The organism is Pseudomonas sp. NUPR-002 (assembly GCF_056322725.1).
Map to the genome: position 1 here is coordinate 5,557,501 of NZ_CM150476.1, position 229,694 is coordinate 5,787,194.

Annotated in this window: 201 protein-coding genes, 2 tRNA genes and 1 riboswitch (2 of these 204 only partly in view); of the genes, 100 read left to right on the forward strand and 103 right to left on the reverse strand. The window is 61.1% G+C overall.

Going from position 1 to position 229,694, the window contains the following annotated elements; all coding sequences use genetic code 11:
- Positions 1–400 carry the start of a CoA-acylating methylmalonate-semialdehyde dehydrogenase gene (locus ACVWSC_RS25625; RefSeq protein WP_442109965.1) on the reverse strand. Its footprint begins 1,094 nt before the window's first position, so 400 of the gene's 1,494 nt are visible here — the first part of the coding sequence; its start codon is at positions 398–400; its stop codon lies beyond the left edge, outside the window.
- A gap of 72 nt (positions 401–472) precedes the next feature.
- Complete coding sequence (gene aptA / locus ACVWSC_RS25630) at positions 473–1,819, reverse strand: omega-aminotransferase AptA (protein WP_442109967.1); 1,347 nt, start codon at positions 1,817–1,819, stop codon at positions 473–475.
- A 118-nt stretch (positions 1,820–1,937) separates the two neighbouring features.
- Between aptA and ACVWSC_RS25635 the strand changes: the two genes are divergently transcribed.
- From ACVWSC_RS25635 to ACVWSC_RS25650, 4 genes are all read left to right on the forward strand, one after another.
- Positions 1,938–2,855: a LysR family transcriptional regulator gene (locus ACVWSC_RS25635; protein ID WP_133216596.1), complete on the forward strand. Its 918-nt coding sequence runs from the start codon at positions 1,938–1,940 to the stop codon at positions 2,853–2,855.
- Positions 2,856–2,917: 62 nt separating this feature from the next.
- Entirely contained in the window at positions 2,918–3,580 is a 663-nt protein-coding gene (locus ACVWSC_RS25640) for a TetR/AcrR family transcriptional regulator (protein ID WP_442109969.1), read from the forward strand.
- Positions 3,581–3,590: 10 nt separating this feature from the next.
- On the forward strand, positions 3,591–4,175 hold the full coding sequence (locus ACVWSC_RS25645) for an IMPACT family protein (RefSeq protein ID WP_442109971.1): 585 nt from the start codon (positions 3,591–3,593) through the stop codon (positions 4,173–4,175).
- 336 nt (positions 4,176–4,511) lie between these two features.
- Positions 4,512–5,192: an SDR family oxidoreductase gene (locus ACVWSC_RS25650; RefSeq protein WP_442109973.1), complete on the forward strand. Its 681-nt coding sequence runs from the start codon at positions 4,512–4,514 to the stop codon at positions 5,190–5,192.
- Positions 5,193–5,236: 44 nt separating this feature from the next.
- Here the strand turns inward: ACVWSC_RS25650 and ACVWSC_RS25655 are convergent, their stop codons facing one another.
- Positions 5,237–6,901 (reverse strand): phosphoethanolamine transferase, encoded by a 1,665-nt coding sequence (locus tag ACVWSC_RS25655; protein ID WP_442109975.1) that lies wholly within the window; start codon positions 6,899–6,901, stop codon positions 5,237–5,239.
- Positions 6,902–7,086: 185 nt separating this feature from the next.
- On the opposite strand from ACVWSC_RS25655, the gene ACVWSC_RS25660 reads away from it, so the two are divergent.
- Complete coding sequence (locus ACVWSC_RS25660) at positions 7,087–8,040, forward strand: adenosine deaminase (protein WP_442109977.1); 954 nt, start codon at positions 7,087–7,089, stop codon at positions 8,038–8,040.
- A gap of 59 nt (positions 8,041–8,099) precedes the next feature.
- On the opposite strand, the gene ACVWSC_RS25665 is transcribed toward ACVWSC_RS25660, so the two are convergent.
- Entirely contained in the window at positions 8,100–8,816 is a 717-nt protein-coding gene (locus tag ACVWSC_RS25665; protein WP_442109979.1) for an ArsR/SmtB family transcription factor, read from the reverse strand.
- Between the two features lie 483 nt (positions 8,817–9,299).
- The gene (locus ACVWSC_RS25670) at positions 9,300–10,217 is read right to left on the reverse strand and encodes a LysR family transcriptional regulator (RefSeq protein WP_442109981.1); all 918 of its coding nucleotides are present in this window, start codon (positions 10,215–10,217) and stop codon (positions 9,300–9,302) included.
- Between the two features lie 117 nt (positions 10,218–10,334).
- On the opposite strand from ACVWSC_RS25670, the gene ACVWSC_RS25675 reads away from it, so the two are divergent.
- Together ACVWSC_RS25675 and ACVWSC_RS25680 are read left to right on the forward strand one after the other, a co-directional pair.
- The gene (locus ACVWSC_RS25675) at positions 10,335–11,348 is read left to right on the forward strand and encodes a zinc-binding alcohol dehydrogenase family protein (protein WP_442109983.1); all 1,014 of its coding nucleotides are present in this window, start codon (positions 10,335–10,337) and stop codon (positions 11,346–11,348) included.
- A gap of 125 nt (positions 11,349–11,473) precedes the next feature.
- Positions 11,474–11,638, forward strand: a complete 165-nt coding sequence (locus ACVWSC_RS25680; protein ID WP_442109985.1) for a hypothetical protein — start codon at positions 11,474–11,476, stop codon at positions 11,636–11,638.
- On the opposite strand, the gene ACVWSC_RS25685 is transcribed toward ACVWSC_RS25680, so the two are convergent.
- Both ACVWSC_RS25685 and ACVWSC_RS25690 read right to left on the reverse strand, forming a co-directional pair.
- Positions 11,622–12,803: a multidrug effflux MFS transporter gene (locus ACVWSC_RS25685; protein WP_442109986.1), complete on the reverse strand. Its 1,182-nt coding sequence runs from the start codon at positions 12,801–12,803 to the stop codon at positions 11,622–11,624. The two genes, ACVWSC_RS25680 and ACVWSC_RS25685, sit on opposite strands and share 17 nt — an antisense overlap.
- Before the next feature lie 116 nt (positions 12,804–12,919).
- Complete coding sequence (locus tag ACVWSC_RS25690; RefSeq protein WP_442109988.1) at positions 12,920–13,117, reverse strand: heavy-metal-associated domain-containing protein; 198 nt, start codon at positions 13,115–13,117, stop codon at positions 12,920–12,922.
- Between the two features lie 147 nt (positions 13,118–13,264).
- Between ACVWSC_RS25690 and ACVWSC_RS25695 the strand changes: the two genes are divergently transcribed.
- The 3 genes from ACVWSC_RS25695 to cueR are packed head-to-tail and all read left to right on the forward strand — an operon-like array spanning position 13,265 to position 16,508.
- On the forward strand, positions 13,265–13,651 hold the full coding sequence (locus ACVWSC_RS25695) for a hypothetical protein (protein ID WP_442109990.1): 387 nt from the start codon (positions 13,265–13,267) through the stop codon (positions 13,649–13,651).
- A gap of 53 nt (positions 13,652–13,704) precedes the next feature.
- A complete protein-coding gene (locus ACVWSC_RS25700; protein WP_442109992.1) occupies positions 13,705–16,107 on the forward strand; it encodes a heavy metal translocating P-type ATPase in 2,403 nt (800 codons plus the stop codon).
- Entirely contained in the window at positions 16,104–16,508 is a 405-nt protein-coding gene (cueR, locus tag ACVWSC_RS25705) for a Cu(I)-responsive transcriptional regulator (RefSeq protein WP_442109994.1), read from the forward strand. Before ACVWSC_RS25700 ends, cueR begins: the two co-directional genes overlap by 4 nt.
- 4 nt (positions 16,509–16,512) lie before the next feature.
- On the opposite strand, the gene ACVWSC_RS25710 is transcribed toward cueR, so the two are convergent.
- Both ACVWSC_RS25710 and ACVWSC_RS25715 read right to left on the reverse strand, forming a co-directional pair.
- Positions 16,513–17,406, reverse strand: coding sequence for a PA4780 family RIO1-like protein kinase (locus ACVWSC_RS25710; protein ID WP_442109996.1), 894 nt, complete (start codon positions 17,404–17,406; stop codon positions 16,513–16,515).
- Positions 17,407–17,587: 181 nt separating this feature from the next.
- A complete protein-coding gene (locus ACVWSC_RS25715) occupies positions 17,588–18,376 on the reverse strand; it encodes an AraC family transcriptional regulator (RefSeq protein WP_442109998.1) in 789 nt (262 codons plus the stop codon).
- A gap of 87 nt (positions 18,377–18,463) precedes the next feature.
- Here ACVWSC_RS25715 and ACVWSC_RS25720 point away from each other — a divergent pair, with 87 nt between their 5' ends.
- A complete protein-coding gene (locus ACVWSC_RS25720; RefSeq protein ID WP_442110000.1) occupies positions 18,464–19,483 on the forward strand; it encodes a bile acid:sodium symporter family protein in 1,020 nt (339 codons plus the stop codon).
- Here the strand turns inward: ACVWSC_RS25720 and ACVWSC_RS25725 are convergent.
- On the reverse strand, positions 19,470–20,747 hold the full coding sequence (locus tag ACVWSC_RS25725; RefSeq protein WP_442110002.1) for an acetyl-CoA C-acetyltransferase: 1,278 nt from the start codon (positions 20,745–20,747) through the stop codon (positions 19,470–19,472). The genes ACVWSC_RS25720 and ACVWSC_RS25725 overlap by 14 nt on opposite strands.
- A gap of 130 nt (positions 20,748–20,877) precedes the next feature.
- On the opposite strand from ACVWSC_RS25725, the gene ACVWSC_RS25730 reads away from it, so the two are divergent.
- The 7 genes from ACVWSC_RS25730 (at position 20,878) to ACVWSC_RS25760 (ending at position 27,536) form a co-directional block, all read left to right on the forward strand.
- Positions 20,878–22,230 carry a 3-oxoacyl-ACP reductase gene (locus ACVWSC_RS25730; protein ID WP_442110004.1) on the forward strand — a complete coding sequence of 451 codons (1,353 nt, stop codon included), beginning with the start codon at positions 20,878–20,880 and terminating at the stop codon, positions 22,228–22,230.
- Between the two features lie 2 nt (positions 22,231–22,232).
- The gene (locus ACVWSC_RS25735) at positions 22,233–23,087 is read left to right on the forward strand and encodes a MaoC family dehydratase (protein WP_442110006.1); all 855 of its coding nucleotides are present in this window, start codon (positions 22,233–22,235) and stop codon (positions 23,085–23,087) included.
- A gap of 61 nt (positions 23,088–23,148) precedes the next feature.
- Complete coding sequence (locus ACVWSC_RS25740) at positions 23,149–23,454, forward strand: MazG-like family protein (protein ID WP_442110007.1); 306 nt, start codon at positions 23,149–23,151, stop codon at positions 23,452–23,454.
- On the forward strand, positions 23,451–24,200 hold the full coding sequence (locus ACVWSC_RS25745) for a methyltransferase domain-containing protein (protein WP_442110009.1): 750 nt from the start codon (positions 23,451–23,453) through the stop codon (positions 24,198–24,200). Before ACVWSC_RS25740 ends, ACVWSC_RS25745 begins: the two co-directional genes overlap by 4 nt.
- 19 nt (positions 24,201–24,219) lie before the next feature.
- Positions 24,220–24,861, forward strand: coding sequence for a DUF4136 domain-containing protein (locus ACVWSC_RS25750; protein WP_442110011.1), 642 nt, complete (start codon positions 24,220–24,222; stop codon positions 24,859–24,861).
- 19 nt (positions 24,862–24,880) lie between these two features.
- Entirely contained in the window at positions 24,881–25,441 is a 561-nt protein-coding gene (locus ACVWSC_RS25755) for a DUF4136 domain-containing protein (RefSeq protein ID WP_442110013.1), read from the forward strand.
- Between the two features lie 136 nt (positions 25,442–25,577).
- Complete coding sequence (locus tag ACVWSC_RS25760; protein ID WP_442110014.1) at positions 25,578–27,536, forward strand: pilus assembly protein TadG-related protein; 1,959 nt, start codon at positions 25,578–25,580, stop codon at positions 27,534–27,536.
- On the opposite strand, the gene ACVWSC_RS25765 is transcribed toward ACVWSC_RS25760, so the two are convergent.
- Both ACVWSC_RS25765 and ACVWSC_RS25770 read right to left on the reverse strand, forming a co-directional pair.
- On the reverse strand, positions 27,521–30,217 hold the full coding sequence (locus ACVWSC_RS25765) for an ATP-binding protein (RefSeq protein ID WP_442110016.1): 2,697 nt from the start codon (positions 30,215–30,217) through the stop codon (positions 27,521–27,523). The genes ACVWSC_RS25760 and ACVWSC_RS25765 overlap by 16 nt on opposite strands.
- Positions 30,214–30,657, reverse strand: coding sequence for a TadE/TadG family type IV pilus assembly protein (locus tag ACVWSC_RS25770; RefSeq protein WP_442110018.1), 444 nt, complete (start codon positions 30,655–30,657; stop codon positions 30,214–30,216). Before ACVWSC_RS25770 ends, ACVWSC_RS25765 begins: the two co-directional genes overlap by 4 nt.
- A 74-nt stretch (positions 30,658–30,731) precedes the next feature.
- Here ACVWSC_RS25770 and ACVWSC_RS25775 point away from each other — a divergent pair, with 74 nt between their 5' ends.
- Both ACVWSC_RS25775 and ACVWSC_RS25780 read left to right on the forward strand, forming a co-directional pair.
- The gene (locus tag ACVWSC_RS25775) at positions 30,732–31,202 is read left to right on the forward strand and encodes a prepilin peptidase (RefSeq protein WP_442110020.1); all 471 of its coding nucleotides are present in this window, start codon (positions 30,732–30,734) and stop codon (positions 31,200–31,202) included.
- Between the two features lie 132 nt (positions 31,203–31,334).
- Positions 31,335–32,117 carry a response regulator transcription factor gene (locus ACVWSC_RS25780; RefSeq protein ID WP_442110022.1) on the forward strand — a complete coding sequence of 261 codons (783 nt, stop codon included), beginning with the start codon at positions 31,335–31,337 and terminating at the stop codon, positions 32,115–32,117.
- A 20-nt stretch (positions 32,118–32,137) separates the two neighbouring features.
- On the opposite strand, the gene ACVWSC_RS25785 is transcribed toward ACVWSC_RS25780, so the two are convergent.
- Genes ACVWSC_RS25785 through cpaB form a run of 8 tightly spaced genes read right to left on the reverse strand, consistent with a single transcriptional unit; the run spans position 32,138 to position 39,577 of the window.
- The gene (locus ACVWSC_RS25785; RefSeq protein ID WP_442110024.1) at positions 32,138–32,401 is read right to left on the reverse strand and encodes a DUF3613 domain-containing protein; all 264 of its coding nucleotides are present in this window, start codon (positions 32,399–32,401) and stop codon (positions 32,138–32,140) included.
- Between the two features lie 7 nt (positions 32,402–32,408).
- A complete protein-coding gene (locus tag ACVWSC_RS25790) occupies positions 32,409–33,137 on the reverse strand; it encodes a tetratricopeptide repeat protein (RefSeq protein WP_442110026.1) in 729 nt (242 codons plus the stop codon).
- A 14-nt stretch (positions 33,138–33,151) separates the two neighbouring features.
- On the reverse strand, positions 33,152–34,039 hold the full coding sequence (locus tag ACVWSC_RS25795; protein WP_442110027.1) for a type II secretion system F family protein: 888 nt from the start codon (positions 34,037–34,039) through the stop codon (positions 33,152–33,154).
- Between the two features lies 1 nt (position 34,040).
- The gene (locus ACVWSC_RS25800; protein ID WP_442110029.1) at positions 34,041–34,922 is read right to left on the reverse strand and encodes a type II secretion system F family protein; all 882 of its coding nucleotides are present in this window, start codon (positions 34,920–34,922) and stop codon (positions 34,041–34,043) included.
- Positions 34,919–36,190 (reverse strand): TadA family conjugal transfer-associated ATPase, encoded by a 1,272-nt coding sequence (locus ACVWSC_RS25805; protein ID WP_442110031.1) that lies wholly within the window; start codon positions 36,188–36,190, stop codon positions 34,919–34,921. Before ACVWSC_RS25805 ends, ACVWSC_RS25800 begins: the two co-directional genes overlap by 4 nt.
- Positions 36,187–37,377 (reverse strand): CpaE/TadZ family protein, encoded by a 1,191-nt coding sequence (locus tag ACVWSC_RS25810; RefSeq protein ID WP_442110033.1) that lies wholly within the window; start codon positions 37,375–37,377, stop codon positions 36,187–36,189. Before ACVWSC_RS25810 ends, ACVWSC_RS25805 begins: the two co-directional genes overlap by 4 nt.
- Positions 37,374–38,624 (reverse strand): type II and III secretion system protein family protein, encoded by a 1,251-nt coding sequence (locus ACVWSC_RS25815; protein WP_442110035.1) that lies wholly within the window; start codon positions 38,622–38,624, stop codon positions 37,374–37,376. The genes ACVWSC_RS25810 and ACVWSC_RS25815 overlap by 4 nt, the downstream gene beginning before the upstream one ends.
- A gap of 20 nt (positions 38,625–38,644) precedes the next feature.
- A complete protein-coding gene (gene cpaB, locus ACVWSC_RS25820; RefSeq protein ID WP_442110037.1) occupies positions 38,645–39,577 on the reverse strand; it encodes a Flp pilus assembly protein CpaB in 933 nt (310 codons plus the stop codon).
- Positions 39,578–39,897: 320 nt separating this feature from the next.
- Here cpaB and ACVWSC_RS25825 point away from each other — a divergent pair, with 320 nt between their 5' ends.
- Both ACVWSC_RS25825 and ACVWSC_RS25830 read left to right on the forward strand, forming a co-directional pair.
- The gene (locus ACVWSC_RS25825; RefSeq protein WP_442110039.1) at positions 39,898–40,104 is read left to right on the forward strand and encodes a Flp family type IVb pilin; all 207 of its coding nucleotides are present in this window, start codon (positions 39,898–39,900) and stop codon (positions 40,102–40,104) included.
- Positions 40,105–40,158: 54 nt separating this feature from the next.
- Positions 40,159–40,566 carry a response regulator gene (locus ACVWSC_RS25830; protein WP_442110040.1) on the forward strand — a complete coding sequence of 136 codons (408 nt, stop codon included), beginning with the start codon at positions 40,159–40,161 and terminating at the stop codon, positions 40,564–40,566.
- A 69-nt stretch (positions 40,567–40,635) separates the two neighbouring features.
- Here ACVWSC_RS25830 and ACVWSC_RS25835 read toward each other — a convergent pair whose 3' ends face one another.
- Together ACVWSC_RS25835 and pbpC are read right to left on the reverse strand one after the other, a co-directional pair.
- Complete coding sequence (locus tag ACVWSC_RS25835) at positions 40,636–42,300, reverse strand: ShlB/FhaC/HecB family hemolysin secretion/activation protein (protein WP_442110042.1); 1,665 nt, start codon at positions 42,298–42,300, stop codon at positions 40,636–40,638.
- A 74-nt stretch (positions 42,301–42,374) separates the two neighbouring features.
- Positions 42,375–44,729 carry a peptidoglycan glycosyltransferase PbpC gene (gene pbpC, locus ACVWSC_RS25840; protein ID WP_442110044.1) on the reverse strand — a complete coding sequence of 785 codons (2,355 nt, stop codon included), beginning with the start codon at positions 44,727–44,729 and terminating at the stop codon, positions 42,375–42,377.
- Between the two features lie 104 nt (positions 44,730–44,833).
- Between pbpC and ACVWSC_RS25845 the strand changes: the two genes are divergently transcribed.
- Positions 44,834–45,127: a hypothetical protein gene (locus ACVWSC_RS25845; RefSeq protein ID WP_133216558.1), complete on the forward strand. Its 294-nt coding sequence runs from the start codon at positions 44,834–44,836 to the stop codon at positions 45,125–45,127.
- An 83-nt stretch (positions 45,128–45,210) separates the two neighbouring features.
- Here ACVWSC_RS25845 and ACVWSC_RS25850 read toward each other — a convergent pair whose 3' ends face one another.
- Entirely contained in the window at positions 45,211–50,121 is a 4,911-nt protein-coding gene (locus ACVWSC_RS25850; protein ID WP_442110047.1) for an alpha-2-macroglobulin family protein, read from the reverse strand.
- A gap of 101 nt (positions 50,122–50,222) precedes the next feature.
- On the opposite strand from ACVWSC_RS25850, the gene ACVWSC_RS25855 reads away from it, so the two are divergent.
- Complete coding sequence (locus ACVWSC_RS25855) at positions 50,223–51,566, forward strand: MATE family efflux transporter (protein WP_442110049.1); 1,344 nt, start codon at positions 50,223–50,225, stop codon at positions 51,564–51,566.
- A 72-nt stretch (positions 51,567–51,638) separates the two neighbouring features.
- On the opposite strand, the gene speA is transcribed toward ACVWSC_RS25855, so the two are convergent.
- The 4 genes from speA to ACVWSC_RS25875 all read right to left on the reverse strand — a co-directional run bounded on the left by speA (position 51,639) and on the right by ACVWSC_RS25875 (position 55,886).
- A complete protein-coding gene (speA, locus tag ACVWSC_RS25860; RefSeq protein ID WP_442110051.1) occupies positions 51,639–53,552 on the reverse strand; it encodes an arginine decarboxylase in 1,914 nt (637 codons plus the stop codon).
- A 153-nt stretch (positions 53,553–53,705) separates the two neighbouring features.
- Positions 53,706–54,077, reverse strand: coding sequence for a translation initiation factor Sui1 (locus tag ACVWSC_RS25865; protein ID WP_010221702.1), 372 nt, complete (start codon positions 54,075–54,077; stop codon positions 53,706–53,708).
- A gap of 195 nt (positions 54,078–54,272) precedes the next feature.
- Positions 54,273–54,809 (reverse strand): NUDIX hydrolase, encoded by a 537-nt coding sequence (locus ACVWSC_RS25870; RefSeq protein WP_442110053.1) that lies wholly within the window; start codon positions 54,807–54,809, stop codon positions 54,273–54,275.
- A gap of 3 nt (positions 54,810–54,812) precedes the next feature.
- Entirely contained in the window at positions 54,813–55,886 is a 1,074-nt protein-coding gene (locus tag ACVWSC_RS25875; protein WP_442110054.1) for a DUF2333 family protein, read from the reverse strand.
- A 281-nt stretch (positions 55,887–56,167) separates the two neighbouring features.
- Here ACVWSC_RS25875 and ACVWSC_RS25880 point away from each other — a divergent pair, with 281 nt between their 5' ends.
- The 14 genes from ACVWSC_RS25880 to ACVWSC_RS25945 all read left to right on the forward strand — a co-directional run bounded on the left by ACVWSC_RS25880 (position 56,168) and on the right by ACVWSC_RS25945 (position 75,050).
- Positions 56,168–57,781, forward strand: a complete 1,614-nt coding sequence (locus tag ACVWSC_RS25880) for a diguanylate cyclase (RefSeq protein ID WP_442110055.1) — start codon at positions 56,168–56,170, stop codon at positions 57,779–57,781.
- Between the two features lie 1,292 nt (positions 57,782–59,073).
- Complete coding sequence (locus ACVWSC_RS25885) at positions 59,074–59,853, forward strand: methyl-accepting chemotaxis protein (protein ID WP_442114370.1); 780 nt, start codon at positions 59,074–59,076, stop codon at positions 59,851–59,853.
- A 134-nt stretch (positions 59,854–59,987) separates the two neighbouring features.
- Entirely contained in the window at positions 59,988–61,778 is a 1,791-nt protein-coding gene (locus ACVWSC_RS25890; protein WP_442114371.1) for a protein-disulfide reductase DsbD, read from the forward strand.
- Between the two features lie 173 nt (positions 61,779–61,951).
- A complete protein-coding gene (gene aroQ, locus ACVWSC_RS25895; protein WP_028945755.1) occupies positions 61,952–62,404 on the forward strand; it encodes a type II 3-dehydroquinate dehydratase in 453 nt (150 codons plus the stop codon).
- Positions 62,405–62,501: 97 nt separating this feature from the next.
- Positions 62,502–62,960 carry an acetyl-CoA carboxylase biotin carboxyl carrier protein gene (gene accB / locus ACVWSC_RS25900; protein ID WP_442110058.1) on the forward strand — a complete coding sequence of 153 codons (459 nt, stop codon included), beginning with the start codon at positions 62,502–62,504 and terminating at the stop codon, positions 62,958–62,960.
- Positions 62,961–62,977: 17 nt separating this feature from the next.
- Positions 62,978–64,333 (forward strand): acetyl-CoA carboxylase biotin carboxylase subunit, encoded by a 1,356-nt coding sequence (gene accC / locus ACVWSC_RS25905; RefSeq protein ID WP_442110060.1) that lies wholly within the window; start codon positions 62,978–62,980, stop codon positions 64,331–64,333.
- A gap of 252 nt (positions 64,334–64,585) precedes the next feature.
- Positions 64,586–65,464 carry a 50S ribosomal protein L11 methyltransferase gene (gene prmA / locus ACVWSC_RS25910; RefSeq protein ID WP_442110062.1) on the forward strand — a complete coding sequence of 293 codons (879 nt, stop codon included), beginning with the start codon at positions 64,586–64,588 and terminating at the stop codon, positions 65,462–65,464.
- A 40-nt stretch (positions 65,465–65,504) separates the two neighbouring features.
- On the forward strand, positions 65,505–66,791 hold the full coding sequence (locus tag ACVWSC_RS25915) for a DUF3426 domain-containing protein (protein ID WP_442110064.1): 1,287 nt from the start codon (positions 65,505–65,507) through the stop codon (positions 66,789–66,791).
- Positions 66,792–67,028: 237 nt separating this feature from the next.
- Entirely contained in the window at positions 67,029–68,042 is a 1,014-nt protein-coding gene (gene dusB, locus ACVWSC_RS25920; protein WP_442110066.1) for a tRNA dihydrouridine synthase DusB, read from the forward strand.
- Positions 68,039–68,359, forward strand: coding sequence for a DNA-binding transcriptional regulator Fis (gene fis, locus ACVWSC_RS25925; RefSeq protein ID WP_003186237.1), 321 nt, complete (start codon positions 68,039–68,041; stop codon positions 68,357–68,359). Before dusB ends, fis begins: the two co-directional genes overlap by 4 nt.
- A gap of 82 nt (positions 68,360–68,441) precedes the next feature.
- Positions 68,442–70,049: a bifunctional phosphoribosylaminoimidazolecarboxamide formyltransferase/IMP cyclohydrolase gene (gene purH, locus ACVWSC_RS25930; RefSeq protein WP_442110068.1), complete on the forward strand. Its 1,608-nt coding sequence runs from the start codon at positions 68,442–68,444 to the stop codon at positions 70,047–70,049.
- Positions 70,050–70,193: 144 nt separating this feature from the next.
- Positions 70,194–71,489: a phosphoribosylamine--glycine ligase gene (gene purD / locus ACVWSC_RS25935; RefSeq protein WP_442110070.1), complete on the forward strand. Its 1,296-nt coding sequence runs from the start codon at positions 70,194–70,196 to the stop codon at positions 71,487–71,489.
- A gap of 135 nt (positions 71,490–71,624) precedes the next feature.
- A complete protein-coding gene (locus ACVWSC_RS25940) occupies positions 71,625–74,396 on the forward strand; it encodes a hybrid sensor histidine kinase/response regulator (RefSeq protein WP_442110071.1) in 2,772 nt (923 codons plus the stop codon).
- Between the two features lie 57 nt (positions 74,397–74,453).
- On the forward strand, positions 74,454–75,050 hold the full coding sequence (locus ACVWSC_RS25945; RefSeq protein ID WP_442110073.1) for a MarC family protein: 597 nt from the start codon (positions 74,454–74,456) through the stop codon (positions 75,048–75,050).
- Here the strand turns inward: ACVWSC_RS25945 and ACVWSC_RS25950 are convergent.
- From ACVWSC_RS25950 to cobG, 6 genes are all read right to left on the reverse strand, one after another.
- Positions 75,035–75,745 (reverse strand): hypothetical protein, encoded by a 711-nt coding sequence (locus tag ACVWSC_RS25950; protein WP_442110075.1) that lies wholly within the window; start codon positions 75,743–75,745, stop codon positions 75,035–75,037. The genes ACVWSC_RS25945 and ACVWSC_RS25950 overlap by 16 nt on opposite strands.
- Positions 75,746–75,816: 71 nt before the next feature.
- A complete protein-coding gene (locus ACVWSC_RS25955) occupies positions 75,817–76,530 on the reverse strand; it encodes a hypothetical protein (protein ID WP_442110077.1) in 714 nt (237 codons plus the stop codon).
- Between the two features lie 106 nt (positions 76,531–76,636).
- Positions 76,637–78,337: a precorrin-3B C(17)-methyltransferase gene (gene cobJ / locus ACVWSC_RS25960; protein ID WP_442110079.1), complete on the reverse strand. Its 1,701-nt coding sequence runs from the start codon at positions 78,335–78,337 to the stop codon at positions 76,637–76,639.
- A complete protein-coding gene (locus tag ACVWSC_RS25965; RefSeq protein WP_442114372.1) occupies positions 78,337–79,068 on the reverse strand; it encodes a precorrin-2 C(20)-methyltransferase in 732 nt (243 codons plus the stop codon). Before ACVWSC_RS25965 ends, cobJ begins: the two co-directional genes overlap by 1 nt.
- Positions 79,068–79,694 (reverse strand): precorrin-8X methylmutase, encoded by a 627-nt coding sequence (locus tag ACVWSC_RS25970; protein ID WP_133211149.1) that lies wholly within the window; start codon positions 79,692–79,694, stop codon positions 79,068–79,070. The genes ACVWSC_RS25965 and ACVWSC_RS25970 overlap by 1 nt, the downstream gene beginning before the upstream one ends.
- Positions 79,687–81,027 (reverse strand): precorrin-3B synthase, encoded by a 1,341-nt coding sequence (gene cobG, locus ACVWSC_RS25975; protein WP_442110081.1) that lies wholly within the window; start codon positions 81,025–81,027, stop codon positions 79,687–79,689. Before cobG ends, ACVWSC_RS25970 begins: the two co-directional genes overlap by 8 nt.
- A 117-nt stretch (positions 81,028–81,144) precedes the next feature.
- On the opposite strand from cobG, the gene cbiE reads away from it, so the two are divergent.
- The 16 genes from cbiE to cycA all read left to right on the forward strand — a co-directional run bounded on the left by cbiE (position 81,145) and on the right by cycA (position 95,878).
- Positions 81,145–82,356: a precorrin-6y C5,15-methyltransferase (decarboxylating) subunit CbiE gene (gene cbiE, locus ACVWSC_RS25980; protein ID WP_442110083.1), complete on the forward strand. Its 1,212-nt coding sequence runs from the start codon at positions 81,145–81,147 to the stop codon at positions 82,354–82,356.
- On the forward strand, positions 82,349–83,458 hold the full coding sequence (locus tag ACVWSC_RS25985) for a cobalt-precorrin-5B (C(1))-methyltransferase (RefSeq protein WP_442110085.1): 1,110 nt from the start codon (positions 82,349–82,351) through the stop codon (positions 83,456–83,458). The genes cbiE and ACVWSC_RS25985 overlap by 8 nt, the downstream gene beginning before the upstream one ends.
- Entirely contained in the window at positions 83,455–84,186 is a 732-nt protein-coding gene (locus ACVWSC_RS25990; protein WP_442110087.1) for a cobalt-precorrin-6A reductase, read from the forward strand. The genes ACVWSC_RS25985 and ACVWSC_RS25990 overlap by 4 nt, the downstream gene beginning before the upstream one ends.
- 58 nt (positions 84,187–84,244) lie before the next feature.
- Complete coding sequence (gene vapB / locus ACVWSC_RS25995; protein ID WP_442110089.1) at positions 84,245–84,475, forward strand: type II toxin-antitoxin system VapB family antitoxin; 231 nt, start codon at positions 84,245–84,247, stop codon at positions 84,473–84,475.
- Positions 84,475–84,885: a type II toxin-antitoxin system tRNA(fMet)-specific endonuclease VapC gene (vapC, locus tag ACVWSC_RS26000; RefSeq protein ID WP_442110091.1), complete on the forward strand. Its 411-nt coding sequence runs from the start codon at positions 84,475–84,477 to the stop codon at positions 84,883–84,885. Before vapB ends, vapC begins: the two co-directional genes overlap by 1 nt.
- A gap of 125 nt (positions 84,886–85,010) precedes the next feature.
- On the forward strand, positions 85,011–85,448 hold the full coding sequence (locus tag ACVWSC_RS26005; RefSeq protein WP_442110093.1) for an NfeD family protein: 438 nt from the start codon (positions 85,011–85,013) through the stop codon (positions 85,446–85,448).
- 23 nt (positions 85,449–85,471) lie between these two features.
- Entirely contained in the window at positions 85,472–86,329 is an 858-nt protein-coding gene (locus ACVWSC_RS26010) for an SPFH domain-containing protein (protein ID WP_442110095.1), read from the forward strand.
- 216 nt (positions 86,330–86,545) lie between these two features.
- Positions 86,546–86,932, forward strand: coding sequence for a DUF2946 domain-containing protein (locus ACVWSC_RS26015; protein ID WP_442110097.1), 387 nt, complete (start codon positions 86,546–86,548; stop codon positions 86,930–86,932).
- Between the two features lie 47 nt (positions 86,933–86,979).
- Positions 86,980–87,450, forward strand: a complete 471-nt coding sequence (locus ACVWSC_RS26020) for a copper chaperone PCu(A)C (RefSeq protein ID WP_442110099.1) — start codon at positions 86,980–86,982, stop codon at positions 87,448–87,450.
- 23 nt (positions 87,451–87,473) lie between these two features.
- Positions 87,474–87,902, forward strand: coding sequence for a DUF2946 domain-containing protein (locus ACVWSC_RS26025; RefSeq protein WP_442110101.1), 429 nt, complete (start codon positions 87,474–87,476; stop codon positions 87,900–87,902).
- 80 nt (positions 87,903–87,982) lie between these two features.
- On the forward strand, positions 87,983–90,046 hold the full coding sequence (locus ACVWSC_RS26030) for a TonB-dependent copper receptor (protein ID WP_442110103.1): 2,064 nt from the start codon (positions 87,983–87,985) through the stop codon (positions 90,044–90,046).
- A gap of 58 nt (positions 90,047–90,104) precedes the next feature.
- Positions 90,105–91,466 (forward strand): PepSY-associated TM helix domain-containing protein, encoded by a 1,362-nt coding sequence (locus ACVWSC_RS26035; protein WP_442110105.1) that lies wholly within the window; start codon positions 90,105–90,107, stop codon positions 91,464–91,466.
- Positions 91,467–91,632: 166 nt separating this feature from the next.
- Positions 91,633–92,421, forward strand: a complete 789-nt coding sequence (locus ACVWSC_RS26040) for an ABC transporter ATP-binding protein (RefSeq protein WP_442110107.1) — start codon at positions 91,633–91,635, stop codon at positions 92,419–92,421.
- A complete protein-coding gene (locus tag ACVWSC_RS26045; protein WP_442110109.1) occupies positions 92,418–93,362 on the forward strand; it encodes an ABC transporter substrate-binding protein in 945 nt (314 codons plus the stop codon). The genes ACVWSC_RS26040 and ACVWSC_RS26045 overlap by 4 nt, the downstream gene beginning before the upstream one ends.
- Positions 93,359–94,369 (forward strand): FecCD family ABC transporter permease, encoded by a 1,011-nt coding sequence (locus tag ACVWSC_RS26050; RefSeq protein ID WP_442110111.1) that lies wholly within the window; start codon positions 93,359–93,361, stop codon positions 94,367–94,369. The genes ACVWSC_RS26045 and ACVWSC_RS26050 overlap by 4 nt, the downstream gene beginning before the upstream one ends.
- A gap of 111 nt (positions 94,370–94,480) precedes the next feature.
- The gene (gene cycA, locus ACVWSC_RS26055; protein ID WP_442110113.1) at positions 94,481–95,878 is read left to right on the forward strand and encodes a D-serine/D-alanine/glycine transporter; all 1,398 of its coding nucleotides are present in this window, start codon (positions 94,481–94,483) and stop codon (positions 95,876–95,878) included.
- 66 nt (positions 95,879–95,944) lie between these two features.
- Here cycA and ACVWSC_RS26060 read toward each other — a convergent pair whose 3' ends face one another.
- The gene (locus ACVWSC_RS26060; RefSeq protein ID WP_442110115.1) at positions 95,945–96,235 is read right to left on the reverse strand and encodes a hypothetical protein; all 291 of its coding nucleotides are present in this window, start codon (positions 96,233–96,235) and stop codon (positions 95,945–95,947) included.
- Positions 96,236–96,673: 438 nt separating this feature from the next.
- Between ACVWSC_RS26060 and ACVWSC_RS26065 the strand changes: the two genes are divergently transcribed.
- The 10 genes from ACVWSC_RS26065 to ACVWSC_RS26110 all read left to right on the forward strand — a co-directional run bounded on the left by ACVWSC_RS26065 (position 96,674) and on the right by ACVWSC_RS26110 (position 104,179).
- The gene (locus tag ACVWSC_RS26065; protein ID WP_442110117.1) at positions 96,674–97,042 is read left to right on the forward strand and encodes a Tc toxin subunit A; all 369 of its coding nucleotides are present in this window, start codon (positions 96,674–96,676) and stop codon (positions 97,040–97,042) included.
- The gene (locus tag ACVWSC_RS26070) at positions 96,982–97,119 is read left to right on the forward strand and encodes a hypothetical protein (protein ID WP_442114373.1); all 138 of its coding nucleotides are present in this window, start codon (positions 96,982–96,984) and stop codon (positions 97,117–97,119) included. Before ACVWSC_RS26065 ends, ACVWSC_RS26070 begins: the two co-directional genes overlap by 61 nt.
- On the forward strand, positions 97,119–97,316 hold the full coding sequence (locus ACVWSC_RS26075; protein WP_442110119.1) for a Tc toxin subunit A-related protein: 198 nt from the start codon (positions 97,119–97,121) through the stop codon (positions 97,314–97,316). The genes ACVWSC_RS26070 and ACVWSC_RS26075 overlap by 1 nt, the downstream gene beginning before the upstream one ends.
- 233 nt (positions 97,317–97,549) lie before the next feature.
- A complete protein-coding gene (gene urtA, locus ACVWSC_RS26080) occupies positions 97,550–98,815 on the forward strand; it encodes an urea ABC transporter substrate-binding protein (protein WP_442110121.1) in 1,266 nt (421 codons plus the stop codon).
- Between the two features lie 84 nt (positions 98,816–98,899).
- Positions 98,900–100,387, forward strand: coding sequence for an urea ABC transporter permease subunit UrtB (urtB, locus tag ACVWSC_RS26085; RefSeq protein ID WP_442110123.1), 1,488 nt, complete (start codon positions 98,900–98,902; stop codon positions 100,385–100,387).
- Positions 100,387–101,466, forward strand: a complete 1,080-nt coding sequence (gene urtC / locus ACVWSC_RS26090) for an urea ABC transporter permease subunit UrtC (protein ID WP_442110125.1) — start codon at positions 100,387–100,389, stop codon at positions 101,464–101,466. The genes urtB and urtC overlap by 1 nt, the downstream gene beginning before the upstream one ends.
- Before the next feature lie 35 nt (positions 101,467–101,501).
- Positions 101,502–102,323 carry an urea ABC transporter ATP-binding protein UrtD gene (urtD, locus tag ACVWSC_RS26095; RefSeq protein ID WP_442114374.1) on the forward strand — a complete coding sequence of 274 codons (822 nt, stop codon included), beginning with the start codon at positions 101,502–101,504 and terminating at the stop codon, positions 102,321–102,323.
- Positions 102,324–102,386: 63 nt separating this feature from the next.
- Positions 102,387–103,085 (forward strand): urea ABC transporter ATP-binding subunit UrtE, encoded by a 699-nt coding sequence (gene urtE, locus ACVWSC_RS26100; protein ID WP_442114375.1) that lies wholly within the window; start codon positions 102,387–102,389, stop codon positions 103,083–103,085.
- Between the two features lie 36 nt (positions 103,086–103,121).
- Positions 103,122–103,652, forward strand: coding sequence for a GNAT family N-acetyltransferase (locus ACVWSC_RS26105; RefSeq protein ID WP_442110127.1), 531 nt, complete (start codon positions 103,122–103,124; stop codon positions 103,650–103,652).
- Between the two features lie 5 nt (positions 103,653–103,657).
- Positions 103,658–104,179: a GNAT family N-acetyltransferase gene (locus tag ACVWSC_RS26110; protein ID WP_442110129.1), complete on the forward strand. Its 522-nt coding sequence runs from the start codon at positions 103,658–103,660 to the stop codon at positions 104,177–104,179.
- A gap of 120 nt (positions 104,180–104,299) precedes the next feature.
- Here ACVWSC_RS26110 and ACVWSC_RS26115 read toward each other — a convergent pair whose 3' ends face one another.
- Both ACVWSC_RS26115 and cbpA read right to left on the reverse strand, forming a co-directional pair.
- Complete coding sequence (locus tag ACVWSC_RS26115) at positions 104,300–104,605, reverse strand: chaperone modulator CbpM (protein WP_442114376.1); 306 nt, start codon at positions 104,603–104,605, stop codon at positions 104,300–104,302.
- A gap of 2 nt (positions 104,606–104,607) precedes the next feature.
- Positions 104,608–105,558: a curved DNA-binding protein gene (gene cbpA / locus ACVWSC_RS26120; RefSeq protein WP_442110131.1), complete on the reverse strand. Its 951-nt coding sequence runs from the start codon at positions 105,556–105,558 to the stop codon at positions 104,608–104,610.
- Between the two features lie 160 nt (positions 105,559–105,718).
- Between cbpA and ACVWSC_RS26125 the strand changes: the two genes are divergently transcribed.
- Complete coding sequence (locus ACVWSC_RS26125) at positions 105,719–106,984, forward strand: Hsp70 family protein (protein ID WP_442110133.1); 1,266 nt, start codon at positions 105,719–105,721, stop codon at positions 106,982–106,984.
- A 123-nt stretch (positions 106,985–107,107) separates the two neighbouring features.
- On the opposite strand, the gene ACVWSC_RS26130 is transcribed toward ACVWSC_RS26125, so the two are convergent.
- Both ACVWSC_RS26130 and ACVWSC_RS26135 read right to left on the reverse strand, forming a co-directional pair.
- Positions 107,108–108,115: an AI-2E family transporter gene (locus tag ACVWSC_RS26130; RefSeq protein ID WP_442110135.1), complete on the reverse strand. Its 1,008-nt coding sequence runs from the start codon at positions 108,113–108,115 to the stop codon at positions 107,108–107,110.
- Between the two features lie 45 nt (positions 108,116–108,160).
- Positions 108,161–108,961, reverse strand: coding sequence for an AraC family transcriptional regulator (locus ACVWSC_RS26135; RefSeq protein WP_442110137.1), 801 nt, complete (start codon positions 108,959–108,961; stop codon positions 108,161–108,163).
- Between the two features lie 97 nt (positions 108,962–109,058).
- Between ACVWSC_RS26135 and ACVWSC_RS26140 the strand changes: the two genes are divergently transcribed.
- Positions 109,059–109,955, forward strand: coding sequence for a DMT family transporter (locus ACVWSC_RS26140; RefSeq protein WP_476461715.1), 897 nt, complete (start codon positions 109,059–109,061; stop codon positions 109,953–109,955).
- Here ACVWSC_RS26140 and ACVWSC_RS26145 read toward each other — a convergent pair.
- Complete coding sequence (locus ACVWSC_RS26145; RefSeq protein ID WP_442110141.1) at positions 109,936–110,826, reverse strand: lipase family alpha/beta hydrolase; 891 nt, start codon at positions 110,824–110,826, stop codon at positions 109,936–109,938. The genes ACVWSC_RS26140 and ACVWSC_RS26145 overlap by 20 nt on opposite strands.
- Before the next feature lie 193 nt (positions 110,827–111,019).
- Here ACVWSC_RS26145 and ACVWSC_RS26150 point away from each other — a divergent pair, with 193 nt between their 5' ends.
- Entirely contained in the window at positions 111,020–111,550 is a 531-nt protein-coding gene (locus ACVWSC_RS26150; RefSeq protein WP_442110143.1) for a ferritin-like domain-containing protein, read from the forward strand.
- Positions 111,551–111,590: 40 nt separating this feature from the next.
- Here ACVWSC_RS26150 and ACVWSC_RS26155 read toward each other — a convergent pair whose 3' ends face one another.
- Entirely contained in the window at positions 111,591–113,624 is a 2,034-nt protein-coding gene (locus ACVWSC_RS26155; protein WP_442110145.1) for an AsmA family protein, read from the reverse strand.
- A 325-nt stretch (positions 113,625–113,949) separates the two neighbouring features.
- Between ACVWSC_RS26155 and ACVWSC_RS26160 the strand changes: the two genes are divergently transcribed.
- The 3 genes from ACVWSC_RS26160 to ACVWSC_RS26170 all read left to right on the forward strand — a co-directional run bounded on the left by ACVWSC_RS26160 (position 113,950) and on the right by ACVWSC_RS26170 (position 116,311).
- A complete protein-coding gene (locus ACVWSC_RS26160) occupies positions 113,950–114,360 on the forward strand; it encodes a hypothetical protein (protein ID WP_442110147.1) in 411 nt (136 codons plus the stop codon).
- Between the two features lie 133 nt (positions 114,361–114,493).
- Entirely contained in the window at positions 114,494–115,126 is a 633-nt protein-coding gene (locus ACVWSC_RS26165; RefSeq protein WP_442110149.1) for a TetR family transcriptional regulator, read from the forward strand.
- 72 nt (positions 115,127–115,198) lie between these two features.
- Entirely contained in the window at positions 115,199–116,311 is a 1,113-nt protein-coding gene (locus tag ACVWSC_RS26170) for an AGE family epimerase/isomerase (protein WP_442110151.1), read from the forward strand.
- 101 nt (positions 116,312–116,412) lie between these two features.
- Here ACVWSC_RS26170 and ACVWSC_RS26175 read toward each other — a convergent pair whose 3' ends face one another.
- From ACVWSC_RS26175 to ACVWSC_RS26200, 6 genes are all read right to left on the reverse strand, one after another.
- The gene (locus tag ACVWSC_RS26175) at positions 116,413–117,180 is read right to left on the reverse strand and encodes an SDR family oxidoreductase (RefSeq protein ID WP_442110153.1); all 768 of its coding nucleotides are present in this window, start codon (positions 117,178–117,180) and stop codon (positions 116,413–116,415) included.
- A gap of 708 nt (positions 117,181–117,888) precedes the next feature.
- Positions 117,889–118,605 carry an ABC transporter ATP-binding protein gene (locus ACVWSC_RS26180; protein WP_442110155.1) on the reverse strand — a complete coding sequence of 239 codons (717 nt, stop codon included), beginning with the start codon at positions 118,603–118,605 and terminating at the stop codon, positions 117,889–117,891.
- Positions 118,602–119,477 (reverse strand): ABC transporter ATP-binding protein, encoded by an 876-nt coding sequence (locus ACVWSC_RS26185; protein WP_442110157.1) that lies wholly within the window; start codon positions 119,475–119,477, stop codon positions 118,602–118,604. Before ACVWSC_RS26185 ends, ACVWSC_RS26180 begins: the two co-directional genes overlap by 4 nt.
- Complete coding sequence (gene livM / locus ACVWSC_RS26190) at positions 119,474–120,757, reverse strand: high-affinity branched-chain amino acid ABC transporter permease LivM (RefSeq protein WP_442110158.1); 1,284 nt, start codon at positions 120,755–120,757, stop codon at positions 119,474–119,476. The genes ACVWSC_RS26185 and livM overlap by 4 nt, the downstream gene beginning before the upstream one ends.
- Before the next feature lie 2 nt (positions 120,758–120,759).
- On the reverse strand, positions 120,760–121,674 hold the full coding sequence (locus tag ACVWSC_RS26195) for an ABC transporter permease subunit (RefSeq protein ID WP_028945700.1): 915 nt from the start codon (positions 121,672–121,674) through the stop codon (positions 120,760–120,762).
- A gap of 161 nt (positions 121,675–121,835) precedes the next feature.
- Positions 121,836–122,972 carry a branched-chain amino acid ABC transporter substrate-binding protein gene (locus tag ACVWSC_RS26200; protein WP_442110161.1) on the reverse strand — a complete coding sequence of 379 codons (1,137 nt, stop codon included), beginning with the start codon at positions 122,970–122,972 and terminating at the stop codon, positions 121,836–121,838.
- A gap of 470 nt (positions 122,973–123,442) precedes the next feature.
- On the opposite strand from ACVWSC_RS26200, the gene pncB reads away from it, so the two are divergent.
- A complete protein-coding gene (pncB, locus tag ACVWSC_RS26205) occupies positions 123,443–124,645 on the forward strand; it encodes a nicotinate phosphoribosyltransferase (protein WP_442110162.1) in 1,203 nt (400 codons plus the stop codon).
- Between the two features lie 3 nt (positions 124,646–124,648).
- The gene (nadE, locus tag ACVWSC_RS26210) at positions 124,649–125,476 is read left to right on the forward strand and encodes an ammonia-dependent NAD(+) synthetase (protein WP_442110164.1); all 828 of its coding nucleotides are present in this window, start codon (positions 124,649–124,651) and stop codon (positions 125,474–125,476) included.
- A gap of 73 nt (positions 125,477–125,549) precedes the next feature.
- Here the strand turns inward: nadE and azu are convergent, their stop codons facing one another.
- Entirely contained in the window at positions 125,550–125,996 is a 447-nt protein-coding gene (gene azu / locus ACVWSC_RS26215) for an azurin (protein WP_442110166.1), read from the reverse strand.
- A 349-nt stretch (positions 125,997–126,345) separates the two neighbouring features.
- Here azu and ACVWSC_RS26220 point away from each other — a divergent pair, with 349 nt between their 5' ends.
- Complete coding sequence (locus tag ACVWSC_RS26220; protein WP_442110167.1) at positions 126,346–126,933, forward strand: LOG family protein; 588 nt, start codon at positions 126,346–126,348, stop codon at positions 126,931–126,933.
- On the opposite strand, the gene ACVWSC_RS26225 is transcribed toward ACVWSC_RS26220, so the two are convergent.
- The 11 genes from ACVWSC_RS26225 to rnr form a co-directional block, all read right to left on the reverse strand.
- A complete protein-coding gene (locus tag ACVWSC_RS26225) occupies positions 126,930–127,835 on the reverse strand; it encodes a transglutaminase family protein (protein WP_442110169.1) in 906 nt (301 codons plus the stop codon). The two genes, ACVWSC_RS26220 and ACVWSC_RS26225, sit on opposite strands and share 4 nt — an antisense overlap.
- Complete coding sequence (locus ACVWSC_RS26230; RefSeq protein WP_442110171.1) at positions 127,835–130,321, reverse strand: circularly permuted type 2 ATP-grasp protein; 2,487 nt, start codon at positions 130,319–130,321, stop codon at positions 127,835–127,837. The genes ACVWSC_RS26225 and ACVWSC_RS26230 overlap by 1 nt, the downstream gene beginning before the upstream one ends.
- A gap of 39 nt (positions 130,322–130,360) precedes the next feature.
- The gene (locus ACVWSC_RS26235) at positions 130,361–133,645 is read right to left on the reverse strand and encodes a transglutaminase family protein (protein WP_442110173.1); all 3,285 of its coding nucleotides are present in this window, start codon (positions 133,643–133,645) and stop codon (positions 130,361–130,363) included.
- A gap of 256 nt (positions 133,646–133,901) precedes the next feature.
- On the reverse strand, positions 133,902–136,205 hold the full coding sequence (locus ACVWSC_RS26240; protein WP_442110175.1) for a YgiQ family radical SAM protein: 2,304 nt from the start codon (positions 136,203–136,205) through the stop codon (positions 133,902–133,904).
- 100 nt (positions 136,206–136,305) lie between these two features.
- A complete protein-coding gene (gene dnaB, locus ACVWSC_RS26245) occupies positions 136,306–137,703 on the reverse strand; it encodes a replicative DNA helicase (RefSeq protein ID WP_442110176.1) in 1,398 nt (465 codons plus the stop codon).
- Positions 137,704–137,813: 110 nt separating this feature from the next.
- Positions 137,814–138,260: a 50S ribosomal protein L9 gene (gene rplI / locus ACVWSC_RS26250; protein WP_133211574.1), complete on the reverse strand. Its 447-nt coding sequence runs from the start codon at positions 138,258–138,260 to the stop codon at positions 137,814–137,816.
- Between the two features lie 21 nt (positions 138,261–138,281).
- Positions 138,282–139,181, reverse strand: coding sequence for a hypothetical protein (locus ACVWSC_RS26255; RefSeq protein WP_442110179.1), 900 nt, complete (start codon positions 139,179–139,181; stop codon positions 138,282–138,284).
- Positions 139,182–139,217: 36 nt separating this feature from the next.
- The gene (rpsR, locus tag ACVWSC_RS26260; protein WP_009403887.1) at positions 139,218–139,448 is read right to left on the reverse strand and encodes a 30S ribosomal protein S18; all 231 of its coding nucleotides are present in this window, start codon (positions 139,446–139,448) and stop codon (positions 139,218–139,220) included.
- A gap of 28 nt (positions 139,449–139,476) precedes the next feature.
- The gene (gene rpsF / locus ACVWSC_RS26265) at positions 139,477–139,902 is read right to left on the reverse strand and encodes a 30S ribosomal protein S6 (RefSeq protein ID WP_010221605.1); all 426 of its coding nucleotides are present in this window, start codon (positions 139,900–139,902) and stop codon (positions 139,477–139,479) included.
- Positions 139,903–140,142: 240 nt separating this feature from the next.
- Entirely contained in the window at positions 140,143–140,895 is a 753-nt protein-coding gene (gene rlmB, locus ACVWSC_RS26270; protein WP_442110182.1) for a 23S rRNA (guanosine(2251)-2'-O)-methyltransferase RlmB, read from the reverse strand.
- On the reverse strand, positions 140,892–143,483 hold the full coding sequence (rnr, locus tag ACVWSC_RS26275; RefSeq protein WP_442110184.1) for a ribonuclease R: 2,592 nt from the start codon (positions 143,481–143,483) through the stop codon (positions 140,892–140,894). The genes rlmB and rnr overlap by 4 nt, the downstream gene beginning before the upstream one ends.
- 267 nt (positions 143,484–143,750) lie before the next feature.
- Here rnr and ACVWSC_RS26280 point away from each other — a divergent pair.
- The 4 genes from ACVWSC_RS26280 (at position 143,751) to ACVWSC_RS26295 (ending at position 146,846) form a co-directional block, all read left to right on the forward strand.
- Positions 143,751–143,837 (forward strand) — tRNA-Leu (locus tag ACVWSC_RS26280).
- An 87-nt stretch (positions 143,838–143,924) separates the two neighbouring features.
- Positions 143,925–144,011, forward strand: a tRNA-Leu gene (locus tag ACVWSC_RS26285).
- A 256-nt stretch (positions 144,012–144,267) separates the two neighbouring features.
- Positions 144,268–145,278 carry an extracellular solute-binding protein gene (locus ACVWSC_RS26290; RefSeq protein WP_442110186.1) on the forward strand — a complete coding sequence of 337 codons (1,011 nt, stop codon included), beginning with the start codon at positions 144,268–144,270 and terminating at the stop codon, positions 145,276–145,278.
- On the forward strand, positions 145,278–146,846 hold the full coding sequence (locus tag ACVWSC_RS26295) for an ABC transporter permease (RefSeq protein WP_442110188.1): 1,569 nt from the start codon (positions 145,278–145,280) through the stop codon (positions 146,844–146,846). Before ACVWSC_RS26290 ends, ACVWSC_RS26295 begins: the two co-directional genes overlap by 1 nt.
- Positions 146,847–146,917: 71 nt before the next feature.
- On the opposite strand, the gene ACVWSC_RS26300 is transcribed toward ACVWSC_RS26295, so the two are convergent.
- The 12 genes from ACVWSC_RS26300 to ACVWSC_RS26355 form a co-directional block, all read right to left on the reverse strand.
- Positions 146,918–148,852: a methyl-accepting chemotaxis protein gene (locus ACVWSC_RS26300; RefSeq protein ID WP_442110190.1), complete on the reverse strand. Its 1,935-nt coding sequence runs from the start codon at positions 148,850–148,852 to the stop codon at positions 146,918–146,920.
- Between the two features lie 138 nt (positions 148,853–148,990).
- Complete coding sequence (locus ACVWSC_RS26305) at positions 148,991–150,280, reverse strand: adenylosuccinate synthase (protein WP_442110192.1); 1,290 nt, start codon at positions 150,278–150,280, stop codon at positions 148,991–148,993.
- 54 nt (positions 150,281–150,334) lie between these two features.
- A complete protein-coding gene (locus ACVWSC_RS26310; protein ID WP_442110194.1) occupies positions 150,335–151,522 on the reverse strand; it encodes an ATP phosphoribosyltransferase regulatory subunit in 1,188 nt (395 codons plus the stop codon).
- 278 nt (positions 151,523–151,800) lie between these two features.
- Entirely contained in the window at positions 151,801–152,667 is an 867-nt protein-coding gene (gene hflC / locus ACVWSC_RS26315) for a protease modulator HflC (RefSeq protein WP_442110196.1), read from the reverse strand.
- A complete protein-coding gene (gene hflK / locus ACVWSC_RS26320) occupies positions 152,667–153,830 on the reverse strand; it encodes an FtsH protease activity modulator HflK (RefSeq protein WP_442110198.1) in 1,164 nt (387 codons plus the stop codon). The genes hflC and hflK overlap by 1 nt, the downstream gene beginning before the upstream one ends.
- A gap of 96 nt (positions 153,831–153,926) precedes the next feature.
- The gene (hflX, locus tag ACVWSC_RS26325; RefSeq protein WP_442110200.1) at positions 153,927–155,228 is read right to left on the reverse strand and encodes a ribosome rescue GTPase HflX; all 1,302 of its coding nucleotides are present in this window, start codon (positions 155,226–155,228) and stop codon (positions 153,927–153,929) included.
- Between the two features lie 12 nt (positions 155,229–155,240).
- Positions 155,241–155,501 carry an RNA chaperone Hfq gene (gene hfq, locus ACVWSC_RS26330; RefSeq protein ID WP_028945676.1) on the reverse strand — a complete coding sequence of 87 codons (261 nt, stop codon included), beginning with the start codon at positions 155,499–155,501 and terminating at the stop codon, positions 155,241–155,243.
- Between the two features lie 94 nt (positions 155,502–155,595).
- The gene (miaA, locus tag ACVWSC_RS26335; protein ID WP_442110202.1) at positions 155,596–156,567 is read right to left on the reverse strand and encodes a tRNA (adenosine(37)-N6)-dimethylallyltransferase MiaA; all 972 of its coding nucleotides are present in this window, start codon (positions 156,565–156,567) and stop codon (positions 155,596–155,598) included.
- Position 156,568: 1 nt separating this feature from the next.
- Positions 156,569–158,485 (reverse strand): DNA mismatch repair endonuclease MutL, encoded by a 1,917-nt coding sequence (gene mutL, locus ACVWSC_RS26340; RefSeq protein ID WP_442110204.1) that lies wholly within the window; start codon positions 158,483–158,485, stop codon positions 156,569–156,571.
- Positions 158,482–159,906: an N-acetylmuramoyl-L-alanine amidase gene (locus ACVWSC_RS26345; protein WP_442110206.1), complete on the reverse strand. Its 1,425-nt coding sequence runs from the start codon at positions 159,904–159,906 to the stop codon at positions 158,482–158,484. The genes mutL and ACVWSC_RS26345 overlap by 4 nt, the downstream gene beginning before the upstream one ends.
- Positions 159,907–159,909: 3 nt before the next feature.
- On the reverse strand, positions 159,910–160,380 hold the full coding sequence (gene tsaE / locus ACVWSC_RS26350; RefSeq protein ID WP_442110208.1) for a tRNA (adenosine(37)-N6)-threonylcarbamoyltransferase complex ATPase subunit type 1 TsaE: 471 nt from the start codon (positions 160,378–160,380) through the stop codon (positions 159,910–159,912).
- Positions 160,368–161,228 (reverse strand): NAD(P)H-hydrate dehydratase, encoded by an 861-nt coding sequence (locus ACVWSC_RS26355; RefSeq protein WP_442110210.1) that lies wholly within the window; start codon positions 161,226–161,228, stop codon positions 160,368–160,370. The genes tsaE and ACVWSC_RS26355 overlap by 13 nt, the downstream gene beginning before the upstream one ends.
- Positions 161,229–161,291: 63 nt before the next feature.
- Here ACVWSC_RS26355 and queG point away from each other — a divergent pair, with 63 nt between their 5' ends.
- Positions 161,292–162,407, forward strand: coding sequence for a tRNA epoxyqueuosine(34) reductase QueG (gene queG, locus ACVWSC_RS26360; RefSeq protein ID WP_442110212.1), 1,116 nt, complete (start codon positions 161,292–161,294; stop codon positions 162,405–162,407).
- 3 nt (positions 162,408–162,410) lie between these two features.
- Here queG and ACVWSC_RS26365 read toward each other — a convergent pair whose 3' ends face one another.
- Together ACVWSC_RS26365 and orn are read right to left on the reverse strand one after the other, a co-directional pair.
- Positions 162,411–163,022: a trimeric intracellular cation channel family protein gene (locus tag ACVWSC_RS26365; protein WP_442110214.1), complete on the reverse strand. Its 612-nt coding sequence runs from the start codon at positions 163,020–163,022 to the stop codon at positions 162,411–162,413.
- A gap of 100 nt (positions 163,023–163,122) precedes the next feature.
- A complete protein-coding gene (gene orn, locus ACVWSC_RS26370; protein ID WP_038615221.1) occupies positions 163,123–163,665 on the reverse strand; it encodes an oligoribonuclease in 543 nt (180 codons plus the stop codon).
- Between the two features lie 91 nt (positions 163,666–163,756).
- Between orn and rsgA the strand changes: the two genes are divergently transcribed.
- Together rsgA and ACVWSC_RS26380 are read left to right on the forward strand one after the other, a co-directional pair.
- Positions 163,757–164,788: a small ribosomal subunit biogenesis GTPase RsgA gene (rsgA, locus tag ACVWSC_RS26375; RefSeq protein ID WP_442110216.1), complete on the forward strand. Its 1,032-nt coding sequence runs from the start codon at positions 163,757–163,759 to the stop codon at positions 164,786–164,788.
- Between the two features lie 260 nt (positions 164,789–165,048).
- The gene (locus ACVWSC_RS26380) at positions 165,049–165,531 is read left to right on the forward strand and encodes a molecular chaperone Tir (protein ID WP_442110218.1); all 483 of its coding nucleotides are present in this window, start codon (positions 165,049–165,051) and stop codon (positions 165,529–165,531) included.
- A gap of 66 nt (positions 165,532–165,597) precedes the next feature.
- On the opposite strand, the gene motB is transcribed toward ACVWSC_RS26380, so the two are convergent.
- A complete protein-coding gene (motB, locus tag ACVWSC_RS26385; RefSeq protein WP_442110220.1) occupies positions 165,598–166,614 on the reverse strand; it encodes a flagellar motor protein MotB in 1,017 nt (338 codons plus the stop codon).
- Positions 166,615–166,617: 3 nt separating this feature from the next.
- A complete protein-coding gene (gene motA / locus ACVWSC_RS26390; RefSeq protein ID WP_442110222.1) occupies positions 166,618–167,469 on the reverse strand; it encodes a flagellar motor stator protein MotA in 852 nt (283 codons plus the stop codon).
- 129 nt (positions 167,470–167,598) lie between these two features.
- Here motA and ACVWSC_RS26395 point away from each other — a divergent pair, with 129 nt between their 5' ends.
- From ACVWSC_RS26395 to asd, 3 genes are read left to right on the forward strand one after another with little or no spacing between them, the layout of a single operon-like run.
- Positions 167,599–169,134, forward strand: coding sequence for an HDOD domain-containing protein (locus tag ACVWSC_RS26395; RefSeq protein WP_442110224.1), 1,536 nt, complete (start codon positions 167,599–167,601; stop codon positions 169,132–169,134).
- A gap of 46 nt (positions 169,135–169,180) precedes the next feature.
- On the forward strand, positions 169,181–169,990 hold the full coding sequence (locus ACVWSC_RS26400) for a rhodanese-like domain-containing protein (protein WP_442110226.1): 810 nt from the start codon (positions 169,181–169,183) through the stop codon (positions 169,988–169,990).
- 9 nt (positions 169,991–169,999) lie between these two features.
- Positions 170,000–170,863, forward strand: coding sequence for an archaetidylserine decarboxylase (asd, locus tag ACVWSC_RS26405; RefSeq protein ID WP_133211524.1), 864 nt, complete (start codon positions 170,000–170,002; stop codon positions 170,861–170,863).
- Between the two features lie 47 nt (positions 170,864–170,910).
- On the opposite strand, the gene serB is transcribed toward asd, so the two are convergent.
- A complete protein-coding gene (gene serB / locus ACVWSC_RS26410) occupies positions 170,911–172,125 on the reverse strand; it encodes a phosphoserine phosphatase SerB (RefSeq protein ID WP_442110228.1) in 1,215 nt (404 codons plus the stop codon).
- Between the two features lie 135 nt (positions 172,126–172,260).
- Here serB and ACVWSC_RS26415 point away from each other — a divergent pair, with 135 nt between their 5' ends.
- A complete protein-coding gene (locus ACVWSC_RS26415) occupies positions 172,261–173,751 on the forward strand; it encodes a histidine kinase (protein WP_442110230.1) in 1,491 nt (496 codons plus the stop codon).
- Between the two features lie 136 nt (positions 173,752–173,887).
- On the opposite strand, the gene ACVWSC_RS26420 is transcribed toward ACVWSC_RS26415, so the two are convergent.
- From ACVWSC_RS26420 to ACVWSC_RS26460, 9 genes are all read right to left on the reverse strand, one after another.
- Positions 173,888–174,592: a PqiC family protein gene (locus tag ACVWSC_RS26420; RefSeq protein WP_442110232.1), complete on the reverse strand. Its 705-nt coding sequence runs from the start codon at positions 174,590–174,592 to the stop codon at positions 173,888–173,890.
- 176 nt (positions 174,593–174,768) lie between these two features.
- Positions 174,769–177,027: a DNA topoisomerase IV subunit A gene (gene parC, locus ACVWSC_RS26425; protein WP_442110234.1), complete on the reverse strand. Its 2,259-nt coding sequence runs from the start codon at positions 177,025–177,027 to the stop codon at positions 174,769–174,771.
- 10 nt (positions 177,028–177,037) lie between these two features.
- A complete protein-coding gene (locus ACVWSC_RS26430) occupies positions 177,038–177,556 on the reverse strand; it encodes a retropepsin-like aspartic protease family protein (RefSeq protein ID WP_442110236.1) in 519 nt (172 codons plus the stop codon).
- Positions 177,553–178,539, reverse strand: a complete 987-nt coding sequence (locus ACVWSC_RS26435) for an esterase-like activity of phytase family protein (protein ID WP_442110238.1) — start codon at positions 178,537–178,539, stop codon at positions 177,553–177,555. The genes ACVWSC_RS26430 and ACVWSC_RS26435 overlap by 4 nt, the downstream gene beginning before the upstream one ends.
- Entirely contained in the window at positions 178,536–180,440 is a 1,905-nt protein-coding gene (gene parE / locus ACVWSC_RS26440; protein WP_442110240.1) for a DNA topoisomerase IV subunit B, read from the reverse strand. Before parE ends, ACVWSC_RS26435 begins: the two co-directional genes overlap by 4 nt.
- A 36-nt stretch (positions 180,441–180,476) precedes the next feature.
- Positions 180,477–181,085: a YqiA/YcfP family alpha/beta fold hydrolase gene (locus ACVWSC_RS26445; RefSeq protein ID WP_442110242.1), complete on the reverse strand. Its 609-nt coding sequence runs from the start codon at positions 181,083–181,085 to the stop codon at positions 180,477–180,479.
- Positions 181,086–181,188: 103 nt separating this feature from the next.
- Positions 181,189–182,004, reverse strand: a complete 816-nt coding sequence (gene cpdA, locus ACVWSC_RS26450) for a 3',5'-cyclic-AMP phosphodiesterase (RefSeq protein WP_442110244.1) — start codon at positions 182,002–182,004, stop codon at positions 181,189–181,191.
- Positions 182,005–182,088: 84 nt separating this feature from the next.
- On the reverse strand, positions 182,089–182,541 hold the full coding sequence (locus tag ACVWSC_RS26455) for a DUF1249 domain-containing protein (RefSeq protein WP_038997472.1): 453 nt from the start codon (positions 182,539–182,541) through the stop codon (positions 182,089–182,091).
- On the reverse strand, positions 182,532–183,149 hold the full coding sequence (locus tag ACVWSC_RS26460; RefSeq protein WP_442110246.1) for an NUDIX domain-containing protein: 618 nt from the start codon (positions 183,147–183,149) through the stop codon (positions 182,532–182,534). The genes ACVWSC_RS26455 and ACVWSC_RS26460 overlap by 10 nt, the downstream gene beginning before the upstream one ends.
- Positions 183,150–183,332: 183 nt before the next feature.
- Here ACVWSC_RS26460 and ACVWSC_RS26465 point away from each other — a divergent pair, with 183 nt between their 5' ends.
- Complete coding sequence (locus ACVWSC_RS26465) at positions 183,333–184,079, forward strand: RsiV family protein (RefSeq protein ID WP_442110248.1); 747 nt, start codon at positions 183,333–183,335, stop codon at positions 184,077–184,079.
- Here ACVWSC_RS26465 and cytX read toward each other — a convergent pair.
- Together cytX and thiC are read right to left on the reverse strand one after the other, a co-directional pair.
- Positions 184,048–185,340, reverse strand: coding sequence for a putative hydroxymethylpyrimidine transporter CytX (cytX, locus tag ACVWSC_RS26470; RefSeq protein WP_442110250.1), 1,293 nt, complete (start codon positions 185,338–185,340; stop codon positions 184,048–184,050). The genes ACVWSC_RS26465 and cytX overlap by 32 nt on opposite strands.
- Positions 185,341–185,445: 105 nt before the next feature.
- Positions 185,446–187,335, reverse strand: a complete 1,890-nt coding sequence (thiC, locus tag ACVWSC_RS26475) for a phosphomethylpyrimidine synthase ThiC (RefSeq protein ID WP_442110252.1) — start codon at positions 187,333–187,335, stop codon at positions 185,446–185,448.
- A 157-nt stretch (positions 187,336–187,492) separates the two neighbouring features.
- A riboswitch (TPP riboswitch) is annotated at positions 187,493–187,597 on the reverse strand.
- 142 nt (positions 187,598–187,739) lie between these two features.
- Here thiC and ACVWSC_RS26480 point away from each other — a divergent pair.
- Both ACVWSC_RS26480 and ACVWSC_RS26485 read left to right on the forward strand, forming a co-directional pair.
- Positions 187,740–189,179 carry a TolC family outer membrane protein gene (locus ACVWSC_RS26480; protein WP_442110254.1) on the forward strand — a complete coding sequence of 480 codons (1,440 nt, stop codon included), beginning with the start codon at positions 187,740–187,742 and terminating at the stop codon, positions 189,177–189,179.
- 156 nt (positions 189,180–189,335) lie between these two features.
- Positions 189,336–190,583: a hypothetical protein gene (locus ACVWSC_RS26485; protein ID WP_442110256.1), complete on the forward strand. Its 1,248-nt coding sequence runs from the start codon at positions 189,336–189,338 to the stop codon at positions 190,581–190,583.
- Positions 190,584–190,595: 12 nt separating this feature from the next.
- Here the strand turns inward: ACVWSC_RS26485 and waaA are convergent, their stop codons facing one another.
- Both waaA and ACVWSC_RS26495 read right to left on the reverse strand, forming a co-directional pair.
- Positions 190,596–191,864 (reverse strand): lipid IV(A) 3-deoxy-D-manno-octulosonic acid transferase, encoded by a 1,269-nt coding sequence (gene waaA / locus ACVWSC_RS26490; RefSeq protein WP_442110258.1) that lies wholly within the window; start codon positions 191,862–191,864, stop codon positions 190,596–190,598.
- Between the two features lie 14 nt (positions 191,865–191,878).
- Positions 191,879–192,769: a LysR family transcriptional regulator gene (locus tag ACVWSC_RS26495; protein ID WP_442110260.1), complete on the reverse strand. Its 891-nt coding sequence runs from the start codon at positions 192,767–192,769 to the stop codon at positions 191,879–191,881.
- A gap of 87 nt (positions 192,770–192,856) precedes the next feature.
- Between ACVWSC_RS26495 and ACVWSC_RS26500 the strand changes: the two genes are divergently transcribed.
- From ACVWSC_RS26500 to ACVWSC_RS26515, 4 genes are read left to right on the forward strand one after another with little or no spacing between them, the layout of a single operon-like run.
- Complete coding sequence (locus ACVWSC_RS26500) at positions 192,857–193,189, forward strand: DMT family transporter (RefSeq protein WP_442110262.1); 333 nt, start codon at positions 192,857–192,859, stop codon at positions 193,187–193,189.
- A gap of 53 nt (positions 193,190–193,242) precedes the next feature.
- Positions 193,243–194,418 (forward strand): NAD(P)/FAD-dependent oxidoreductase, encoded by a 1,176-nt coding sequence (locus tag ACVWSC_RS26505; protein WP_442110264.1) that lies wholly within the window; start codon positions 193,243–193,245, stop codon positions 194,416–194,418.
- Positions 194,415–195,224: an aldo/keto reductase gene (locus ACVWSC_RS26510; RefSeq protein ID WP_442110266.1), complete on the forward strand. Its 810-nt coding sequence runs from the start codon at positions 194,415–194,417 to the stop codon at positions 195,222–195,224. Before ACVWSC_RS26505 ends, ACVWSC_RS26510 begins: the two co-directional genes overlap by 4 nt.
- A gap of 47 nt (positions 195,225–195,271) precedes the next feature.
- Positions 195,272–196,234 (forward strand): metal ABC transporter ATPase, encoded by a 963-nt coding sequence (locus tag ACVWSC_RS26515; protein WP_442110268.1) that lies wholly within the window; start codon positions 195,272–195,274, stop codon positions 196,232–196,234.
- 57 nt (positions 196,235–196,291) lie between these two features.
- Here ACVWSC_RS26515 and hldE read toward each other — a convergent pair whose 3' ends face one another.
- From hldE to ACVWSC_RS26530, 3 genes are all read right to left on the reverse strand, one after another.
- Complete coding sequence (gene hldE / locus ACVWSC_RS26520) at positions 196,292–197,713, reverse strand: bifunctional D-glycero-beta-D-manno-heptose-7-phosphate kinase/D-glycero-beta-D-manno-heptose 1-phosphate adenylyltransferase HldE (RefSeq protein ID WP_442110270.1); 1,422 nt, start codon at positions 197,711–197,713, stop codon at positions 196,292–196,294.
- A gap of 145 nt (positions 197,714–197,858) precedes the next feature.
- The gene (gene msbA, locus ACVWSC_RS26525; protein ID WP_442110272.1) at positions 197,859–199,673 is read right to left on the reverse strand and encodes a lipid A export permease/ATP-binding protein MsbA; all 1,815 of its coding nucleotides are present in this window, start codon (positions 199,671–199,673) and stop codon (positions 197,859–197,861) included.
- Positions 199,674–199,688: 15 nt separating this feature from the next.
- Entirely contained in the window at positions 199,689–200,864 is a 1,176-nt protein-coding gene (locus ACVWSC_RS26530) for an O-antigen ligase family protein (protein ID WP_442114377.1), read from the reverse strand.
- 100 nt (positions 200,865–200,964) lie between these two features.
- Between ACVWSC_RS26530 and ACVWSC_RS26535 the strand changes: the two genes are divergently transcribed.
- Entirely contained in the window at positions 200,965–201,567 is a 603-nt protein-coding gene (locus tag ACVWSC_RS26535; RefSeq protein WP_442110274.1) for a BUD32 family EKC/KEOPS complex subunit, read from the forward strand.
- Between the two features lie 4 nt (positions 201,568–201,571).
- Here the strand turns inward: ACVWSC_RS26535 and ACVWSC_RS26540 are convergent, their stop codons facing one another.
- The 9 genes from ACVWSC_RS26540 to putP all read right to left on the reverse strand — a co-directional run bounded on the left by ACVWSC_RS26540 (position 201,572) and on the right by putP (position 212,449).
- Positions 201,572–202,666 (reverse strand): glycosyltransferase, encoded by a 1,095-nt coding sequence (locus tag ACVWSC_RS26540; protein WP_442110276.1) that lies wholly within the window; start codon positions 202,664–202,666, stop codon positions 201,572–201,574.
- A gap of 48 nt (positions 202,667–202,714) precedes the next feature.
- A complete protein-coding gene (locus ACVWSC_RS26545) occupies positions 202,715–203,488 on the reverse strand; it encodes a glycosyltransferase family 2 protein (protein WP_442110278.1) in 774 nt (257 codons plus the stop codon).
- 66 nt (positions 203,489–203,554) lie between these two features.
- A complete protein-coding gene (locus ACVWSC_RS26550) occupies positions 203,555–204,511 on the reverse strand; it encodes a glycosyltransferase family protein (RefSeq protein ID WP_442110280.1) in 957 nt (318 codons plus the stop codon).
- A gap of 48 nt (positions 204,512–204,559) precedes the next feature.
- The gene (locus ACVWSC_RS26555; RefSeq protein ID WP_442110282.1) at positions 204,560–205,960 is read right to left on the reverse strand and encodes a PIG-L deacetylase family protein; all 1,401 of its coding nucleotides are present in this window, start codon (positions 205,958–205,960) and stop codon (positions 204,560–204,562) included.
- Positions 205,957–206,853 (reverse strand): antimicrobial resistance protein Mig-14, encoded by an 897-nt coding sequence (locus ACVWSC_RS26560; protein WP_442110284.1) that lies wholly within the window; start codon positions 206,851–206,853, stop codon positions 205,957–205,959. Before ACVWSC_RS26560 ends, ACVWSC_RS26555 begins: the two co-directional genes overlap by 4 nt.
- Entirely contained in the window at positions 206,853–207,983 is a 1,131-nt protein-coding gene (locus tag ACVWSC_RS26565; protein WP_442110286.1) for a glycosyltransferase, read from the reverse strand. The genes ACVWSC_RS26560 and ACVWSC_RS26565 overlap by 1 nt, the downstream gene beginning before the upstream one ends.
- Positions 207,967–209,724, reverse strand: a complete 1,758-nt coding sequence (locus ACVWSC_RS26570) for a carbamoyltransferase family protein (RefSeq protein ID WP_442110288.1) — start codon at positions 209,722–209,724, stop codon at positions 207,967–207,969. The genes ACVWSC_RS26565 and ACVWSC_RS26570 overlap by 17 nt, the downstream gene beginning before the upstream one ends.
- Before the next feature lie 162 nt (positions 209,725–209,886).
- The gene (locus ACVWSC_RS26575) at positions 209,887–210,723 is read right to left on the reverse strand and encodes a 23S rRNA (adenine(2030)-N(6))-methyltransferase RlmJ (protein WP_442110290.1); all 837 of its coding nucleotides are present in this window, start codon (positions 210,721–210,723) and stop codon (positions 209,887–209,889) included.
- 241 nt (positions 210,724–210,964) lie between these two features.
- On the reverse strand, positions 210,965–212,449 hold the full coding sequence (putP, locus tag ACVWSC_RS26580; RefSeq protein ID WP_442110292.1) for a sodium/proline symporter PutP: 1,485 nt from the start codon (positions 212,447–212,449) through the stop codon (positions 210,965–210,967).
- A gap of 353 nt (positions 212,450–212,802) precedes the next feature.
- On the opposite strand from putP, the gene putA reads away from it, so the two are divergent.
- Positions 212,803–216,756, forward strand: coding sequence for a trifunctional transcriptional regulator/proline dehydrogenase/L-glutamate gamma-semialdehyde dehydrogenase (putA, locus tag ACVWSC_RS26585; protein WP_442110294.1), 3,954 nt, complete (start codon positions 212,803–212,805; stop codon positions 216,754–216,756).
- A gap of 90 nt (positions 216,757–216,846) precedes the next feature.
- On the opposite strand, the gene ACVWSC_RS26590 is transcribed toward putA, so the two are convergent.
- Both ACVWSC_RS26590 and ACVWSC_RS26595 read right to left on the reverse strand, forming a co-directional pair.
- Positions 216,847–217,491, reverse strand: a complete 645-nt coding sequence (locus ACVWSC_RS26590; protein ID WP_442110296.1) for a hypothetical protein — start codon at positions 217,489–217,491, stop codon at positions 216,847–216,849.
- Positions 217,492–217,725: 234 nt separating this feature from the next.
- Positions 217,726–217,968, reverse strand: coding sequence for a hypothetical protein (locus ACVWSC_RS26595; RefSeq protein ID WP_442114378.1), 243 nt, complete (start codon positions 217,966–217,968; stop codon positions 217,726–217,728).
- Positions 217,969–218,394: 426 nt separating this feature from the next.
- On the opposite strand from ACVWSC_RS26595, the gene ACVWSC_RS26600 reads away from it, so the two are divergent.
- The 7 genes from ACVWSC_RS26600 to yccS all read left to right on the forward strand — a co-directional run bounded on the left by ACVWSC_RS26600 (position 218,395) and on the right by yccS (position 229,531).
- A complete protein-coding gene (locus ACVWSC_RS26600; RefSeq protein WP_442110298.1) occupies positions 218,395–220,197 on the forward strand; it encodes an acyl-CoA dehydrogenase in 1,803 nt (600 codons plus the stop codon).
- A 32-nt stretch (positions 220,198–220,229) separates the two neighbouring features.
- Positions 220,230–221,672 (forward strand): TldD/PmbA family protein, encoded by a 1,443-nt coding sequence (locus tag ACVWSC_RS26605; RefSeq protein ID WP_442110300.1) that lies wholly within the window; start codon positions 220,230–220,232, stop codon positions 221,670–221,672.
- On the forward strand, positions 221,672–223,003 hold the full coding sequence (locus tag ACVWSC_RS26610; RefSeq protein WP_442110302.1) for a TldD/PmbA family protein: 1,332 nt from the start codon (positions 221,672–221,674) through the stop codon (positions 223,001–223,003). The genes ACVWSC_RS26605 and ACVWSC_RS26610 overlap by 1 nt, the downstream gene beginning before the upstream one ends.
- Before the next feature lie 77 nt (positions 223,004–223,080).
- Positions 223,081–224,508, forward strand: a complete 1,428-nt coding sequence (gene mdtD / locus ACVWSC_RS26615; protein WP_442110303.1) for a multidrug transporter subunit MdtD — start codon at positions 223,081–223,083, stop codon at positions 224,506–224,508.
- 105 nt (positions 224,509–224,613) lie between these two features.
- Positions 224,614–225,951, forward strand: a complete 1,338-nt coding sequence (gene dbpA, locus ACVWSC_RS26620; RefSeq protein ID WP_442114379.1) for an ATP-dependent RNA helicase DbpA — start codon at positions 224,614–224,616, stop codon at positions 225,949–225,951.
- A gap of 99 nt (positions 225,952–226,050) precedes the next feature.
- Positions 226,051–227,232 (forward strand): BaiN/RdsA family NAD(P)/FAD-dependent oxidoreductase, encoded by a 1,182-nt coding sequence (locus tag ACVWSC_RS26625; protein WP_442114380.1) that lies wholly within the window; start codon positions 226,051–226,053, stop codon positions 227,230–227,232.
- Between the two features lie 118 nt (positions 227,233–227,350).
- Positions 227,351–229,531, forward strand: a complete 2,181-nt coding sequence (gene yccS / locus ACVWSC_RS26630; RefSeq protein WP_442110305.1) for a YccS family putative transporter — start codon at positions 227,351–227,353, stop codon at positions 229,529–229,531.
- Here yccS and ACVWSC_RS26635 read toward each other — a convergent pair whose 3' ends face one another.
- On the reverse strand, positions 229,532–229,694 hold the 3' portion of the coding sequence (locus tag ACVWSC_RS26635) for a substrate-binding periplasmic protein (RefSeq protein WP_442110307.1). The gene runs 575 nt beyond the window's last position; the window shows 163 of its 738 coding nt (coding positions 576–738); the start codon falls outside the window, past its right edge; it ends in the stop codon at positions 229,532–229,534.

The following is a 229,694-nucleotide window of genomic DNA, read 5'->3' on the forward strand; positions in this document are numbered from 1 at the left end:
ACCAGGCATCGATGTTCGGACCCACGTTGCGGCTATATTCGCCTTTGAGCACTTCGGGGGCCGCGCAGGCAAATTCGACGTTCTCGATGCCGCGCTTGAGTTCACCGGCAGCGTCTTCCAGGGTTTTGCCGTGCTCTTCGCTGATCAGCTGAGAAATACGGGCCTCGTTCTGCTCCAGCAATTGCTTGAAGCGGAACATCACCTGAGCGCGTTTGGCCGGCGGGGTGTTACGCCAGGCCGGGAAAGCGGCCTTGGCTGAGTCGATGGCCTGTTGCACGGTTTGCTTGCTGGCCAGGGCTACCTTGTGGATCGCCTGGCCGGTAGACGGGTTGAAGACATCAGCGGTGCGCTCGTTAGCAGCGACCAACTCGCCATTGATCAAATGTTGAACAGTGCTCATGCAAAACTCCAGAAAGGGGCTTTATCTGAGCGCGAGCGTACTCGCGCCCTCTTCTTATATAAGGTGTATCGATCAGGCGACCGAGTTGATCGCTTCGCCAACCGCGTCGAACAGGCGGTCCAGTTCCTGCGGCTGGCTGTTGAAGGTTGGGCCGAACTGCAGGGTGTCACCACCAAAGCGCACGTAGAAGCCGGCTTGCCACAGCTTCATGGCAATCTCGTAAGGACGCACGATGGCGTCGCCGTCACGTGCAGCGATCTGGATCGCGCCCGCCAGGCCGTAGTTACGGATGTCGATGATGTTCTTCGCACCCTTGATGCCGTGCAGCACTTTTTCGAAGTGCGGTGCCAGTTCGGCGGCGGCCTGCACCAGGTTTTCCTTCTCCAGCAACTCCAGCGCCGCGATACCAGCAGCACATGCGACCGGGTGCGCCGAGTAGGTATAGCCGTGTGGGAATTCCACGGCGTATTCCGGCGTTGGTTGGTTCATGAAGGTTTGGTAGATCTCGCTGCTGGCAATCACCGCACCCATCGGAATCGCACCGTTGGTGACTTGCTTGGCGATGCACATCAGATCCGGGGTCACACCGAACGCCTCAGCACCGGTCATTGTGCCCATACGGCCGAAGCCGGTGATCACTTCGTCGAAGATCAGCAGGATGTTGTGCTGGTCACAGATTTCACGCAGGCGTTTCAGGTAGCCCTTCGGCGGCGGCAGTACACCGGCGGAGCCGGCCAGCGGCTCAACGATCAAGGCGGCGATGTTCGAGGCGTCATGCAGCTCGATGAGCTTGAGCATTTCATCGGCCAGGGCAATACCGCCCTCTTCCGGCATGCCCTTGGTGAAAGCGTTGCTGGCCAGCAGGGTGTGCGGGATGTGGTCGACGTCCAGCAGTTGGCCGAACAGTTTGCGGTTACCGTTCACGCCACCCAGGCTGGTACCGGCGATGTTCACACCGTGGTAACCACGGGCACGGCCGATCAGTTTGGTCTTGGTGGCCTGGCCTTTCAGGCGCCAGTAGGCACGCACCATCTTCACCGCCGTGTCAGCGCACTCGGAACCGGAGTTGGTGTAGAACACGTGATTGAGGTTGCCTGGCGTCAGCTCGGTGATTTTCTCGGCCAGCTGGAACGACAGCGGGTGGCCGAACTGGAAGGCTGGCGAGTAATCGAGCACGCCCAATTGACGCGATACGGCTTCCTGGATTTGCTTGCGGGTGTGACCGGCACCGCAGGTCCACAGGCCCGACAGCGAATCATAGACCTTGCGGCCCTTGTCGTCGGTCAGGTAGCTACCTTCAGCAGCAACGATCAACCGTGGATCGCGCTGAAAATTGCGGTTAGCGGTATAGGGCATCCAGTGGGCATCCAGCTTGAGCTGGCTGGCCAAACCGACAGGAGCGTTTTCAGGCAGATTCATCGGGCAAGTCCTCGCAAGGCAATTGAGCAGCGATAAGTGTTGTTGCGACTAAGTTGTCATGACGATAAAGTCTGGAAAAGCCAACTTTTCTAATCTTCAGATAGACGAACACTAAACTATGAGCCGACGCCCCGATCCTCTCGCTCAAGTCAGCGATTTTGACATCCGTCTTCTGAAGATCTACCGCAGCGTCGTCGAGTGTGGGGGCTTTTCAGCGGCGGAAAACGTCCTGGGCATTGGCCGCTCGGCTATCAGCCAGCAGATGAGCGATCTGGAGCAACGCCTGGGCTTGCGCTTGTGTCAGCGTGGACGTGCCGGTTTCTCGCTCACCGAGGAAGGCCGCGAGGTGTACCAATCAGCGCTGCAATTGCTCAGTGCACTGGAGAGCTTTCGCACTGAGGTCAACGGCCTGCACCAGCACCTGCGTGGCGAACTGAACATCGGCCTGACCGACAACCTGGTGACCTTGCCGCACATGCGCATTACCCACGCCCTGGCCCAGCTCAAGGATCGTGGCCCGGATGTGCGTATCCAGATCCGCATGATCGCTCCCAGCCAGGTTGAACAAGGCGTGCTCGACGGCAGCCTGCACGTCGGCGTGGTACCGCAGACCAGCCCACTCTCGGGCCTTGAGTACCAGCCGCTGTACAGCGAGCGCTCGTTGCTCTACTGCGCCGTTGGCCATCCGTTGTTTTATGCCGACGACCGCCAGTTGGACGACGATCGCCTCAATACCCAGGACGCCATCGCCCCGACCTTCCGCCTGCCCGCCGATGTCCAGGCGCACTACCAGGCGCTGAACTGCACCGCCAGCGCCTCGGACCGCGAAGGCATGGCCTTTCTGATCCTCACCGGACGCTACATTGGCTACCTGCCGGATCACTACGCCAGCTTCTGGGTGCAACAAGGCCGACTGCGCGCCCTGAAGCCTGCGCAGCGTTTCTATGACCTGAGCCTGTGCTGGGTAACGCGTAAAGGGCGGCGTCCGCATCTGGTTCTGGAGAGTTTTCTGGAGAGCCTGGCAGCTACTCGCTGAAGGCTATTGCTGGTAGGTTAGCCAATCTGAAGTGATACCCATTGCCTTGTCTGGAACCGCCCATGTCCTTTGAAGTCCCTGCGCATCATGTCACCACCCCGGGCAAGCCCGCCGGGCGAATTCGCCAGAAGAATGAGCAAGCCATCATCCAGGCTGCTGAAGACGAGTTCGCCCGCCATGGTTTCAAAGGCACGAGCATGAACACCATCGCCCTCAAGGCCGGGCTGCCGAAGGCGAATCTGCATTACTACTTCACCAATAAACTCAGCCTGTATGTCGCGGTGCTGAGCAACATCATCCAGTTGTGGGACAGCACCTTCAACGCCCTGAGTGTGGATGACGACCCCGCCCAGGCGCTTAGCAGTTACATCCGCAACAAGATGGAGTTCTCCCGGCGCAACCCTCAGGCGTCGCGCATCTTCGCCATGGAAATCATCAGTGGCGGCAAATGCCTGAGCGACTATTTCAGCCAGGACTACCGCGAGTGGTTCAAAGGCCGTGCTGCGGTGTTCCAGACCTGGATCGACGCCGGCAAGATGGACCCGGTCGACCCGGTCCACTTGATCTTTCTGCTGTGGGGCAGCACCCAACACTATGCCGATTTCGCCACCCAGATCTGCCAAGTCACCGGCCGTAGCCGCCTGACCAAACAAGACATGGAAGATGCCAGCAACAATCTTATCCACATCATTCTCAAAGGCTGTGGCCTGAAACTTCCCGACTGAACCTGCGTTTATGCCTTTTACCCTGCTCGACACTTGCGAGTTTCGCGAAGAGATTCGCAAGAGCCGCTTCATTACCCTGGCAGCGCCGATCACCAGCGCCGCCGAGGCCATGAGCTTCATTGAACAACACAGTGACCTTGCAGCCACCCACAATTGCTGGGCCTGGAAGCTCGGCGCGCAGTACCGCAGCAGTGACGACGGTGAACCCGGAGGTACCGCCGGGCGCCCGATCCTCGCGGCCATCGAAGCGCAAGACTGTGACCAGGTGGTGGTACTGGTGATCCGCTGGTACGGCGGTATTCAGCTCGGCACCGGGGGCCTTGCTCGCGCCTACGGTGGCGGTGCCAATAAATGCCTGCAGCAGGCGGAAAAGCGCTTGCTGGTGAGCCGCAGCGAAGTCAGTTGCAGTTGCAGCTTCAGCGAATTGGCGCTGCTCAAGATAAGAGTGGCAGAAGCGGACGGTCTGGTTCTTGAAGAGCACTTCACTGCCAACGGTGTCGATTTGCTGCTGGCCTTGGGTGAAGAACAGATCGAGCCTGTGCAACGCCAGCTGGCGGACCTGAGCCGCGGCCGGATTGTGCTCGAACGGCGCTGAGCATTTGCCCACATTCACTGTGGGCCTGGCTGTGGATAAGCTCTGAGCACTCGCCTGTACGCCTTTATTTGCGCGGCCTCCAGGCAAACGATCATATTTTGATCAAGATTTGATGACAGTCCATCAACCGTCCGAAAATCAGTGAGTTATCCCCATTTATTACCCCTCGAAGGAAGCCTCACGACGCTTATACCCAGCATGTGTGCTTGCTCACAGATACTGTGGAGCAAACTGTGGATAAGCCGTGTAACCCTTCACCAATAGCCTGTTCAGCCACGCTTTGACTAGACTGGTTATTCTTTGATCAACGACCAATCCATTGAAAGGAGCTCATCCATGCCTTCGAACAAAACCGCCCTGATCATTGGTGCTTCACGCGGGCTCGGCCTTGGCCTGGTACAGCGTCTGCAGGAAGATGGCTGGAACATTGTCGCCACCGTCCGCGACCCTGCCAAGGCACCGGCACTGGCGGCGATACCGGGCGTGCAGGTACAAACCCTGGAAATGAACAGCACCGAGCAGCTCGATGCACTGCAAGCACAGCTCACGGGCCAGCGTTTCGACCTGCTGTTCGTCAACGCCGGGGTGATGGGCCCAGGTGACCAGAACGCCGAACGTGTCCAACTGGTTGACGTTGGCGATCTGTTCATGACCAACGCGGTATCACCGATCCGCGTCGCTCAGCGCTTTGCCCCGCAACTGAACGAAAACGGCGTACTGGCGTTCATGAGCTCGATATTGGGCAGCATTGCCATTCCCGACGGCAGCGAGATCTGCCTGTACAAAGCCAGCAAGGCGGCGCTGAACTCGATGATCAACAGCTTCGTCACCTTGCAACAACCGCCGCAGACGGTGCTGGCCATGCACCCGGGCTGGGTGAAAACCGATATGGGCGGCGAAAACGCCGAGATCGATGTGCTCACCAGCACCCGTGGCATGCTTGAACAAATCAAGGCCCACGAAGGCAAAGGCGGCCTGCACTTTATCAACTACAAGGGCGACAGCCTGATCTGGTAAAGCAGCGGGGACGGCATGGGCCAGCCTGCTGAACGCGGGCTGGCCTATTTCGCCAGCACAAACCTGCTCGCATCAAAATCGAACGCTGGCACATACCCAGTGCCCAGCATATGCGGGCATTTCGATGTTACGAAGTCGTTGCTCAACAGATCATGCGTGCTGTCGTATTCCGGCATCGAAATGCCGGTCAGATTCAACAGTGTATGCGACAGCGAAGAAGTGCTTACACGCTGCCCTTCCCGTTCCTTCAACTTTGCAAGCTTGAGCATTTGCTGATCTGAAACATTGCCGGATGCCCAGACAAATGCCGAGACGGCAAGATCATATTCGTTGCCCATGCCATGACCTAACAACTCACGACTGTCATCCAGTAGGTTCTCGCCGTGGTCCGAAGAGTACAGCAAAATCGATGGTCGCCCGTTTGACTTCAAACCTTCAATAAGCGTACTCAACAGCCAGTCCGTGTATAAGACTGCATTGTCATATTCGGCTGTGAGTTTGTCTTTTGCGCTATCGGTCGCCGGTTTGAATTGGTTGAATTCTTCGGGGTAACGCCGCGAATAATCAAAGTGACTGCCTTTGATATGGATGAATATCGCCTGTTTCTCCGTACCTGCTTTTTCAAGTATCCGCTGGTATTCCGGAATCAGTGCACCGTCATAGCTGCGCTCAAAATACTGACGGTGCTGGGCCTCGGCCGCAATCTGCGGAATGATGCCACCAAAACTGTCGACTTCCTGCGACGACAGCCAATAGGTTGCATAGCCGGCGGCCCGGTAGATACCCACCAGGGATTTTGTCGAAGCTATCGCGTCCCAATCCTGGATGTGCTGAAGGCTCAGCATCGAGGGCACGGCAACCGAGGTGTAGGGCGCGGTCGTGCACATGTTGTTGAACTTGAAAATCCCCGTCTGCTTGGCGATGTTGGGCGTAGTGTCCTTGTGGTAGCCGTAAAGCGACCAGTTGTGTGGCCGCGACGACTCACCGATCACAAAGACAATGGTTTCGATGTTGGAGGTATCGGCGATGCTGGTGATAACAACGTCCGACTCCAGACGCTGTTTGACGTGCTTTTTCGACTCCAGGTACAGCGCTGCCGTAAGCCCCATTTGCGACAGATAACCCACGGGCGTGCTTTGATCTTTGGCCACCAGGTCAAGGACCGCACCCTGGGTCAGTGAATTGACCTTCACGGTTTTATAAAAGTACGCGCCATACCCCAGCAGCAAGCCACTGACGGCGAGCAGAAACAGTATTTTGCTCTGATACAACTTACGCTTATACAGCCCTGCCAAGCCAACGCCGTAGCACAGGACAAACACCGCCAGAACGCTGCTGATCGACTGCCAGTAGGTCGATAAAAAATCACTGGCTTCCTTGTAGTTGGTCAGGCCAATAAATAAGTAGGCCGCCGTCAAGCGTGCGCCAAAATTCAGTACCAGAAAAAGGTCGATACTCGCCACCAGATAGAACGGTAACAGCAGCAGATGAACCTTGAACTGGTTAGCTGAAACAAAACGGATTGCCACCAGCCATAACAAAGAAATGGCAATGGTATAAAAAACCAGAAGGTCGATCTTGGAGTACTGATAGCTCACTACCAAGCGAAATAACAGCGGCGACAACAAAAACGACCACAACACTAACGTTGGCCACTCTGCTTTCAACACGCTCAATGAGTTATTGCGAAACGTAAGTAATTTACTCATTTATAATTATTCTCGATAGGTTCCCACCTGCCACCCAAGCGTAGCTTCGATCGATGGGTGCTGCCACAGGGCCATCTGCTACACACAGGCAGCGACGCACAGGCACCACCCGGTCAGCTTTCTCGGCCAGCCGCGGGCAACCTCTGTAGAATGCTGGCAACCGCACCTGATGAGAAACAGACTCTATGTACGACTGGCTTAACGCGCTGCCCAAGGCAGAATTGCACCTGCACCTGGAAGGATCGCTGGAGCCCGAGTTGCTGTTTGCCCTGGCTGAACGCAACAAGATCGCCCTGCCCTGGAACGACGTCGAAGCGCTGCGTTCGGCCTATGCGTTCAACAACCTGCAAGAGTTTCTCGACCTTTATTACCAAGGCGCCGACGTGTTGCGCAGCGAGCAGGACTTCTACGACCTGACCTGGGCCTACCTGTTGCGTTGCAAGGCGCAGAACGTCATTCACACCGAGCCGTTCTTCGACCCGCAAACCCACACCGACCGTGGCATTGCGTTCGAAGTGGTGCTCAATGGCATCAGCCGCGCACTCAAAGATGGCCAGCAGCAACTGGGTATCAGCAGCGGGTTGATCCTAAGCTTCCTGCGTCACCTGAGTGAAGAGGAGGCACACAAGACCCTCGATCAGGCCCTGCCATATCGCGATGCCTTTATCGCCGTTGGCCTGGACAGCTCGGAAATGGGCCATCCCCCGCGCAAGTTCCAGCGCGTCTTCGACCGCGCCCGCAGCGAAGGCTTCCTGACCGTTGCTCATGCTGGCGAGGAAGGCCCGCCCGAGTACATCTGGGAAGCCATCGACCTGCTGAAAATTCAGCGCATCGACCATGGTGTACGCGCCATTGAAGACGAGCGGCTGATGCAACGAATTATCGATGAGCAGATTCCGCTGACCGTCTGCCCGTTGTCCAACACCAAGCTGTGCGTGTTTGATCATATGAGCCAGCACAACATTCTCGACATGCTCGAGCGTGGCGTGAAGGTCACCGTGAACTCGGACGATCCTGCGTACTTCGGCGGCTATGTGACAGAAAACTTCCATGCCCTGCACACTCACCTGGGCATGACCGAGGATCAGGCACGGCGGTTGGCGCAAAACAGCCTGGATGCGCGCTTGATCAAGCCCTGACACTCTGCCCCATCGCGTGGCAAGCCTGCTCCAGCAGCAAGCGGGCTTGCCATTGGCTGCTAACTCACCGATTTCAACGCCATCGGGTAAGCAATCCGGTTGATCTGGTGCAAGCCTGCTGCATTGATGTGAAGCCTGCGTGAGGTTTCACTTTCGCGGATCCAGCCAGACTGCATGAACAGTTTCAGCAAACTGCTGCCCAAGGCGCCGCCAAGATGGGGTCGATGGTCACTCCACTCGCTGCAGCAGCGGCAACTGGTGAAACTTTTGCCTTGATGGCGGGCCAGGGATTCAATGAAGATGCCATAGCGGGCCAACTGCGCCCGACCTTCATGGGTTGCCTCGATCTGCTGATCCGTACCCTCCAGCCAACCGGCGTCGAACAGGCGCTGATACAGATCCGCCGCCAACTCACCGCCCAGATGATCACCACATAGCCGTGCACGACGCATCGACAATGGAATGCCATCATTGACGCCGGGCGCCTGCGCTTCCCGGGTAATGACCCGGACACTGGCCAAGGCTTCGACCGCTGCGCCCACTTCAGGCCCCGCCAGCCGGAAATAACGTTTCCTTCCGCGCGGCTCCAATTTGAGCAAACCACTGGCCGACAACTTTGCTAAATGGGCACAGGCCGAAGAGGGCGTCAGGCCTGCCATGTCTGCCAGTTCATCAGAAGGCCGCGCCACACCGTCGATCAAGGCCCAGAGCATTGCACTGCGTTTTGGGTCCGCCAGCAAGCTGGCGATCTGGCTGATACTTGTTACTGGTTTCATATCTCAAACTCCCTGCGAGATCACATCTGAAATCGATTGATTAACCATGCCAGCAGCAGTCACTGCGAGGTCCCCGATGCCAGAGCGGCTCAACTAGAAGTTGTGGTGTTACTACACCAGCAGCCAGCCCGTTCTACAGACGGATAAGTTAAGCGTGAGCGCTATACTTTCCGGCCTTTGCCAGGGAGACTTATCTCACTAAAAGTGACTGCGCGAATCATTATAAGCCGCCTCAAAGGCACTGTTTCCCGGTTCCGGCAAGACTACCCGGGTAAAATAGCGCTGCTCTGCCAAACCATAGGCACACCGCCTTCGACAGGCTCACAGGTTAATTTTCGATACAGGTGTTGAAGAAGCGCTTTCCATGCCTGCCCGTTTCAACTTTCAAATCAAAAACTATAAAAAAACCAGACATTAAGCCTACGGTTCATGTATTCAAAAGCTACAAATAAATAGGCAAGTTCTGTAATACCAAAAAGCACCTCAGTGGCTCAGGCCTGCCAATTGTTCGATCAACAGCTGGCAACGCTGCTTGAGTACAGTGCGCAGCAACTGCACTGGCTTACCCAACTGCGCCCGATGCGTGCACATCAGGTTCAACGGCGCAGGCTCGCCCTCCAACTGCTGCAACAGCACCTTCAAGTGCCCAGCCTGCACATCGAACGCCACGTCCAACCAGGACTTGTAAGCGATGCCATAACCTGCAAGTGCCCAACGCCGCACTACATCGGCGTCGTCACAGAATCGATCACCGGTGACAGTGACACCGACCTGTGCGGCCCCCCGCCCAAATCGCCAATGATCGTGAACACGGCTGCCCAACTGATAAAGCAAGCAATTGTGCTGAGCCAGGTGCGCGACGCTCGCGGGCTCACCATGGCGAGCCAAATAATCCGGGGAAGCACATAACACCCGCCGATTTTCCAGGCACACAGGCAGCGCCACCAGGCTTGAGTCTTCTGGTGAGCCATAACGCAGGGCAATGTCTGCGGGCTGACGAAACAAATCGGCATTGCGGTCGCCCAGTAACAAACGCACCGACAGCTTCGGGTGTTCGCGTTGCAATTCATCCAGCCAGGGCAACAGCACATTGCGGCCGAAGTCTGACGGCGCAGACAACTGCAGAACGCCACTGACCTCATCCTGCCCGCGCGCCAGTTCCCGCTGCCCTTCCTCCAGGCTGGCCAACGCACGGCGAGCGTGCGACAGAAAGCCTTCGCCCTCGGCGGTAAGGCGCAGGTTGCGGGTAGAGCGCGCCAGCAAGCGTGTACCCAGTTGTTGTTCCAGGCGTTTGAGGGCCGCACTGGCGACCGCTGGGGACAGGTCGAGCAGCCGCGCGGCGGCGGACAAGCTGCCCAGTTCTGCAGTACGCACGAACAGCTGCAAGTCATCGAATCGCACAGCGTCGCCCTCAATTATCAATAAATTATTGAAAGTATCTGTGCTTCTTGCGGCTTTTAACAGTAAGTGAAAGCGCTAATCATGACGCCCAACGCTCTCCCCTTCAGGACACACTTGATGAAAGCCATTGCCTACTACCAGTCCCTGCCCATTTCTGACCCGGCCGCGCTGCAAGATATTGAGCTACCCGCACCTGAGCCGGGACCACGGGACCTGCTTGTCGAAGTACGGGCCATCTCCGTCAACCCGGTCGACACCAAGGTGCGCCAGAACGTGCAGCCGCAGGACGGTGAAGCCAAGGTGCTGGGCTGGGATGTGGCCGGTGTGGTCACGGCGGTAGGCAGTGAAGTCAGCCTGTTTCAGCCAGGCGACAAGGTCTATTACGCAGGCTCTATCGCCCGCGCTGGCGGCAATAGTGAGCTGCATGTAGTCGATGAACGCATCGTCGGCCACATGCCCAAAACCCTGAGTTTTGCCCAAGCAGCAGCTTTGCCGCTGACCGCCATCACCGCCTGGGAGCTGCTGTTCGAGCGCCTGCAGGTAGCGCAAGGGCAAGACGACCTGGGCCAGCGCCTGTTGATCGTCGGCGCCGCCGGTGGAGTCGGCTCGATTCTTACCCAACTGGCCAGCCAATTGACCGGCCTCACTGTGATTGGCAGCGCTTCGCGCCCGCAGACTCAAGCCTGGGTGACTGAGCTGGGCGCGGACCTGGTGGTCGACCACCGCAAGCCGCTTGCCGAAGCGCTCAAGGCGCAAGGTATCGAGCATGTGACCCATGTCGCCAGCCTGACCCAGACTGACCAGCATCTGCCACAACTGGTCGAGGCCCTGGCCCCGCAAGGCAAACTGGCGCTGATCGACGACCCCAAGCAACTGGACGTCGGCTTGCTCAAACGCAAGAGCCTGTCGCTGCACTGGGAGTTCATGTACACCCGCTCGCTGTTCGAAACCGCCGACATGATCGAGCAGCACAACCTGCTCAATCGGGTGGCCGAACTGATCGACGCCGGCACGCTGAAGACCACCCTGGGCGAGCACTACGGCACCATCAATGCGGCCAACCTGCGGCGCGCGCACGCCCTGCTTGAAAGCGGTGCGGCCAAGGGCAAGATCGTCCTCGAAGGCTTCTGACGCCATACGCCCACCCCGCTGAAGGGGTGGGCACGACCGTCAGTCCGACAACTGATCCAGGTCATTTCCCTGCGGTGGGGCAGCGCTACAATTCTTCAGCCAACGCTAACCGCAGGTATGCCACGATGATCATTCAAGTCAGTGCATCAAGCCAGAAGCCCGGATGCCCCTGGCAAGTTCGCCTGGACCAGCAGGTAGTGAGCTTTCGCAGCGAGGCCGAAGCCCGTGCCTTCGTCACCACCTTGCAGGCCCGGCTACAGGCGCCTCATCCGCTCAAACGGGTCGGCTGAACTGTAAGCGACGAGTCAGCATTGCCATCGCTACCGCCGCCAATCCACACAAGCTGATGACCATGGCCATCGGCATGGCGCTGCCATCGTGCAGTACACCAACCAACGCCGCAGCACCAGCAGCAACGCTGAACTGCAAGCAGCCGAGCAATGCCGAAGCACTCCCGGCCCGTGCGCCTTGCCCATTCATGGCGCACGCCGAAGCGTTGGGGATGATGCAGCCCAAACTGGCGATACAGATGAACAGCGGAATCAGCAGCGGCCAGAGCTTGGCCGGGTGCAGGGCGCTGACTGCCAGCAGGGTCAAGCCCGCCGCCAAGTACACCCACACCGCCCGAGCCAGCAGAAAGGACGGCCCACGTTTGGCCAGCAGCCGCGCATTGATCTGCGCGACCAGAATGAAGCCGGCGGCATTGCTACCGAACAGCCAGCCATAGTGCTCGGCCGGTACGCCATAGAGTTTGATAAAGACGAACGGCGAGCCGGCGATGTAGGAAAACATCCCGGCAATCGCAATCCCGCCCGTCAGGGCATGGCCAATGAACACCCGATCCTTGAGCAAGCGTCCGTACTGGCGCAAGGCACCGGAGAGCGGTTGGCGTGGTTGATTGGCCGGTAGGCTTTCCGGCAGACCGATGGCTACCGCCACGGTGCACGCGGCACTGAACAGCGTCAGGGCAACAAAGATCGACTGCCAGCCGTAAGCGTTGACCAACACCCCACCAAGCATCGGCGCCAGAATCGGCGCCAGGCCCATCACCAGCACCAATTGGGAAAACACCTTGGCCGAAGCGATCGCATCGCATTTGTCACTGACGATGGCCCGCGACAGCACCATCCCGGCACAACCGCCCAAGGCCTGAACGAAGCGCGCCGCAATCAGGGTTTCCAGGTTGGGGGCAAAGGCACAGGCCAACGACGCCAGGGTAAACAGGCACACACCGAACAGCAGCGGGATCCTGCGGCCAAAACGGTCGGCCACCGGTCCATAGGCCAGTTGCCCGATGGACAAGCCCAGAAAGTACGCGGCCAGGGTGGTCTGGATGTGTTTTTCGTCAGTGCCAAAGGCCAGCGCCATCGCCGGAAAGCCTGGCAGGTAGAAGTCGATTGCCAAGGGCCCGAACGCACTCAGGGCTCCCAGAATCAGGATGGTTCGCAGGTTCATCGGAAATCCATAGCAAGCTAAGCAAGTCTGCTAGTGTAACCGCCCTGCCGGGATTGCGCTGTGAAGAGTTAGGCCCGCGCCGCGAATCTTTCGTTCGCCGTACGGGCCTGCGGGGCTCAGACGGCTTCGGCCTGATAACCTTCCTCGCGGATCAGTTCAAGAATCTGCGGGGCTTTCAGCAAGCTTTCTACTTTCACTTGCTTTTGCGCCAGGTCGACTTCAACCACGGCAGCGGCATCTTGAGCTTGAACAGCGCGAGTTACGGCCTTGACGCAGTGGCCGCAGGTCATTCCTTGAACAGTGAACACTTGCATGGGAACTACCTCCTGTGGGTTTTGACGCAGTTTCAAGCTTGCCACCGGGGTAAGGTCAAGTTCCTCTGTACGCTGCCGGGCTGGAAATCGTCGGCCGGGTCGGCCAAGCTGCGAACCTGACGATTGACGATGCAGGAGTTTCATTTCATGCGCAGGGCAGCTTTCGGCCTTTTCGGCCTGCTGGGTATTTTCGGCATGCTTAATCAAGCCAGCGCCGCCGGGCCCACCGACTACAGCATTCTGATCATCTCGCGCGAGCGCCTGGAAGTGGCGACGTCCTGTGAGATTGGCGTGTACATCAACGATCAACTGGCCGGTCGCCTGTTTCAGGAACAGTCCACTTCATTCAATCTGCCCCCGGGTGACCTCGATGTGCGCCTGCGCTACTTGCCCGGCCAGGCACAGGGTTGCCAACCAGGGATCGAGAATCAGCGCAGCAACCGCTTGCGACTACAGGCTGGGCAGATCAATAAATACCGGATTGCAGTCGATCAAAATGGCCTCACATTGATTAGAGCTGGCCTGGGGTATTGACCTTCCCCGCGTGGCAAGGTTGATGCTGATGGCCTGTCCAAGGAGGAGTGCTCATGTCTGCATCTACCACTTTCGATCTGCCGATTGCCGGCATGACCTGCGCCAGCTGTGCTGGCCGGGTCGAACGGGCGCTGCGTAAAGTCAGCGGCGCCGAACAAGTCAGCGTCAACCTCGCCACTGAACAGGCGCGGATTCAAGCACCGGCCGATAGCTTGCCGGAGCTGGTCAAGGCCGTCGAACAAGCCGGCTACCACGTGCCGAGCCAGACCCTCGAGCTGCAAATTGGCGGCATGACCTGTGCGTCCTGCGCTGGCAGGGTCGAACGAGCCCTGGCCAAAGTGCCTGGGGTACAACAGGTCAGCGTCAACCTGGCCAACGAGCGTGCGCACATTCAGGTGCTGGGCCAGCTCGACAGCGCACTGCTGATCGACGCGGTCACTCACGCGGGCTATTCCGCCACCTTGCCGAAAAGCACCCACGACAACCAGGCCGATGCCGAACGCCGCCTGCGCAAGGAGCGCTGGTCGGTTGCCCTCGCGGTACTGCTGGCGCTGCCACTGGTGTTACCGATGGTACTGCAACCCTTCGGCATTCACTGGATGTTGCCGGCCTGGGCGCAATTCGTCCTGGCCACGCCGGTACAGTTCATTCTCGGTGCGCGTTTCTACGTCGCGGCCTGGAAAGCCGTGCGCGCCGGCGCTGGCAACATGGATTTGCTGGTCGCCATCGGCACCAGCGCGGGTTACGGCTTGAGCATCTACCAATGGGCCCAGGCCAGCCCCGGAGAAATGCCACACCTGTACTTTGAAGCGTCCGCCGTGGTGATTGCCCTGATTCTGCTGGGCAAATACCTGGAAAGCCGAGCCAAGCGCCAGACCGCCAGCGCCATCCGCGCACTGGAAGCCCTGCGTCCGGAACGCGCGCTGCTGCTGGTGGATAACCAGGAGCGCGACGTGGCGATCAGCGAACTGCGCCTGCGCGACATCGTCGTGGTAAAACCCGGCGAGCGCTTCCCGGTAGACGGTGAAGTGATCGAAGGCCAGAGTCACGCCGACGAAGCCTTGATCAGCGGCGAAAGCCTGCCGGTGCCGAAACAACCCGGTGACAAAGTCACCGGTGGTGCAATCAACGGTGAAGGCCGCCTGCTGGTGCGTACCCTGGCATTGGGTACCGAAACGGTACTGGCGCGCATCATCCGCCTGGTGGAAGACGCCCAGGCAGCCAAGGCCCCGATCCAGAAGCTGGTAGACCGTGTCAGCCAGGTGTTCGTCCCGGCGGTGCTGGTGCTGGCGCTGATCACCGTGGTGGGCTGGTGGTTGGCCGGTGCCCCGCTTGAGACCGCACTGATCAACGCCGTGGCTGTACTGGTAATTGCCTGCCCTTGCGCCCTAGGCCTGGCCACGCCAACGGCGATCATGGCCGGTACCGGCGTCGCCGCCCGCCACGGCATTCTGATCAAAGATGCCGAAGCGCTGGAACGTGCCCATGACGTCAACCGGGTGGTGTTCGACAAGACCGGCACCCTGACCTCCGGCAGCCCACGCATTGTCCACAGCAAAGCTGCTGTCGGCGAACCGGCGCAATTGCTGCAACTGGCCGGCGCCCTGCAACGTGGCAGTGAGCACCCGTTAGCCAAGGCGGTACTGGACGCTTGTGCAGAGCAAGGCCTGGTGGTTGCCGATATCAGCAACAGTCAGTCACTGACCGGACGCGGCATCGCCGGCAGCCTGGACGGCCGCGAACTGGCCTTGGGCAACCGCCGCATGCTCGACGAGAGTGGCCTGCAACCTGAAGGTCTGGCGGTGTATGCCAAGGAATGGGAAGCCGAAGGCCGGACCCTGTCGTGGTTGATCGAACGCAGCCCGCAGTTGCGCGTGCTGGGCCTGTTCGCCTTCGGTGACAGCCTCAAGGCCGGTGCTGGCCAGGCTGTTCGGCAACTGGCCGACAAGGGCATCAGCAGCCACCTGCTGACCGGCGACAACCGCGGCAGCGCTACGGTCGTCGCGCAAGCCCTGGGCATCGCCGACGTACACGCCGAAGTACTGCCGGGCGACAAAGCGGCAAAAGTGGCCGAGCTCAAGCAGTCGGGTGTGGTTGCGATGGTCGGCGACGGGATCAACGATGCCCCTGCCCTGGCGGCTGCCGATATCGGTATCGCCATGGGTGGCGGCACGGATGTGGCGATGCAGGCGGCCGGTATCACCCTGATGCGTGGCGACCCGCGCCTGGTGCCCGCAGCGCTGGAGATCAGCCGCAAAACCTATTCGAAGATTCGCCAAAACCTGTTTTGGGCCTTTATCTACAACCTGATCGGGATTCCACTGGCTGCCTTCGGCATGCTCAACCCGGTGCTGGCTGGTGCCGCGATGGCACTGTCCAGTGTCAGCGTGGTCAGCAACGCGCTGTTGCTGAAAACCTGGAAACCCGAAACGCCACCACAGGAAGACGTGCAATGAACATCGGCCAAGCTGCTCGCCGCTCCGGGCTGAGCGCCAAGATGATCCGCTACTACGAGTCGATCGGCCTGCTTAAACCGGCGCTGCGCAGCGACAGTGGTTATCGCTTGTATCAGCAGGAAGACTTGCACAGCCTGGCGTTCATCAAGCGCTCGCGCGACCTGGGCTTTTCACTGGAGGAAGTCGCCCGCCTGCTGACCCTGTGGCAGGACCGCCAGCGCGCCAGTGCCGACGTCAAGGCCTTGGCCAGTCAGCATATCGATGACCTCAACCGGCGCATCGAAGAGCTGGTCAGCCTGCGCGACACCCTCAGCGAACTGGTCGCCCATTGTCAGGGTGACGACCGCCCCGACTGCCCGATCCTCAAGGACCTGGCAGCCGGCAGCAGTTGCTGTCACTGACGGGTTATTGCATCCAAGGCGGGGCAGGCTCTTCATTCTTGTTTGAGCCTCGCTCGGCCTCTTCCCGGCCGGCGCGCCGACGAGCGTCTTCAAAGCGTGCGGCATCGATCTCGCGCATCACCCCAGCGACATCGGCGCTGCGCTGCTCTTCCTGGAACAGACCGGTGAGTTCGCTTTCTGGCAGCAGTTCACCGGCCTGATACAGGGCCCACATTTCTTTAGCGAAACGGGTTTCCTTCAGCTCCGGGGCAAAGCGTCCGAAATAGGCCGCCATGTTGCCGACATCGCGCTCAAGCATGCTGAAGGCATGGTTGTTGCCCGCCGCGTCCACGGCCTGTGGCAAATCGATGATCACCGGCCCGTCGGGCCCGAGCAGCACGTTGAACTCCGACAAGTCGCCATGCACCAGCCCGGCACACAGCATCAGCACAATCTGGCGAATGATAAAGGCGTGGTACTCGCGCGCCTGCTCAGGCTCAAGCTGTACATCGTTGAGCCGTGGCGCCGCATCGCCATACTCATCGGCCACCAGCTCCATCAGCAGCACACCATCGAGAAAGTCGTAGGGCCGCGGCACCCGCACACCGGCATTGGCCAGGCGGAACAGCGCCGCCACTTCGGCGTTCTGCCAAGCGTCTTCTGCCTCCTTGCGCCCGTACTTGGAGCCTTTGGCCATGGCCCGCGCCTGGCGGCTGTTACGCACCTTGCGCCCCTCTTGGTACTCGGCGGCCTGACGGAAGCTGCGTTTGTTAGCCTCCTTGTAGACCTTGGCACAGCGCAATTCCTTCCCGCAGCGCACCACGTACACGGCGGCCTCCTTGCCACTCATCAATGGTCTGAGTACTTCATCGACCAGTCCATCTTCAACCAGTGGTTCAATGCGTTTTGGAGTCTTCATCGGCTTCTGTCGGGGATCCTGTTTTGCCAGACACGTGATTTTTTATAGGTCACCGCTGCGGTACCGGCTTGCCACTGGAGCAAGGCCGCACTGCGTTGTAACGGCAATCGGCCTGACTTGCCATAGTTTTTGTAAGTGACTGTGCACAATCGTTCACAAAAATCGCCAGATTTCGCTACCGCTACAGCCGCAAACCGCCCGGGGTAAAGCCGAACAGGCTCTTGAACGCTGCAATATAGGCCGAGGTCGAGTCATAGCCACTGCCCAATGCCGCCTCGGTAACACTTTGCCCGGCTTCCAGTGCGGTCAATGACGACAACAGGCGCATACGCTGGCGCCAGCCGCGAAAGCTCAAGCCGGTTTCACGTTGAAACAGCCGTGTCAGGGTTTTTTCCGAGGTATTCAAGCGTTGCGCCCATTGCCCGAGGCTTTGCCCCTGCTCCGGGTGGGCGAGCAGTTCATTGCACAGCTCAAGCAAACGCGGGTGCTTGGGCAAGGGTAAAGAGAATCCGACCTCAGGCAGGGCCTGCAACTGATCCAGCAATACCGCCACCAACCGTGCATCGGCACTGTCGTCTTCGCGATAGTCCACCGGCAGCAGGCAAAACTGCTTGATCAGCTCACGTGCCAGCGGCGTGACCTCCAGCACCCGGCAGTGCCCCGGCGCCCAGCTGGACGCGTCGCGGCGTACATACAGGCTGCGCATCTCGGCCTGCATCGAAGTCACTACCTTGTGTTCAACCCCCGCTGGAATCCACACCCCCCACTGCGGCGGGGCAAAATAACTGCCTTCGTCGGTGTACACGCCCAGCACGCCACTGATCGCGTAGGAAAACTGCACCCAGTCGTGCTGATGATGCGGCGTCCACGAGCCAGCCCCCAGGCTTTCGGCGCGTGCGTAAAGCGCTCGGGGCAGTTGCTCAAGCACAGGAATCGGACGAGGTGAGGGTTGCTGTCCGTTTATCGGCATCACTTGGCCTTATGTCGCAAGACGGAAATCATCCACCGAGCGTAGCCTCTGCACTCAATGATTACAAAATGATTCGAAGGCTAGCCTATGCATGCGCTCAAACACTTCAAACGCGTGGTCACCGACTGGTTCCTGTGTGGCATGTTCCTCGCCACCTTGCTGGCGTGGCTGTTTCCCAATGTTGGCCGCAGTGGCGGCGCGATGCACGCTGAATACGTGATCAACATCGGTGTATTCCTGGTGTTTTTCCTGCACGGCATCAACCTGTCTGGCGAGCAGATCGGTCGCGGCCTGAAAAACGGCCGCCTGCACCTGATGGTGCAGGGTTTCACCTTTATCGTCTTTCCCGCGCTGTGGTGGTTGGCCAACAGCCTGTTTGGCAGTCATCTGCCTGCGCTGCTGATGCTGGGCTTTTTCTACCTGTGCGCCTTGCCCTCGACTATCTCGTCTTCCGTGGCCCTGACCGGTAGTGCCGGTGGCAATGTACCGGCGGCGATCCTCAACGCCAGCCTGTCCAGTGTCCTGGGTATCTTCATCACTCCGTGGCTGGTCAGCCTGGTGGTCGGCAGCGGTAGCAACGGCATCGACCTGGGTGCCACCCTGCTGGACCTGTGTGCACTGCTGTTGTTGCCACTGCTGCTCGGTCAGTTGCTGCGCCCGTGGCTGGGGCGCTTTTTTGCCCGGCACAAGCGCTACACCAACATCATCGACAAGCTGGTGATCCTGCTGCTGGTTTACGCTGCGTTCTGCAACTCAATGGTCTCGGGCATGTGGCAACAGCAAGGTAACGCGGTGTTGCTTACCGCATTCGCGGGCAGCGCGCTGCTGCTGGCGCTGATTCTCTGGCTGACCACACGCAGCGCCCGCGTGCTGAAGCTGAGCCCGGCCGATGAAGTCGCAGCGGTGTTCTGCGCCAGTAAAAAGTCGCTGGCTGCGGGTGCGCCGATGGCCGCGCTGATCTTCGGTGCACACCCAGGCTTGGGCCTGATTCTGCTGCCGATCATGATCTACCACCCGTTGCAGCTGATCGTCTGCTCGATCATGGCCGAGCACTACGCCAATCGCCCAGCCCCGGAGCCTGCAGCAACGCTGCTCAGCGCTCAATGATCGCGGTTACGCCTTGACCACCGGCAGCGCAGATCGAAATCAGGCCACGGCCCTTGCCGGCCGTGGCGAGCAACTTGGCCATGTTGGCGAGGATGCGCCCGCCGGTGGCGGCAAACGGATGCCCGGCCGCCAGTGAACTGCCTTTGACGTTGAGCTTGCTGCGGTCGATGGCCCCAAGTGGCGCGTTCAAGCCGAGGCGATGCTGACAATAGTCAGGGTCTTCCCAGGCCTTGAGCGTGCACAGCACTTGCGCCGCAAAGGCTTCATGAATTTCGTAGAAGTCGAAGTCCTGCAGGGTCAGGCCGTTGCGCGCCAACAAACGCGGTACGGCGTAGACCGGGGCCATCAGTAACCCTTCCTGACCTTTGACGAAGTCCACTGCGGCGGTTTCACCGTCAAGCAGATAGGCCTGCACCTCAAGATTGTGCGCTTGTGCCCAGTGTTCACTGCTCAGCAGTACCAACGAGGCGCCATCAGTCAGCGGCGTGGAATTTCCTGCCGTGAGACTGGCTTTCTCGCCTTGCTCGAACACGGGTTTGAGGTTGGCAAGCGCTTCCAGGGTCACATCGGGCCGCAGGTTGTTGTCGCGGCTCAGGCCCAGGAACGGCGTGAGCAAATCCTCATGCCAGCCCTCGGCATAGGCCGCCGCCATGTGCTGATGGCTGAGCAGGGCCAGGTGGTCCTGATCCTGGCGCGAGATCTGCCAGGTCTGCGCCATCAGCTCACAGTGCTGCCCCATGGAAAGCCCGGTGCGCGGCTCGACGTTACGGGGCAATTGCGGCTTCAGGTGCCTGGGGCGCAGCTTGAGAAAAGCTTTGAGTTCATCGGCGGTGCTCTTGCCCCGATGCGCCTGCAGCAGGATCCGGCGCAAGCCTTCATTGACCGCGATCGGTGCATCGGAGATGGTATCGACTCCCCCGGCAATACCGCTGTCGATCTGCCCCAGGGCGATTTTGTTGGCAACCTGCAGCGCGGTTTCCAGCCCGGTACCGCAGGCTTGCTGCAGGTCGTAGGCCGGGGTCTGCGCCGACAAGCGCGAGCCAAGCACGCACTCGCGGGTCAGGTTCATGTCCCTTGAGTGCTTGAGCACCGCCCCGGCAGCCACTTCGCCCAATTGCAGGCCATGCAGGGAAAAGCGTTCGATCAACCCTTCCAGCGCTGCTGTGAGCATCGCCTGGTTGCTGGCGGTGGCATAGGCTCCGTCGGAGCGGGCAAAAGGAATCCGGTTGCCGCCCAGAATCGCCACCCGGCGCAGTGAGCGCATAGGTTTCGTCCTTTTCCAATGAGTGTTCAGCGCAAGTTCCCACATTTAGCGTAGGTGTTTTTTCCGCGTTCGAACGACCAATGGCCAAAGATGGTCCACACTTTGAAGCTTATTTCAGGGAGACGTGCACATGAGCGACCGCTACATAGACTTCGCCAACTCGGATCTCGGCCGGCGCCTGGTCGGTGCCGTGGGCTTGCCCAGCCCAGCCCGCCTGGAGCGCTGGAGCGCCGGGCGCCTGCGGCCCGTTGAAGGTGCACTGTTGCTCGGCGGCGGCCCCCTGGCGAACATTGTCGAAACCTTTGCCAAACGCCTGACCGACGAGGTCTACAGCTTTGCCAGCCCCGACCTGAGCGCCCCCGAGTGGGTCGCAGGCCTGGGCAGCAAAATCAAAGCGGTGGTGTTTGACGCCAGCGAGCTGGACGACATCGATCAACTCAAACAACTGCGCGAGTTCTTCCAGCCGCTGCTGCGCAGCCTGGCGCCCTGTGCCCATATCGTGATTCTCGGCCGTGCCCCGGAGCAACTGGATGATCCGCTGGCCCAGGTTGCACAACGTGCCCTGGAGGGGTTCAGCCGCTCGCTGGCCAAAGAACTGCGCGCTGGCGGCACCCTGCAATTGCTGTATGTCAGTGACGCAGGCGAAGCGCATCTGGAGGGCGCACTGCGCTTTTTCCTCTCACCCAAGAGCGCCTTCATCTCCGGTCAGGTTCTGCGTCTGGATGCCTGCGCCAGCAGCGTGCAGGACTGGACCCGCCCCCTGGCCGGACGCAAAGCGCTGGTGACGGGTGCTGCCCGTGGCATCGGTGCGGCGATTGCCGAGACCCTGGCGCGCGACGGTGCCGAGGTCATATTGCTCGATGTCCCACAGGCGAAAAATGACCTTGAAGCCCTCGCCGAACGCCTGGGCGGACGCAGCCTGACCCTGGACATTTGCGCCGCTGATGCCGCCGCACAACTGCTTGAAGGCCTCCCGGAGGGCATCGATATCGTTGTGCACAACGCCGGGATCACCCGCGACAAGACCCTGGCCAACATGACCCCGGAATTCTGGGACTCGGTGCTGGCAGTCAATCTCAAGGCGCCGCAACTGCTGACCCAAGCGCTGTTCGACAGCGGCGCCCTGCACGACAACGCACGCGTAGTACTGCTGGCCTCGATCAGTGGTATCGCCGGTAACCGTGGCCAGTCCAACTACGCCGCCAGCAAAGCCGGCTTGATCGGCCTGGCTCAGGCCTGGGCGCCGAAGCTGGCCACCCGCGGGAGCAGCATCAATGCCGTCGCCCCGGGCTTCATTGAAACACGCATGACTGCGGCCATTCCCTTCGCCCTGCGCGAAGCCGGGCGGCGCATGAGCTCGCTGGGCCAGGGCGGCCTGCCCGAAGATGTCGCCGAAGCCATCGCCTGGCTGGTGCAACCCGACAGTGGTGCGGTCAACGGCCAGGTGCTGCGGGTGTGTGGCCAAGCTGTGATGGGGGCCTGAGCATGACTCGACAGTGGCAGGACCTGAGCAGCACCGCCGCACTTTCCAGCCTCTACCTGCGCGCCGCAAGCAAGCGCAAGATCAGCGGCGATACCTTGCCGGACACGGGACTGCGCTGCACCCTGGCGGTGCAGCCCAAGCAACTGGAGGCGTATCGCAAACTCTGCCATTTCAGCGACGATGGGCGCTTGCCGGCGACCTTCCCCCATGTGATGGCGTTCGCCTTGCAGCTGCAACTGTTGACCGACAAGGCCTTTCCCTTGCCGTTGCTTGGCCTGGTTCACCTGCACAACAGCATCCGCGTGATACGCCCCTTGGGTGGCATCAGCCAACTGCGCTTCGCCGTGCACGTGGAAAACCTGCAAGCGCACGAGAAAGGCGCCACCTGCGACCTGATCACCAACGCTGAAGACGGCCTGGGCCTGATTTGGTCCGAAACCAGCCGCATGCTTTGCCGCGGCCTGAAGCTCGACGCTGAGCCCGCAACCCGCGAAGCTCCCAGCGGCGAGGCACTGGGCGAGTTGACCCGCTGGTACGCCGACAGCGACATTGGCCGCCGTTACGCCCGAGTCTGCGGCGACTACAACCCGATCCACCTGAGCGCCAGCAGCGCCAAGTTGTTCGGCTTCCCCACTGCGATTGCCCACGGCATGTGGAGCAAGGCCATGACCTTGGCGGCATTGCGCAGCCACCTGCCGGTGTCTGGCTATCAGGTCGAGGTGGACTTCCTCAAACCTGTGCGCCTGCCCAGCGAAGTCATCCTCATCGCCAGCCCCACGGCTGATGAGGGCCAACTGCGCCTGGACGGCCACGCAGCGTTAGTGCACATGCGCGGCGCCTGGCGACGTTTGGCCTGAAACGCCGCGCTTGCGTTGCGAAGGCGCCCGCCTGAAGCTATGCAGCTTGAGGAGAGCCTTGATGAACCTGCACGAACTGACCCAACGCCTGCACCGCATCCGCGACAACAATGATTGGCGTGGCTTCCACAGCCCGAAAAATCTGGCCATGGCCGCCAGCGTGGAAATGGCCGAACTGGTGGAGATCTTCCAGTGGCTGAGCGAAGAGCAGTCACGCCAGTTGTCACCTGAGCAACTGGAACACGCCGGCCAAGAGGTCGGCGATGTGGTGCTGTACCTGTTGCTGCTGTGCAGCGAGTTGGGCCTGGACATGGAGCAGGTGGTGCGCGCCAAGCTGGCCGACAGCGAAAGGCGCTTTGCCCAATGAAAGACCGCCATTTCGATGCCCTGGCCACCCGCTTTGCCGAAAAGATCTATGGTGGCGCCAAAGGGGCGATTCGCCTGGCCGTGCTGCAGGCCGACCTTGCCGAAACGCTCCCCGAGCGCCCGCTGCGCGTGCTGGATATCGGCGCGGGCCTGGGGCACATGGCCCTGTGGCTGGCCGAGCGTGGTCACCAGGTGACCTTGGCCGAGCCTGCTGCGCCGATGCTCGAAGGCGCCCGGGCACGCTTTGCCGAAGCCGGCAAGCAAGCCACCTTCATCCAGGCGCCCTGGCAAGACTTGCTCGGGCAACTGACCGAACCTTACGACCTGGTACTCTGCCACGCCGTGCTGGAATGGCTGGCCGAACCGGAGACCATCCTGCCGGTGCTGCACCAGTTGACCCGTAGCGATGGCCTGCTGTCACTGGCGTTCTACAACCGCGATGCGCTGGTGTATCGCAACTTGCTCAAAGGCCATTTCCGCAAACTGCGACGCAATGACATGGCCGGCGAAAAGCAGAGCCTGACCCCGCAAAAACCGCTTGATCCGCGCACACTCAGGGTGCAACTTGAAGGTCTGTGGCAGGTCGAAACAGAAAGCGGCGTACGGGTGTTCCACGACTACATGCCCAGCGAATTCCAGACCAAGGCCGAGTTGCTCGACCTGCTGGAAATGGAACTGGCGCATCGACGTCATCCCGCCTTTGCCGGCTTAGGGCGCTACCTGCACTGGATCTGTCGACCACGCTGAATCACACCAGGAGGGTGACATGTCGTACCGTTTGCCACTGAGCCTGCTGTGCCTGGTGTTGGCAGGCTGCCAGAGCCCCAACCCTTATGTCGCCAGCTCCCGCCCTCTGCCTCCGGCACCCCCGCACGCCGCCAACACCTTCGATGCCAGCGCTTACCCGGCAGCACCTCGGGACTTTGGCCGCTACCGCAGTTGGACCTGGCACAACGATCAGTTGCCAGCCGGTAGCGCGCTGGCCGAGCCGGCACAGTTGGCCGAAGCGGTCAGCAATGCCCTCGACCAGCATGGCCTGCGCCCAGCGCGCAATGGCCAGGCGGGCGACCTGCTGGTCAGCGCCAACCTGCGCCTGGAACGTCGCCTGCGCCAGGTGCGTGACGACTACTACCCGTACGGTGGCTACCCCTACTACCCCTATGGTTATGGCGGCTACGCCGGAATGGGTCGCTACAACAACGGTTATGGGGCGTATGCCAGTGTGCCCTTGGTCCGCACCTATGAAGTCGAGGTCATGGTGGTGCAGGTCGATTTGTATGACGCTCGCGACGGTCAGGCAGTCTGGAGTGCCAGCGCCGAGACCGACAGCCAGGGTTCACAGGGCGAACGCGAGAAAGCCCTGCGTGAATCGGTGAAAAAGGCTCTCAACGGCTATCCTCCCAGCTAAAGGTAATTGGAGATCCATCATGTTGCGCCGTCTCGCTTTACTCTCGCTAATGGTGTTGCTCAGTGCTTGCCAGAGCAACAAAGCCACCCAGGACTACGACGCCAGCCGCGATTTTACCGCCTACCGCAGCTGGGCCTGGCAGGAACCGGCGCTGCAGTACCGTCCCGATGATCCGCGGATCAAGAGTGACCTGACCGAGCAGCGCATTCGCCAGGCGGTGACGGGCCAGCTTGACCAACGCGGCTTGCGCCCGGTCCAGGGCAACAACAAAGCTGATCTGAACGTGCAAACCTACCTGATCGTCGAGCAGCGTCAGCAGCAGATCACCACCAACTACGGCGGTGCCTGGGGCGGTTACTGGGGTAACTACTGGGGCGGCCCGATGTACAACGAAACCCGTAGCGTCGACTACAAAGTGGCGACCATTCAGGTGGACATGTTCGACGCCAACGACGGCAAGCTGGTGTGGCGCGGCAGTGCCGAACAGATCATGAACAACTACCCGCCAAGCCCCGAAGAACGCGCCAGCGCGATTCAGAAAACGGTGACCAACGCCCTGTCGAATTACCCACCACGCTAAAGGCCAATAGCCACCATCGTGACTACACTGTAGGAGCGGGCTTGCCCCGTGATGCGTTTTTTCAGTCAAATCGCATCGCGGGGCAAGCCCGCTCCTACACGCTTTCGACGGCCTCTGCGCCGGCAAAGGAGTGCGCGTGTCCTCTCGCTTTCCCGCACGCCAACGCGGTGCAATCGGCTTGATGGCGGCCCTGACCCTGGGCATGGGCCTGCTGTTCATGTTGATGGTGATCGATAGCAGTCGGCTGTACCTGGAACAACGACGCTTGCAACGTATCGTCGACATGGCAGCCCTGGAAGCCGCTGGCCAACAGGCGGTGTGCAGCGGCAGTGGCCCGCAGGCCGAGGCAGTGGCCCGAGCGGGCGCTACTCGCAACGGCTTCGAACTGAACGCCGGGCAGACCCTGAACACCACCTGCGGCACCCTGAAAACCGGCAGCAACAGCCTGCGGCGCTTCAGCATCGACAGCACCCGCAACGAAGCCATCAGGGTGATTGCCAGCACGCAAGTCACCACCAGCGTAGCTGCAGGGATATGGGCGCTGGCCAATGGCAACAAGGTGCCCGACACGACAACCCTGAGCGCCAGCGCCATCGCTGCAACGCCAAAACCACCGCAAGCCATGCTGCGTATTCGCAGCACCCTGGCGAGCATCGATTCACGCAAGTCCGCACTACTCAACGCCCTGGTAGACCCCCTCGGCGGCCACCTGCAGCTCGACGTCGCCGGCTGGCAAGGTCTGGCCAACACCCAGATCAACCTGCTCAGTTACCTCGACCAACTGGCCATCGGTGTTCATGCGGATGTTGGCGACTATCAGCAATTGCTGCGTGCCGACGCCACGGCCACAAAGATGATCGACGCCGCCGTCAAAGTCCTGCAAAAAGGCGGTGCCAGTGTTGAAGTGGTCAGCAACCTGGCCAAGCTTTCACTGGCATCCGACAACAGCAAAACACTGCACCTGGGCGATATTCTCGACCTGCAAACCGGCACCACCAAAGCCGGGCTGGATGCCACCCTGCAAGTGCTCGACCTGGTGCAAAGCGTGATTCTGCTGTCGAGTAAGAACAACGCAGCCGTGGTTGAAATGCCGATCAGCGTGCTGGGCCTGGTCAATGGCAAAGTGCGCCTGAAAGTCATCGAGCCACAACAGATCTCGGCCATTGGCAACCCACAAACCGACGACATCAACGTCCACACCGCGCAGGTGCGAGCGCTGGTCTCTCTCGATCTGCCGATACTGGAGAGCATTGCCGGCCTGCTCAACGCGGTCACCAACCTCGCCACGCCCTTGACCAACCTGCTGAACAATCTGCTCAGTCTGAATCTGGCCGGTACCGTGCAATCCTTGACCTGTTTGCTGGCCAATGAATGCACTTACAGCGACATACGATTGCTGCCCGGCACCGTCAGCCTGGATGTCGGTGTACAGGTGGCCAGGGCCAACAGCAGGATCAGCCGCTACAGCTGCAACCCGGAGAAATCGCTCACCGCCAGCACCCAGAGTTCAGCCGCGGATCTTGCCATCGGCCAATTCAAGAACCGGGATGATTTCTTCAGCACCGACATCAGCAAAAAAACCGGTGTCGCGGCAGTCACGCCCTTGCCCTTGATTGATATCAGCACCCAAAAATGCCGCTTTCTGCTCGGGCTTTTAGGCTCCTGCGACCCACGCATTCCCTTTGCCGGTGGCGGCATCGGCTTGAAGGTCAATACGTCGCTGGTAGGCAGCAATCCAACCGATCTGAAGTTTTTACCCCCAGACCACACGCCGCCGGCAATCAACCAGCCACCCGCGTATCTGAGCACCAGCGCCAACAATGTCGTCAGCAGTCTGGATGGCACCATCGCAGGCATCGAGCTGCAGGCTTACAGGCCACTCAATGGCAATATTCTGGGCAGTGTGCTAGTGCTGGGGAGTAACGTACTGAACGGCGTCAAAGCGATCCTGCAACCGCTGATCAAAGGCCTGCTCAGCCCATTGGTCGATCCTCTGCTCAACGCCTTGCTGAAAGTCCTGGGGATCGACTTGGTCAAGGTCGAGGTCGGTGCCAACCTCGACTGCTCCAGCACCCGGGCTCAGCTGGTGCTATGAACCGGTAACTCGATACAGAAACGCGCGCCATCAACCGCGTTATCCACACTCAGGCAACCGCCCATGGCATCGATGATCCCGTAGCTGACCGACAAGCCCAAGCCGGTACCGACGCCCACCGGCTTAGTGGTGAAGAACGGTTCGAAGATGCGCTCGAGCAGGCGCGGATCAATGCCGCCACCGTTGTCCTCGACCAGCAGCCGTACCTGGCGCTCATCTGCCTCCATGCGCAAGGCAATCCAGGGTTGTAGCTCGCGCTGCTGTGCACGTTGCTCCAGCAATGCATCACGGGCGTTGACCAGCAAGTTGATCAACACCTGTTCCAACTGATCTTGATGCCCCATCACCAACGTTTGTGGTGGCGCTGTTTCAACCCGCAGATCCACACCTTTACTGCGCAAGCCATCGGCAAGCAATGACAGGGCCCCTTCCACCGCCTGCCAGGGCTCGAAAAGGTGCTGCTCGATCGCTGAGCGGCGGCCGAATACCCGCATGTGATCAACCACCCGCGAAGCACGCAGCACCTGGGCATCGATACGCTTGAGCTTGTCTTGCAGATAGTCCGCCTGCACGTCGCCGTTTTCCAGGCGTTTGAGGGCGTTGACCACCGCCATGCGCATCACGTTCAGCGGCTGGTTGATCTCATGAGCGAGGCCGGTCGCCATCTCACCCAGGGTCGCCATCTTGGCACTCTGCATCAGTTGCTGCTGGGTACGTCGAACCTGGGTGTTATCGCGGCCTACCGCCTGCACTTCCAACAGCCGGCCCTGCTCGTCGAACAAACCGCGATCGGACCACACCCACCAGGCGTGTTCGCGCCCTGGCAGCTCCAGGCAGATCTCTGCAGTGCTTACGGGCTGCTCGACACTCAGCGCTGCCACCCGCTCGACAAAGGCGTCGCGCTGCGCCTGCGACATCCACTGGCCGAGGTTCATGCCGGCCAGTTCTGCGCTCGTACATTCCAGATAGTCAGCCAACGGCTGGTTACCAAACACCAGGTTCAACTCCGGCGTGTAGCGGCAGATCATTGCTGGCGAATCTTCTACCAGCACTCGGTAGCGTTCTTCACTCTCACGCATGCGTTCAGCCGCTTCGGTGGCTTCGGTCACGTCCAGCCAGATTCCCACCACCTCCACCGGCAGGCCAAGGTCATCACGCAACAGCCGCGCCTCGTCGAGCACCCAGTGATAACCGCCATAGCGGTCACACAAACGATAGCGGCTGCGAATCTGTCCCTCGCGCAACAGGGTGCGGGTGCGTGCCAGCCATAGCGCCTGATCCTCAGGATGCACCCACTGGCCAGGCTGCAGCGGCGCCTCACCTGTGCTTTCCCAACCCAGCATCGGTTGCAGGCTGGCACTGAAGAACTCGGCCTGCAGGGCACCTTCGGCGTATCGCTGGATGTAGATCACCGCTGGCGAACTGGCGATCAGGTTTTCCAGGCGCGCCTGGGCTGCGCTGGCTTGCGACTGCTGGTGCTTGATATCGCTGATGTCGAGCATGAAGCCCTGCACCCGACGTTGCTGACCACTGCCGCGTACTTGCCCACACAAGCGATACCAACGTGGATTGGCCGCCAGGTTGTGGTCGAGCAAGCGCAGATTCAAGTGCAAGGCACACCCCTCGCGCTGCAACTCGCCCAGCGCCAGCTGCGCAGCTTCGCGATCAGCCGGGTGCACCCGGCTCAGCCATTGGCCGAGGGTTAGTCGCGCCGGTATCCCCAGGCTTTGCGCCAGCCCGGGGTCCACCTGCAACGAAGATTCACTACAGCGCCATTGCCACCAACCCGCGCCCAATTGCAGCTGCAAACTGTCCAGCCGCTCGGACTGCTGCTGCAAATTGAACGCGGCCAAACGGCTGACCAGCGGCTCGGCGTAGGCCGCGCAGGCGTTGAGTGCGTCTGCCGCATTCAAGGCTTCCAGCGGACCGACACAGATCAGCCAGGCCTGAACAATGTGCCCCTGTGCGTACGGCAACACATACGTGTCGGCTTGTGGCATCAACGCGTGTAGCTCTGCGTGACTGATGCTGGAGACCACCTGCCCCGCCACCTGACGCTCGAGCAAACGCCCGAGCAGTTCATCCGCAGGCCAATGCACGGGATCATGACTGCTGGCATACGTCTGCCAGCCCTGCTCGCCCTGCAGCAGAATCCGCCCAGCAGAGGCGCGCCAATGACGCACCAGCCATTGCAATTGTTCCTGGGCCACCTGGGGCAGACGTTCGATGCTGCAATCGCGCAGTTCCGCCGCCAGGTGACTGGTCAAATGACGCTGCCGCTCTGCATTGTGTGACTGCTGGCGGTGTTGCAGCAGGTCGCCGATGTCGAACAGCTGCAACATCCACTGGCCTGGTTGGCCCTGCAACCAGCCCCGGGTATGCAAGGTGCCGCCAGCGGCGGCCTTGAAGTCCAGATCCAACGGTTGCGCCTGCCAGTCCGGCGGTTCACCTTCGAGCACCAGCAAACTGTGCGGTTGCACGCAGTCCTGCAAGCGCACCTCAGCGTGCGCCGGCAAGGCCAGCGCGCAACGCAAAGGGCCAGCCATGCGCAGCACTCGGGCGGTATCGTCGAGCCACAGCTGCAGCCCCACCGCGGGCACACTGGGCGGCTGTTCCGGCTCTACCGGAGCCGCAGTGGAACGCCCACGCCAACGCTCGAACAAGCCTGGCCCGCCGCTCAAAGTTGCAGACTCGCTTCGGCCTTGAGGCTCGCGGGCAGTCGCGGTACTTCACCGATAAGCGGCAGGTCGATGACCGGCAGCACGGCAGTCAGCTTAGCTTTGGCGTAATCGATCTTCACCGTCAGCAGGTGCTCCTGCGACAAGGTGATACGAACATCATTGGCGAATTTGAATTTCAACGAGTCGGGCATCCACGCCAACTGCTCGCCGACCACCTTTTGCGCCAGCGCCTGGACATCGGCGCCGTAAGTGGCACTGCTGGGGTCCAGGGCAACGCAGCGGCGCACCGCTTCGCTGCTGGCCTGGTTGAACGATTGCAGCATGAGCATCGGCAGACCGTAGCCCACCACCCCATAAAATACCGCGAAGAAGATCACGAATACTGCAACGAACTCCAACGCTGCAGCGCCTTTTTGCCGCCTGGCCAAGCTTGCTTTCATGATCGCGTCTACCCTGACAGTGACACCTGATAGTCAGCATAGAATCTTTCACCACAAAGGGATGCATTTCGCCAATGCAAAGCATTGTCCTGCTGTTGTGGCTTGCCTTGTGCGCTGAACAAGATGTGCGAGAGCGCCAGATTGCCAACACCTTGACCCTCGGCGCGGCGTCATGTGCCTTGGCCTACCTGTTCATAACCGGGCACACCTGGATCGGCGCCGATGCCAGTGAAGGCGGCTGGGCCTTGGCCATCGTCATGCTCCTGACCCTGCCTGGCTACATGCTTGGCCGTTTTGGCGCAGGCGATGTAAAGCTGCTCGCCGCCCTGGCCCTGGCAACCGATCGCATGTACGTGCTGGGGACGTTTATCGGCGCCGGCGTCTCGGTGTTGATCTGGCTGGCCAGCCGCCGCTGGCTATGGTCCCTTTTAAGTCAGAAGGTTAAGAACCGCCTGAAGGCGCTGACCGAGGACTCGTCAAATAAACAGCCCTTTGCGCCGTTCATTCTGGCGGGGTTTGTGCTTGCTGCGGTGTGGACGCATTAGCCGCCATAGGGGGGCAGTGGGAGCGGGCTTGCCCCGCGATAACCAGCGCACAGCACGTGTACAGACTGGCAATCTACGTCTACTTTCTACAGTGCCACCAGGACGATGCAGCTTCTGAACAGGGAGTAGCGTGTGAACAAGACTGTCAGTGAGGTAAAGGTGTTGGTCGTCGATGACCAACCGTTGATCGTCGAAGAACTGTGTGAATTTCTGCAGAACAACGGCTACCGCTGCGTGCCGTGCCACTCCAGTACCGAAGCCATCGAACGGTTTGCCGCTGACCCCGCGATCGGCTTGCTGCTGTGCGACCTGCATATGCCCGAGCTCGATGGCATCGCAATGTTTGACGCGCTGAAGATCATTGCCGGGCAACAGCGAATATTCGAAGCCATCATGCTCACGGGCCAGGCGCACAAGCAGGATGTGATCAGGGCCTTGCGCGCAGGCTTTGCCGACTACTACCAAAAGCCGGTAGACCTCAACGAGCTGCTTGAAGGTGTTCAGCGCCAGGAAGTGGAATTGCAGGAGCGCCAACGAAACGTCCAGCAGTTGGGCACCCTCAATCAAAAACTGCAGTTTCTCGCCGACTCCATCGACGACCTGTACCAGGACTTGGAGAAAGCCCGCGGCCAGGGTGCACATCGTCGCGCCACCGACATCGAAAACGAAACCGACAGCGAAAGCCTGCCGGCCATATTCGCCAAGCTGTCACCGCGCCAACTGGAAGTCGCGCGGCTGGTCGGCAAAGGCAAGACCAATTATCAGATTGCCTGCGAACTGGGCATCACCGAAAACACCGTCAAGCTCTATGTCTCGCAGGTGCTACGCCTGACCCACATGCATAACCGCACACAGTTGGCACTGGCCCTGTCACCGAGCCATTCGCCGCTGTATCTGCGCCATACGTCGCACTAGCCGCGCCGCAACGTATCGGCTTATTTATCGGCCGCGCCCACAGATTCCCAGCGATAGAAGTCGGGAATCGCATATTTGTAGCTGTCCAGCCAGCGCTGCATGCTCTGTTCGCGCTCTTTGGGGGTGGCCGTTTGCGGGGTTTTCGAGGCCTTCTGGTTGCGCGCCTGCAGCTGCAACCAGGTTTCGGTGAGCGATTGTGCCTCGGCCGAGGCTTGCTCCTCGATCGCCGTCGCGGTCAACGGCAAAGCAGCGCAAGCCAGCAGCAGTAACCATGCAACTTTCATAAGCACCTCACTGTTGGCCGAAAGTGGAAGCGGCGGACGGTAGCGCTGCGACCCGATCGGCGCGCACCGCTGGCAGCTTGCCGGGCTTTTTCAATTGCTCGGCACGCGACTGGGCTTCGTTGAATTGAGCCGCGCTCAGGTGCAAGCGCGACACCAGATCGGCGGCCTGCTGCCACTTGTCCTGATACAACAGCAAGCTCACCAGATTGACCGCCGCCAGGCTGTTGTTGTCTTTAAGCTCGATGGCGGTGAGGAACTCGAAACGCGCCTGCTCGACATCGCCCTGGTTGAGGTAGACCACGCCAAGGTCATTGCGAATTTTCTCGTCGGTCGGCGCCAGGCGCACTGCGCGCAACAAATGACGCTGGGCCTGCAGGTTATCGCCACGCGCGGCAGACAACTGCCCCAGGCCATGTTCAGCTTCAGCCGCCAGGCAGCCACCGAGCAGGCTGCGGTACAACGGTTCGGCCTCGCTGCGCCCGAGCAGGCGTAGCACCTTGGCCTTGCGCAGACGCACTTGCGCCATGTCCGCAGGCAGCGTCTCCAGGTGCGCCAGGCTGGCATGCGGGCGACCTTCGCCAAGCATCTCGTCGGCCATGCTCAAGGCCAGTTCCTGACTCGCATCAGGCTTGGCGCAACTGGCATTGCCACCGGCCAGCGCCAACCACGGTGCCCTGCCATCAGTGGCACAACCGCCAAGCAACATCAGGCTCATGACTACCAAGACTGCTTTCATCCATGCTCCTCCACTCACGAGCCCATTGCCTTGGCCAATGCCGTGAAGCCGGGACCGGCGAGCACGATCAGCAAGGCGGGAAACAGAAACACCATCATCACCATCGACATTTTTCCGGACATCTTCGAAATGCGCTCCTGCATGCGCGTCAGGCGCCGATCATCGAGCAGTTGCTTGAGCGCCAACAGCGACTTCATCGCCCCGCCACCCTGGGCCAACAACTGCTGCAGGATCACGCAGGTATCGCTGAATTCATCCACCGCCAACAGCTGCGCGGTTTTCTCCAGTTCCGGGGCCAGGGCCAGGCCCGAGTCGACACGCGCCAGAATCAAGCGCAGTTCCTGGCTGAGCACGGGCAGCAACTGCCGCGACTCCTGACTCAACACGCGCAGCCCCTGCTCTACCGCCAACCCCGATTCGAACAAGATGCGCAGCAACGGTATGAAGGTCGAGACTTCGCGCTCAATCTGCTGCTGACGTCGCGCCGCCGCCAGCGCCAACAGGCGTTTAGGCAACAGGTAGCCGACCCCCAGCGCACACAACGGCACCACCAGCCAGGCGTTCTGCCGGTCGGCGTAGAAGGTTTCCTCAACCACCACACCAATGCCCAAGGCCAGTACGGGCAGCGCAAACTGGCCGGCGGCAAACAAGGCGCGCTGCCGACTGCGCCGCCAGCCGACCCGGTCAAGCAGCACTCGCGTTTCACCGTCGTAGTTCAACAGCCGTTGAGCCACCGGGCTGCTACCCAGCTGCTGCACCCAGTTACCCAGGCGATCGTTACTGGCCAACTGGCCTTGCAGCCGTTGCGCCACCAGACGCTGGCCGCGGCGCTGACGCAAAAACTGGCTAAGCAGCAATACAAACGCGGCGAAGAACAAGACGGCACTGAGCATCAAGACCATTTCACAGGCTCCGCAACATGCGCCACAACGCCAGGCAGCCAACCACCTGCAGCGCGAAGGCACCCAGCAACATCGCCTGGCCGTGACTGTCATGCCACATGGTCAGCAAATAGTTGGGGTTGGTGAACAGAAAATAGCCCGCCATGCCCACCGGTAGCAGGCCCAGAACGATTGCGGTCATGCGTGTTTCACCGGTCATCGCACGCAGCTGCCGGGCGCCCTGCTCACGCTCACGAATCAGCTTGATCAGGTTCTCCAGCAGCTCACTGGCATTGCCGCCGTAGCGATGGTTGATACGCAAGCCCAGGGCAAACAGGCGCAGTTCATCCTGATCATAAAGTTCAGCCAGGTCCTGCATGGCATCGTCCATGCCGACGCCCATTTGCACATTGCGGCGCACGCGCTGCAAGGCACCGTGCAAGGGGTCGCGGGAAGCGTCGATGGCGCCCAGTACCGCATCGCTCAAGGTGCGGCCGGCTTTGAGGCTACGCACACAATGATCGAGCAGCACCGGCAGCTGTTCGATCATGCGTTGCACGCGCCGACGGTAGCGCCAGCCCAGGTACACACGGAACATCAGTGGGCCAGCCAGCAGCGCAAGGACGCCGGGCAGCCACCCCAGCGCCAAGGCCAGTAGCAGTGACAGCGACGCCCACAGCGCCAGCCACGACAGCAGGCGATCGTTGCGCCGCTCAAGCCCGGCGCGCTGCAGTAAACGGTCCAGCCAGTCGTGGTGAGTGGCCACTGCAGGTGACGCCTCTGCCACCCGGCCCAAGCGCTGCAAAGTGCGCTCGGCGCCCGCCTTGCGCAAGCCGCTGTAAAACAGCCGCAGCGACAGCCCCAGCAACGCCAGGCACACCAGCCCCAGCAGCACGGCTATCATGCCGAAGGCTCGGAATACACCCGCCGCAGCTTGTCGCCCGCCGGGTTCGGCGCTTCCCGCATAAAGCCCTCGCCGCCGCGTCGATCAAGGCGAAACAGGGTGTTGGTGACGTACACATCATCACGCACGCCGACCACTTCCAACACTTCACTGACGCAGCGGCGGCCATCCGCCAACCGCGTCAGCTGGATCACCACATCGAGGGCCGCACAGATCATTTGCCGCAAGGTTTTCTCGGCCACCACCCGCCCGGTCAGCCCGACCAGGGTTTCCAGGCGCAGCAGGGCATCCTGCGCAGTGTTGGCGTGCACGGTACTCATCGAGCCGTCGTGGCCGGTGTTCATCGCGGTCAGCACATCAAGCACTTCGACACCGCGAATCTCGCCCAGCAGAATGCGATCCGGGCGCATCCGCAGGGCGTTGCGAATCAGCTCGCTGGATTTGATCTCACCATGGCCCTCGGCATTCGGCGGGCGGGTTTCCAGGCGTACCACATGGGGATGATCAAGCTGCAACTCGGCGACATCCTCGATGCTCACCAAACGCTCATGGGGGCTGATCAGCTGGCTGAGGATATTGAGCAAGGTGGTCTTGCCGGTGCCGGTGCCGCCACTGACGAGGATGTTGCAACGCCGCGTCACCGCCAGCTGGAGAAACTCGAGCATGTCGTGATCGATAGTGCGCGTCGCCAACAGGTCGGCGCTTTTGAGCATGTCTTTGCGAAACTTGCGGATCGACAGGCACGGCCCGTCCAGTGCCACCGGCGGGATGATCGCGTTGACCCGGCTACCATCGGGCATGCGCGCATCGACCATCGGCGAAGACTCATCCAGGCGCCTGCCCAACGGCGCCAGAATGCGTTGCATGACGCGCTCCACATGGTGGGCATCAATAAAACGCAGGTCGGTTTGTTGCAGCACCCCGTTGCGCTCTACAAACACCCGGTGCGGGCCGTTGACCAGAATTTCAGTGACGCTGGCGTCGCGCAGCAACACTTCCAGCGGCCCGAAACCGGTCAATTCATCGACGATTTCCTCGGCCAGACGCTCCATCTCGTAGCGCGATACGGCCAAGTGCAAACGCGAGATGTAGTCCCCGACCTGCTCCATGACAAACTGCGCCAGCGCCGGGCGCGAGCCTTCCAGCAAGTTACGCCCGCTGTCTTCGATGGCATCGATGATGTGCCGGTGCAGGGCGCGCTTGAGGGTAAGCGGGTCGTTGCCCAGGTTGTGCCGGGGGCCGCCGAACAGCTCATCGATGCTACTCATTTGTGCCCCCAGAGCCGGTTGAGCCAACTCGCGCTGACCGGTTTGTTGTGTTCGGAACGGCGGGCCAGGCGCTCACCCAGGGCCTGCAATTGATGGGTGAGGCTTTCACGCGGCGCCAGCTCGAACAGGGTCAATCCCTGGTTCTTGGCATTCAGGCGCACCTCGGGGCTGTAGGGCAGCACCATCAGCAACGGCAGGCCATAGCGCTTGCTCAGGGCTTCGGTGTCTGGCGCCACGCCCTTGAGGTAGCGGTCCACCAGCAGGCTGGCGTGCTCCAGCTTCATACCCTTTTCCCGCCACAGCGCCAGCACCTCAAGGTTGCGCCGACAGTCCAGCACGTTCTGGTCGGTGTACCAGATCAATTTGTCGCAATGGCTGACGAACGTACGCAGCGCTTCGCAGTCGGCCTGACCGGTAAGATTCACCACGATGTGCTGGAAGTGCTGACGCAAGGCGCTGAGCAGCATGTACAGCTCGGCGGCGCTGGTGCGCTCCAGGGGCTCGTCGCCCTCGGCGTAGGCCAGCAAGCGCAGGCCCGAGCTTTCGCGGCTGAAGGCACTGTCGATCAGGGTGTTGTCCAGGCGCCGCAGGTGGCGCAGGGCATCGCCAAAATGAAAGGAAGCCTCAAGGCCGAGCAACGCCAGGCTATCGCCACGGGGTAAACCCAAGTCGAGCAGCAAGGTCTGCTGGCCACTGCATTGCACCACCCGGGCCAGATGGCTGGTCAACAATGCACCATCGGCCGCGCTGTGCGCGCCATACAGTACCGTCAGGCCGCCCAGGCTGGGGTTGCTGGTAACGGCTGGCAGGCGTTTGCTCAAACGCCGCACCAGCCCGGCCACTTCGCTTGAGCGCGAGCCATAGGCGACGAAATCACGGGCACCGGCGCGCATGGCGTTGAGCACCAACTGGTTGTCCATGCCATCGCCGAGGGCGACGATCGCCAGCATCGGCTTGGCTTCCAGCACCCCTTCGATCAGCGCGCACTGGCTGACCACCTGCTCACGGTCCAGGCCAACGAACACCAGATTGGCGAAGGTCACATCAACCAGTGCCAGCAACTCGTCGAGGCTGCCACTGCTGGCACCGACCACCTGCCCCAACGGCGCCAGGGCGCCTTGCAACCATTGCAGGTCGCCCTCATTGCGGGTGATGGCGAGAAAAGTCTGACTCAGGCTTTCGCTCATTGTGATAACCCACTGCGACCTTCAAAGTCGCCGTTTTCGAGGAAGAACAGTCGGCCCCAACTCGGGTCATAGTTGCGTAACCCCTCACCCGGCAAGCTGGGCATTTGCGCATCGGCGGCCAGGGGCTGAACCAGGTGCGGGGTGACGATCATCAACAGCTCGGTTTCATCGCGCGTCATCTGCGACTGCCTGAAGAACGCGCCAAGAATCGGGATATCACCCAGCCCCGGAAACTTGTCCACCGCCGAACGGGTGGTGCTACTGATCAAGCCGCTGATCACGAAACTTTCGCCATCGGCCAGTGAAATGCTGGTATCGGTGCGCCGTACTTTCAGGCCCGGAACCAAAGTGCCGGCAATGTTCACGGCATTGGTGTAATCCAGCTCACTGACTTCCGGGGCAACCTTGAGGGTGATGCGATCACGGCTGACCACCGTTGGTGACAGCGCCAGGCGAATACCGAACTCCTTGTATTCGATCGACACGTTGTCGCTGCCGCTGCTGGGCACCGGGATCGGGATCTCGCCACCGGCCAGAAAACTGGCGGTCAAACCACTGAGCACCACCAGGCTGGGACGCGCCAGGGTGTAGGCAAAACCGCTGTTTTCCAGGGCATTGATCGCTGCCAGAAAGCGGCTGCTGCCACCGCCCCAGACGATATTGAAGACGTCATTGTCCAAGGGAATTCCGGTAATGGCGTCAGCCACACGGCCAGGCCTGACCACGGTGTTCGGCACCGTCCCCGGTGAGCCGATCAGCGAGTTGTTGGAGCCTTTGAACAGCAGGCGCGCACCGGCTTCCTTGAACTTGGTCCGGTTGACCTCGACAAAGCGGATATCGGCCTGCACCTGGCTGGGCAGGGTCGGGTCCTGGGACGGTGGCAAGGCGCTTTCAGCCATGTCGGCGCTGGCCACACCTTTGACGAACAACATCGCCTGGCGCGGGGTTTTCGAGCAGGCGGTCCACAGCATCAGGCTGGTGGCGCCCGGGGCCAACGCGGTCAGCAGTACCGCGTCGTCGCCGCTGGCCTGCACGTCGGCAATTTTCGAATCACCTACCGCTACTCGGGTGATGCTGACCGGCGCACGCACCTCCTGTTGCAGCCCTTGATCCAGTTCGATCACCCCAGGCAACTGGGCCAACGCCGCACAGCCACCACTGGCGGCATGCACCAGCGAAGCGCTTGGCCCGGCCCACAGCAGCGCCCACAGCAAATGCTTGATTACCCGCACGGAACGACTGCTCATTGAAGGGCATCCTTGCTTGGTCAGGGGGTTGGTTGACTGGATTGATTACCGCGGATGATCTCCATGCCACGACGTGGCGTTGAGCTGGCGACAGCCGGGGAAGCAGGTGCCTGCGCTAGCTGGCTGAAGCGATAGAGTTCGCGATTGGCGGTGTCGACTTCGGCAGCGCTGCTGTGCGGGTCAGCCCAGTAGCGGGCCAAACGTTGTTCTTCGGCGCTGCGCACCGCCAGGCGCAAACTACCGGCCTGGGCTGCGAGCAACAGACGACTGACCAGCGCTGCGGGGACGGCCAGCACCACCGTGCGTGCAGCGTTGCGCAGTTGTTCCTGACGGTCTTTTTCATTCAGTGCCTGCACCGGCTGACCATCATTGCCCAGCCCCAACTGCGCGCCGACACTGAGCACCCGCAGCGCCGGTAAAGCCACTTGCGCGCTGGCCTGCGGGTTGTGGTTTTCCTCGCGCAGGTACAACAACACATCAACGTAGTCGCCAGGGCTCAACTGCCCTGCCGCACCGACCACATCATCGATGGCCAGGGCCAGGGCGCGTTCATGCGGGCGGATCATGCGCGCCAGCGGGCCACCGGCGTCAAAGCTGCCCTGCTCCAGCCAGGTACCTGCACGCAACGGTCGCCAGCTGCTGCGCCCAAGCACCTGCTCAACACTGTGAAAACTACCGGCAGGCGCCACTTGCAGGCGCTCCAGCGCAAGGTCTTCGGCAGTCAGCGGGGTGTAAGGCGCAATATCACGGCGCAGTACCACGACCGGTTGGCGCAGCTCATCGGCAATGTTGGCGCTGACCTGCGCAGCGACGGGCACAGGCGCTGTGGTGGGTGCTGCGGCAACGGTAACCGGTTCAACCGCTGGACGGCTCAACAGCAAGCCCCAGTAACCGGCGAACAAGGCACCCAGCAGAAACACGCCAGCGAGGATGATGGTAATGCGACTGCTCATGCCGGCCCTTCCTGATACCCGTATTCGTCCTTTGCACCCAGCTGTGAACCCGCACACACCGTTGTCATCGGAAGTAACTATTTCGCTATTTGAAGGTAGCCCAGCAGAGTCAAAATGCCATTAGCCGTCAGAATTTTTTCCATCGCAAATCCGCCACCCCGTGGAAACAACAGGTTACTGACGTCAATAAGCCACTATCACTTTGTGATTAATGCCTTGTTACATTTGCCGGAGATTCGGGGTTTGACGATGCTGTGGTGGCAAAGGGGAATCATCGAACATCCCCCGCCATCAGCGCCTTGCGCGCCAGGAGAAGTGCCATGCGTGTTTCCCGAATCCTCAAGAGCTGCAAAGATTTCTTCTACCGCAAGGATGGCGCCTCGGGCATCGAGTATGCGATTGCTGCGGCGATGGTGGCGGTGGTGCTGAGTGCGTTTGTCGGCCCCATCTCTGATGACGTCAAAACGATTTTTACCAATGTCAAAACCTCCATGGAGAAAGCTGGCGACGTTGCCCCTCCACAATGATCTGTAGGTTCGCAGCATTGAGCTGGGATATTCGCCCTGAATCAGGAACACACCATGCCGACCTCTTCCCTGCGACAACAGATTCTCTTGGTGGATGATGAAGAGGACGCCTTGCTGGAACTTGCCGAGCTGCTTGAGGGCGAGGGCTTCTGTTGCCATACGGCAACCTCAGTGAAACTTGCCCTGCAACAGCTCACCCGCCACCCGGACGTGGCGCTGGTGATTACCGATCTGCGCATGCCGGAAGAAAGCGGCATCTCACTGATCAAGCGTTTGCGCGAGCACACTGCCCGCCAGCACTTGCCGGTGATTGTCACTTCCGGCCACGCTGACATGGACGACATCAGTGACCTATTGCGCCTCCAGGTGCTGGACCTGTTTCGCAAGCCGATCTATCACATCCGTCTGTTGGAAACCCTGGAAAACCTCTTCCCCAAACCCCGCCTGCACCTGGTGAACTAACCGGTAGGAGCGGGCTTGCCCCGCGATGCGGTGTGCCTGTTATCGGCTAATCGCGGGGCAAGCCCGCTCCTACAGTTGGAAGCTGAAACTCACGGTAAATCGCGGCTGCCGGTTGAGGCTGTCCAGGGCGATGTCTGACATCGGTTTGGCGGCTTCAAGCGACAGGTTGTAGGAACGGCCATCACCTACCCGTACCCCAAGCGCCGCTGAGGACAAGCGTGAATCACGTATTTCCAGCTCATTGAACCAGCTACGTGCGGCATCCACGGCCGCATAAGGCTGCACTAATTTAAGCCAGTCGCTGTCGTGCCTGAAGCTGTAGTTCAACTCGTAGGCCACGCCCCAGCCCTTGTCACCCGAAGCCTGGTCGACAGGGTAGCCACGCGCGAAGGTCTGGCCACCAAATACCACCCGTTCACTGTCCGGCAGGCTGTCGTTGCTCCAGTGCAACGCCGCCGACACTACGCCCTGCCACTGATCAAAAAACCGATTGCTCTGCAGCCCGGACACACGCAGGTGGAGGAAGTCCAGGTCGATGTCTCCATCAGTATCCGCGCCCAGGTAATCCATACCCTGATAGGCACCTGCACTGACGATACGCAATTGCCCAGCGTCGCTCTGGCGCCAGTCACCTTCGAATGCCACCGCACGCAGGTCAGTGTGCGTGCTGGTTTTCTGGGTTAAGCCAATCGCCTGGTAATCCGTATCGTCGTTGGTCACGTACAAGCGCCCCGCGACGCCAAGCCATTCGTTGGGCGCAGCAATTAACGTCTGGCTCAGGCCCACTGAATAGTGGTCGTACTTACGCTGTTGCCTGAGGTCAGTGCCGTTGTTCAGCCGCACCCGTGCACTTGAGTCGCCACGAAAGCTGGCGGCAGACAGGTTCAGTTGCGTGCCCTGAGCATCGACGTACTGGGCGTAGTCCAAGCGGTAGTAATGCTCGTGGAGGTCACCGGGGGGCGTCAGCGCGCTGAAGCTAACCTGCTCGGCCAGTGCCGTCTGGGCGTTGCTGCTGGCACTGAGCAGTGCCTGAAAATCTTCTCGGCTACCCTCGCTCAGGTCCAGCCGGGCACTGAACGGTTTGCGCCTGGCCTGCACGTTCAAGGTATTGGCGCCGTCGGTATCACCCGGCACCACCTGAGCTTCAACCGTCACCCCCGGCACGCGGTTCATCAACGCGGTGTAACGCTCCAGGCTTTGCCGGGTGAGCGGACGCTCGGTTTTGAGTTTGCCCGCCAGCGTGTCCAGGTAAGCTGAGGCCGGGCCTATATCACCCTGGAGCGCGTAGTCGCTAATGTAACCCTCGACCAGCACCACCAGCACCCGGCCGTCAGCAAAATCCTGTGGCGGCAGGTAGGCGTAAGACAACAGGTAGCCGTCTTGCTGGTAACGCCGGGTCAGGCGCTGGGTCGCTTCCAGCAGTTCAGCCACGCTGACTTGGTGATCGACCAGGTGCTGGTAGTTGTCCCGCAGGTCGCTCAACGGATAAAGCGTGCCGCCCTCGAAACGCACCTTGTGCAGATAAAAGCGGCTGCTGTTATCCACAAGCGGCACCTGAGGCGCCGGTAGTTCGATGTGCAGGGCCGGAGCGCCGGGGCGATAGCTATCGACCGGCAGATTGGGCGTCGGCAGGTTGCGCTCGACTTCGCTGGTGTTGAGATAACGTGGCAGTGGTTCGGCGCTCAGCCCGCTAGCCCAACAAAGACTGAGAACCGCGGCGGCCAACGGACGCATTCGACGCTCCATGATCCTGACAGCTTCAAGCGTAGGTGGTGGCCGCGCGGTCGTCTAATCAGCGCTGCGGCCGCTCACTCATTGATCTGAAACTGCACGCGTGCGGTCTGGCCACTTTCATCCAGGGCACTCAACTCGACACGCCCGATCTGTTCGAAGCGCGCGCTCAATTGCGCCTGGCCCAGCGTCTCACCGAGTGGCGCGCCATTGAGGAACCACCAGCGCCGACCACTGCCGCCCAAGGCGGAAAGCTCAAGGCGCAGCGGCTCATTGCTGGTGGCCGGGCGCCGCAACTGATCACCTTCACGCACGCCGACGATGGACAATGGCGGTGCGCTGGCCGGTACCTGTGGCGGGCAGACCGGATCGATCTTCGGCAAACGCGCTTCGCGACGTTCCAGGCGCGGCAACCACGGCTCCAGCGGTGCGGGCCACAAGGCAATGTCCTTGGCCTGCGCCCCCGGGCAACTGGCATCGACCCGCAACCCTTGTGCGTTCACCCAGACGCTTTCGCGCAAACCGACACTCAAAGGTTGGTCAGCCGCTTGCAAGGTCGGTGGTGTGGTGCCGTCCAGGGTCCAGGCAAAACGCTGGCGTCGGCAATTGGTATCTTGCCGGGCCAGCGGTTGGCCCAGCGGCCAGCAAATCGCAGCCACGCCGATATTGCTAGGCACCGCTGCCACCGGCACGCTGATACCGCGCTGACTGTCGCGATTGCTCAGCACGTCATGCACCTGCAGCATCAAGGGCGCCGCCGAGGCCAGACCAAACTGTCCGGGCACCGGCGTGCCATCGGGCCGGCCAATCCAGATACCGATCAGATAGCGCGGCCCGACGCCAATCGACCAGGCATCGCGAAAGCCATAGCTGGTGCCGGTCTTCCAGGCCAACAGCGGACGCTGGACCAGCTCGGCATGCGGGTCACGGTCCGGTCGGGCCTGGCCACTGAGAATGCGGCGAATGATCCAGGCGCTGCCCGGCGACAGCAAACGACGCTCTAGCAGCGGCGCATCCGGTTGCAAGCGCATCGGCGCACTCAAACCGCCGCGCGACAGGGCGCCGTAGCCTGCGACCAGATCTTCCAGGCAGCTACCCGCCCCGCCGAGGATCAACGACAGGTTGGGTTCAGCCAACGGTGGCAGGGTCAGCGGCACGCCACCGTTGCGCATCTGTGCGGCAAAACGCTTGGGTCCATAGGCTTCCAGCAACTGCACCGCAGGCAGGTTCAGCGACAGCGCCAATGCAGAACTGGCCGCCACCGGGCCACTGAAGCCCATGGAGAAATTCCCCGGGCGGTAGTCGCCGTAACGGCGTGGCACATCCTGCAGCAAGGATTCGGAATGAATCAGGCCATCGTCCATGGCCATGCCGTAAAGGAAGGGTTTGAGCGTCGAGCCCGGCGAGCGCAAGGCGGTGATCATGTCGACATGCCCGAAGCGGCGCTCGTCGTTCAGGTCCACCGAACCCAGGTAGGCGCGCACCGCCATATTCTGCGCTTCCACCACCAGAATCGCTGCCGAGGTACGCTCGGGCAGTCGCGCACGCCAGCCCAGCAACAAGTCCTCCAGACGGCGCTGCAGCGAGGCATCGAGGGTGGTGCGGATCAGCGGTGGGCTGTGCGGACGGTTCAGGCGTCGCGCCAGCAACGGCGCCAGCGCTGGCTCCTGGCGCGGCGCGAACAGCAGAGGTTCTTCCATCGCCTCGGTAACCCGCTGCGCCGGCCAGACGTCGTACTCGGCCAGACGCTTGAGCACTTTGTCGCGGGCCAACTGGGCGCGGGCCGGGTGCCGGTCAGGGCGCAAGCGGCTCGGGGCTTGGGGCAGCACCGCGAGCATGGCCGCCTCCGACGGCGTCAGGTGCAAGGGCGACTTGCCCAGATACGCCCAACTGGCGGCGGCCACCCCTTGCAAGGTGCCGCCAAAGGGCGCGCGATTGAGGTACAGCTCAAGAATCTGCGCCTTGCTCAAATGCCACTCCAGCTGCGCGGTGCGCCACAACTGCCGCAGTTTGCCCGGCAAGGTCCGTGAATGCGGATCGAGCAATCGGGCCACTTGCATCGACAACGTGCTGCCGCCCGACACCACCCGCCCACCCTGCAGGTTTTGCCAGGCAGCCCGCCCCAGTGCCAACGGATTCACACCCGGGTGCTGGTAAAACCAGCGGTCCTCGTAGGTCAGCAGCGCCTGCAAATAGTAAGGCGACACCTGATCAGCACTGACCGGATAGCGCCACACGCCTTCGGCATCGGCAAAACGCCACAGCGGCGTGCCATCTTCGGCCAGTACCACCCGGGCCAGGTCGTCTTTAGGCAAGGGCAACGGCCAGATGCGGTCGGCCATCCACACGAGCGCGCACAGCACACCGACAACTGCCGAAACAATGCAAAGGCGTTTTGCCATTGGGCTGAGCGGGCGAGCTAAGCTGAGCATCAAACCTCCCCGTCGCTAGCGGTGGGCAGGGAACCGAGCGGGCCAAGGCATGGCCAAAGCTGTGGCAACGGCAGACTCGCCGCGACGATCATCAGGAAGCAACTATGCATGTAGAAGGTTTTTTCGAGTGGCTGGGCCAGGCGCTGGGCGCGCTGATCCGCTTTGTTGTCGATGGTTTGAGCGGGTTGTTCAACCTGCTGGCCAACGCCGGTGGCAACTTCATTGATGGCCTGGCGCGCACACTGGGCATGGACACCTCGCTGGTCAGCATCATCGCTCTGATCATTGGCCTGATGTTGCTGTACTCGGCGATCCGAGCCTTTATGCGTGCCTCGATCATACTCGGCATCATCTGGCTGGTGCTGGGCTTGTGGGTGTTGAGCTGGATCATCCATTAAAGGGTGGGAGCGGGCTTGCCCCGCGATCGCGGTGTACCTGACACATCGCGATCGCGGGGCAAGCCCGCTCCTACATCAGCAGGTTAGCGGCCTTTGATGACCATTTCGCCGCCTGACTCCCCGACGGCCTGCAGGTTCGGCCGGTACATCGATTCGAACTGTGGCGGCGGCACTCGGTAGGTACCCGGAGTAACCGCACGCGCCAGGTACAGCAGGTGCGTCAAGCCATAGTTGTTCACCGGCAGCGCCGCGACATAGCGATCATCACGGAATTCCTGATGCACAATGTTGGCGTTCTGCATCGCCTCGCGCCACTCTTTGACCGCGCTGCTGGCGTTGTCCAGACTCGCTGCGCTCTGCGCCAGGTTCTGGTTTTCCAGCTCAAGCCCGGCAGGCAGCAGATCGACCACCAAGGCATCCGGCACATAGGTGTTGGTGTTCAACACCAGGTGCACCAGCACCAGGTCACCACTGTTGAGCGCGTGGATGTTCAGCGGCTCACCATTCATGCCCAGGTACTCACGACGAATGTTCAGGCCTTTCTGGCTCGGTGCCGGGGCGTTACGTGGATAACCGGACAGGGTCAATTGCTGGTACAGCGTCTCGCTGCCCTGGTTCTGTACGGTCAGCGGCGAAGCCAGCAGCGGCCCTTCCAGTTTCAAACCAGACTCGCTGTTGTTCAGGTCGCGCAGTTCACCGGCGCTGTCCAGACGCGCCGACCACTGGCCTTCAGGCTTGTTCAGCAAGCCACGACCGGCGAGGAACAAGGCGTTACGCTCCTGGGTCGACAACCACTGACTTGCAGCAATCTGATCGGACAACTGGAACAGGCGTTGATCAACAACGTTGCTGGCCAGGTTGTTTTCTTCGAGCAAGGCCAGGATCAAGGCCTGGTCACGCACCGGGCTGCCGTAGTCGCCCAACCAGTTCCGCCCATCACGCTCCACCGCCAGCCCTGCCTGCAACGCCGTTGCCGAGCGCGGCTTGTCACCCATCTTCTCCAGCGCGATAGCCAACTGCACCAACGGCAGCCCGGAACGCGCATCGCTACGCCGTTCGAACAAACTGCGCAGGGCACCCAGCGGCGCCTGCTGAGTACGCGCGAGTACCAGGCCTGCATAGGCTTGCACGGCAAAACGGCTGTGGTCGCCGTTGCTGCTGTAGCCGGCCTCGATCAGGTTGCGCTCCTGCAGGTAACGCAGCAGGCGCTCACTGGCTTTCTTCAGCGCTTCGGCAGGCACGGCGTAGCCTTGCTCGCGGGCACGCAGGAGGAAGTCGGTGACGTAGGCGGTCAACCAGTACTCTTCCTCGCTGTCGGAACTCCACAGGCCGAAGCTGCCGTTGTAGCGCTGCATACCCAGCAGATGCTCGATGCCCATTTCGATCTTGCGCTTGCGCACCTCGGCTGGCTCGCCGCTGATACCCAGGCGCTTGAGGGTCGCCGCGTCAGCATACAGCGAAGGGTACAAGCCACTGGTGGTCTGCTCCAGGCAGCCATAGGGGTAGGCTTCCAGCGCCCGGATCTGCTCGGCCAGGTTCAACGGCGGACGGCTGGACACGGCCAGCATGCCCTCCAGGCCATCCGGCTCGAACTCGGCCAGATCCGCTTCTGGCAGGCTCCACGGCTGATCGTTGAGCGCTACCCGGTAGTGCTTGAGCATGGCCGGATAGGCCGGACGAACGCCCAAGGTCCACTCACGGCTGAACGCCGTGGCCGTTTCACCCGGCAGCTGCAGGCCCTGCACCTCTACCTTGACCTTGCCTTGGCCCAGACCACCGCTGGCCTGCACCGGCATCAGCAAGGTGACTCGTTGGCCTTGGTTCAGCGCCAGGCTTTGCTCTGCGGCCCCCATCAGGCTCAGCTGGCCTTCGGTGCTCATGCGGACGTTGAGTTTTTGCGCTTGGCCCGACAGGTTCGATACATCCAGGGCCAATGTGGTGCTGTCGCCGCCAGCAAGGAAACGCGGAGCCGACAGCTCGGCGATCAAAGGTGCGGCAACCACGGTCTTGCCTTCTGCCACACCGAAGTGCTCGTCGGTCCAGGCCTGGGCCATCAGGCGCAGTTCACCGTTGAAGTCGGGGATATCGACGCTGGCCTCGCCCTCGCCGTTTTCGTTCAAGGTCACCGGCATGCTTTGCTGAGCGACGATGGTGATGCTGGTGCTCGGACGCTTGCCACCTTTGGCCATCGCCGCGTCACCACCAAAAGCCAGGCTGGCCAAGCGGCCCTGCCCGGCTTCGATCAACTGGCCGTAAATGTCCAGTTGGTCGGCACCGTAGGCCTTGCGTCCGAACATGCCCGTGAAGGGGTCTGGGGTTTTGTAGTCGGTAATGTTGAGGATGCCGACGTCTACCGCAGCCAGCAGCACATGCACTTGCTTGGGCACGCTGCCGTCGGCATTGCGCGCCTGAACCTTGACCGTCAGCGGCTGCTTGGGCCGCATTTTTTCCGGTGCCGTGAGCGTTACTGCCAGCTTGCGCTCGGCGCGATCGAGCGGCAGGTGCAAGACCCCAACGGCACGCTTGGGCGTGGCATTGACCTTGCGCTCGCCCGGGCGGATCACCAGGGCACTGACGTACAGGTCATGACGTGCCCACTTACGGTCGATATTGACTGCGAAGGTCTTGCCTTCAGCCGGCACGTCGATCTCTTGCCACCACAGCGGACCGTCACTGGACTCGACCATCAGGTAACCGGTACCGGCCGCAGGCGCAGTGACGGTTACGTTGGCGGTGGCGCCATCGCCATAGGAGGGTTTGTCCAGCGCCAGCTTGACCTGGTCCGGACGCACCGCGCCGCCGTCGGCGTTGTCCTGGGCCCGGTAACCGGCCCAGAAACGCTCGCTGGACACCAGCCCGGTCTGCGGGTCTTCAACCTCTACGCGGTACGGGCCCCATTCAACCAGGAAGGTCAGCTTGGCGGTGGAGCCGGCCTTGACGTTGACCGTCTCTTCACTCTGGGTAAGGAATTTCTCGTTGTAGTTGTAGCTCCAGCCGTCACTCTGCGAGTAGTTCCAGTAGTAGTCACGACGCTCCCGGATCAGGCGCACCTTGAGGTTGTTGGCGCCCAGTTTGTTGCCGTCGCGGTCGGCAACCAGTACCTCGAATTCCACCGGGCCGTCGCTGTCGGTTTCTTCACCGTCGAACAGGCCGCGCAAACCTGGCAGCCGCGTGGACGGCCAGATCGGCTGCTCCAGGCGCCGGGTAATCGGGCGGCCGCCGGATTCCTGCAGGCTGGCCTGTACAGTCAATTGCAGCGGCGAGCGGGCCTCAGACCATTTGCTCTCGATGCTTAGCGTGGTCTTGCCGTTGGCGTCGAGGGCGACTTCATCGAGCTCCAGGTCCTGACTCAGCTCGGTCTCGGTGATCGAGCCGAACTGATAGCCTGGCAACGCCGGCACCGCTTCACGCAACGGCCGCAGATACGCCTGACCGCTCAAGCGGTTACCCGCGGCCGGAGCGCCGTACAGGTAACGGCCATTGACGGCAATCTCGGCGGTCTCTTCCGGACTCAACGGCGTTTCGCTGCCCTTGAGCTCCAGGGCCAGACGCTCTGGCAGGAAGTCTTCGACCAGAAATTCATAGACCTGCTTCTTGCCGCCGCCAAGGTCGAACAGCAACTGCCAGCGACCGGTCGGGGCTTCAGTGGCCAGCTGCAGTTGATACTGGTACAGGCCATTACTGCTCGGCTCCCAGACGAACTTGCGGCTCACTTGCTCATCCGGCCGACGCACTTCCACCGTGACCGGCTGCGGCTTGAGCGGGCGGCCATCCTGGTCGCGCAGCAGGCCGTTGAGCAGCACGGTTTCGCCGGGCCGGTAGAGGTCACGCGGGCCGAACACGAAAAACTGCAGGGGGTTGGCCTGCGGGCCGGTGATGTCGAATTCGGCCAGGTCCAGCGCGGCACTGTTCAGGCGCAGCATGGTGGTGTGCACGCCCTGGTGTGCCAGCAAGGTTTCGGCTTTCGGCGGCATCGGCAGTTGGGCGTGGCCGTCGCTGTCGGTCTTGCCCTGGGCCAGCACCCGGCCTTCGCCATCGAGCAGTTCCAGGTTGACGTCGTTCAGCGCCTTGCCACCTTCCAGCCCCTGGGTGAAAACGTCCATGCGGTTCTGGTAACGGTGCGCCGATACGCCGATATCGCTGAGGGTGAACAGGGTGGCCGGCTGCGAGTAGTCGTAGGTACCCGAAGCGCGCATCACCGCCAGGTACACGCCCGGCTCCTGCAATTGTTTGATTCCGGCAATCGGCAGCAATACCGTTTCACGCGTGTTGCGCGCCGGGTTGAGGTCGAAACGGCCGCTGTAGACCAGGTCGGCCATATCCAGGGTTTCTTTCGACTGGTAGTAATACAGGCTGCTGTTGCGGCCCCAGGCGCTGAGGAACGGCGAGAGCTTTTCCGGCTTGATGCGGAAGAACTCGACATCGACCTTGTTGACGTTCAGGGCGATCACCGGCAGCCCTTCGGCCAGGCGCGTCGGCAGCAACGAGCCACGGCTGGCAAAGCCGATGGTGGCCTGCATGTCGCGGGTTTCCAGGCGGCTGATCGACTCGGCGGCCAGGCGTTTGCCATTGACTGCCTCAAGGCCGGCATCGATGGTCAGCACCAACTTGCGTTGCGGCTCCAGATGGCGCAGGCGCAGTTCCATGCCGTTGTCGGACAGTTCCCAGGCACCATCGACCTTGCCTTTGACGGTATCGACCAGGTGCACCCGCTCAGCGAAGTTCTGCTGCGCATCCAGCGGCACCGAGAAGCTCAGGGACAGGGCACTGGCGCCATCGACCTGCACTTCCGAGACATCCACCACGCTCAGCTCGCGACCGGCATAACGCTTGGCCAGGGTTGCGGCGTCTTCACGGGCAGGTTTGGCCGCATCCTCGGTCTGGGCCGGTGTTGATACAGGCGCAGGTGCCGGGGCCGGCTTGTCTGGAGCAGACGAGTCACAGGCACTGAGCAAGGCCAGCGCACAGGCCAGCAACAATCCTTTGTTGAGCATGGAGAAAACTCTTTAGCAGCAGGTTCTGAGGGAAGAACTATATATCAACAACGCCGTTCCCGGGCCGTGCAGCTACAATATGCCGCTTGCCTGGAGCCAACATGTCCCGATTGCTGAGCGACTGGCGCGACCGCCCGACCCACCACAAGGTCTGGGCGCTGGCCGCGCCGATGATACTGTCGAATATTTCCGTCCCCCTGGTAGCGCTGGTCGACAGCGCCGTGATTGGCCACCTTCCCCATGCCCATCAGCTCGGTGCCGTTGCCGTCGGCGCCAGCCTGTACACCTTTCTGGCCTGGGTGATGGGCTTTCTGCGCATGGGCTCCACCGGCTTTGCCGCCCAGGCCGCCGGGCGCGCCGATGGTGCGGCGTTGCGCCAGGTGCTGGTGCAAGGGTTGCTGCTGGCAATGTTGTTTGCCCTGCTACTGGGCGTGCTCGCCCTGCCCTTCAGCCACCTGGCCCTGCAGTTGATGCAGCCGTCGGCGGCATTGGAGCAATCGACCCTGGATTTCTTCCAGACCCGATTGCTCGGCCTGCCTGCGGCCCTGGCGAGTTTTGCCTTGGTTGGCTGGTTCCTGGGTACCCAGAACGCGCGGGCACCGCTGGCGATCATGTTGACCACCAACCTGCTCAACATCACCCTGAACCTGTGGTTCGTGCTCGGTCTGGACTGGGGTGTGCTGGGCTCGGCACGGGCCTCGGTGATTGCCGAGTGGAGTGCCGTCCTGCTCGGCCTGGCCCTGACCCGACCGGCCTTGCGCGCCTATCCCGGCAGGGTCGCCTGGGCTTTGCTCGCCCGCTGGCAAAACTGGCGGCCACTGCTGGCCGTCAACCGCGACATCTTCATCCGCAGCCTGGCCTTGCAGGCGGTGTTCTTCCTGATCACCGCACAAGGCGCGCGCCTCGGTGAATCTACCGTTGCCGCCAATGCCCTGCTGCTCAATGGCCTGCTGCTCACGGCTTATGCGCTGGATGGTCTGGCCCATGCGGTCGAGGCCTTGTGCGGCCACGCCATCGGTGCCGGCGACCGGTCGGCCTTGCGTCGTTCGCTGACCGTGGCGTGCGGCTGGTCGTTGCTGGCCAGCAGTGGCTTCGCCGCACTGTTTCTGTTCGGCGGCCATCTGTTCATCAACCTGCAGACCGACATCGAAAGCGTGCGCATCACGGCCTACCAGTACCTGCCTTATCTGGCCTTGTTGCCGCTGGTGGCGGTGTGGAGTTACCTGCTCGATGGCTTGTTCATTGGTGCGACCCGGGCGCGGGAGATGCGCAACGGCATGTTGATCAGCGTGGCCCTGGCCTTGCCGGTGGCCTATGCCGCCAAAAGCCTGGGCAACCACGGTTTGTGGTTGGGCTTTTTGCTGTTCATGGCCTTGCGCGGGGTGACACTCGCGGTGATGGGCTGGCGGTTGCAGCGGCGTGATGGGTGGTTTGTGGGTCAATAAAGCATCGCGGGGCAAGCCCGCTCCCACCTGGAGTTAGTGACTCGGTGGGAGCGGGCTTGCCCCGCGATTGCATCAGCTCGACAGGTACGACGAACGCGTCAGCCCCAGACGCAAGGCGTCGAGGAACTGGGTCTTTTCACGCGCGGTGATCTTGGCGCTGGCGCATTTGTCACGGTAGTGAGTCATCAACTCCTCCGGCGACAGGTGCACGTAGCGCAGCATGTCTTCGATGGTGTCGTGGGTCTCGATACCGGCGTGGTACACGCTGCCGTTCGGGTTCTGGTAGATGTTCACCGAGTCGGTGTCACCAAACAGGTTGTGCATGTCGCCAAGAATTTCCTGGTAAGCACCCACCAGGAATACGCCCAGCAGGTAGTCCTCACCTTCGTTGACGCTGTGGACCGGCATGCTGGTTTCGATGCTTTGCTCATCGACGTACTGGTTGATCTTGCCGTCGGAGTCGCAGGTCAAATCTTGCAGCACGGCGCGGCGCAGCGGTTCTTCGTTCAGGCGGTGCAGCGGGATGATCGGCAGGACCTGGCCGATGGCCCAGGTGTCCGGCAAGCTCTGGAACACCGAGAAGTTGCAGATGTACTTGTCGGCGAGCTTGTCGTTCAGTTCGTCCAGCACCTGACGGTGCGAACGCTGATGGGCCTTGAGCGAGTTGTGCAGGCGGCGGCAAACGGCGAAGTAGCACTGCTCGGCCAGGGCTTTTTCAGCCAGGGTGATTTTGCCGTCGGCATACTGGGCGGCTACGTCGCTCATGTAGTGGGTAGCACGCCAGTAGGTCTCGGTGACCATTTCCAGGTCGGTCGGGCCCAGCAGGTCGGCCAGCCACTGCACGGTTTCCGGCAGGGCTTCTTTGTTTTCGATGGTCGGCACGTCGTCGTTGTGTTTCTCGACGTCGGTCACCTGAATCACCAGCATGGCGTGGTGCGCGGTCAGCGAGCGGCCGCTCTCGGAGAAGATGTGCGGATGCGGCAGGCCCTGGGCATCGCAGAACTCTTTGAGCATGCCAACCACGACACCAGCGTAGTCATCCATGTCGTAGTTGATCGAGCTGGCGTTGCGCGAGTGGGTGCCGTCGTAGTCAACGCCCAGGCCACCGCCGACGTCGATGTGGTCCACCGGCAGGCCCAGCGCGCGCAGTTCGCCGTAGTAACGGATGGCTTCCTTGAAACCGTGCTGGTAGTCGGCCAGGTTGGCGATCTGCGAGCCCATGTGGAAGTGCAGCAGGCGGATGCCTTGATCCAGGCCAGCATCACGGAAGCGCTGAACCACCGAGATCAGTTGCGCAGCCGACAGGCCGAACTTGGACTTTTCACCCCCGGTATCAGCCCACTTGCTCGAAGCCAGCGACGACAGGCGCACGCGCAGGCCGACCTGCGGCTTGACCTTGAGCTCGGCGGCTTCTTCGATCACCAGCCCTACTTCCGACTCTTTCTCGATAACGATAAAGACGTTGTGACCGAGCTTCTGGCCCATCAGCGCCAGGCGAATGAACTCACGGTCTTTGTAACCGTTGCAGACGATGGTGCCGCCCTTTGGCGCCAGCGCCAGTACCGCCAGCAGTTCAGGCTTGGAACCGGCTTCAAGGCCAATGGAAACGTTTTGCGTGGCGATGATGTTTTCCACCACCGCTTCCTGCTGGTTGACCTTGATCGGGTACAACGCGGTGTACTGGCTCTGATATTCCAGACGCGCAATATTGGCATCGAATGCACCGGTCAGTTGGCGCACGCGGTCTTGCAGGATGTCGGGGAAGCGCACCAGCAGCGGCAGCGACAGGCCGCTCTTGCGCAGTTCGTCGACCTGCTCGTACAGATCGATCGGCGCACTGCCTGGCCCGTTAGGGCGAACTTCGACGCGGCCGGCCTCGTTGATTGCGAAGTAACCGGCCCCCCAATGGCGAATCCCATAAACACTGCGGCTGTCCGCAACTGTCCATTGGCTGCCATCATCTTTGCGTGTGCGTCGTACGGACATTGAAGTCCCCTATATAGAAAGTCGAATAACACCGGCCCACGGTCGGCGGGCGCAGTGTAAAACCAGAAAATGACGATTTTCCGTGTTCAGGGATAGACCCTTCCTACGGGAACGAGTTTAGAAAGCGAATTGCAAAAAATCGCGATGCGGCGATTAGCCGCCGGACTTTTTCGCTTTGAAGCCCTGTTTGATCAGCTCTGCCAATAACAGCTCGACGTGATCGCCCTGGATTTCGATGACCCCGTCTTTCAACGCGCCGCCGGTTCCGCAGCGACGCTTGAGCGTGCTGGCCAGATCCTTGAGCTGTTCCAGAGGCAGCGGTACACCGCTGATGGTCGTCACCGTCTTGCCGCCACGGCCTTTGCTTTCGCGGCGCACGCGAGCAATGCCATCGCCTTCAGGGATGAGCGTCTGTTTGCAGATGCAGGCATCTATGGGTTTGCTGCAGTCCGGACAATGCCGACCTGCATCAGTGGAGAACACCAGGCCACCGAGGGCGGCGAATGATGCGGCTTTTTTGGCCACTTTTGATCCTCGTACGGTGAGGACAAAAACTGGTCGACGCCCCGGGCAGGGTACCGACCGCGAAGCCCCACTCTGGCAGGGGCAGCGCAACTGCCGGACCCAGGGTACGGCAGCCTTGAAAGGCCGCGCAGTGTAACGATAAATGCCGCCGATGCTAAGTACAAAACTGCGCCATTTTGCACGTTATTCGCGACGTCAGGCCCGACGGTCGATATAGCGCTGCAATGCGGCCAGCGAATCGGGGCAATATGGCTGTTGCCGGCTGTCGGCCAGAGCCTGTTGCAGCGGCAGAAAGCGGGCTTCGCTGACCTCTTCAGGCTGCAGGCGCAAAGGCCCGTCCCAGATCGCCGAAAACACCGCGCACCACAGCCGGTTGCCAGGCTGATCGAAGAAAAAGCGCTCATGGGCCACCAATTCGACCCCGCTGACGCCAAGCTCTTCTTCCAGCTCACGGGCCGCCGACTCGGCGAAGCTTTCATCGGCCTGGACCATGCCGCCCGCGGCAACGTCCCAGTAACCCGGATAAATAGCCTTGCTCTCGGTACGCCGGTGCACGCACAGCTCACCGGCGGAGTTGAACAGCAGGATGTAGGTACCGCGCCCGATCAGGCCCTTCTCACGCAGCTCTTTACGCGGCAGCGCACCCAGCAGTTGATCGTGCTCGTCGACCCAGGCGATCAGTTCGGCGTCGGAGGCAGCGCGATGCGCCGCCTCTTGTCTGGAGATAACCACCGATCAGCCTTGCGACAGCAGTTGGCGCAGGTCGATCACCGCGGCGTTAGCACGGGAGATGTAGTTGGCCATGACCAGCGAGTGGTTGGCCCACATGCCAAAACCACTGCCGTTGAGCACCATCGGGCTCCACAGCGGTTCCTGAGAGGCTTCCAGCTCACGAATGATCTGACGCACGCTGACCGTGGCGTTCTTTTTCGCCAGTACATCTGCGAAGTCCACTTCGATGGCCCGCAGCAGGTGCGACAGCGCCCAGGCCTGGCCACGGGCTTCATAGAAGACGTTGTCGATCTGCAGCCAAGGGGTTTCGACCACTTCTTCATCCAGCTGCGGCGCTTGACCTGCTACCACCGACTCGGTTTTCAACGTGCTGTTGAGCTTGACCCGACCAACGCTCGCCGACAGGCGCTGCGACAGCGAGCCCAGACGGGTGGCCACGTCGCCCAGCCAGTTGTTGAGGTTGTCGGCACGGGTGTAGAACAGCGCGCCTTGTTGGTCTGGCGAGGCCAGACGCTTCTGATAGCGGGTCAGGGAGTTGATGCCTTCCTGGAACTCCGACTCGCTCGACGGCAGGATCCAGCTCTTGTTGTCGAAGTTGAAACGCGGCTCGGCCTTGGCCAGGTCAGCGTCTTCTGCCGACTGCGACTGCGAACGGGCGAAGTCTTTGCGCAACGCGCGGCTCAGGTCACGCACCTGCACCAGCACGCCATATTCCCAGCTGGGCATGTTGTCCATCCACAGCCCAGGCGGGAAGCGGTCGTTGGAGATGTATCCGCCTGGCTTGTTGAGCAAGGTGCCGGCTACGGTCTTGAGGGTTTCTACGGTGGTGTAGCCCACCACCATCTGCTGACCGGCCTTTTCAGCGGCCGCCTGGGCATTCTGTTGCACCGGGAACAGGTCGGGTTCTGCGCTCCAGTACCAGCCCAGGCCGATGCACACCAACAGGTACAGGCCGATCAGCGTGCCCAGGGCACGGCTGAAAAACAATCCGCCGAAGTAACTGCGAGTGGCGGCACTGCGGGGCTCGACTCGCTCGCGCGCCTCGGCTTTGCCTGTACGGTTTTTCCAATCCAGCATGGCGTTGTCCTTTCTGTCACGTCGGTTCAAGGGGTTCGACCGCAACCCCCGGGCTTCGTGCCAGCGCGGTGCACTATTGCCAGCACGCGCCGCCTGCCGGGGTCGGCAAGTATCGCTGCACTATAAATCAAGCGAGTCGGTTCGCATAAGCGACTATCGAGTCAACAAATGAATCAGCAAACCTGTACAGATAATTGATACAAGACACTCGATTGTCCAGAAAGTGGTGCTAGCATAGAGCCATCACTCGAATTGCCTCACCCCTTACAAGTAGTCAGGACATGACCGAGCCAGAAGACCCGAACCGTGAGCGTCTCAAGCAACACTTTGCCCAGCGGGTTATCAACCAGGCTCGGCAGATACTCGAGATCTGGCAGCGCCTGCAGCGCAGCGAGTGGTCGACCGGCGACTTGGGCGAGCTGCGCGAGGCAACCTTGCGCCTGCAGCGCTATGCAGAGCGTTTCGAGCAGCCGGAACACAGCCAGCTGGCTGAAGCCATCGGCCACACCCTCAGCGCGGTTGAAGCCAACAGCGCCTGCCTGAGCAGCAGCCTGATCAGCGAACTCAATCGCCTGATGCAGCGTTTGTCACGCACGGGTCTGCGCCAGGGTGACCGCCTGGAGCAGGTGCCCTTGCCGCCCCTGCGCAAGCCGGTTTACATCATGCTGCAGGACCACGACCGGGCCGAGCGCCTGGCTCAGCAGTTGGAGTTTTTTGGCCTCGGTGTACAAGCCTTGTACAGCGCCGATGCGTTTCGCGCCTCGATGAGTGAACGTTTGCCATCGGTCATCGTCATGGATGTCGACTTCACCGGTGCTGGCCTTGGCCTGCAGTTGGCTGCCCAGGCCCAGCAAGGTCTGGAGCAGCGCGTACCGTTGCTGTTCTTCAGCCTGCATGACACCGACACACCAACGCGCCTGGCCGCAGTACGCGCCGGTGGTCACGAGTTTCTCACTGGCACCCTGGAGGCTTCGAGCCTGCTGGAAAAGGTCGAAATGCTCACTAGCGTCACCCAGTACGAGCCGTTCAAAGTGCTGATCATCGACGACTCCAGAGCCCAGGCCATGCATACCGAGCGCCTGCTCAACAGTGCCGGTATCGTCACCCGCACCCTGATCGACCCAATCCGTACCATGGCCGAGCTGGCCGACTTCCAGCCCGACCTGATCATTCTCGACATGTACATGCCGGACTGCACCGGCACCGAGCTGGCCAAGGTGATTCGCCACAACGACCGTTATGTCAGCGTGCCCATCATCTATTTGTCCGCCGAAGACGACCTGGACAAGCAGCTCGACGCCATGAGCGAGGGCGGCGATGATTTTCTGACCAAGCCGATCCGTTCCCGGCATCTAATTACCACCGTACGCAACCGCGCCGCTCGCGCGCGCAACCTCAAGGCGCGGATGGTGCGCGATAGCCTGACCGGCCTGTACAACCACACGCACATCCTGCAACTGCTGGAAGATTGCAGCTTCCGCGCCCGCCGCGAAGAAAAGCCATTGAGCTTTGCCATGCTCGACATCGACCATTTCAAGAAGGTCAACGACAGCCATGGCCATCCCATGGGCGACCGTGTGATCAAAAGCCTGGCGCTGTTTCTTAAGCAACGGCTGCGCAAAACCGACTTCATTGGCCGCTATGGCGGTGAAGAGTTCGCCATCGTCATGCCCAACACCGATTTGTCTGCGGCGCATAAAGTGCTGGATGAAATCCGTACACGCTTCGCCGAGATCCACTACCCCGCGCAACCGAAGGATCTGTTCTGCACCTTCAGCGCCGGGGTGGTGCAACTCAACGATGAGCTCGACGCCCTGAGCATGGCGACTGCCGCCGACGAGGCCCTGTACCGGGCAAAAGGCGCTGGGCGCAACCGCGTGCAGCGCGTCGACTAATTAAGGCAAAGTGCCACTTTTTTACCTTTGACCTCGACTTCGTCATAACCCGGTCACAAAAACGCAATAACTTCAGGCGCTTACCATTCGGCCGTTGGTAGACCCTGCACATGCGCCTGAAGCTGCTCACCAATTTCAATACCCTGTTACTGGTAACCGTCTGCATCGCCCTGGGCGCCACTTTGTGGTGGTCACAGCGTGCGCTGGAGCGCCCCTACCAGATCATGGAACGCTACCTGTCGCTGTCGCAGCAGTTTCAAAACCAGACGGCGCGTAACATCCTCGACTACCTCAACAGCGGTGACGCCCTGCGCCATGCCACCGCGCTACAGGCCACTGCGGCCCTGCAAGAGGAACTGGCGCAACTGCCTCCCGCGCTGGCCGCGTCGCTAACGCCAAGCCTGGACAAGCTGCAGGGTTTCACCAGCAACGAACTGCTGGCAGCCGGCAAACTGGCCGGCGATCCGCAAGCCTTGCTGCTGCAAGCAGAGCGCGAGCTGGGGGCGAGCCTCGATCAACTGGCTGGCTACGCTCAGAACAGCAGCAACAGCGAGGCCGGCCGCTATGCTGCGCCGCTGTTTCGCGCCGCACTGCACCTGTCGCGCCTGTCGCTTGCCCGTGACAAGCTGGTCAGTAGCGGCCGCAGCGAACTGGCCGACGAGGTGGAACGTGAGCTTGCACAGATCACCGTCCAGGCCCAGGCGCTCGATGAGTTGCCGTTGCTGGGCGTGATTGCTGCACGCGAATCCAATGCGGACGACTTCGCCGCCCTGATGGGCCTGGAAAGCCAAAGCAACAGCGACAGCGAAGACAGCGGCGTCGCGCTTAAGCGGGAACTGAATAGCCTGCTCAAACGCTACCCGGGTGAACTGCAACGCACCCGCGAACAAATCCAGCGCCGTAGCGAACTGGCTACCCGCACCCACCAGCAGATTGACGCAGTACACGCGGCAATCGCCGCCCTGGAGCCGCTGGTGCGCAGTCAGCATGCGACGATTCAGGGTGAAGTACGTTTGATTCAGGGGGTGATGATCGGCCTGATTCTGCTGATCGCCCTGTTGATCGATACCTTGCAGCGGCGCCTGGCTCGGGTACTGACCAACCTGGCACCGGCCCTTGCGCGCTGGACTGAAGGCGATTTCAGCCAGGCCATTGCCTTGGCCAAAAGCAACCGCGAAATGCATGACATCCAGGACTCACTCAACCGCCTGCGCCTGTACCTGGTGGACCTGGTCGGCACGATCCGCAGCAATGCCGAGCAAGTCGCTGGCAGCAGCCATGCCCTGGCCGGCATGAGTAGCGCCCTGCACGATGGCGCCGAGCGTCAGGCCGGCGACACCGCACAAATCCGTGATGCCTTGGGTGAGTTGGAAGCCACCATCCAGCAAGTCGCTGGTGACGCCAGCCAGGCGGCAGAGGCCAGCCACGATGCCGGGCGCGCGGTGGAGCAAGGCCAGGCGGTGATCGGCCAGAGCCTCACCGGGCTGCGGGCGCTGGTTGATGAAGTTCAGGGCAATGCGCAGATGATCGAGCAACTGGCCGAAGAGTCGGCGACCATTGGCGGCGTGCTCACGGTGATTCGCTCGATTGCCGAACAAACCAACCTGCTGGCCCTGAACGCTGCCATCGAAGCGGCGCGTGCCGGAGAAATGGGCCGTGGCTTTGCCGTGGTGGCCGAAGAAGTACGCTCGCTGGCTCAGCGCACAACCGGTGCGACTGGCGAAATCCAGACCTTGATAGGCCGCTTGCAACAAGCCGCCCGCGACTCGGTGGAAGGCATGCGTGCACAACTCGAACATGCCGAAGCCACTGCCAACAAAGCCCAGGCCGCCGACGGCGCGCTGGATGAGATTGTCGCGGCGATCCAGACCATTTCCGCAACCGCGGTACGTATTGCCGACGTCACCGCCCAGCAAACGGGAGCCGTGAGCGAAATCCGCGACCACAGCGAACGGATTCATGACCTGGGCGAAGACAACCTTCAGCGCATCGGTGAAGGCCGACAACAAGGTGAGCAACTGCTCAGGCTCGGCGCCGAGCTGAACACCGCCGTACGTACATTCCGGCTATAACCCTCTGTAGGAGCGGCGGTGCGGCGACCCGACTTGCCCCGCGATGCGATGCGTCAGAAGTATCGCAATCGCGGGGCAAGCCCGCTCCCACAGTGTGGGGTATCATGCTGCCAATTCTGTACAGCGAGACCGCCATGCGCCGCCTGTTCTGCCTGCTTTTCCTGCTACTGGCCTTGCCCGCCGTCGGCGCCGGCCTGTTCGACAACCGCCCCAGCGCAACCCTGGGCGCCCCTTCGCTGAACAACAGTGCCGACTTCCTGCCGGTGCACGAAGCCTTCAAACTGAGCCTGGTACAAAGCGATGCACACAGCATCAAGTTGCGCTTTGTCGCCACTGAAGGCTATTACCTGTACCGGCACCGCTTCCAGTTCCGCACCGAACCTGCCGACATTGCCCTGGGCACCGCACAGATCCCGCCCGGCGAAGCCAAGCACGACGAATTCTTCGGCGACGTTGAGGTGTACCACGGCATCCTCGACATCGACATTCCTCGCCCCGCCAACGATTCACGCGCCTTTACCCTGCTGGTGGGCTATCAGGGTTGCGCTGACAAAGGCCTGTGCTACCCGCCAGAAACCGAACGCCTGAGCATCGAAGGCACTGGCGCAGCACCAGCCGGCAGCGCTGCAGGAACGCCGGCAACCGCCTGGACCTGGAAAGAACTGCTGCTGTTCTTCCTCGCCGGCGTCGGCCTGACCTTCACCCCCTGTGTCCTGCCCATGCTGCCGATTCTGTCTGGCGTGGTGTTGCGCGGCCAGGTCGGCGGCTGGCGCGGCTTTAGCCTGTCGCTGGCCTATGTGTTGCCGATGGCCGCCTGCTTTGCCCTGCTCGGCGCACTGATGGGGCTGTTTGGGGCGAGCATGAACCTGCAGGCGCGCCTGCAGTCAGCCTGGGTGCTGGTGCCATTTGCGCTATTTTTCGTGCTGTTCGCCCTGGCCATGTTCGGCCTGTTCGAGTTGAAGTTGCCGCACGCCATCAGCAACCGCCTGGAGCGCCTCGTCGGCCAGACCAAAGGCGGCTCGCTGCTGGGTGCCGCGATTCTCGGGGTATTCTCAAGCTTGCTGGTATCGCCTTGCGTATCGGCACCACTGGCCGGTGCGCTGCTGTACATCAGCGCCAGCGGCGATGCCCTGGGCGGCGCATTGAAACTGTTCGCCCTGGGCTTGGGCATGGGCGCCCCGCTGCTGCTGGTGGCCACCGGCGGCGCAGCCTGGCTGCCGAAGAGCGGGCCGTGGCTGGTCACGGTGAAAAACGCCATTGGTGTATTACTGCTCGGCCTGGCCATTGGCCTGCTCAGCCGGGTATTACCCGGCCAGGTCACGCTGTTGCTGGTCGGTCTGTTGAGCGCGGGCGTGGCGGTGTTCCTCGGCGCGCTGGAGTTCACGGTAAAAACCACCGCACAACGCCTGGCGCAGGTGCTGGGCCTGTTGTTGCTGGTGTATGCCCTGGCCTGTTGGTATGGCGCGCTGAGCGGCCAGACCGACCCGTTGCGCCCCTTGCCTCAAGCCACCGTTGCCACCAGCGCCAGCGCCGTAGCGACCACCACCCCAAGCGACTGGCTGACGGTAACCACCCCGGCCGCCCTCGACAGCGCACTGGCCGCGGCCAAAGCGGCGGGAAAACCGGTGGTACTGGACTGGTACGCCGACTGGTGCATCAGTTGCAAAGTCATCGAGCATGAAGTGTTGGCCGACCCCGGCGTCCAGCGTCAGCTTGAAGGCTACACGCTGCTGCGCTTCGATATCACTGAAAGCAACGCCGAACAGCGCACCTTGCTCGATCGCTACCAGCTGTTCGGCCCTCCCGCGCTGTTGTTCTTTGACGCGAACGGCAGCGAAAAAACCAGCGCTCGCGTGGTAGGTGAGACAAACGCCGGCGAATTTGCCGCGCATCTGACGCGCATCCGTGGCGATCTGGGTCTATAACTTGTTCTGGCCGCTGAAAAGCCATCACCGATGACCGAATTTAATAAATTAGTCACATATTTGGCGTGAATCTCGGTCATCGTGCTGGCTATTGCGGGCAACTGGACACTCCCTGCCGGTTTACGGCATAGTCGCCGCGCAACGTTTGTGCCTAACGATAAAAGGAACCACAGATGGCAACGCTACTGGTGCTGCACGGCCCCAACCTGAACCTGCTTGGCACCCGTGAGCCGGGCGTCTACGGCGCCGTCACCCTGGCCCAGATCAACCAGGACCTGGAGCAGCGCGCGCGCGCCGCGGGCCATCACCTGCAGTATCTGCAAAGCAATGCCGAGTACGAATTGATCGACCGTATCCATGCCGCGCGCAGCGAGGGCGTCGATTTCATCCTGATCAATCCGGCGGCTTTTACACACACAAGTGTCGCATTACGTGACGCATTGCTGGCGGTGAGCATCCCATTCATCGAAGTGCACCTCTCCAACGTGCACAAGCGTGAACCTTTTCGCCATCACTCCTACTTTTCCGATGTTGCTGTAGGGGTGATCTGCGGCCTGGGCGCCAGCGGTTATCGGCTGGCCCTGGAGTCTGCACTGGAACACCTGGCTGCTAACGCAAAGCCCTGATGACGAGAACCTGGCCTATGGCCGGGGCTCACAAGAAACGTTTGCTAACACGTTTTTATATTTACGCCCCTGACCGAACCTTGGGAGTTGATGATTAATGGATATCCGTAAAGTCAAGAAACTGATCGAACTGCTGGAAGAATCTGGCATCGATGAGCTGGAGATCAAGGAAGGCGAAGAGTCCGTACGGATCAGCCGTCACAGCAAGGCTCCGGCCCAGCAGTACTACGCACCAGCGCCAATGGCCGCTGCTGCCCCGGTCGCTGCACCTGCTGCTGCCGCGCCTGCCGCTGCCGAAGCGCCTGCCGCACCAAAACTCAACGGTACTGTGGTTCGCTCGCCAATGGTCGGCACCTTCTACCGTAAAGCTTCGCCAACCTCGCCTGCCTTCGTTGAAGTCGGCCAGACCGTGAAGAAAGGCGACACTCTGTGCATCGTCGAAGCCATGAAGATGATGAACCACATCGAAGCTGAAACCAGCGGTGTGATCGAATCCATCCTGGTAGAAGACGGTCAGCCGGTTGAGTTCGACCAGCCGCTGTTCACCATCGTTTGAACCGCGGAGAGCCAACGATGTCTGCGAAGCTGGAAAAAGTCCTGATTGCCAACCGCGGGGAAATTGCCCTGCGGATCCTGCGTGCCTGCAAAGAGCTGGGCATCAAGACCGTCGCCGTACACTCCACGGCTGACCGCGAACTGATGCACCTGGGGCTGGCTGACGAATCGGTGTGCATTGGCCCGGCCTCCTCCAAGGACTCCTACCTGCACATTCCGGCGATCATTGCCGCTGCAGAAGTGACCGGCGCGACTGCCATTCACCCAGGCTACGGTTTCCTTGCCGAAAACGCCGACTTCGCCGAGCAGGTCGAGAACTCCGGTTTCGCCTTCATCGGCCCGAAAGCCGACACCATTCGCCTGATGGGCGACAAGGTTTCGGCCAAGGACGCGATGATCAAGTCAGGCGTACCGACGGTTCCGGGCTCCGACGGCCCGCTGCCGGAAGATGAAGAAACCGCGCTGGCGATCGCTCGCGAAGTGGGTTACCCGGTGATCATCAAGGCTGCTGGCGGCGGTGGTGGTCGCGGTATGCGCGTTGTGCACAAGGAAGAGGACCTGATTGCCTCGGCCAAGCTGACCCGTACCGAAGCTGGCGCTGCGTTCGGCAACCCGATGGTTTACCTCGAGAAGTTCCTGACCAACCCACGTCACGTGGAAGTTCAGGTGCTGTCCGACGGCCAGGGCAACGCCGTACACCTGGGCGACCGCGACTGCTCGCTGCAGCGCCGTCACCAGAAGGTACTGGAAGAAGCACCGGCCCCGGGCATCGACGAGAAAGCCCGCCAGGAAGTGTTCAAGCGCTGTGTCGATGCGTGTATCGAGATTGGCTACCGTGGTGCGGGCACCTTCGAGTTCCTCTACGAAAACGGCCGTTTCTACTTCATCGAAATGAACACCCGTGTTCAGGTGGAGCACCCGGTTTCGGAGATGGTCACCGGTATCGACATCGTCAAGGAGATGCTCAGCATCGCCGCTGGCAACAAGCTGTCGTTCCGTCAGGAAGACGTGGTGATTCGTGGTCACTCCCTGGAGTGCCGGATCAACGCCGAAGACCCGAAGAAGTTCATCCCGAGCCCAGGCACGGTCAAGCACTTCCACGCCCCGGGTGGCAACGGCGTTCGCGTCGATTCGCACCTGTACAGCGGTTACTCGGTTCCGCCGAACTACGACTCGCTGATCGGCAAGCTGATCACCTACGGCAAAGACCGTGACGAAGCCATGGCGCGCATGCGCAATGCCCTGGACGAAATCGTCGTCGACGGTATCAAGACCAACATCCCGCTGCACCGCGACCTGGTGCGTGATGAAGGTTTCTGCAAAGGTGGCGTCAACATTCACTACCTGGAGCACAAACTGGCTAACCAGGAGTGATTCAGCAGGTGATGTAAAAAAGACCCCGGCCCAGTGGCCGGGGTCTTTTTTTGCCCTGATGACTCATTGGCCATACCCTCCCGGTAGGAGCGGGCTTGCCCCGCGATACGATGTGGCTGACAGATCGCTATCGCGGGGCAAGCCCGCTCCCACAGCACGCCTGCTCCTACCGCGTTGATTCCAACTGAAGTAAACTGGCGGGCTTCTCGCAGCCCAGAGCTGCCCCTGTAGATTTTTCCAAAGGTGCCCGCCATGCCTTGGCTGCAAGTACGTCTGGCCATCAGCCCGGAACAAGCCGAAACCTATGAAGACGCCCTGCTCGAAGTCGGTGCGGTGTCGGTCACCTTCATGGACGCCGAAGACCAACCGATCTTCGAACCGGACCTCAACACTACGCCGCTGTGGTCGCATACCCACCTGCTGGCACTGTTCGAAGCCGATACCGACGCAGCCGCCGTGTTCGCTCACCTGCAATTGCTGACCGGCACCACGCTGCCAGAGCACCAGGCCGAAGTCATCGAAGACCAGGACTGGGAACGCAGCTGGATGGACAACTTCCAGCCCATGCGTTTCGGCCAGCGCCTGTGGATCGTGCCAAGCTGGCACGCCGCCCCCGAGCCCGATGCAGTAAACCTGCTGCTCGACCCGGGCCTGGCGTTCGGCACCGGCACCCACCCGACCACCGCGCTGTGCCTGGAATGGCTCGACGGCCAGCCACTCAAAGACACACAAGTGCTGGATTTTGGCTGCGGTTCGGGGATTCTGGCGATTGCCGCCCTGCTGCTGGGCGCCCGCGAAGCGGTGGGCACCGATATCGACGTGCAAGCCCTGGAAGCCTCGCGCGACAACGCCGGGCGCAATGGCATCGCCGACGACAAATTCGCCCTGTACCTGCCCGAGCACATGCCGGCCATGCAGGCTGACGTACTGGTCGCCAACATCCTCGCGGGCCCGCTGGTTTCCCTGGCCCCGCAATTGTCGACCCTGGTGCGTCCAGGCGGCCTGCTGGCGCTGTCGGGCATCCTCGCCGAACAAGGCGAAGAAGTGGCTGCCGCGTACGCCAAAGACTTCGACCTGGATCCGATCACCGTGCGTGATGGCTGGGTTCGCATCAGTGGCCGTCGCCGTTAAGTGCGCCTAAAATAACCGTCTGTATAACCCGGATCGCCGCATGACCGACAGTTTCGTCACCCAGTGCCCGCATTGCCAGACCAGCTTTCGCGTCAGCCACAATCAGTTGAGCGTGGCCCGCGGCGTGGTGCGTTGTGGCGCCTGCATGCAGGTGTTCAACGCAGCCAAACAGCTGCTGGAACAGAGTGCAGCGCAACCGCCTGCGGTCGAAACGCAAAGCCCTGAACCCGCGGCACCAGAGCCGGAACCGGTTGCCCCTGCCACTCAACACGAGTGGAGTGCCGCCGACCTTGACCTCGACCAACTGGATCTGGACCAGGAACTGGCACGCCTTGAGCAACGCGAGATCCAACCGATCACCGAGCTCAAGGCTACTGCCCCGCGCGAAGACAGCCTGAGCGCCGTGCGCGACGAGCCGGAAAGCGACGAGCAACTGTGGACCGACAGCCTGTTCAGCACCCCTGCCGATGAGCGTGAGGCCCTGGACGAAACACTGGACGAGCCACAGCCGCCGCTGATCGAACAGCAGCCGCTGGATCTGGACCTTGTCCCGGCACCGGGCGAGCGTACCGAGCCTTCGCTGTCGCTGACCCCGGACGTGCTCGATGACGACCTCGACGACACCCCGCACCACACGCCCCCGATCATTCCAGACATCGACCAGACCCCTGTGGAGCGCCTGTCGGCGAAAGACCCGGATGACGACCTCGACGAGCCTCTGAGCGATCCGCAAGAGCGCCTGGAACCCGGCCTGGGTGCTGTGTCCAGTCGCCCGGCGCGTAAAGAGCCCCTGCTTGATCTGGTCGATGACCCGCTGCAACTGGACTGGAAAAAGCCCAAGACCCACTGGGGCAAGCGCCTGCTGTGGATTTTCCTGGTGCTGCTGGCTGCCGCCGCCCTGGCGGGCCAGTACATCTGGTATCACTTCGACGAACTGGCCCGCCAGGACCAATATCGCCCGTGGTTCCAGCAGATTTGCCCGACAATCGGCTGCAACGTGCCTTCACGGGTCGATATAGCCCGCATCAAGAGCAGTAACCTGGTGGTACGCAGCCATCCGGATTTCAACGGTGCCTTGATTGTCGACGCGATCATCTACAACCGCGCGCCGTTCACCCAGCCATTCCCGCTACTGGAACTGCGCTTTGCCGACCTCAACGGTCAGCTGATTGCCAGCCGCCGCTTCAAACCCGCCGAGTACCTGAGCGGCGAACTGGCCGGCAAAGGCGAAATGCCCAGCCAGGTGCCGATCCACATTGCCCTGGACATCCTCGATCCGGGGCCCAAAGCGGTCAATTACAGCCTGTCATTCCGATCGCCGGAATGACAGGTGAGCTGCAAGCTGCAAGCTTCAAGCCGCAAGCAAAAACGGGCCAGAGCGCGGGCCTGCTTTTTCTTGCGGCTTGAAGCTTGCAGCTTGCCGCTTCCCCCTTACAACTTCGCGGCCTAAGGCCGCAGTTGTTCAGATTTTATCCAAATCTATCTTTATCCGGTCACCGAGAGCGGGTATCATGCCCACCCTTTTTCGAACTCTAATGATCCGGCCCCACAACAGGGAACACCTATGTCGGCGGTACGCATCGGCTCTTACACACTGCAGAACAACCTGATCCTCGCCCCGATGGCCGGGGTCACGGACCAGCCTTTTCGTCAGCTATGCCGACGAATGGGTGCTGGCCTGGTGGTGTCGGAAATGGTCAGCAGCGACATGAGCCTGTGGAACAGCCGCAAGTCGCGGTTGCGCATGATCCACGAAGGTGATCCCGAGCCGCGCTCGGTGCAGATCGCCGGCGGTGATGCGCAAATGCTGGCAGCGGCGGCCCGGGCCAATGTCGAGGCTGGCGCACAGATCATCGACATCAACATGGGTTGTCCGGCAAAAAAAGTCTGCAACAAAGCTGCAGGCTCTGCTTTATTGAAAGATGAAGCCCTGGTCAGCGAGATCCTCCATGCGGTGGTTACCGCCGTGGATGTGCCCGTCACGCTGAAAATCCGCACAGGATGGGACAGGGCGAACAAGAACGGCCTGACGGTGGCAAAGATTGCCGAACAGGCCGGGATCCAGGCACTGGCGGTACATGGACGCACACGTGCCGACCTTTACACCGGTGACGCCGAGTACGACACCATCGCAGCCATCAAGCAAGCGGTGTCGATCCCGGTGTTTGCCAACGGCGATATCACCTCGCCAGAAAAGGCCAAGGCCGTGCTTCAGGCGACCGGCGCCGACGGCTTGCTGATAGGCCGAGCTGCCCAAGGGCGGCCCTGGATCTTTCGCGAGATCGAGCATTACCTGCGCACCGGCGAATGTTTGCCGGCGCCACAGTTGCAAGAAGTGGAACGCATTCTGCTGGAGCACCTGGCCGCACTACACGCCTTCTATGGCGATGTGATGGGCGTACGCATCGCGCGTAAGCATGTCGGCTGGTATCTGGCAACGCTTCCGGGCGCCAGGGAGTTTCGCGCCCAGTTCAACCGTTTGGAAGATACGCAAGCGCAGTGCGCCAACGTTCGCGGCTTTTTCCGCGATCGTGAACAGAGCCTTGAGACAGAGGACGGACCAGGGGTGGCCGCATGACGATGATGACCGAGACTTTAGTGAGTGGAACAACGCCCGTGAGCGACAACGTCAACCTGAAACAGCACCTGAATACACCGAGCGAAGAAGGTCAGACCCTTCGCGGCAGTGTGGAAAAGGCGCTGCACAACTATTTCGCCCACCTCGAGGGTGCGGCCGTCACGGACGTGTACAACCTGGTGCTCTCGGAAGTCGAAGCGCCGTTGCTCGAAAGCGTGATGAATTACGTCAAGGGCAACCAGACCAAGGCCAGTGAGTTGCTCGGGCTCAACCGCGGCACCCTGCGCAAAAAGCTTAAGCAGTACGATTTGTTGTAAGCAAGCATCCAAACCAGAAAAGGCGGCTCCCATTCGATGAGGTCGCCTTTTTTGCTGACTCCACCGCGTTATGGAATCTGAAATGACCGACCAGACTACCCGCCTGCCGATCCGCCGCGCCTTGATCAGTGTTTCCGACAAGACCGGGATCCTTGAATTCGCCCGTGAGCTGCAACAGCTTGGCGTCGAGATCCTGTCCACCGGCGGCACCTTCAAGCTGCTCCAGGACAACGGCGTTGCCGCGGTGGAAGTTGCCGATTACACCGGTTTTGCCGAAATGATGGATGGCCGGGTGAAAACCCTGCACCCGAAAATCCACGGCGGCATCCTTGGCCGTCGCGGCACCGACGACGCCATCATGGCCGAGCACGGGATCAAGCCGATCGATCTGGTCGCCGTCAACCTCTACCCGTTCGAAGCCACCATCTCCAAGCCGGGTTGCGACCTGCCGACGGCGATCGAGAACATCGACATCGGCGGCCCGACCATGGTGCGCTCGGCAGCCAAGAACCACAAAGACGTCGCCATCGTCGTCAATGCCAGCGATTACGCTCAAGTGCTGGAAAACCTCAAGGCCGGCGGCCTGACCTACGCTCAGCGTTTCGACCTGATGCTCAAGGCGTTCGAACACACCGCCGCCTACGACGGCATGATCGCCAACTACATGGGCACCGTTAACCAGGCCAGCGAAACCCTGAGCACTGAAGGCCGCAGCGAATTCCCGCGCACCTTCAACAGCCAGTTCATCAAGGCCCAGGAAATGCGCTACGGCGAGAACCCGCACCAGAGCGCGGCGTTCTACGTTGAAGCCAAGCCTGCCGAAGCCGGTATCGCTACCGCAGTACAGCTGCAAGGCAAAGAACTGTCGTACAACAACGTGGCCGATACCGACGCCGCACTGGAGTGCGTGAAGAGCTTCGTCAAACCCGCCTGCGTCATCGTCAAGCACGCCAACCCGTGCGGCGTGGCCGTCAGCCCGGACGCCGAAGGCGGTATCCGTCAGGCTTACGAACTGGCCTACGCCACTGACACCGAGTCGGCCTTCGGCGGCATCATCGCCTTCAACCGCGAACTGGATGCCGAAACCGCCAAGGCCATCGTCGAGCGCCAGTTCGTCGAAGTCATCATCGCCCCGAGCGTCAGCGACGAAGCGCGCGCCGTGGTTGCAGCCAAGGCCAACGTACGCCTGCTGGCCTGCGGCCAGTGGTCGGCCGAGCGTGCCGCTGCCTGGGACTACAAGCGCGTGACCGGCGGTCTGCTGGTACAGAGCCGTGACATCGGCATGATCAGCGCCGACGACCTCAAGGTAGTGACCAAGCGTGCACCGACCCAACAGGAAATCGACGACCTGATCTTCGCCTGGAAAGTGGCCAAGTACGTCAAGTCCAACGCTATCGTCTACGCCAAAGGCCGTCAGACCATCGGTGTCGGCGCTGGCCAGATGAGCCGCGTGAACTCCGCCCGTATCGCTGCCATCAAGGCTGAGCATGCTGGCCTGCAGGTACAGGGCGCGGTCATGGCGTCGGATGCATTCTTCCCGTTCCGTGACGGCATCGATAACGCAGCTAAAGTGGGTATCACTGCTGTGATTCAGCCGGGCGGTTCGATGCGTGACGCCGAAGTGATCGCCGCTGCTGACGAAGCCGGCATTGCCATGGTGTTCACCGGCATGCGCCACTTCCGTCACTGATGACTCGGTAGGAGCAACTGCACTCAGTGGGAGCGGGCTTGCCCCGCGAAGCGATTACACTGATGCACCGCAATCGCGGGGCAAGTCCGCTCCCACCGCCAAACCTACCAGCATCATCCGAATTAGCGTCATCGAGGTTTTGACATGAATGTTTTGATTATCGGTAGCGGCGGTCGTGAACACGCCCTGGCCTGGAAAGTCGCCCAAGACCCGCGCGTCGAGAAAGTCTTCGTCGCCCCGGGCAACGCTGGCACGGCCACCGAAGCCAAATGCGAGAACGTCGCTATCGACGTCACCGCCCTTGAGCAACTGGCCGACTTCGCAGAAAAAAACGTCGCGCTGACCATCGTCGGCCCGGAAGGCCCGCTGGTCGCCGGTGTCGTCGACCTGTTCCGCAGCCGCGGTCTGGACTGCTTCGGCCCAACCAAAGGCGCCGCTCAGCTGGAAGGCTCGAAAGCCTTCACCAAAGATTTCCTGGCCCGGCACAAGATCCCGACCGCCGACTACCAGAACTTCACCGAAATCGAACCGGCCCTGGCCTACCTGCGCGAAAAAGGCGCACCGATCGTGATCAAGGCCGACGGCCTGGCCGCCGGTAAAGGCGTGATCGTGGCGATGACCCTCGGCGAAGCCGAAGACGCCGTGCGCGACATGCTGGCCGGCAATGCCTTCGGTGAAGCCGGTTCGCGTGTCGTCATCGAAGAGTTCCTCGACGGCGAAGAAGCCAGCTTCATCGTCATGGTCGATGGCCACAACGTGCTGCCGATGGCCACCAGCCAAGACCACAAACGTGTCGGCGACGGCGATACCGGCCCGAACACCGGCGGTATGGGTGCCTACTCCCCGGCACCGGTAGTGACTGCCGACGTTCACCAGCGCGTCATGGACCAGGTGATCTGGCCAACCGTGCGCGGCATGGCTGAAGAAGGCAACGTCTACACCGGTTTCCTGTATGCCGGCCTGATGATCGACAAAGCGGGCAACCCGAAAGTCATCGAATTCAACTGCCGTTTCGGTGATCCGGAAACCCAGCCCGTCATGCTGCGCCTGGAGTCGAGTCTGGTGCTGTTGATCGAAGCGGCGTTTGCCAAGGCGCTGGACAAGGTTGAAGCGCAGTGGAACCCGCAGCCTAGCCTGGGCGTTGTCCTGGCAGCCGGTGGTTACCCTGGCGATTACAGCAAAGGCGCTGCCATCAACGGCCTGGACGCTGCAGCCAAGCTGACCGGTAAAGTCTTCCATGCCGGTACCGCGCTCAAAGATGGCCAGGTCGTTGCCACAGGCGGCCGGGTTCTGTGTGCCACCGCCCTGGGTGAAACCGTTGAAGCCGCGCAACAGCAGGCCTATCGCCTGGCTGCCGAGATCAACTGGGAAGGCAGTTTTTACCGTAAAGACATTGGCTATCGCGCCATTGCTCGCGAACGCGGTGAACATCAACAGTAACAAAACCCCCGCAAGCAGTGACGCCGCTGGCGTCCTGCTTACGGCTCAATGGCAGGGTCCATCATGGGCCTTGCCATTGGCTGGGGGCGCCGCGCATAGTTACCATTCGGCACTTTGCTAAGAAAGGATCTCGTCGTGCGTTGGCTCAGGATCGCCATTGGTCTCACCGTCAGTCTGCTGACCTTACTCTGCCTGTTTCCGGCGACCGCCGAACATGGCAGTGGCTGGGCGGTTTTGCTCGACGAACAGGCCAACCTGCAGCTCAGCGACGTGCGCTCCGATCGCTATCGCAACCAATTCAGCCCGATCCAGCTGAACCAGCTCGATGCCGCTACGCCCGACCAGGCATTGTGGCTGCATTACCGCCTCGAACCCGGCCAGCATGAACAACTGCTACGGGTGTTCGCCCCAGATCTTTCCCGTCTTGATCTGTACGCCCTCGATGGCGATCAGCTGATCAGACACATTCACAACGGTCGCCCCAACGAAAGCGGCGAATCGAGCGTACGCAGCAGCGATCACCAACTGGCCCTGCCCAACAGTACGCATACGCTGGACATCTACCTGCGCCTGGTGTCCGAACATCAATTGCGCCCCAGCATTACCCTGGAGAACGCTACCCAGGTTGCCGCCGATCAGCGCCAGACCCTGATGTTCGGCCTGCTGTTTGGCTGCTTGCTGATGTTGATGCTGCACAACTTCATCCGCTTCGCCTATTCGCGTTCCGGCACCAGCCTGAGCCTGGCGTTCTATCACGGCCTGATGATGCTCAGCGCCCTGATTCTGCTGAACCTCAGTGGCCCGTGGTGGAGCCTCTGGCATTCGGCGCAAACGCCTGCTGCGTACCTTACTGCGCTGCTGGCGAGCCTGGCCGGGCTGACTTTCACCCTGCGCTTTTTCCGCCCTTGCGAACAACCGCGCCTGAACCGTCTGTTGCAGGCCGAAATGATCCTTATCGGACTGTTCGGCCTGATCTTGCTGTTCGTCGATACCCTGCCGCTGAACCTGATGACCTATGCCCTGTTCGCCCTGGGCAGCGTCACCATGCTGCTGGTCTCCAGTTACTACTGGTACAAGGGTTATGAACCTGCGCGCCTGTTTGCCCTGTCGATGCTGGCCTTCAACGTCGGCTGCCTGGTGGTTTTGCCCGCCCTGTTGGGGCTGACCCGCACACCCACACAATTGTTGTTGTTCATTCTGCTCGGGCTGACCAGCTTCTGCGGTTTGCTGCTTAACCTGTCGGTCAGCGAGCGTCTGCGCCGAATCAGTGAAGAGCGCTTCAGTGCCAGTTGCGAACTGGCCGCCAGCAACGCCGAAATCAATGCCAAAGCCGAGTTCCTGGCCAAGATCAGCCACGAAATCCGCACGCCCATGAACGGCGTGCTGGGTATGACGGAATTGCTGCTCGGCACGCCGTTGTCGGTAAAGCAGCGCGACTACGTGCAGACCATCCACAGCGCCGGCAACGAGCTGCTTACGCTGATCAACGAGATTCTCGACATTTCCAAGCTTGAGTCCGGACAAATCGAGCTGGACGATGTGCAGTTTGACCTCAACGCCTTGATCGAAGACTGCCTGAGTATTTTCCGCGCCAAGGCCGAACAGCAGAACATCGAGCTGATCAGTTTCACCCAGCCACAAGTGCCACGGGTTATCAGCGGTGACCCTACGCGCCTGCGTCAGGCCATGCTCAGCCTGCTGGAAAACGCCCTGAAGAAAACCGAACAGGGCGAAATCCTCCTGGTGGTAGCACTCGACCAACGCGGCAGCGCGCCGCGCCTGCGCATTGCCGTACAAGACAGCGGTGAACCCATGTCGCCCGGTGAGCGCGAAGCGCTGCTGCAGGCCGAATTGCACAGTAAGCACTTCCTTTCCAGCAACAAGCTGGGCGGGCACCTGGGCCTGGTCATCGCCAAACAGCTGATCAGCCTGATGCAGGGTGAATTCGGTATCAAGACCAGCCACGGCCTGGGCAATACGCTGTGGATGACCCTGCCACTGGACCCACAGCGCCTGGAACAGCCCCCCGCCGACCTCGACGGCCCACTGCGCGGCGCCCGGGTGCTGGTGGTGGACGACAACGACACCTGCCGCAAAGTCCTGGTGCAACAGTGCAGCGCCTGGGGCATGAACGTCAGCGCCGTGCCTTCGGGCAAAGAAGCCCTGGCGTTGCTACGCACCAAGGCGCACCTGCGCGATTACTTCGATGTGGTGCTGCTCGACCAGAACATGCCCGGCATGACCGGTATGCAACTGGCGGCCAAGGTCAAAGAAGACCCCAGCCTGAACCACGACATTCTGCTGATCATGCTCACCGGCATCAGCAATGCGCCGAGCAAAGTCATTGCGCGCAACGCTGGGGTCAAACGCATTCTGGCCAAACCGGTGGCAGGCTACACCCTCAAGACTACCCTGGCCGATGAACTGGCCCAGCGCAGCAAAGACCAGCCGTTCGCCCCGCCACCGACCAACCTCGGCGCACCGCTGAACCTGCCTAGTGATTTCCGCATTCTGGTCGCTGAAGACAACAGCATCTCGACCAAAGTGATCCGCGGCATGCTCGGTAAACTCAGCCTTGAGCCCGACACCGCCAGCAACGGTGAAGAAGCCCTGAAGGCGATGAAGGCGCAACGATACGACCTGGTGTTGATGGACTGCGAAATGCCAGTGCTCGATGGTTTCTCCGCCACCCAGCAGTTCCGTGCCTGGGAAGTCAGCAACCAGCGCAAGCGCACGCCAGTGGTAGCCTTGACCGCACACATTCTGGCCGAACACAAAGAGCGTGCGCGCCTGGCCGGCATGGACGGCCACATGGCCAAACCGGTCGAGCTGTCACAGCTGCGCGAATTGATCGAATACTGGGTTGCCCAACGAGAAACGCAAACCACTCAGGTGCCGACCCCGTAATCTGCCAGAGCCCTGATACACTTGCTGTTCTACCCTCAGCAGTAGTGAGCCTCGACCATGCTCCATGAGTTATTCAGCGTCTACCTGAACATGCTCGTGCTCTACAGCCCGTTCTTTGTGCTTTCCTGCTTTATCAGCCTGACCCGCGGCCACTCCACCAAGGAGCGTAAACAGCTTGCCTGGCGGGTCGCCATTGCAGCGCTGGTGGCCAGCGTGTTGCTGTATCTGTTTGGCCGCACCATCTTCGGCATATTTGGCATCACCACCGACGCGTTTCGTATTGGCGCCGGTAGCGTGCTGTTCATTTCTGCACTGGGCATGGCGCAGGGCAAGTCGGCGGTGCAGCCTGACAGTGTCCAGCAAGATGTCACCATCGTACCGCTGACCATTCCCCTGACCGTCGGCCCCGGAACCATTGGTGCGCTGTTGGTCATGGGCGTCAGCCAACCGCACTGGGATGACAAGTTGCTGGCCATCGTCGGTATTGCCCTGGCCAGCTTTACCGTTGGCCTGGTGTTGTTTCTCTCACACCGCATCGAACGCATTCTCGGCGAACAGGGCTTGCAGATTGTCAGCCGCCTGATGGGGCTGTTCGTCTGTGCCCTTGCCGCGCAGATCATCTTCAGCGGGATCAAGGGTTACTTGAACTTGTAGTCGGCCTTGCTTGCCGCATTCACAGGCACGAGATACGTGGACCGAAGCGGCTCAAGCCGCTCCTGGAGAATGCCTCTGAGCCCGGCAAAAACGCCCTCGAACAGGTCGCCTGCAAATCGCCTTGTCACCAGGCGCTTGATTGCCTCTGCATGCAACGTTTGAGTCATCCATTGCCCCGACAACGACTGGCACGTTTCCAGGGACAGGCTACTGACCAACACCCGCAGCCCCGGAAGGACCACCCGAACCTCGAACGCCAGGCGATCAATGTGCTCACCCTCTGCACATTTCGCAGATTCCAGAGCCTCTGTGTTCAACAGCTGCAAGGCTGGATGCAGCGGCGGCAACGCTTCAAGCATCCGCCGGCTATCATACAAGGCCGGTAGCAACGCTGCAGGCACCAACGTCGCCAGCTCATTCCAGGCAATGTCCAGCGCGGTGTTGGCCACAAGCGCCCGGTCACACATGCGCTTGTGAGCAAATGTGCTGATCACCCACCCTAGTTCAGTGTGCCTGTCCATGTAGGTGCCATGCCACTGTTCGTTCTCACCGAGCAACCAGAACTCGGACGAGGCATTCAGCCAGGCAAACAAATGAGCGTCGAGCACATCACGGCGCTGACCCTCTTCAAGCTCTGCAGACAGCAACAGCAAGCAATTACCAGACAGTACGACAGAAAAACGGTGCGCGCTCATACATAGACTCCCCGAGCAAACCACTGGCACCGACAACCCGTCACCGGTACCTACGGTAATGCGATCTTTGTTTAGGCTGGCTTGACACGTTGTTTAGGCGTGATTGGCTTGTTAATCACTTCATGCTTGCTCCGTTCGCCTACGCGCAAGATCAACGTATCCTTGATCTGGTCATACAGGCTGCGATGGAAGGCCAACGCCGCAGCGCCGGTGTAGGTTTTGGAGTGACTGGAGCTCCATTCAAAAAACAGCAAGTTATTTGTGCTTGGTGGGGCTTCATCACTTTGCACACAACCGACGCTAAGCACGACTTCACCGGTGGGAAACTCTTTACACACGGCCATGTTCAGCGCTATGCCATCTTTTCCCTTATTGTCACGCTCGAGCAACTTGATGGCGTCGGGGCTTTCGGCCAGGGTGTCGATCGCATCACTGGCAACATCCATGACTGCGGCGCCCGCTGAAGCCCCGCCAGTAGCGAACGACAGGGCCATTTGTACGCCCTTGACCAGTAATTTATCGACCGACAAGCTCTGCGAAATAGCGTGTTCGTTGACTTGTTTAAACTTGATTGGCAACCAACCGCAGGTCTGCATCGTTAGCACGTAAGCCTTGAACCAATCCTCACTTTCAGTCGTTGGGAAATACTCTGCCGAAGCAGCCAGCGAACTGAACAGGTGACTGTAATAGAGGGCGTCAGTGTTCTCTTTCGACATGCCGATGAATACCAGCAGGTCGCCATTACTTACTTCAAGTTTGTTTTCTAATGTCTGGATCTCGCCCATGACTGTTCTTCCTTGATCGATATGAAAGGGGGGCCTGCACTCTGGCCCCCCCTTATATTGATCAACCGAATAACTGATGGGCACAGAGAAACCTACCCCTCGCAGCTCAGGGTTTTTCTCCATACCAACGCGGGGTGTAAACCCACGGCTGATGCCCAGGGCGCTCAAAGGCAACGGTGGTGGACGATCCGACCAGCACCATGGTGCGCATGTCGACGTCTTCCGCTGTCAGCGCCTGCAGCGTCAGCACGCGCAGGGTCTGGCCTGGCCTGCCGACATCGCGTCCAAGGACTACCGGCGTCGTCCCTGCGCGATGCTGGCGAACGATTTCCAGCGCGCGCCCCAACTGCCAGGGCCGGGAACGCGAGATAGGGTTGTAGAACGCCAACGCCAGGTCGGCCTGGCAAGCCAGGTCCAGGCGTTTTTCAATGATCGACCAAGGCTTGAGGTTGTCCGACAGCGACAACACACAGAAATCATGGCCCAAGGGCGCTCCGGCCAGCGCCGCGGTGGCCAGCGACGCGGAAACCCCGGGCAGCACCTGCAAGTCAACCGCATGCCAGCGCGGATCGCTGGACTCGTGCAAGGCTTCAAGCACCGCCGCCGCCATGGCAAACACACCCGGGTCACCGGAAGACACCACCACTACCGAGCGGCCCTCGGCAGCCAGTTCAAAGGCATGCCGGGCGCGTTGCATTTCTTCGCGGTTGTCGGTGCAGTGCGCCACCTGGTCGGCGCGCAACGGCCCGGCCATGCGCACGTAGGTTTCGTAGCCGAGGATATCGTTGGCTTGCGCCAGTTCCGCTTTGACCGCTGGCACCATGAACTCGGCAGCGCCCGGTCCCAGGCCGATCACCGCGAGGCGGCCACGGGCACGACCGATGTGCAACGGTTCAATCGGCTGGCTCGACACCACAATGGCCAGCCCCTCGGTAACGGCGTGCGCAGGCAACAACTGCGGCAATGCCTCGGCCGCCAGCGTGCTCGCGTTGCCTGCGTGTGGCGAAAACCGCAATGGCACACCCAGCTCGGCCGCCGCCGCGTGCAGGCCAGCATCGGCCATCAACGTCTCACTGGCCACCACGCAGGCCAACGCCGGTTCGGCGATGCGCGCGCGCTTCAACGCATCGCGCACCACGTTCGCCAGCTCAGGCTCGACGGTGGTAACAGCAACCATGACGCAGCGCGGATAGATCACCAGCTCATTGGCCGACGCGTCGCGCAAGTCACTGCCGACGTGAATGGCCAGGTGTGCCTGGTCGCTGTGCGGCAGTTGCGCCTGAGCCAGCCAGGGCGCCTCGCCGTCGATGCGCACCGACTCACCAGCAAGCAGGTCACTGACAAAACGCTTGCCCAGTTCCAGATCAGCCAGCGCATAGCCGCTCGGTGGATTGAGCAGGCAGGTACCAAAGCGCAGCTCGCCACTGGTGGTGATGGCCGCCGCCACACCCAGGCCTGCAGCGATTTCCCGGGCCATGACATTGACCCCACTCAGGCCACCCAACAAGGGCACCACCGCACTGCCATCTTCGGCCACGGCCAGAACGGCGGGCTCGACACCCTTTTCCAGCAACAGGCTGGCCAGGGTGCGAATAACAATGCCGGCCGCGCACAAGGCGATGATCGGCGTGTCTTGCTGGTAGAGCTGACGCACGGTGGCGCCGAACTCCTGATAGCTGCAGTCAACGCCCTCGACCCGGCCGTGCAGGCCATGGATCAAGGCGTCCGGGTAAATCTGTTGGATCTTGCGGGCAGTGGCCAGGCTGCCGGCGCCAAGAATGACGATGGCCGGGGCTTTGCGCGCCATCACCCTTGCCACCTCTCACCCGGAACGATGATCAGCGAGAAGTACGGCGACGACTGCGGATCAACCTCGTCCAGGGCGACGATCTTCTGGTTGGCCATGGTCGCGCGCTCCACGTACAAGGCGCGCTCGGCCAAGCCGAGTTCAGTCAGCACCTGACGAACCTTGGGGAAGTTACGCCCCAGCTTCATGATGACCGCAGCATCGGCATCGGCCAGACGACGCTTGAGCTCGTCGTGGGGCAGCACACCCGACAGCACCGACAGGCTCTGGTTGCGATACACCAGCGGCGCACCCAGCACCGAAGCGCCACCGAGCATCGAGCAGACACCCGGGATCACGTCGGCGTCATAACGCTCGGCGAGCCGGTCGTGCAGGTACATGTAGGAACCATAGAAGAACGGATCACCTTCGCAGATCACCGCCACATCACGGCCAGCGTCCAAGTGGGCGGCAACCTCCAGACTGGCAGCGTCGTAGAAGTCGCTGATCACCTGTTCATAGGACAGCGGCGCAGGCAGCACTTCAGTGGTCACCGGGTACACCAACGGCAACAGTGTTTGCGCGTCTTGCAAATGGGCTTCGATGATACCGAAGGCATTGCCGCGCTTACCCTTGGCAACGAAGTACGCCACCACCGGCGCTTCGCGCAGCAGGCGCAGGGCTTTGACGGTGATCAGTTCCGGATCGCCAGGGCCGACACCCAGGCCCAGCAAACGTCCACGAGCCTGCATCATTCGACCTCCGTGGCCAGGGCATTGACCGCAGCCGCCGCCATGGCGCTACCGCCCAGACGCCCCTGCATGATCACGAAGGGCACGCCACGGCTGTCAGCCGCGAGCATTGCCTTGGACTCGGCAGCGCCGACAAAGCCCACCGGAAAGCCGAGAATCAGCGCCGGTTTCGGTGCACCTGCATCAAGCATTTCCAGCAGGTAGAACAGTGCGGTCGGGGCGTTGCCGATCACCACCACGCTGCCTTCCAGATAAGGGCGCCACAGCTCCAGTGCCACCGCCGAACGGGTGTTGCCCAACTCCTGAGCCAACGCTGGCACCTGCTCATCGCGCAGCGTGCAAATCACCTGATTATTCGCCGGCAGGCGTGCGCGGGTGATGCCCTCGGAGACCATCCGCGCATCGCACAGAATCGGCGCGCCAGCGGCCAGGGCATCACGCCCGGCCTTGCCAGCACCTGGCGAGAACTGCAGGCCATCGATCGCGTCGACCATGCCGCAGGCGTGAATTACGCGTACCGCAAGCTTTTCCAGGTCGGCAGGAATTCGATCGAGCCGGGCTTCCTCTCGAATGATCGCGAAGGAATTGCGATAGATCTCCTGACCATCGCGGATGTAATCAATCATCAAGGGGGCTCCGTGAGCAGGCGTCTAGCAGTGCGCCAGCTTCTTTCAATGTGAGGTTGCGTGCGCGCAGCTGGCCAAATCCTGGCTGCGCTGGGTCACGCTGGTACAAGTCATAGTGCCCCGGGCGTTGAGCCAACAGGGTCAGCGGGGCAACATGGGCCATGGCACAGGAGCGCGAACAACCGCTCAGGTGCACACTGGCCGGGGCGCCACCGCGGGTAATTAACGTGGCCAAGTGGCGGGCATCGCCCTTGGTTTCAGCCTGGGCCTTGGCGCAGCCACTGGAACCGGTGCACGCCACCAGGCGGGCCAGCGGGTCAGTGGCCGAGCACAGCAGGCCCAGATGCGTCAGTCCACCGGTCACCGTGGCCACGTGCTGTTCGGGGATGTTGGGCAGCAGCACACTTTGCCAAGGCGTCATGCGCAGGCTGCCATCGCCCCACTGGCGGGCCAGTTGGGCGGCACCACGCAACATGCTCGGGCTCAAGCGCCCCAGCGGCGCAGCACCACCGACGGCGTTCAGGCCCGCTTGGCGTTGTGCGAACTGCCCCAAATAGGCACTGCCTGGCGTTGCCGCACGGCGCCACTGGAGCACGGTTGGATCGCGGCGGAGGGTCAAACCGAGCCCGGCGATAAAGTGCTCTGGCGAATGTTCGGCCAATAGCTGGCGCATCCGCGTTTGTTCCGGCTTGGCCAAGTCGAGGAAGCGGTTGAGCACGGCCAGCACCAACGCATGGCCCTGCGCAACCGGCACCGCGCCCAACGGTGAATCGCTGGCCGGGCAACCTGCCAGGCCGAAGGCCAAAAACACTTCGCCCTCCAGTTGCAACGCGCTGAGCCACAGGTCATGTGGATGCTCAAGCATCGCCATGGCCTCGCCGCCATCTACTTGCACAGCAAACTTGGCCGAAAGCTGATGCAGGTGCGGGGTGGTTTCCAACGCTTGCAACAGCGTCTGCGCCAACGGCCGGGTGTCGAACAGCATCGAGGGATCAAGCCCTGCTACCGGGCTGAGCATCAAGTTGCGCACATCATCGCCCGCCGCATCACGCGGGCCCAGGCCTGCCGCCAGCAAGCAGGCGATAAGCCCGGCCTGATCGCTGCCAATGCCGCGGATCTGCAGATTGCCACGGTTGGTGGCTTCAATCTCCCCGGCGGCAAAGCGCTCGGCTGCAGCGGCGACGGCATCGGCCTGATCAGCCGTCAGCACGCCGCCGGCCAGCTTGATCCGACAGATACCACCATCCTTCGCCTGCACGATACGCAGCAACCCCGGACAGGCCGAGGGGCGCAGCGAAACCTGGGGTTGGTGGGCTGTTACAGGCTGGTTCAAAAGGTCACCCGACAATCGTGAAAAGGCACTTCAGTGTAGAAGGCGCGGTATTATGCCTGCTTTGTCCGAAGGCATGAAAAGCCTGCCGGTCGGATTGCTGGGTATTGAGGAAAACACATGTCGCCCTGGCTGACAGTAGTAGGTATCGGTGAAGACGGTTTCAGTGGCCTGGGCAAGAATGCCCGGCGGGCGCTGCTGGGTGCTTCGCGGGTGTTCGGCAGCCAGCGCCAGCTCGATTTGCTGCCGCGCTGCATCGGCGGCGAGCGCCTGTTGTGGCCCAGTCCGTTTTCCCTGAGCCCGGTGCTGGCCCTGCGCGGTGAGCCGGTGTGTGTATTGGCCAGTGGTGATCCGATGTTCTTCGGCGTCGGCGCCAGCCTTGCACGTCAGCTCGATGCGCATGAGCTGAATGTACTGCCGATGCCCTCCTCCTGTGCGCTGGCCGCCGCGCGCCTGGGCTGGCCGTTGCAGGAAGTCATCACAGTGTCGCTGGTGGCGCGTCCGCTGGCCGCGCTCAATGCCCATCTCTACAGCGGTGTGCGCCTGCTGGTACTGAGCAACGATGGCAGCAGCCCGGCAGCGGTCGCGGCACTGCTGCGTGAACGTGGCTTTGGGCCGAGCCGCCTGCAGGTCTTTGAACACCTGGGCGGCAGCACCGAGCGCTGCCTTGAAGGCACGGCCGAGCACTGGCCGCACACACAGGTTGCCGCCTTGAACCTGATCGCCATCGAGTGCCAGGCCAGTGCTGATGCGCCGCGCCTGTCGCCGCTGGCCGGCCTTGCCGACAGCGCCTTCAAGCATGACGGCCAACTGACCAAACGCGATGTGCGCGCCATCACCCTGGCGCGTTTGGCACCGCAGCCGGGCGAGCTACTTTGGGACGTCGGCGCCGGTAGCGGTTCGATTGGCATCGAGTGGATGCGCGCTCATCCCAGTTGCCGCGCTCTGGCGATTGAGTCCGATGAGGGCCGTCAGGCGCTGATCGAGCACAACCGCGATGCCCTTGGCGTGCCCGGTCTGCAACTGATTCGCGGCCGTGCGCCGCAAGCCCTGGCTGGGCTGGAGCGCCCGGATGCGATCTTCATCGGCGGCGGTGTGACCCGCGAAGGCGTGCTTGAGCAGTGCTGGCAACAGCTGCGTCCGGGCGGCCGCCTGGTCGCCAATGCCGTGACCCTGCAAAGCGAACTGACCCTGGTCAACTGGCGCGAGCAGCATGGCGGCGAACTGACCCGCATCCACATCGCCCAAGCCCAGCCATTGGGTGAGTTCGACACCTGGCGCCAGGCCTTGCCGATCACCTTGCTAGAAGCGATCAAGCCCGCCGATGCGTGACGAGACCCAGGAACACCCCGCCCCCCTGCGCAGCGGTTTGACCACCGGCAGTTGCGCCACCGCCACCAGCCTGGCCGCTGCCCGCCTGCTGCTGACCGGCAGCGCCAGCGACGCCGTAGAGATCACCTTGCCGAAAGGCAAACAGGTGCAGATGCGCCTGGAGTTCTGTCGCCTGCATGAAGACGGAGCCGAGGCCGGCACCCTCAAAGATGCAGGCGACGACCCGGATGTTACCCATGGCGCCCTGCTTTACAGTGGCGTGCGCCTGCAGGCCGAGCCCGGCGTGCGCTTTGTCGCCGGTAAAGGCGTCGGCACCGTGACCCGCCCAGGCCTGGTGCTGGCGGTGGGCGAGCCGGCCATCAACCCGGTGCCACGGCGAATGATCAGCGAACACCTACAACGGCTGGCCGAAGAATGTGGCTATGGCGGCGGCTTCGAAGTCACGGTGAATGTGCAGGATGGCGAAAGCCTGGCGCTGAAAACCATGAACCCGCGCCTGGGCATTCTTGGCGGCCTGTCGATTCTGGGCACCAGCGGTATTGTCCGACCGTTCTCCTGTTCGGCCTACATCGCCTCGATCCACCAGGGTATCGATGTGGCGAAAACCAACGGCTACCTGCACATCGCTGCCTGCACCGGCAACGCCAGCGAAGACACCATGCGCCGGGTCTACAACCTGCCGGAAATCGCCCTGATCGAGATGGGCGACTTTGTCGGCGCAGTGCTCAAACACCTGCGCAAGGTCCCGGTGGACAAACTCAGCCTGTGCGGCGGCTTCGGCAAAATCAGCAAGTTGGCGGCCGGGCACATGGACCTGCACAGCCGCCACTCCAGCATCGACCTGCCGCAACTGGCGCAGTGGGCGGCAGCCATCGGCGCCGACAGCGAGCTGCAAGCGGCGATCTGCCAGGCCAACACCAGCCAGCAGGCCTTGGCCCTGGCCAGTGCTGCCGGTATTGCCTTGGGTGATGCGGTGTGTGCCCATGCGTTGGCGTTTGCACAAAGCGTGGTGCCGCCCGAGGTCCAAGTAGAAGTGTTCGCCATCGACCGCCAAGGCGGCATCGTCGGCCACGCCGCCGCTCCTACAGAGTGTGGGAAATGACTCGAATCTTGCTGCTTGGCGGAGTTACCGAAGCCCTGGCCATCGCCCGCACGCTTGGCCCCGAGCATGTCTACAGCCTGGCCGGCATCGGCCGGGTACCCAGCGATCTGAACTGCCAGGTCCGGATCGGTGGTTTTGGCGGTGCCGAGGGTTTAGCGGCGTATCTGCGCGCAGAGAACATCGACCTGTTGATTGACGCCACGCACCCTTACGCCGCCCGAATCAGCGCCAACGCCGCCCGCGCGTCACAGCTCAGCGGCGTACCCTGCTGGGCCCTGCGACGCCCGGCGTGGCAAGCGCAGGCCGGTGATGACTGGCGCGAAGTGGCTGACTGGGCCGAACTGATCGAAGCCCTGCGTCCGTTTCAGCGCCCGCTGTTCACCCTTGGCCGTGAGCCGTTGCAGCACCTGGAGGAGATCCCGCCGCAACAGTTCTGGACCTTGCGCGCCCTGGAGGCCTGCCCCGGTAACGAACGCTGCGAAGTGATCGGCGCCCGCGGCCCGTTCCTGCTTGAGGACGAGCGCAGGCTGTTTGAACGTCGGCAGATTGATGTGTTGATCAGCAAGAACAGCGGCAGCGCTGCGACCGAGCCCAAGCTCGACGTTGCGCGTGAGCGTGGGGTGCCGGTATTGATTCTGAAACGGCCTGAGTTGCCAGTGGTGGACAGGGAATTTTTCACCGTCGATACCTTGAGCGCTGCGCTTGATTCACTGCGTATATCCCATTGACATATACAGCACCCAGCATAAACTCGGACATACATTAATGCTTTCCAGGGAGGCCCCCATGGATCAAGGTGCCGTCTTCAAAAGCAATCGCAGCCAGGCTATCCGCTTGCCAAAATCCGTCGCTTTTCCCGAGAACATCACGCGTGTGGATGTGGTCGCCATCGGCCGCACCCGAATCATTTCGCCTGCCGGTGAAACCTGGGACAGCTGGTTCGACGACGAGTGTGCAAGCCACGACTTCATGGTTTCGCGAGAGCAGCCTAAAGATCAGGAACGTGAAGGGTTCTGATGCTCAAGTACATGCTTGATACCAACATTTGTATCTTCACCCTCAAGAACAAGCCACACGAGGTACGCGAAGCGTTCAACCGCCGCCACGGCCAACTGTGCATCAGTACCATCACATTGATGGAGCTGATCTACGGCGCAGAGAAATCCGCTGCGCCTGAGCGCAACCTGTCTGTCGTCGAAGGCTTTGCCGCGCGCCTTGAAGTGCTCAACTATGACAGTCATGCCGCAGCCCACAGTGGCCAGCTACGCGCAGAACTGGCCAAGGCCGGAACACCGATCGGGCCCTATGACCAGATGATCGCAGGGCATGCCCGCTCGCTCGGGCTTGTGTTGGTGAGTAACAATGTGCGCGAGTTCCTGCGTGTCCCTGGACTACGTGTGGAAGACTGGTTAAACCCCGCCAATTAGCGGGATCACCATCGTAGGAGCGGGCTTGCCCCGCGATCCCTTCACCATAATCAGATATTTCTGATTACCCCAGCTGCCGCCCCCTGACTTACACTGCCCGTTCCTCCCTGAAAGAATTCGCCCATATGGAAATGCAATGGTGGATCTGGCTGGTATTCGGGTTCGGCCTGGTTGTGCTGGAACTCGTATTACCAACCTTCTTTATTCTCTGGTTCGGCATCGGTGCGGTGCTGGTGTCGTTCATCGCCTACCTGGTGCCCAGCCTGCAGCTCGACATGCAGGTACTGCTGTGGGTGGTGCTGTCGTCGATCACCACGCTGCTGTGGTTCAAGGTGTTTCGCAAGAAGAAACCGGACACCCGCTGGACTGCTGACAATGTCCTCGGCGAGGTCGGCCTGCTGACTGCAGCCGTCTCCGAGTTCCACAAGGGTCGCGTGCGTTTCCAGAAGCCCATTCTCGGCAACGAGGAATGGATCTGCATTGCCGATACCGACATCCCCTCGGGCGAGCGCGTCCGCCTCACTGCCATCGAAGGCAATACTGCCCGGGTTACCCGGGCCTGATCAGCACAAGGAAACTTTGACTCATGACCAGCCTCATCGTCGCCGGCACACTCGCCGCGTTCGTCCTCATTACCCTGTTCAAAGGGGTACGCATCGTGCCTCAGGGCGAAGAGTGGATCGTCGAACGCCTGGGTCGCTACCAGGCCACCCTCAAGCCCGGCCTGAACATCGTCATTCCCTACATGGACGTGGTCGCCTACCGCCTGCCGACCAAAGACATGATCCTCGATGTGCAGCAACAGGAAATCATCACCCGTGACAACGCGGTGATCGTCGCCAACGCCCTGTGCTTTGCCAAGGTCGTCGATCCGCAGAAAGCTGCGTACGGCGTGCAGGATTTCAGCTACGCCGTGACCAGCCTGACCATGACCTCGCTGCGTGCCATTGTCGGTGCCATGGACCTCGACGAAGCGCTGTCCAGCCGCGAACAGATCAAGGCCCGCCTGCGCGAAGCGATGTCGGAGCAGACCGAAGACTGGGGCGTGACGGTACGTTCGGTGGAAATCCAGGACATCAAGCCTTCGGAAAACATGCAGTCGGCCATGGAGCGTCAGGCCGCTGCCGAGCGTGAGCGTAAAGCCGATGTCACCCGTGCAGAAGGCGCCAAGCAGGCTGCGATTCTGGAGGCCGAGGCACGCCTGCAATCGGCCAAGCTGGATGCCGAAGCGCAGATCAACCTGGCCGAAGCCTCGGCGCGCGCGATCTCCCTGGTGAAAGACGCCGTTGGCAACGAAATCACCCCGGCCATGTACCTGCTGGGCGAACGCTACATCGGCGCCATGGAAAACCTGGCGGGTAGCGAAAACGCCAAAGTCGTAGTGCTGCCTGCCGACCTGCAAGAAACCGTGCGCGGCCTGATGGGGCGCAACAAAGCCGTCTGATCACAGTGAGTGTGTGGGCTTGCTGTAATACCCTGTGGGAGCGGGCTTGCCCCGCGATGCGATGTGGCTGACAAATCGCATCGCGGGGCAAGTCGGGTCGCCGCACCGCCGCTCCCACAGAGGCCGCCGCGACATTTCATCGCATGCCTGGGTTTTTTACATATACTTTCAACTCTGGCTAAATAGCCATCACTCGATTCCTGACCGGATCTTTCCATGCCCTCACATCGGCTTGCCCATGCCTGGATTGCCTGCTTTGCAGTGCTGTTCAATCTGCTGGCCATGCCGTTGTCTGCCGCCGCGCCGAAAAGCCAGGCGGAACAACTACTCTGGGGTACGTTCTGCTCCACCGGCGGCACCAAGCTAATCGCCATTTCCCTCGGCTCGCCCGACGGCACCCGGCAAAACGATGACCACTCGACCATGCAACACTGCTGGTGTTGCTCCGGCGCCGCGCCACTGTTGGCATTGCCAGGGCAGCCTCCACGCTTGCTGTTGCCTACCCAGGACTTTGCCCGCCCCAAGGCCGTGCTTGTCGCCAATCAGCCGACGCCACGCCAACTGTGGCCAGCGCTGAACCCGCGCGCCTCCCCTCTAGCCTGACTTCACGACGCCGCCTGTTGCGAACCTGAATCGACTGGAGAATCACCATGTTCAAAAACGCCCTGCTGCTGGCCGCTCTGCTGCTGCCTGCCACCTTTGCCAACGCCCACGAATACACCAAGGGTGACCTGCATATCGCCCACCCGTGGTCGCAGGAACTGCCGCCCAACGCCCCCAACGTGGCTGCGTACTTTGTCGTTCACAACAACGGCAGCAGCGCCGACACCCTGCTCAGCATCGATAGCCCGATCAGCGACGACGTGCAGTTGCATGAGCATGTGCACAAGGACGGCCTGATGAAGATGCAGCAGGTGCAACGCGTGGAAGTACCTGCAGGCAAAGACCTGGTGTTCGCCCCCGGTGCCTACCATGTGATGTTGATGCAACCCAAGGACCGCAGCCTGCTCAGCGACGGCAAACGCTTCCCGATGACCCTGCATTTCGAAAAAGCCGGTGACGTCACCGTCGATGTCGCCGTGCAGAAGCAGGCCCCCGAAGGTGAAGCGCACAGCCACTGACCGCTGACTGAACGCTGCTCACCATGAGCATCGCCCGCAGCAGCCGCTCCCGCCCCGCACGCCCCGACTCCAGAAGGGTTCGTGGCAGCTGGCTGAGCCTGTTCGCCATGTTGATGATCTTCATCGGCCCACTGGTTTCCCAGTCGATGCCGATGGATCACCGTGCCATGTCGAAAGACATGAACATGAGCATGGCGATGGACAGCAGTGCCGATTGCCACAGCGACGGCCAGCACACGGATAGCGCTTCGCTGCATGTGATCTGGGAGAAGTGCGGCTACTGCAGCCTGTTCTTCCACTGCCCGGCCCTGCCCCAGGCCCTGAGCCTGCTGAACACCGAGGCGGCTCCTGCCAGCAGCACACTGATCACCCTGACCCGCCAGGGCTATGCCCGGCACACCGTGTTTCCCGGGGCCCTGACCCGCGCGCCACCTGCCTTCATCGTCGTCTGAAATCACCTGTTGCGTTCGTGGGTTCGGCACGCTGCCGATGGCCCACTGCGCCCTTATGACTGATCGATGTTGGAATCACTATGTCCGGCTGTACTGCTGTGTTTCGTTTGTCCCTGCGCGGGACCCTTGCCGTGATCTGCGGCACCTTGCTCAGCCCCCTGGCCCTGGCCGCCAGCGAGCACGAGGAGCATCGTCATGATCAAAATGAGTTGAGCCCGACGGTCATCACTGCGGTCGCGCCCAGTTCACCGCTGACCATCGTCACCAACCCGAAAGACCCACGCCAACCCGTACCGGCCAGCGATGGCGCCGACTACCTGAAAACCATCCCAGGCTTCTCGGCGATCCGCGCTGGCGGCACCAATGGCGACCCGGTGCTGCGCGGCATGTTCGGCTCACGCCTGAACATCCTCACCAATGGCGGCGTAATGCTTGGCGCCTGCCCAAACCGCATGGACGCCCCCACCTCCTACATTTCGCCAGAAACCTACGACCGGCTGACCGTGATCAAAGGCCCGCAAAGCGTGATCTGGGGGCCGGGCGCATCTGCCGGGACCATCCTCTTCGACCGCGACCCGGAGAAATTCGGCGAGCTCGGTAGCCGGGTCAACGCCAGCCTGCTGACCGGTTCCAATGGCCGCTTCGACAAGCTCGTCGACGCTGCTGCCGGTGGCCAGCTGGGTTATGTGCGGGTAGTCGGCAACCAGTCACACTCCGATGACTATGAAGACGGCAATGGCGACACCGTGCCGTCGCGCTGGGACAAGTGGAACGGTGATGTTGCACTGGGCTGGACACCGGATGCCGACACCCTGGTGGAGCTCACCGCCGGCAAAGGTGATGGTGAAGCCCGTTACGCCGGGCGTGGCATGGACGGCTCGCAGTTCAAGCGCGAAAGCCTGGGCCTGCGTTTTGAAAAGTCCAACATCGGCGAGGTGTGGGACAAGCTCGAGGCCCAGGTCTACTACAACTACGCCGACCACGTGATGGACAACTACACCCTGCGCACGCCCTCGGGCATGGGCATGATGGGTTCGCCGATGGTCAGCAACGTTGACCGTCGTACCTTGGGCGGCCGGGTAAAAGGCACCTGGCGTTGGAGCGAATTGCAGTTGATCGCTGGCGTTGATGCGCAGACCAACGAGCACCGTCAGCGCGGCGGCATGGGCATCGACGTGCACAAGCAAATGCCCTGGACCAAAGACGCCGATTTCCACAACTACGGCATGTTTGCCGAGCTGACCTGGTATGCCGCCGATCAAGACCGCGTCATCACTGGCGCACGCCTGGACCGCGCCTCGGCCAAAGACTACCGGGAAACCAGTGCCACCCGTGACGACACCCGTGCCGATACCCTGCCCAGTGGCTTTGTTCGCTACGAGCATGACCTCGCTGACCTCCCGGCCACCACCTACGTCGGCCTTGGCCACGCCGAGCGCTTCCCGGATTACTGGGAGCTGTTTTCGCCCAAGTCGGGGCCAGCCGGTTCGGTCAATGCCTTCGACAGCATCAAGCCTGAGAAAACCACGCAAGTGGACTTTGGCATCCAGTACCAGACCGAAGACCTGCAGGCCTGGGCCTCGGGCTATGTCGGCCAGGTCCGCGACTACATCCTGTTCGACTACCGCACCAACATGATGGGCATGAGCAGCTCGCGGGCACAGAACATCGACGCGCGGATCATGGGTGGCGAATTGGGGGCGGCCTATAACCTGACCTCGAACTGGAAAGCTGACGCAACCCTGGCCTACGCTTGGGGCAAGAACAGCAGTGATGGCACAGCGCTGCCACAGATGCCCCCCCTTGAGAGCCGCCTGGGGCTCACCTACAGCCGTGACGATTGGAGTGCCGGGGCGTTATGGCGGGTGGTCGCCGCGCAGAATCGCATCGCCGAGAACTACGGCAACGTAGTCGGCAAAGATTATGAAAAAAGCGCAGGTTTCGGGGTGTTCTCGCTCAATGGCAGCTACCGGGTCAGCAAGCACCTCAAGCTCAGCGCGGGGGTCGATAACCTGTTCGACAAGGCTTATGCCGAACACCTGAACCTGGCGGGCAACGCCGGCTTCGGCTACCCCGCAAGCGATCCACAGGCCATCAATGAGCCAGGGCGCACGCTCTGGACCAAGGTTGACCTGAGCTTCTGATCCACCCTCGGGGCGCGATCGCCGATCGCGCCTTACCTGCACAACATGGGAGCACACCATGAGCAAAGCGCCGATTAGCTTCTACAACCTGGCCTGGCGTTGGCACTTCTATGCCGGGCTGTTTGTCGCCCCGGTCATGATCCTGCTGGCGATCACCGGGATCATCTACCTGTTCAAACCGCAACTCGACCCGTTGCTTTACCGTGACCTGATGGTGGTCGAAGCCGGGCACCACCGGCAAAGCGCCGACCACTTGCTGCAACAGGTACACACGGCTTACCCCAAGGGGCAGGTCAGCCAGTACCTGCCAGCGATTGCCGCCGACCGTAGCGCACAGTTCGTGGTCAAAGATGCCGGGCGTGAACTGAACGTGTTCATCAACCCCTATGACGGCACACTGCTGGGTGAGCAGGACGCAAAAAGCAACCTGCAAGCGGTCGCCCGTGCCCTGCATGGCGAGCTGATGATTGGCACCGTCGGTGATCGACTGGTGGAACTGGCCGCTGGCTGGGGCATCGTGCTGGTGGTGTCCGGGTTGTACCTGTGGTGGCCACGCGGCAAGAGCAGCGCGGGCGTGCTGTGGCCGCGCCTGAATGCCCGTGGGCGCCTGCTGTGGCGCGACCTGCATGCCGTCACCGGTTTCTGGGGCTCGGCCCTGTTGCTGCTGATGTTGCTCAGCGGCATGACCTGGACCGGCTTCTGGGGCGCGAAGTACGCCGATGTCTGGAACCGCTTCCCTGCCGCCATGTGGAACGATGTGCCGCACTCCGACCAACAGGCCCGCGAACTCAACAGCGCAACGCGCCAGACCGTCCCCTGGGCAGTGGAAAACACCCCGATGCCGCAGTCGGGTGCGCATGCCGAGCATGCCGGGCATTCGATGGCCTCAAGTGCCCCGGCGGCCCCGCAAGTCAGCCTGCAGCAGATTCAAGAACTGGCGGCTACCCGTGCGGTGGTGCCGGGCTACAGCATCACCCTGCCCACCAGCGCTGACGGCGTTTACACCATCGCCGTGTTTGCCGACGACCCGCGCAACGACGCCACCCTGCATGTCGACCAGTACACCGGCAAGGTGCTGGTGGATGTGCGCTGGCAAGACTACAACGGCGTTGCCCGCGCCACGGAAGTGGGGGTGATGCTGCATGAGGGCAAGATGTTCGGCCCGCTGAACCAGATCATCGTGTTGCTGATTTGTTTGATGATTCTGCTCGGTTCGGTCAGTGGCCTGGTGATGTGGTGGAAACGTCGGCCTGAAGGTGGCCTGGGTGTGCCGCCGCTGCGCCATGATTTGCCGAAATGGAAGACGGCGATAGTGATCATGGTTGCGTTGGGTGTGGTGTTTCCGTTGGTGGGCGTTTCGTTGCTGGCTGTGTGGGTGCTGGATTGGGGGGTGTGGTCGCGCCGAATGAAGACTGCTTGAGCGGTGGATAAATCTTTTCGCGGGGCAAGCCCGCTCCTACGGCATTTCTTCGGTGGGAGCGGGCTTGCCCCGCGATGGTGGTCTGTCTGGTGGATCGTCTCGCGGGGCAAGCCCGCTCCTACCGGCTGAGCTGCTACCATAGCGGCCCGCTTTCGCCAGGATTGTCATGAGTACCCTGAGTATCAGCGACCTGCACTGGTCGCCACTGGGCCACGGCCATTGTCATCACCAGTTCCAACTGCACGCGGTCGATCTGCAGGTCAGGGCGGGAGAGTTCGTCGGTTTGATCGGCCCCAACGGCAGCGGTAAAACCAGCCTGCTGCGCTGCGCGTACCGCTTCAATAAACCTGAACGCGGCGTGGTGCGCCTGGATGATCACGACCTCTGGCGTCAGTCGCCCCGTTGGTGTGCGCAACGCATTGCCGTGGTGCTGCAGGAGTTTCCCGATGCCTTCGGCCTGAATGTCGAGGAGGTCGTGGCCATGGGCCGCACCCCGCACAAGGGGCTGTTCGACGGCGACACCGAGGCAGACCGGCAGTTGGTCAAATCCGCGCTGCAGGCAGTCGGTCTGGACGGCTTTGATGACCATGCCTTTGCCAGCCTTTCGGGGGGCGAAAAGCAGCGGGTGATTCTCGCCCGCGCCCTGGTTCAGCAACCGCAGGTGTTGATCCTCGATGAGCCCACCAATCACCTCGACCCACGCTATCAGCTGGAGCTGTTGCAGCAAGTGCGCCGCCTGGGCATCGGCACCCTGGCCAGCATTCATGACCTGAACCTGGCGGCGGCCTTCTGTGATCGCCTGTACGTGCTGGATCACGGGCGCATCGTCGCCAGCGGTACTCCCAGCGAGGTGCTGACCACCGACTTGCTGCTCGACGTCTTCGGTGTACAAGCACTGATTGACCGCCACCCCCTCGCCGACCACCCACGCCTTACCTGGATAACCCAGCGATGATTCGAACGACCTTGCTGCTGCTCGCCCTGCTGGCCAGCACCAGTGCTTTCGCCCAGGCCACCCAGTACCCGCTGACGGTACAAAGCTGCAACCGCCAGGTGACCTTCAACAAAGCACCCGAGCACGCCCTCAGCCACGACATCAACATGACGCAGATGATGCTCGCACTCGGCCTGCGTCAGCGCATGGTCGGCTACAGCGGTGTCAGTGGCTGGAAAGCGGTCACCCCGGAACTGAGCAAGGCACTCGACGGTTTACCGGAGCTGGCCAGCAAGTACCCTTCGGTGGAAACCCTGCTCAACGCCAATGTCGATTTCTTCTTCGCCGGCTGGGACTACGGCATGCGCGTCGGCGGTGACCTCACCCCGCAAACCCTGGCACCGCTGAACATTCCGGTGTACGAGTTGACCGAGTCCTGTGCCTTCGTGATGAAGCGTGCGGCCGCCAGCCTCGACGACACCTATAACGACCTGCGTAACCTCGGCAAGATTTTCGATGTACAAGCGCGTGCCGAACAGTTGATCGGTCAGATGCAGCAACGCATTGCCGTGGTTCAACAGGCACTGCCAGCACAACGCCCACGGGTGTTTCTGTATGACAGCGGTGAAGACCGCGCCATGACCTCCGGCCGCCTGGGCATGCCCCAGGCGCTGATCGAAGCGGCGGGTGGCCGTAACGTGCTCGACGATATCGACGCCAGTTGGACCCGGGTGAACTGGGAAAGTGTGGTCGAGCGCAACCCCGAAGTGATCGTCATCGTCGACTATGGCGAGATCAGCGCAGCGCAAAAACGTGCCTTCCTCGAACAGCACCCGGCGTTGCAGTCGGTGTCGGCGATCCGTCATCAGCGCTTCGTGGTCATCCCGTACGTGGCCGCCACACCGAGCCTGGAAAACGTCGACGCCATCGAAACCATCGCTGCCGGCTTGCACGGCGCATGACTCGCTACCGCTTGCTATTGCTCGGCCTGAGCGGCCTGCTGCTGGTGTCCTGCGTGGTGTCGCTGGGCTTCGGCGCAGCGCCGGTGCCGGTAGAGGTGGTGTGGCGCGTGGTGCTGTTCAAAGTCTTCGGCATTGCCCCCGAAACGCCAGCCTGGAGCACCGGCCAGGAGCACATCGTCTGGCTGATTCGAGTGCCGCGCATGCTCCTTGCCGCCCTGGTCGGCGGTGGCCTGGCGATGATCGGTGCGGTGTTGCAGGCGGTCACGCGCAACCCGCTGGCTGATCCGCACCTGCTCGGCGTCACCTCCGGTGCGACCCTCGGCGCGGTGCTGGTGGTGTTGCATATCGGTGAAGTGCTGGGCGTACTGACCCTGCCACTGGCCGCCTTTATCGGCGCGCTGTGTAGCATGCTGCTGGTGCTGGCGATTGCCAGCCGCGGCGGTCGCCTGGACAGCGACCGCCTGCTGCTGTGCGGCGTGGCAGTGGCGTTTGTGATGATGGCAGTGGCCAACCTATTGCTGTTTCTCGGCGATCACCGCGCCAGTTCGGCGGTGATGTTCTGGATGCTCGGCGGCCTGGGCCTGGCGCGTTGGGAACTGCTGCCGATCCCGGCGCTCAGCGTGTTGCTCGGCTTGACCCTGCTGCTCGGCATGGCACGGGCGCTCAATGCGCTGATGGCCGGTGAGCAGACGGCGGTGACCCTCGGTTTGAATGCCCGTTCGGTACGCCTGCTGGCCTTTCTGATTTGCTCGCTGTTGACCGGGGTGCTGGTGGCGATCAGTGGCTCGATCGGCTTTGTCGGCCTGATGGTGCCGCACATTGCCCGGCGTCTGGTCGGCGCCGAACACACCCGCTTGCTGCCGGTGTGCCTGTTGCTGGGCAGCCTGTTCCTGATCTGGGTCGATGTTGCCGCCCGCACGCTGATCTCACCGGAAGACCTGCCCATCGGCATCGCCACCGCCGCGATTGGCGGCTTGTTCTTTATTGGCCTGATGCGCAAGCGTTGATCGTCGTCAAGCACGCTTTGGTCTTGAGACGTATTGTCGCGGTTGCGCCAGGAAGGCGCGTGTTAGCCTAACGCGCACAAGAGAAATGTATTACATGGAATTGCCTAGCCTATGACTGCAAACCTGCCCCCGCAACAACCCATACCTGATGAACACGAACACCTCGAACGCAGCCTGTCCAACCGCCATATCCAGCTGATCGCCATCGGTGGCGCCATCGGTACCGGGCTGTTCATGGGCTCGGGCAAAACCATCAGCCTGGCCGGTCCGTCGATCATCTTCGTCTACATGATCATCGGCTTCATGCTGTTCTTCGTCATGCGGGCGATGGGTGAGTTGCTGCTGTCGAACCTGGAATACAAGTCGTTCATCGACTTCTCCGCCGACCTGCTCGGCCCCTGGGCCGGCTATTTCACCGGCTGGACGTACTGGTTCTGCTGGATCATCACCGGCATTGCCGACGTGATCGCCATTTCCGCCTATTCACAATTCTGGTTTCCCGACTTACCACAATGGGCACCGGCGCTGGCCTGTGTCGGGCTGCTGCTGTCGCTGAACCTGATCACGGTGAAGATGTTCGGCGAGATCGAATTCTGGTTCGCCATGATCAAGATCGTCGCGATCCTGGCCCTGGTCGGTACGGGTTTGTACATGGTGCTGGTCGGCTTTGAATCGCCCGCCGGGCGTACCGCCAGCCTGACTAACCTGTGGAACGACGACGGCATGTTCCCCCATGGCCTGATGGGCTTCTTCGCCGGTTTCCAGATTGCCGTGTTCGCCTTCGTCGGTATCGAACTGGTGGGTACCACCGCTGCGGAAGCGAAGAACCCCGAGCGCACCCTGCCGCGGGCGATCAACTCGATTCCGGTGCGGATCATCGTGTTCTACGTACTGGCCCTGATCACCATCATGGTGGTGACCCCGTGGCGCGATGTGGTGCCGGGCAAGAGCCCGTTCGTTGAGCTGTTCGTGCTGGCCGGTTTGCCAGCGGCGGCGAGCATCATCAACTTCGTGGTACTGACTTCGGCGGCGTCGTCGGCCAACAGTGGCGTGTTCTCCACCAGCCGTATGCTGTTCGGTCTGGCCCAGCAAGGTGATGCACCGCGCAGTTTCGAACACCTGTCGAGCCGCAAGGTTCCGGCCAACGGCCTGTACTTCTCCTGCTCGTGCCTGTTGCTGGGTGCAGCGCTGATGTACCTGGTACCCGACTTGATTGAAGCCTTCACCTTGGTGACCACGGTGTCGGCGGTGCTGTTCATGTTCGTCTGGACACTGATTCTGCTGTCGTACCTGAGCTTTCGCAAACACCGTGCAGCCCTGCACCAGGCCTCGAACTACAAGATGCCGGGCGGGCGTTTCATGTGCTACGTGTGCTTGCTGTTCTTCGCCTTCATCCTGGTGCTGTTGAGCCTGGAAAGCGACACCCGCGCGGCGCTGATCGTGACGCCGTTGTGGTTTCTGCTGCTGGCGGTGACCTACCAGTTTGTACGTAGGGCGCGGCACGATTGAGCTGACTTTTTCGCGGGGCAAGCCCGCTCCTACAGGTGCTGTGGGAGCGGGCTTGCCCCGCGAGACTTACCCTTGCTCCACCCCCCGCAATACCGCTTCGGTCAGTGCCAAGCCTTTCTCCAATGAATTCTCCGTTGCGGTCAGCAAACTACGCAGCGGATCTTCGGCCTGTTCAAGGGCCAGCGCATTGGTTTCGTAAGCGGCCTTCAACGCGGTCACCGCGCACACTAGCGCATCCTCGGCATCCACCCCGGCAAGCACCAGGCAAGTCGGCTCATGGGCCTGATGGCAGGTACCAAAGTGTGTCGCGGCAGTCACGTGGCGGATCGGTGGATCTGGAACGATCTTCTTGAGCATGGTGCTACTCCTTGCGGCTCTCTCTAAATGTCGCTCCGCGCCCACACGCCAATATGGGTGAGCGGAGCCGTGCGGGTTGGCGTGCCGGTCAGAGATACCCGGTGAGCCCGAAGGCTCCCACACACGGCTCCGCCCATATCGGGTGCAACCATGCCGAACACAATCGCTGAGTGCGTTAGTGCTCTGTATCTCTGAACCTGGGACGCCAATCCCGTGCCGCAGAATCTACTGCGGTGCGGCACGGTACTCAACTACTGAGGATGTGTCAAAACGTTAACCCCCTGGCCAGCCCCGCAACGCCGGGCTCTCCACGCCTTACCTGGCATTTTTGTCAGTTGCGGCAATTTTCGCCCGCGCCTCAAATGTGCTCAGACCTCCCCCGGTGACCGGCCCTGCCGTTCACGCACGCCGTCTGTTCAAGCATCAGGAGCACCGCGCATGACCAGCCAGGAATCCGTCGTCACCCCCAACACTTACGCCAAGCTGTTCCCCGAGCAGCTCAGCAACACGTGCAGCCCAGAGGCACCCGAGGCCAACTGCGGGCCGATTGCCTACCTCAGTGCCTTGTACCAACAAGCCCTGTCGCTGGCCTACCTCGCGCTGACCGAAAACACTCCGTTCTACAACTGGCTGGTCGCCCGCCAGGAGCAGATCTACGGCGCTGCCTACGACGTTGTACGTTCGCTGTGCCTGGGGTGGAAGAGGCCTGGCGTTATGAAATTGGCGACTACCGGCGCGAAAGCTTCATCGACACCACGGCCTGGTTCGACAACTACAAGGGCATGCTGGCGGGCGAGTCGCTGCTGAGCAACCTGCAACACATGGAGAACCAGTTGCCGAAGACGGGCTGGGTTACGAGCCGGGCACCTGGGTGTATGAGCTGATGTTCCATGACGGACGTTATCTGCCGTTCGAGGGTACAGGGGCGATCTCGGAATGGACCCTGGAGATTCCCGGCGGCGCGGCGTGGAAGGATCCGTCGGTCATCGAGGACATTACTTTCAACATGGTGTACACGGCTAAGGCGGGGGATAGTGCGTTTACTGAGGCCGTGAACAAGTTGAAGTTGAAGTCGAGTTGATACGCGATCGCGGGGCAAGCCCGCTCCCACAGTGGGAGCGGGCTTGCCCCGCGATCAGCCGCACCACAGCCCTAACCCTGTGCATGGCGCACCAAGCTGGCCCGCAAATCCTCGCAACCACCCCCCACAACCCCAGCAAATACGGGGCTTCGCCACTTGTACACAAGTCGGCATACCACTTGCAAAAGCCCTCTTCGCGTTGCCAACACTCTAAAAAGCACCGGAGAGAGCACATGAAGCGTCGCAGTCTGATCAAGGCCTTTACCCTCAGCGCGTCCATCGCGGCGATGGGCTTAAGCTGGAGCATCCAGGCCGCCGAGACCATCAAGGTCGGTATCCTGCATTCGCTGTCCGGGACCATGGCGATTTCCGAGACCTCACTCAAGGACATGGCCTTGATGACCATCGAGCAAATCAATGCCAAGGGTGGTGTGAACGGCAAGATGCTCGAACCGGTGGTGGTAGACCCAGCCTCGAACTGGCCGCTGTTCGCTGAAAAAGGCCGGCAACTGCTGACCCAGGACAAGGTCGCGGTGGTCTTCGGTTGCTGGACGTCGGTGTCGCGCAAGTCGGTGCTGCCGGTGTTCGAAGAGCTCAACGGCCTGCTGTTCTACCCGGTGCAGTACGAGGGCGAGGAAATGTCGCCGAACGTGTTCTACACCGGCGCGGCGCCGAACCAGCAGGCCATTCCTGCGGTGGAGTACCTGATGAGCGAAGACGGCGGCGCGGCCAAGCGCTACTTCCTGCTCGGCACCGATTACGTTTACCCGCGCACCACCAACAAGATTCTGCGTGCCTTCCTGCACAGCAAGGGCGTAGCCGACAAAGACATCGAAGAGGTGTACACGCCGTTTGGTCACAGCGATTACCAGACCATCGTTGCCAACATCAAAAAGTTCTCGGCCGGCGGCAAGACTGCGGTGATCTCTACAGTCAACGGCGACTCCAACGTGCCGTTCTACAAAGAGCTGGCCAACCAGGGCTTGAAAGCCACCGACGTACCGGTGGTGGCTTTCTCGGTGGGTGAAGAGGAACTGCGCGGCATCGATACCAAGCCGCTGGTGGGGCATCTGGCAGCGTGGAACTACTTCGAGTCGGTGCAGAACCCGGTCAACAGCCAGTTCGTCGCTGACTGGAAGGCCTATGCCAAGGCCAAGAACCTGCCGGGTGCCGACAAGGCGGTGACCAACGATCCGATGGAGGCCACCTACGTCGGTATTCATATGTGGGCGCAGGCGGTCGAGCAGGCTAAATCCACTGACGTCGACAAGGTCCGTGAGGCGTTGGCCGGGCAGAGTTTCAAAGCACCGTCGGGTTACACCCTGACCATGGACAAGACCAACCACCACCTGCACAAGCCGGTGATGATCGGCGAGATTCAGGATGACGGGCAGTTCAGTGTGGTGTGGGAGACCGAGCAGCCGCTGCGTGCGCAACCCTGGAGCCCGTTCATTCCGGGTAACGACAAGCGTCCGGATTATGCGGTGAAAGGTAATTGACGCCATCGCGGGGCAAGCCCGCTCCTACACCTGTGGGAGCGGGCTTGCCCCGCGATGAACCCACCGCTGATACCGGGATAAACCATGTACAGACTCCTGCTCACCCTCCTCTTGCTGCTCCCTCTGGCAACCCAGGCCGGCGAGGGTGAATTCTTCCTCACCGCCAAGCCCAACGAGCAGGCCCGCCTGCTGCAGGGCTGGGCGGCACAACCGGATCCATCACGCCTCGAACTGCTGACCTCGCTGCAGCAAGGGCGCCTGAGCCCTACTGATACCCGCAAACTGCGCCTGAACAACCGCCTGCGCGGCCTGGTCGACAACGCCCTGGCCAGCCATCAACTGCTCAGTGATGACGCCAGCGTGCGCCTGGCTGCCGCGCAGCAGTTGCAAAAAAGTGCGCAGCCGGCGCAAGTCGCCTTTCTCGACCGGCGCTTCGCCAGCGAAACCGACAGCGCCGTGCACGCAGCCCTGGGCCTGGCCCTGGCCAATCTGCAACTGGCGGCCAGCGAACCTGCGGTGCGTCTGGCAGCGGTTCGCCTGCTCGGCGAAACCGGCGACCCCATGGCCCGCACCCGCCTCGAAGCGCTCCTGCAACCGGGCGTGGAAAGTGACGCCAGCGTGCGCACCGCCGCTGAAACCAGCCTGGCTCAGGTCAAGCGCAAGTTGCTGATCGGTGAAGTGCTCGGCCAGGCCTTCAGCGGCTTGTCACTGGGCTCGATCCTGCTGCTGGCGGCATTGGGGCTGGCGATCACCTTCGGCTTGCTCGGGGTGATCAACATGGCCCACGGCGAAATGCTGATGCTCGGGGCCTACGCCACCTATGTGGTACAGGTGTTGATCCAGCGCTATGCACCTGCGGCCATCGAGCTTTATCCACTGATCGCCCTGCCCGTGGCGTTCTGCGTCAGCGCCGGGGTTGGCATGCTGTTGGAGCGTACGGTGATCCGCCACCTGTACGGTCGTCCGCTGGAAACTTTGCTGGCCACCTGGGGCATCAGCCTGATCCTGATCCAGGCCATCCGCCTGCTGTTCGGTGCGCAGAACGTTGAAGTGGCCAACCCGGCGTGGCTGTCTGGCGGCATTCAGGTGCTGCCGAACCTGGTACTGCCCTACAGCCGCCTGGTGATCATCGGCTTTGCCCTGTTCGTGGTGCTGCTGACCTGGCTGCTGCTCAACCGCACGCGCCTGGGCCTGAACGTGCGCGCCGTGACCCAGAACCGCAACATGGCTGCCTGCTGTGGCGTGCCCACCGGGCGTGTCGACATGCTTGCCTTCGGCCTCGGCTCGGGTATCGCCGGGCTCGGTGGTGTGGCCCTGAGCCAGATCGGCAACGTCGGGCCAGACCTGGGCCAAAGCTACATCATCGACTCGTTCCTGGTGGTGGTGCTCGGCGGCGTCGGCCAACTGGCCGGTAGCCTGTGGGCCGCGTTCGGTCTGGGCATTGCCAACAAACTGCTGGAGCCGCAAATCGGTGCGGTGCTCGGCAAGATCCTCATCCTTGCGTTGATCATTCTGTTCATCCAGAAACGCCCGCAAGGCCTCTTCGCACTCAAGGGACGGGTGATCGACTGATGAACCAGCCTCTGCTTGTTACCGCCAGCCAAAAGGTCGGCCCGCGTTGGACCCTGGCCACGGGTGCCGTTGTCTTGCTGGTGCTGCTGACCTTGCCGCTCCTGTCGTTGCTGCCGGACGGCCACGCCTTGCAGGTCTCGGCCTACACCCTGACCCTGGTCGGCAAGATTCTCTGCTACGCCATCGTTGCCCTGGCGCTGGATCTGGTCTGGGGCTACGCCGGGTTGCTGTCGCTGGGGCACGGGCTGTTCTTCGCCCTCGGTGGCTATGCCATGGGCATGTACCTGATGCGTGAAGCGGCGGGTGATGGCCTGCCAGCGTTCATGACCTTCCTGTCATGGAGCGAGCTGCCCTGGTACTGGGCCGGTACCCAGCACTTTGCCTGGGCCTTGTGCCTGGTGGTGCTGGCGCCCGGTTTGCTGGCCTTGGTGTTCGGTTTCTTCGCCTTCCGCTCGCGGATCAAGGGTGTGTATTTTTCGATCATGACCCAGGCCCTGACCTTCGCCGGGATGCTGTTGTTCTTTCGCAACGAAACCGGCTTTGGCGGCAACAATGGCTTCACCAACTTCAAAAGCATCCTCGGTTTTCAGATCACCGCACAAAGCACCCGTGCGGTGCTGTTCCTGCTGACCGTTGCGCTGCTGGTCGCCAGCCTGTACCTGGGCTGGCGGTTGGCGCGCAGCAAGTTCGGCCGGGTGTTGACCGCACTGCGCGATGCCGAAAACCGCTTGATGTTCTGCGGCTACGACCCGCGTGGTTTCAAACTCTTCGTCTGGGTGTTGAGCGCGGTGCTGTGTGGCCTGGCGGGTGCGTTGTACGTGCCGCAAGTGGGCATCATCAACCCCAGTGAAATGTCGCCGACCAACTCCATCGAAGCCGCCGTGTGGGTGGCCCTTGGCGGGCGCGGCACGCTGATCGGCCCGCTGCTCGGTGCCGGTCTGGTCAATGGCATGAAGAGCTGGTTTACCGTGGCCTTCCCCGAGTACTGGCTGTTCTGCCTGGGCGCGCTGTTCATTCTGGTGACCTTGTACCTGCCCAAAGGCGTGGTCGGCCTGCTGAAGAAAAGGGGTGAGCAATGAGAGCGATACCACTACCTCCGGTGCACCCGGAATTCATGCTCGAACCGATCCTCGATGCCGGCAGCGGCCGCGACGCCATCGGCCTTGGTCAGGTACGCGGCGAGGGTCTGGACGTGCGCCACGGCACGGTCCTGACCCTGGAAGACATCAGTGTCAGCTTCGATGGTTTCAAAGCCCTCAACGCGCTCAACCTGTACATCGGCGTCGGTGAGTTGCGCTGCATCATCGGCCCCAACGGCGCCGGTAAAACCACCCTGATGGACGTGATCACCGGCAAGACCCGGCCCACCACCGGCAAGGCCTGGTTTGGTGAAACCCTGGACCTGACGCGCATGAGCGAAGTGCAGATCGCCCAGGCCGGTATTGGCCGCAAGTTCCAGAAGCCCACGGTGTTCGAAGCCTTGAGTGTGTTTGAAAACCTGGAGCTGGCGCAGAAGGCTGACAAGTCGGTGTTCACCAGCCTCGTTGCGCGCTTGAGTGGCGAGCAGCAGGACCGCATTGATGAGGTGCTGCGGACCATCCGCCTGAGCAATTCGGCGCAGCGCCCGGCCGGGTTGTTGTCGCACGGTCAGAAGCAGTTTCTCGAAATCGGCATGTTGTTGATGCAAGACCCGCAACTGCTGCTGCTCGATGAGCCGGTGGCGGGGATGACCGACGCAGAAACCGAGTTCACCGCGGAGTTGTTCAAGGGCCTCGCGGGCAAGCACTCGCTGATGGTGGTCGAGCACGACATGGGCTTTGTCGGCAGCATTGCCGACCATGTCACGGTGCTGCATCAGGGCAGTGTGCTGGCCGAGGGGTCGCTGGAGCAGATGCAGGCGGATGACCGGGTGATCGAGGTGTATCTCGGTAGGTAGTTGAACAGCTTCGCGGGGCAAGCCCGCTCCTACACCCGCGATAAAGCAGCCAAGGACATGACCATGCTGAAAATCGATTCACTGCACCAATACTACGGCGGCAGCCATATCCTGCGCGGTCTCTCATTCGAGGCCAAAGTAGGTGAGGTAACTTGTTTGCTCGGCCGCAACGGCGTCGGCAAAACCACCTTGCTGCGCTGCCTGATGGGCCTGCTGCCAACCCGCGAAGGCGCCGTGCATTGGGAAGGCCAGGCGATCACCACGCTCAAGCCACACCAGCGGGTTCAGGCCGGTATCGCCTACGTACCGCAGGGCCGCGAGATCTTCCCGCGCCTGACGGTCGAAGAGAACCTGTTGATGGGCCTGTCGCGTTTTGGCGCCAGCCAGGCGAAAAGCGTTCCAGCGTTTATCTATGAGCTGTTCCCGGTACTGCTGCAGATGAAACACCGGCGCGGCGGCGACTTGTCGGGCGGTCAGCAACAGCAACTGGCGATCGGCCGTGCCCTGGCCAGCCAGCCACGCCTGCTGATTCTCGATGAGCCCACCGAAGGTATTCAGCCTTCGGTGATCAAGGAAATCGGTGCGGTGATCAGCAAGCTCGCTGCTCGCGGCGACATGGCCATCTTGCTGGTCGAACAGTTCTACGACTTTGCCGCCGAGCTGGCCGATCAGTACCTGGTGATGTCGCGCGGCGAAATTGTCCAGGCCGGGCGCGGTGAAAACATGGAGGCCGAGGGTGTGCGCGGCCTGGTAACCATTTAACCTGAACACCACTTTGCAAGCGTTCGAGAAGCTGCCATGACTTACCTGATTCGTGATGCCGTTACTGCCGATCTGCCGGGCATTCGCGACATTTACAACGACGCGGTGCTCAACACCACGGCGATCTGGAATGAACAACCCGTTGATCTAGCCAATCGCCAGGCCTGGTTCGACGCTCGCCAGGCCCAACGCTACCCGATTCTGGTAATAGTCGACGCCGCCGCAGACCAAGTGCTCGGCTATGCTTCGTTCGGTGACTGGCGCCCGTTCGAAGGCTTTCGGCATACCGTTGAGCACTCGGTGTACATTCGCGCCGATCAACGCGGCAACGGCCTCGCGCCGAAGCTGATGCAAGCGCTGATCGAACGTGCGCGCGCCTGCGACAAGCACGTGATGGTCGCCGCTATCGAAAGCGGCAACAGCGCCTCGATCCGTCTACATGAGCGCCTGGGTTTTACCCTCAACGGGCAAATGCCGCAGGTCGGGGTGAAGTTCGGCCGCTGGCTGGACCTGACTTTTATGCAGCTGATCCTCAACCCCGGCGCGCAGCCGCGTGCCATGGAGTGAAGCCTATGAATGCTGCGCACCTCAATCGGGTGACCCATGAAAGCTTTACCCATTACCGTGACGGACTGGTGGATTTACTGCTCGATGCCGTACGCCACGGTGCCTCGGTTGGCTTTCTGGAAAACATCGATGCGCAACAGGCCAACAGCTACCTGGATGAAGTGAAACAGCGCCTAAGCAGTGGAGAGTTGCTGCTGTGGGTGGTCAGCAAGGATCAGGAAGTGCTTGGCAGCGTGCAGCTGGGGCTGTGCCAGAAGCTCAATGGGTTGAAACGGGCGGAAGTGCAGAAGTTGCTGGTGCACAGTGCCGCACGCCGCCGGGGGCTGGGGCAACAACTGATGCAGGCGCTGGAAGCCACCGCACGGCAGAAACAACGCGTGACCTTGTACCTGGATACCGAGGCTGGGTCGGAGGCGGAGGCGTTTTATCAGTCGCTGGGGTATATCAAGGCTGGGGAGATTCCGGAATACGCATGTGGGCCGGATGGCACGTATCGGCCGACGGCGCTGTACTACAAGTTGCTCTAACCCCTCCTCTCAGTGGGAGCGGGCTTGCCCCGCGATTGCGATCCGCCTGTCACATTGCAATCGCGGGGCAAGCCCGCTCCTACAGGTAGTGCAAGACAGTTGCCCTCCAAGATGAAGCGTTCAGCCTTGCAGAAACCTGCCCAACCGCTGCCTGAGCATGGTGTTCTCACTGCGCAGTTGCTGAACCTCTTCCAGCAACTCCAGCGCCAGCGCCACCCCTTCCCACTCCAGCGCAAGCTCGCGCTGCAACTTCGCCGCACGCTTGGCCAGCAGCGCCGCCTGGTCGTCAAACAACCACTCTTCCGGCGTTCGCCCGGAAGGTTCGACAATGCAGTGCTCGACGATTTCGATCACGTAGGCGGCCGGTAGATCGGCTTCCCGACAAAGGGTCTGCATGTCCAGTTGAACGACCAGGGTACTGCTCATCATCAGTTACTCCATTGTGTCCTCGGATTGAATGCCGCCTTCTCTGCCAGCTTGTTCCACAACTCGCGGGTTGTGTCGTCGCTGTGGCTGGGCATCACCACTTTCAGCTGTGCATAAAGATCGCCGCGCGCACCCTGCTTGTTCGCCAGGCCCATGCCCTTGACCCGCAGGCGCTGCCCACTCTGGCTGTCGGGGCGGATGGTCAGGTTGATCTTGCCGGTCAGGGTCGGCACCGCCACCTTGGTGCCCAGTGCGGCCTCCCAAGGCGCCAGCGGCACGGTAATGATCAAGTCATGACCTTCGACATCGAACAGCGGATGCGGTGCCATGCGGATGGTCAGGAACAGGTCGCCATTGGCGCCACCGCCGATACCCGGCGCACCCTGGCCCTTGAGGCGGATTTTCTCGCCGTCGGTCACGCCAGCAGGGATCTTCACATTCAGGGTTTTGGTGGTGAAACCGGTACGCTGGCCACTGCCGTTGTGCTGCGGCACCTGGAAACTGATCTGCTTCGATTCGCCAGACAGGGTTTCTTCCAGGAAGATCGCCAGTTCCATTTCCACGTCTTGCCCTCGCCGACCGGCGCTGCGTTGCTGTTGGCCACGACCGAACGGATTGCCGTTGCCACCACGGGCGCCAAAGATCGAGCTGAAGAAATCGGAAAAGTCGCCACCTTCAAAACCACCCGAGCTGCGGCTTTCCCAACCGGGCGGCCCCTGGAATGGGCGGCCATGCTGGCCGTATTTGCGCAGCTCGTCGTATTCAGCGCGTTTTTCCGGGCTGCTCAGCACGTCATGCGCTTCGTTTACTTCTTTGAATTTTTCCTCGGCGTCACGCTCTTTGCTGACGTCGGGGTGATACTTGCGCGCAAGCTTGCGGTAGGCCGTTTTGATCGCCTTGTCGTCCGCTGTAGGCTCTACGCCAAGTATCTTGTAGTAGTCTTTGAAGTCCATCTAAGGAATCACCATCAAATTGTGCGTTGCTTCTGTAGATTGGGGTCAAGCATAGCCTTTCAAGGCGACCTTGGGTTTGCTGTAAAGCAGATAATCGGTCTTGATTCTGCTGGCCACTGGCATAAACTGCGCGGCCGTTTTTCCCCCGGAAGTACATCCCATGAGTGACGCATCCCCGGCCCGTGCCTGCGGCATCGACTTCGGCACCTCCAACTCCACCGTCGGCTGGCATCGCCCGGGCGTGGAGTCGTTGATCGCCCTGGAAGACGGCAAGATCACCCTGCCGTCGGTGGTGTTCTTCAACATCGAGGAGCGCCGCCCGGTCTACGGCCGCCTGGCCCTGCACGAATACCTCGAAGGTTACGAAGGCCGCCTGATGCGCTCGCTCAAGAGCCTGCTGGGTTCCAAGCTGATCAAGCATGACACCAGCGTGCTGGGCACCGCCCTGCCGTTCAAAGACCTGCTGGGCATGTTCATCGGCGAGCTGAAAAAGCGCGCCGAGGCCAATGCCGACCGCGCCTTCGATGAAGTGGTACTGGGCCGTCCGGTGCATTTCGTCGATGACGACCAGGCCGCCGACCAGGAAGCCGAAGACACCCTGGCCGAAGTGGCGCGCAAGATCGGCTTCAAAGAAGTCTCCTTCCAGTACGAACCCATTGCTGCGGCCTTCGACTATGAGTCGAACATTCAGGGTGAAGAGCTGGTACTGATCGTCGATATCGGCGGTGGTACCTCCGACTTCTCACTGGTGCGCCTGGCCCCGGAACGGCACATGCTCGACAACCGTCACGATGACATTCTCGCCACCGGCGGCGTGCATATCGGCGGTACCGACTTCGACAAACAGCTCAGCCTGCAGGGCGTGATGCCGCTGTTCGGCTATGGCAGCCGGATGAAAAGTGGCGCCTTCATGCCCACCAGCCATCACATGAACCTGGCCACCTGGCACACCATCAACTCGGTGTACTCGCAGAAGTCCCAGTTGGCCCTGGGCAGCATGCGCTACGACATCGAAGACACTGATGGCATCGACCGCCTGTTCAAGCTGATCGAGCAGCGCGCCGGTCACTGGCTGGCGATGGAAGTGGAAGAAACCAAGATCGAACTGACCCACAACGACCGTCGCCTGGTTGATCTGAAACGGGTCGAATCGGGGTTGAGCGTCGATCTGACCCGGGCACTGTTCGAAGAGTCGATCGACAGCCTGCTGGAGCGTGTGCGCGGTAGTGTCACGGAGTTGCTGATCAAGGCCGGTGTTGGCGTTACCCAAGTTGATACGGTGTTTTTCACCGGTGGTTCCAGTGGTATCCCGGCCCTGCGCCAGAGCGTGGCGGCGATGCTGCCCAATGCCCGGCATGTTGAAGGCAACATCTTCGGCAGCATTGGCAGCGGCTTGGCCATTGAGGCGCGTAAGCGCTACGGTTGAATCACCTGTGGGACTGTCTTGCACCACCTGTCTGTGGGAGCGGGCTTGCCCCGCGATTGCGATTAACCAGTCACATCGCTTCGCGGGGCAAGTCGGGTCGCCGCACCGCCGCTCCCACTGGCATCACACCAACTCAGCCTGGCGCAGTTCGCTCTTGAGGTAGGCATAGTAAATCGGCCCGGCCACCACCCCCGGCAAGCCAAACGCCGCTTCGCACACCAGCATCGCCAGCAGTAGCTCCCACGATTTGGCACTGATCTGCCCGCCAACAATCCGCGCGTTGAGGAAGTACTCGACCTTGTGGATAACAATCAGATAACCCAACGCCGCCATCGCCACCCAGATCGACAACGACAGGCCGACAATGGTGATCAGGGTGTTGGACATCAGGTTGCCGATCACTGGCAATAATCCCAGCAGGAAGGTCAGCACGATCAGGGTTTTGGTCAACGGCAGGTGAACGCCGAACATCGGCAACACCACCGCCAGGAAAATCCCGGTAAAGAAGGTGTTGAGCAGGGAGATCTTGATCTGCGCAAAGACGATATTGCGAAACGCCTGCACCAGCAGCGCCAAACGGTTGAACAGCGCCGCGGCCAGGGGTTTGCGTCGAGAGATATCAGGGATGCGCTGCAAGGCGACGATAGCGCCGAGAATCATGCCGATCAGCAAGGTGACGAACATGTGCGCCGCGCCCTTGCCCACCAGTTGCAGCTCACCCAGGTGGGTTTTCAGCCACTCACCGATGGCCACTTTGAACTCTGCGGCGCTGGCCGGCAGGTAAGCGTCAACGAATGGCGGCAGTTGCGCGCGCGCCTGGTCCACCAGCAGCATGAACTTATCCAGCGAGGCGCCAGGGTTCTCGGCTTCGTGCAGCAGAAAACTGATCGCCCCGGCGAACACCAGGGTCAGGGTGCTGACCACCAGCGTGCCAAGCAGTGCCACCGCCAACCAACGCGCACGTTCCCCGGCAATCAGCAATTGCAGCTTGGGCGTGAGCATGTTCACCAGTTCGAACACCAGCAGGCCCGCCAACAGGCTCGGCAACAGCTTGAGCGGTAACGCCAGCAACAGGCCGGCGAATACGATGATCCAACTGGCCATTTTGATCTGGCGCGGGGTGAAGGTCATACAACCTCAAAGGCAACGGCGGGAAAAACCGCAGTCTGCCAGCCTTCACCCGGCAGGCATAGTGGCAGTGCGGGCCTGGCGCCGATATTGCTCAGGCGTGCACTGGGCATGGCGCTGGAACATGGCGATGAAGGCAGAGGCACTGCTGTAGCCGAGGTCGAAGGCAATCTGCTGGATCGGCAGGTTCTGCTCCAGCGCTTCGATGGCGCGTAAAAAGCGCAGGCGCAGTCGCCACTCACCAAAGCTGATCCCCAGCTCCCGCAAGAACTGCCGGGCCAGGGTGCGCTCACTGACATGCACGCCCGCCGCCCAATCCGCCAGCGGCCGGTTGTCGCCCGGCTCGGCCTGCATGGCCTGCAGCACACCTTCCAGCGCGGCGCTGCGGGCATAAGGCAAGAAGCAGGTCTGGGTCGGGGCCAGGCGCAGTTGATCGACCAGTACCTGGGCCAGACGCCGGTCGGCTTCATCCTCCGGCACGCTGACGTCGCGGCGGGCAAAGTCGCTGAGAATGGCCTTGAGAATCTCGCTGATCACCAGGGTGCAGGGCTGCGCTGGTAATGTCTGCGACAAGGCTCGGTCGAGGTAGACCGAACGGTAAACAATCGCCTGCGGGTTGTAGCAGCTGTGATCGGTGTCGGGCGGCACCCACACGGCATAGTGCGGTGGCGAAACAAAGCGCTGACCATCGATTTCCAGGTGCATGATGCCGTGCGCCGCATAGTTGAGCTGGCCCCAGGCGTGACGGTGCGCGGCGCTGTGGGTGTCGGCACCGAACTCGTCGTAACGAAAGTACACCGGCGCGGGCAAGGCGGTGAATTGCGGGATGTCGAGGTATTTAAGCGCCATGCTGTCTGGATCGATGGGTGGGTTGTCTGGATGCAAGTATAGCTAACAGGACAGACAGCAGATAATAGCGCCCTGTACTTACACGAGTTGTTGCCTCATGAATTATGCGTTTCCCCTGTTGGCCATCTTTATTTGGGCGGGCAACACGGTCATCACCAAAATGTCCGCCGGGGCGATTTTTCCCGCCGAGATCGGCTTCTATCGCTGGCTGCTGGCCGGCCTGTTGTTCACCCCGTTTCTGCTGCGGCCCATGCTGCGCCACTGGGCAGAGATCCGTCCTAACCTGGGGAAAATCTTCGTGCTCGGGGTGCAGGGCATGGCGGTGTATCAGAGCCTGGCCTATTTCGCCGCAGCCATCACCAGCGCCACCAACATGGGCATCATCCTCTCGCTGATGCCGTTGATGTCGTTGGCATTGGCCATCATCAGCCTGGGACAACGCCTGACCTTTGGCGCGCTGATCGGGGCGGTGGTGTCCTTCGTCGGGGTGCTGGTGGTGGTGTCGGCCGGCGATCTGGGTACATTGCTGCAGCACGGCGTCAATGGCGGCGACTTGATGATGCTCATCGCTACCCTGGCCTATGCGCTGTACAGCACCTTGTTGAAGAAATGGCAGCTACGCCTGCCGCCTCTGGTGCTGTTGTACCTGCAGGTGCTGGTGGCGATCATCGTGCTGTTGCCGTTGTTCCTGCTGTCCGACAAGACCGGGCTGGGCCAGGGCAATATCGGCCTGGTGCTGTACGCCTGCGTACTGGCCTCGATGATCGCGCCCCTGGCGTGGATGCAGGCGGTCAGCCGCCTGGGGCCGAGCCGCACCACACTGTTCTTCAACCTGTTGCCGGCCATCACGGCGGTGATTGCCGCTGTGGTCCTCGATGAGCAACTGGCACTCTATCATGTGTCCGGTGGTCTGCTGACCCTGGCCGGGGTGATCCTTGCCGAACGTTGGCAAACGCCCCTTCGCCCTGCTCCGCTTACAGCCCAGCAGCCTTGAGCCGCGCCGCATGCTCGGTAAACAGCCGCACCGGCTCGGCGCCCTTGCCCACCGCCCCCAGTGACTGGTTGACGATGTCGAGGTGATCCAGCGGGTAGTCATCACCGATGACCTGCCCCAGGTGCGAACTGTAGCGGCCAACCATGCCATCACAATGCCCGGCCTCACGGACGAAGGTGCGGGCGAACAGGCGGCAGAAGCGGTTGCTGCCATCCAGGCGGTTCAGGCCCCGGTCGGTGATCCCCGGCTGCAAGGTGCCAGACCAGGAGTAATAGCGCACACCGTTGACCAGCGCCGCGCCCTCACCGCCCCAGGTGTCGGGCAGGCCCTGTGGATAAGCCTGGTTGAACAGGGCCACGCCCGCGCAGGTCAGTGAGTGATGCGAGGCATGCACATCGATCGGCAGCTGCGGCCCGCGCCAGCCGGTTTCCAGCCAGCCGATCAATACGCCCAGGCCATGCAACAGGGCCTTGAGCAAGCGACCACGGGCCGAGTCGGTGGGGTAATGTTCAAGCAGGTAGTCGGCCAATTCCGAGCCCTGGTTCGGCCCGGCAATCGAGGTGACCGAGGCCACCCACTCTGGCCGTTTGGCTGCCGCGTAGCGGGCGGTGAGCGCGCCTTGGCTGTGACCGAGCAGGTTGACCTTGTCGGCCCCGGTGCGCTGGCGGATGTCTTCGATGATCTTCAGCAATTGCTCGCCACGTACTTCGGTTGAGTTGAGCGGCGATACCTGAATGGCAAAGACCTTGGCACCGCCGCGGCGCAAGGCCGAGACAATGCCAAACCAGTAGGGGTACAACAGCAGGCGGACGAAGCCGAGCATGCCCGGCACCAGCACCAGTGGATAACGTGTGGCAAGTGGTTGTGCCATTGGCTGTGTTTCCCCCTTCCGTGGACGTGGATAGCCATTCGCGGGGCAAGCCCGCTCCCACCGGCCTGTGGGAGCGGGCTTGCCCCGCGATCAGTCTCTGCCCACTCGGTTGCAACTGCAATCGAACTCCTGACGCTCGCTGCGGTTCCAACCCTGTACACCCTGCAGCACCGTGATCAGCCAGGAGATGACCATGAGTACCGTTGAACTGACCGATGTGAACACCCTGCGCGCCCGCGCCCGCAAGCATGTCGAGCAAGGCGCCGTGACCGAAGGTTACAACGCCGACCGGGAGAAAATCCTGCGCCTGCTCAACGAATCGCTGGCCACCGAGTGGGTTTGCGCCCTGCGCTACAAGCGTCACTACTACATGGCCAGCGGTATCAAGGCCAGCGTTGCCGCCGACGAGTTTCTCGAGCACGCCAACCAGGAGTTGGAGCATGCCGACAAACTGGCCGAACGCATCGTGCAATTGGGCGGTGAGCCGGACCTGAACCCGGACAACCTGAGCAAGCTTTCCCATGCCCAATACGTGGCGGGCAAGAACCTCAAGGAAATGGTGCTCGAAGACCTGATCGCCGAGCGCATCGCCATCGACAGTTATCGCGAGATCATCCAGTACATTGGTGAGTCGGACCCAACCACCCGGCGCATCTTCGAAGACATCCTGGCCCAGGAAGAAGAGCACGCCGACGATATGGCTGATTTGCTTAAAGGGTTGTGAGTGTCATCGCGGGGCAAGCCCGCCTTGCCCCGCGATACGCTCACCCCGCCTTCATCCGCTCCAGCAGCGGCGTACACTGATTCGGCACATCCCCCCCAGGCGCCACCAGCGCCAGCAAGCCCGCCGCCGGGCCGATCAGCACACCCAACGCCACCATCCCCGCGCCTCGCAAGGCCAGCGGTACCGCCTGCACTCCGGCATCAGGCTTGGCGAAAGGCCCGCGCACGTACAACGGCGAACGCAACGACAACAGCCGCACGCCTTTGGACTCAGGGTTAACCTTCAAATCCAGCTGCTCGGTGGCAAAGTTCGCCGTGCCGTTGATGTAGATGATCGCGTTCTCGGTGTCGAACACGAACAGCCGGGTTGTCGCCAAACCATCCTTGATCGCGAAGTCGGCTGCAGCACAGTTGATCTTCACGGCTTTGTCACCGAACAACTGCCCGACCACATAGTTACCCACATTCAATCCGGCAATCTCCATCAAGCCACGGCTGATGGCGCCATCGTTGATGAGCATTTTCAGCTCGCCATTGGCGGTTGCCAGCAACTTGGCCACCGAGTTGCCTCGTCCACTCAGGTCGGCATCACCGTTGAGCTGACCAAAGCTGGTTTTCATCGGTTCAAAGGTCGGGAACAACTGCTTGAGTTTGAAGCCTCGGGCGCTGAGCTTTGCCTGGCCCTGCATCGGGACCGTGCGGCCATCCAATCGAACCTGCGCATCCAGCTTGCCGCCCGCAACACCGAAACGCAGCGGCTCCAGGCGCAGCACACCATCGTCGAGCACGAAGTGACTCGACAGGTCGTTGAACGGCAACGCTTCGTTGTGCACGATGCGTTTGCCGCTGAAGGTCACGTCGGCGTCCATGCTGCGCCAGCGCTCGGTACGAAACTCTTCAACCGGCAACACCTTGTCGCTCGGCTGCTTGCTCGCCCCGCCCCGGGCCTTTTGCTGGGCATTGGAGTCGGCGCCGATCAACGGCGCGAGGTCTTTGAACAGCAACTGATTGGAAACCAGGCTGCCGCTGAGTTTGGGCCGCGGCTGACGCGCGACGAAGGTCAGGTCGCCGTGGATATCGCTGTTACCGATCTTGCCGTTGAAGTCTTCATAGCGAAACAGCGCGCCACCGGGTTCATGCAGCTTGGCGGTCAGATGGCCGTCGGTGGAGTACGCGGGCGAGTCCGGCAGGATCACGCCGGTCAACGGGTAGAGATTGCCCAAGCTGGTACCGGACAAGCGCAAACGCAGGTCCAGCGCACCCAGGTTACGCGGGTCGGTCAATGTCCCGGCGAGGGCGATGCGGGTATCGGCGATCTGCACATCAGCCTGCAAGGGAAACGGCTGGTTCGCGTCCTGCAGCGCCAGCAAGCCACCAATCTTGCCATCACCGGACAGCGCCTGGTCCTTGTAGCGGCCTTTGACCTTGAAACCGAAGGCGTAGTCTTGCGCTGCGGTGCTTTTTTGCGCCGAGGCTTTGCCGACGATATCGCTGAAGGGAATCGGCTTGCCCAGCGGGTCGATCAACACCTCAAGGCGGGTTTTCAAGGTCTGGTCATCAAGGTTTACCTGGCCCTTATCGAAGCCAATGGCGCCGATGTCCAGCACCCAGGCCGAGGGCTCGGCCTGCGGGTCTTTGGCGCCGAAATCGAAGGTCCAGTTGGCGCGGCCATCGGCCAGGCGCTTGAGGCTGGCGGTGGGCTGGTTGAGGTCAATGCGCGGAATCACGATCTGCTGGAACAACAACGGCAACGGTGACAAGCGAAACTCCACCCGCTTGAGGCCGACCATCTGTGGCTCCTTGAGCCAGTCCGGGTTGCCCAGGGTCAGGTCTTCGGCGATGAAGCGCGGCCATGGCACCCAGGCACGCCAACCGCCCTGTTCGGGTTCACGCTGCCAGTGCACGGCGAGGTTGCCATTGATGGCGAAAGGCCGGTGCAACGCTTCGGAGACTTTGGCATTGAGGGTCGGCTTGATCCGGTTCCAGTCAAACGTCGCAATGACGATTACCAGCACGGTGAGCACCAGCAGCAGGCTGGCGAGGGTCCAGGTGAGGATTCTGGTGGGACGCGTCATTGCATAAATCTCCTGACGACCACGCTGCATCAGTGGACGTTTTGATGGCACTTAACCATCGGACTGACGAAACCCGCAGGGGTTTAATTGATCATGGAAATTGCCGATTTTTTCTTGGTTTCCCATCGATACCCACATTGATCAAACGCGCGCGCTGCCCGCAAACGGCTCTTCAAATCGGCTGTAAGCACTGAGCTAGAGCCTGCGCCGCAGAGCATCAATTCCGTTGATTGTTACCATTATCTTTATGAACTTCTAACTCTCGCCCCCAAGCGTAGCATTGGCTCCGTACTCACTTTCCAGCCCCACCAAGGAGCACCGAACAATGAAACGCCAATTACTGCTGAGCTTGTCCCTGTCCATCCTGGCCGCCAATGCCTTCGCCATCCCAGCCAGCGAACAAAGCCTGACCGCCGAATCCCGCTCCAGCTCGGTGGTGGTCTCGCAGCCGCTGAACACCCTGGCCGAAGGCGGCTCGGATCGCTTGCTGGAACGCACCAATCGCGTTGCCGAAGGTGGTTCGGATCGTCTGCTGGAACGCAACAATCGCGTAGCCGAAGGTGGCTCGGATCGTCTGCTGGAACGCAACAACCGTGTAGCCGAAGGTGGCTCGGATCGTCTGCTGGAACGCAACAATCGTGTAGCCGAAGGTGGTTCTGATCGTCTGAAAGAACGCTATCAGGTTGCCGAAGGTGGTTCTGACCGTCTGATCGAAAAGAACCAACGTGTGAGCTGAAGCCTATGCCAGACAATAAGAGATCCCAACCTTGCAACGGTTCCCCTCCAAGCCCGGTCAATTGACCGGGCTTTGTTTTCCCGGCGCAGGCTATTAGAGTGCAGGGCTGTTTCACTGCCAACTGACACTCGCCATGCTGCCGCGCGCCGAACAAAAGCAACAGACACGCCAAGCCTTACTGGATGCCGCCCGCCACCTGATGGAAAGTGGCCGAGGTTTCGGCAGTATCAGCCTGCGCGAAGTCAGCAAATGTGCTGGCATCGTCCCCACCGGTTTCTACCGCCACTTTACCGACATGGACCAGCTCGGCCTGGCCCTGGTCAATGAAGTAGGCGAAACCTTCCGCCAGACCATTCGTCTAGTGCGCCAGAACGAGTTCGAACTCGGTGGCATCACCGACGCGTCGGTGCGCATCTTCCTCGATGTGGTCACGGCCAATCGCCCGCAGTTCCTGTTTCTGGCACGTGAACAGTACGGCGGCTCACAGCCCGTGCGTCAGGCGATTGCCACACTGCGCCAGGGCATCAGCTCTGACCTGGCCACCGACCTTTCGATGATGCCGCGCTGGCAGCATCTGGATAATGCTGCACTGTCGGTGATCGCGGATCTGGTGGTAAAAACCGTGTTCGCCACCCTGCCGGAACTGATCGACGAACCTGGCGGTGACGTTGAGCAAGCACTGAGCCCTCAGGACAAGATCACCCAACAACTGCGTTTCATCTTCGTCGGCGCCAAACACTGGCAAGGGCTCAGCACCCCGAGTTGAGCCTGGCCGCCGCCGCCCGCGGGATTCCTGCTACCATGCGCGCAAACGCATTGATCGCGATGAATCTTCTCCATGCCCGACCTTCATAACGCCCAGCCTGAACTGCCTGCCCTGCTCGAACAGGTGCAGACGCACTTTACCCAGCGCATTGTGCCGCTCTGGCAAGGCCCGGGCTGGAACGCGCAGATGGCCCTGCCATTCGAAGCGCTCGATGCGCAGCAGCAACCACTGCCTGCACAGCGCTACCGGGCCATGGCCTGCGCCCGCCAGCTGTACCTGTTCAGCAGCCGCATCGAACAACCTGGCGCCCGTGAGCACGCAGCGGCACTGTTTCGCTCGCTGCAACGGCATTTCCACGATGCCGAACATGGAGGCTGGTTCTACAGCATCGATGCCCAGGGCAAACCGCTGGACCGGCGCAAAGATCTCTACACCCACGCCTTCATCATTTTTGCCTGCGCCCATTACTGGGGGCAGGTGCGCGAGCAACTGGTCGAGTCCACCCTCAACGCCGCACTGAGCGTGGTGGCCGAACAATTCGCCCGCGACGACGGTTTGTATGAAGCCAGTCTGGCTGAAGACTGGTCAGACCTGGGCAGCGGCCCGTTGCAGAACCCGTTGATGCACCTGGCCGAAGCATTCCTGGCAACCTTGGCGGTGCGCGACGACGAGCAGGTGCAAAGTGACCTGCTGGGGCTGGCCGAGGCCATGCAACAACACTTCATCGACCCTGAGCATGGGGTGATGCTGGAAAAGCCGCGCGGGTCTGTGGATAACTGGTTTGAACCGGGTCACCAGTTCGAATGGTTCTACCTGCTTGAGTCTTCAACGCTGCTACGCGGTAGCGAACTGCACGCGTCGCTTGATCGCGCATTCGTTTACGCCGAGCACTGCGGTGTGAAAAACACAGCGGTGTTGGCCATGCTCAGCCCAGACGGCCGGGTCCGCGATGCCACCCAGCGCATCTGGGCTCAGGCCGAGTACTTGCGCGCCCTGACCTTGCGCCCGAACAGCGCCAGCAAGGTCCTCGCCCAGCTCCAGGCGCTGCAGCAGCAGTTCCTGCATGCCGGTGGCTGGCACGAGTGCCGTGACGCCAGTGGCGCGGTGAGCCGCAGCGATATGCCGTCGACCACCCCGTACCACCTGGCTACCTGCCTTCAAGGCCTGGGTGGGCAACTTCCTTGAACAGATGCTAGCACTCTGTAGGAGCGGGCTTGCCCCGCGATCGCGGTGTGTCAGGCAGATCGCTATCGCGGGGCAAGCCCGCTCCTACCGGAGGGGGGGCGTCAGGCCTTGCTGGAGCGGTCGATCGAGAAACCGGCCCACGCCTGGCTCACTGGCATCAACTCCAGGCTGTTGATGTTGATGTGCGCCGGCTGGTTCATGATCCAGAAGATGGTCTCGGCAATGTCCTGCGGCTGGATCGCCTCGGCACCGGCATAGGTCGCGTCGTAGCGCGCCTGATCACCGCCAAAGCGCACCAGCGAGAACTCGCTTTCACACAGCCCTGGCTCGATGTTGCTGACGCGTACGCCGGTGCCCTGCAAGTCGCAGCGCAAGCTCAAGGAAAACTGCCCGACAAACGCCTTGGTGCCGCCGTACACATGGCTGCCCGGATACGGGTAGTTACCCGCCACCGAGCCGACGTTAAGAATGGTCGCGCCACGGCCATGGGCGATCAGCCGCGGCAACAGCAGACGGGTGCTGAACATCAGGCCTTTGATGTTGGTGTCGACCATGGTTTCCCAATCGTCCAGGTCGCACTTCGGCGCAGGGTCCGCACCCAGGGCCAGGCCGGCGTTGTTGATCAGCCCGCGCAGCTTGGCAAACGATGGCGGCAGGTTGGCAATCGCCGCTTCCATGGCCTTGCGGTCACGTACGTCGAGCACCAGGCCGTGCACTTCGGTTTTTTTCGACAGCTCTTCACATAGCGCATCCAGGCGCTCCTGACGGCGACCGGTCAGCACCAACGACCAACCTGCCTCGGCGAATCGACGGGCACAGGCTTCGCCGAAACCAGAGGTGGCCCCAGTGATAAATACGGTGGAAGTCATCGGGTACTCCTTGCAAGGTCGATATTACGGATCAGCAGAATGCCCGCCGCCAACCGCGTCAGCAAGCAGGCAGATGCTGTACAAAAAACGCTCAATAGTGGCAAAGCCTTGATCTGTAAGGGCTGGAGCAAGCTTTGCTCACCTTATCCACAGGCTCTTGCACAAACTCTGGGGGCAACTTCAGCCCTGTGCAATCGGGCTTTTCAGCGGCGCCAGCAAGTATTTTCCTTGACTATCAGCCCTCTTGCCTTAGTGCACCCGCATTAAAGCATTTCCGATGATGGCCCAACGCCTGTGAAAACGCTGCCTGCAGCGTTCTTTCCAATGCTTGCCCACAGAGTTATCCACAGGCCATTCAGTGAATCAGAGCCGTAGTTGCACCGCGTACAAAACACTTGACAATGGCCGCCGAAAATCTTTGTTGAATACTTGATCAAAAAACAACCACAAAGCTCAAGGCCTTGTAATTCAAGGCTTTCAGCAAGGTGCCACCAAGTTACCCACAGCCGCTTCCACACCAATGGTGGACAACTGAAAAGCATGGGAAAACATTCGTTTGCAGCGACTTTGTGTCGCGCTTGAGAGGAAGTGCTCGTAAGGTTTTCCACAAACGGGTGGATAACCCTGGTGGGAGCGGGCTTGCCCCGCGATAGCGATTTAACTGACACACCGCCATCGCGGGGCAAGCCCGCTCCTACCTAGGTTGTATCAGTGGCCGCCGAGGTAGGCGTTGCGCACATCCTCGTTGACCAGCAGCTCTTGCCCGGTGCCGCTCAGACGGATCTGGCCGTTGACCATGACATAGGCACGGTCCGACAGTTTCAGCGCATGGTTGGCGTTCTGCTCCACCAGGAAGATGGTCATCCCGCTCTGTGCCAACTCACGCAAGGTGGCGAAGATCTGTTTGACCACGATCGGCGCCAACCCCAACGACGGCTCATCCAGCAGCAGCAACTTGGGCCGGCTCATCAAGGCGCGGGCGATGGCGAGCATTTGCTGCTCGCCACCGGACATGGTCATGGCCCGCTGATTACGCCGCTCCTTGAGACGCGGGAACAGTTCGAACATACGCTGCATGTCTTCGCTGGCAAACTTGTCACCAATGGGGATGGTGCCCATCATCAGGTTCTCTTCCACCGACATGTCCGGGAACACCCGGCGCCCTTCCGGCGACTGGGCGATACCGTTGGAGGCGATGTAGTGGGAAGACTTGTGGGTAATGTCGGTGCCTCGGTAGACGATCTGCCCCGCAGCCGCTCGCGGCTGGCCGAAGATCGACATCAGCAGCGTCGATTTGCCCGCACCGTTGGAGCCGATCAGGCTCACCGTTTCACCTTCATCGATGTGCAACGAGACTTTCTTCAGGGCCTGGATCGGCCCGTAGAACACGTCGATCTCTTTCATTTCGAGGATCGCTGTACTCATACCAGTTCCTCTTCATCGGCGCCCAGATAAGCCGCAATCACCGTCGGGTTGTGACGAATGTCTTGCGGTGCGCCTTCAGCGATCACGTTGCCGTGGTCAAGCACCACGATATGGTCGGAAATGCTCATGACCATGCCCATGTCATGCTCAATCAGTACCACGGTCAAATCATGCTCATCACGCAGCACCCGAATCATCTTGCTCAGCGCTTCGGTTTCCTGCGGGTTGAGGCCAGCGGCCGGTTCGTCCAGGCAGATGATCTGCGGCCGCGTACACATGGCCCGGGCAATTTCCAGGCGACGTTGCTGGCCGTAAGACAACTCACCGGCCAGGCGGTTGGCGCAATCGACCAGGTCGACCACTTCCAGCCAGTAGAACGCGTGATCGAGAGCATCGCTTTCCGCTTTGCGGTAGGCCTTGGTGTTCAATACACCGGCCAGCAGGTTGCGGTTTACCCACATGTGCTGGGCCACCAGCAGGTTTTCCACCACCGACATTTCCTTGAACAGACGAATGTTCTGGAAGGTGCGCGCCAACCCTGCGCGGTTGACCAGGTGGGTACCGCCGAACATCTTGTAGTGCAGGCGGTTGATAAAACGTTTGGGCGAAACGAAGTCACCCAACTGGAAGCGCTCGCCAAGCAACTGAATGACGTTGGTACGAGTGCCGCGCATGTTCAGTTCGATCTTGCCGCCACTGGCTTTGTAGAAGCCGGTGAGGCAGTTGAACACCGTGGTTTTGCCAGCGCCGTTGGGGCCGATCAGGGCAAAGATGGCGTTGCGTTTAACCTTGAGGCTGACGTCGCTGAGCGCTTTGATCCCGCCAAAATGCATCATCAGGTTGTCGACCGAGAGAATCACGTCATCGCTCATGGCGCTACTCCTTTACGTGGCACCACACCGGTACGGCTGATACGAATCAAACCGCGCGGTCGCCAGATCATCATCAACACCATGAGCACGCCGAACAGCAGTACCCGGTACTCAGAGAAGCTGCGCAGCAGCTCTGGGGCCACGGTCAGTACGAACGCGGCGATCACCACACCGACCGTCGAGCCCATGCCGCCCAGCACCACAATGGCGAGGATCAGCGCCGACTCGAAGAAGGTGAACGACGACGGGTTCACAAAGCCCTGGTAGCTGGCAAAGAACACCCCGGCCAGACCGGCGGTGGACGCACCGATGGTGAAGGCCGAGAGCTTGACCAGCACATGGTTCAGGCCCATCGAGCGGCAGGCGATTTCGTCTTCACGCAGCGCTTCCCAGGCGCGCCCTACCGGCATGCGGGTCAGCCGGTGCTTGATGTACAGCACCGCCAGCACCACCAGGAACAGCACGATGTAGATGAACAGGAATTTCAGGTTGGGGTTGTAGTCAACGCCAAAGAACTCGTGAAACGGTATCCCGCCATCCTTGGCCCGACGCCCGAATTCCAGGCCAAAGAAGGTTGGCGACGGCACCGGCATGCCGTTGGGCCCACCGGTAAACGACAGCCAGTTGTTGAGCACCAGGCGAATGATTTCACCAAAGCCCAGGGTCACGATGGCCAGGTAGTCGCCGTGCATGCGCAACACCGGAAAGCCCAATATGCACCCGGCCAAGGCGGCAGCAATGGCCGCCAATGGCAACACCGTCCAGAAGCCCAGGCCCAGGTACTGATAGCCCAGCGCCAACCCGTAGGCACCAATGGCATAGAACGCCACGTAGCCAAGGTCGAGCAAACCGGCCAGCCCGACCACGATGTTCAGGCCCAGCCCCAGCAGCACATAAATCAGACCGAGGATCACCACGGTCAGCAGGTACTTGTTGGCAAAGAATGGAAAGACAATGGCGATCACGATCAGCGCCGGGATGATCCAGCGCAGCCGCGATTTGTAGTCCGGTGCCAACACATGCACGCCGGAGCCACCGCCCTCAAAACTCTGCAGGATCGACTGGCCCTTGGGGGTCTGCAGGAACAGGCTGAGCACAAAGCGCCCGACCATCACCCCGGCAACCAACCAGGCAACGCGGGTCGGTTCCATGTTGAAGCTGTAGCCGTCGAGCACCACGCCGACGATGGGCCCGAAGACAATCAGGGAAATCAGCCCAGCGAGAATCGCGTCGATCAGGCTGCGCTTGAGATCGAATGAAGCGGATTTGGCAGCAGACATACTTACACCTTCGCCACGAGTGGGCGACCCAGCAGGCCTTGGGGACGGAAGATCAGAATCAGCACCAGCAGGGAGAAACTGAACACGTCTTTGTAGTCAGAGTTGATCAGCCCGGAGAACAGCGACTCGGAGATGCCGAGGATGATCCCGCCGAGCATGGCGCCCGGTAACGAGCCGATGCCGCCCAGTACCGCTGCGGTGAAGGCCTTGATGCCGATGATGAAGCCGGCATAGAAGTCGAAGGTGCCGTAGTTCATGGTGATCAGTACACCGGCCAGCGCGGCCATCACGGCACCGATGACGAACACGTAGGAGATCACCCGGTCGGTGTTGATGCCGAGGATCGAAGCCATCTTGCGATCTTGTTGGGTCGCGCGGCACATGCGCCCCAACTTGGTGAACTTGATGATGTAGGTCAGCGCGGCCATACCGACGAACGCGGCAACCAGGATAAAGATCTTGGTGTAGGTCAGCTGGACGAACCCGGTACCCACTTCCAGGCGCCAGGCGCCTTCGAGCAGAGTCGGTACGCCTTGTTGCCGTGCACCCTGGCTGATCTGCGCGTAGTTCTGCAGGATCAGCGAAATGCCGATGGCACTGATCAATGGTGCCAGGCGCGTGGAGTTACGCAGGGGTTTGTAGGCGATGCGTTCGATGGTCCAGCCATACACGCCGGTAACCACAATGGTGAAGATCAGCGTCCCGAGCATCAGCAGCGGGAAGGATTCGATACCGAAGTACGCCAGCAATGCCAGACTGATCGCCGCCAGGTAAGCGGAGATCATATACACCTCGCCGTGCGCGAAGTTGATCATGCCGATAATGCCATAGACCATTGTGTAGCCGATGGCGATCAGACCATAGACAGACCCCAGGGTCAGTCCATTGATCAGTTGCTGCAGAAAAATACCATCCATAACGCAATCTCACGTATTTGAGATTGCACAAGCGCCGACTACGGTGAGCCCCGGATGAAGCGGCTCTCGCAGCGCAGGGATTGTGCAGATCTACGAGAAAAGACAGGTACGGCGCAAAACCGGGTAGCGACCCGGGCACAGGCCCGGGTCGAATACCGTTGTTATTTTTGTTTTTCCAGTTGGTGGTACTTGCCGTCCTTGTCCCACTGGTAGACCACGTAGTCGGAGACGGTCAGGTCGCCTTTGCTGTCCCACTTCTTCTCGCCCATCACGGTGCTCACCGGATTGGCCTTGAGCCACTTGGCAGCGTCTTCGCCCTTGTTCGACTTAGAACCGTTGAAGGCGGCGGCCAGCGCCTGGACCGAGGCATAGGCGTACAGGGTGTAGCCTTCAGGCTCGGTGCCACCTTTGCGGAACGCGTCTACCACCGCCTTGCTTTCTGGCAGCAGGCGCGGGTCGGCGCCGAAGGTCATGTACACGCCATCGACGTACTGCGCGCCACCGGCGGTGGTCACCAGTTCATCGGTGACGATGCCGTCATCGGACATGAACTTGACGTCTTTCAGACCTTGCTCACGCATCTGCCGAACCAGCGGACCGGCTTCCGGGTGCAGGCCACCGAAGTACACCACGTCGGCACCGGCGGCGCGGATTTTGGTGACCACGGCGCTGAAGTCTTTCTCGCCACGAGTCAGGCCTTCATACAGCACCGGCGTCACCCCACGCTTGGCCAGCTGGGCTTTGGTGGCATCGGCCAGGCCCTGACCGTAGGTGTCCTTGTCGTGCAGCACCACGACCTTCTTGCCTTTGAGCACATCGACGATGTAATCGCCGGCCACGATGCCCTGCTGGTCGTCACGCCCGCACATACGGAACATGGCGCTCAGGCCGCGCTCGGTAACCTGAGGGTTGGTCGAGCCCGGGGTAATCGCGATCACCCCAGCTTCGTCATACACCTCGGAGGCCGGAATGGTGTTGGACGAGCAGAAGTGCCCGACTACACCAATGACCTTGTCCTGATCGACCAGACGGTTGGCCACGGCCACAGCCTGCTTCGGCTCACAGGCATCATCGCCCTTGACCAGGACAATCTTCTCGCCGTTGACCCCACCCGCGGCGTTGACGGCATCAGCCGCTGCCTGGGCACCTTTCATGTATTGCTCGCCAAACGCTGCGTTGGCACCGGTCATCGGGCCCGCTACACCGATCTTGACGTCGGCCTGAACATACGAAGAAACACCCAGTGCCGTAGCTACGGCGAGGGCCAGAAAGCCTTTCTTGTAAAACGTCTGCGACATGAGGTGGTGCTCCTTGGAGTTTTTTTGGTTGGCACTACAACTTTCAGCAATTGCTCTGAGCAAGGGCCGTGCCATTGGATTTTTATTCTGGAAAAACTCATGAAGAACTTGTCGGAGCCCAAGCCGTGTCCTTTTTTTATTGGCTGTGCAACCGTCTGCCATACGGCAAGCGCCACCGCTTTCCAAACAAAAGAGCAACCGCTCAGTGCCATCATTGCAACCCCGGCAAGTGTTTACGTGCAACTAGCCTGTAACAGGATGCGTAACCGAACTGCACATCCGTGGTGCGCGACTGCTACAGCGGGCACCATTACAGGCTAGCCGCTGACTGGCGAAAGTGCTGCTACCTTGAGCTGCTACCGATGTACCCGAGGCGTGCCTGCCCCACCTGTGGAAAAAGGCTGGCACAATGGCGAGGTCTGTGTGTCGTCGCTGGCTGGTGATGGCGCGCGCCCCTATCGGAGCCCCTTATGAGCGAGAGCGCCTTCGCCGATCGCATCGTGCAAAACCTGCTCGACACGGATTTCTACAAACTGAGCATGATGCAGGCCGTCCTGCACAACTACCCCAACGTTGAGGTGGAATGGGAGTTTCGTTGCCGTAATGGCGAAGACCTGCGCCCCTATCTGGAGCAGATTCGTGAACAGATCGATCTGTTATGTGAACTGAACCTGGCCAACGGCCAACTCAACTTTCTTGAGCAGATCACCTTCATAAAGCCGGACTTCCTGCGTTTTCTCGGCCTGTTCCGCTTCAATCTTCGTTACTTGCAACTGGGCATCGAGAACGGTCAGCTGTTCCTGCGCCTGCGCGGCCCCTGGCTGCATGTGATCCTGTTTGAAGTGCCACTATTGGCGATCATCAGCGAAGTGCGTAACCGCCAGCGCTACCCGCAGGTCAAACTCAGCGATGCTCGCGACCAGCTGTACCGCAAGTTCGACTGGCTCAAGGCGCACGCCAGCGGTGACGAATTGGCCGAGCTGCAGGTGGCCGACTTCGGTACCCGCCGACGCTTCTCCTACAAGGTTCAGGAAGAAGTGGTGCGAGTGCTCAAGGAAGACTTCCCTGCACGTTTTGTCGGCACCAGTAACGTGCACCTGGCACGAAAGCTGGATATCAAACCCTTGGGCACCATGGCCCATGAATGGATCATGGCCCACCAACAACTGGGCCCGCGGTTGATCGACAGCCAGATCGCCGCCCTCGACTGCTGGGTACGCGAGTACCGCGGCTTGCTCGGCATCGCCTTGACCGATTGCATCACCATGGATGCCTTCCTCGGCGATTTCGACCTGTTCTTCGCCAAGCTGTTCGATGGCCTGCGCCATGACTCGGGTGACCCGGTGCGCTGGGCGGAAAAAGCCATCGACCACTACCGCAAGCTGGGAATCGACCCGATGACCAAGACCCTGGTGTTCTCCGATGGCCTGAACCTGACCAAGTCACTGGAGATCTTCCGCGCCCTGCGTGGCCGGATCAACGTCAGCTTCGGCATTGGCACCAACCTGACCTGTGACATTCCCGGGGTGGCGCCAATGAACATCGTGCTTAAAATGACCGACTGCAACGGCCAGCCTGTCGCCAAGATTTCCGACGAGGCCGCCAAAACTCAATGTCGCGACGAAAATTTCGTCGCCTACCTGCGCCACGTATTCAAAGTGCCCAAGGAGTAATTCATGCAAGCCGTTCAGCAAGAGATTGCGCAAGCGCTCAAGGTTCAGCCGCCGTTTGCCGACCGCGCCGCGCTCGATGCCGAAGTAACCCGGCGTGTGGCGTTCATCAAGCAGTGCCTGAACAACGCCCGGCTGAAAACCCTGGTACTGGGGATCAGTGGCGGCGTTGATTCGTTGACCGCTGCGTTGTTGGCCCAACGGGCGATCAACGAGCTGCGCAGCGAGACCGGCGACGCGGCCTACCGTTTCATTGCGGTGCGCCTGCCGTATCACGTCCAGCAAGATGAGCACGACGCCCAGGCTTGCCTGGACGTCATCAAGGCGGACGAGATACACACCGTGAACATCGCGCCAGCGGTACAGGCGCTGGCCAAAGAGGTGCAGGCGCTGGAGAACGGCAAGCCGGAAATGGTCGATTTCGTCGTGGGTAACACCAAGGCGCGGATGCGCATGGTGGCGCAGTACACCATTGCCGGTGCCCGTGGCGGGCTGGTGATTGGTACCGACCATGCCGCTGAAGCGGTGATGGGCTTCTTTACCAAGTTCGGTGACGGCTCCTGCGACCTGGCGCCGTTGAGCGGGCTGGTGAAAAACCAGGTGCGGGCGATTGCACGCAGCTTTGGCGCGCCGGAATCACTGGTGGAGAAAGTGCCTACTGCCGACCTCGAAGACCTGGCACCGGGCAAGCCGGATGAAGCGTCGCACGGCGTGACCTATGCGCAGATCGATGCCTTTCTGCACGGTGAACCGGTGAGCGAAGAGGCGTTTGCGATTATCCGGGGGACTTACGAGAAGACCCGGCACAAGCGCGAGATGCCGTTCGCGCCGTGAAATGCATCGCGGGGCAAGCCCGCTCCTACAAACCTGTAGGAGCGGGCTTGCCCCGCGATCAAAAGGCCCCGAATTACTTCAGAGTAATGGTGCCTTTCATCATCGAGATGTGGCCTGGGAACGAACAGAAGAAGCCGTAGCTCTCGCCTGCAGCCAGCTTGGACACGTCGAAAGTCACCTCATCTTTCTCGCCAGCGCCGATCACTTTGGTGTGGGCAATCACACGAGCATCGCCGTCCTTCAGATACTGCTTGTCGATACCGGCGCTCAGACCGTCGGTCGCGATAGGCTGCATGTCAGCCGTTTTGCTGATCACCAGGTTGTGGCCCATGACGTTCTTCGGCAGGTTGCCGGAGTGGGTCAGTTCGACGGTGAATTGCTTGCAGCTCTTGTCGATCGCGATGTCCTTGGTGTTGAAAGACATCTGGTCGGTAGAGTCGACCGTGACCTTGCACTCTGCGGCGAAAACCTGAGCGCTGGCGAGGGTCAGCAAGGATACGGCAACAACTTTGGCAAACATCGTGAATCTCCTTGGCAGGGTTTTGATCAGTTTGCAGACTGCCTGAAACCCTTCAGCCCAGCCCTGATATGGATCAAGGGGCTGGCCAAGGGCCAGTCAGTAGAATTGTTCTATGGATTGTATACAGCCAATCAAAGAGCACATCATGCGCCATTAAGGGACGATGAGACAACCTCTCATTCAGGAGCAATCAACATGTCCTTTAGTCGCTTGTTGCACAGTCTACTCGCCAGCTATGCCTGCGGTGCAAGCGGGGTCGCGTGCGAGCTGTCCTCTGCCGAATGAATCCGGCCTTGGAAGCCTCAGGCATGCGCTTTACTCTGTGTCGGCTTGTAACTGGAGAGAAGCAATGTCTGTACGTTCCGTTTGTGTGTTCTGTGGCGCCAGCAGCGGCGTCAGCCCAGCTTACCGCGAGGCGGCCATCGCCCTCGGCCAGGCCATCGCTCAACGCGGCCTGACCTTGGTGTATGGCGGTGGTGCCGTGGGGTTGATGGGTATCGTTGCCGATGCGGCGATGGCCGCCGGTGGCGAAGTCATCGGCATCATTCCCCAGGCGCTGAAAGATGCTGAAGTCGGCCACAACGGCCTGACCCGCCTGGAAATCGTTGACGGCATGCACGCGCGCAAGGCGCGTATGGCCGAGCTGAGCGATGCGTTCGTTGCCCTGCCGGGCGGCCTGGGCACCCTCGAAGAGCTGTTCGAAGTGTGGACCTGGGGCCAACTGGGCTACCACGCCAAACCGCTGGGCCTGCTCGACGTCAACGGCTTCTACAGCAAGCTGGGCAGTTTCCTCGACCATGTGGTCGAAGAAGGCTTCGTACGCCCTCAGCACCGCGCCATGCTGAAACTGGCCGACAGCCCCTCTCAGTTGCTCGACGCCATGGACAGCTATCAAGCCCCCATCGCCCCCAAGTGGGTCGACAAGAAACCTGACTAAGGCTGCCCATCCTCCAGCGGCATCACCGTGACCTGCACCTGCGGGTCATGACTGCCGCCACCGAGGATCACCCCGCGCAACGGTGACACATCGGAAAAGTCCCGGCCCCAGGCCAGGGTGATGTGCTCCAGCGCAGGGCGCAGATTATTGGTGGGATCAAAATCGACCCACCCCTGCACCGGGCAATACACCGACACCCAGGCATGCGAGGCATCCGCCCCGATCAGCCGTGGCTGCCCCGGCGGTGGGCGAGTCAGCAAATAACCACTGACATAGCGCGCCGCCAGCCCACGCGAACGCAAGCAGGCAAGCATCAAGTGCGCGAAGTCCTGGCAGACACCACGACGGCGCTCAAGCACCTCCACCAATGGCGTGGCCACTTGGGTGGCCTCGGCATCGAAGGTGAATTCGCTGAAGATTTTTTCCATCAGCGCCTGCGCGCCCGCCAGCAACGGCTGCCCCGCACCGAAGCACGACTCGCTGAAGGCCACGAAACGTTGTTTGAGGCGTACATAGGGTGATTCAAAGCGATAGCGGCACGCTTCCAGGTGCTCACCCGACAGCGGCTGGCTGGCGTAGGTCAGGGCATCGCGCACCTGCTCCCAGGCCGGTGAGGCGCTGAACTGCAGCTCGCAGCGAGGCAATACCTCGACCTGCAGACGTGCCACTACCCGTAGCTGCTCGTGCTGACGTTCGAAAGCCAGACGCGTGAGCGGGTTACCGAACACGTCCCACTCATCACGCCGCTGCGTCGGGGTCGGGCTGACCTGCAGCACCTGCGCCGTGCAGCGCTGCCAGGCGCACGGCCTGGGCCACAGGTGTGCCAGTTGCTGGGCCAGCGACACCGGGCTGTCATAGCGGTAATGGGTGTCGTGAATCACTTGATAATGCGCGCTGTTCATCACACCGACACCGTTTGCTGGCTGACATCATCGACATGGGCAAAGTGGCGCAAGGCCAGGCGCTCGGAGATTTCCCCGCTGGCCAGGGCAATGCCGTGCAGCAGGTCCGCCAGCCCGGCAAGCACCGCGTGGACGCTGTCCGTGCCGAACAGCGATCCCTCCAGGCTATGCAAATCGAAATGCTTGAGCTGTTCGGCCAGCAACGCCAGGCCTGGGTCGGGCTGGCTGGCGAACTCGTCACACAAGCGGCGATAGGCGCGTACCAACAGGTTGAGCTGAAACAGCACGGCATGGGGGTTCTGCTCATCAAGCAGGAGCAGGTCGAGCACTGGAATCAGCTGGGCGACTGCCAGGTAACGCGAACGGTAGGTGATGCTGCTGTTGCCCAGTTCCAGCAACCACTCAAGCCCCGCTTGATCAAGCACCGCAGGCCCGCGCAGAAAGGCGGCCAGGCTGCTGCACAGCGACTGCAAGCGCTCGATCCGGCGGCCGATCATCAGAAAGCGCCAGCCCTCATCGCGGGTCATGTCGTCCAGGGCAAAGCCCGACAATGCCGCCATGGACATCACCAGACGATTGAGAAAATCGACCTGCTCACCGAAGTCTGCCGCCTGATCATCAAGACTCTGGGTTTCGCGCTGCAATTCCACCAACGCCTGCCAGTTCTCTCGCGACAGCTTGCCGCGCACTTGCGACGCGGCCCACTGCAGGCGCTGCAGATTGGCGCTGAGGCTGAAGGCCCAGTCGCTGTCGGCCAGGGCGGTGCGCAAGCGCTCAGGCAAGCTGCCCTCCTCGGGCATCAGCGACAGCTCATCGGCCAAGGTTACTGCCGCCTGCAGGGCCAAGGGGTCATCGCCGTCCAGATAACGGGTGAGGATAATCCGCAGTAAGCGGGCACTGGCATCACAACGCTCGCAATAGCGCCCGAACCAGAACAGGTTTTCGACTACCCGTGAGGGCAGGTACGGGTCTTTGCGCACCAGGTCGGCGACGCCCAACGTGCGCTGGGCCCGCCACTGCTCACCGACGGGCGCCGCTTCGCCCAGCACCCAGGTGTCTTTGCTGGCACCGCCGCGTTGCATCGACACCACGTCGGCATCGGCCAGCGCCGCCACCCGGGTCAGGCCGCCGGGCAACACCCGATACCCCTCTGCCGAAGCCACCGCATACACACGCATGCCAATCGCCCGCGCATGCACCTGACCCTGATCCTGCTGCCATACCGGCGCCTGCGACAACTGCGCCAGCTCCTGAGCCACATAGGCATAGGGACGCGCTTGTATCCGCTCGGCAAGCGCCTGACGCTGGCGCGCATCAAGGTCGCGGCCAAACACCGGGGTAAAGCTCTGTGAAGGAAACGCTGGCTTGACCAGCAACTGCGGCAAGCGCTCAAGCGCCTTGGCCATCACCGGCGGTTCACCGCACCACCAGGTGGCTATCGACGGCAAACTCAACGCCTGGCCAAACAAACGCTGGTTGATTGCCGGCAAAAAGCCCAGCAGCCCGGGGGATTCCAGCACGCCACTGCCCAAGGCGTTGGCCACCAGCACCCGGCCGCGGCGCACGGCATCCAGCAACCCCGGTACGCCCAGTGCCGAATCCGTGCGCAGTTCCAGCGGATCGCAGAAGTCATCGTCCAAGCGGCGCATGATTGCATGGACCCGGCGCAAGCCGCTGAGGGTTTTGAGGTACACCGTGGCATCGCGCACGGTCAGGTCGCCGCCCTCGACCAGTGGATAGCCCAGTTGCCGCGCCAGGTACAAGTGCTCGAAATAGCTTTCATTGAAACGCCCCGGGGTCAGCAACACCACCAGCGGCGGTTCTTGCTCACTGGGGGCCAGGCGCACCAGGGTCTGCTGCAAGGTGTGGAAAAACCCGGCCAGGTGCTGCACTTTCAGGTCCCGGTACAGCTCAGGCAAGGCGCGGGAAACGATAGTGCGGTTTTCCAGGGCGTACCCGGCACCGGAGGGCGCCTGGGTGCGGTCGGCAGTGACCCACCAGCGCCCGTCAGGCGAGCGCGCCAGGTCAACCGCATACACGTGCAGGAAGGTGCCATCGGGTGGGCAAATGCCCTGGCAGGGCCACAGGAAGTTGTTGTGCCCGTACACCAGTTCGGCGGGCAGCAAGCCTTCGCGGATCAGCTGTTGCGGCCCGTAGATGTCGGCCAGCACGGCATTGAGCAGTCGTGCCCGCTGGGCAACGCCACTGGCCAGCTGTTGCCATTGCGCGGCAGGCAGCAGGTGCGGCAACAGGTCGAGCTCCCAGGGACGATCTGCGCCTTTGGGGTCGGCGTACACATTGTAGGTAACGCCATTTTCCTGCAACTGCCGGGTCAAAGAGGCCTGACGCTGAGCCAGTTGCCCCGGCCCGCTGCGCTGCAAGTAGTTACACACGCCCTGCCAGTGTTCGCGAACCTGGCCTTGGGCCTCGAACATTTCGTGGTAAGTCCCCGACTGCAGCGGGTAGGCATCGAACAGATCAGGCATGGCAGTGCTCAAAGGCCGCGAGTCATTTCAGAGTAGCGCTCAGTGTCGGCGCAAATCCAGGGTAAAGGGCAGTTCTGCATCGACTTCAATCGCTGGCACCGGAAGGTTGCCTGGGCTATGTCCAACCCTGAAGAAGCGCGCCTGACGACGACTCTGCGCTTCGTTGGCATTGACCGGCTGGGTCTCGTAGTTGCGCCCTCCAGGGTGCGCCACGTGATACTGGCAGCCGCCCAGCGAACGCCCCATCCAGGTGTCCAGCAGGTCGAACACCAACGGCGCGTGCACGGGGATGGTCGGCTGCAGGCAGTTGGCCGGTTGCCAGGCGCGGTAGCGCACAGCGGCGACACATTCTCCGACCCGCCCGGTGGCCTGCAGCGGCACAGCAACGCCGTTGCAGGTCAGCCGATAGCGCTCGGCACTCATACCGGTGACCTTGACCTGCAGGCGCTCCAGCGAGGAATCGACATAACGCACATTCCCCCCGCCACTGCCCTCTTCGCCCAGCACATGCCAGGGCTCCAGGGCCTGGCGCAACTCCAGCTCGATGCCCTTGACCGCGTAATCGCCGATGCGGGGAAAACGGAACTCCAGATGCGCGGCAAACCACTCGGCACGCAGTGGATAACCGGCGGCATTGAGCTCCACCAGCACATCGGCAAAATCCTGCTCAATGAAGTGCGGCAGCATAAAGCGGTCATGCAGTTCGGTACCCCAACGCGCCAGCCGTGCGGGGGCATAGGGTTCACGCCAGAAACGCGCGACCAGCGCACGCAGCAACAGCTGTTGCACCAGGCTCATGCGCGCATGCGGCGGCATCTCGAACGCACGTAGTTCCAGCAGCCCCAGGCGCCCGGCCGGGCCGTCCGGGGAGTAGAGTTTGTCGATGCAGAACTCAGCGCGATGGGTGTTGCCGGTCACATCGATCAGCAAGTTGCGCAGCAAGCGGTCCACCAGCCACGGCGCGCACGGTTCACCGGGGGCAGGCATTTGCGCGAAGGCGATTTCCAGTTCATACAAAGCATCATTGCGCGCTTCATCGACCCGTGGCGCCTGCGACGTCGGGCCAATGAACAAGCCAGAAAACAGATAAGACAACGATGGATGGTTGTGCCAGTAACTGATCAGGCTGCGCAGCAGATCAGGCCGGCGCAGGAACGGTGAATCTGCCGGGGTAGCGCCGCCGAGGACAAAGTGATTGCCGCCGCCAGTGCCGGTATGGCGCCCATCGATCATGAATTTCTCGCTGATCAGACGCGTTTGCCGCGCTTGTTCGTAGAGAAACTCGGTGCGCTCGACCAACTCGTCCCAACTGGCCGATGGCTGCACGTTGACTTCGATCACCCCCGGATCAGGCGTCACTTTGAAGTTAACCAGTCGCGGGTCAGCCGGTGGCTCATAGCCTTCAAGCAGCACCGGGCAATTCAGCTCCGTGGCGCAAGCCTCGATCACTGCGACCAACTCAAGGTAGTCTTCCAGCCGCTCCAAAGGCGGCATGAACAGGTACAGGCGCCCTTGCCGGGCTTCGGCGCACAACGCCGTGCGGGTCAGCCAGTCGGCCGATGCATCGACCTGCGGTGCTGGCCGCTCCTGCTCATCGACCTCGTGAGATTCACTGGCTGCTGCCAGTTCAGTGTGCTCGGGCAAGTCGCCTTGCGCCTGATTGGGATCGGTGGGGTGCACAAAGGGATACTCTGCAGCACTGACCCAGGGCTGCGATGCCAACGGCAAGCGGTAGCCGAGCGGCGAATCCCCCGGAACCAGGCGGCAATGCTGCTCACGCAAGTACCATCGGCCACTCTGCCAGCGTTGCTGATCGGCACTGCGCGCCAGCGGCAGCACCTGGCCGATCACTTTGTCCAGGCCTTGAGCAAACACCTTGCGCAGCCGTGCACGCTCCATCTCATCATCCAGGCGCGCATTGTCGACGCTGACGTTGACCGGCAAGCCGCCCTCGCGCCACAGGTAATACAGTGCATCTTCATAGGCCGGGAACACATAGCGTGCTGGCTGTTTCAAACGCTCGGCAACACTGGCCAGAAAGCGCTCGGCCAACAGGCTGTCAGCGCCATAGTCGTGGTGTTCTTCGGCGATCAACGCCGGATTGTTCCACACCGGCTCGCCGTCACGCCGCCAGAAGCAATTGAGCGACCAACGCGGCAGTTGTTCGCCCGGGTACCACTTGCCCTGACCGAAATGCACCAGCCCCTTGGGCGCATAGTGCTGGTACAAACGCTGGAACAGCTCAGCGGCCAGATGGCGCTTGTTCGGCCCCAGGGCGGTGGTGTTCCACTCGGCACCGTCGGGGTCATCCAGCGCCACGAAGGTCGGCTCGCCGCCCATGGTCAGGCGCACATCGGCCGCTTTCAGGTCGCTATCGACCTGACGCCCGAGCGCAACGATGGCCTGCCACTGCTCCTCGGTGTAGGGCAACGTCACCCGCGGCGACTCCCACAGCCGTTCCACCCGCATTTCATGGGCGAAGCTGCACTCACAGGGTTCAACCAGGCCACTGATGGGCGCCGCCGAGGTGGGATCAGGGCTACAGGCCAAGGGAATGTGGCCTTCACCGGCAAACAACCCGGAGGTCGCATCCAGGCCAATCCAGCCAGCACCGGGCAGGTACACCTCGCACCAGGCGTGCAGGTCGGTGAAATCCTGTTCAGTGCCAGACGGGCCATCCAGGGCTTTGACATCGGCGCTCAGTTGAATCAGGTAGCCAGAAACAAAACGTGCCGCCAGGCCAAGGTGACGCAGCAACTGCACCAGCAACCAGGCCGAGTCGCGGCAGGAGCCAGAGCTAAGCTCCAGAGTCTGCTCCGGGGTTTGCACGCCGGGTTCGAGACGAATCAGGTAGCTGATGTCCTGGCTCAGCTGTTGGTTCAGTGCCACGAGAAAATCAACGGAGGGCTTCGGGGTGCGGTCGATGCGCTCGAGGTACGTGGCAAACGCCGGCGTCAGTGGCAGTTGCTCCAGATAGGGCAGCAACTCATGGCGCTCATCTTTGCCGTAACTGAAGGGAATCGTCTCGGCATAGGGCTCAAGAAAGAAATCGAAAGGGTTGAACACCGCCATCTCGGCGACCAGGTCCACTTCTACCCGCAGCGTGTCGGTTTTCTCCGGGAACACCAGGCGTGCCAGGTAGTTGCCTTGCGGGTCTTGTTGCCAGTTGATGAAGTGCCCGTCGGGCTGCACTTTCAGCGCATAGGAGAGAATCCGCGTACGACTGTGGGGCGCCGGACGCAAGCGGACGATCTGTGGCCCCAGTTCGATGGCACGGTCGTAGGTGTACTGGGTGACATGATGCAACGCGACATGGATCGACACGGCGGGCCTCCTGCGAGCCTGAGCGGTAGCGGAACCGCGCAAGACTTGTGCCATGAGGCCAGGCCTGCGATTCCCTGCATGCAGTTCGTACGGTCGCATCCGGTGCGCACCAACGCGAAGCTGCCGAGCAAGCGTTGCACAGATTTGAGGCTTTGCCAGAAACAAGTAGGAGCGGGCTTGCCCCGCGATGCGATGTGGCTGACAAATCGCTATCGCGGGGCAAGCCCGCTCCTACCAGGGCCGACTGATGTCGTTTTTAACGCGGCAGTACCGGCTGGCGGGCGGGCTTTTTCTTGCCCTTACCGCCCTTGGCGGCTTCCTTGCGCTCCTTGGCGGCCTGCTGGTTGCGGGCAAATGCCGCCGCCTTGGCCTGTTCGCGCTTGTCCCACGGGTTGGAACCGTCGCTACCCCGTGGTGGCAGGCCAGTATGCTGGGTGAGGATCTTCTGCTCCTTGCCCACTTTATGGCTGCCGGCCGGCGTGGAGTTCTTGCGCCGTGCACTCTGGTAGCTGTCGGTGGCCGGTTGATGCAGCGGGATCAGCTGATGCTTGCCCGGGCCGATCAAATCAGCGCGGCCCATGCGCTCCAGTGCTTCACGCAGCATTGGCCAGCCTTTCGGGTCGTGATAACGCAGGAAGGCCTTGTGCAAGCGGCGCTGCGCCTCGCTCTTGACGATGGTGACCGGGTCGCTCTTGTAGGTGACCTTGCGCAACGGGTTCTTGCCCGAGTGGTACATGGCCGTGGCCGAGGCCATTGGCGACGGGTAGAACGCCTGCACCTGGTCGGCGCGGAAGCCGTTGCCCTTGAGCCACAGGGCCAGGTTCATCATGTCTTCATCGGTGGTGCCAGGGTGCGCGGCGATGAAGTACGGGATCAGGTACTGTTCCTTGCCTGCCTCTTTGGAGTACTTCTCGAACATGCGCTTGAAGCGGTCGTAGCTACCGATGCCCGGCTTCATCATCTGATTCAGCGGGCCTTCTTCGGTGTGCTCCGGGGCAATCTTCAGGTAGCCGCCAACGTGGTGCGTCACCAGCTCCTTGACGTACTCAGGCGATTCCACCGCCAGGTCATAACGCAGACCCGAGGCAATCAGGATTTTCTTCACGCCCGGCAAGGCACGGGCGCTGCGGTACAGTTTGATCAGCGAAGAGTGATCGGTGTTCAGGTTCGGGCAAATGCCGGGGAACACGCACGAAGGCTTGCGGCACGCCGACTCGATCTCGGGGCTCTTGCAGGCGATGCGGTACATGTTCGCGGTCGGGCCGCCGAGGTCGGAAATAACCCCGGTAAAACCTGGCACTTTGTCGCGAATTTCTTCGATTTCACGAATGATCGAGTCGTGGGAACGGTTCTGGATGATCCGCCCTTCGTGCTCGGTGATCGAGCAGAAGGTGCAGCCACCGAAGCAGCCACGCATGATGTTCACCGAGAAGCGGATCATGTCGTAGGCCGGGATTTTCTCCTTGCCGTACGCCGGGTGCGGAATGCGCGCATAGGGCATACCGAACACGTAGTCCATTTCTTCAGTAGTCATCGGAATGGGTGGTGGGTTGAACCACACATCCACTTCGCCGTGCTTCTGTACCAGGGCACGGGCGTTGCCCGGGTTGGTCTCCAGGTGCAGCACGCGGTTGGCGTGGGCATAGAGCACCGGGTCGTTACGGACTTTCTCGAACGATGGCAGGCGGATGACCGTCTTGTCGCGGGTCATGCGCGGGCTGTCGAGGATTTGTACCACCTTGGCTTCGTTCGGGTCTTCGACCTCGCCCTTCTCCTGCTCGATGGCGCAGGCCTGGGTGTCCTGGGTGTTGACGTACGGGTTGATGATCTTGTCGACCTTGCCCGGACGGTCAATACGCGTGGAGTCGACTTCGTACCAGCCTTGCGGCGTGTCACGGCGAATGAAGGCCGAACCGCGAATATCGGTGATGTCTTCGATTTTTTCGCCAGCAGACAGACGCTGGGCGACGTCGACGATGGCCCGCTCGGCGTTGCCGTACAGCAGGATATCGGCGCAGGCGTCGATCAGGATCGAATGACGGACTTTGTCCTGCCAGTAGTCGTAATGGGCAATACGGCGCAGCGAGGCTTCAATACCGCCGAGGACGATCGGTACATGCTTGTAGGCCTCTTTGCAGCGCTGGCTGTAGACCAGGCTGGCGCGGTCCGGACGTTTGCCAGCCAAGCCACCCGGGGTGTAGGCGTCGTCGGAGCGGATCTTTTTGTCGGCGGTGTAACGGTTGATCATCGAGTCCATGTTGCCGGCCGCGACGCCGAAGAACAGGTTCGGCTCGCCAAGCTTCATGAAGTCGTCTTTGGACTGCCAGTTCGGCTGGGCGATGATGCCTACGCGAAAGCCCTGGGCTTCCAGCAGACGACCGATGATGGCCATACCGAACGACGGATGGTCGACGTAGGCGTCGCCGGTCACGATGATGATGTCGCAGGAATCCCAGCCGAGCTGATCCATCTCCTCCCTGCTCATTGGCAGGAAAGGCGCTGGCCCGAAGCATTCGGCCCAGTACTTGGGATAGTCGAAAAGTGGTTTGGCTGCTTGCATGTCAGTGACCGGTAGCTAATCGATGGAAAATCGCGGGCGCGGAATATAGCACAAAAAATGACCAATTCCGACGTTAAAGGTCGGAATAAGCAGAATTGCCTTATTCGTCGTCGTCGAAGTTGTAACTGCCCGGCGCCAGGTTCTCGAAGCGCGTGTATTTACCGATGAAGGCCAGGCGGATAAAGCCGATCGGGCCGTTCCGCTGCTTGCCGATAATGATCTCGGCAATGCCTTTGTGTTCGGTTTCCGGGTGATACACCTCGTCACGGTAAACGAACATGATCACGTCGGCGTCCTGCTCGATCGCACCCGATTCACGCAAGTCGGAGTTCACCGGGCGCTTGTTGGGCCGCTGTTCAAGGGAGCGGTTGAGCTGCGACAGCGCCACGACCGGGCAGTTGAACTCTTTGGCCAACGCCTTGAGGGATCGGGAGATTTCAGAAATCTCGTTGGTACGGTTGTCGCCGCTGGAGCCTGGGATCTGCATCAACTGCAGGTAGTCGATCATGATCAGGCCGATTTCACCATGCTCACGTACCAGACGGCGGGTACGCGCGCGCATTTCCGACGGGCTGATACCGGCCGTATCGTCAATGAACAGCTTACGGTCATTGAGCAGGTTGACCGCCGAGGTCAGGCGCGGCCAGTCGTCGTCTTCCAACTGACCGGAACGCACTTTGGTCTGGTCGATACGGCCCAGGGAGGAAAGCATACGCATGATCAGCGATTCACCTGGCATCTCCAGGGAATACACCAGAACGGCCTTGTCGCTGCGCAACACGGCGTTCTCCACCAGGTTCATGGCGAAGGTGGTTTTACCCATGGACGGACGGCCGGCGACGATGATCAGGTCGGCCGGTTGCAGGCCGCTGGTCTTCTCGTCGAGGTCGGTGTAGCCGGTCGACAGGCCAGTGATCGCGTCAGCAGTGTTGAACAGCGTGTCGATACGGTCGATGGCCTTGGTCAGCAGCTCGTTGACACCGACCGGGCCACCGGTCTTGGGCCGCGCTTCGGCGATCTGGAAGATCTGCCGTTCGGCCTCGTCGAGGATCTCTTCGGCGTTACGGCCCTGGGGGTTGAACGCGCTGTCGGCAATGTCGGTGCTGATGCTGATCAGCTGACGCAAAGTCGCCCGCTCGCGAATGATCGCGGCGTAGGCCTTGATGTTGGCCACCGACGGGGTGTTTTTCGCCAGCTCGCCGAGGTAGCCAAGGCCACCCACTTGCGAGCTCAGGCCTTCTTTATCCAGTTGCTCATGCAAGGTGACGACGTCGAACGGGGCGTTCTGGTCGGCAAGCTTGTAGATCGCGCGGAAAATCAGGCGGTGGTCATGTCGATAGAAATCACCATCGGAGACTTGATCAAGCACTCGCTCCCAGGCGCCGTTATCCAGCATCAGGCCACCGAGTACGGCCTGTTCGGCTTCGATGGAATGCGGCGGCACCTTCAGGGCAGCGGTTTGCAGATCATATTGCTCAGGGGCGGATATCTCGTTCATGGCCACGCAGGAATCAGGGTGATGAAAAAGACAAAGGGCACGACCTGCAAAGCAGGATCGTGCCCGATGTTAACCGGCTGACACGCAAGGTGCCAGCCGATCGGTACAGCTTAGGCTGCGACAACAACCACGCGTACGGTAGCTTCAACGTCGCTGTGCAGGTGCACGGCTACGTCGTATTCGCCAACCTGACGGATGGTGCCGTTCGGCAGACGAACTTCAGCTTTAGCCACTTCAACGCCGGAGGCGGTCAGGGCGTCAGCGATGTCGTGGGTGCCGATCGAACCGAACAGCTTGCCTTCGTCACCAGCGGTGGCAGTGATGGTCACTTCCAGCTCAGCCAGTTGGGCAGCGCGAGTTTCGGCCGAAGCTTTTTTCTCTGCAGCGATTTTTTCCAGCTCAGCACGACGCTCTTCGAACGCAGCCAGGTTGGCAGCGGTAGCAGCGGTAGCTTTGCCGAATGGCAGCAGGTAGTTACGGCCGTAACCGGCCTTAACGTTTACCTTGTCGCCCAGGTTGCCCAGGTTGGCGACTTTTTCCAGCAGGATCAGTTCCATTTGGTAATAACCTCTTAACTTTTAACCTTCACCGTTCGCGGAATCGTTATCGGCACCTTTTGGGGGCGCCTTGCGACCGCGAAAATCAATCAGGCTGTCGACAATGGCCAGAACCACGAGCAACGGATAAGTCAGCTGCATAAACAGCAGCAGTGTCACGTACATCCCGACCAACCAGAACTTGCCCAGTCGGCCTTGCGCCACCAGCCCATGCATCAGGGCAAGCCCTGCGAACATCAGCGGTATGCTGCACAGCGGCGTTAACATCGCCAGTTCAGGACCGAAATTCGGCCCGACCAGCATAAGCACCACCAGTACCAGCGTTGGCACCAGGGGAAGCCTGACCGCTTGAAACTCGCGACCAAAACCTCCCGGGTTATACAGAACTGCTTGCCAGTAGCGCCCCAACATCAGGGCCAGCACACTGACGGCTTGCAACAACGCCGCTATGAGGCCGTTGAGCACAGGTACGATCAGGCTACCCAGGCGGGCCCGCTCCTCTACCGATAACTGTTGGTAGAGACCGTCGAGCATCTGCGGCAGGGCTTTTTCAAGCGCTCCAGCCAGAGCTTCAATCGGTTCGCGGAACACCGACCCCAGAATGACGCCATATACCAGGCCCATGGCGATGCTGAACAACAGCACCCGATTCCAGGACTGCCCGGCGCGCAACAGCGCAGCCAGCCCCAGCGTCCCCAGCAACACCATCAAGGTGCGCGGCTCGCCGAAGAACCACCAGGCCAACGCCGGCAATAATGCCCAGGCGAGGACTCCGGAGGCGTCCTTGAAACCGCGCCGCAGGAACACCAGGCTCCCGGCGGCGGCACTCAACCAGAACAACAGCGGCAATGCCGCACAACCCACCACCACCAGGGTGGCTTGCACACGACCACGCATGATGAAATCAGCTAAGGCGCGCATGCACTCTATCCTTTGCTACTTGTCGAAAACCCGGTCTCAGCGGCCGTGGCTGTCGGTGTAGGGCAGCAGGGCCAGGAAGCGGGCGCGCTTGATAGCGGTAGCCAGCTGACGCTGATAACGAGCTTTGGTACCGGTGATACGGCTTGGAACGATCTTGCCGGTTTCGGATACGTAAGCTTTCAGGGTGTTGAGATCTTTGTAATCGATCTCTTTCACGTCTTCAGCAGTGAAGCGGCAGAATTTACGACGACGGAAGAAACGTGCCATGTAATAGGCTCCTCAAAAGGTCCGTGGATTACTCGTCAGCGTTATCGCTGTTGTCGCTGTCATTGCTGTCGTCGCCATCGGCGCTGTCAGCATGCTCAGGACGGTCGCGACGCTCACGGCGCTCACTGCGGTTTTCTTCAGCCTTGAGCATCTCGGACTGGCCGGTAACGGCTTCGTCGCGACGGATGACCAGGTTACGGATCACGGCATCGTTGTAGCGGAAGTTGTCTTCCAGCTCGGCCAGGGCCTTGCCGGTGCACTCAACGTTCAGCATCACGTAGTGAGCTTTGTGAACATTGTTGATTGCGTAGGCCAGTTGACGACGGCCCCAATCTTCCAGACGGTGGATCTTGCCGCCGTCTTCTTCGATCAGCTTGGTGTAACGCTCAACCATGCCGCCGACTTGCTCGCTCTGGTCAGGGTGGACCAGAAAGATGATTTCGTAATGACGCATGAATGCTCCTTACGGGTTGTAGTCTGCCACCAGAGTGGTCAGACAAGGAGTGAATGACACTGTATGTCTTGCCTTGAGTGAAGGCGCGTTGGCGCCTGCCAGCATGGCAAGGGGCGCAATTGTAGAGAAGCGCCGGGGGACAAGCAAGGGAATTGGTGAATTATTGAGCAGCTGAAAAGCATCGCGGGGCAAGCCCGCTCCCACAGCACCTGTGGGAGCGGGCTTGCCCCGCGATCGGGCTCAGCCCTGCGCTTTAGCGTTACGTTGACGAACGGCTTCGAACAGGCAAACGCCCGTTGCCACCGACACGTTCAGGCTGCTGACGCTACCGGCCATCGGCAGTTTCACCAGGAAGTCGCAGTGCTCGCGGGTCAGGCGGCGCATGCCTTTGCCCTCGGCACCCATGATCAGGATGGTCGGCCCGGTCAGGTCTTGCTGGTACAGCTCCTGCTCGGCCTCACCCGCTGTACCGACGACCCACAGGCCACGCTGCTGGAGCTTCTCCAGCGTGCGCGCCAGGTTAGTCACGGCCACCAGCGGGATCACCTCGGCGGCACCACAGGCCACCTTGCGCACCGCAGGTGTCAGGGTCGCCGACTTGTCTTTGGGCACGATCACTGCCAGCGCCCCGGCCGCATCGGCGGTACGCAGGCAGGCACCCAGGTTGTGCGGATCGGTGACACCGTCGAGCACCAGAATCAGCGGTGCGCCTTCGGTACGGTCGAGCAGCTCTTCGAGCATCGCCTCGCCCCAGACCTGGCTTGGGCTAACCTCAGCCACGACCCCCTGGTGCACACCCTCGACCCAGGCGTCCATCTCGCGGCGCTCGGCCTGACCGACCGGCACCCGGCTCTGCCCGGCCAGCTCGACAATCACCTGCACGCGCGGGTCGCTACGCCCTTCCGACAACCAGATCTGCTTGACCCGCTTGGGATGATGACGCAACAGGGCTTCTACGGCGTGGACGCCGTAGATTTTTTCCAACTGACTCATGACTTGGCCTTGGGTTTACGTGATCCAGAGCTCGCTTTTGGCGGCCCTTTGCGATGCTTGCTCGGTTTTTCCGACGACTTGCCGCCTTTGCCCGCCGGCTTGCCGCCTGCGTGCTTGGCATCGGCCATCAGGGCCTTTTTCATTTCCCGGCTTTTGCGCACTTCGGCGTTTTTCGCCGCAGCATGCGAAGGGAAATACGCTTCGGCGGTTTCGTTCTTCTTGCTCCGGCGCGCAGGCTCGGCCTTGGTGGTTTCAGCCTTGTCGAGCACTGGAATTGTCTTGCCGTCTTGCGGGCGCACACCCTCGGCACGCGGCTTGCGGCCAATCGGTGCTTTGAGCGTGTTTTCAGCCATTTCGAAGTCGATCTTGCGCTGTTCCAGATCAACGCGCATGACCCGCACTTCCACCGTGTCGCCCAAGCGGAAGCTACGCCCGGTGCGCTCACCGGCCAGGCGATGGTGCACAGGGTCGAAGTGGTAGTAGTCGCCCGGCAAGGCACTGACATGCACCATGCCTTCGACGTAAATGTCGGTCAGTTCGATGAACAGGCCAAAACCGGTCACTGCGGTGATCACACCCGGGAAGCTCTCGCCAACACGGTCTTTCATGTACTCGCACTTGAGCCAGTTGACCACATCGCGGGTCGCTTCGTCGGCGCGCCGCTCGCTCATCGAGCACTGCTCGCCGAGCTGCTCCAGGGTCGGTTCATCGTACGGGTAGATGCGTGCCTTGGGGATGCTCGCGGCACCCGCGCGCTTGACATGCGGGGTGTCCTGACGCGAGCGGATGACACTGCGGATCGCCCGATGGGTCAGCAGGTCCGGGTAACGGCGGATCGGCGAGGTGAAGTGTGTGTACGCCTCGTAATTCAAGCCGAAGTGGCCGTTGTTGTCGGCACTGTAGACCGCCTGGCTCAGGGAGCGCAGCATCACCGTCTGAATCAGGTGGAAGTCAGGACGGTCGGCGATATTCGCCAGCAATGCCTGGTAGTCCTTCGGCGACGGGCCGTCTTTACCTTTGTGCAGCGACAGTCCCAGCTCACCGAGGAACGCACGCAGCTTCTCCAGACGCTCTGGTGGCGGGCCATCGTGCACACGGTACAGCGCTGGAATTTCGTGCTTCTTGAGGAACTCGGCCGTAGCAACGTTGGCCGCCAGCATGCACTCTTCGATCAACTTGTGCGCATCGTTACGCACTGTTGGCCGAATTTCGGCGATTTTGCGCTCGGAACCGAAGATGATCCGGGTTTCCTGGGTTTCGAAGTCGATGGCGCCACGGGTATGGCGAGCCGCCAACAGCACTTTGTACAGGGCATAGAGCTGCTTGAGGTCTGGCAGCACTTCGCTGTACTGCTCGCGCAAGGCTTTGCCTTCGCGGGTACGGGCATGCTCGAGCATGCTGCTGACCTTGTTGTAAGTCAGGCGCGCATGGGAGTGGATCACCGCTTCGTAGAACTGGTAATCGACCATTTGCCCGGATTTGTTGATGGTCATTTCGCAGACCATCGCCAAGCGGTCGACGTGCGGGTTCAGCGAGCACAGACCGTTGGACAACTCTTCAGGCAGCATCGGAATGACGCGCTCGGGGAAGTACACCGAGTTGCCACGCACCTGTGCTTCGGCATCCAGGGCAGACCCCAGGCGCACATAGCTGGAAACGTCGGCAATCGCCACGTACAGGCGCCAGCCACCGGAGAACAGGCGCAACTTGCCCAGGCTCTCGCAGTACACCGCATCGTCGAAGTCGCGGGCATCTTCGCCGTCGATGGTAACGAACGGCAGATGGCGCAGGTCGATGCGATGCTCTTTGTCTTTCTCTTCGACTTCCGGCTTGAGCTTGCGCGCTTCCTTGATCACGGCCTCTGGCCAGACGTGTGGAATGTCGTAGCTGCGCAGCGCTACGTCGATTTCCATGCCCGGTGCCATGTAGTTGCCGATCACTTCGGTGACATCGCCCTGCGGCTGGAAGCGCGGTGTTGGCCAGTGGGTGATCTTCACCTCGACGAACTGACCGACCTTGGCGCCGCCGTTACGCCCCGGAGTGACCAGCACTTCTTGCTGGACCTTGGGGTTGTCCGGGGTGACGAAGCCGATACCGCCTTCTTCGAAATAGCGACCAACGATGCTTTCGTGGGCACGGGAGATCACTTCAACGATGACGCCTTCGCGACGACCGCGACGATCGAAGCCGGACACACGGGCCAGGGCTTTGTCACCGTCGAAGACCAGACGCATTTGCGCCGGACTCAGGAACAGGTCATCACTGCCGTCGTCCGGGACCAGGAAACCGAAACCGTCGCGATGCCCGGCAATGCGGCCGAGGATCAGGTCCAGCTTGTCTACCGGGGCATACGTGCCGCGCCGGGTATAGATCAGCTGACCATCACGCTCCATTGCCCGCAAACGGCGGCGCAACGCTTCGATCTGATCTTCGGTGGTCAGGCCGAACTCTTCGACCAGTTGCTCGCGCGCAGCCGGCGAGCCGCGCTCGTCCAGGCGCTGCAGGATCAGCTCACGGCTAGGAATAGGGTTTTCGTATTTTTCCGCTTCACGAGCGGCCTCGGGATCGAGGGACTGCCAATCGGCCATTAGGAGGGGTTCACCTTGTCTATATAAGGGTTAGTTTGGCATAGGCGTATTGAAACCGGAAATTTCAGGCTTGGACAGCCCTCTCAGAGCTCCCAAGACGCTGCTAAAACTGCCTTTAGGAACAACGGCTTGAATTTTTTAAGTTTTTTTCTGAACGGGGCTTTACAGCCCTCAGGGTCATCCGTATAGTGCGCACCACAGCGACGGACACCGTCGTTATAGTTGAGATGCAACCTGATGTGAAGCATCATGTGACCTCAGCGAAATGCCCAGATGGTGAAATTGGTAGACACGCCAGCTTCAGGTGCTGGTGACCTTACGGTCGTGGAAGTTCGAGTCTTCTTCTGGGCACCAATTTCAAATCTTAGAACTGTTTAGCACTTCTGAGATTTACTGCAAGACGCTACACTGTTTTTGTTTCATGCAACATCGCTTCACTTTGCCCAGATGGTGAAATTGGTAGACACGCCAGCTTCAGGTGCTGGTGACCTTACGGTCGTGGAAGTTCGAGTCTTCTTCTGGGCACCATATTTCAGATAAAACCCGCGAAAGCGGGTTTTTTCGTTTCTACCTCCTGTGGGAGCGGGCTTGCCCCGCGAAGCAATGTTACTGGCACACCGCAATCGCGGGGCAAGCCCGCTCCCACAAGAAGCTCCCTCTCCAACAGTACCGCCTCGCGCATTCCGATAGCCTGCTCATGAAATTCCTCTCATGCAGGCAATTGAGAAGCCATATCGTTTATCATTGTTACCAGATATGTAGCCGCAAGCGAGGAAGTACCCGCATGACGTTCCGCAATGCCCCCCTATTGCGCGGCCTGGCCGTTTCTCTGTTGACCCTGGTACTCGGCGCTCCCGCCTTGGCCGCCGACCCGGTAACGCTGACCCTGTACAACGGCCAGCACAAGGAAATCGGCGATGCCATTGCCAAGGCCTACGAGGCCAAGACCGGCATCAAAATCAATATCCGCAAAGGCAGCAGCAACCAGCTGGCCAGCCAGATCATCGAAGAAGGCGAACGCTCGCCAGCCGATGTCATCTACACCGAAGAGTCACCACCCCTGAACAACCTGGGCGAGCTGGGCCTGCTGGCCAAGATCGACGATTCGACCCTGCAGGTGTTGCCCAAGGAATTCGTAGCGGCCAATGGCACCTGGATGGGCGTCACGGCGCGCACCCGTGTAGTGGCCTTCAACCCGAAAGTGATCGACGAAAAAGAACTGCCGCCTTCGGTCATGGACTTTGCCAACCCCGAGTGGGAAGGCAAGGTCGGTTTCGTGCCGACCAGCGGCGCCTTCCAGGAACAAGCGGTTGCGATCCTCAAGTTGCATGGTCGTGATGCTGCCGAAGAATGGCTGACCGGCCTGAAAGCTTTCGGCAAGACCTACACCAACAACATGGTTGCCCTCAAAGCCGTGGAAAACGGTGAAGTGGCAGCGGTGCTGGTGAATAACTACTACTGGTACGCCCTGAAGAAAGAGCGTGGCCAGCTGGATTCGAAGCTCTACTACCTGGCCGATGGCGATGTCGGCGGTTTGATGACCATTTCCGGTGCCGCCGCCGTCAAAGCCAGCAAGCACCCGAAAGAAGCCCAGGCACTGCTGGCCTGGATGGCCAGTGAAGAAGGCCAGCGCGTAATCACCCAGACCACTGCCGAGTACCCGCTGCACAAGGGCATGGTGTCGGATCAGGGCTTGAAGCCGTTCGAAGACCTGCGTCCGCCGAAAATCACTCCGGCTGATCTGGGTAATGCCGAAGAAGCCCTGGAACTTGAACGCGAAGTTGGCCTGCTCTGATGACTGCAGCCTTACCCGCACCGGCACAGCCCAGCCGCTACATCCCCAAGCGCAAACGACCTTCAATCTGGGTCGTGCTGCCAGTGCTGCTACTGGTCGGCCTGAGCTTGCTGCCGCTGCTCTACGTAGCGCTGAAAGCCTGGGAAGCCGGCTGGCGCGAGGCCTTGCACCTGCTCTGGCGCCCGTTCGTCTGGGGCCTGATGCGCAACACGCTGATGCTGATGGCCGGCGTCACCCTGGCGTGCATGGCGCTGGGTGTGTCGCTGGCCTGGCTACTGGAGCGCAGCGACCTGCCCGGCAGACGGGTGTGGGGCGTGATCCTGTGCCTGCCCTTTGCGGTTCCAGCCTTCGTCAGTGGCTTTACCTGGGTGTCGCTGAGCCCACGCTTTGAAGGCCTGGCCGGCGCCATTCTGGTGATGAGCCTGTCCAAGTACCCACTGGTATTCCTGCCTGTGGCCGCAACCCTGCGCAACCTCGACACCTCCCTGGAGGAGTCGGCGCGCACCCTGGGGCAAAATCGCTGGGGGGTGTTCTTCAAAATCACCCTGCCGCTGCTATGGCCCTCGATTCTTGGCGGCAGCCTGCTGATCGCCCTGCACATGCTGGTGGAGTTCGGCGCCTTGTCGATTCTCGGCCTGCAAACCTTCACCACGGCGATCTATCAACAGTTCGAACTGGAATTCAGTAACGCCAATGCCGCGATGCTGTCGGCAGTATTGCTGTTCATGTGCCTGCTGATGCTCTGGTTTGAACTGCGTGTGCGTGGCAATGCCCGCCACGTGCGAATCGGTCAGGGCGTAGCGCGACGCGGCGCACCGATTCGCCTGCGCGCCTGGATGCCCCTCGGGCAACTGTACTGCCTGACCCTGGCACTGCTGGGCAGCGGTATTCCGCTGGGCATGCTCGGGTACTGGTTGAGCGTCGGTTCGTCTGCCGCCTTCCCGGTGGCCGACATCAGCCGTGCACTGTTCTCGTCGTTGTCACTGTCGCTGGGCGGCGCCGCCTTGAGCCTGTTACTGGCATTGCCGGTGAGCTTTCTGGTGGTGCGCTACAAAGGCCAGTTGGCGATCTGGGCGGAGCGCCTGCCGTACTTGCTGCACGCCCTGCCCGGCCTGGTGATTGCCCTGACGCTGGTGTATTTCGCCCTGCACTATGTGCCGGTGCTGTACCAAACCACCGGGCTGTTACTGCTGGCCTATGCGTTGCTGTTTCTGCCACTGGCCCAGGCGCCAGTGCGCACTGCGCTGCACAAGGCGGCGCCACAGCTCGAAGAGGCCGCACGCACCCTGGGCGCAACGCAGTTCACTGCGTTTTGCAGAGTGACCTTGCCGATCATCTTCCCGGCATTGGCGGCGGCGTTTGCTCTGGTGTTTCTGGATGCCATGAAGGAGCTGACCGCCACCTTGCTGCTCAGCCCTACGGGCATGACAACGCTGGCCACTGAAGTCTGGGCGCATACCGCCAACGTCGAGTTTGCCGCTGCGGCGCCTTATGCGGCGTTGCTGATTCTGGTGTCGGGGTTGCCGGTGTATCTGCTGACTACGCGGATGTATTTGAATCGGGCTTGAGGGTATTTCGCAGGGCAAGCCCGCTCCTACAGGAGCAATCTGTAGGAGCGGGCTTGCCCCGCGATGCTTTCTCAGGCGCGAAACTGCCCAAGACTCGCCTTAAGCTGCCCCGCCAGATCATCCAGCACTTTGCTACTGGCCGTGGTTTGCATCACCACCTCAGCAGCCCGCTCGGCCTGGGCATGTATGGTCTGCACCCGCCCGCGCACCGCCTGCGCCCCCTGAGCCTGTTGCTCCGCCGCACGCGTGGCCAGGCCTATCGCGGCATGCACTTGCTCAACCGAAGCCTGCACCGATTGCTGCACCCGCGCGTTGTCGCGCAGCACCAGCAATCCCTCACTGGCCTGACGCCCGGCCTGACTGATCGCCGCCACGGCCTCCTTGGCGCCTTGCTGCAGCGCACCGATATGCGCCTGGATGTCGCCAGTTGAACTCTGGGTCTTGCTGGCCAAGGCGCGCACTTCATCGGCAACCACGGCAAACCCACGCCCGGTCTCACCCGCCCGCGCCGCTTCGATCGCCGCGTTGAGCGCCAGCAGGTTAGTCTGCTCGGCGATGCCGTGAATCACCGTCAGCACCACTTCGATCTGCTCGCTCTGCTGGGCCAGCCGCTCAATGACTTTCGAGCCGGTCTCAACCTGCCCGGCCAGGTCTTCGATCAGCTTGGCCACCTGGGTCGAGGTACGGCTGTTTTCGTCGGTGGCCTGGCGGATATCCACCACCTGCTGCAGGGCCGACTGCATGGCATGGCTCTCGGCCTGCGCCTCGTCCGCCATGGTCGACAGGTCGCGCAGGCTGGCCGCGACCTCATCACGCTGAAGCTCGGCAGCCGCATCGGCGCCGGCATTGCGCTGGGCCATGACACCGATTTCAACGCCGGTACGCTGCGCCACTTCACCCGCCTCGCGGACGATTGGCTGCAGCTTGTCGACAAACTGGTTAACCGCTGCCGCCATATCTCCAATCTCGTCGCGACTGTCGATACTGACACGCTTGGTCAGATCACCCTCGCCTGCGGCCAGATCGTTCAGTGCGGCAATCAGCAGGCGCAGCTTGTTGACCACGCGCCGCCCCAGCACCACCGCCACCACCAGCAGCACACCGAGCCCGACCAGGGCCAGGCCAACGCCGATGTTCCAACGCAGGGTTGCCGCAGCGTCCTGGACGCTCTGCGAGGTGTTGGCTTGCATACCAGCAGCACTGGTTTGCGCGGCCTCCAGGCGTGCACGCAAGGCCTTGTTGCTGTCAGCCGCCGCCCCGACCAGGCTTTCGCCGACCAGTTGATCACCGCTGGCGATCAGCGCGGAAAAGCGTTGATCGAGCGCAGCCAGCTCGGCATCCACTGCAGCGGTAGATACTCCCATCAGCACCTTGCCAATTTCCGCACCATTAGGGCTGATCGGTGCTTCGACGAAATACACCGATGGATCTTTGCGCGCCGCATCCAGCACCTTATCCAGCGCCCGCTCGCCCTGGCCCTTTTCCAGCAAGGCCTGGTTGACCGGGTTCTGCCGGTTCAGGTAACGGGTCAGGTGCTGGCCTTGGGCGTCGTCGTACACCACGAACAGCACATTGGGGTTGCGCTGGGCCCGGCGCGAGAACTCGGACAAGGTCGGCACATCGTTGTCCCACATGGCCCGCGGGGCGACCGAGGCCAGCAGTTCAGCCATGTCGTTAGCTGAGTCCTTGAGGTTTTTCTCCAGGGTCGCGCGCAACTGCGCCTGCTCACTTTGCAGACGCGTCGAGAGCCCCGCCGTCAGCCGCTGCCGAGTGCTGGCAGAAAGACTTTCCAGCCCGGCACTCACCTCTTGGCCGGCCTGCTCGAGTTCAGCCGACAATTTCTGACTGTCAGCCCCCAAACGTTTGCCCAAATCGGCCTCTAGGGTGGTGACTGTGCTCCGGGTCAGCGCGACGGCGACCAGCACTTGCACCAAAAGAGCGATACCAAGGGCAACAAACACAGGCCGCAGCAGGCGGCTTCGTAACAGTGAGAGAACGGCAGACACGTAAGAACCCTCTACTACTGGGGCCATTAAAATGATGGCAACCCCGAAACGATTCTTACAGCAAAGGTTGTGCCGAACAGCAGGCAGAAACGACAAAGGCCCCTATAGAGGGGCCTTTGTGTTCACTTCAATCGCGGATCAGGCGAACGGGTGACGCAGAACGATGGTCTCGATGCGGTCAGGGCCGGTGGAGACGATATCGATCGGCGCGCCGATCAGCTGTTCGATGCGCTTGATGTACGCACGAGCATTGGCTGGCAGCTCTTCCAGGGTTTTGGCACCCACGGTCGATTCGGTCCAACCCGGTACTTCTTCGTACACAGGCTGCAGACCTACATAGCTGTCGGCGTCAGTCGGGGCAACGTCGTTACCTTCTGCATCTTTGTAGCCGACGCAGATGTTGATGGTTTCCAGACCGTCGAGCACGTCCAGCTTGGTCAGGCAGATGCCCGAGATGCTGTTCACATCGATAGCGCGACGCAGGATAACAGCGTCGAACCAGCCACAACGGCGAGCACGGCCGGTAGTCGCACCAAACTCGTGGCCTTGTTTGGCCAGGTGCGCGCCGACTTCGTCGAACAGCTCAGTCGGGAACGGACCCGAGCCTACACGGGTGGTGTAAGCCTTGGTGATACCCAGGATGTAGTCGAGGAACATCGGACCAACACCCGAACCGGTAGCAACGCCGCCAGCGGTGGTGTTGGAGCTGGTGACGTACGGGTAGGTACCGTGGTCGATGTCCAGCAGCGAACCCTGGGCGCCTTCGAACATGATGTCTTTGCCAGCGCGACGCAGCTCGTGCAGCTCGGCAGTGACGTCCAGCATCAGCGGCTTGAGCAGCTCAGCGTATTCTTTGCACTCGGCCAGGGTCTTGTCGAAGTCGATGGCTGGCTCTTTGTAGTAACCAACCAGCATGAAGTTGTGGTATTCCACCAGTTCACGCAGTTTGTCTTCAAAGCGCGGCATGTTCAGCAGATCGCCAACACGCAGGCCACGACGTGCGACCTTGTCTTCGTAAGCTGGGCCGATGCCGCGACCGGTAGTACCGATCTTCAGCTCGCCACGCGCCTTTTCACGGGCCTGGTCCAGCGCAACGTGGAAGGACAGGATCAGTGGGCAGGACGGGCTGATACGCAGGCGCTCACGCACCGGTACACCCTTCTCTTCCAGCTTGGTGATCTCACGCAGCAGGGCGTCTGGTGCAACCACCACGCCGTTGCCGATCAGGCACTGCACGCCTTCGCGCAGTACGCCCGACGGGATCAGGTGCAGCACGGTTTTTTCACCGTCGATCACCAGGGTGTGGCCCGCGTTGTGGCCACCTTGGTAGCGCACTACGGCGGCAGCATGTTCGGTCAGCAGATCAACGATCTTGCCTTTGCCCTCATCACCCCACTGGGTGCCCAGGACTACGACATTCTTACCCATAACACTTGTCCTCATTCGCGCAAACTTGGCGCCGGCTCTTGCCGGCGGGGAATCTCAAATGGCCAGCGGCAGTACCTGCCAAAGCCCGTTTTGCTGAATCAATTGCCGATCGCAATCCGCCTCGACGGCGGCAGTCAATGGCTGCCCAGGCAAGGCCTGAACCACCCGCTGACCTTCACTGCGCAATTGGCAGACCAACTGCCAGAGTCCTGCGTCGCTGCTGTCGGGCATCCAGATCCCGCCAGACGGCAACACAACCTCGGCTCGCCCCAGTGTGACCAGGGTCTTCAAATCCGTGGAGAAACCAGTGGCCGGGCGCGCCCGACCAAAGTCTGCTCCGATGTCGTCGTAACGACCGCCCTGGGCGATCGACTGACCGACACCCGGAACGAAAGCGGCAAACACCACACCGGTGTGGTAGTGGTAGCCACGCAGTTCGCCCAGGTCGAAATACAACGGCAGCTGTGGATAACGCGCGGCCAGTCGCTCAGCGATGGACATCAGGTCATCCAGCGCTGCCAGCACTGCAGCTGGCGCACGGCCCAGGCGCACGCGCGCTTCGGCCAGCACTTCACGACCACCGCACAGCTCGGTCAGCGAGCGCAACATCGCGGCGAGATCGGCTGGCAGGTTGGCGGTCAGCTCGATGACTTCATCGATAGCCTTGCGCTGCAGGGCGTCGAACAGTTGTTGCTCGACCGCACCCGACAAGCCTGCGGCACGGGCCAGGCCGCGGTAGATACCGACATGACCGAGGTCCATGTGCACGTCCGGCACGTCGGCCAGTTGCAGCATGGCCAGCAGCAGGCTGATCACCTCAACGTCGCTGACCGGGCTGGCATCGCCGTACAGCTCGGCACCGAGCTGGATCGGGCTACGCGAGGTCGACAGTGCGCGCGGCTGAGCGTGCAGCACGCTACCGGCATAGCACAGGCGGCTCGGCCCTTCACGGCGCAGGGTATGCGCATCGATGCGCGCGACCTGCGGCGTGATGTCGGCACGAAAGCCCATCTGCCGGCCCGACTGCGGGTCGATTACCTTGAACGTCCGCAGATCCAGGTCCTGGCCGGCACCGGTGAGCAGCGATTCCAGGTACTCGATATGCGGGGTCACGACAAACTCGTAACCCCAGCTCTGGAACAGATCCAACACCTGACGACGCGCGATCTCGATGCGCGCCGCCTCAGGTGGCAGTACTTCTTCGATGCCATCTGGCAGGAGCCAGCGGTCTACCGTTGCCATTACGCCATTTCCCCTTTGGTCCAGGCGGCCTGCCCGCAGGCTAGCCTTGAGTGAAGCAGGTATCGCCAAACTATGACGCGCAGCACTGATTCCAGCGCAACCGCCGTGCCGATACCCTCAAATACCTTGGGCTGCTCTACAGATCAGCGGCGGCTTGCCACCGTTCGATCTTGCAGACGCAAAAAAGCCGGGAATTTCCCGGCTGCCGCATCATACACCCGTTTTCTCGCAGTATCACCCCGCCAGACGTTTAAACCGCCCGGCGGGGTGCAACCTTGTTACTTGTCTTTGTTCATGAAGCGGAAGAAGTCGTTGCTCGGATCGAGCACCAACACATCGCTCTTGTTGGCAAAGCTTTCACGGTAGGCCTTGAGACTGCGGTAGAACGCGTAGAAATCCTGGTCCTGACCATAGGCCTTGGCGTAGATCGCCGCCGCCTGGGCATCACCATCACCGCGGGTCTCTTCCGACTCGCGATAGGCTTCTGCAAGCAGAACACGGCGCTGACGGTCGGCATCGGCGCGAATACCTTCGGCCAATTCGTTACCTTTGGCGCGGTGCTCACGTGCTTCACGCTCACGCTCGGTGCTCATACGCTCGAACACGCTGCGGTTCACTTCCTTGGGCAGGTCGATGGCCTTGACGCGAACGTCGACCACTTCAATGCCCAGCTCCTTGCTGGCCATACGGTTCAGCGAGGCAGTGATGTCAGCCATCAGTGCGTCACGTTCACCAGAGACCACTTCGTGCAGGGTGCGCTTACCGAACTGGTCACGCAGGCCGCTTTCCAGACGACGCGACAGACGCTCGTCGGCGATCTGCTTGAGGCCCGAGGTAGCGGTGTAGAAGCGCTCGGCATCCTTGACGCGCCATTTGGCGTAGGCATCAACCATTACCGCTTTCTTTTCCAGGGTCAGAAAGCGTTGGGTCGGCGCGTCCAGCGTCATCAGGCGGGCGTCGAACTTGCGCACCTGGTTGACGTAAGGAATCTTCACGTGCAGACCAGGCTGAACATCTGTCTGGACCACACGACCAAAGCGCAGCATGACCGCACGTTCGGTCTGCGACACGATATAGAAGCTGTTCCAGGCCACGATCGCCAGCACCACGCCAACGATCAGGGCGATCAGCGATTTATTGCTCATCAGCGGCTCTCCCTAGAACGCAACTGTGTTTGCTGCTGTTGCAGCTCCGCCGCCGCGCGGTTGGCCGCGTCATTGACCGAAGCCGGGACGCTGACAGGTGCACTGCTGGCACGGCTGCCTTCAACCATCTTGTCCAGCGGCAGGTACAGCAGGTTGCTCTGGCCATCTTTGCCGGAAACCAGGACCTTGCTGGTGTTGCTGTAAACTTCCTGCATGGTGTCCAGGTACAGGCGCTGACGCGTTACCTCAGGTGCCTTGCGGTACTCGGCAACCAACTTGGTAAAGCGGTCTGCCTCACCCTTGGCGCGCGAGACGACTTCGTCGCGGTAACCGTTGGCATCCTCGATGATCCGCTGGGCCTGACCACGGGCCTCTGGCACCACGCCATTGGCGTAGGACTCGGCCTGGTTGCGGGCACGCTGCTCGTCTTCACGGGCACGGATCACGTCATCGAAGGCCTCTTGCACTTCACGCGGGGCTGCCGCGCTCTGTACGTTGACCTGAGTGACGGTGATACCGGTACGGTAAGTATCGAGGAACCGCTGCAAGCGCTCCTTGATCTCCACTGCCATCTGCTCACGACCTTCGGTCAGTACCTTGTCCATGGCGGTGGAACCCACCACATGGCGCAGGGCGCTGTCGGTCGCGTGCTGCAGGCTGACTTCAGGCTGATCAACGTTCAGCACGAAATCCTGCAGGTTGGTAATTTTGTACTGCACGGTCAGCGGCACTTCGACGATGTTTTCGTCTTCAGTGAGCATCTGCCCCTGCTTGGTGTAGGCACGCTCACGCGTGACGTTTTCCATGTACTTGCGATCGATCGGCGGGAAGTAGATGTTCAGGCCCGGCCCTACGGTTTCGTAGTATTTGCCGAAGCGCAGCACGACGGCCTGCTCCTGTTCGTCCACCACATACACGGCGCTGTACAGCCAGATAGCTGCCAGCACGGCCAGACCGACGCCGAGCAGGCCGAAGCCACCGCCCTTGCCGATGCCGTTGTCACCACCGCGTTTCTTGCCACTGCCAAACATGCCGTTCAGGCTGTCCTGCAGCTTGCGGAAGGCCTCGTCGAGATCCGGCGGTCCTTTCTTGTCGCCGCCACCGCGGCGTCCGCCCCAAGGATCTTGATTGTTCGAGTTGCCACCCGGCTCATTCCAAGCCATAGCGCTCTCCATCTGATAAAGCAAAGACGCACCCACGGCGCGCCGTCCAATGCTACAGAATGCCTGTCACGGCTGCCCGGCCGCGTCGCCGGGCTTTTATTGCAAAGTGTGTTGCTCGATGAACTCTGCCGGCTTCAGGCCTTCGCGACTGACCAGGCGATTGAACTCGACCCGAGACACCCGCACGGCCAGAAGGCTGCTGCCTTCATCGTCGTGCTCTTCGCCCTGTACAGCACCCAATGCAAAGAACTGCGCGCGCAACCGCGCGAAACGCTGTTCAAGGCGCAAGGTTCCGATAAACAGGTCATCCCCCAGCAATTCGGCGACTGCCTGCCCCACCAGCTCCAGGCCACGCCCATCACGCGCCGAGACCCAGACCCGCTGTGGCTTGCCATCGGCATCACGCTGAATCTGTGGCTCAACGCCTTCAAGCAGGTCGAGTTTGTTATAGACCTCGAGGATCGGCAAGCCTTCTGCACCAATCTCCCCCAAGACCGCCATAACCTGCTCGATCTGCTCCATGCGATCAGGCTCATGGGCGTCGATCACGTGCAACAGCAAGTCAGAGTTGCTCGACTCTTCGAGCGTAGCCCGAAAAGCTTCGACCAGCTTGTGTGGCAGGTGGCGAATGAAGCCCACGGTGTCGGCCAGCACGATCGGCCCGACATCATCGAGCTCAAGTCGGCGCAGGGTTGGGTCGAGGGTCGCGAACAACTGGTCGGCCGCGTAGACCTCGGATTCGGTCAGGGCGTTGAACAGGGTCGACTTGCCGGCGTTGGTATAACCAACCAGGGACACTGACGGGATATCTGCCCGCTTGCGCCCGCGACGCGCCTGCTCGCGCTGACTGCGCACTTTCTCCAGCCGCGCCTTGATCTGACGCAGGCGCACCCGCAACAGACGACGGTCGGTTTCCAGCTGGGTTTCACCCGGACCGCGCAGGCCGATACCACCTTTTTGCCGCTCAAGGTGCGTCCAGCCGCGTACCAGGCGCGTGCTCATGTATTCAAGCTGGGCCAGTTCAACCTGCAGCTTGCCTTCATGGGTGCGTGCCCGCTGGGCGAAAATGTCGAGAATCAGACCGGTGCGGTCAAGCACGCGACACTCGAAGACTCGTTCGAGGTTACGTTCCTGACTGGGTGTGAGGGTGTGATTGAAAATCACCAAATCTACCTGTTCGGCTTTGACCAGGTCGCGTAATTCCTCGACCTTGCCGCTGCCAATCAGGTATTTGGCGGTGGGCTGATGTCGCGCCACACTGGCGAACGCGACTATATCGGCCCCAGCCGACAACGCCAGTTCCCGAAACTCCTGCGGATCTTCGCGCGCCTCAGGGTTCTGACCTTCCAAGTGAACGAGGACCGCTCGTTCACCACCACCGTGGCGCTCAAAGAACAAAGCAGACTCCTATCAGGCGTTACCTGGCTCAGCGTCGCCATGCTCGGATTCGGATGCGCTTGGCAGACGGATCGGACGCACAGGAACAACTGTCGAGATAGCGTGCTTGTAAACCATCTGGCTGACGGTGTTTTTCAGCAGGATCACGAACTGGTCAAACGATTCGATCGTGCCTTGCAGCTTGATGCCGTTAACCAAATAGATCGAAACCCCAACTTTTTCTTTTCTCAAAGTATTCAAGTAAGGGTCTTGTAGCGAATGCCCTTTTGACATATGCCGCACTCCTGTAAGGATCAATAGTAAAAAAACAAAAAAACTGATGGCTCAAGCCGCCCCACCCCCAAGGATAGACGGCAATTACAAGGACTCAGCTCAATATGGTGGCCGTTCCCAGGTATTTCAAGGTGCGAGACAGATTGTCGCAAGCCAGGCTGTCTAACCACTGCAAGTCAGCCCAACTACGCAACCAGGTGAATTGCCGTTTCGCCAATTGGCGAGTAGCAATAATGCCGCGCTCCTGCATTTCAACTGATGTTAACTTGCCATCAAGATGATCCCAGACCTGGCGATAACCAACCGCCCGTATAGACGGCAGTCCCGCATGCAAGTCACTTCTGGCTCGCAGCAATCGGACCTCGTCAACGAAGCCCTGTTCCAGCATTTGCCCAAATCGTAGCGCAATTCGTTCGTGTAAAACGTGACGATCGGCAGGCGCAATGGCCAGGCTGGCGACAGTATAGGGCAAATGACCCGCCGCCGAAGGGCCTGCGGCGCTACTTTCCGCGGATTGACGCTGACGATGTGCCGTCATTGTCATGCCGCTGACCCGATAAACTTCCAGCGCGCGGATCAGCCGCTGCGGATCATTGGGGTGAATTCTCGCTGCTGACTCTGGGTCAACCGCCGCCAATTGCTGATGCAAGCCCTGCAGGCCGAGGCGCTCAGCCTCCTCTTCCAGCTCGGCGCGCACCTGCGGATCGGCAGCCGGCATGTCGGCCAGGCCGTCAACCAATGCCTTGTAATAGAGCATGGTGCCGCCGACCAGCAGCGGTATTTTACCGCGCGCAGTGATCTCGGCCATGGCTTGCAGGGCATCACGACGAAACTCGGCAGCCGAATAGCTCTGGGCCGGGTCGAGAATGTCGATCAAACGATGGGGATGGGCAGCCAGCACCTCTTTCGAGGGCTTGGCAGTACCGATGTCCATGCCTCGGTAAACCAGTGCCGAATCGACGCTGATCAACTCGCACGGCAGCACCTTGGTCAGCTCGATGGCCAGATCGGTTTTGCCCGCCGCGGTCGGGCCCATCAAGAATATCGCGGGAGGTTTACCACTCATTTTATCGACCGCGCAAAAACAGTTTGTCCAGATCGTCCAGGCCCATCTGGGTCCAGGTCGGTCGGCCATGGTTGCACTGGCCGCTGCGCTCGGTGTTTTCCATATCGCGCAACAGGCCGTTCATCTCCGCTATCGCCAAGCGGCGGTTAGCGCGGACTGCGCCGTGGCACGCCATAGTGCCGAGCAGTTCGTTCAAATGCGCCTGAATGCGGTCGCTGGTACCGTATTCCATCAAGTCGGCCAGCACATCCTGGACCAGGCGGTTGGCCTCGGCCTGCTTGAGCAGCGCCGGAATCTGCCGAATCGCCAGGCTCTCCGGGCCCAGGCGCTGAAGCTCGAAGCCCAGGCGCTGGAACCATTCGGCGTGTTCTTCGGCGCAGTCGGCCTCGCGCTGACTCAAGGCCAGCGACTCAGGCACCAGCAGGGGTTGGCCGCTCAGGCCTTCGCTGGCCATGGCCACCTTCAAGCGCTCGTACATAATGCGCTCGTGGGCCGCGTGCATGTCTACCAGCACCAGACCCACGGCGTTCTCGGCGAGGATGTAGATACCTTTCAGCTGGGCAAGGGCATAGCCCAACGGTGGAATGTCACCCTGGCTGTCGGGCAACGCCACCGGCGCCGCTTCGTTGAGCGGGGCAAAAAACTCGCGGTAGACGCCCTGCGCTTCCGCTGCCGGCAAGGCCTGAGTTGGGCGCGGGGTGTACTGATACTGATAGCCAGCGCCGCTGCCGCCACCGCTACTGCTGCTACCCATGCTGGAGGGGCGCATACCCGGCTCGGCCACAGGCTGTTCCAGCAGGTTGGCGGCCAGGCGCATTTCGCCCTGGGGGCCGAACTCGCCGGCCTGCAGGCCGCTGGGACGGATGATTTCGCTGCTGGCGGCAGGCGCGGCCAGTTGATCTTCCGGCCGCACGTCAGCCAAGGCCCGATGCAGGGTGCCATAGAGGAAGTCATGCACCATGCGTCCATCACGAAAACGCACTTCATGTTTGGTCGGGTGTACGTTGACGTCGACGCCAGTGGGGTCGACTTCAAGAAACAGCACGAAGGTCGGGTGCCGACCGTTGAACAGCACATCGCGATAAGCCTGGCGCACGGCGTGGGCCACCAGCTTGTCGCGCACCGCCCGACCGTTAACGAAGAAATACTGCAAATCGGCCTGGCTGCGCGAGAAGGTCGGCAAGCCTACCCAGCCCCACAGGTGCAGACCGTTACGCTCAATCTCGATGGGCAGTGCCTGCTCCAGGAACCCCGGGCCGCAAATCGCCGCCACACGCCGGGCGCGGGCGGTATCGTCCTGGGCCTCGTGCAGGCTGAGAATGCTCTTGCCGTTGTGGCGCAGGTGAAATGCCACATCAAAACGCGCCAGCGCCAGGCGGCGGATCACTTCCTGCAGGTGATCGAATTCGGTTTTCTCGGTTTTGAGAAACTTGCGCCGTGCCGGAGTATTGAAGAACAGGTCGCGCACTTCCACCGAGGTGCCCACTGGGTGCGCGGCCGGCTGCACGCGCGGGGCCATGTCACGCCCTTCGGTCTCTACCTGCCAGGCCTGGTCGGCATCGCGGGTACGCGAGGTGAGGGTCAGGCGCGCCACCGAACTGATCGAAGCCAGGGCCTCACCACGGAACCCCAGGCTCATGACCCGTTCCAGGTCTTCCAGATCACGGATTTTGCTGGTGGCGTGACGGGCCAGGGCCAACGGCAGGTCATCGGCAGCAATGCCGCTGCCATCATCACGCACCCGCAGGAGCTTGACGCCACCCTGCTCGACTTCGACGTCAATACGCCGGGCACCGGAGTCCAGGCTGTTTTCCAGCAGTTCCTTGATCACCGATGCCGGGCGCTCGACCACCTCACCGGCGGCAATCTGGTTCGCCAGCCGCGGGCTGAGCAGCTCGATTCGCGCACTGCCGGTCATTGCTGGGACGCCAGGGCAGTCGCGGGGATGTTCAAGCTCTGCCCGACTTTAAGTTCGTCGGTCTTGAGGTTGTTGGCCGAGCGCAGGCTGGCCACGTTGACCTGATAGCGCACGGCGATCATTGCCAGTGTTTCACCCGGACGCACGCTGTGCTCGCGCGGGCCTTGGGCAATCTTGCCGCTGTCACGCAGGAAAGCGATGTAGGTGCCCGGCGGCGGGTTCTGCTGGAAGAACTGGCGCACACCACTGTGGATCGAGCGCGCCAGCGATTGCTGATGGCTCGGGGTGGCCAGCTTGGCCGCCTCGTTGGCGTTGGAGATAAAACCGGTTTCAACCAGAATCGAGGGGATGTCTGGCGATTTGAGCACCATGAATCCGGCCTGCTCGACCCGACGCTTGTGCAGCGAGGTGACCCGACCCATGTTGCCCAGTACTTTCTGCCCGACGTTGAGGCTGGAACTGAGCGATGCGGTCATCGACAGGTCGAGCAACACGCCCGCGAGCATGCGGTCCTTGTCATCGAGGCTGACGTTACCGGCACCACCGATCAGGTCCGAACGGTTTTCACTGTCGGCCAGCCAGCGCGCGGTTTCCGAGGTGGCACCACGATCGGAGAGGGCGAACACCGAGGCACCAAAGGCCGCTTTCGACGGCGCAGCGTCGGCGTGAATCGAAATGAACAGGTCGGCGCCCTTCTTGCGGGCGATCTCCGTACGTTTGCGCAACGGAATGAAATAGTCACCGGTACGCGTCAGCTCGGCACGGAAGCCTTTTTCGCTGTTGATCTGGCGCTGCAACTCTTTGGCAATCGACAGCACGATGTCTTTTTCATGCTGGCCCTTGGAGCCGGAAGCGCCCGGGTCTTCGCCACCATGGCCTGCATCGATGGCGATGACGATGTCACGCTTGCCGCTAGGCACAGGGGTCAGCTTGATGGCTGGCTGCGCAGGCGTGACCGGCACGGCAGGCGTGGTGGCCACTGGCGGTGTTGGCGGCGGCGAAACCGCGTCGGCCGCCTGGTCGTACAGATCGACAACCAAACGATTGCCGTACTGGGCGTTCGGCGCCAGGGTGAAGCTCTTGGGCGTCACCGACTTGCTCAGGTCAATCACCACGCGCAGGTCGGTAGGCGTGCGCTGGGCCGAGCGCACACTGGTAATCGGGGTGTTGGAGGTAGACACCGACAGCGGTGCAGCCAGGGTCGCGCCATTGATGTCGATAACCAGGCGGTCCGGGGCACTCAGGGTAAAGACGCTGTGCTGGACAGGCCCTGAAAGGTCAAACACCAGACGCGTGTTATCCGGTGCTCGCCATAAACGCACACTTTTAACTTGCGTGACGGCCCAAGCATCAACAGTTACCGCCGTAAGCAGCAATCCTACGACCGCAACCAGCGCGCGAATGCGCATACCTATCCCCATTTTCTATTTGAATTCCAAGGCCAGAGCGGCACACCAGGCTTCGCCACGTGCCCCCTGCGGCGACAGGTTCAGCGAACGACCGCTCGCCTGGGGGCTTATGGTAATGGTCAGGTCGGGCTTTGGCAAAACACCTGCCCCCTTTTGGGGCCACTCGAACAGGCACAAGGCGTCATCTTCGAAGTAATCGCGAATACCGAGAAACTCCAGCTCTTCAGGATCGACCAAGCGGTAGAGGTCGAAGTGGAAGGCGCGGATGTCGCCGATTTCATAGGGCTCAACCACAGTAAAGGTAGGGCTTTTGACCGCCCCCTTGTGCCCCAGACCACGGATAATGCCCCGCGACAGGGTGGTTTTGCCCGCCCCCAGGTCGCCTTCCAGAAAAATCACGCCGTGACCTTTTGTCACTTCGGCGATACGGGTCCCGAAGCGGACCATGGCCTCTTCATCGGCCAAAAACAGGGTTACACCTGACACGCTGAATGCTCCTCCAATAAATGACGAATGGCCGGAACCAGATCACTGGCCGCCAAGCCCCGACCCTGCGCGCCTAGACGCTCTCCGGCACAGGCATGCAACCAGACCCCCAGGCATGCGGCGTCCCACGCCGACAGGCCTTGCGCCAGAAGCGCCCCAAGCACGCCGCTGAGCACATCACCCAGCCCTGCTCCCGCCATGGCGGGGTGACCGCGATCACACAAACGCAGTTGCCCGCTCGGGTCGGCCACCAGGGTGCCCGCGCCTTTGAGCACACATATGACCGCGTATTTGCGTGCCAGTTTGCGCGCCGCCCCGGCACGATCGGCCTGCACTGCTTCGGTAGACATGCCCAGCAAGCGTGCAGCTTCGCCTGGATGCGGGGTCATGATCGAGCCCGAAGCGATCGGCAGCGGCTCCCGTGCCAGCAGGTTCAAGGCATCAGCGTCCCACACCTGTGGAGCCGCAGCGTTGACCACTGCCGACAATAAGCTGCGGCCCCAGGCGGCCTGGCCAAGACCAGGCCCTACCACCAGCACCGATGCCCGCTCAAGTGGCGTCATCAACTGATTGGCCGAATGCACGCCCAGGCACATCACCTCGGGCAATCGAGCCAGCGCCGCAGGCACGTGCTCGCTGCGGGTGGCCAGCGAAACCAGCCCGGCGCCACAGCGTAACGCCGCTTCGGCACTGAGCATGACCGCCCCGCCAGTGCCACGATCACCGCCGACCACCAGCACATGGCCAAAGTCACCTTTCTGCGCTGCCCACGGGCGTGGCGCAAGTGCAGTCAATGCGCGACTGCTAAGGGTTTGTGGCTGGTTTGCCGAGTGTTTGGTCTGAGGCATGGGTCAAAGGCTCCGATGTCTGGCAGAATTATACGCACCTGAGTCTGCGTTGCCTTATTTCCCATGTCCGCTTCTATCCCCGATCTTCCTGTACTGGCCCAATCGATCAAGGATTGGGGCAAAGAGCTCGGCTTTGCCCATGTCGGCATTGCCGGGGTGGATCTGGCCGAGCACGAACAACACCTGGAACGCTGGCTGCAAGCCGGCTACCACGGTGAAATGGACTACATGGGGGCCCACGGCAGCAAGCGCTCACACCCCGACCAACTGGTACCGGGCACGCTGCGCGTGGTGTCGTTGCGCATGGACTACTTGCCAGGCGACACGCGCATGGCCCAGCAACTGGCCCAGCCGGAAAAAGCCTACATCTCCCGTTATGCCCTGGGACGCGATTACCACAAGCTGGTGCGCAAGCGCGTCCAGCACCTGGCCGAGCGCATTCAGAAAGAAATTGGCCCGTTCGGCTTTCGCGCCTTCGTCGACAGCGCCCCGGTGCTGGAAAAGGCCATCGCCGAACAGGCCGGCCTTGGCTGGATCGGCAAAAACACCCTACTGCTCAACCGCAAGGCTGGCAGCTACTTCTTCCTCGCCGAGCTGTTCGTCGACTTGCCGCTGCCGGTCGACCCGCCCCAGACCAGCGAACACTGTGGCCGTTGCAGCGCCTGCCTGGACATCTGCCCCACCCAAGCCTTTGTCGGGCCCTATGTGCTGGACGCCAGACGCTGCATTTCCTACCTGACCATCGAATTGAAAAGCGCCATTCCCGAAGAGTTGCGCGCCCTGATCGGCAACCGGGTATTCGGCTGCGATGACTGTCAGATCGTCTGCCCGTGGAACCGCTTTGCCCGGCCCACCGCCGAGAACGACTTCAAGCCCCGGCACAACCTCGACAGTGCCGACCTGGCGGAACTGTTCATGTGGGACGAACAGACGTTTCTCGACAGCACCGAAGGCTCACCGCTGCGCCGTGCCGGTTATGAGCGCTGGTTGCGCAACCTGGCGGTAGGGCTGGGGAATGCGCCGTCGACCATTCAAGTGCTGGAGGCACTCAAAGCACGCCTGGACTATCCGTCGGAGTTGGTGCGAGAGCATGTGCAGTGGGCATTGGCGCAGCATTCATCGCGGGGCAAGCCCGCCCCCACACACCCTACCGGTGGGAGCGGGCTTGCCCCGCGATGATGCTCAATGCTCGTCGTTGTAATGAAACTTCGGCATTTCCCAATGGAAGCGAATGGCCAACAGGCGCAGCAGGAAACCACCAAACAAGGTCAGTAAAATCGCCTGTTCACTGGGCACATTGAAGTGCACGCAGCCCAGGTAAAACCAGGCTGCAGCAAAGGATACGCTGGCGTATAGCTCGCGCCGGAAGATCAGCGGAATATCGTTACAGAATATATCGCGAAGAATCCCGCCAAATACCCCAGTGATTACCCCACTGATCGAGGCCACCAACATACCCTGGCCCATTTCCAGCGCAGTCATGCAACCGATCAAGGTAAACGCCACCAGGCCCAGCGCATCGAGCACCAGGAACAACGAACGCAAGTGACGCATCAAGGGTGCGATGAAAATGGTCATCAGCGCGGCGAAGCTGGTCAGCACCAGGTATTCAGGGTGTTTCACCCAAGTCAGCGGGTAATGCCCAAGCAACACGTCGCGCACCGAGCCGCCGCCCAATGCGGTAATGCAGGCGATCAACACCACGCCAAACCAATCCATGCCGCGACGCCCGGCAGACAGCGCGCCAGTCATGGCTTCAGCGGTGATAGCAATGAGGTAGAGCATCAACAACATGGTGCGGATCCGTGCAAGGGGGCGCGCAGTCTAACCAGTTGCCTCAAGCACCAAAAGGGGGCGCCGCACGGATTGTCTGTACAAGCGTGCGGCGACACGATCAGAACTTGATGAAGTGCTCACGGTAGTGGCGAAGTTCATTGATCGATTCGCGGATGTCATCCAGCGCCAGGTGAGTACCACCCTTCTTGAAGCTGTCACGCACTTCAGGTGCCCAGCGCGCTGCCAGCTCTTTGAGGGTCGAGACATCCAGGTTGCGGTAGTGGAAGTAGTTTTCCAGGCCACGCATGTGACGGTAGAGGAAGCGTCGATCCTGGCAGATGCTGTTGCCGCAGATCGGCGACTTACCCTTAGGCACCCACTGTTCGAGGAAGGCGATGGTCTGGGCCTCGGCCTCGGCCATGCTGACCTTGCTGTCCTTGACCCGCTGCGTCAGGCCGGAAGCACCGTGGGTACGGGTGTTCCACTCGTCCATGCGCGCCAGCACTTCATCGCTATGGTGAATGGCTATCACCGGGCCTTCGGCCAGGGTGTTGAGGTCGCTGTCGGTAACAATAGTGGCCATTTCGATGATGACATCGTGGTCCGGATCCAGACCGGTCATTTCCAGGTCGATCCAGATCAGGTTCTGTGGGTTCTGCATGATTCTGCTCCTCGGTAGGTGCGCAGTTTAGCCTAGTGGAGCGTGCTAAACTCCTCGCCGTTTAATAATGCATGTCTCACACGGAACCTTCATGGCCAAACGCCAGCTCAATCGCCGCCAGAACTGGCGGATCGAAAAAATCCAGGGTGAACGCGCTGCCCGCGCCGCCAAACGCGAACAACAGACCCTGAAGGAGCTCGAAGGCGGCGACCTGGGCCCCGAGCAACTGGGCTTGGTCATTGCCCACTTTGGCGTGCAGGTCGAAGTCGAGGCACAGGACGGTGATGACGCCGGCCAAGTATTCCGCTGCCACTTGCGCGCCAACCTGCCAGCACTGGTCACCGGTGACCGTGTGGTCTGGCGTGCCGGCAACCAGGGCATCGGCGTTATCGTTGCGCAGATGCCGCGTAACACCGAACTGTGCCGCCCCGACAGCCGTGGCCAGCTCAAGCCGGTTGCCGCCAACGTCGACCTGATCGTGATCGTCTTCGCTCCGGCGCCAGAACCTCACGCCAATCTGATCGACCGCTATCTGGTGGCCGCTGAGCATGCTGGTATTCGCCCCCTGTTGCTGCTCAACAAAGCCGACCTGATCAACGAACAGAACGCCCCGGCGCTCAATGCGTTGCTGGCGGTGTACCGGCAACTGGGCTATCCCGTGCTGGAGGTTTCAGCCCACCACGGTGATGGCATGCAGCAGCTGCAAGCGCAGCTGGACGGCCATATCAGCGTCTTCGTCGGGCAATCGGGGGTCGGCAAATCGTCGCTGGTCAACAGCCTGCTGCCCGATGTGCAGACCCGCGTTGGCGACCTCTCGGAGTGGTCCGGCCAGGGCACGCACACCACCACCACTGCACGCCTGTACCACTTCCCCGGCGGCGGTGAGCTGATCGACTCTCCAGGTATTCGTGAGTTCGGTCTTGTCCACGTCAGTCGCGCCGACGTCGAAGCAGGCTTTATCGAATTCAGCGACTTGCTCGGCACCTGCCGCTTCCGCGACTGCAAGCACGACCGCGAACCTGGCTGCGCTCTGCTCAAGGCCTTGGAAGACGGGCGCATCCAGCAGCAGCGCATGAACAGCTACCGCTCGATCCTTGCCAGCTTGCCGCAAGACAGCTACTGATCGCCTGGGTGAGGCTTACCGCGAGCCTCACCCTGCGGCTCTGTAGGACAAGCTTGTGGGAAAAGTTACCCAGCAAAGCAGGACCCTTCCTTAAATATCGTGGTCCCTTGCTGTCATAGCGGCTTTCATTGATTGTCACCTTTCAGGTTCGCCACCACGAAGCGAATCATCGCCATACCCTGCGTATGAAAGGACTCAACAATGACAATTCGATCCTTGCTCATCCACTGCCCTGCCTGCACACCCGGAGGGCTTGCCTGATGCCTGTCGTTATCAGCTATCGCCACCCACAACGCCTTGATGCCTACGTGATCAGCGAACGTCTGAAACTTGAAGGCATTGCCACCCACCTGGACCTGTTCGACGGCGACGCCGGGCAGACGGCCGACGATATCAGCGGCGTGCTGTGCAGCAACATTCGCAGCTGTACCCACCTGATCACCGTGCTTTCTCAGGACAACGCCGAAACCTGGTGGGTGCCTTTTCAGCTCGGTGCTGCCACCCTCAGCAATCGCCGCATCTCGCTGTATCACTGCGCAGAGAGCCCCTTGCCGGACTACCTCGACAAGTGGCCGGTCATGAGTGTGAGGGCGCACCTGGACCTGTTCGTTCTTGCTTACCACGACGAGCAGACCTTCAACCGCGCCATTGCCCGAGACGAGAGCGACGCCGACGCCTTGAACCGCCTGAACGCCGGTTTCTTCCATGCCGACCTGAAGGCCAAGATCCGCCGTGGATTTTGAGCCACCCCAGATAACACAACGCCCGTGGGCATCGCTGCACACGGGCGTTGTGTTCTGAGCGCAGGATTACTCCTTGCTCTCGTCCATCTTCAATACGCCATCCTCGAAGATATTCAGCTTCTGACGCAACTCACGGGGCTGCATCGGTTCGGCCTCGGGTGCCGCTGGAGCCGGAGCAGCAGGCGCGGGTGCATTGGCACCTGGCGCTGCACCTTCCGGCGCCGCAGGCTGAGGCTGCTCACCTTCAATGGTGCGCTGGGCCTTTTTGGTCAGGACAATAATGTCGATACGGCGGTTGACCGGATTGAACGGGTTGGCCCGGTCAAACAGTGATGACGAGGCATAACCCACCACCCGCGCCACCTGATCGTCCGGATAACCTCCCGCTACCAGGGCGCGGCGTGCCGCGTTGGCACGGTTGGCCGACAACTCCCAGTTACCGAAATCACCAGTACCGGCGTATGGCTTGGCATCGGTATGGCCGCTGATGCTGATCTTGTTCGGCACCGCCTTGATGGTATCGGCCATGGCCAGCAAGATATCTTCGAAGTAAGGCTGCAAGCGGGCGCTGCCCAGATCGAACATTGGCCGGTTTTCCGCATCCATGATCTGGATGCGCAAGCCATCCTGGGTGATTTCGAAGAGGATCTGATCCTTGAACTTCTGCAGTTGCGGGTTCTCTTCGACCTTGTTCTGCAACTCTTGCAAAAGCAACTCAAGGCGCTCGCGCTCAACTTGCTCAGCCATGCTCTCAACCTTGTCCTGATCCAGCTGAATGCTGGTATCGGGTGTCGGTTCAGACTTCACTTCCGGGTTGATGGTTTTTTCCGGAGCGAGCTGCGGCGAGCCGCCCAGGTCAATAATGTAGGGCGTGCCGCTTTCAGAAAAACCGATCGGGTCTTTGAAGTAGCCGGCGATAGCGATCTTCTGTTCCGGCGTGGCCGTGGACATCAGCCAGAGCACCAGGAAGAACGCCATCATCGCCGTGGCGAAGTCGGCGAAGGCGATTTTCCAGGCACCACCGTGGTGGCCGTCGCCAAAGCGCTTGACGCGCTTGACGATAATGGGCTGATTGTTCTCCATGACTTAGCGACCGCGAACCGCTTGTTCCAGCTCGGCGAAGCTCGGACGGTGGCCTGGGTACAGCACCTTGCGCCCGAATTCCACGGCCAGCGACGGTGGCATGCCGGAAGCCGAGGCCACCAGCGAAGCCTTGATGGCTTCGTAAACGTTGAGCTCTTCCTTGGCGTCCTGACGCAGGCAGGTAGCCAGCGGGCCGAAGAAGCCATAGGCCGCCAGAATACCGAAGAAGGTACCTACCAGCGCCGCACCCACGTGCAGGCCGATGGACTTCTGGTCGCCGTCACCCAGCGAGGCCATGGTCACCACGATACCCAGTACCGCCGCGACAATACCGAAACCTGGCATACCGTCAGCGATGCCTGTCACCGCATGGGAGGGGTGCTCAAGCTCTTCCTTCATGCTCAGCAGCTCCATGTCGAACAGGCCTTCAAGCTCATGCGGAGCCATGTTGCCGGTGGACATGATGCGCAGGTAATCGCAAATGAACGCGGTCATGCGCTCATCGCCCAGCACTGCAGGGTATTTGGCAAAAATCGGACTGGCAGCGGCGTCTTCGATATCGGCTTCGATCGCCATCATGCCTTCACGCCGGCTTTTGTTGAGGATCTCGTAAACCAACCCGAGCACCTCGATATAGAAGGTGTGGGTAAAGCGCGTACCAAACATTTTCAGCGACTTTTTGATTACATGCATGGTCATGTAACCAGGGTTCGCCTGCAAAAACGCACCAAAGGCCGCACCACCGATAATCAGCACCTCAAAAGGCTGGATCAGTGCAGCAATTTTGCCGTGGGACAGAACATATCCGCCGAGCACACTCGCGAATACGACGATGATGCCGATAATTTTAGCCATAGATTGAAAGCACTTACTGTCGTGGTCAGGGTCGTGGGCGGAAGTTAATAAAACTCTTCTTCTACTTATCGGCAGATCTGCGCCAGACTATAGTCAGTCAAGGCGAAAAGCCAGTTCGGCCCCCTCAGCATGCCAATTGAAACCATCGTGCCAGATCAAACACCAAAAACACTCGATGCCTGGGTCAAACTTCTCGATAGCGTACGACTGCCTGTTCCCCAGGCCAGTTACGAGCGCGTCAACGCCGCCATTGCCGACAGCCGCCGCTCACTGCGTGATATCGCGGAGATAATGCAGAGCAGCCCAAGCCTGGTGCTCAGCGTGATGCGCGAGGCCAACCATCACACCAACTCCAGTATTGGCGAGCCGGCCGAAAGCCTTGAAATAGCCCTGAACCGTCTGGGCCTGGCGCGCACAGCAGCGCTGCTGGAACGTTTGCCTGCGCTCCCAGAAGCCGACATTTCACCAGCCCTGCGCCAGTTGCAACTGGTCAGTCAGCACGCCAGCCAGCAAGCCAATGGCCTGTTCGCCAGCCGTCTGGCGCGACTCTGGCAGGAAATCCACTGGGGCAGCCTGTTGTTTCTGTCACCACTGTGGCCTTTGGCCCTGACTTACCCCAAGCACATTGAGGCGTGGGAACTGCGGGTGGTACACAAAGGTGAGTCGGCACAACAGGTAGAACTGGAGTTGTTTGGCGTACGGGTGCTGAGCTTGTGCAAGGCACTGGCCGAACACTGGCGCCTGCCGGATTGGGTCACTCGCGGCTACCACCTGCTGCAGGATGAACAACGCTTTCTGGCCCAGGCGCTGCACATCGCTCGCGAACAAAACAGCCTGCGCCAGCAACAACACCTGGACGAACACCCGCACCTGCGCCGCTGGTTCAATCAACCGGCCAACACCGTACTGCTGGCCAACGGCCTGGCGCTGGCGGCGCAAGTGGGCTGGACCAGCCCTCACGTTCGGCGCTGGCAACTATTGATCAGTCTGTATCTGCAGGTTGGCGTAGACGATGTTCAACAATTAACGCACCAGCAAGCGGCAAGCAGCGCTCGCCAGCATGCATGCAAGGATCTGTTTCACCCGGCCGAAGCGTTGCTCTGGCCCTGGCAACAACGCCGCCGTCACCCTGGGCAGATCGCACCGCCACCGCCCTCGGCCCAGGCGTTGGGCACCTGGCGCAAGCTCTGTGCCGAACTGCTGACTGAGCCCAGCCCCTTCAGCAACGCCATCCACCTGGCCACCCTGGCGCGTGATGCCCTGGTAGCCTGCGGCATGCAGCGGGTCGTACTGCTGATGACCGATAAATCACTGACGCAGTTGCGGGTGCAACAACTGGCTGGCGTACCGACAGAGGCGTCGAGCCTGGTGTTAGCCATCGAGCACAGCAAACTGCTCCAGCGCTTGATGAGCAGTGCCGCGCAGTTACGCCTGACACCCGAAAACCATGCGCAATTTTCCGCCCTGCTGCCGCCGCAGCTTCGCGCGCTGTTTCGCAGCGAGCACGTCTTGCTGCGCTCACTGTCGAGCAATGGTCGGGTGGTGATGCTGGTCATTGCCGATCAAGACGCCAAGCCGCTGACCGACATCAGCGTGCAGGCCTTCGGCAAAACCGCGCAATGTATCGAACGAGCCTTGACCGCCTTCAGCAACCGCAGCGCCTGACCCATGCGCTACAATCGCCACCCCTGCTCTACTCTGGAGACTCTGGATGACTGACTTTTCTGGCTTGCCCCTGGTAATCGAGCCGGCTGACCTGCAAGCCCGGCTGGATGTACCCGAGTTGATCCTGGTAGACCTGACCAGTGCCAATCGCTATGGCAGCGGTCATGTTCCAGGGGCACGCTTCGTTGACCCCAAGCGCACGCAATTGGGCCAACCACCGGCACCGGGCCTGCTTCCGGCCAAGGCCGATCTGGAAAAACTGTTCGCCGAACTCGGCCACAACGCCAACGCGGTGTATGTGGTGTACGACGACGAAGGTGGCGGCTGGGCCGGGCGCTTTATCTGGCTGCTGGATGTCATCGGCCACACGCGCTACCACTACCTCAACGGTGGCGCACAAGCGTGGCCGGCCAGCACCCTGAGCACCGACGTACCGGCGCCTGCCAACGCTACGGTCCAGCTGACCCTGCACGAAGAACCCACGGCCACCCGTGAATACCTGCAAAGCCGCCTCGGCGCTGCCGACCTGGCGATCTGGGACGCCCGCAGCCCGGCGGAATACCGCGGCGACAAAGTGCTGGCGGCCAAAGGCGGGCACATCCCCGGCGCGGTCAACTTCGAGTGGACTGCCGGCATGGACATGAACGACGCCCTGCGCATTCGTAAAGACATGCCACAGATTCTCGAGAATCTGGGCATCAGCAAAGACAAGGAAGTGGTCACCCACTGCCAGACTCACCACCGCTCCGGCTTTACCTACCTGGTGGCCAAGCATCTGGGCTACCCTCGGGTCAAAGCCTATGCCGGATCCTGGGGCGAATGGGGCAACCACCCCGATACCCCTGTAGAAGTTTAAGGAAACCTAATGAAATCCCGTTTGTTCATCATCAGTCAGTACCTGCTGCCTCACCACTTGCTGTCACGTCTGGCCGGCTGCGTTGCCGAATGCCGCGTGCGCTGGTTCAAGAATGCCTTCACCAGCTGGTTCGCTAAGCGCTTCCAAGTTGATATGTCCCAGGCCCTGGTTGAAGACCTGACCGCCTACGAGCACTTCAACGCCTTCTTCACCCGCGCGTTGAAGCCGGGCGCACGCCCGCTCGACGAGACCCCGGGCGCCATCGTCTGCCCGGCCGACGGTGCGGTCAGCCAACTGGGTGCGATCGAACACGGTCGCATCTTCCAGGCCAAAGGTCATAGCTTCAGCGCCCTTGAGCTGCTGGGCGGCGATCCGGCCAATGCGGCACCGTTCATGGGCGGCGAGTTTGCCACCATCTACCTGTCACCCAAGGACTACCACCGCGTGCACATGCCGCTGGCCGGTACCTTGCGTGAAATGATCTACGTGCCGGGTCGGCTGTTCTCGGTCAACAAGACCACCGCCGAAAACGTACCGGAGCTGTTCGCCCGCAACGAGCGTGTGGTGTGCCTGTTCGATACCGAGCGCGGGCCAATGGCCGTGGTGCTGGTTGGTGCAATGATCGTGGCCTCGATCGAAACCGTCTGGGCCGGCCTGGTGACGCCACCTAAGCGTGAACTGAAGACCTTCCGCTACGACGAAGCCAGCCGCGCGCCGATCCACCTGGAAAAAGGTGCGGAACTGGGCCGCTTCAAGCTGGGTTCGACGGCTGTCGTACTGTTTGGACCGGAGCAGGTCAAATGGGCTGAAGAGCTCGGTGCCGGCTCGGTGGTGAGCATGGGCCAACGCCTGGCGTTGCCAGCCCAGGCTTGATGCTGCTGTAGGTGGGAGCAACTGGCTTGCTCCCACCATAAGCCCCTTTAGCTGCGGCCGTCGCGATCGCGGAAGCCCAGCAGGTACAGCACGCCGTCCAGGCCCAAGGTCGAAATCGCCTGTTTGGCCGATTGTTTGACCAACGGCTTGGCACGGAACGCTACACCCAGACCGGCGATTGCCAGCATCGGCAAGTCGTTGGCGCCGTCACCCACGGCAATGGTCTGCTCCATCTGCAAACCTTCCTTGCGCGCCAGCTCAGCCAGCAGATCGGCCTTGCGCTGCGCATCAACGATTGGCTCTACCGCGACACCGGTAACCTTGCCATCAACCACTTCCAGCTCGTTGGCAAACACGTAGTCGATGCCCAGTTTGGCTTGCAACTGCTTGGCGAAGTAGGTGAAGCCGCCCGACAAAATCGCGGTTTTGTAGCCCAAGCGCTTGAGCTCGGCGAACAGCGTTTCGGCACCTTCGGTCAGGCGCAGCGAAGCACCAATTTCGTCGAGCACATTGACGTCCAGACCCTTGAGCAACGCCAGACGCTCCTTGAAGCTGGCACGAAAATCCAGCTCGCCACGCATGGCCCGCTCGGTAATTTCCGAAACTTGCTCACCAACCCCGGCTGCTTTGGCCAGTTCGTCGATCACTTCCGCTTCGATCAGCGTCGAGTCCATGTCGAACACCGCCAGACGACGGTTGCGACGGAACAGCGAGTCTTGCTGGAAGGCGATATCAACGTTCAGCTCTTGCGCCACACTGAGGAACTCAGCACGCAGCGCCTGCGGATCAGCCGGTTCACCACGGACCGAGAACTCGATGCAGCCTTTGCCCTGCTCAACCGGGGTATCCAGCGCCACACGGCCGGAAAGACGATCGATGTGATCGATGTTCAGCCCGTACTGGGCCGTGATGGAGCTGACCCGTTGCAGTTGCTCGGCAGTCACTTTGCGCGTGAGCAAGGTAACGATGTGACGCGCCTTGCCCTGGCCCTCGACCCAGCTTTGGTAGTCTGCTTCGGACACCGGCGTGAAACGGACCTGTTGGTCGAGTTCGTAGCCCGCAAACAGAATATTCTTCAGTACCGATGAAGCCTTTTCGGTATCCGGGATTTCCACCAGGATGCCAAAGGACAGCGTGTCATGAATCACCGCCTGACCGATGTCGAGGATGTTCACACCACCCTGGGCCAGAACGCCAGTGATGGCCGCAGTAAGACCCGGACGGTCTTCACCAGTGATGTTAATCAGAACGATTTCGCGCAAAACGGGCTCCGACTCGTGGAAAAAAACCACATTCTACCGACTTTCGGTGACCATCGGGCGCAGCCGATACTTTGCCGGTCCTTGAGCGCTCGCTATACTGCGCAGCAACTTCTCCGACATAAAGAGCCGCGCTCTGTGAACCGGCCCACGCCCGTTAAGACCGACAACTTCTTCCTGCTGATTTTCCGTGCCCTGCGCCACCGTCGTGTGCCGCTAGCGCTGCGCATCGCCTGCCATAACGTGCTGCTGGTTGCACTGGCACTGGTGATTTACGCCTGCGTGATGGGTTTGCAGTTCAAGCAGGCCATGCATGATCAGGCCGACGCCCTGGGCCAGAGCCTGACCACGCAAACCGCAACCTCGGCAACCGAGCTGCTGGTGTCCAACGACATCCTCAGCCTCAACGTGCTGCTGGGCAACCTGGTGAAGAACCCGCTGGTGGCCCATGCTGCCATCTACAGCGTCGATAACCGGATTCTTGCCGAGGCCGGCCAGCGCCCGAAGAACGGCCTGCTGGGTGAGGCTGAAGGCCTGTACCAGACCAACATCACCTTCCAGGACGTGACCGCCGGCAAGCTGCGCATCAGCCTGGACATGACCGAGTTCCAGCAGCCACTGACCATCAGCTTGCAGAGCATGGGCATCCTCGCCGGCATCCTGCTGGCGTTGGCCTTGGCCATGAGCTTGCGCCTCGGGCGCTTCATCTCGACGCCGCTGCTGCAATTGCGCGTCTGGCTGCGTGACATCAACGAGTACACCCCGGCAACTGATCGTCAGGATGAAATCGGTGACCTGGCGCGTCAGCTGCATACCCGCTTTGCCCCACCGCCCCGGGAAGTCGAGCCAGAGCCCGAAGAACTGGACGAAGACGAGCCCGAATTCGAAGTGCGCAACCTGCGTGATCCGAGCTTCGACGAAGCGCCTGCGGTGGCCAAAATCAGCAAACCTGTCACCGCCGACGATGAAAGTGATGACGCGTTTGCCGACCTGATCGATGTCGAAGACGACAGTGCGCCACGCCCTGTGGCCCTGCCGGTCAAGCGCGAACCCCAGGCCAGCGCTGTACTGGCCGTGCAACTGGGCTCCCAGGAGCAACTGCGCCGCCTGCCTCGTGCACGCCTGACCGAGCTGCTGGAACGCTACCGTGACTGCCTCGACCAAGCGGCATCACTGTACGAAAGCGAAGTGCACACCCTCAACGACGGCAGCACCCTGCTGTTGTTCCACAGCCAGGACAGCGGCGAGGATTACCTCACCAATGCCATCTGCTGTGGCGAACTGTTGCGGGCGCTGGGGCATGCCCTGCAAATCGAAGTGGCCGACAGCGGTATCACCTTGCAACTTCAACTAGGCCTGGCGCTGGGTGAAGACTTGCAGGGTCTGAGTCAGATCGATCTGCTGCTGACCGAGAAGGCCCAGGACGCCCTGGCCCTGTCGCAGCACAGCCGCAACCTGTTGCTGGTTGAGCGCAAGATCAGTGACGACGCTCTGATCCGCCAACGCGCCCGTATTCGCCCGATTGCCAGCCCTGAAGGCGCGAGCTGCGTTGAACGCCTGATGGAACCTTACCCGTCGATGCTGGAGCGCCAGCTGGCGCGCATGCACGAGCGCCGGGTCAAGACCTGATCAACCGCTGCAGGAGCGGGCTTGCTGTGGGAGCGGGCTTGCCCCGCGATAGCGATCTGCCAGTCACATCGTATCGCGGGGCAAGCCCGCTCCTACACCGGCCACAAAAAAGCCCGCATCGTTGCGGGCTTTTTGTTTAGAAGCGGAACACTTCCAGATCGGTACGAATCGGTGTTGCCAATGGAATCTTCGGCTTCTCCGGTTCTTTACGTACTTGCACCGGCGCCGCCTTTCTCGGTGTTTCTTCAACCAACGGTGGCTGGTTGGCGAGGGGCTTGAGGGCAACACTCAGCTGTTCAGCAAGCTTTTGCAGCAATTGACCCTGGGCCTGAACCTGGGCTGCGGCGCTGCCTTCGTGCTGCTGCTCAAGGTGAACGATACGGTTGTCCCGCACCTGGCCACGACGATCGAGCAAACGCCATTGCGCGTCGAGAATCGCCGGCTGGTTGGCACCAGAGTCCAGGCGGGTGATCGACAACAGTACCTGCACATCCGGCGTGAAACCGGTATTGCCCGGTGCCAGCACTACGCGCTGGCTGTCCAGGCGCCAGGCCAACTGACGGACCAGCAATTGATCGATATCTGCCGAAAGGCTGCCCGCCCAACGACCATCGGTCGCTGCAGTCAGGCTGCCATCAGGCTGGCGCTGCAACAGGGTTTCGCGCTGCAAGTAGTCAGCCACCGAGACCGGGCCGAGCACAACGGCCATGCCCGCGCTTTGCTTGGGTTGGCCAGGCTCACCGCTGTCAAGCTGGTACAGGGAAACCGGCTGATGCATGCTGCAACCGGCCAGACCCAGCACGCCGCACAGCAAAACCAACGGAAGACGCAGAAATTTCATCATCCCATCCAGGCGGCCGCCACAAGGCACACCGCAATGATACTCATGTAGATTCAGTCGGATACACAGCTACGCCGGTATCGCAAGGGGCCTATCATCCGCGAAATAACGGTGCGACTCCAGTGTTTAAACCCCGAACAGGCAGGAAAATACCTATTCGGGGCTTCTAACTCGGGTTATCCGAGGTTTTCGACCAACAACGCATCAACACGCTGGAAGCCACGCGGGAGTTTGTTGCCGCGGCGGCCACGCTCACCCTTGTAATGCTCCAGGTCGTCGGCCTTCAGTGATAGCGTACGCTTACCGGCCTGCAACACAAGCGTCGCGCCATCGGCAATCACCGCCAGGTCCGTGACGTATTCCTCACGGCTGGCAACTCGGTCACCAGGGATGCCGATGATCTTGTTGCCCTTGCCTTTGCCCAGTTGCGGCAAGTCGCTGACCTTGAAGATCAACAAGCGACCTTCGGTGGTCACGGCGGCCAACCAGTTCTGCTCACGGTCAGCGACCGCGCGCGGAGCCATGACCTTGGCGCCGTTGGGCAGGCTGAGCAAGGCTTTGCCGGCCTTGTTCTTGGCCTGCAGGTCTTCGCCCTTGACCACAAAGCCGTAGCCCGCATCGGAGGCGATCACGTACAGGGCATCATCTTCAGGCAGCAGCACACACTCGAACGTCGCGCCCGGTGGCGGGGTCAGGCGCCCGGTCAGCGGTTCACCCTGGCCACGGGCCGAAGGCAAGGTGTGAGCGGCAACCGAATAACTGCGCCCGCTAGAGTCGATAAACACGGCAAACTGATTGGAGCGCCCGGCCGCAGCGGTCTTGAAGCCATCACCGGCCTTGTACGAAAGCCCGGTGGCGTCGATGTCATGACCCTTGGCGCAACGCACCCAGCCTTTTTCCGAGAGCACCACGGTTACCGGCTCGGTCGGCATCAATTCGTTTTCCGAAAGCGCCTTGGCTTCCGCGCGCTCGATGATCGGCGAACGGCGGTTATCACCGTAGGTCTCGGCATCTTTGATCAGCTCGGCACGCACCAGCTTGCGCAGCTTGGTTTCGCTACCCAGCAAGGCGATCAGTTTGGCTTGTTCCTTGGCCAGCTCATCCTGCTCGTTGCGGATCTTCATCTCTTCCAGCCGCGCCAACTGGCGCAGGCGGGTTTCAAGGATGTAGTCGGCCTGGGTTTCGGTGAGGTCGAAACGGGCAATCAACGCCGCTTTTGGCTGGTCTTCGGTGCGGATGATGTGGATCACTTCATCCAGGTTGAGGAACGCAACCAGCAAACCTTCGAGCAAGTGCAGGCGGCGCTCAACCTTGTCGAGGCGGAATTTCAGGCGGCGGCGCACGGTTTGTACGCGGAATTCCAGCCATTCGACCAGCAGCGCCCGCAGGTTCTTCAACTGCGGGCGGCCATCCAGGCCAATGATGTTGACGTTGACCCGGTAACTGGACTCAAGGTCAGTGGTGGCAAACAGATGCTGCATCAGCTCATCGAGATCAACCCGGTTAGAGCGCGCGATGATCACGATACGGCATGGGTTCTCGTGATCCGACTCGTCGCGCAGGTCGGCGACCATCGGCAGCTTCTTGGCCTGCATCTGCGCGGCGATCTGCTCCAGCACTTTCGCCCCGGACACCTGATGCGGCAACGCGGTAACCACGATGTCGCCATCTTCAATGCGGTAGACCGCACGCATACGCACCGAACCACGACCACTTTCGTAGATTTTCAGCAGTTCGGAACGCGGCGTGATGATCTCGGCTTCGGTCGGGTAGTCAGGCCCCTGGATATGCTCACACAGCTGCTCGACCGTGGCCTTGGGCTCATCGAGCAGGCGCACACAGGCGCTGGCCACTTCCCGCAGGTTGTGCGGCGGCACATCAGTCGCCATGCCCACGGCAATACCGGTGGTACCGTTGAGCAGGATGTTCGGTAAACGCGCCGGCAACACCGCTGGCTCATCGAGGGTACCGTCGAAGTTCGGCACCCAATCGGCCGTGCCCTGGCCCAGTTCGCTGAGCAGCACTTCGGAATAACGCGACAGGCGTGCTTCGGTATAACGCATGGCCGCGAACGACTTCGGATCGTCCGGAGCACCCCAGTTACCTTGACCATCGACCAGGGTGTAGCGGTAGCTGAATGGCTGGGCCATCAGCACCATGGCTTCATAACAGGCCGAGTCGCCATGGGGGTGGAACTTACCGAGTACGTCACCGACGGTACGCGCCGACTTCTTGTGCTTGGAATCGGCGTCCAGACCCAGTTCGCTCATGGCGTAGACGATGCGTCGCTGCACCGGCTTCAGGCCGTCGCCGATGTGTGGCAGGGCGCGGTCCATGATCACGTACATGGAGTAGTTGAGGTAGGCCTGTTCGGTGAAGTCAGCCAGTGACCGGCGCTCTACGCCATCGAGGCTGAGATCAAGGGAGTCGCTCATGCGGGCCTCATCATTTCAGGTTCTGGCGCAGCAGCAAGGTGCCGCTGCGCTGGGTAAATTCGAGTTGTTTCAGGGCGCTCATGCCCAATAGCACCTGCTCGCCATCGAGCCCCGGTACCACCAGGGCACGCACTTCGCGCAGCAGGATATCGCCCAGTTGCAGGGTGTCCAGACGCGTGCGGTAGCCCTGGGTGCGGCCATTGGCGGTGCTCAGCATCACCGGGGCACCGCGCTGCAGATCAAGCTTGGCGGCCAGACGCTCGGGGATGGCGACATCGGTTGCGCCGGTATCGAGCAGAAAATGTACCGGCTGACCGTTGATCTGACCATCGGCGACAAAGTGGCCCTGACCGTTACCGGCCAGTTGCACTTCGATAAAGCCTTCACCGTGCTGCGAGCGAACCTCGGCATTGGGATTGGCCTGACGCTGCTCCCAGTCGCCGAAAAACCGCGTGGCCAGGAACAGACCGGCCGCCCAGGCGAGCACCAGCAGTACCCTGCCCGCACGCTTGCCCGGTGGCTGACTCACGACTTGCTGCTCCAGCCGCCAGGCGGCGCGGCAAAGCGCCAGACAATCGGTCGCGACTCGCCATCATTGCGGGTTGCGCCGTTGTTGTCCAAACCGATCCAGGCGCCTTCGGCATCAATCACCAACGCTTCGGCCAGGCCAAACGGCTGGGCGTACAGGCGCGACTCGGCCAAGCCACCTTCAGCGTAAGACCAGCAGCGTTCGACCTTGCCGTTCGCGGCGTCACGCCGGCAGATACGATGGGCGTTACGCTCCAAGGTAAACAACTTATTCTTGAACAGCGCCAAGTCAGCAAAGTCGCGGGGCAACGCGCGTGGCTCGAGCATCTGCGGCGGTTGCATTTCAACCCCGGCTTCGCTGAGCAACACGCAGCCATCCCCGCAGTTCCACACCGTTTGCTGGCGATTGATCAGCAGCAGGCCGCGTCGTTCACGCTCCGCTGCCAACCAGATGCGGTCTCCGCTTGGGCTCACTGCCAGCCCTTCGAACAACGCGTTGAAGTGCAGCAGCATGCCACTGGCCCGCGCCTGACGGACCATGCTCGGGTCGATTTTCAGCCAGTTCGGCTCACCCTCAACCGGCACCTGCAACACCGCAGCATGGGCTTCGCTGACCAGATAGCGATTGCCGGCATCGTCACAACTGATGCCTTCGAAATCCAGATCACCGCCGCGCACCTGGCCAGCCGCCCAGGTCCGGGAGCGAATGCCCCAGGGCAAGCCGCTTTCCGGTACCGTAGGCGCTGCCAGGTGGACGGACTGCGCCTGCCACACGGGCGTTTTGGTATCGAGCCGGTAAATCAGGTCGTCATCGCGGTCGGAGACGGTCCACAGCTCGCCCTTGCACAGGGCCAGGCCCGACAGATTGCCACCGCGCATGCCCTCGACCGGGTGCTCGGCGACAAACTTCAGCTCCGGCCAAGGGGCGGCTTGCGCTGACAAGGCAAAGACACCCAGCACCGCTGCCAGTAGTGAACGAATCAAGCCAGAACCTCAGCCAGGTTGCCTTTGGATTCCAGCCAGTTCTTGCGATCGCCAGCCCGTTTCTTGGCCAGCAGCATGTCCATGATTTCGCGGGTGCCGTCCAGATCGTCCAGGGTCAATTGGACCAGGCGGCGGGTGTTCGGATCCATGGTGGTTTCACGCAGCTGCGGCGGGTTCATTTCACCCAGGCCTTTAAAGCGTGTGACCTGTGGTTTGCCGCGTTTTTTCTCGGCTACCAGGCGATCGAGAATGCCATCGCGCTCGGCTTCATCCAGGGCGTAGTAGATTTCCTTGCCCAGGTCGATGCGGTACAGCGGTGGCATGGCGACATACACGTGGCCGGCTTCGACCAACGGGCGGAAATGCTGGACAAACAGGGCACAGAGCAAGGTAGCAATGTGCAGACCGTCGGAGTCGGCGTCAGCGAGAATGCAGATTTTGCCGTAGCGCAGCTGGCTCATGTCGGCCGCACCGGGATCGACGCCGATGGCCACGGCAATGTTGTGCACTTCCTGGCTGGCGAGGACTTCGCCGCCATCCACTTCCCAGGTGTTGAGAATCTTGCCGCGCAGCGGCAGGATGGCCTGGAACTCCTTGTCGCGTGCCTGCTTGGCCGAACCACCTGCCGAGTCACCCTCAACCAGGAACAATTCGGCGCGCATTGGGTCTTGCCCGGCGCAGTCGGCCAGCTTGCCAGGCAGGGCTGGCCCTTGGGTGACGCGCTTGCGCTCGACCTTTTTGCTCGCCTTCAAGCGCCGCCCGGCATTGCTGATGGCCAGTTCGGCCAGCTGCATGCCCAGTTCAGGGTGCGCGTTGAGCCACAGGCTGAACGCATCCTTGACCACGCCGGAAACAAACGCCGCAGCTTCGCGCGACGACAGGCGCTCTTTTGTCTGCCCGGAGAATTGCGGCTCCTGCATTTTCATCGACAGCACAAAGGTGATGCGCTCCCAGACGTCTTCCGGCGCCAGCTTGACCCCGCGAGGCAGCAGGTTGCGGAACTCGCAGAACTCGCGCATGGCATCGAGCAGGCCCTGGCGCAGGCCGTTGACGTGGGTACCGCCCTGAGCTGTAGGAATCAGGTTGACGTAGCTTTCCTGCACGCTGTCGCCGCCTTCCGGCAGCCACAACAGCGCCCAGTCAACCGCTTCCTTGTTGCCTGCCAGGCTGCCGCAGAACGGTTCGTCCGGCAGGCGCTGAAATTCGCTGACCGAATCGACCAGGTACGAGCGCAGGCCGTCTTCGTAGTGCCATTCGACCTTTTCGCCGCTGGCTTTGTCTTCGAAGCTGACCAGCAGCCCCGGGCACAGTACCGCCTTGGCCTTGAGCACATGCTTGAGGCGGCTGATGGAGAATTTCGGTGAATCGAAATACTTGGGGTCCGGGGCGAAGTACACGCTGGTCCCGGTGTTGCGCTTGCCGACCGTGCCGACCACTTCCAGCTCGCTGGCCTTGTAGCCGTCGGCGAAGGTCATCTGGTACTCGGTACCGTCGCGCTTGACCTTGACCCGCACCTGGCTGGACAAGGCGTTGACCACCGAGATACCCACCCCGTGCAGACCACCGGAGAACTGGTAGTTCTTGTTGGAGAACTTGCCACCAGCGTGCAGCTTGGTGAGGATCAGCTCAACCCCGGAAACGCCCTCTTCCGGGTGAATATCCACAGGCATGCCGCGGCCGTCATCGCTGACTTCCAGGGAATGGTCGGCATGGAGAATGACCTGCACCGATTTGGCATGCCCGGCCAGGGCTTCGTCGACACTGTTGTCGATCACTTCCTGGGCCAGGTGGTTGGGCCGGCTGGTGTCGGTGTACATGCCCGGGCGTTTGCGCACCGGATCAAGGCCCGAGAGGACTTCGATGGCGTCTGCGTTATAGGCACTAGCGCTGGGAATGGCCATGGGGTCTCGTCGTCAGTCGTAGGTGAATATAAGTCATCAAAATACAGAAAAATCGAGCGTTTGATACTGCTGGGGAGCAATACCGGCGAAGCTCAGTAGCGCTGGCAGACGCTCGGCGAAGCCCTGAAAGCTGTGATCGCCTCCGGCCTGGATGCGCAGTGCGCAGGTCCGGTAGAACTGCTCGGCCTCGCGGTAGTCGAGGGTCTCGTCGGCTGTTTGCAGCCAGACCTGGTAGCGCTCGCCATCGGTGGGCGGTGCAACCTCGAGCTCGGCCAGGGCCTGCACGTGATCCAGGGTCAGCTCCCAGGACTCACCGGTGTAGTGGTTCTGCTGAGTGCCCAGGTAGCCGTCAAAGCGGCGGTGCGGATTGACCGCCGGGTTGACCAGCAGCGCCTTGAGCCCATGGCGCTCAGCCAGATGGGTCGCATAGTAGCCGCCGAGGGAGCTGCCGACCAGTAATGGCGATTCAAGCTCGGCCAGCGCGGCTTCCAGCTGCGCCATGGCGTGGCGCGGGTGATGATGCAATGCTGGCACGCGCAGGCGCTCGCCCAGGCCGATCTGCTGCATCACCGCGACCAGCTGGCAGGCTTTCTTGGATGAGGGCGCGCTGTTGAACCCGTGAATATAGAGAATCGAACCCGTCATGCCGCCCCCAATGCGCCTGAGTTGCCTGGCGATACCAGGCAGGAAAGCGCGCATTTTAGCCTGTTCGACGGCAGATGCAGCAGTTTCACCCATTCAGCAACACTTAATAACCGTCGCCTTCGTAATCGATGGTGAAGGCGAAGTCGGTGACACGGGAAACGCCAGTGTCGATCGAGCCGTCCGCGTGCAGACGCAGCCAGCGATAGCCAGGGGCCTGTTCGCCCACCTTGAAGTCTTCGCTACCCGGCTCGAACTGAATACAAGTAGAGGGCGAGGCCAGCAAGCGCACGCCGTCGCGCCACTGGTCCCATTCCTGATGAATGTGCCCCCATAGCAATGCCCGCACTTGTGGATAACCTTTCAACAGGGCAAACAAGGCGTCGGCGTTGCGCAGGCCGATCGGCGCCATCCAGGCGCAATCGATGGGTACCGGCTGGTGGTGGAAGCAAATCAGGTGGTGACGCTCAGGTGCGGCCTGCAACGACTGTTCGAGTAGTGCCAACTGGCCCTGGTCGAGCACACCGGGTACCGCTCCCGGCACTGCCGAGTTGAGCATGAGGATGCGCCAGTTGCCGATGTCCAGCAGCGGGCTGAGCAAATCGCTGCCCTGCGCCACCCGCTCCATCGGCAGCGGCTCGTCATGGTTACCGGCAAGCCAGCGCGCGGGTGCCCCGAGGCGTGCGGTCAGCTCACGAAAACAGCGATAGGAGGCTTCGCTGCCATCTTGCGACAGGTCGCCAGTGGCCAGCAGCAGGTCAATCTGCGGCTGCTCTTCGAGGACTTTATCGATCACCCGCTGCAGGCTGTCGCGGGTGTTCATGCCCAACAATGTGCCGTGCGCTTCGGCAAATAGATGGCTGTCGGTCAGTTGCACCAGGTGCACAGGGGCGCCACTGGACGGGATAGAGGGTTGCGGCAAGGGCCGACTCCTTGGACGGATTCAGCGCAATTATGGCGGCAAGCGCCGGTTGAGCAAATACTCGAAATCGACCGGCGTCACATTTCAGCGAACGACAGCCAGCTCATGGCCACAGGCCAGGCAATGGCTCAGCCACTCACCCAGGAACAGGTTGAGTTGCGCCTTTTCGTCAGGCTGGTGCATCGCTGCATTCGGGTACGGATAGATGCTGCGAAAGCGCCGGGCATGCTCGGCGCTGACCACTTCGGCCATACGTGCATCGTGATACACCTGCACTTCCAGCTGCGGCACCGGCAGCCAGGGCAAGCTGTGCTCCTGGCGCACGCGCAAGGTGGTGGTGTAGGGGCACGCGAGCACTACATCCAGCACCAGCACGCCGAGCATCTGATCGCCCTGGGTCATACCAATTCGGCGCGAACTCATGGTCGAGCGCATGTCAGGCAACAAGCGCATCAATCGCGCATAGTTAGCCTCGCAAGCAGCCTGCAACCCGACCAGATCGACCCGGTAGCGTTCGCGCAAAAGATTCACGACCATAGCCCCCTGACTTCCTCTCGATTCAAGGCCAGCCACTGCAAGGCAATAATGCTTGCCGCATTGGCAATCAGCCCGTCACGCACGGCCTGCATGGCGTCTTCGAACGCCCAGACCTTGACGCGAATATCTTCACCCTCTTCTTCCAACCCGTGCAGGCCGCCCGCCCCAAGGCTGCTGCACTGGCCCAGATACAGGTGGACAAATTCATCGCTGCCGCCCGGTGACGGAAAGTATTTGGTCATCGGCCACAACGCGTTGAACACAAGCCCAGCTTCCTCCTGCGCTTCACGGTGTGCAACTTCTTCCGGCGCTTCGTCTTTATCGATCAGACCAGCGACCAGCTCGATCAACCACGGATTGCTGACCTTGCCCATGGCACCGACCCGAAACTGTTCGATCAGCACCACTTCATCACGCTGGGCGTCGTAGGGCAGCACGCACACGGCGTCGTGACGCACGAACAGTTCACGGCTGATCTCACGCCCCATGCCACCGGCGAACAATTCGTGGCGCAAGCGCACCCGGTCAAGCTGGTAAAAGCCCTTGAAGCAGTTAACCCGCTCGACGATCTCGACATCCTTGGGCACAGTGTTCGGCGTATCTGACATGGGAATCCTCATTACTTCTGTCACAGCTTCGCGCAATCCTAACCTGCACACCGCCGTGTTTCACCCCTTTAAAGTTGTAGGCCGGGCTGCGAGGATAGACAGCCTGCTGATATTCAGCTTAGTGGCGAACTGAAGGCCTTGCCGACGGTCCAAGCCCGATCACCTTTGCTTGAAAGGATCATCATGACGCTTGCGAAACTGACTACTGTGGCCGTGCTGGCCTTGGCCCTGGGGGCCTGCCAAAGCTGGTTCCAGCCCAACATGCGCACGCCGCTGGAGGTCAAGCGCGACCGCTGGGAACACATCAAACCCGGTTGCACGACGGCCGATTGCCCGCTGGTCAATATCGACACCATTCACTTCCCGGCCAACCCCAAGCTGGATGCGATTGTCGAGAAACGTCTGCTGCAAATGACCCAGGATAACCAGCACAGCGCGCTGCCCAGCTCGCTCAAAGCCTACGAAGAGCAGTTCATGGCCAGCGCCGAGCCGCGCCACAGCAGCTACTTGCAAGCCAAGGTACGCGAGCAGCATGACGGACTGGTGATCATCGAGTTTTCCAGCTACCTGGACACCGGCGGCGCCCATGGCATGCCCGGGCGTGGCTTTATCAACTACTCACGCCAGCAGGACAAGGTCCTGACCTTGCAAGACATGCTGGTGCCCGGCCAGGAAGAGACCTTCTGGAAAACCGCCGAAGAAGCGCACAGGGCCTGGTTGATCAGCACCGGCATGGACAAGGATGCCGAGTTCGTCAAAACCTGGCCGTTCCGCCAGACCCCGCATATTGCGCTGACTTACGGCGCGGTAGTGCTCAAGTACGAAGTGTATGCCATCGCCCCGTATTCCATGGGCCACATCGAACTGAAGATCCCCTACCCGCGCCTCAATGGTGTGATCAAGCCGCAGTTGTTTCCCGGCCGCGGATAACTGACGGCGCAGCCGCCCAGTACACGCACCCTGCCAGCAGCAAGGCCGGCAGGGTCGAACCGACATCAGCGGCGTAATGCGCCAGCACATGATAGGTAGCGACACCACAAGCCCAGGCCACTAGCGCACGCCAGTGCAGGCTGTGGATCGGGCTGGCGTCGCTGCGACGGCGGCGTACGATGAAGTGATCGACCAGCACTACGCCAAACAGCGGGGCAAACACCGAGCCGATCAGCAGCAGGAAGTTCTGGTACTGCGCCAGCGGCGCAAAGCAGGCGATCAGGGTGCACAGCACGCCAATGGCCAGTGCCAGATGCTCGACCTTCAAGCGAATCAGCAGGCCAGTGGATACGGCTGCCGAATGGATGTCGGCAAAGGCTTTTTCCGACTCATCGAGCAGAATCAGCAGCAACGGAATGCCGATACCGGCGCCCGCCAGGGCCAGCAGCAAGGTATTGACTTCGCCCGCCGGGGCAAAGGCCAAGGTGTAGGCCACGCCCAGGCTCATCATCCACACGTTGCCGAGCAGATAGCCCAGCGCCGTGCCGATAAATACCCGACTGCCATGACGGGCAAAACGTGAGTAGTCGGCAATCAGCGGCAGCCACGACAACGGCATGGCAATGGCGATATCGATACCCACGGCCAATGACATCGAACCGTCACCGGCACGCGCCCACAACGCGGCCAGGTCAGCCTTGGCAAACAGGTTCCAGGTCAGCCACAGGCAGGCGCCGAGCAGCAGCCAGATGCCCCATTTACGCAAGATCTTGCGCACGAAGGTCAACGGCCCGCTGACCGCCAGTAAGGTCGCCAAGGCGCCGAACAGCAAGGTCCACATCAACGGGTTGGTCAGCGCGCTGCCTTCACCGAAGGCGCGAGCGCCCAACAGGCTGGCGGCATCGCGCATGACGATAATTTCGAACGAGCCCCAGCCAATCAGCTGCAGCAGGTTGAGTAATGCGGGGAGTCGAGCCCCGTCACGGCCAAGGCTGCGGCGCAATGCCGCCATCGAGGACAGGCCGGTATCGCTGCCGATTACACCCACCGCCGCCAGCAACAGGACGCCCACGGTAGTACCAAGGATGATCGCCAGCACGGCATTGGCCAGGCCCAGGCCAGGGCCGAGCAAGGCGCCGGTCTGCAGGACCATCAGGCCGATGCCGAGGGAAAACCATAGGGAACAGAGGTCGCGACCGCTGAGGACGCGTTGCTGGTTGCTGACCGGATGGTCGGGGGAGAACTGGCTGGGTGTGCTCACAAGGGGGTCTCGACAGGGAGAGAGTTGTTGTTTTGGTTAGGTATCGCGGGGCAAGCCCGCTCCCACAGAGATATTCTGTGGGAGCGGGCTTGCCCCGCGATCGGGTTACACCTTCTTGTACAACTGGCTGCCTTCCTGGCGGAACCGCTCGGCCTGCTCGCGCATGCCATCCTCAACCGCCACATCCACCGCATCGATGCGCTGGTTGGCGGCGTATTCACGCACTTCCTGAGTGATTTTCATCGAGCAGAACTTCGGCCCGCACATGGAGCAGAAGTGCGCGACCTTGGCCGAATCCTTGGGCAGGGTCTCATCATGGAACGAACGCGCGGTGTCCGGATCCAGGCCGAGGTTGAACTGGTCTTCCCAGCGGAACTCGAAACGCGCCTTGGACAAGGCGTTGTCACGGATCTGCGCGCCCGGATGGCCCTTGGCAAGGTCAGCCGCGTGTGCGGCGATCTTGTAGGTGATGATCCCGGTCTTGACGTCATCCTTGTTCGGCAACCCGAGGTGCTCCTTGGGCGTCACGTAGCAGAGCATGGCGCAACCGAACCAGCCAATCATCGCCGCACCGATGCCGGAGGTGATGTGGTCGTAACCCGGAGCGATGTCGGTGGTCAGCGGGCCAAGGGTGTAGAACGGCGCTTCGTCACAGCACTCCAGCTGCTTGTCCATGTTCTCCTTGATCAACTGCATCGGCACGTGGCCCGGGCCTTCGATCATGCACTGGACGTCGTGCTTCCAGGCGATCTTGGTCAACTCGCCCAGGGTCTCCAGCTCGCCGAACTGCGCAGCGTCGTTGGCATCGGCAATCGAGCCCGGACGCAAGCCATCGCCCAGCGAGAAGCTGACGTCGTAGGCCTTCATGATTTCGCAGATTTCGTCGAAATGGGTGTAGAGGAAGTTTTCCTTGTGATGCGCCAGGCACCACTTGGCCATGATCGAACCACCACGGCTGACGATACCAGTCACGCGCTTGGCGGTCAGTGGCACGTAGCGCAGCAGCACCCCGGCGTGGATGGTGAAGTAGTCCACGCCCTGCTCTGCCTGCTCGATCAGGGTGTCGCGGAACAGCTCCCAGGTCAGGTCTTCGGCAACGCCATTGACCTTTTCCAGCGCCTGGTAGATCGGCACGGTACCAATCGGCACTGGCGAGTTACGGATGATCCACTCGCGGGTTTCGTGAATGTGCTTGCCGGTGGACAAGTCCATGACCGTGTCCGAACCCCAGCGAATACCCCAGGTCAGCTTGGCCACTTCTTCTTCGATCGAAGAGCCCAGGGCGCTGTTGCCGATGTTGCCGTTGATCTTCACCAGGAAGTTACGGCCAATGATCATCGGCTCCAGCTCAACGTGGTTGATGTTGGCCGGAATGATGGCGCGGCCGCGAGCGATTTCCTCGCGAACGAACTCAGGGGTGATTTCTTTCGGGATGCTGGCCCCAAAGCTGTGGCCCGGGTGCTGCTGATCAAGCAGGCCAGCGGCGCGTGCTTCTTGCAGCTTCATGTTCTCGCGGATGGCAACGTATTCCATCTCGGCGGTGATGATGCCCTGGCGCGCGTAGTGCATCTGGCTGACGTTGGCACCGGCCTTGGCGCGGCGCGGGTTGCGCACATGGGCAAAACGCAGCTTGGTCAGTTCAGCATCGGCCAGACGCTGCTGGCCGAAGTCCGACGACAGCCCGGCCAGGCGCTCGGTGTCGCCACGCGCGTCAATCCAGGCCGAGCGCACATCGCCCAGGCCTTTACGCACGTCGATGATGACGTTGGGATCGGTGTAAGGGCCGGAGGTGTCGTACACCAGCACCGGGGCGTTGGCTTCGCCGCCGAAGTCGGTGGGGGTGTCGTCGAGGCTGATTTCACGCATTGGCACGCGAATGTCCGGGCGCGAGCCTTCGACATAGATTTTGCGCGAACGGGTGAACGGCTGTACGGACTGTCGATCGACCTGGGCCGACTCACTCAGATTGGTAATATATTTTTCTTGTTTACTCATCACAGGCTCTCCAGACGGCTTCCTAGCGGTGGAATGTCGGGGAGAACCTGAAAGGCACGGACGCACCAAGATCGGTGCTGTGCCAGATGTGCGGTGATGCCTGCAGCGCTTGAGGCTGACTGGACATTCCCGGACCTGACACAAGAGACTCGCCGGGAAAGCGAGAAATCTTGTTCCCTACGCAGGCGCTAACCTGATCAGGTTCAACGGGATCCGGATTATCCGATCTCAGCCTCAACGCAAGGCACCCCGACAAGAACGCATTCAGTCTAGACTGGAGTCGCCTGCAAAGCCAACACTACAAACACAGGCACGATAAATGGCGCAAATGGCAGATTGTTGCAAAGTGTCTGCGCATCTACACTCACCGGTTCAGAAAGACTCATTTGTTCAAGGATCGCCCTATGCTGCGCAAACTTTCACTGGCCCTTGCCGTGTCTTGTGCTACCAACGGAATGGCCTGGGCAGCAGACGTGCCCTTGTCAGCGAAAAACGACTTGGTCAGCGTGTACCAGGAAGCTGTGGACAATAACGCCGATCTGGCGGCGGCCCGTGCCAACTACGGCGCACAGAAAGAAGTGGTACCGCAGGCCCGAGCAGGCTTGCTGCCCAACCTCTCGGCCGGCGCCGAAATGCAGAACACCCGAACCAAGCTTGACGACCCGTCGATCACCTCCAACCGCAGCGGCAACTCCTGGTCGGCAACCCTGGCTCAGCCGGTGTTCCGTGCCGATCGCTGGTTCCAATTGCAGGCCGCTGAAGCGGTCAACGAGCAATCCGCGCTGGAACTGTCGGCCACCGAACAGAACCTGATTCTGCAAACCGCCGAAAACTATTTCTCGGTACTGCGCGCCCAGGACAACCTGGCCTCGACCAAAGCCGAAGAAGCGGCGTTCAAGCGGCAACTGGATCAGTCCAATGAACGCTTCGACGTCGGCCTTTCCGACAAGACCGACGTGCTGCAGTCCCAGGCCAGCTACGACACCGCCCGCGCCAACCGGATCGTGGCACAGCGTCAGGTTGACGACGCGTTCGAAGCGTTGATTACCCTGACCAACAATTACTACAACTCGATCCAGGGCATACGCCATACCCTGCCTGTGCAGGTACCGGTGCCTAACGACGCCAAAATCTGGGTTGAAACCGCAGGTAAACAGAACCTCAACCTGCAGGCGACCAACTACGCTGTCACGGCGGCAGAAGAAACCCTGCGCCAGCGCAAGGCCGGGCACGCGCCGACCCTGGATGCCGTGGCGCAGTACCAGAAAGGTGACAACGACAACCTTGGCTTCACCAACCCCAACCTCGGCGGCCGCATCAGCGGCGACGTAGAACAGACCACCGTTGGCCTGCAACTGAACATCCCGATCTACAGCGGCGGCCTGACCAGTTCGCAAGTGCGCGAGGCCTATCAGCGTTTGAGCCAGAGCGAGCAGCAACGCGAAAGCTTGCGCCGCCAGGTGGTGGAAAACACCCGCAACCTGCACCGTGCGGTCAACACCGATGTGGAACAGGTGCAGGCGCGCAAACAGTCGATCATCTCCAACCAGAGCGCCCTGGAAGCCACCGAAATCGGTTATCAGGTCGGTACTCGTAACATCGTCGACGTACTCGATGCCCAGCGCCAGCTGTATACCTCGGTGCGCGACTACAACAACACCCGTTACGACTACATCCTCGACAACCTGCGCCTGAAACAGGCGGCGGGTACCTTGAGCCCGCAGGACCTGACGGACCTGAGCCGTTACCTGAAGCCCGACTACAATCCGGACAAAGACTTCCTGCCGCCAGATCTGGCCGCCCTGGCCAAGGCCAACTTCGACGCCCGTCCGCCGGAAAACTGAGTTCAAGCCATACCTGCATCAGGGGCATCGCAAGGTGCCCCGCTACACCCCTCCTGCCGTCCCGGCAACTCTCATTTTTACCAGTTTCGTCCCTTCTGGCTGGCTCGTAGGCTAAACCCGGCAACCTTCACTTCACTTGCACGGGACGCGATCAGCATGAATACGCTCAATGAACTGAGTCCAACCTGGCTGAGCAAGACCGCATTCGCCAGCAGCATCGGCACGCTTTGCCCGACCAAAGACAACAAGATCCTGGTATTCAGCGACTCCGATACGGAAAAGAGTGACGTCTTCATCGGCCGCCTGCTCAGTGACGGAACGCTCGACCGCAGCTTCCAAGGCACTGGCTTCATCAAACACGTGTTTCCGTGCGTTGAAGGCTCCTTGTTTTTTGCACTGAGCGCTCATCAGCAAAGTGATGAAAAAATCTTTCTGGTCGGCACTATCGTCGGCCCCGAGGCCCTGTACCCCGCAGCGGCAAGGTTCGAGGACTCAGGCAAGGCAGACCCTAGCTTTGGCGAAGGTGGCTTTGCGGTGTTCGCGGATAAGTCCGTGGCCAGGAAGGCTGGCGCGCAGACCATTGCCGATCTCAGAACCCTTCGCGAGCAGCCTTCCAACGCGCACAACGTCAACGCCTCACGCCTTGCCGATGGCGGCTACCTGATTGCCTCTGCCGAAATCGGTTACCTGCTCGGCGTCACAAAAGATGGCACGCTCAACACCGCGTTTGGTGATAACGGCTACCTGCGCCCAAAGCTGGAGAACGCTGAGGTCATAGAGCTGCAAAGTGCCATGGTGTTTGGCGAGCGCATTTATGTCGTGGGCTATGTGAACGCCTCCGGGGTCATTGCGTGCTTTACCCTGGACGGAAAGCGTGATGACACGTTCGGCGAGCAGGGTGCTCGCTCTATCCCGATCGCCGATGCCAATCACGTGCGACTGACTAACCTGAGCAGCGCAGCAAGCTTGCTCAACCTCATTGGCTTTGCTAACACCAGCACGCAAAGGAACGGCGCATTGCTGACTCGCCTGACCACCGAAGGCGCGCTGGACACTAGTTTCAACACCGGCAAGCCCGTGCTGCTGTACCCGGACGGCAGGCAGGCCGACTGCCGGCATGTCGCGTCAGGGCAGAACCAATCGCCCGATAAACCCATTTACATCGTCGGCCAGACCACCCTGCAAGATCAGGGTGATCCACGCTTTTACGCAGCCGCCTACCAAGCCAATGGCTCCCTGGATAACAGTTTCACCCCTGGAGGTTGGGGCCTGGGACCTGGGCGCTCAACGGCCCTGGGCATGTACCTGGGTTCGCAGAACAACATGCTGCTGTGCGGAACGGCCCGCGACGCCAACGGTACCTATGAAGGATTCGTGGCCAGTTACACACTCAACGGATCCTGACCCGCAGCCGAGTCAAAGCAGCCGACCCAAGCCTGCCAGCAAGCGCTGCAAAGCGCCCTGGTTGGCTTGCATGATTGCCAACCCTGCCGCCCCCATGCGCTGCGCATCACGTGGCAACTCGATCAAACGCCGTACGGCAGCTGCCAGCCCTTGGGCATCGTCCACTTCCTGCAAGGCTCCGGCGTCACGTAGCATTGCGGCAATTTCCAGGAAGTTGAACAGGTGCGGGCCGCTCAGCACGGGCAACGACAGCGCCGCAGGTTCCAGCACATTGTGCCCACCGTTGGGCACCAGGCTGCCGCCGACAAAAGCGATGTCGGCCAGGGCATAGAGAAACAACAGCTCGCCCATGGTGTCGCCAAGCAGCACTGCTGTCTGTGCTGTCACCACTTCGGCGCTGGAGCGGCGCACGGTGGGGAACTGCGCCGCACATAACGCGTACACCGCATTGAAGCGTTCGGGATGGCGCGGCACCAGGATCAGCAAGGCATCGGCATGATGCTCAAGCAACTGGCGGTGCGCGGCCAGAATCACTTCGTCTTCGCCCTCGTGGGTACTGGCGGCAATCCACACCGGGCGCTGACTGGCCTGCCACTGCTCACGCAAGGCGCGGGCGCGCGGCAACAACTGGTCGTCGATACGCAGGTCGAACTTGATCGAGCCGGTCACTTCCACACAGTTCGGGCGCGCACCCAATTGGCGAAAGCGCTCGGCCTCGGTCTCGGTCTGCGCCGCGATCAGGCTCATTTCTGCCAGCATCGGCCGGGTCAACCCGGCGAAGCGTGCATAGCCACGGGCCGAGCGCTCAGACAAGCGCGCATTGGCCAGGGCCACGGGAATGCCGCGTTTAGCACATTGGTGGATATGGTTGGGCCACAGCTCAGTTTCCATGATCACCGCCAGCTTCGGCTGCACGTGATCAAGAAAACGCCCCGCCGCCCACGGCAGGTCATAGGGCAGGTAACAATGCTGAATGCGCGGCTCATCGGCGAACATCGCCCGCACCCGTTCCGAGCCAGTTGGCGTCATGCAGGTGATGGTGATCGGCAGCTGTGGATAAGCCTGCAACAACGCACGAATCATCGGCGCCGCTGCGATGCTTTCGCCCACCGACACCGCATGCACCCAGATCCCGCCGCGGCGCATCGGCGGCAGGTTCATCGCAAAGCGTTCGCCAATGCGCTGGGCATAGGCCGGTGCCTTGCGCGAGCGCAGGAACAGGCGCAGCGCAACCAGCGGCAGGCCCAGGTGAAACAGCAAGGTATAGAGTGTTCTGTTCATGGCGCCGAAGTGTACTAGCCAATCGCTCGCAAGTGCACTGCGAAGCGCTCGGCCAGCCACTGCGCGGCAGGTCCGAGGGGTTCATCGCGGCGCCACACCAGCTCCACCACCAAGGCGGGCGGCGTCCATTCACTGATCAGTTCAACCATCTGTTCATGGTAGGTCGGGTACTGCACCACATGCCGGGGCAACCAGGCCCAGCCCAGACCACGCATCAGCAATTCGGCCATTGCGTAGAAACTGTCGGCCCGCCAGACCTGCGGGCTGATCGGCTCGCCTCCGGGGTAACCACTTTCCTGTGGGGCGATCAGCAACTGCCGATGGCGCGCCAGTTGCTGCCGATTGACCCGGCCGAGCTGCGCCAAGGGGTGGTTGACGGCACATACAGTGACCATCTCCACCTTGCCCAAGGCACGGCGTTCCAAGGCCGGCGGCATGCGCTCCGGACGAAACAGCAAGCCCAGGTCAGCGCGGCGCTCGACCAGCTTGCGCGCCACATCGCCCTGGGCGCCGCTGGCCAGTTGCACTTCCAGCAAGGGGAACTGCTGCGCCAGCTCATCAAGGCTGTCGATCACCGGTTGATAGGGCATGGCTTCGTCCTGAGCAACGCGCAGTTGCGCTTCTTGCCCACGCATCAGTGCCAGCGCCCGGCCGTCGAGGCGCTCGCATTGGCGCAACAGTTCACGCGCCTCCTCCAGCAACGCCGCACCCGCCTCGGTCAAACGCGGCTGACGGCCGCTGCTGCGCTCGAACAGGGTCACGCCCAGATCGGCCTCAAGCAAGGCAATGGCATTGCTCACCGCCGATTGCACTTTGCCCTGAGCACGGGCCACCGCTGAAAACGAGCGCTGCTCGGCCACGCCGACAAACAGCCGAAGTTGTTCCAGATTCCACTGTTGCGCCATGCAACCTATCTCCAGAAAAGATAGGTAATGACTTTACCCCAACCAGGCTTGCTCTAAAATGCCCAGCCAGAACAGAGGAACACCGACATGAACGCCTACACCTACCTGGCTATCGCTATCTGCGCCGAAGTCATCGCCACCGCCTCGATGAAGGCCGTCAAGGGCCTGAGCACGCCTCTGCCCTTGTTGCTGATGATTTGCGGCTATGCCGTGGCGTTCTGGATGCTGACCCTGGTGGTGCGCAGCATTCCGGTGGGCATCGCCTACGCCATCTGGTCGGGCCTGGGGATTGTCTTGATCAGCGTTGCCGCACTGGTGATCTACGGGCAGAAGCTGGACATCCCGGCCATGCTCGGCATGGCCATGATCGTCGGCGGCGTGGTGGTGATCCAGGTCTTCTCGAAAACCGCCGGGCATTGATTGCGCTCACAGGCTGTATACTGGGCTTCTGTCCAAGCTTGTGAGGTGCATGCATGCCATCCGTTATTTCCACCGACGTCCTGATCGTCGGCGCAGGGGTCGCAGGCCTCTGGCTCAACGCTCGCCTGCGCCGCCTGGGTTATTCGACGGTGGTGGTGGAACGCGCCAGCCTCGGTGGCGAGCAGACCCTCAAATCCCAGGGGATCATTCATGGTGGTGCCAAGTATGCCCTGCATGGCGCGCTGACCGGTGCCTCTGAAGCCATTGCCGATATGCCGCGGCGCTGGAGTGAAGCCCTCAATGGCAGCGGCGAGCTGGACCTGACCGGTGTTCGTCTGTTGTCCGACGCGCATTACCTGTGGTCGCCCGGCACCATCGCCGGCAACCTCACCAGTTTCTTCGCCAGCAAGGCGGTACGTGGCCGCGTTGACCAGGTCAAAGGCGAGCAACTGCCCCCTGCCCTGCAAGACCGCGCGTTCAAGGGCAAGGTCTACCGCTTGGCCGAACTGGTGATTGATGTCCCCAGCCTGCTGACCCGACTCGCGCAACTGGCCGGTGACAGCCTGCTGGCTGGCGAGCGGATCGAACCTGTGCAAGAAGCGGGCGAACTGGTCGGCTTGCGCGTCGATGGCCGCGAGATCCGTGCTCAACGCATCGTCCTCAGCGCTGGCGCCGGCAATGCTGCCCTGCTCGAAGCCATCGGCCTGAGCCAGCCGGCCATGCAACGCCGGCCGCTGCACATGGTCCTCGCCAAGGGCCCTAGCCTGAAACCCTTGTATGCCCATTGTCTGGGTGGCGGCCCGAAACCGCGTATCACCGTCACCAGCCACCCTGCTGCAGACGGTCAGTGGGTCTGGTACCTGGGCGGCGACTTGGCCGAAGCCGAGGGTGTAGCCCGTGAGCCCGACGCACAGATTGCGGCGGCGAAAAAAGAAGTTGCCCACCTGCTGCCCTGGATCGATCTGAGCCAGGTGCGCTGGGCCACCGTACGTGTCGATCGCGCCGAACCCGAGCAATCTGGTTTGGTACGCCCGGACAACGCCTTCCTCGCCGAGCAGGACCGCCTGCTGGTCGGCTGGCCGACCAAGCTGGCGCTGGCACCGGACTTTGCCGACCGCGTGTTGAGCAGCCTTGAACGTGACGGCATCAAACCCGCCGCCCAGGCCGCCCTGCCTGACCTGCCCAAACCACCCCTGGCGGTGCCGGTCTGGGAGCAATTGCTGCCATGAGCCTGCCCACCCTGCACGCCCTGCACCGCCCGCTGGGCAGTACCGGATTGCGCGTCTCGCCGCTGGGTCTGGGCACGGTCAAGCTGGGCCGTGATCAAGGGGTCAAGTACCCCAATGGCTTCACTATTCCCGATGACGATCAAGCCCGCCTGCTGCTGGCTCAGGCCCGCGAGCTGGGCATCAACCTGATCGACACTGCGCCGGCCTACGGCCACAGTGAAGAGCGTCTCGGCCCGCTGCTGCGTGGCCAGCGCGAGCAGTGGGTGATCGTCAGCAAGGTGGGCGAGGAGTTCGAAAACGGTCAATCGCGCTTCGACTTCAGCGCTGCCCACACGCGCTTTTCCATTGAGCGCAGCCTCAAGCGCCTGGAAACCGAGCAGATCGATCTGGTGCTGGTGCATTCTGATGGCAACGACCTGCACATCCTCGAACACGAGGAGGTCTACCAAACCCTCGAAGCCTTGAAGCAGGAAGGCAAGATTGGCGCTTTCGGCTTGTCCGGGAAAACTGCAGCCGGTGGCTTGAAGGCGCTGGAGCGCGGCGATTGCGCGATGGTCACCTACAATCTGAACGAACAGGCAGAGCGTCCGGTACTCGACTATGCCGCTGAGCATGGCAAAGCCATCCTGGTAAAAAAGGCCCTGGCCAGCGGACACGTCTGCCTCAGCCCGGGTGTTGACCCGGTGCGTGCCAGCTTTGAACTACTGTTTAGTCACCCGGGTGTGAGCAGTGCGATCGTCGGCACCATCAACCCTGTGCACCTGGCGCATAACGTCGCCACCGTTGCTGACGTATTGAATCGCTGACGCCAACGCCGCCGTCGCGGCCGACCCCAACGCAAGAAGGAGCCGACATGCCGCGAACGCTGATCCGCAAGAATCCGAGCAACTTCAAAACCCTGCCACTGCACGTCGAAGCCAGCCCTGAGGGGCTGTGCTACCAGAGCATCGGCAAGCCTCAGAACTTCAGCCAGACCCAACAGCGGCGCAAGCAGATCCACCTGGCCGACACCCAGCGCTTTGCCGTTGAGCTGGCCAACCTGGGGGTTTCTGTACGCCTGACCCTGCACTGGCAGAACCGTGACTACTGGGTATTGGTGCGCCAGCGCCGCCAGGACCGTGGTGACGTGGTGTTGAAGCTGATCTCTGGTTATGTGCCCGCCCAGGAACTGAACCTGCCGCTGCACACGGCTATCCAGGAAGTAGCCGAGGAGTGCTTGCTGGAAACGCCAGAAGGCTGGTTAGGGGGGCGCTTTAACGACACCTGGTTACCGGCTCCTTACGCCGATGCCCTGCACTACCGTGAAGCGCTGCCTTTTGTGCTGACCCCGCAATCTGGCGCGGCAAGGCCGGTGCACTGCGCCAACCTACAACTGCTGGAACGGCCCAGGGCTTACGTGCATCTGCCGACAGCGTCACTGCAGTTGATCTATGACCTGCGCCTGCAGGTACCACGCGAAGCCAAACCGCTGAGCCTGTTTCATGTCGACGAGCGCCTTGAAGGCAACCAATTGGTCGCCCGCCTCAATCGCTCCCGTCCCGACTTGTACCTGATGCCGTTGGAGGATGGACATCCTCGCGCCGAGCTCTACACCTTGAAGAAAGACCGCCTGGTACCGGCGAGCACACGCGGCCTGTACCTGGCAGAAAGCTTTGCCCGGCAAGAGGGATGGGTGGTCAGGGATGAACGGGTACGCTGGAAGGACTGGGTCAGCCAGCAAGGGCTGGCAGTGCCGAAAGCGGACAGCGGGTTGCAGCGTTTGACGGGCAAGGCCCGGGAGTTGTTGCAGCTGGCGCGTGGTGGCGTGCGTAAATAGCTTCGCGGGGCAAGCCCGCTCCCACAGTGGGAGCGGGCTTGCCCCGCGAAGGCTTGATCAGTTTTTGCGAATCTTCTCGACAATGGCCGTGGTCGAGCTGTTTTCCACCAGCCCCAACACCTTCACCGTGCCGCCGTAAGCCTTGACGATATCGGCGCCAACCACCTGGTCGATGCCGTAATCCCCGCCTTTGACCAGCACATCGGGCTTGACCTGGCTGAGCAGGTTTTCCGGCGTACCTTCAGGGAAGCTGATCACCCAGTCCACCGCGCCAAGACCGGCCAATACCGCCATACGCCGATCCACACTGTTGATCGGTCGGCCAGGGCCCTTCAGACGGCTGACCGAGGCGTCATCGTTGACCGCGACGATCAAGCGATCACCTTGCGCACGCGCCTGTTCCAGGTAGGTCACATGACCGGCATGGAGGATGTCGAAACAGCCGTTGGTGAAGACGATCTTTTCTTTGTGCGCGCGGGCATCGTCAATGGCCAGCAACAACTGATCGAGGCTCAGCACACCGCGCTCCGAACCTTCTTCACGCTGAATCGCGCGGCGCAGTTCCGGCGCGCTGATGGCGGCAGTACCCAGCTTGCCGACCACGATACCAGCGGCCAGATTAGCCAGGCCTACGGCATGAGGCAGGTCTTCGCCGGCAGCAATGGCGGCGGCCAGGGTCGAAATCACCGTATCACCAGCACCGGTGACATCAAAGACTTCGCGGGCACGGGCTGGCAGGTGCAAAGCAGGATGCTCGGGACGCAACAGGGTCATGCCATGTTCGCCACGGGTCACCAGCAAGGCCCCCAACTCCAGCTCACGCATCAGCTGGCCACCTTTGGCCACCAGCTCGGCTTCGTCGGCACAGCGACCAACGATGGTCTCGAACTCGCTGAGGTTTGGCGTGATCAGGCTGGCGCCACGGTAGATCGAAAAATCTTTGCCTTTGGGATCAGCCAGCACCGGAATGCCTTTGGCACGCGCAGCCTGGATCAGGCTCTGATGGTTCTTCAAGGCACCTTTGCCGTAATCCGACAGCACCAATACTTTGACCCCATCAAGCAGGGTGTCGACTTCTGCACCCAACGACAGCGGATCGGTGGCGAAGGGTTCTTCGAAGTCGATGCGCAGCAGTTGCTGGTGACGGCTCATGACCCGCAGTTTGACGATGGTCGGCTGGTGCGCAATGCGCTGGAAGATCGAGCGCACACCGGCGGCCTGCAGGCTGTTGGCCAGGCTCTCGGCAGCTTCGTCCTGACCGGTAACGCCGACCAGTGCGGCGGGTGCACCCAGGGCCGCGATGTTCAAGGCAACGTTGGCCGCACCACCAGGACGGTCCTCGATCTGCTCGACCTTGACCACCGGGACCGGGGCTTCAGGTGAAATCCGAGAGGTACCGCCATGCCAGTAGCGGTCGAGCATGACATCGCCCACCACCAGCACCGGGGCTTGATCGAAACGCGGCATGGACAACTTCATGGGCAACCCATATATACAAAATTAACAGGGGCGGGATATTAGCACAGGCAAAGCTAAGGCTTGATTGCTGCCTTTCCGACAAGCTATTGCAAGAAAACCTATTGCAAGAATCCACCGGAGCCCAGGACGGGCTCCGGCATCAGGCTCAGGTGATGTCGGCCTTGGTCGGTTCGTCCAGGCCCATGGCGTGAAGCCTGGCGTAGTAACCGTTGGCCGCCAGCAACTCGGCATGCGTGCCACGCTCGACCAGCTTGCCCTGATCCATGACCAGAATCATGTCAGCCTTTTCGATGGTCGACAGGCGGTGAGCGATAACCAGTGTAGTACGCCCCTTCATGACATGATCGAGCGCGGCCTGAATATGCCGCTCCGACTCGGTATCCAGGGCCGAGGTGGCCTCATCGAGGATCAGCAGCGGCGCATTCTTGAGCAGCGCCCGGGCAATTGCCAGGCGCTGACGCTGGCCGCCGGAGAGCAACACGCCATTCTCGCCTACCTGAGTATCGAAGCCCTGAGGCAACTGATCGACGAACTCCTTGGCGTACGCATCAGCCGCCGCAGCCTCGATTTCGGCCCGCGGTGCACCGGCCAGATCACCGTAGGCAATGTTATTGGCCACAGTATCGTTGAACAGCGTGACATGCTGGGTCACCTGCGATACATGGCGGCGCAGGTTGCGCAGCTTGTAGTCCTCGATTTCCACACCATCGAGCAGGATTTGCCCCTGATCATGGTGATAGAACCGGGGAATCAGCGCCGCCAGCGTCGACTTGCCGCTGCCCGAGCGCCCCACCAGAGCAATCATTTGCCCGGGTTCGGCGGTGAAGGAAATATCCGTCAGCACCTGACGCTCGGTACCTGGGTAGGTGAAGTTCAAATTGCGTACTTCCAGACGCCCTTCGACCCGATCCAACTCCACGGTGCCGTCATCGACTTCCGGTTTTTCATCCAGTTGCTCGAAAATGCTTTCAGCACCCGCCAAGCCCTTCTGGATGGTCGAGCTGACTTCCGACAACTGACGAATCGGCTTGGGCAACAGGCCGGCAGCGGTAATGTAAGCAACCAGGTCACCCGCCGTGGCATCGCCGCGCAGGAACAGTACCAGGAACATCAGCGCAGCCATCGCGCTGTAGATCACCAGTTGCAGCATCGGGGTATACACCGCCCCGGTCTTGGTCATGCGCAGTTGTTTGTCGGTATTGCTCTGGCTGGCATTGGCAAAACGCTGCTGCTCATAGCTCTCACCGCCAAAGCTGCGCACCACGCGATAGCCCTGAATGGTTTCCGAGGCCACGTGGGTCACATCGCCCATCGCCACCTGAATCTTCTTGCTCTGCTTGCGAAACTTCTTGCTGGCACTGCCGACCATCAGGGCAATGACTGGCAGGATTGCCAGCATGACCAGGGTCAGCTTCCAGTTCATCCACAGCAGGTAAATGAACAGGAACACAACCGTCAGGCCTTCACGGATCACCACCTTGATGGCATCGGTAGCCGCACCGGTGACCATGGTCACGTTGAAGGTAATACGTGAAATCAGATGGCCGGAGTTGTGGTTATCGAAGTAGCGGTTCGGCAGCACCAACAGCTTGTTGAACAACTCAACCCGCAGGTCATGCACCAGCCCGAGCGAAACCTTGGCCAGAAAGTAGTTACCCAGGAACGAGCCCAGGCCTTGCCAGGCGGCGATCAGCACGATCAGCAGCGGTACGGCCTGCAGCAGTTGCAGATCGCGCAAATACGGCACGTTGGGGAACAGCACCGCCTGGGGGTTGCTCAAGCCATCGACGAAATACTTGAGGATGCCTGCCAGCATGGGCTGGGTGGAGGCAAAGATCACGAAACCGAGGATACTCAGCACGAAAATGCCGATATACGGTTTCACATAGCTCAGTAGCCGGAAGTAGATTTTCAGGCTGGAGCTGCTCTGCTGCTCCGCCTTTAGCGGTGTTTCGGCCATCGTCGAGCTCGCTGTTCAGATTGAACCGGAAATTTTATCACAGCCCGGGCGACGGGCATGCATCCAGACCAATGCCATTGCCAAGCCCACCGGCAGCCAACTGATGAACCATTCGGCCCGCGGCGTGCCTGTCAGGCTTGCAGCATCGAACTGCATGGCCAGGGTAGAGAACAACCACAGACCCATCAGGCCCTTACCGATCGTCGTAGCGCGAACCCGCCAGATTTCCCGCAGCACACAGAGCCAAACGGCCAACCACAGCAGCATGCCGGGAATGCCCAATTCGATTGCGATATGGGTGAACATGTTGTGGGTGTGGTCGAACGGCATGCCCACGGCCATAACCTTATAGAAGCTACCCAAACCGAGCCCTGTCCAGGGATGTTCTGCGATCATCTGCAAACTGGAGTGGAAAATTTCCGGCCTGTACGACGTACCACGCCCCGTGATTTGCGCGTACATGAATACAAAGCCTGCGATTGCAGTTGCGACCGTGCCCAGAGCGATAACGCAGCTCCAGCGATCGCGGCGCCACAAGGGCATGGCGACCAATGTAATCAGCAATGCCAAGGCTGCGCCTCGGCTTTGGCACAACAGCAGAAATGCGCCCAGGCTTAACAGGGACAACGCCCAAAGCGCCTGGAACCAGCGTTGTTTTGGCATGAAATGCAGCATCCAGACTATGGCTGCAGTAATGACATACGCGCCTAGTATCGGATGAGAAACCTCACCGACGCCCAGCAGTCGGTAATGCCACGGAAATCCTCGCACACCGTAAAACTGATAAATCGAAATCGCTGATGCGACTCCCAACCCAATGCCACCCCATTGCATTAGCTTGATCAGTCGTTCGTAGTCCGCATTGGCCAACAGCGGAAAAAACAGTAAGAAGAATGCAATATACAACAGCCGCTTGAACTCACGGCCAGGCTCCTCACCAGTAGCCCAGGAAAGACTCAACGCCGACCACAACAGTAGCAGGGAAACCGACAGACACAGGCCGCGCTGCGATCGCCAGAGCTCGGCCAATACACCACGCGCAGACCACAGCAGTGCCAGCGTAGGCAGCCAAAGGAACAACACCAACCCCTGTTGATAGATCTTGTTGCTCGGTGCCAGGGCAATCGCCATCAAAAACCAAAGAAACCCTATCGCCAGCCAGGTCTGCGCCCAGCGCCTTGCGTACATCATCCGTAACCCCATCAAATCAATCACACCGGCATGGTGCATCTTTATACTTTTCGGCATTATGGCCGGTCATTATGCTTGCCAGTAGACAAGGCCCCTTTTCATGCAATGTTTCCGGCTACCCCAGGTCGACCTCAACCAGCTCATCCTCGGCGCCCAGGTGCTGGAGGCTGACAGCTATGGTGCCAAAGTTTACCTGCTAAGTGATGGCAATATCCTCAAGCTCTTCAGGCGCAAACGGCTAATTTCATCTGCCTTGCTGCGACCTTACTCGCAACGCTTCATCGACAACGTGTTGCAGCTGGAAAAGAAGGGAATTCCGACGCTAAAGGTGCTGAAGTATTACAAGCTGGAAGCGCCAGGGATGACTGCAGTGCTGTACCAGCCACTGCCCGGCGAAACCCTCAGCCAACTGTCCCGCAAAACCGGTTTCAGCTGGCAGGAGCGTCTGCCGGATCTAGTGGCCCTGGTACGCAGGCTGCATAACTCGGGCGTCTATTTTCGCTCGCTGCACCTCGGTAACATCGTCGTGACGCCAGATCAGCAAATGGGCCTGATCGATGTGGCTGATATGCGTTTCATGAGGGCGCCACTGTCCCGACGCATGATCAAGCGCAACGTGCAGCATTTCGCCCGCTACATTGCCCGGGAGCGTCTACAGGATCAGTTTCCACTCGCCGAGCTGGAGCGCGCCTTGCTGGGTTAAGCCCTCAGGACTCACCCAGCAAATCGCTGGAGATTTGACTGAAGCGCTGCCAGGCCTGCTCGGGGGCCAGCGCCTGGCACTGCGCCTGGGCCACCTGACTGCCATCGAGAGCAACACTCTCGACAATTGCCTGCCCCCACGCCGCCACATCGCCAACGCGAACATAGCACCCAGCCTCACCCAGTTGCTCACGAAACACCGGCAACTCGCTGCACAGCACCGGCACATCGGCCATTACCGCTTCTTGCAGCACCAGCCCCAGGCCCTCGGATCGAGAGGGGATCAGCACCCAGTCGAATGCCCGGTACAGCGTCGACATCTGACGGCAATGGCCTTGCAGCGTGACAGATGTCTCCAACCCCAAAGCCTGAATGCGAGACTCGAGCACCGAACGCTGATTGCCTTCACCGAGAATCACCAGATGCATATCGGGACGCTGCTGCCGTGCTTGCGCAAAGGCATCGAGCAGGTTGTCGAAGCCCTTGCTGTCGACCAGGCGCCCCACCGCACCCAATATCGGCCCCCTCTTGAGCGGCAACCCGAGTACCTGACGCGCCGCTTCGCGTGATAGCAAAGCCTTGCGAAACCCTGACGGCTCAAGCGCCGAACGCAACACTTGCACCGGCACGCCAAGGTCTTGCTGCAAATTGGCAGCCAAGGTCTTGGAAACCGCAACGAGTTTGACCTGAGGCGCGTCAAAGCTGCGCAACAACGCAATGTCACCACGGTGCAGGCGTGTCTTGCCATGAAAGACTACAGTCGCACGCACGCCAGGCAGACGCCGCAACGCTGGCAGGACCAACCGTGACACACCCAGCCCATCGAGCAGCAGCACTTGAGTCCCACCCTTTACCAGGGCTTTACGGAAACGACTGCGCATCCACGGCCGCAGCAACCGCCACAGATGCCGCCCTTTGAGCAGACGCTGCGACAACTGCCACTCACGCGTAGCGCCGTCATTGCAGCACGAACCCTGCCCCTGAAGAAGCCAACTGCTGACCGAAGCGCCCGGTGCCGCGTGGGAAAGAATCTGTTGATGCACCTTGTGCACCGAAACGTACGGCGCGCCGCCCGCCCACATGATATTGACGATGTTCACGGGGTATTACCCCTTGTTTTGGACCGGACTATGCGCAGATGAACCAAGTCAATGTGCAAAGAAACCCACTCCCGCCCCCAGAACTACACCGACTACCAGTATCACCAGCAACTTGACCCGATCACGCTTGCGCCGCCGCGCCTTACGCCGACGCTCGCCGGGCAGGCTCACATGCGCGCCGAACCCGGTGTGCAGTACTGCATCACCTTCGAGACTCACAGCAGTGAGATTCAACTCGGCATAGCGTTTGGACAGTGCCTTTTCACCAGCATAGGCGGCAAATGGCGCACAGCGCTGATAATCACTCAGCCGACGCAAACCTGGGTTCAACGAGAAACTCTGCCATTCCGGTTTGTCCGAAAGCACTGGGTAACAGGCAACACCGCCAATGACCTGGCGCTCGCCCATGCGCAGGTACGGGCTGTGCACTTTCAAGTCATGGGCATAGCTGCGCAACCAGACCTGAAGCAGCTGCGGACTCACGTCCAGAATGCTGCGCGAGTCCTCGACAAAACCTGGGCGATAGAACTCCCAGTCATCCTCGCAGTGAAAGATGTAGGGGGTTTTGACGTGACTGTAGGCCAGGTCGATCGATGGCAGTTGCCCCAGTTTTGGCCGATTGACGAACACTGTGCAGTGCGGCTTCCAATGCTCAGGCACAGCCTGATGAACAGCGTCATCGCCGGAGTCTTCAGTGATGAACACTTCGCGGATCGGTGCAGTGTTGAAACGATCGAAGCTCTCGAGCGTAATCTTGAGCAGGTCGAACCGCCCGCAACTGGTAACCACCAGGGTTACATCACTGTCTTCACTGAATCGCACCGGATTCTCTCCCCATCTTCTGTATGCTGTTGTTCAAGACCACGCCCCTTGTGCGGGACAATCGGCTCATATGCCCAGTCTCAAACGCAAACGCTGCCAACCGGTCAGGGCTGGACGGGAACGCAGAGGTGGCTGCATTTTTTCTACGATGCTGCGCCCCACTTGGGCGAAGCTGAACTGCGAAACAGCCAGATCACGACCATTTTTGCCAATGCTTTCGACCAAGGCGGGGTCGGCACGCAATACTTTCAGTTTTTCCTGCAAGCGGGCAATGCTGTCATACAGCACGACGTTATGCATGTCTTTGAGGCCCAGGGCGCGATTCTCCGCCTCGCCCTGATCAAAAGCCAGTAGCACACAGCCACAGGCCATCGCCTCGAAATTCTTGATCATGTACTCGCCCATGCCGACATCGGCACTGACGAAGAAACGAATACGGTTGAGCGTGTCGCAATACTCTTCGCCGGATTTGGTGCGTGTTACCAGCAGGTTTTCAACCTGAGCGAGCTCATCGAGCAATGCCTTGCGCCCACTGTAAGCGACACTGTTGGTGCTGCCGACAAACGCCAGCTCGATATCCCGCTCACGGCCCTGGTCGGCCAACAATTGCTGGTCGTAACCTTTGGGTACAAATTCGGCATCGAAGCCTTCCTGGCGCAGACGCTCACTGACCATGTACCCGGAGCTGATCACACGCGCCCACGGCAACTGCCGGTAGTGCGCACTGAATTTACCGGTGTACTTGCACGGGATGTAATTCTGATAGGCGTCGTGCTCGAGGATGACCAGGTTTGGCACGGTACGGATAAAACCGACCTGACGGATCTCTTGCTTGAATCGCAGGAAAAACACGATCCGGTCATACTTTTCGACGTCGACTTCACGATGGAAATAACTGCGCAGGTTGCGCTGATCGGCACTGCTGAGCCAGCGCAGATCGCATTCGCAATGGGCGGCGACGCCGTCATAGAGACGGTCGAGGATTGCCCGCTGTTCCTTCTGCACCAGAAATAGAACTTTCATTGTTTTCCTTGCGGCCTTTGCTCAGCCGCTAACAGTCATGCGCCAGGATCAACGATCACGGCGCCAGAACAATTCATGACGACGCACGGCCTTGCGGAAAAACTCGTTCTCGCCATAGGGCGAGGTTTTTCGGCCTGCCAGCCAACGTTGGAGCAAGCGTCGAATGCGACGCTTGAACGGTGCCGGCGGCTGCAAGTCATGCATCATGCCCAACGCCATCGCCTTGTCACGCTGGGTCGCGAGGTCTAGCGTCAGGCTGTACGGCGCCCAGATCTGACCATTCTCCAACTGTGGCGGCAAGGCTACGCCTGCACCGCTATCACCCATCGGCCAACGGTCGTTGTCATGCAGGTGGTTGGCATAGCCCAGTACGGTTTCCGGCTGCCACTCCAAGCCCTGCAAGGCTTCAAGCACTGCGGCTTGCGCACAGATATGGTCAGGGTGCGGGTCAAGACCCGGATGAGGCATTACCAGCACCTGCGGACGCGCTTTAAGCAGCACCTCGCGCAGGTCGGCCAGCAGGTTGTTCCAGGTGGGTGCGCCATCCTGATCACTCGGCAACGCCATCAGGTTGAATTGACGGAACAGGCGGGTATCGGCCAGGTCCGCCTCGCGGGAGGAAACGGGCTGATCCGGCGCCGCCTGCATGGCCGGCAACTGCAGGCAAAAATACCCCAGCTGTACACACTGCGACTCAGGAACACCCGCCCAACGTGGCACGGCAATGCTGTCCCAGGCGCGCAAACGGCCCTTCATACGGGCAGACTCAACCTTGCTCATGCCCATCTGCTGATAGTGCTCAGCCTCGATTTCGCCAGCGGTCAGGGTGACCACCCAAGTCTCTTTCGCCTGGCTGTAGAGGCCGTAAGCAGCCAGCTCGGCATCGTCGGCATGTGGTGCGATAACCATCACGCGCTTGTCGCGCAGGTCACTGCCAGCGGCTACCCACAACCGACCTTCAGCAGGCAGTCGGCAATGACGCCCAAGCAAGCGCAACTGCCCGGCCGCCAGCGGCTCGGCGAGCCCGGTCAGGTTAAGGTAACGCAGACCCGCGACACCACGCTCGAAGGTTTGTCGGTCGTCGCTGTTCAGCGCCACCGAAGGATCAAGCAAGCGCCCCAGCCAGCGGCTCTTGAGACGCAGCTCCAGCACCAGGGTTTCGTCCCCTGCAAGCTGCAACGGCGCCTGCGCCTGAACGACGCCATCGACCAGTTTGACCGGATGCGCCCTGCATTCGGGTGGAAACTGATACTGGTAATCCTCGCCAGGCGAGTAGAACAGGTGGTCGGCGAACCAGGCCTCATGCGCAGCCCACAGCAGTGGCAGCAGCAACAGCGGCAACCACCAGTGCACAAAGACGCCCAGGCCCAGCAGCAGCACCAAGCCGACCAGCAAGCCCATGCGCTTGTTGCGTCGGTGCTGTTTGAGCAATTGCTGCTTGCGGCTCACACCTGAAACACCGGCACGGGGTTGCACCAACGATCTTTGTACTCTCGATCGGCGCGACCAAAGGAAAACCGCAGTGGTTTATTGCGCGCCCGGGCATCTTCCCAGGCCGCCTGGGTATTGAGGAAACTCAATACGCTACCGGGGCTGAACGCCTTGGTTTGCGGGTCAACACCACCGTTGATGTACTCGACACTGATCCACTCTGGTGCTTCCACCCGGTAGACCAACTGAATGGCAATCGGCGCATCCTCAAGAAACAGCACCGAGCCGATCAGCAGTTCGCGCAGACGCTCGATCACCTCGGCCATGCGTTCGGCACCCGTAGCCGGAAACCCCCAGCGACGCTGGAACAGATCGCAGTAGATCGCTGCCAGTTCACTACTGGTGAACGACGATACCGGGCGCACCTGGCCGCCCGCCTCTTCCAGCAAGCGCAATTCGCGACGCTGGTTGTAGCGAAACTTCTTCGACAACTCTTCAGGCGTGCGCGCCATCGCCAGCGACTCGGCTTGCGGCTTGAGCTGGGTGAAGCGGCCCTGATTGAGCTCGGACAAGTAACGCCCGGCATGGCGCAGCGGTGCCTGGGCATCGGCAGCGGCAGGCAGAATCAGCTCGGCGTTACCCAAGTCGTACAAACCCTTCTTGCCATGACGCTTGAGTACGTCTTTTGACAACGCCAGGTAACGCCCCCAGGTAGGGATCGCCGCCTTCAGCTCGCCATCGCGCTGCCAACCGAGGTAGCGCACCGGAATCTGCGCCAGCTCTGCCAGTTGCTCGACCACCAGCGGGTGCGTGGCAACACTGCCACCGAAGCGCTGCCAGGCCTGCGCATACGCCGCCCCATCGATCTCGCTCCAGCCGCGCTCGCGCCAGCCTTGAATTCGATTGAGCATCAAACCTCCGCAGTCAACGCACGCACCGCTGGCAACTGCCAGAACGTATCGCGCACAGCACTATCGGAAAAACGCTCATGCAGCCGCGCAAGCATGCGCTCGGCACACTCCTGGCGCTGCCCTTGATCAAGCACGGCCAGATGCTGCAACCCTTGGGCCAGACGGCTGGCGTCTGCCAACGGGAACAGAATACCGACACCCTCAACCACCTCCACGGCGCCACCACAGGCGGTTGCCAGCACCGGCACGCCAGCGACCATGGCCTCCAGCAGCACCATGCCGAACGGCTCGTGGTCGGAGCTCAGGGCAAAAGCGTCGAACGCCTGGAAGTAGCGTCGGGCATCAGCGACCTGGCCAAGAAAATCCACTTGCCCAGCGATACCCAATTCGACCGCCAGGTCCTTCAACGACTGCTCCAGTCGTCCCTTGCCGAGAATCGCCAGGCGCGCACCGGCCGGCAAGCCTGGCAACGCCTCGGCAAAGCCACGCAGCAAGGTGGCCTGGTCCTTGTCTGGGTGCAGGCGCCCGACATTGCCGACAATCCAGGCCTGTGGGTCCAGCCCCAGCGCTTGTCGCGCCTCGGTTGCGGGCACCAATGCAGACTGCAGTGCCTCGATGTCGATGCGGTTGTAGAGGGTCTGAATGCGCTCAGCTGGCCACTTGGGCAAGCACTTGCGCATGTCGTCACGCACCGCGTCGGAGACACCGAGCAAGCTCAAGCGCTTGGCGAACAGGTTGGCGAACAGCCGACGACTGCTGCGCTGATAGTCGCCAAACGCGTGATGCACACCGATCACCGGCAAGTTACTGCCAAGCAAGGCGATGTAGATCGGCTTGAAACGGTGAGCGATGCAGAAACTGAAATTACGGCTGGCAACGATCCGCCGTAACGCGCGGATCGCCCCCAATTTCAGGCCACGGATAGCCTTGGAGCTGAACTCCAGGAAGATCACCTCATCAGAGGCGCAACCGGCGGCCACCTGCGGATCGGCAGCACCGGTAAGGAACACCGTGGTGACCTTGTAGTCGCTGCCGTTGAACAGGCTGGCGTACTGCCGCGCGCAGTCCAGAAACGGACCGTCATAGCCGTGGCAGAACTGCAGGACGCGCTTTTCAGCCCTGGACGTCATAAGTGTTCGCGCCGTCCTTGACTACCAGAATGTCTTCCATGATCAGGTACTGCAGGTCCGAACCGAAGAACATGTTCAGAGCGTCGGTCGGCGAGCAGATCATGGGCTCACCACGGCGGTTAAGCGAAGTGTTGAGCGAAACACCATTGCCGGTGAGTTTTTCCAGCGCCTTCATCATGTCGTAGTAGCGCGGGTTGTATTCGCGCTTGAGCACCTGGGCCCGCGAGGTGCCGTCTTCGTGGACGACCTCTGGCACACGGGTTTTCCACTCTTCAGCCACTTCGAAGGTGAAGGTCATGAACGGTGCCGGGTGATCGATCTTGATCATCTGCGGGGCGACGGTGTCGAGCATCGACGGGCAGAAAGGCCTCCAGCGCTCGCGGAACTTGATCTGATGGTTGATGCGGTCGGCAACGCCGGCCACGCTTGGACAACCAATGATCGAACGACCACCCAGAGCACGCGGACCGAACTCCATGCGCCCCTGGAACCAGGCCACCGGATTGCCATCGACCATGATCTGGGCGATCTGCTCGGGCATGTTTTCCAGCTTGCGCCATTTCGGCTGGCTCGGGTGACGGGCACAGGCGGCGATCACGTCCTCGTTGGAGTACGCAGGGCCGAGGTAGACGTGTTCCATCTTCTCGACCGGCACACCGCGGGCGTGGGAAACATAAGCTGCCGCACCCACTGCAGTACCGGCGTCACCGGAAGCAGGCTGAACGAACAGCTCCTTCAGATCAGGACGGGCAATGATCTTCTGGTTGAGCTTGACGTTCAGCGCGCAGCCGCCAGCGAAGGCCAGCTTGCCGGTTTCCTTGAGGATGTCGCCCAGGTAGTGGTCGATCATCTGCAGGGCGATCTTCTCGAACAGCGCCTGCATGCTCGCAGCGTAGTGAATGTACGGCTCGTCGGCGATGTCGCCTTCGCGCTTGGGGCCCAGCCATTCGATCAGCTTCGGCGAGAAGTAGAAGCCCTTGCCCTTTTCTTTGTAACGGCGCAGGCCGATAACGTTGGCATAGTCGGTGTTGATGACCAACTCGCCGTTCTCGAAGCTGGCCAGACGCGAGAAGTCATACTTGCTGGCGTCGCCATACGGCGCCATGCCCATGACCTTGAACTCGCCATCGAGCATTTCGAAGCCGAGGAACTCGGTGATCGCGCCATACAGGCCGCCGAGCGAGTCCGGGTCGAAGAATTCCTTGATCTTGTGGATCTTGCCGTTTTCGCCGTAGCCAAAGAAGGTTGTGGCGTATTCGCCTTTACCGTCGATCCCGAGGATCGCGGTTTTTTCCTTGAAGCCCGAGCAGTGGTAGGCACTGGAGGCGTGCGCCAGGTGGTGCTCGACCGGCTCGATCTTGACCTTCTTCGGGTCGAAGCCCAGTTGCTCCAGGCACCAGACGATTTTCTTGCGGTAGCGCTTGTAGCGACGGTTGCCCATCAGGATCGCGTCCAGCGCACGGTCCGGGGCGTACCAGTAGCGCTTGGCGTAGTGCCAGCGGGCCTTGCCGAACAGACTGATCGGGGCAAACGGAATGGCCACCACGTCTACGTCAGACGGCTTGATCCCCGCCTGTTCCAGGCAAAACTTCGCCGATTCGTAGGGCATGCGGTTCTTTGCATGTTTGTCGCGCACGAAGCGCTCTTCTTCAGCGGCGGCAATCAGCTTGCCGTCGATGTACAGGGCCGCGGAAGGATCATGGCTAAGGGCGCCGGACAGGCCAAGAATCGTCAATGCCAAGGGTCTAGCCTCTTCAAACTGTAAATATGCGCCCTGGCCCCGTGGGGCGAGCGGCAACGAAAGAGCGGGATTATAACCCAAACTGTAGGAGCGGGCTTGCCCCGCGATTGTTGCGAGGCAGTTACACTCTGTCGCGGGGCAAGCCCGCTCCCACAACCGCAGTTATTCGGCGATCAGCCAGTCCATGCGCCAGCTACCTTGGGTCTGCGCCAGCACTTGGGAGAGCCACGGCAGCAATTCACGCAGCTCATCTTCCAGCCCCCATGGCGGATTGGCGATGACCAGCCCGGAGCCATTCAGACCCTGCGGACTGTCCTGGGGATGCACATACAACTCGACGCGCAGCAGCTTAGGGGCGCCAGTACTGGTCAGATCCTGATAGAAACGCACCAGCTGACGCTGATCCTTGATCGGATACCAGATCGCCGCGACGGTCTGGCGCATGCGACCGATAGCCTCTTTCATCGCTACCGTGCAACGCTTGAGCTCATCAGGCTGCTCGAACGGCGGGTCGATCAACATCACCGCGCGTTTTTCCTGCACCGGCAGCAGCGCCCGCGGCACATGCCAGCCTTCACCCAGGTGCACCGTCACACGCGGATCTTTCTTCATGTTGTCTTTGAGCATGCGCCCGTCTTCAGGGTGCTTCTCGTTGAGCAACACGCGATCCTGCTGGCGCGCCAAGCGCCGGGCCAACTCGGGCGAGCCTGGGTAATAACGCAATTCACCGTCGGGATTCATCTTGCGCAGAATGCGCAGATAGTCAGCGGCCACCTCCGGCAGGTCATCACGCCCCCAAAGCCGCCCGACACCTTCAAGCCACTCACCGGTGCGTGTTGCCTGATCACCCTGCAAGTCATACAAGCCAAGACCGGCATGGGTATCGAGGTAGGCGAACGGCTGCTCCTTGCGCGACATCAGCGCAATCAGACGGGTCAATACAAGGTGTTTGAAGACGTCGGCATGGTTGCCGGCGTGAAAGGCGTGACGATAGTTCATGGCAACTCCTGCAAGACTGCGCAGTTTACCTTGTCGCGCCAGGCTGTGGGGCAACTGTCTTGCACCATCTGTGGGAGCGGGCTTGCCCCGCGAACACGGGCGAAGCCCGTGCCATTCACCGCAGTGCCTGCATCGCGGGGCAAGCCCGCTCCCACAGATGAGGCAAGACAGTTCCCACACAAAAAAATGGCCCGACCTTCAATGAAGGCCGGGCCATTTTCACGCGGAGTTCAGCAGTCGATCAATGACCGGCTTTGAACGCCTCATCTGCAGTTTCGAAACGCGAAACCATCGCAGCCGACGGGCTACCCGCCTTACTGACAATGTAGATAGCCAAGGCGCCCAGGATGAAGCCTGGGATAATTTCGTACAGACCCCAGATAGCGAAGTGCTTCCAAAGGACGACAGTAACCGCACCCACCAGGATACCGGCCAACGCGCCATTACGGGTCATGCCTTTCCACAGTACCGAGATCAGTACAACCGGGCCGAAGGCGGCACCGAAGCCGGCCCAGGCATAGCTGACCAGACCCAGTACACGGTTGTCCGGATTGGAAGCGATCATGATGGCGACTACTGCCACCAGCAGCACCATGGCGCGGCCGACCCAAACCAGCTCGACCTGCGAAGCGGTCTTGCGCAGGAAGGTCTTGTAGAAGTCTTCAGTCAGGGCACTGGAGCACACCAGCAGCTGGCAGCTCAGGGTACTCATGACCGCAGCCAGAATGGCCGACAGCAGTACACCGGCGATCCATGGGTTGAACAGGATCTTGGCCAGTTCGATGAACACACGCTCATGGTTCTCGGTAACCGGACCGGCAACTTCCGGGTGCGCCGAGAAGTAGGCGATACCGAAGAAGCCCACCGCACAGGTACCCACCAGGCACAGGATCATCCAGGTCATGGAGATGCGACGGGCCTTGGCGATCGATTTGACCGAGTCGGCAGCCATGAAGCGCGCCAGGATGTGCGGCTGACCGAAGTAGCCCAGACCCCAGCCCATCAGCGAGATAATGCCGATAAAGGTGGTGCCCTTGAGCATGTCGAAGTTCGCCGCATCCTTGGCCTCAATGGCCAGCATGGTGGTGTCGAAGCCACCGGTGGCGATCAGCACGATCACCGGGGTCAGGATCAGCGCGAAGATCATCAGCGTAGCCTGAACGGTATCGGTCCAGCTCACCGCCAGGAAGCCGCCAACGAAGGTGTAGGCGATGGTCGCCGCCGCACCTGCCCACAGCGCTGTCTCATAGGACATGCCGAAGGTGCTTTCGAACAGGCGGGCACCGGCAACGATGCCGGAAGCGCAATAGATGGTGAAGAACACCAGGATCACGACAGCGGAGATGATCCGCAGCAGACCGCTCTTGTCTTCGAAACGGCTGGAGAAGTAGTCCGGCAGGGTCAAGGCATCGCCGTTGTGCTCGGTCTGCACACGCAGACGACCGGCAACGAACAGCCAGTTCAGGTAGGCGCCGATGATCAGGCCGATGGCGATCCAGCTCTCCGACAGACCCGACATATAGATGGCGCCCGGCAGGCCCATCAGCAGCCAGCCACTCATGTCCGAGGCACCGGCGGAAAGCGCCGTTACAACGCTACCCAGGCTACGGCCACCAAGGATGTAGTCGGAAAGGTTGTTGGTGGAGCGATAGGCCATGAAGCCAATCAACACCATTGCCGCGATATAGATCACGAAAGTGATCAAGGTTGGATTGCTTACACTCATTGTTGCGCCCTGGCGTTTGTTTTTATGTAGCGACAGCCTCAGAGGAGGTTGCACCCAGGCCGCGAATCCTATGCAACAACGCAAAGTAGGTGCAACCAGTTTTTACAATACAGTTGCACCTCGTCGGATTTTTTGCGCACTAGCGGTTTTTTGCTCCTTTTTGGAGCAAAAAGCGTCGCCAACCGAAGAAAGTGCACCACAAACAACCATTCGTCCCCTGGGGTTTTACCCACCAGACGAGCTGCACTTTTTTCCTACAGAATTTGGGTTGCACTAGGTTGCACCCAGATTCGCGCGCGGCTAATCTTGACGCTAGCTTACGCCACAGCCTGTGGCAATAATGAGGATAAGAAATGGCGACGACCACCCTTGGGGTCAAACTTGACGACCCTACCCGTGAGCGACTCAAGGCAGCTGCGCAGTCCATCGACCGCACGCCGCACTGGTTGATCAAGCAAGCGATCTTCAACTACCTGGAGAAGCTCGAGGGTGGTGCCACCCTGACCGAACTCAACGGTCAGGCCATCGGCAATGGCGATGAAGTCGGCGAAGTGTCGGGCGATCACGCCCACCAGTGCTTCCTCGAATTTGCCGAAAGCATCCTGCCGCAGTCGGTACTGCGCTCGGCCATCACGGCCGCCTACCGTCGCCCAGAGCCAGAAGTGGTGCCAATGCTGCTGGAGCAGGCGCGCCTGCCTGCCGCCATGGCCGAAGCCACCAACAAGCTGGCTGCTGGCATTGCCGAAAAACTGCGTAACCAGAAGAGCGCCGGCGGCCGTGCCGGTATCGTTCAAGGCCTGCTGCAAGAGTTCTCCCTGTCGTCCCAGGAAGGCGTGGCCCTGATGTGCCTGGCCGAAGCACTGCTGCGTATTCCGGACAAAGGCACTCGCGACGCCCTGATCCGCGACAAGATCAGCACCGGCAACTGGCAGCCGCACTTGGGCAACAGCCCGTCGCTGTTCGTCAACGCTGCAACCTGGGGTCTGCTGCTGACCGGCAAGCTGGTCTCGACCCATAACGAATCCGGCCTGACCTCCTCGCTCAGCCGCATTATCGGCAAGAGCGGCGAGCCGATGATCCGCAAGGGCGTCGACATGGCCATGCGCCTGATGGGCGAGCAGTTCGTTACCGGCGAAACCATCGCCGAAGCCCTGGCCAACGCCAGCAAGTTCGAAGCCAAAGGCTTCCGCTACTCCTACGACATGCTCGGCGAAGCGGCACTGACCGAGCACGACGCACAGAAATACCTGGCCTCCTACGAGCAAGCGATCCACTCGATCGGTAAAGCCTCGCACGGTCGCGGCATTTATGAAGGCCCGGGCATCTCGATCAAGCTGTCGGCCCTGCACCCACGCTACAGCCGCGCCCAGTACGAGCGCGTGATGGAAGAGCTGTACCCGCGCCTGCTGTCGCTGACGCTGCTGGCCAAACAGTACGACATCGGCCTGAACATCGACGCCGAGGAAGCCGACCGCCTGGAGCTGTCGCTGGACCTGCTCGAGCGTCTGTGCTTCGAGCCACAACTGACCGGCTGGAACGGCATCGGTTTCGTTATCCAGGCCTACCAGAAGCGCTGCCCGTACGTGATCGACTACGTCATCGACCTCGCCCGCCGCAGCCGTCACCGCCTGATGATCCGTCTGGTAAAAGGCGCCTACTGGGACAGCGAGATCAAACGCGCCCAGGTCGATGGCCTGGAAGGCTACCCGGTCTACACCCGCAAGGTGTACACCGACGTGTCCTACATTGCCTGTGCACGCAAACTGCTGTCGGTACCGGAAGTCATCTACCCGCAGTTCGCGACCCACAACGCCCACACCCTGTCGGCGATCTACCATATCGCCGGTCAGAACTACTACCCTGGCCAGTACGAGTTCCAGTGCCTGCACGGCATGGGTGAGCCACTGTACGAACAAGTGGTCGGCAAGGTTGCCGATGGCAAGCTGAACCGTCCGTGCCGCGTATACGCCCCGGTTGGTACTCACGAAACCCTGCTGGCTTACCTGGTCCGCCGCCTGCTGGAAAACGGCGCCAACACCTCGTTCGTCAACCGCATTGCCGACCAGTCGATCTCGATCCAGGAACTGGTCGCCGACCCGGTTGCCACCATCGAGCAAATGGCTACTCAAGAAGGTAGCGCCGGCCTGCCGCATCCGCGCATTCCACTGCCGCGTGACCTGTACGGTGCCGAACGCGCCAACTCTGCTGGCATCGACATGGCCAACGAACATCGCCTGGCCTCGCTGTCCTGCGCACTGCTGGCCTCCGCGCACAACGACTGGAAAGCCGCCCCGATGCTCGGTTGCGCCTCCAGCAATGAAGCTGCCGCTGCGGTCCTGAACCCGTCTGATCACCGCGATGTGGTCGGCCACGTGCAAGAAGCCACCGTTGCCGATGTCGACAACGCCATCCAGTGCGCACTCAACGCCGCGCCAATCTGGCAGGCCACGCCGCCAGCTGAGCGCGCTGCGATCCTCGAGCGTGCCGCCGATCTGATGGAAGCGGAAATCCAGCCGCTGATGGGCCTGCTGGCCCGTGAAGCTGGCAAGACCTTCGCCAACGCCATCGCCGAAGTGCGTGAGGCCGTCGACTTCCTGCGTTACTACGCCGTCCAGGCCCGTAACGACTTCAGCAACGACGCCCACCGCCCGCTAGGTCCGGTGGTGTGCATCAGCCCATGGAACTTCCCGCTGGCGATCTTCAGTGGTCAGGTTGCCGCCGCGCTGGCTGCGGGCAACCCGGTACTGGCCAAGCCTGCCGAGCAAACCCCGCTGGTCGCCGCTCAGGCTGTGCGCCTGCTGCTCGAAGCCGGTATCCCTGAAGGCGTGGTGCAATTGTTGCCAGGCCGTGGTGAAACCGTCGGTGCGCGCCTGGTCGGTGACGACCGCGTCAAAGGGGTGATGTTCACCGGTTCCACCGAGGTTGCTCGTCTGCTGCAACGCAACATCGCTGGCCGCCTGGATTCCCAGGGCCGTCCGATCCCGCTGATCGCCGAAACCGGCGGCCAGAACGCAATGATCGTCGATTCCTCGGCGCTCACTGAGCAAGTGGTTATCGATGTGGTTTCCTCGGCCTTCGACAGCGCCGGTCAGCGCTGCTCGGCACTGCGCGTACTGTGCCTGCAGGAAGACTCGGCCGACCGCGTGATCGAGATGCTCAAAGGTGCCATGGCCGAAAGCCGCCTGGGCAACCCGGAGCGCCTAGCCGTAGACATCGGCCCAGTGATCGATGCAGAAGCCAAGGCTGGCATCGAGAAGCACATCCAGAGCATGCGCGACAAAGGTCGTTCGGTGTACCAGATCGCCATCGCCGACGGCGAAGAAATCAAACGCGGCACCTTCGTCATGCCAACCCTGATCGAACTGGAAAGCTTTGACGAACTGCAGCGCGAAATCTTCGGCCCGGTACTGCACGTGGTGCGCTACAACCGTAAGAACCTCGACCAGCTGATCGAGCAGATCAACGCTTCCGGTTACGGCCTGACCCTGGGTGTTCACACCCGGATCGACGAAACCATCGCCAAGGTCATCGACAACGTCAACGCCGGTAACGTCTACGTCAACCGCAACATCGTCGGTGCCGTGGTCGGTGTCCAGCCGTTCGGTGGTGAAGGCCTGTCGGGTACCGGTCCGAAAGCCGGTGGCCCGCTGTACCTGTACCGCCTGCTGTCGACCCGTCCTGCCGATGCGATCGAGCAATCGTTCCAGCGCACCGACGGCGACAACACCCCGGACACCCGTCTGCGTGATGAACTGAGCAAGCCGCTGCAAGCGCTGAAAGCCTGGGCTGCAAGCAACCAGCTGAACGAACTGGGCAGCCTCTGCGAGCAGTTCGCCAAGCAGTCGCAAAGCGGTATCAGCCGTCTGCTGGCGGGCCCGACCGGTGAGCGCAACAGCTACACCATCCTGCCGCGCGAGCACGTGCTGTGCCTGGCAGAGGTCGAAGCTGACCTGCTGACGCAACTGGCTGCAGTGCTGGCGGTTGGCAGCTCGGCCGTATGGCCAGAGGGCGAACTGAGCAAAACCCTGCGCAACCGTCTGCCCAAAGAGGTTCAGGCGCGCATCAAGCTGGTCGGTGACTGGACCAAGGACGAAGTAGTGTTCGATGCCGTCCTGCACCACGGTCATTCCGATCAACTGCGTGCGGTCTGCGAGCAAGTGGCCAAGCGCGCCGGTGCCATTGTCGGTGTTCATGGCCTGTCGTCGGGCGAAACCTCGATTGCCCTGGAGCGCCTGGTGATCGAGCGCGCGCTGAGCGTCAACACCGCTGCAGCGGGTGGTAACGCGAGCTTGATGACCATCGGCTGATAGCCTTAAGCAACAAATCGCGGGGCAAGCCCGCTCCCACAGGTGGATTTGAAACCTGTGGGAGCGGGCTTGCCCCGCGATGCTTTTCACTCAACCTTGGCTCAACACCCAGCTCAAATACAGCGCTATCAGGGTAGCCACTATCGTTATTACCCAGTGAATAATTCCGATAGCCATCCAGGCCCAGTTCGCCAGGGTGAACGATGAGTTGCTCACTCCCAGAGGGTCACCTTCTACGAAGTTGATCGCCCGTTGTATTGTGCTCATCAGCCACAGCTGAACGCCCATCAATGACACAGAGAACAAGAGCAACTTCAGCGAATCCGATAGTATTTCTCCAGACTGCTCGGTACTCCACTGCCCTACAGGCTCTTCTGTCAACACTGGTGGCGTCAGGCCCAAGGCAATTGAGAGTAGAGCAGTCATCACAAGCCCCAACATAAGCATCGCCGGCGACCACTCATATCGCTGCTTCCTAGATTGGATCTGCCGATCGAGTCTGGCCAGCAACGGATAGAGAAACAGAAGAGGGCATATTGAGCGCAAGAATGGGCTCAACTTTTCTCCCGTTGCCTGTCGATAAGCCGCCCAATTCCGATAATTCCAATAGAACATATAGAAACCAAACGTAAAAAAGCTCATCACGATGTGCTTCTTGACCGACACCACGAAAAACATCGGTTCAGTTTTAGATTCAGGCGACTTGTAGCCGATTTCAGTAGCGATAGTGCTCATTGCAGATAGTTAAGTCCGTAAAGGGAAGACTCCGCTATCAGACAGACTGCAACGACGCCATGTATGCAGTCCAATTCCTCAAATCATGTACGCTCCGTCTCTCGTTTACGATAAGCCCACCCCCACAAATCCTGGTGGGAGCGGGCTTGCCCCGCGATGAATTACGGCTAAGCCCTCAGTCCTGAGGTAGCACCACGAGCATTAGCTGGCCGGAGCAGGAAGTACCGCAAGGATCTAATGCAACGGTCGCGCTGGTGCCTGCATCTGCAACTGGATCAATGCGGACTCAAGCAGCACGCTCAGTGACTCGATCTCATGCATTGTTGCCATCATCAGAATCGAAACGGGCGATTTGGGCTGTAGCAGAATCGCCTGATGAGCCACGGCTTGCGCGCACTGTGCATAATCCGCAGCCTGGATGAGCGTATCTTCAAGGGTATGGTGATGATGGGGTGGGTCGGGGACAATTTTCAGCATTGTGTGTTTTTCCTGAAAATGGGCCGCCATCCTCTTGCTGTCAAACATGAAGGGTGGCAGCTGTGCATGGGTTGACAGACCGGCAGGAAAAACCAAAAAACCCGGCGCACACAAAGTGCCCCACGCACAGCCACCATAAAGGCAAAAGCCATGAGTTTTAACCTGGACGGCCTGTCAAAGCCGGTCGTTGATGCGCAACGACTCACCGAGACTAGGGGGCAATCCAGAGCACTGCAATGACTTGGAAGTGCCAGAAGTATCTTTGGGAAATGGCCTACAGGAAAGAGGAGAAGTCTTAAAAACCTTGTCAGAATTGCCGCCAGCCATGGCACACAACTTTGCCTGACTTATCACCCTCACCTATTTCCCTGTTACCTCCCACTCCCCGCCTCTAGACTCGTCCGATCACACGATAGGACCGCCGCCATGTCCGAGACTCTGCTCAGCGCCCGCAACCTCGCCTTCGAACTCTACGAAGTGCTCGACGCCGAGGCCCTCACCCAACGCCCACGCTTTGCCGAACACACCCGCGAGACCTTCGACGCCGCCCTGAGCACGGCACGCACCATCGCCGAGAAGTACTTCGCCCCACACAACCGCAAAGGTGACGAACAGGAACCGCGCTTTGAAAATGGCGAAGCGGTGCTGATCCCGGAAGTGAAACCTGCGGTGGATGCCTTCCTTGAGGCGGGCTTCCTCAACGCTACCCGTGATTTCGAAGTCGGTGGCATGCAGCTGCCTACCCTGCTCTCGCAAGCCTGCTTTGCCCACTTCCAGGCGGCTAACGCGGGTACCACCGCTTACCCGTTCCTGACCATGGGCGCCGCCAATCTGATCGAAAGCTTTGGTAGTGACGAGCAGAAACGCCTGTTCCTGCAGCCGATGATCGAAGGCCGTTTCTTCGGCACCATGGCGCTGACCGAACCTCATGCTGGCTCATCCCTGGCCGACATCCGCACCCGTGCAGAACCCGCCGAAGACGGCAGCTACCGTTTGCGCGGCAACAAGATTTTCATCTCGGGCGGCGACCATCCGTTGTCAGAGAACATCGTCCATATGGTCCTGGCCAAACTCCCGGATGCACCGCCAGGCGTCAAAGGCATCTCGCTGTTTATCGTGCCCAAGTTCCTGGTCAACACCGACGGCAGCCTTGGCCCACGCAACGATGTGCAATTGGCCGGTTTGTTCCACAAGATGGGCTGGCGCGGCACCACGTCGACGGCGCTGAACTTTGGCGACAACGGCCAGTGCGTCGGCTACCTGGTGGGCAAGCCGCACCAGGGCCTGGCCTGCATGTTCCAGATGATGAACGAAGCGCGTATCGGCGTCGGCATGGGGGCGGTGATGCTCGGTTATGCCGGTTACCTGTATTCGCTCGACTACGCCCGTCAGCGCCCACAAGGGCGTCCGCTGGACAACAAAGACCCTGCGACCGCAGCGGTGCCGATCATCAGCCATAGCGATGTAAGGCGCATGCTGCTGACCCAGAAAGCCTATGTCGAGGGCGCTTTCGATCTAGGCCTGTACGCGGCGCGGCTGTTCGATGAAACCCAAAGCGGCGAGACCGAGGCCCAGCGCCAGCAAGCCCACGAACTGCTCGACCTGCTCACCCCGATCGTCAAATCCTGGCCTTCGGAGTTCTGCCTCAAGGCCAACGAGCTGGCGATTCAGATCCTCGGTGGCCACGGCTACACCCGCGAGTACCCGGTCGAACAGTACTACCGCGACAACCGCCTGAACCCGATCCACGAAGGCACCCACGGCATCCAGTCGCTGGATTTGCTCGGGCGCAAGCTGGCACAGAACGGTGGCGCCGGGCTCAAGCAACTGGTGCGCCTGATTGCCGGTACCTGCGAGCGGGCCAGCGGGTATGTCAGCCTCGACCACCTGCGCACGCCACTGGAGCAATTACAGGTGCGTCTGCAACGTGTGACGCTGGGGCTGCTCGGCGATCTGGCCCAGGGCCAGGTCAACAGCGCCCTGGCCAACTCCGCGCTGTACCTGAAAGCCTTCGGCCACTGTGTGATCGGTTGGCGCTGGCTGGAGCAGGCCATTCATGCCGAACAAGGGCTAGCACACGGCAACCCGGCGGACCGCGAGTTCTATCAGGGCAAACTGCAAGCGGCGCGTTATTTCCTGACCTGGGAAGTGCCGGGCTGCCATAATGAGCTGGCATTGCTCGAGGCCCGCGACGACACCTGCCTGAGCATGCGCGACGAGTGGTTCTGAGGGGGAACCACCGTATCCACGGAGGTTCTTGCATGTTCGAGATGACTGCAGTGCTGCGCCAACGCTTTGCCGCGTTGCGCAGCGGTGCCGAGTTTTTTTCCCTGCGCTATGTGCAGCAGTCCCAGCAACAACTGTCGGTGCGCAAAAACGTTGCCGAACCGCCGTTTATCTCCCGCGACGAAGGGGCCATGCTGACCGTCAGGCTCAACGGCGTAGAGGCCTATGCTGCCACCGCTGACCTTTCGCAATCGGGTTTGCAACGCGCCCTGGAGCAGGCAGAGCACCTCGCCGCTCAGATTTTCACGCGCACGCTGCTGGATCTGCGTGAGCAACCAGTGGCCACTGAACGCACCGACTATTGCTCACCCAACCTTGAGCAACGCTTCCCGTCACTTGCTGACTGCTACGACCTGCTTGCCCGTGAGTCGGGCAGCGTGCCCGCCGACAGCCGCCTGGTGAACTGGCAGGCAAGCCTTGGCATCAGCAACGTCGAACAGATCTACCTGAACACCGCTGGCGCCGAGTTGCGTCAGGCGCAGCGCTTTGTCTACCCGGGGTTCAGCGCCACCGCCTTCGATGGCCTGGACAGCCAGAGCCGCACCCTGGGCCGGGAAAACTTCGGCCAGCAAGGCGGCATGGATGTGATTGAGCGCTGCGGCCTGGTGGGCGCCGGGGCCAAGGTTGCCGATCAGGCCCTGCAGCTGCTGCTGGCGCCCAACACCCCGAGCGGTGTGCGCGACCTGTTACTGATGCCGGACCAGATGATGCTGCAGATCCACGAGTCCATCGGCCACCCGCTGGAGATGGACCGGATCCTCGGTGACGAACGCAATTACGCCGGCACCAGTTTCGTCAAAGCCAGCGACTTCGGCACCCTGCAATACGGCTCGAAGCTGCTCAATGTGACCTTCGACCCGAGCATTGGCGAAGAACTGGCCAGCTACAGCCATGACGACGACGGCACAGCCGCCAACAAGCAGTTCTTGATCCGCGACGGCCTGCTGGTACGGCCACTGGGTGGAGCGCTGTCGCAGTTCCGCTCGGGCCTGGACGGTGTAGCCAACAGCCGTGCGTGCAGCTGGAACCGTGCGCCGATTGACCGCATGGCCAACCTCAACATCGAGCCGGGTGACCAACGCCTTGATCAGCTAATCGGCAATATCGAGCACGGCATCCTGATGCGTACCAACCGTTCCTGGTCTATCGATGACGCCCGCAACAAGTTCCAGTTCGGTTGTGAATGGGGCCAGTTGATCGAAAACGGCGAGCTCAAGCACGTGGTCAAGAACCCCAACTACCGAGGTATTTCCGCGCAGTTCTGGGGCAACCTCAGTGCCGTGGGTGACGCCAGCACATTCCAGGTCCTGGGCACACCCAATTGCGGCAAGGGCGAACCGAACCAGGTGGTCCGGGTCGGGCACGCCTCGCCCGCCTGTGTATTCAGCCAGATCGACGTATTCGGAGGAGACGCCTGATGGCTGCCACCCCACTGCACAGTTTCCAGCGCCTGGTGAGCAGCCTGCAGGAGCAGGTCAACGCCGCCGAACACTTCACCCTGAGCTACAGCGCCGAACACTCGCACTTCATCCGCTTCAACCACGCCAAAGTCCGCCAGGCCGGTGACGTGCTGCAGGCCAGTTGCATCCTCAAACTGGTGAACGACGGCCGCCAGGGCGAACTGCAGTTCACCTTGAGCAATGACCCCGACGTCGACCAGCAGCGCCTGGCCGAAGCTATCGAACAACTGCGGCAAACCCTGCCGCTGCTTGAGGCCGACCCTTACCTGCAACTCAATGACAGCGCTTGGCAAAGCCACAGCGTGCAGGATCAAGCGCTGCCGGAAATCGAGCAGGTACTGACGCAGATCGAGCAAGGTGCCGGCGAACTGGATTTGGTTGGCATCTACGCTGCTGGCCCGATCTGCCGCGGCTTTGCCAGTTCGTTCGGGGCCTTTGGCTGGCACCAGGCCAACAGCTTCAACTTCGACTGGAGCCTGTTCCACCCCAACGGCCAGGCAGTCAAAGCCAACTATGCCGGGCAGTACTGGGACAGCGAAGCCTTCGCCGAGCGCCTGCGTCTGGCACGCGAGCAGCTGGAATACCTCGGTCGCCCGCTCAAGCAACTGACACCCGGCGAATACCGCGCCTACCTGGCACCGGCCGCCATGGACGAAATCATGGGCATGCTGTGCTGGGGCGGCTTCTCTGCCCAGTCACTGGCGACCAAGAACAGCCCGCTGCAACGCCTGTACGCCGGTGATGCCCGCCTGAGTCAGCAGGTCAGCATTGCCGAGCAGGTCAGCGGCTCGCTGAGCCCGGCGTTTTCCGATGAAGGCTCACCGCGCAGCGACCTGCGCCTGATCGAGCAAGGCCAGGGGCTGGACCGGCTGATCTGTGCGCGCAGTGCCGCCGAATTTGAACTGGCGGCCAACGGTGCCGACAGCCATGAAACGCCCTGCGCCTTGAGCATGGCTGCGGGCGAGCTGGAGCACAGCGACATCCTCAGCCGTCTCGGCACCGGTCTGTACATCAGCAACCTGTGGTACCTGAACTTCTCCGACCTGCCTGCCGCACGCATGACCGGGTTGACCCGTTTCGCCACCTTCTGGGTCGAGGACGGGCAGATTCAGGCGCCGGTGAGCACCATGCGTTTTGATGACAGCGTCTACAGTTTGCTGGGTTCCCAGCTTGAGGCACTGACACGCGAGCGCGAGCTGATTCTGTCGACCAGCACTTACGGACAGCGTCAGACCAGCTCCAGCCATTTGCCGGGGGCTTTGGTTAAACGCCTGACCCTGACGTTGTGATACACCTGATCGCGGGGCAAGCCCGCTCCCACCGGAGCGGGCTTGCCCCGCGATAGGTCCTTGAAGGATTAAAGGCCATGCCCGAGCGCACCCCGCTGGACCCCATAACCGCCCGCTGGATCCCTTGGGTCGTGGCCATCGCTTTCTTCATGCAATCGCTGGATGGCACCATCCTCAACACCGCCCTGCCGGCCATGGCCCGTGACCTGGCGGAAGACCCGCTGCGCATGCAATCGGTGATCATCGCCTACATGCTCACCGTGGCCCTGCTGATTCCCGCCTCAGGCTGGATTGCCGATCGCTTCGGCACCAAGCGGATCTTTTTCGGCGCGATCTTGCTGTTCAGCCTCGGTTCCCTGCTCTGCGCCCTGTCCGAAAGCCTCAGCATGCTGGTCGCCGCACGGGTAGTCCAGGGCTTGGGCGGCGCCTTGATGTTGCCGGTCGGGCGCTTGGTGGTACTTCGCGCCTACCCGCGCTCGGAGCTGGTGCGGATCATGAGCTTCATCACCATTCCCGGCCTGCTCGGCCCGTTGCTAGGCCCGACCATGGGTGGCTGGCTGGTGGAGATCCTCAGCTGGCACTGGATCTTCCTACTTAACCTGCCGGTGGGCGTGGTCGGTTGCTATGCCGTCTGGCGCTTCATCCCCGACCTGCGCGGCAGTGAACGCACACGCTTCGATACGGTGGGCTTTGTGCTGTTCGGCGCGGCGATGGTGCTGATCACCATTGCCATGGAAGGCCTGGGTGAACTGCATCTGCCGCACCTGCGGGTGATGCTGCTGTTGTTTGCCGGCATGGCCTGCCTGGCCGCCTACTGGTTACGCGCAGGCAGCATCGACAATCCGCTGTTTTCTCCCAGCCTGTTCCGCACCCGAACCTTTTCCGTTGGCATCCTTGGCAACCTGTTCGCCCGTCTGGGCAGCGGCGCCCTGCCGTTTCTGGTGCCGTTGCTGCTGCAAGTTGCCTTGGGCTACTCACCTGCTCAGGCCGGCATGAGCATGATTCCGCTGGCCGCCGCGGCGATGGTGGCCAAATCCATTGCCCGGCCACTGATCGAGCGCTTCGGCTACCGCACCATCCTTACCGGCAACACGCTGTTGCTCGGCCTGTTGCTGGCGAGCCTGGGCCTGGTGGACGAGCAAACGCCCTATGCCCTGCTGTTGTTCCAACTGGCCCTGCTCGGCGCGGTGAACTCCATGCAGTTCACCGCGATGAACACCGTGACGCTGATCGACCTCGACGATGCCAGCGCCAGCAGTGGCAACAGCCTGTTGTCGGTGGTGGCGCAACTGTCGCTGAGCCTGGGCGTCGCCTGTGCCGGCGCCCTGCTCGGCGGCTTCAGCGCCGCAGGCAGTGCTGAAGGCGTAGAAAGCACGTTGGGGGCCTTCCAGCTGACCTTCCTGACCATTGGCTTGATGGCCATGCTGGCGGCGGCGATCTTCATGCAACTGTCGAGGACAGACGGAAGGCGTGCCCGTCGTCCGGAACCGGAGATCGAGGCTTAGGGCTATTGGCGTCGAGACTGGTACACTGCGCGACATTTTGTTTTGCAGGCCCGTCTCGTGACCACCATTGCCACCGCCTTCGCCACTTTGCCGCTGTCCGCCGCCATGCTGGCCAACCTGGAAGCCCTCGGCTACGCCCAGATGACCCCGATCCAGGCACAAAGCCTGCCGGTAATCCTCAAGGGCCTGGACCTGATCGCCCAGGCCAAGACCGGTAGCGGCAAAACCGCTGCGTTCGGCATTGGCCTGCTCAACTCGATCAACCCGCGTTACTTCGGTTGCCAGGCCCTGGTGCTGTGCCCGACCCGCGAGCTGGCCGATCAGGTGGCCAAAGAGCTGCGCCGCCTGGCCCGCGCCGAAGACAACATCAAGATTCTGACCTTGTGCGGCGGCGTGTCCCTGGGCCCACAGATCGCTTCGCTTGAGCACGGCGCGCACATCATTGTCGGTACCCCAGGCCGGGTGCAGCAGCACTTGAGCAAAGGCACCCTGGTGCTCGACGGCCTCAACAAGCTGATTCTCGACGAAGCCGACCGCATGCTCGACATGGGCTTCTACGACGCCATCGCCGACATCATCGGGCAAACCCCGAGCCGCCGTCAGACGCTGCTGTTCTCGGCGACCTATCCCGCTGGGATCAAGCAACTGGCTTCGTCGTTCATGCGCGACCCGCAAACCGTCAAGGTCGAAGCCCTGCACGCCGATACCCAGATCGAACAACGCTTCTATGAAATCGCTCCGGAACAGCGCCTGGAAGCGGTCACCAAAGTGCTCGGGCACTTCCGCCCGCAATCCTGCGTAGCCTTCTGCTTCACCAAGCAGCAGTGCCAGGAGCTGGTCGAACACCTGCAAGCCAAGGGCATTTCCGCCCAGGCCCTGCATGGCGACCTGGAACAGCGCGACCGTGACCAGGTGCTGACCCTGTTCGCCAACCGCAGCCTTTCGGTGCTGGTAGCCACTGACGTTGCCGCCCGCGGCCTGGACATCGATGCCCTGGAAATGGTCATCAACGTCGAACTGGCCCGCGATGCCGAAATCCATGTGCACCGCGTCGGCCGTACCGGCCGTGCCGGTGAGAAAGGCCTGGCGGTGAGCCTGGTGGCCCCTGCCGAAGGGCATCGTGCCCAGGCCATCGAAGACTTGCAGAAGTCGGCGCTGCGCTGGGAACAGCTGGACAGCCTCAAGGCCCAGAACGGCGCGCCGCTGCTGCCGACCATGAGCACCCTGTGCATTGCCGCCGGACGCAAAGACAAACTGCGCCCGGGCGATATCCTCGGCGCCCTGACCGGTGACGCTGGGTTGCCGGGCACCCAAGTGGGCAAAATCGCGATTTTCGACTTCCAGGCGTTTGTCGCGGTAGAGCGCACGGTGGCCAAGCAGGCCCTGCAACGACTCAACAGCGGCAAGATCAAAGGCCGTTCGTTGCGGGTCCGCATCGTCTGAGTTGTTTGAAACTTTTCGCGGGGCAAGCCCTCTCCCACAGCCCTTGTGGGAGCGGGCTTGCCCCGCGATGACTTCCCCACCGTACCAGAGGATTTTGCAGTGCGCTCCACCGAAGTGATCATCATTGGCGCAGGCGCCGCAGGCCTGATGTGTGCCCTGACCGCCGCCGGTCGCGGCCGTCAGGTGCTGCTGCTCGACCACGCCAACAAACCGGGCAAGAAGATCCTGATGTCCGGGGGTGGCCGCTGCAACTTCACCAACATGTACACGGAACCGGCCAACTTCCTCTCGCAGAACCCGCATTTCTGCAAGTCGGCCCTGGCCCGCTACACCCAGTGGGACTTCATCGAAATGGTCGGCAAGCACGCCGTGCCGTACCACGAGAAGAAGCTCGGCCAACTGTTCTGCGATAACAAGTCCAGCGACATCCTCGACATGCTCCTGCGCGAATGTGCCCAGGCCGGTGCCGAACTGCGCATGGACACCCGCATCGAGCAGATCGAGAAAATCGACAGCGGTTACCTGCTGGAAACCAGCGCCGGGCAACTGCAGTGCCAATCGCTGGTGATCGCCACCGGCGGCCTGTCGATCCCGACCCTGGGCGCCACCGGTTTTGGCTATCAGGTGGCTCGCCAGTTCGGTCACAACCTGTTGCCGACGCGTGCCGCACTGGTGCCGTTCACCATCACCGAGCCGGTGCTCAAGGGCATCTGCACCGAGTTGTCGGGCAGCTCGGTGGATTGCATCGCCAGCTGCAACGGCACCAGTTTCCGCGAGAACCTGTTGTTCACTCATCGTGGCCTGAGTGGCCCGGCGATCTTGCAGATCTCATCGTTCTGGGAAGCGGGCGACACCGTCGAAATCAACCTGCTCCCCGACCACGACGCCCTGACCTGGCTGCAACAGCAACAAGCCGAGCGCCCTAACAGCGAACTGAAGACCTTGCTCGCCGAAGTCTTCACCAAAAAGATGGCCAACCTGCTCAGCGAGCACTGGTTCGTCTCCAAGCCGATGAAGCAGTACACCCCGGCAGAGCTGGCGCAGGTCAGTGACAAGCTCGGCGCCTGGCAGGTGGTGCCAGCCGGTACTGAAGGCTACCGCACGGCTGAGGTAACCCTCGGTGGCGTCGATACCCGCGAGGTGTCGTCGAAAACCATGGAGTCGCTGAAAAGCCCTGGCCTGTACTTCATCGGCGAAGTACTCGACGTCAGCGGTCACCTGGGCGGCTTCAACTTCCAGTGGGCCTGGGCATCGGCTTACGCGGCCGCGCAGTTCGTCTAACCTTCGCGGTAGAATCAGCGCATCAAGGAACAAATTTTGCTGTTCAGAGGCTAGCGGTAACACGCTTGCCATCTGAATGGCTCAATTTCGATCATCGCCCAAGGCCTGCCTACCTGACATGTCATCCCCCTCGCTCAGCCAATCATTGCGTCGCCTCTGGGCCCTGGACAAATTCAGCTATGCCATCCGCGTACTCATCGCCCTGACCGGCAGCATGGTGCTGTGCTGGTACCTGGATGAGATGAGCCTGCTGATCCCGCTGTTCCTCGGCATTATCGCCAGCGCCCTGGCCGAGACCGACGACAGCTGGCAAGGGCGCCTGAACGCCCTGGCCGTTACCCTGGTGTGCTTTACCGTTGCTGCGTTGTCAGTGGAATTGTTGTTCCCCTACCCGCTGGTGTTCGTCTGTGCCCTGGCCCTGGCAAGCTTTGCCCTGACCATGCTCGGCGCCCTGGGTGAACGCTACGGCGCCATCGCCTCGGCGACCCTGATTCTGTCGGTCTACACCATGATTGGAGTCGACCAGCGCGGTGGTGAAGTCAGCGATTTCTGGCACGAACCCCTGCTGCTGGTGGCCGGTGCGGCCTGGTATGGGCTGCTCTCGGTACTATGGCAGGCGCTGTTTTCCAACCAGCCGGTGCAGCAGAGCCTGGCGCGGCTGTTCCGCGAGTTGGGGCGTTACCTGAAGCTCAAGGCCACACTGTTCGAACCGATCCGCCAGCTGGATGTGGAAGCCCGACGCCTGGAACTGGCGCAGCAAAACGGTCGTGTGGTGGCGGCGCTGAATGCGGCCAAGGAAATCATCCTGCACCGGGTCGGCAATGGTCGGCCAGGCTCGAAAGTCAGCCGTTACCTGAAGCTGTACTTTCTCGCTCAGGACATCCACGAGCGCGCCAGCTCGTCCCACTACCCCTACAACGCCCTGGCCGAAGCCTTCTTCCACAGTGACGTGCTGTTTCGCTGCCAGCGCCTGCTGCGCCAGCAAGGGGTAGCGTGCCAGCAATTGTCCGAGTCGATCCAGTTGCGCCAGCCGTTCACCTACGACGCTGGAACCGCCCAGGCCCTGGAAGACCTGAACGCCTCGCTTGAACACCTGCGCATCCAGAGCAACCCGGCCTGGCGCGGGCTGCTGCGCTCCCTGCGTGCCCTGGCCGCCAACCTGGCCACCCTCGACCGTCTGCTGAGCGATGCCAGCAACCCCGACAATCTGGCCGACGCCAGCGACAGCAGCCTGCTCGACCGCTCGCCCCACAGCCTGGCTGATGTCTGGAGCCGCCTGCGCCAGCAACTGACCCCGACCTCACTGCTGTTCCGCCACGCACTGCGCCTGCCGCTGGCCTTGTCGATCGGTTATGGCATGGTGCACCTGATCCACCCCACCCAGGGCTACTGGATCATTCTGACCACCCTGTTTGTCTGCCAGCCCAACTACGGTGCGACTCGGCGCAAGCTGGTGCAACGGATCATCGGCACTGGCATTGGCCTGACAGTGGGCTGGGCACTGTTCGACCTGTTTCCGAGCCCGATCATTCAGTCGCTGTTTGCAGTGGCCGCCGGCGTGGTGTTCTTCGTCAACCGCACCACCCGCTACACCCTGGCCACTGCGGCGATCACCCTGATGGTGCTGTTCTGCTTCAACCAGGTCGGCGACGGCTACGGGCTGTTCCTGCCGCGCCTGTTCGATACCCTGGTTGGCAGCCTGATCGCGATTCTCGCGGTGTTCCTGTTCCTTCCAGACTGGCAGGGACGACGCCTGAACAAGGTGCTGGCCAACACCCTGAGCTGCAACAGCATCTACCTGCGCCAGATCATGCAACAGTACGCCCAGGGCAAGCGTGACGACCTCGCCTACCGCCTGGCCCGGCGCAACGCGCACAACGCTGATGCGGCGCTGTCGACGACGCTGGCCAACATGCTCATGGAGCCCGGGCATTTTCGTAAGGAAGCCGATGTCGGTTTTCGTTTCCTGGTGCTCTCGCACACCTTGCTCAGTTACCTGTCAGGGCTGGGCGCGCACCGGGAAACCACCCTGCCTGCCGATGTTCAAGAGCAGTTGATTGACGGTGCTGGCGCCAGCCTGGCCAACAGCCTGGATGAGATTGCTGAAGGCCTGGCGAGCAAATTGCCGGTGGCGATTCACAGCGATGCGGAAGAAGCCCTGGCCACCGAGCTTGAGCAGATGCCCGAAGAGCTTGAGGAGAACCAGCGTCTGGTGCAAACCCAACTGGCCCTGATCTGCCGGCAGTTGGGCCCATTGCGCACCCTGGCCGCCCATTTGATCAAAGACACCCCGACCTGATCAGAAGCCGTAGTGCTTGAGCAAGCGCTCATAGCTGCCATCGGCTTTCATTTCGCTGATCGCCTGATTAAAGCCCGCGACTACCTTTTGATGCTCGGGGGTCTTGAGGCTCACCAAAATGTGCAGGGTGTTTTCGCCCAGCGGTTTTTCGACGACCTCGATA

Excerpts from the sequence above, each read along its gene's own strand:
- aptA (WP_442109967.1), bottom strand. The coding sequence starts at position 1,819 with ATGAATCTGCCTGAAAACGCTCCTGTCGGTTTGGCCAGCCAGCTCAAG.
- ACVWSC_RS25635 (WP_133216596.1), top strand. The coding sequence starts at position 1,938 with ATGAGCCGACGCCCCGATCCTCTCGCTCAAGTCAGCGATTTTGACATC.
- ACVWSC_RS25640 (WP_442109969.1), top strand. The coding sequence starts at position 2,918 with ATGTCCTTTGAAGTCCCTGCGCATCATGTCACCACCCCGGGCAAGCCC.
- ACVWSC_RS25645 (WP_442109971.1), top strand. The coding sequence starts at position 3,591 with ATGCCTTTTACCCTGCTCGACACTTGCGAGTTTCGCGAAGAGATTCGC.
- ACVWSC_RS25650 (WP_442109973.1), top strand. The coding sequence starts at position 4,512 with ATGCCTTCGAACAAAACCGCCCTGATCATTGGTGCTTCACGCGGGCTC.
- ACVWSC_RS25655 (WP_442109975.1), bottom strand. The coding sequence starts at position 6,901 with ATGAGTAAATTACTTACGTTTCGCAATAACTCATTGAGCGTGTTGAAA.
- ACVWSC_RS25660 (WP_442109977.1), top strand. The coding sequence starts at position 7,087 with ATGTACGACTGGCTTAACGCGCTGCCCAAGGCAGAATTGCACCTGCAC.
- ACVWSC_RS25665 (WP_442109979.1), bottom strand. The coding sequence starts at position 8,816 with ATGAAACCAGTAACAAGTATCAGCCAGATCGCCAGCTTGCTGGCGGAC.
- ACVWSC_RS25675 (WP_442109983.1), top strand. The coding sequence starts at position 10,335 with ATGAAAGCCATTGCCTACTACCAGTCCCTGCCCATTTCTGACCCGGCC.
- ACVWSC_RS25680 (WP_442109985.1), top strand. The coding sequence starts at position 11,474 with ATGATCATTCAAGTCAGTGCATCAAGCCAGAAGCCCGGATGCCCCTGG.
- ACVWSC_RS25685 (WP_442109986.1), bottom strand. The coding sequence starts at position 12,803 with ATGAACCTGCGAACCATCCTGATTCTGGGAGCCCTGAGTGCGTTCGGG.
- ACVWSC_RS25690 (WP_442109988.1), bottom strand. The coding sequence starts at position 13,117 with ATGCAAGTGTTCACTGTTCAAGGAATGACCTGCGGCCACTGCGTCAAG.
- ACVWSC_RS25695 (WP_442109990.1), top strand. The coding sequence starts at position 13,265 with ATGCGCAGGGCAGCTTTCGGCCTTTTCGGCCTGCTGGGTATTTTCGGC.
- ACVWSC_RS25700 (WP_442109992.1), top strand. The coding sequence starts at position 13,705 with ATGTCTGCATCTACCACTTTCGATCTGCCGATTGCCGGCATGACCTGC.
- cueR (WP_442109994.1), top strand. The coding sequence starts at position 16,104 with ATGAACATCGGCCAAGCTGCTCGCCGCTCCGGGCTGAGCGCCAAGATG.
- ACVWSC_RS25710 (WP_442109996.1), bottom strand. The coding sequence starts at position 17,406 with ATGAAGACTCCAAAACGCATTGAACCACTGGTTGAAGATGGACTGGTC.
- ACVWSC_RS25715 (WP_442109998.1), bottom strand. The coding sequence starts at position 18,376 with ATGCCGATAAACGGACAGCAACCCTCACCTCGTCCGATTCCTGTGCTT.
- ACVWSC_RS25720 (WP_442110000.1), top strand. The coding sequence starts at position 18,464 with ATGCATGCGCTCAAACACTTCAAACGCGTGGTCACCGACTGGTTCCTG.
- ACVWSC_RS25725 (WP_442110002.1), bottom strand. The coding sequence starts at position 20,747 with ATGCGCTCACTGCGCCGGGTGGCGATTCTGGGCGGCAACCGGATTCCT.
- ACVWSC_RS25730 (WP_442110004.1), top strand. The coding sequence starts at position 20,878 with ATGAGCGACCGCTACATAGACTTCGCCAACTCGGATCTCGGCCGGCGC.
- ACVWSC_RS25735 (WP_442110006.1), top strand. The coding sequence starts at position 22,233 with ATGACTCGACAGTGGCAGGACCTGAGCAGCACCGCCGCACTTTCCAGC.
- ACVWSC_RS25740 (WP_442110007.1), top strand. The coding sequence starts at position 23,149 with ATGAACCTGCACGAACTGACCCAACGCCTGCACCGCATCCGCGACAAC.
- ACVWSC_RS25745 (WP_442110009.1), top strand. The coding sequence starts at position 23,451 with ATGAAAGACCGCCATTTCGATGCCCTGGCCACCCGCTTTGCCGAAAAG.
- ACVWSC_RS25750 (WP_442110011.1), top strand. The coding sequence starts at position 24,220 with ATGTCGTACCGTTTGCCACTGAGCCTGCTGTGCCTGGTGTTGGCAGGC.
- ACVWSC_RS25755 (WP_442110013.1), top strand. The coding sequence starts at position 24,881 with ATGTTGCGCCGTCTCGCTTTACTCTCGCTAATGGTGTTGCTCAGTGCT.
- ACVWSC_RS25770 (WP_442110018.1), bottom strand. The coding sequence starts at position 30,657 with ATGAAAGCAAGCTTGGCCAGGCGGCAAAAAGGCGCTGCAGCGTTGGAG.
- ACVWSC_RS25775 (WP_442110020.1), top strand. The coding sequence starts at position 30,732 with ATGCAAAGCATTGTCCTGCTGTTGTGGCTTGCCTTGTGCGCTGAACAA.
- ACVWSC_RS25785 (WP_442110024.1), bottom strand. The coding sequence starts at position 32,401 with ATGAAAGTTGCATGGTTACTGCTGCTGGCTTGCGCTGCTTTGCCGTTG.
- ACVWSC_RS25790 (WP_442110026.1), bottom strand. The coding sequence starts at position 33,137 with ATGAAAGCAGTCTTGGTAGTCATGAGCCTGATGTTGCTTGGCGGTTGT.
- ACVWSC_RS25795 (WP_442110027.1), bottom strand. The coding sequence starts at position 34,039 with ATGGTCTTGATGCTCAGTGCCGTCTTGTTCTTCGCCGCGTTTGTATTG.
- ACVWSC_RS25800 (WP_442110029.1), bottom strand. The coding sequence starts at position 34,922 with ATGATAGCCGTGCTGCTGGGGCTGGTGTGCCTGGCGTTGCTGGGGCTG.
- ACVWSC_RS25805 (WP_442110031.1), bottom strand. The coding sequence starts at position 36,190 with ATGAGTAGCATCGATGAGCTGTTCGGCGGCCCCCGGCACAACCTGGGC.
- ACVWSC_RS25810 (WP_442110033.1), bottom strand. The coding sequence starts at position 37,377 with ATGAGCGAAAGCCTGAGTCAGACTTTTCTCGCCATCACCCGCAATGAG.
- ACVWSC_RS25815 (WP_442110035.1), bottom strand. The coding sequence starts at position 38,624 with ATGAGCAGTCGTTCCGTGCGGGTAATCAAGCATTTGCTGTGGGCGCTG.
- cpaB (WP_442110037.1), bottom strand. The coding sequence starts at position 39,577 with ATGAGCAGTCGCATTACCATCATCCTCGCTGGCGTGTTTCTGCTGGGT.
- ACVWSC_RS25825 (WP_442110039.1), top strand. The coding sequence starts at position 39,898 with ATGCGTGTTTCCCGAATCCTCAAGAGCTGCAAAGATTTCTTCTACCGC.
- ACVWSC_RS25830 (WP_442110040.1), top strand. The coding sequence starts at position 40,159 with ATGCCGACCTCTTCCCTGCGACAACAGATTCTCTTGGTGGATGATGAA.
- ACVWSC_RS25835 (WP_442110042.1), bottom strand. The coding sequence starts at position 42,300 with ATGCGTCCGTTGGCCGCCGCGGTTCTCAGTCTTTGTTGGGCTAGCGGG.
- pbpC (WP_442110044.1), bottom strand. The coding sequence starts at position 44,729 with ATGCTCAGCTTAGCTCGCCCGCTCAGCCCAATGGCAAAACGCCTTTGC.
- ACVWSC_RS25845 (WP_133216558.1), top strand. The coding sequence starts at position 44,834 with ATGCATGTAGAAGGTTTTTTCGAGTGGCTGGGCCAGGCGCTGGGCGCG.
- ACVWSC_RS25850 (WP_442110047.1), bottom strand. The coding sequence starts at position 50,121 with ATGCTCAACAAAGGATTGTTGCTGGCCTGTGCGCTGGCCTTGCTCAGT.
- ACVWSC_RS25855 (WP_442110049.1), top strand. The coding sequence starts at position 50,223 with ATGTCCCGATTGCTGAGCGACTGGCGCGACCGCCCGACCCACCACAAG.
- speA (WP_442110051.1), bottom strand. The coding sequence starts at position 53,552 with ATGTCCGTACGACGCACACGCAAAGATGATGGCAGCCAATGGACAGTT.
- ACVWSC_RS25875 (WP_442110054.1), bottom strand. The coding sequence starts at position 55,886 with ATGCTGGATTGGAAAAACCGTACAGGCAAAGCCGAGGCGCGCGAGCGA.
- ACVWSC_RS25880 (WP_442110055.1), top strand. The coding sequence starts at position 56,168 with ATGACCGAGCCAGAAGACCCGAACCGTGAGCGTCTCAAGCAACACTTT.
- ACVWSC_RS25885 (WP_442114370.1), top strand. The coding sequence starts at position 59,074 with ATGAGTAGCGCCCTGCACGATGGCGCCGAGCGTCAGGCCGGCGACACC.
- ACVWSC_RS25890 (WP_442114371.1), top strand. The coding sequence starts at position 59,988 with ATGCGCCGCCTGTTCTGCCTGCTTTTCCTGCTACTGGCCTTGCCCGCC.
- aroQ (WP_028945755.1), top strand. The coding sequence starts at position 61,952 with ATGGCAACGCTACTGGTGCTGCACGGCCCCAACCTGAACCTGCTTGGC.
- accB (WP_442110058.1), top strand. The coding sequence starts at position 62,502 with ATGGATATCCGTAAAGTCAAGAAACTGATCGAACTGCTGGAAGAATCT.
- accC (WP_442110060.1), top strand. The coding sequence starts at position 62,978 with ATGTCTGCGAAGCTGGAAAAAGTCCTGATTGCCAACCGCGGGGAAATT.
- prmA (WP_442110062.1), top strand. The coding sequence starts at position 64,586 with ATGCCTTGGCTGCAAGTACGTCTGGCCATCAGCCCGGAACAAGCCGAA.
- ACVWSC_RS25915 (WP_442110064.1), top strand. The coding sequence starts at position 65,505 with ATGACCGACAGTTTCGTCACCCAGTGCCCGCATTGCCAGACCAGCTTT.
- dusB (WP_442110066.1), top strand. The coding sequence starts at position 67,029 with ATGTCGGCGGTACGCATCGGCTCTTACACACTGCAGAACAACCTGATC.
- fis (WP_003186237.1), top strand. The coding sequence starts at position 68,039 with ATGACGATGATGACCGAGACTTTAGTGAGTGGAACAACGCCCGTGAGC.
- purH (WP_442110068.1), top strand. The coding sequence starts at position 68,442 with ATGACCGACCAGACTACCCGCCTGCCGATCCGCCGCGCCTTGATCAGT.
- purD (WP_442110070.1), top strand. The coding sequence starts at position 70,194 with ATGAATGTTTTGATTATCGGTAGCGGCGGTCGTGAACACGCCCTGGCC.
- ACVWSC_RS25945 (WP_442110073.1), top strand. The coding sequence starts at position 74,454 with ATGCTCCATGAGTTATTCAGCGTCTACCTGAACATGCTCGTGCTCTAC.
- ACVWSC_RS25950 (WP_442110075.1), bottom strand. The coding sequence starts at position 75,745 with ATGAGCGCGCACCGTTTTTCTGTCGTACTGTCTGGTAATTGCTTGCTG.
- ACVWSC_RS25955 (WP_442110077.1), bottom strand. The coding sequence starts at position 76,530 with ATGGGCGAGATCCAGACATTAGAAAACAAACTTGAAGTAAGTAATGGC.
- cobJ (WP_442110079.1), bottom strand. The coding sequence starts at position 78,337 with ATGGCGCGCAAAGCCCCGGCCATCGTCATTCTTGGCGCCGGCAGCCTG.
- ACVWSC_RS25965 (WP_442114372.1), bottom strand. The coding sequence starts at position 79,068 with ATGCAGGCTCGTGGACGTTTGCTGGGCCTGGGTGTCGGCCCTGGCGAT.
- ACVWSC_RS25970 (WP_133211149.1), bottom strand. The coding sequence starts at position 79,694 with ATGATTGATTACATCCGCGATGGTCAGGAGATCTATCGCAATTCCTTC.
- cbiE (WP_442110083.1), top strand. The coding sequence starts at position 81,145 with ATGTCGCCCTGGCTGACAGTAGTAGGTATCGGTGAAGACGGTTTCAGT.
- ACVWSC_RS25985 (WP_442110085.1), top strand. The coding sequence starts at position 82,349 with ATGCGTGACGAGACCCAGGAACACCCCGCCCCCCTGCGCAGCGGTTTG.
- ACVWSC_RS25990 (WP_442110087.1), top strand. The coding sequence starts at position 83,455 with ATGACTCGAATCTTGCTGCTTGGCGGAGTTACCGAAGCCCTGGCCATC.
- vapB (WP_442110089.1), top strand. The coding sequence starts at position 84,245 with ATGGATCAAGGTGCCGTCTTCAAAAGCAATCGCAGCCAGGCTATCCGC.
- vapC (WP_442110091.1), top strand. The coding sequence starts at position 84,475 with ATGCTCAAGTACATGCTTGATACCAACATTTGTATCTTCACCCTCAAG.
- ACVWSC_RS26005 (WP_442110093.1), top strand. The coding sequence starts at position 85,011 with ATGGAAATGCAATGGTGGATCTGGCTGGTATTCGGGTTCGGCCTGGTT.
- ACVWSC_RS26010 (WP_442110095.1), top strand. The coding sequence starts at position 85,472 with ATGACCAGCCTCATCGTCGCCGGCACACTCGCCGCGTTCGTCCTCATT.
- ACVWSC_RS26015 (WP_442110097.1), top strand. The coding sequence starts at position 86,546 with ATGCCCTCACATCGGCTTGCCCATGCCTGGATTGCCTGCTTTGCAGTG.
- ACVWSC_RS26020 (WP_442110099.1), top strand. The coding sequence starts at position 86,980 with ATGTTCAAAAACGCCCTGCTGCTGGCCGCTCTGCTGCTGCCTGCCACC.
- ACVWSC_RS26025 (WP_442110101.1), top strand. The coding sequence starts at position 87,474 with ATGAGCATCGCCCGCAGCAGCCGCTCCCGCCCCGCACGCCCCGACTCC.
- ACVWSC_RS26030 (WP_442110103.1), top strand. The coding sequence starts at position 87,983 with ATGTCCGGCTGTACTGCTGTGTTTCGTTTGTCCCTGCGCGGGACCCTT.
- ACVWSC_RS26035 (WP_442110105.1), top strand. The coding sequence starts at position 90,105 with ATGAGCAAAGCGCCGATTAGCTTCTACAACCTGGCCTGGCGTTGGCAC.
- ACVWSC_RS26040 (WP_442110107.1), top strand. The coding sequence starts at position 91,633 with ATGAGTACCCTGAGTATCAGCGACCTGCACTGGTCGCCACTGGGCCAC.
- ACVWSC_RS26045 (WP_442110109.1), top strand. The coding sequence starts at position 92,418 with ATGATTCGAACGACCTTGCTGCTGCTCGCCCTGCTGGCCAGCACCAGT.
- ACVWSC_RS26050 (WP_442110111.1), top strand. The coding sequence starts at position 93,359 with ATGACTCGCTACCGCTTGCTATTGCTCGGCCTGAGCGGCCTGCTGCTG.
- cycA (WP_442110113.1), top strand. The coding sequence starts at position 94,481 with ATGACTGCAAACCTGCCCCCGCAACAACCCATACCTGATGAACACGAA.
- ACVWSC_RS26060 (WP_442110115.1), bottom strand. The coding sequence starts at position 96,235 with ATGCTCAAGAAGATCGTTCCAGATCCACCGATCCGCCACGTGACTGCC.
- ACVWSC_RS26065 (WP_442110117.1), top strand. The coding sequence starts at position 96,674 with ATGACCAGCCAGGAATCCGTCGTCACCCCCAACACTTACGCCAAGCTG.
- ACVWSC_RS26075 (WP_442110119.1), top strand. The coding sequence starts at position 97,119 with ATGTTCCATGACGGACGTTATCTGCCGTTCGAGGGTACAGGGGCGATC.
- urtA (WP_442110121.1), top strand. The coding sequence starts at position 97,550 with ATGAAGCGTCGCAGTCTGATCAAGGCCTTTACCCTCAGCGCGTCCATC.
- urtB (WP_442110123.1), top strand. The coding sequence starts at position 98,900 with ATGTACAGACTCCTGCTCACCCTCCTCTTGCTGCTCCCTCTGGCAACC.
- urtC (WP_442110125.1), top strand. The coding sequence starts at position 100,387 with ATGAACCAGCCTCTGCTTGTTACCGCCAGCCAAAAGGTCGGCCCGCGT.
- urtD (WP_442114374.1), top strand. The coding sequence starts at position 101,502 with ATGCTCGAACCGATCCTCGATGCCGGCAGCGGCCGCGACGCCATCGGC.
- urtE (WP_442114375.1), top strand. The coding sequence starts at position 102,387 with ATGCTGAAAATCGATTCACTGCACCAATACTACGGCGGCAGCCATATC.
- ACVWSC_RS26105 (WP_442110127.1), top strand. The coding sequence starts at position 103,122 with ATGACTTACCTGATTCGTGATGCCGTTACTGCCGATCTGCCGGGCATT.
- ACVWSC_RS26110 (WP_442110129.1), top strand. The coding sequence starts at position 103,658 with ATGAATGCTGCGCACCTCAATCGGGTGACCCATGAAAGCTTTACCCAT.
- ACVWSC_RS26115 (WP_442114376.1), bottom strand. The coding sequence starts at position 104,605 with ATGAGCAGTACCCTGGTCGTTCAACTGGACATGCAGACCCTTTGTCGG.
- cbpA (WP_442110131.1), bottom strand. The coding sequence starts at position 105,558 with ATGGACTTCAAAGACTACTACAAGATACTTGGCGTAGAGCCTACAGCG.
- ACVWSC_RS26125 (WP_442110133.1), top strand. The coding sequence starts at position 105,719 with ATGAGTGACGCATCCCCGGCCCGTGCCTGCGGCATCGACTTCGGCACC.
- ACVWSC_RS26130 (WP_442110135.1), bottom strand. The coding sequence starts at position 108,115 with ATGACCTTCACCCCGCGCCAGATCAAAATGGCCAGTTGGATCATCGTA.
- ACVWSC_RS26135 (WP_442110137.1), bottom strand. The coding sequence starts at position 108,961 with ATGGCGCTTAAATACCTCGACATCCCGCAATTCACCGCCTTGCCCGCG.
- ACVWSC_RS26140 (WP_476461715.1), top strand. The coding sequence starts at position 109,059 with ATGAATTATGCGTTTCCCCTGTTGGCCATCTTTATTTGGGCGGGCAAC.
- ACVWSC_RS26145 (WP_442110141.1), bottom strand. The coding sequence starts at position 110,826 with ATGGCACAACCACTTGCCACACGTTATCCACTGGTGCTGGTGCCGGGC.
- ACVWSC_RS26150 (WP_442110143.1), top strand. The coding sequence starts at position 111,020 with ATGAGTACCGTTGAACTGACCGATGTGAACACCCTGCGCGCCCGCGCC.
- ACVWSC_RS26155 (WP_442110145.1), bottom strand. The coding sequence starts at position 113,624 with ATGACGCGTCCCACCAGAATCCTCACCTGGACCCTCGCCAGCCTGCTG.
- ACVWSC_RS26160 (WP_442110147.1), top strand. The coding sequence starts at position 113,950 with ATGAAACGCCAATTACTGCTGAGCTTGTCCCTGTCCATCCTGGCCGCC.
- ACVWSC_RS26165 (WP_442110149.1), top strand. The coding sequence starts at position 114,494 with ATGCTGCCGCGCGCCGAACAAAAGCAACAGACACGCCAAGCCTTACTG.
- ACVWSC_RS26170 (WP_442110151.1), top strand. The coding sequence starts at position 115,199 with ATGCCCGACCTTCATAACGCCCAGCCTGAACTGCCTGCCCTGCTCGAA.
- ACVWSC_RS26175 (WP_442110153.1), bottom strand. The coding sequence starts at position 117,180 with ATGACTTCCACCGTATTTATCACTGGGGCCACCTCTGGTTTCGGCGAA.
- ACVWSC_RS26180 (WP_442110155.1), bottom strand. The coding sequence starts at position 118,605 with ATGAGTACAGCGATCCTCGAAATGAAAGAGATCGACGTGTTCTACGGG.
- ACVWSC_RS26185 (WP_442110157.1), bottom strand. The coding sequence starts at position 119,477 with ATGAGCGATGACGTGATTCTCTCGGTCGACAACCTGATGATGCATTTT.
- livM (WP_442110158.1), bottom strand. The coding sequence starts at position 120,757 with ATGTCTGCTGCCAAATCCGCTTCATTCGATCTCAAGCGCAGCCTGATC.
- ACVWSC_RS26195 (WP_028945700.1), bottom strand. The coding sequence starts at position 121,674 with ATGGATGGTATTTTTCTGCAGCAACTGATCAATGGACTGACCCTGGGG.
- ACVWSC_RS26200 (WP_442110161.1), bottom strand. The coding sequence starts at position 122,972 with ATGTCGCAGACGTTTTACAAGAAAGGCTTTCTGGCCCTCGCCGTAGCT.
- pncB (WP_442110162.1), top strand. The coding sequence starts at position 123,443 with ATGAGCGAGAGCGCCTTCGCCGATCGCATCGTGCAAAACCTGCTCGAC.
- nadE (WP_442110164.1), top strand. The coding sequence starts at position 124,649 with ATGCAAGCCGTTCAGCAAGAGATTGCGCAAGCGCTCAAGGTTCAGCCG.
- azu (WP_442110166.1), bottom strand. The coding sequence starts at position 125,996 with ATGTTTGCCAAAGTTGTTGCCGTATCCTTGCTGACCCTCGCCAGCGCT.
- ACVWSC_RS26220 (WP_442110167.1), top strand. The coding sequence starts at position 126,346 with ATGTCTGTACGTTCCGTTTGTGTGTTCTGTGGCGCCAGCAGCGGCGTC.
- ACVWSC_RS26225 (WP_442110169.1), bottom strand. The coding sequence starts at position 127,835 with ATGAACAGCGCGCATTATCAAGTGATTCACGACACCCATTACCGCTAT.
- ACVWSC_RS26230 (WP_442110171.1), bottom strand. The coding sequence starts at position 130,321 with ATGCCTGATCTGTTCGATGCCTACCCGCTGCAGTCGGGGACTTACCAC.
- ACVWSC_RS26240 (WP_442110175.1), bottom strand. The coding sequence starts at position 136,205 with ATGCAAGCAGCCAAACCACTTTTCGACTATCCCAAGTACTGGGCCGAA.
- dnaB (WP_442110176.1), bottom strand. The coding sequence starts at position 137,703 with ATGAACGAGATATCCGCCCCTGAGCAATATGATCTGCAAACCGCTGCC.
- rplI (WP_133211574.1), bottom strand. The coding sequence starts at position 138,260 with ATGGAACTGATCCTGCTGGAAAAAGTCGCCAACCTGGGCAACCTGGGC.
- ACVWSC_RS26255 (WP_442110179.1), bottom strand. The coding sequence starts at position 139,181 with ATGCGCGCCTTAGCTGATTTCATCATGCGTGGTCGTGTGCAAGCCACC.
- rpsR (WP_009403887.1), bottom strand. The coding sequence starts at position 139,448 with ATGGCACGTTTCTTCCGTCGTCGTAAATTCTGCCGCTTCACTGCTGAA.
- rpsF (WP_010221605.1), bottom strand. The coding sequence starts at position 139,902 with ATGCGTCATTACGAAATCATCTTTCTGGTCCACCCTGACCAGAGCGAG.
- rlmB (WP_442110182.1), bottom strand. The coding sequence starts at position 140,895 with ATGAGTCAGTTGGAAAAAATCTACGGCGTCCACGCCGTAGAAGCCCTG.
- rnr (WP_442110184.1), bottom strand. The coding sequence starts at position 143,483 with ATGGCCGATTGGCAGTCCCTCGATCCCGAGGCCGCTCGTGAAGCGGAA.
- ACVWSC_RS26290 (WP_442110186.1), top strand. The coding sequence starts at position 144,268 with ATGACGTTCCGCAATGCCCCCCTATTGCGCGGCCTGGCCGTTTCTCTG.
- ACVWSC_RS26295 (WP_442110188.1), top strand. The coding sequence starts at position 145,278 with ATGACTGCAGCCTTACCCGCACCGGCACAGCCCAGCCGCTACATCCCC.
- ACVWSC_RS26305 (WP_442110192.1), bottom strand. The coding sequence starts at position 150,280 with ATGGGTAAGAATGTCGTAGTCCTGGGCACCCAGTGGGGTGATGAGGGC.
- ACVWSC_RS26310 (WP_442110194.1), bottom strand. The coding sequence starts at position 151,522 with ATGGCAACGGTAGACCGCTGGCTCCTGCCAGATGGCATCGAAGAAGTA.
- hflC (WP_442110196.1), bottom strand. The coding sequence starts at position 152,667 with ATGAGCAATAAATCGCTGATCGCCCTGATCGTTGGCGTGGTGCTGGCG.
- hflK (WP_442110198.1), bottom strand. The coding sequence starts at position 153,830 with ATGGCTTGGAATGAGCCGGGTGGCAACTCGAACAATCAAGATCCTTGG.
- hfq (WP_028945676.1), bottom strand. The coding sequence starts at position 155,501 with ATGTCAAAAGGGCATTCGCTACAAGACCCTTACTTGAATACTTTGAGA.
- miaA (WP_442110202.1), bottom strand. The coding sequence starts at position 156,567 with ATGAGTGGTAAACCTCCCGCGATATTCTTGATGGGCCCGACCGCGGCG.
- mutL (WP_442110204.1), bottom strand. The coding sequence starts at position 158,485 with ATGACCGGCAGTGCGCGAATCGAGCTGCTCAGCCCGCGGCTGGCGAAC.
- ACVWSC_RS26345 (WP_442110206.1), bottom strand. The coding sequence starts at position 159,906 with ATGGGGATAGGTATGCGCATTCGCGCGCTGGTTGCGGTCGTAGGATTG.
- ACVWSC_RS26355 (WP_442110210.1), bottom strand. The coding sequence starts at position 161,228 with ATGCCTCAGACCAAACACTCGGCAAACCAGCCACAAACCCTTAGCAGT.
- queG (WP_442110212.1), top strand. The coding sequence starts at position 161,292 with ATGTCCGCTTCTATCCCCGATCTTCCTGTACTGGCCCAATCGATCAAG.
- ACVWSC_RS26365 (WP_442110214.1), bottom strand. The coding sequence starts at position 163,022 with ATGTTGTTGATGCTCTACCTCATTGCTATCACCGCTGAAGCCATGACT.
- orn (WP_038615221.1), bottom strand. The coding sequence starts at position 163,665 with ATGCAGAACCCACAGAACCTGATCTGGATCGACCTGGAAATGACCGGT.
- rsgA (WP_442110216.1), top strand. The coding sequence starts at position 163,757 with ATGGCCAAACGCCAGCTCAATCGCCGCCAGAACTGGCGGATCGAAAAA.
- ACVWSC_RS26380 (WP_442110218.1), top strand. The coding sequence starts at position 165,049 with ATGCCTGTCGTTATCAGCTATCGCCACCCACAACGCCTTGATGCCTAC.
- motB (WP_442110220.1), bottom strand. The coding sequence starts at position 166,614 with ATGGAGAACAATCAGCCCATTATCGTCAAGCGCGTCAAGCGCTTTGGC.
- motA (WP_442110222.1), bottom strand. The coding sequence starts at position 167,469 with ATGGCTAAAATTATCGGCATCATCGTCGTATTCGCGAGTGTGCTCGGC.
- ACVWSC_RS26395 (WP_442110224.1), top strand. The coding sequence starts at position 167,599 with ATGCCAATTGAAACCATCGTGCCAGATCAAACACCAAAAACACTCGAT.
- ACVWSC_RS26400 (WP_442110226.1), top strand. The coding sequence starts at position 169,181 with ATGACTGACTTTTCTGGCTTGCCCCTGGTAATCGAGCCGGCTGACCTG.
- asd (WP_133211524.1), top strand. The coding sequence starts at position 170,000 with ATGAAATCCCGTTTGTTCATCATCAGTCAGTACCTGCTGCCTCACCAC.
- ACVWSC_RS26420 (WP_442110232.1), bottom strand. The coding sequence starts at position 174,592 with ATGAAATTTCTGCGTCTTCCGTTGGTTTTGCTGTGCGGCGTGCTGGGT.
- parC (WP_442110234.1), bottom strand. The coding sequence starts at position 177,027 with ATGAGCGACTCCCTTGATCTCAGCCTCGATGGCGTAGAGCGCCGGTCA.
- parE (WP_442110240.1), bottom strand. The coding sequence starts at position 180,440 with ATGGCCATTCCCAGCGCTAGTGCCTATAACGCAGACGCCATCGAAGTC.
- ACVWSC_RS26445 (WP_442110242.1), bottom strand. The coding sequence starts at position 181,085 with ATGACGGGTTCGATTCTCTATATTCACGGGTTCAACAGCGCGCCCTCA.
- ACVWSC_RS26455 (WP_038997472.1), bottom strand. The coding sequence starts at position 182,541 with ATGGTCGTGAATCTTTTGCGCGAACGCTACCGGGTCGATCTGGTCGGG.
- ACVWSC_RS26460 (WP_442110246.1), bottom strand. The coding sequence starts at position 183,149 with ATGTCAGATACGCCGAACACTGTGCCCAAGGATGTCGAGATCGTCGAG.
- ACVWSC_RS26465 (WP_442110248.1), top strand. The coding sequence starts at position 183,333 with ATGACGCTTGCGAAACTGACTACTGTGGCCGTGCTGGCCTTGGCCCTG.
- thiC (WP_442110252.1), bottom strand. The coding sequence starts at position 187,335 with ATGAGTAAACAAGAAAAATATATTACCAATCTGAGTGAGTCGGCCCAG.
- ACVWSC_RS26480 (WP_442110254.1), top strand. The coding sequence starts at position 187,740 with ATGCTGCGCAAACTTTCACTGGCCCTTGCCGTGTCTTGTGCTACCAAC.
- ACVWSC_RS26485 (WP_442110256.1), top strand. The coding sequence starts at position 189,336 with ATGAATACGCTCAATGAACTGAGTCCAACCTGGCTGAGCAAGACCGCA.
- waaA (WP_442110258.1), bottom strand. The coding sequence starts at position 191,864 with ATGAACAGAACACTCTATACCTTGCTGTTTCACCTGGGCCTGCCGCTG.
- ACVWSC_RS26495 (WP_442110260.1), bottom strand. The coding sequence starts at position 192,769 with ATGGCGCAACAGTGGAATCTGGAACAACTTCGGCTGTTTGTCGGCGTG.
- ACVWSC_RS26500 (WP_442110262.1), top strand. The coding sequence starts at position 192,857 with ATGAACGCCTACACCTACCTGGCTATCGCTATCTGCGCCGAAGTCATC.
- ACVWSC_RS26505 (WP_442110264.1), top strand. The coding sequence starts at position 193,243 with ATGCCATCCGTTATTTCCACCGACGTCCTGATCGTCGGCGCAGGGGTC.
- ACVWSC_RS26510 (WP_442110266.1), top strand. The coding sequence starts at position 194,415 with ATGAGCCTGCCCACCCTGCACGCCCTGCACCGCCCGCTGGGCAGTACC.
- ACVWSC_RS26515 (WP_442110268.1), top strand. The coding sequence starts at position 195,272 with ATGCCGCGAACGCTGATCCGCAAGAATCCGAGCAACTTCAAAACCCTG.
- hldE (WP_442110270.1), bottom strand. The coding sequence starts at position 197,713 with ATGAAGTTGTCCATGCCGCGTTTCGATCAAGCCCCGGTGCTGGTGGTG.
- msbA (WP_442110272.1), bottom strand. The coding sequence starts at position 199,673 with ATGGCCGAAACACCGCTAAAGGCGGAGCAGCAGAGCAGCTCCAGCCTG.
- ACVWSC_RS26530 (WP_442114377.1), bottom strand. The coding sequence starts at position 200,864 with ATGATGTACGCAAGGCGCTGGGCGCAGACCTGGCTGGCGATAGGGTTT.
- ACVWSC_RS26535 (WP_442110274.1), top strand. The coding sequence starts at position 200,965 with ATGCAATGTTTCCGGCTACCCCAGGTCGACCTCAACCAGCTCATCCTC.
- ACVWSC_RS26550 (WP_442110280.1), bottom strand. The coding sequence starts at position 204,511 with ATGAAAGTTCTATTTCTGGTGCAGAAGGAACAGCGGGCAATCCTCGAC.
- ACVWSC_RS26560 (WP_442110284.1), bottom strand. The coding sequence starts at position 206,853 with ATGCTCAATCGAATTCAAGGCTGGCGCGAGCGCGGCTGGAGCGAGATC.
- ACVWSC_RS26565 (WP_442110286.1), bottom strand. The coding sequence starts at position 207,983 with ATGACGTCCAGGGCTGAAAAGCGCGTCCTGCAGTTCTGCCACGGCTAT.
- ACVWSC_RS26575 (WP_442110290.1), bottom strand. The coding sequence starts at position 210,723 with ATGAACTATCGTCACGCCTTTCACGCCGGCAACCATGCCGACGTCTTC.
- putP (WP_442110292.1), bottom strand. The coding sequence starts at position 212,449 with ATGAGTGTAAGCAATCCAACCTTGATCACTTTCGTGATCTATATCGCG.
- putA (WP_442110294.1), top strand. The coding sequence starts at position 212,803 with ATGGCGACGACCACCCTTGGGGTCAAACTTGACGACCCTACCCGTGAG.
- ACVWSC_RS26590 (WP_442110296.1), bottom strand. The coding sequence starts at position 217,491 with ATGAGCACTATCGCTACTGAAATCGGCTACAAGTCGCCTGAATCTAAA.
- ACVWSC_RS26595 (WP_442114378.1), bottom strand. The coding sequence starts at position 217,968 with ATGCTGAAAATTGTCCCCGACCCACCCCATCATCACCATACCCTTGAA.
- ACVWSC_RS26600 (WP_442110298.1), top strand. The coding sequence starts at position 218,395 with ATGTCCGAGACTCTGCTCAGCGCCCGCAACCTCGCCTTCGAACTCTAC.
- ACVWSC_RS26605 (WP_442110300.1), top strand. The coding sequence starts at position 220,230 with ATGTTCGAGATGACTGCAGTGCTGCGCCAACGCTTTGCCGCGTTGCGC.
- ACVWSC_RS26610 (WP_442110302.1), top strand. The coding sequence starts at position 221,672 with ATGGCTGCCACCCCACTGCACAGTTTCCAGCGCCTGGTGAGCAGCCTG.
- mdtD (WP_442110303.1), top strand. The coding sequence starts at position 223,081 with ATGCCCGAGCGCACCCCGCTGGACCCCATAACCGCCCGCTGGATCCCT.
- dbpA (WP_442114379.1), top strand. The coding sequence starts at position 224,614 with ATGCTGGCCAACCTGGAAGCCCTCGGCTACGCCCAGATGACCCCGATC.
- yccS (WP_442110305.1), top strand. The coding sequence starts at position 227,351 with ATGTCATCCCCCTCGCTCAGCCAATCATTGCGTCGCCTCTGGGCCCTG.